Source organism: Prevotella vespertina, assembly GCF_009728485.1.
Lineage (GTDB): Bacteria > Bacteroidota > Bacteroidia > Bacteroidales > Bacteroidaceae > Prevotella > Prevotella vespertina.
Map to the genome: position 1 here is coordinate 1 of NZ_VVIQ01000006.1, position 175,294 is coordinate 175,294.

Consider the following 175,294-nt stretch of genomic DNA (forward strand, 5'->3'; position numbering starts at 1 on the left):
AGTTTTAAAAGCACCTTTTCCTATATAAGGAATTCAATTGAATTGATCGGTTCGTTTCTTTTACCCATCTATTTGATTCTTAATCAAACAGACGCTTCTTGTACTACTTCTCTGTTTATGTAAATCTTTTCAAAGAACTCTTTCTTTATTGCTTTAAACACTCATAAGCACGTGGCTTATTTCGTAAAAGCGAATGCAAAGGTATATACTTTGCTAGAAACTACCAAATGTTTTAAAGAAAAAGTTTCAAAAAAGTATTATTTTCTAGTTCTATCTGTATGAGAAAAGAGGTTATAAAGCTCTACACCATATTATATATAAGTTTGATGAATTTAAATAAATATCATTGAATATTATCCAATCTCTGGGATTACATACGACAATACCCGTAAAATCTGCCCACGTGTAACACCTTCACGGATGGCAACAAAGATAGTATCATCTCCTGCAATTGTTCCCAAAATATAATCAGAATCACTTGCATCAATATCATATGCAATAGCGCTGGCATAACCTGGTCTAGTCTTCACAATAGCCAATTGTCCCGAGATATTCACAGAAATATAACCACTACGCTGTAACATTTCCGTAGCCTTTCGGGGAGTTGTAACCCGCTTATACATAGTTTCGTTTGGTAAAACATACACATATTTTCCATTCATGGAAGCAGCTTTAGCCACTTTTAACTGCTTAAGATCACGACTGAGCGTTGCTTGTGTCAATTGAAATCCTTCTGCCTCTAAGGCTCTCAAAACCTCTTCTTGAGAACTAAGTTCCATACTAGATATCAACATTTTCAATGCTTCTAGTCTACTATTCTTCACTTTCATAAGCGTATATTTATGCTTTAACGCAACAAATATAGATATTTAATTTATAAAAAACAAGTATTTTTGAATAAAAGTAACAATATTTTTTAATAACAAGCTATTACATAACAAAAAACAACTAACGAAGCGTATAAAACTCGAAATAGTATTCACAACAACAACAGAGTCCCCATCTAAATAGAACTTGTCACAATACAAAAAACGACAATAAATTCTCCTTTACCATACCACATACACATAATTATATATGATTAAGGTACATGCGACATCTGCCACTACTCTCCTAAAAGATCTAAAAAACGATTATTATATTTGTCAGACTCTTTTCTTTCATTTATATTTGTAGCTAAATGGCATAGCATTTGTCCATTAAGCAAAAAAGAAGAAGAAGCTCTCATTATTATCAGTAGAGTTCCACAATAAAGAAGAAACAAACAGAAAACAAAACAAAAAGAAATGAATATGGATTTCAACAACTATTCAAAAGTGGTTAATAACCATGATCGTGACCTAGAAATGGCACGCGCATTTCCAGCACTAATGCGTAAGGTATATGTATGGATGGCAATGGCACTCGCCATTACAGGTATTGTTGCTTATGGGGCAGGTAGTTCTCCTGCACTTATCCAAGCTCTCTACATTAGTAAAGGTCCTATGCTTATTGCAGCCTTAGTGGAGTTTGGCATCGTATGGTATCTATCATCTCGCATCTATAAGCTATCTCTTGCCAGCGCAACCCTATGGTTTATCCTCTTCTCTGCCATCAATGGTCTGACCCTCGGATGGATATTTGCAGTATACAAAATAGCCATCATTGCCAAAACCTTCTTTGTCACTGCAGGAACCTTTGGAGCAATGGCATTAATAGGATCAACGACGAAGAAGGATTTAACAAAGTTCGGAGGAGTACTCTTCATGGCATTAATTGGTTTGATTATAGCTAGTCTAGTCAACCTCTTCTTGCACAGTTCCACAATGGATTATATAGTCAGCATTGTTGGAGTGCTCATTTTTACAGGTCTCACCGCATGGGATGCACAAGCAATCAAACGTAACCTTCTCATGGCTCCTGATGCAGGAGAATCAGCCCAGAAAATAGCACTCCTAGGGTCATTGAGTCTCTATCTCGACTTTATCAACCTCTTCCTTTATCTTCTTCGATTCTTTGGTAACAATAAAAACTAAGGCATTTAAATATCATACGGACAACCCTCATGGTTGTCCGTATTTGATGAAATAAAATTGATAAAAGACTTGACTATTCAAAAGAATATCCATATATTTGTCACAAATTAACTTTAACAAACAAAACAGTTCGTATGAGAAAGAGATTTTACAGTGTATGTATTGCCACATTACTCATTGCAGGAGCAACACCAATGAAGGCGCAGTTCAATATAGGGAAAGCTGCAAGTGGTGCCGTAAAAGTAGCCAAAGCTGCAACTTTGACAGATGCAGACATGGCAAATTACGTAAAAGAATACGTTGCTTGGTTGGATAAGAACAACAAAGTTTGCGATGCTCGCAGCCCTTACACAAAGCGTCTTAACAAATTAACACAAGGTCTTACCAATGTAGAAGGAATCCCTTTGAACTTTAAAGTTTACTATGTAACAGACGTCAATGCCTTTGCCTGCCCTGATGGAAGCGTACGAGTATTCTCATCCCTCATGGATCTTATGACAGACGAAGAACTTTTGGGCGTTATTGGACATGAGATTGGTCACGTTGCACATAAAGACTCTAAGAAAAGATTCCGTACCTCCCTACTTACTTCTGCGCTCAAAGATGGACTCGCTGCAACCAATGGTAAAGCCGCAGCACTTACTGATTCACAACTTGGTGAACTAGGCGAATCACTCCTCAATGCCACTTACTCTCAGAAACAAGAGAGTCAGGCAGATGCTTACGGATATGAGTTTCTGAAAGAGAATGGCAAAAATCCATGGGCTATTGCACTATCTTTCGAGAAATTAAAGAAACTCGAAGAAGACCAAGGTATCCAAAAAGAAGGTAAATGGAAGCGTATGTTCTCTTCACACCCAGATCTTGACAAGCGTATCAAAACTATGAGTAAGCTTGCAACAAAGGATGGATTTGCACGTCCAGAGAACAAGATGCCTGAAAAGATAGAACCAGAGAAGACTACATCTACTAGTCAGACAACCAACAAACAAGGTACAAAAAAGACTTCTACTGGTAAAAAGCCTGTAGGAAAGAAACCAACTCCTAAAGGAAAAAGAAAATAATAAAAGTAAACTCAGAAATTATCTGTAGTAACTTACACATTTACTTATAAACAAGAAAGAGAGGCAGTTATCAAGATGATAATCTGCCTCTCTTTTATCTTTAAAAGGACTATTTCAACTTTACCTTTAAGTTCTTTAGCATATCAATCGTCATGGATTCCAAATCAAATTGTGGTTTCCAATCCCATTCCTCACGTGCACAACTATCATCTAAACTATCAGGCCAACTGTCGGCAATACTCTGCTTGAGAGGATCAACATCGTATTCCATCTCAAAATCAGGCTTATGCTGCTTAATTACATTAAATATTTCTTCTGGATCAAAACTCATCGATGCAATATTGAAACCATTACGATGCACCAAACGAGATGGGTCAGCCTCCATTAAGGAAATGGCTGCATTCAATCCATCAGGCATATACATCATATCCATCAATGTACCTCTCTTAATTGGGCACACGAACTTCTCACCGCGAACAGCCGAGTAGTAGATATCGACAGCATAGTCAGTTGTACCACCACCAGGAGGTGTCACATAAGAAATCAAACCAGGGAAACGCACAGAACGAGTATCTACTCCATATTTATTGAAGTAATAATCACTCAACAATTCAGTAGCAACCTTTGACACACCATAGATAGTTCTTGGACGCTGTATCGTATCCTGTGGTGTCTTGACACGAGGTGTACTCGGGCCAAATGAGCCTATAGAACTAGGCGTGAAGACCGCACATTGATTCTCACGTGCAACTTCCAAGATGTTCCAAAGACCATCAATACCAATCTTCCAAGCTAACTGTGGCTTATTCTCCGCCACGACAGATAACAATGCTGCAAGGTTATAAATCGTATCAACATGATACTTCTTTACAACCTCCGCAATCATTTGCGGGTTTGTAACATCAGCCTCTGCAAAAGGTCCACCATCCCTCAGTTCACCCGTAGGTTCAGCACCTTTAATATAACCAGCGACGATGTTCTCATTGCCATAACACTTTCTCAATTCCCTGGTAAGCTCTGAGCCTATCTGCCCAGTGGAGCCTATCACTAAAACATTTTTCATATATATAGATAAGTTGATAATCCATTTTGTTGCAAAGTAAACATATTTTTATCGAATAGAGCTCTTCGATATCTTAAAATTATCAAAATTACTGATTCTATTACAAAAAAGCATTGTAAAACATCCTTATTCTCGTTTTTTATACCTTACTTTGCCCTGTATAACAATTAAAAGAATCTAATGTTATGTATGGAAAGATGAAAGAATATCTCTGCAACTCACTTGCTGAGATAACAGAAGCAGGGCTTTACAAGAATGAAAGAATCATCGAAAGCCCACAGAGTGCAGCAATTGAAGTAAAAGGTAAAGAGGTTTTGAACTTCTGCGCCAATAACTATTTGGGACTCTCCAATCACCCTCGTCTGATTGAAGGTGCCAAGAAGATGATGGACAAGAGAGGCTTCGGTATGTCATCAGTACGCTTTATCTGTGGTACACAAGATGGGCATAAAGAGCTTGAAGCTGCCATCTCCGAATACTTCAAGACAGAAGATACTATCCTCTATGCAGCATGCTTTGATGCTAATGGAGGTGTATTCGAACCTTTGTTCACAGACGAAGATGCTATCATTTCCGATGCGCTAAATCACGCCTCTATCATTGATGGTGTGCGCCTTTGCAAGGCTAAACGTTATCGTTATGCCAATGCAGACATGGCTGATTTAGAGCGTTGCTTGCAAGAGGCACAAGCCCAACGTTTCCGCATTATTGTTACTGATGGCGTATTCTCAATGGATGGTAATGTGGCTCCAATAGACAAGATTTGCGATTTAGCAGAGAAGTATGATGCTCTCGTAATGGTTGATGAATCACACTCAGCGGGCGTGGTTGGTGCTACAGGTCATGGTGTTAGCGAGCTTTGCAAGACCTATGGTCGTGTGGACATATATACTGGAACCTTAGGAAAAGCATTCGGTGGAGCATTAGGAGGATTCACTACTGGACGTAAGGAGATCATTGATATGCTTCGTCAACGCAGTCGCCCATACCTCTTCTCCAACTCTCTTGCACCTTGTATCATCGGTGCGAGCCTTGAAGTATTTAAGATGTTGAAGGAAAGCAACGCCCTTCATGATCAGCTGGTAGAGAACGTTAACTACTTTAGAGACCACATGTTGGCTGCTGGATTCGATATTAAACCCACCCAAAGTGCCATCTGTGCCGTTATGCTCTACGATGCTAAACTATCTCAGGTATATGCAGCTAAGTTGTTAGAAGAGGGTATCTATGTTACAGGTTTCTACTATCCTGTTGTTCCAAAGGGGCAGGCTCGCATTCGAGTTCAAATCTCGGCAGGTCACAATCGTGAGCAACTTGACAAGTGTATAGCAGCCTTCATCAAAGTTGGTAAGGAACTTGAAGTATTAAAGTAAGGACATCTACTCACAAAAAACACATCATTTTAAGAACAAGAAAAGCTGTATCTATATTTCGATACAGCTTTTCTTATGTCCGAAAAAAGACTTCCTTGAATTAATTTTTAGTTTATTTTTTTCAAAGAATCAATTTATTTTCATGTTATTATTAGTCTATTTTTTTGAATATAAAAACATACCTTCAAATCAACATAACAATCTCCTATCATTTAAAAAACACTCTTGAAGATAATAGGTAGGCGTCTTCTAAACGACAAAGAACGCCATAATATAAAACAAACTATACTAAAAAGGGATATTATCAGAAGTATTTTCTAACCATTCCATTATAGGTATTGATGTCTAAAACAATGGAGTCTCTCGTCTGAATATTCGTCATTGGCATACTAACAAATATACGTGCACTGTAATACTCTGGTACGCCATTCTGCGCATGATACAATCGCATATAGAAGTTCTTACCACCATCTAACCTTCTTTTTACCGAGTCAACAACAATAGCTAACGATTGCGCAACCTTCTTATCATCAACTTTACCTGTTTTCAAAGACAATCCAAGGTTAAGATAACGGCGATTCTTACTTATCCAAGCACTCTCAAATGTAACAGGATCAGTGTGTATATCTACCACATCCAATGCAAACTTCATCTGCAAAACAGGTACAGGACTAATATCAATAGCCTTTGTCACACCTTCAACCACCTTATTATAATATAGCATCGCACGATAAGTCGTGTCGGGTTTAACCGCCCATAGCTTTTTTACATGAGGTCGTAACGACAAGTGTTCACCCTTGTCTGTGACAGCCTCAACCAGTTCGGAAGCATCATTTGAACGCACTTCAACAAAGTCAGTGTTAAGGTATGACAAGCCAGAATCACCCTTTTCGAAGAAGTCATGCTTACAGGCAACAACCATAAGTAATGTTACAAGCAACATTACTATGGTCATTCCGCCCTGTATCTTACTATTGATTCTCGTACTCACAGAGGTTTATTTCTTAAAAGTAAGACGATTCAACAACGATTTTAAACGCCCACTTTCTGAAGATGCATCTATATAATTTTTTGCGGGATAAGCGTATTGTGTGAGCAAGCAAGTACGCAAGAATTGCTCATCACGATTCTCTATATCAATCTTCTCAATCTGTCCTGCAAGGTAGGAATCGAACTTTTCGTAATCATCCTGCGTGTAATACTCCTCGTAAACCTTCGTGTCTTGAATCATATCAAGGGCAACGTAATTAATAGGATAGAGCTTATAACTACTATGAATTTCGTGGTCAATATGAGAAGCGATGGTATCAAAGAGCTTATTTTTTGGTAAATCAGTATCCAAAGTATCGAGCCAATCGTCTATACATGGTGCACAATGATAGAAGATATGACCTTTAAATCCCTTGATACCTATCAACATACTCTCTAAGTCATCCTCGGCAGTCTTTTTCCAATAAGGTATGTCTCGACGTAATTGATATTCCCTTGCCTTGAGGTAGTCACATGGGTCATACTCATAAGAGATGGATAGTGGAACTATATGCAACTGCTTCAAGCGATCAATAATACTCCCTTCACCACCCATAACCATCATTTTTAAGATTGCAGGTTGGGTGAGATCGTTAGAGTTCTTAGCACGACCTTGACGTTGCGCAATCCATACATTCTCGTTTTTCTCTGCCACTGCGAAATGGATATATTCGGACATTCGCTTGCTGGCACGCAACATTTCAACAGAATGTAACGCCCTTTCAACGGTAAAAGACTTATTAATACGCACCAAATCACGTATCCAATCAGCAGAGAGAAGATTATCTCCGATTGCAATCTCGCATGTTGTAGAGAAGCCAACATCTATCAGTAACTTATCCAAAAAGGCTGAATCAAGAACAATATCACGATGGTTACTAATGAAAGTGTACCTTTTTCGGATGTCAATGTTCGTTGCGTCCATACTAAGACCTAAGCTCAAGGTCGTCACCAAACGCTGTAAGAAGGGATAACAAAATGCTTTCTGAAATTCAAGATTCGTCTTACAAGCTCGTATCTTCTGCTCCAGTATTTCCATAGGAACATCAGGATAAAGATATGCTAACACTTGTTGAAACTGCTTGTCAGCAAGAATCCGATCATAGACTACTGGTAATTCCTCTGGTTCAAAGGGGCGAATAGGATCAAACTCCGATGGTATCTTCATAACTATAAGTAATTAATTTATTTCTACTTTATTAGTACAAATATAGGTAAAACAGCCCAATCTCTAAAATAGAAGACCATCGTTTAACAGAAGATTAACAATTTTCTCTAACCTTGTCATATTATCCGAACTATACGTAAAGGTGATTACCTTAACAAGATAATGTTATATTTATGAGGATAATAATACGCTAAATTACTTGCCAATCACAAACAAAGTGTTATCTTTGCAATGTTATGAAGTACAGCATTATAGTACCCGTTTTCAACCGACCAGATGAGGTTGATGAGCTATTAGAGAGTCTTCTCCACCAAAAGGAGGCGGATTTTGAAGTGGTCATCGTCGAAGATGGCTCAAAAGTAACATGTGAGGAGGTTTGCAACAAGTATGTTGACAAACTCGATTTACATTATTATTATAAGGAGAACTCAGGACCTGGTCAGAGTCGGAATTATGGTGCAGAACGGGCAAAGGGAGAGTTTTTACTCATCCTTGACTCAGATGTTGTACTTCCAGAAGGTTATCTACAAGCTATCAGCAAAGAGCTTTCGAGAGAACCAGCAGATGCCTTTGGAGGACCAGACAAAGCGCATGATTCGTTCACAGATACGCAGAAGGCAATCTCTTACTCAATGACATCTTTCTTCACAACAGGGGGCATCCGTGGGGGAAAAAAGAAACTAGATAAATTTTATCCACGCTCCTTTAACATGGGTATTCGTCGTGATGTTTACAGGGAATTAGGCGGTTTCTCCAAGATGCGCTTTGGTGAGGATATCGACTTCTCTATACGTATCTTCAAGGCTGGGAAACGCTGTCGCCTCTTCCCAGAGGCATGGGTGTGGCATAAAAGACGCACAGACTTCCGCAAGTTCTGGCGACAGGTTTACAATTCAGGTATTGCCCGTATCAACCTATATAAGAAGTATCCTGAATCTCTGAAGGTTGTCCATCTCTTGCCTATGATATTCACTCTTGGGGTTCTCTTTCTCACTTTGATTATCCTTTGTGGGCTTCTCACGATGGTTTGCACATCAGCTAAAACTCTTGGTTGTAGCCTTATCTTCTTAGGGTTATTACCCCTTCTTCTTTATAGTGCAACCATCTGTATAGACTCAACAATGCAAAATCATAGTTTGAAAATCGGCTTCCTTAGTATCCGTGCAGCTTTTTATCAGCTCATAGGTTACGGCTGTGGATTCATTAATGCATGGTGGAAACGATGCGTATGTAGCCGTGAAGAGTTTGCAGCCTACCAAAAGAACTTCTATAGTTAATTCATAATTCACAATTCAAAGTTCCCCCCTATTAAAATATAACAACCGCCTATCTACAATCATCAAAACCTATCACTATGAATGAATCAATTTGCCACAATAGGGACAGATGCCCTCGTCTGTCCGCCAGAACGCCCCTGTTTATCAAGAGACTTCATATATACCACGGACAGACGAAGGCGTCCGTCCCTACTTTGTTATCTGTTACGAGAACATTTGATATACCTTATTAGGAGAAAAGAATATCACATTAAACTATGAAAAGTATATCCATTAACAACTGGGCAGAGGCTGACCGCCCACGTGAGAAACTGGAGAGACTGGGGGCAAGTGTGCTCAGTGATGCAGAATTATTGGCTATTCTTATTGGTTCAGGAACAGCAAATGAGAGTGCTGTCGACCTAATGAAACATATTTTAAAAGATTGTCATAACAATCTAAACTCACTGGGGAAGTTATCTATACATCAGCTAGAAGGATATAAAGGAATTGGTCCGGCAAAGGCTATAACGATACTTGCAGCATGTGAATTGGGTAAACGCAGGCAACGTGCAAAGGTAGAAGAAGTCCCCTTACTGAATAGTGCAGAAGCCATTTACAATTATATGTACACCACCATTCAAGACCTCGACATTGAAGAGGGTTGGATACTAATGATGAAGCAAAACTTTCGTCTTATAGAGGCCAAACGTATCTCAATTGGTGGACTAACTATGGCTCCAATTGATATAAGACTTATGATGAAAGAGGTATTAATGAAGAATACTACCATCCTTGCATTCTGTCATAATCATCCCAGTGGGAACACATCTCCCAGCCATGAGGATGATCTTCTTACCACACGCATACGGAAAGCATGCGAATTACTAAGCATTCACTTCGCTGATCATGTAGTCCTCACTGATGGGAAATATTACTCTTATCGTGAAGAGGGAAGACTCTAAGAATTCTCTCGAAGCTCGATAATAAACAAAAGTCTACCACTCCCACCAGTTCTTTCTTTCCACCTCGTGCCACGCACCTAAGGGCTCTACACTCCAAACTAGACCAGAGTTCCGCCAATAAGTAATTCTCACCTTATTATAATGCTCTAGTTCCAAGTAATGTGCATAGCTAATAAGATGCTCTGGAGAAGAGGATAGGGTGTCACCTTCCCATGTAATAACATAATTGGTAAAAGAACGCCTGTGAACTATTGTGTCTAGCGTAAATGAGCCTTCATAAGTAACAACATCATTATCCACAAAGTCCTTTATATAAGCTGTAACACCCCTAATAATAAGGAAAAGAGAAGTTATCCCCAAAATAGAAAAACCAATCTTGGTATACCATTTATACTCCTTAACACGCCAACAAAAGATGCCAAAGATGCTAACAGCTATTCCGAAAGAGAACAGAAGAGCTGTCAAAAAGAGTCCACAATAACCTTCTCGTGTATGTAAACCAAAGTAACTTGGATATATGCAAAGAGGTAACAAGAAAATAAAGAGTACTGTGCCAAGCGAAACAAGCAGTTTGGTACGCTTTTCATTAAAATTAAGTTGTCCCCAAATCTTCCTTCTCTGTACTTTAGAAGTAGCCTTACTCTTTCGCGCACTCTGATTAGCTTCAGCCAAGATAGCATTCCACTTAGCACTGCCAGGCTGTACCTCATGTGTTCCGAGAGCATCCCGAACAGTAATCCTTACAGGCTTCTTATTTTGATAAGTGATATTCCAACTATACCAATCGCCCATGATAATCATCCTTCTTTATCATTGCACAAATATACAATAATATGTTTGTAAAACCAAGATAAATGACCTTCTTTCCTTAGCAAGCTATTGTGATTATTATTTAAAATTACTATCTTTGCAAAAGATAGGTAACATCTGGCAATTTAAAAACATTTTTTATTGCGCTTATTAACACTATCTTTACAAGTTACACATTATAAATAAACACCCAATTAAATATATGACACAAGAAGAAAAGACACAGATAGAAGAAAAAATCGTTGATGTGTTGAAGACCGTCTATGACCCAGAAATACCTGTAAATATCTATGATCTTGGAATGATCTATAAGATTGATGTAGACGAGAAAGGTAATCTCGACATGGATATGACATTTACAGCACCATCTTGCCCTGCAGCAGATTTCATCCTTGAAGATGTACGAACAAAGGTGGAAAGTGTTGAGGGAATAAAATCAGCTAACATCAATCTAGTCTTTGACCCAGTATGGGATCAAAGCATGATGTCTGAGGAGGCACGGGTTGAATTAGGCTTTGAATAAAGCCACAATAGCTCGTTAACACCCCATTCACTTAAAATTCAAAGACATGAAAAATATCTATTTCCTTTCTGATGCACACCTTGGTTCACTAGCCATAAAACATAGACGCACACAAGAACGCCGTCTAGTCCGTTTCTTGGATAGCATAAAAAACAAGGCTGCAGCTATTTATCTACTAGGCGATATGTTCGACTTTTGGAACGAATATAAGTATGTTGTTCCAAAAGGATATACTCGATTCCTAGGAAAAATATCAGAGTTAACAGATATGGGAGTAGAGGTGCACTTCTTTACAGGTAATCATGATCTCTGGACTTACGGATACTTAGAAGAGGAATGTGGCGTTATCCTTCATCGTCAACCCATCACAACCGAGATCTACGATAAGGTTTTCTATCTTGCACATGGTGATGGACTAGGAGATCCAGATCCTATATTTCAGTTCTTAAGGAAAGTCTTTCACAATCGAGTATGCCAACGATTACTCAACTTCTTCCACCCTTGGTGGGGTATGCAGTTAGGTTTGAATTGGGCAAAAAAGAGTCGATTGAAACGTATTGATGGAAAAGAAGCTCCCTACATGGGCGAAGATAAAGAATATTTAGTGCGTTTCACAAAAGATTACATGCGCACACATAAAGACGTCGATTATTATATCTATGGTCATCGACATATTGAATTAGATCTCACCCTATCACGGAAAGTACGCATGCTGATACTTGGTGATTGGATATGGCAGTTCACTTACGCAGTATTCGATGGTGAACATATGTTTCTAGAGGAATACGTTGAAGGGGAAAGCAAGCCTTAACAAAAGTAAAAATAAGCCTATTATCAAGATAAAAAGTTATTTTTTAGCTATAAAAACTCATTTTCCTTAGAAAGTATTTGGAAGTTACAAAACAAACTCGTATCTTTGCATTGTCTTTTAAGAGATAGGATTCTTGAATAAAGAGAGCCTATTAATTAAATAGGAATAGCATATTAGAAAGAATTTAAGACATTCATAATATAAAATTAAAACTCAGGTTTGTAGATTAAGTTTAGTCAAAAGAAAGGTGGTTGTCGTGAGACAACTACCTTTCGCATTTTATAATAATTCACCTCTTATATATATCCTACTCTATCACTGCTAACGAAAAATTACAGCACAACTGCATACTTATCAGCAGTTAAGGAATAATATATTAGGGAGAAACAGAGCATAAAGGAAAATCTTTCTATAAGTTTTATACCATGTTGAGAATCATTGTTTGAAACTGATTTATTCCCTAGTCCATTTTAAATTTGATTTGCTGTCATATTTAGCACTTGAGATAAACAACTGGTTGTAAGTCTATTCTGAATGAGAAAATTATAACAGCAATGCCTGGAAAAACAAAAAGATAGACTGTAGCAAAAGCTCTTTTCCACATTTCTACATCGCTGAACATAGCAATACAAGTAAGCTATGGTAGAGATAGTGGATGGGTCATGAGCATCATTACCCCACTTTTAATACAGTCTATCACTAATATTCAATATCCGTAGGAAATCCCTAGATATTACTTCTTCAAGTCTTTAACAAGTTCTTGAGTATCACGTGCAATGACAATCTCTTCATCAGTTGGCACAAGAACAACCTTTACCTTTGAATCGTCAGTAGAGAGAATCTGCTCTACTCCACGCACTTCATTGCGCTTCTTATCCAACTTGATACCAAGATACTCCATATCTTGACAAGCATCCCAACGCAATCCAGTCTGATTCTCCCCAACGCCTGCAGTCCACACAATGATGTCTACACCATTCATAGCAGCAGCATAAGCACCGATGTACTTCTTAATACGATAGGTGTACATCTGCAATGCCAAATGAGCAAGCTGATTGCCTTCGTTATCAGCATTTTCTATGTCACGCATATCAGAGCTGATACCCGTAATACCCAACACACCACTCTCCTTATTCAAGAAGTCTGCCATTTCCTGTGGCTTCTTACCGAGCTTCTCCATCAAGTAAGTTACAGCAGAAGGATCAATATCACCAGAACGAGATCCCATCATCAAGCCTGCCAATGGCGTTAAACCCATTGAGGTATCGATGACCTTACCATTCTTGATAGCTGCAATAGACGCACCATTACCAATGTGACAAGTGATAATCTTCTGTGTCTTGATGTCTACACCTAACATTTCACATACACGGTGTGACACATAACGGTGGCTTGTTCCGTGGAAACCATAGCGACGAACATGATACTTCTTATATAGATCATAAGGAACAGCATATAGGTAAGCATAATCTGGCATAGTGCTATGGAAAGCATTATCAAACACTGTTACTTGTGGTGTGTGAGGCATCAAAGCATCCACAGCACGCAATCCGCGCAAGTGACCAGCATTATGAACTGGAGCTAAGTCTATAAGACTTTCAATCCCTTCTTCTACTTCTTTTGTAACGATACAACTCTTCTCAAAGAGGTCACCTCCTTGCACTACTCGGTGTCCAACAGCGTCTATCTCATCAAGACTCTTTAGAGCACCAATCTCTGGATCTAGTAACACTTTGAACACAAGAGCCACACCTTCTTTATGTGTAGGAAGGTCTGCCATGATTTGTTTCTTCTCACCATTAGGGAGCTTAACCTTTATGAAAGCCTCATCAAGTCCAATGCGTTCTACACCGCCCTGAGCCAACACTGACTCGTCTTTCATATCGTACAACTTGTACTTAATAGAACTACTTCCGCAGTTCAAGACTAATATCTTCATATTTTGATTATAGGAGTTAAAGGAGTGAAGGGAGTGAAATGGAGTTAAGGCAAATGTTCTTATTAGGGTAAAGCAATACCAATAAACTATTCACACGCAGATAAATATACCCCCAGAACTTACACTCTTCCCTTCCTCTTTATTGATTACTTAATTACTTAGGAGTGTTCCCCTCTATACGGACGACTCCTCTCTCCATAGGGAGAGGAGCTGAGGAGAGGCTTCTTTATAGCTTTTTTGCATCTTGAGCTTGGCATGCTGTGATAGCTACCATATAATAGATATCATCTACACAACAGCCACGAGAAAGATCGTTAACAGGGCGAGCTATACCTTGGAGGATAGGTCCGATCGCCTTAGCACCACCAAGACGTTCGATTAACTTATAGCCAATGTTACCTACTTCCAGGTTTGGAACAACAAGCACATTAGCCTTACCTGCTATCTCCGAACCCGGTGCCTTCTTAGCAGCAACAGCAGGGACTAGAGCAGCATCAGCCTGTAATTCACCATCAACCTTCAGTGTTGGGAACTTCTCCTTGGCTATCTTTGTTGCCTCAACAACCTTATCTATAATGTAAACACTCTTACCCGTCTCACGGTCGATAGCGTCTTTTGCTGATCCCTTAGTAGAGAAACTCAACATGGCAACATGTGGGTCTTGGAAGCCAGCAACGCTCTTTGCGGTCTCGGCAGTAGTGTAAGCGATTTGAGCTAACTGATCGGCTGTTGGGTTAGGAGTAACAGCTACATCACCCATAACGACAATACCATTCTCACCATACTGCTGTTCGTGAGTGAGGATGAGCATAGCTCCACTCACACAAGTGATACCTGGCGCACATTTAATAATCTGCAAAGCAGGGCGAAGCGTGTCACCTGTTGTAGAGAGTGCACCTGATATCTGCCCATCAGCGCCCTCTGTCTTAATAATCATACAACCCAAATAGAGATTATTCTTCGTCACTAACTCACGTGCCTGTTCGATAGTCATACCCTTTTTCTGGCGTAATTCAGCTAGCTTAGCAGCATATTCTTCGCACTTAGGGTTATTCTCTGGGTCAACAATGGTCGCCTTGTCAATGTTCTTAAGCCCCCACTCTGTGGCAAGCTTATGTATATTGGCGGGGTTACCAATGAGGATTAGATTGGCGATATCATTGGCTAATACCCTGTCAGCCGCTCTAAGGGTTCGCTCCTCTTCTGCCTCGGGGAGCACGATACGTTGCTTATCGGCTTTAGCGCGCGCAACGATTTGCTCTAATAAATCCATAGTTCTTATTCTATTGTAATAATTGTACTTCGGTCTTTAAATTGTTTACCTGCAAAGATAGCTAAATTAACTCATAATCCCAAACAAGACTCTTGTTTTATATCAGAAAAGAGCTATCCTCTTGGCTATCCCAGCTTTTATACATATCTTTGTAGCCTAACCAGATTATAGACAACATGATTAAATTCCACGATGTAAAGACGTCTGATCGCGAACTAATACAAAGTTATACACTTTGTGGAGACCGTCAGAACTGTGATTTAAGCTTTGCAAATATCATCTCATGGAGATTTCTTTATAATACACAAATCGCTGAAGTCGATGGTTTCTTAGTGTTCCGCTTTTATACAGGGCACCATCTCGCATACATGGCACCAGTATGGAAATGTGCATGGGACGAGGCTATGCGCGACCGATTCGCTGCCGTTGTCCGACAGATGAGGGACGATTCTATCACCTTAGGGCATCCTTTCTTAATGCTAGGTGTATGCAGTTATATGGCAGAGATACTAGAGACTACCTTCCCCAACACCTTTGATATCAAACCAGACCGTGACCACTTCGATTATATCTACTCACGTGAAAAGCTCGCAACACTATCTGGTAAGAAGTTACAAGGTAAGCGAAACCACTGCAATAAGTTCCGTAAAACATTCCCAAACTACGTATATAAGGACTTAACAAAGGATATGATCCCAGAATGTATAGCTGTGGAAGAGAACTGGCGAGAGGTTACAAAGGAGGATACCGAGGGCGATGAAGAATTATCGGAAGAGCTTCGTTCAATGACACGTGTCTTCGATTTATGGGATGAAATCGGTGCTATTGGTGGCACAATATGGGTAGATGATAAGTTGATTGCCTTCACCTTTGGTTCGCCTATCACTAACAAGGTGTTCGATGTATGCGTTGAAAAGGCAGACACAAGCTACGAAGGAGCGTTTTCTATCATCAATCAGGAGTTCGCCAGACACCTCCCTGAGCAATACGAATACATGAATCGTGAGGAAGATCTTGGTATTGAGGGCTTAAGATACGCCAAACTTTCATACAAGCCAGACATTCTTTTAGAGAAGAATGTGGTCATGGAGAAATACCCCTTGGCGCAAGAAGAGGATCAGCAACGCATTAAGGAGGAGACAATCAACCTATGGCGAGACACTTTCCATGATGTGGAACCATTCATACAACTCTATTTTTCCCGCGTATTCAAGCCCGAATATAACATCACTTGTCAGGCTGACAAGCATACTGTTGCAGCCCTTCAAGCCTTGCCCTATACAATGAAATACTACGATGAGGAGGTGCGCACGGCTTATATCTCTGGTGTTAGTGTACGTGAGGAGTACCGAAAGAAGAACATGGGAGGCAACTTGATGTCGCAAGCTCACTTCCAACTCTATCACAAGGGGGCCGTCTTTACAACGTTGATACCTGCCGAAGAGTGGCTATACGACTGGTATGAACGATGCGGATATGCACGACATATCATGGTAACAGCACCGCCTACTGATGTTGACAACATGGACTTTGATTCGTTCGACAAGTGGCAACGTTCCAAAGATTGCGTTCTATTGCATGATGCCGAGGGTTTCGATATTATCAAGGAGGACTATCGTATTGCACTTTCTGTCGACCCGAATGCGAAGAGACAGACAGAGAATATACAAGGAATGATACGTGTTATCAATGCTGAAAAGGCGTTGCAGCTTTATGCTCAACGGCATCCTAATCGCATAGAGAACCTCCGTATATATAATGACTCGGATATTCCGAAGAATAATATGTACTTCCAAATAAAGGAAGGGCACGTTTGTCATACGAATCAACCACTGCCGAACACACGTTCATTGACAATCAATGAGCTGGTAGACTATATCTTCAAGGATGACAAACTAGAGATGAATCTAATGTTGAATTAGGTTAGCTCGAATATAAGAAGGCGTTTCCTCATTACAAGGAGACGCCTTCTTTGATGCAAAGGAACGCCCTTCTCAATGCGAGAAGGGCGTTTCCTTGTTTTCGTTCCGATAGTTCAATCTAACGAGGCTATACCTCGGTGCACACTGACCCATCCTCTACTTTCAGACAGACGTGTGTCCCGTAAGTTGTTCCTCCCTATTCGGGGAGGTTAGGTGGGGCTTACTCTGAATTTAAGACAGCACCATCTCCTTTGTCAAGATACTCTCCAGTTGTTCGGCAGAAAGGCGCAGTTGGAACTCACCATGCATGGCAACACTAATGCGACCAGTCTCTTCTGAAACGATGATAGCCAATGCGTCCGAATCTTGTGAGATTCCCATGGCTGCACGATGACGCAGACCTAACTCCTTAGGAATATCTTGCTTGTGGCTTACTGGCAATATGCATCCTGCCGCCTTAATGCGTTGTTTGGAGATAACCATCGCTCCGTCATGCAGAGGCGAGTTCTTAAAGAAGATGTTTTCAATCAGTCGTTGATTAATGCGGGCGTCTATCAAGTCGCCAGTCTCAACGATGTCTTCCAACATCACACCCCGTTCTATAACAATCAAAGCACCCACCTTACCACGACTCATACTCATGCAAGCCATGACGATAGGCATAATTGTTTCCTTATCAACCTCCTCCTTACTTGTTCTCGTAAATAGTTTAATAATGTTTTTTACCTTCCGATGTGCGCCAAGACTATACAGGAAGTGGCGTATGTCTTCTTGGAACAGAACGATAAGACCAATGACTCCCACCGAAACCAGCTTATCAAGGATACCACCTAAAAGTCGCATCTCTAGCACCTGACTAACGATGAGCCATAGGATAACAAACAACATGATTCCGATGAAGATGTTCAGTGAGCGTGACTCCTTCATCACACGATAAATATAATAGAGCATCAATGCCACAAGCACGATGTCGATTACATCCTTTATACCAAATGGGAAAAACATAAAAGAAGAGCTTTATTATTTCACTTTACAGTATTTTGTCGCATTGCACCAACTATTTTAACAGCCTCAACCGCCTCACGAACATCGTGCACTCGCAGTATGTTTGCCCCTTTCAGTAGGGCGATTGTGTTCAAAATAGTTGTTCCGTTCAGACTTTCAGCCGCCGTAATACCCAGAAGTTGATGGATCATTCGCTTCCTGCTAATGCCTACAAGTATAGGAAGTTCCATTACTTGCAACCGTTCCATGACGCTTAATAACTCGTAATTGCCCGCTACAGGATCCTTACCAAAGCCGAAACCGGGGTCAAGAATGATGTCTTTTTGCCCCAAATCGCGCAATTCTTGCACCTCACGAGAGAAGTCGATAAGCATGTCATGAAGGTTAGCTGCGGTAGACATAAGGATATAAGGTGCCCCAAGTTCGGCTACGGTACGGAACATTTCAGGGTCTTTACCTTCCTCAACATCGTTGATTATATCTGCACCGAACTCCTCAATCATCCTTCGAGCAATGTCAGCATGGAAAGTATCAATGGACAGTATGGCATCAGGCTCGGCTTCTTTGACAATCGGGAGAGCGAAAGCTAATCGCTGCATCTCCTCTTCTGCACTGACAACAACGCCTCCGGGACGTGTAGAACAGGCTCCAATATCAATAATTTTAGCCCCTTCAGCAACAATCTGATGGGCTCGCTGGCGGATAGCTTCAGCCGTTTGCACTCGACTATTAGCATAGAATGAGTCGGGCGTAACGTTCATGATTCCCATCACCAGCGGTTCGCCCAAGTCGATGAGACGCCCACGAACGTTGATAGTATAGCTTATGGGCGTTCCATCACCCAATGTTTTCATCTTCTCCATAGGCACAAAGGTAATGTAATTATTGCACATTTATATCAGAAAAGCCCAACCTTTTTAGCGAAAAGCATAAGTTTCAGTAGGCAAACAGGCGATAGTTCCAATGCTTTTCACTAACGATTAGACTTCAATCGAACGTTCAGAAAGGACGAAAAGAGCATTCGATCCAATGGTATAGATAGGACGAAACCAGCGGAAATGACCTACTATATTTGTAAAGAAATACTGCTAAAATCTATACTTATAACTGCGTTTTTATCGAAGAGCACCCTCTTTGGGTCAAATACGCGCGTTTTGAAGAAGTTTGCGAACAATCTTATAACTCATTAATAACCAACGTTTTACGTAAATCTTACATTCTTTTCAATCGAAAGTAACCGACCATCAATGGAAAAAATAGCCTATTTTTACCTAAAAAGTACGTACTTTTCACCCAAAACGGATATACGTTTCACTAAAAACGGATATACATTTCACCAAAAACGGATATACGTTTCACCAAAAACGGAGGTACGTTTTCATAAAAAAGGTATATACGTTTTTATTTTGAAGAATATCGCTTCCTATTTGGCTCTATATTGATAATTCCGTTTGTAAAAGATATTCATTCCAAACGATAGATATAATAGACAAGAAAAAAGGATGTGCCCATCTAGGCACATCCCTCGCATTTATATTAGTTTGTTAAGCGACTCTGAACGGGTTATTGACCATAACCATCGTTCTGCTTAATATTCTTGTTTGCATCTATCTCATAGCTTGGTATAGCTGCAAGAGCTTTGAAGTAATCGCGGTTGTAACTACGCACATCTGCTGGGAGAACAGCGCTCCAACCACGGTCGGATTCGTTAGTATAACGTGTGATAGTCTCATTGTTGCGTATTGCATCAAAGAAACGTTGACCCTCACCAACGAGTTCCTTACGGCGTTCGAGTGATATACGAGCGGCTGTAATAGTTGACGCTGTTACCAAACGAGACGCATCAGACGTTCTATTCTTCAATAGATCATTCAAATACTGGACTGCTTTTGCAGTGTTACCATCCTTAAATGCAGCTTCAGATGCTATCAGATAAACCTCTGAAAGACGTAATATTGGCACGCTAGCATAACGAGGATCACCATTGTAAGCAGGCATCTTGTTTAGATAAACCTTTGCGCCATGGAATATGTTTTTAGTGTCATTGCTAGGTGCAAGGAACACATCTGCGCGCACGTCGTTAGGGTCTTGAGCCAGAAGAGCAAGGAAGTTCTTGTTGGCAACAGCCTCACCATAACCAGGAACATCAGGACGATTCTCTGCATATAGATAGGCTATACCCTCACGGTCATTCCAATCATTTGTGTTGGTAACAGGTATCTCGAAAAGCATCTCTTTGGCGTGTGCTGCATCGTCTTTCTTCCATGCATTCACATACTCAGAGATTGTCCATAGACTCTTACCAGAGTTGTTGATAACATCTTCAGCAGTACTGAGAGCATTTGCCCAATCGCCCTTTGTCAAGTAAACACGTGCCAAGAGAGCCTTTGCTGCATAGAGACTAACATAACCAGAAGTAGTCTCTGATGGGAGCTTACCAGAGCTAATTGCTTCGGTCAAGTCCTTTATAACTTGAGCATAACACTCCGCAACAGTACTACGAGCAGGCTTAACATTTGATTGTAAAGAACTTGTTACCAGTGGAACTCCTAGCGAGGCACCATTGTCCTCTGTATAGGTCTTACCATAAACACGTGTCAAATCGAAAGTCGCCATAGCACGTAGAACCAATGCTTCTGCACGATATTGTGCTATCTCATCAGCCGCCTCAGTTTTATCAGACAACTTACCACCATCGGCTGCCTCAATGATTCGGCAAGCACGACCTATCACTGCATAAGGAGATTGCCAGATTGCGTTCGAACGATCAAAGTCGGATGCTGTGGTGTAAGACATCTGATAATAGAAGCTCGCACGGTTACTTCCGTAAGTTGAATTATACACTAAGTCTTCACCATGCAACTCGCCATATAGGAACATTTGCTGACCATAGTAATCGACCATATTACTATTTCCTTTAAAGACAGCATACATACCCGCACGAGCCGAAGCAAGGTCACTACTACTCTGGATGGCTGTCTCCGCAGGGACAGAATCGGCTGGTTTCTGCTCAAAGAAATCGTCACCACATGATGACATACCCATCAGGACTGCACCTGCGAGCATTAAGCCGTATATGTTTTTATTGTATTTTCTCATAAACAAAAATTCTTCAATTAATAATTTAGAAGCCTAACTCAATACCGAAAGTGAATGTTCTTAAGGCTGGAGTCTGGAATACACATAGACCATCTACTGGCATCTCTGGATCAACATAGAGGTTCTTTGACTTCAATGTGAAGAGATTTGATGCTGCAAAATAGACTCTTGCCTTATTCAAACCAAGTCTAGATACCCAGTTATTAGGTGCTGTAAGACCAAGTGTTAAGCTCTTCAAACGCAAGTAATCAGTAGGCATTAACCAACGAGATGACTCAATCGTTGGGTTGTTTCCGAATTGGAAAGCAGGGAGACTAGCCTTTGTGTCGCCAGGACCTGTCCACATCTTGTCAATGTCATAATAGGCTGGGACAGCACCACCATAGAGGAAGTTACCACCATTACTATGCTGCCATCTAGCTGCATCGTAAGCCTTTCCACCGAAAGAGAAGGTGAAGTTCAAACCAAAGTCGATAAACTTCCATTTGATATTATTCGTCAAACCACCTTCTATAGTAGCCTCGTGGTCACCTACGATAACCTTCTTTGCAGCTGCAGGATCAGTTGTTGTCTTGCGCGCATTAGCTGTACCATCATTGAGATAATAAGCTTCCTTACCAGTAGCAGGGTCTACACCAGCATACTCAAGAGCGTAATAGCTGTAATAAGTGTGACCTACCTTGTGAATCAATCTACCACTGATTACCTCATCCTGACTACCATTGAGCTTAGTAATCTTATTGTGGTTATGACCGAAGTTCAACATGGTTGTCCATGTGAAGTCCTTTGTGTTAACGTTATTACTTTGTAGCGTAAACTCGTAACCTGTATTGCGTAAAGAACCAATATTCATTGGTGTTGTGGTCTTATAAGTCTCTCCGTCATAATAACCAGGTACAGCTGATACAGGGAGATCATAGATAAGATCTGATGTTGTACGTGTGTAATAATCGAAAGTCAAAGAGATTCGATCAAAGAAGGTAAGGTCTAAACCAACATTGAAAGCACGGTTCTTCTCCCACTTCAAGTCAGGGTTACCAATACCAACTATGCCCATTCCAGACTGACCATTATAGTACTCACCGAAGTGATAGAGGTTCAAATAAGCATAAAGACTAGTTGGCAATGTTCCATTCACACCATAGCTGACACGCAACTTACCATCACTTAGCACGCTCTTAGCTGATTCCATAAACTTCTCAGCACCGAATCGCCATGCACCAGATACTGACCAGAAGTTACCCCAGCGGTTAGCTTTTGCCAAACGACTACTGCCATCGCGACGGAAACTGACACCTGCATAGTATCTGTTATCGTAGTTGTAGTTCAAACGACCTAACCAACTTGCCATCGTGTAGCCTGTTGCATTACTAGAACCACTCGTCGTTCCAGCATTAGAAAACTCATAAAGAGAACCAGGATAATTGGTTCCTTGGAGATAATTGTACTTGTAGATGTACTTTTCTGTCTCGTATCCAAGAAGTGCATCAAGGTTATGTAAGCCGAAAGACTTCACATAAGAGAGCTGCGTCTGACCATTTAATTGAGTAATACCACTTACTACACGCTGTAGAGTACCACCAGGAGCACCATCGTTAGAGAAGCGATCCCAGAGTACATTCTCTACTGATGAAGTATAATCATAAGTGAACTTCTCACTCAAATGGAGTGCATCCCAGATGTTCCAATCGAGCTTCAATGAGTTGAAAGCACGTCTTACGTCGTTCTTATCACTTGAATGCTTGTATTCATAGAGAGGGTTGAGCTGTACGTAAGAACCAGTTTGAGTACCTGGTGCCAATGTGCCATCAGGGAGATAAGCAATGGCTGAAGGACTATCAAAGAATGCATAATGAGCGATAGAACTTGTATAAGAAGTTCCCTCATTAGCCATCTGCTGATTCATCTTAGAGAACAAACCAGAGTAAACCAAAGTAAATCTTCCGAACTTATGAGTAAGGTTGGCATTACCTGTGAAACGCTCCAAACCTTGGTTCGCAGTGATACCTGTCTGCTTCATATATGACAAAGAAGTATAGAACTGGGTGTTATCACTACCACCACTAAGGCTTATTTGATAGTTCTGATGGTGTCCCGTCTTGAAGAGAAGATCCTTCCAATTCGTCCAACCATAGATTGGTTTGTTATTAGCATCGTATCCTACGACTGGTTTAGCAGCGTAGTCATCAATCTGATCCTTAACGAATGCAGCTGCATCAGCCTTTGATTTGCCCTCTTTATATATGGCATAGTTCTCCAAACCACGTGAGAGAACAGCACGACGAGCGTCACCATCCAGCATTGGACGATAATTGATAGCCATGTTAGAGAAACCCCAGTCACTACGGAAGTCAACATGCGTCTTACCCTTCTTACCGCTCTTTGTTGTAATAACGACTACACCATTAGCTGCACGAGAACCATATAAAGAAGCTGCTGCAGCATCCTTGATGACGGTGATTGACTCAATATCATTACTATTCAAAGTGGATAGAATGTCCGTACCAGTATCATTGAACTGACCCTGACCGAATGCATTAATATCACCAGATACCATTGGTGTACCATCAATGACATATAATGGATCATTGCCGGCATTGATAGATCCCATACCACGAATACGTATATTGCTTACAGCACCAGGCGCACCTGATGAACTCGTAACCGTTACTCCAGGTACAGAACCAGACAGTTTATCCTGCACAGAGGCTACTGGTACGTCTGCTAACTTACCTGGATCTACGTTTGCCGCAGCACCTGTAAAGCTAGATTTCTTAAAGTTTCCGTATCCTGTAACGATAACTTCATCGAGAGAGCCAGCGTCTGGCTTCATCACAACCTTCATTCCATTCTTTACAGGAACAACGACTGTCTTGAGTCCAACATACTGTACTCTTAACTGATTCTTACCCTCTGGAACCGAGAGATGGAAGTTACCATCAATATCGGAAACAGTACCCATTTGTGTCCCAACAACGAGTATGGATGCACCTACAACAGGCTCTCCATTCTCAGAAGACACAACAGTTCCTGAAATCTCTGACTGTGCCAATGCTACGCCTAAGCATAGGAACAGACCCGCTAAAACCATTGATAATCTTTTAACCATAAGCTTAATCTATAAAATATGACTATTTCCTATTAAATAAGTGCAAAGGTATAAAGAATTACTTAACAAACCAAAACATTTGTAACTAAATTATACTTTAAACTCAAATAACATTACGAAACAACATAAATATTCAATTTATAATAACACTTCAAAGCATTAATTACATCATTGCCATTACACCTTATATATATAGGACACCGATAGTCTGCATCCTCGACCACGCTTAACACGGATGAAGAACAATGATAATCCATCTGTTAAAAAGCCTCTCTTTACTTTGTGTTGTCTGCCTTTTAGACTATCTTTGCACCATAGAATAAAGTTGGAATCATGGATATACAGGAGATTTACAAGATTTATTTAAGTCACCCAACAGTGACCACTGACAGCAGAAACTGCCCTGAAGGAAGTATCTTCATAGCACTAAAAGGAGCATCATTCGATGGTAACAAGTTTGCAAAAGCTGCTTTGGACAAAGGTTGCAGCTATGCTATTGTTGACGAAAAAGAATACATTGATACCACTGATGAGCGTTTTATTTTAGTTGATGACGCACTCGTTACTTACAAAGAACTAGCACGTGAACACAGAAGACAATTCTCCATCCCCGTCATTGGCATTACTGGAACGAACGGAAAGACCACCAGTAAAGAGCTTATCTCTACTGTCTTGGCAGAGAAATATAAGGTTCATCACACCGAAGCAAACTACAATAATGATGTGGGGGTGCCTCGCACGCTACTTGGCATACGCCCTGATGATGAGATAGCTGTCATTGAGATGGGTGCATCACACCCTGGAGACATTGAGAAACTAGTAACTTATGTTGAACCAACCTGCGGTTTGATAACAAATGTTGGTCGTGCTCATCTACAGGGATTCGGCAGCTTTGAGGGCGTAAAACGTACCAAGGGAGAGCTCTACGACTTCTTAAAAGCACATGACGCCTTACTTTTCTTGAATGAAAGCAACGCCGATCTCACAGAAATGGCGGCACAACGTGAATTCGACCGCATTATCACTTACGGGCAAGATGATACTGCCGACGTACAAGGAAAAGTAATCAACTGTGCTCCATTCCTCAAATTCGAATGGCAGTCATCAAGCCTTAATAAGCAGCAACCTGCCAATACGATATATGAAGTACAGACTCATCTCATTGGTTCGTACAACCTTGATAACATGTTAGCAGCTATCACCATCGGTCTACACTTTGGTGTAACTCCACAGCAGATAAACCATGCCTTAGAGAATTATATCCCTCATAACAACCGTTCACAGCTCACAGAAACAGCTCACAACAAGCTCATTGTGGATGCTTATAACGCCAATCCTTCCAGCATGGCAGCTGCTATTGAGAACTTCCACCTTATGGAAGTTGAACACAAGATGGCTATTCTCGGAGACATGAGAGAGCTTGGCGCAGCTTCAGCAGAGGAACATCAAAAGGTTGTTGAACTACTCAAAACAGCAGGCTTAACCAATGTCTGGCTTGTTGGTGAGGAATTTCAAAAGACTAACACAGACTTCCGTAAGTTTAAGGATGTTGATGAGGTAAAGGCTGAAATAGCTCTTCATCGACCAGAAGACCATTATATCCTTATTAAAGGAAGCAATGGAATAAGGCTCTTCGAACTGCCCAACTTGCTCTAAACATATCATAAAAAGAGCATAAAACATTGCACTAGTTCCGAAAAATTAACTACCTTTGCAACTGCTTGCAAAGGCTATCGGGATGTAGCGCAGTTGGTAGCGCACTACGTTCGGGACGTAGGGGTCGCCAGTTCGAATCCGGTCATCCCGACTCGAAAAGGGGAAGAACTATGATGGTTCTTCCCCTTTTTTGAGCCTCCTAACAACCTCCTCACTACCCCTCCCAGCCTCCCCAAAGGGGAGGAGCGCCTAACGAGAGCTAGTTCGGAAAGGCTATATCCCACACAACAAACAACTTGTTTACTTGTCAACTCGTCAACCCGTCAACTCAAATAAACCCTTCATTCTTTAGAAATCTCTTGCTGTTTTCAATACAATTCATTATATTTGCAGGGTATTAAGAGGTTTAACTACAACGTCTTATACGATAATTTGAAATACATTTTACTGACAAGTAACAACAGAGGCTATGGGTATAAAGAACTTATTTAAACGGCAATTAAGAAGTGTCATAGAGTGGAAAGAGCAAGACAGCAAGCTACTTTTCCATCAGTTGGAAACAACAACTGATGAAATAAAGGACGCTAGTAAACTCATTATTGCACCTGGTCAGGGTTGCATTATCGTCTATGATGGACAGGTGAGAGCCACACTTACAGAACCAGGAGTGTATGAGATGGATTCTGACAACCATCCTTTTATCACCACATTGCTTAACATCTCTCAGCAAGCAGAGAGCGACCATAAGATGAGGTTCTACTTCTTCCGTACAGCGGAGATGGTGAACATCCTTTGGGGAACTGCTTCGCCAGTGAAATACATAGAGCCTGATTATCAATTACCAGTGGCTCTCGGGGTTTGTGGAAACTTCTCTGTAAAGATACAAGATGCGTCTCAAATGTTCGTCACACTGCTTGGAACGGTCGCAGACTATTACGCAGAGGATGTGCAAGAACTCGTATCTTCACGTATTGTGACGCCACTCACAGCCTTTCTTGCAGTCAAAGCCTACCCTTACCGAGAGGTGGATACCCACATAGGTGAGCTTTCTAAGGAGTTACAAGAGAAGACTTCAGAGGAGTTATCACGATTGGGTTTGGAGCTAACTGACTTCCGCATTACTTCTGTTACATTCGATGACGAAACGATGGAACGCATTGGTAGGATTGCAAACATGACTACTGAGAAGCATGCAGCAGCCGAGGTAGACCTTGATTACACTGGATTGCAGAAGTTAGGAGCCTTACGTGATGCTGCAAAGAACGAAGGTGGACTGGCAGGAGCAGGCTTGCAAATGGGAGCCGGACTACAGTTAGCACAAGACATATTCAAGTCGGGTGATGTTAATAGTGACCCTACTCTACGCCTACGAAAGCTCAAGAAGCTCTTAGATGAACAACTCATCACTGCTGAAGAATACGAACAAAAGAAGAACGAAATACTCTCTAAATTATGAATAAAGTCTTAATCCCCGCCATAGCAGTCCTCTTTGTCAATATCATTGCAGGTCTGGTTCTATCAATCTATCCATTGGTAAACATGCTCTACACGAGTGTTGCCATTATAGTCAACACTCTATTGGTTGTAATGTTGTTTGCCCTTGGTGCAGAGCGTTCGCATCGTTTGAGCCTTGGTATGCTCTTCCTCTTAGCTGGAATCATAGAGTTTGTTAGTGGAATGATAGCACCGAGTGGCGTAAAAGACAACTGGTGGATTATCCTCTTCGCTATCTTTACAGCCATAGAAGCTATCTTGTGTTATCTAACCATACATTATAAGAAACAATAAAAAGTACTGATTGAGTTATACAATGTCAACAAAGATAAAACCGATAAAGTGCCCAAACTGTGGTAGCGAGAAGCATGTCCAACTGGATGAAAAGCGCTATCAATGTAGAAATTGTGGGACGGAATACTTCTTGGATGACGATGATATAACCATTAATGTCAAGCATAATTTCGAATACGAAAACTTCACGCAGCCCAAAGAAGAGCCCCGCGTCACCATGAGCAATGTGATAAGAAACCTAGCGGTTGTACTTATTGTCTTTCTCTTTCTGTATGCAGCTAAGCACTTTTGGGGCGGAGATATCAAAGTAAGTAAGCTCTTGGGGGTAAGTGATTTATTCTCTGTCGACTCCGTAGAGGTGACAGATGACTACGATGCCATCTACCCTATGAAGCATAAAGGACGTATTTGTTTCTTCTACGTAACGAATCGTAGGTACGATTACGGGCTTAACGATGATAAGACCTTAGTAGATGGTCACTATTATGGATTCGTCGATGCGCAGACTGGACAAGTGTTAGCTGATAAGCTCCTCATCAGTAATGACGAGAGCAAAAGCCTTGAGATGTACTCGTTTGATGAGCTTAAGTTGCAGCATTTCCCGCAAGCAGACAAGTGGTTCTGTATAGTCCCAGAACAGTTTATATACGAAGTTGACCCACAAACACTCACGATGAGTAATGTCACAAATACTATCTTTGCTCATAAGGAAGCAATGTCAAGTGGGATCTCATCTGTGAATTTTATCTTTAGAATAAACGATGGTCACGCTAATTCATTAGAGGGAGGTGAGGGCTTCGAAGTATCTAATAATTTGGCAGAAAATTACTATTACTTTCCTGCAACAGACCATCTTTATACGGAGGAGGCTTATAAGTATGCCCAAAAACTACCAGCTTCTGGGCTCAAAGGAGAGCTACGTAAGGATGTAATGTATGAATTGGAAAGTAAGAACTCAAGTGAGTCATCCAATCAAAAAGGTCAAAACATAATAAATAGAGTACAATACACGCATTACCTAGGAAACCCTCAGTACCTTAATGACTCTCGCAATGGTAAATATGATTTTGTATATTCTGACATGCGAGTTGTCGATAATCAGCCAATAACAGATTGGTTCACAGGATTCGATGCAGAGCTCATTTACCAAGATCCAAAGTATTTATGTATTGAGTATAAGGCAAATATCTCGAAGAATGCACCAACGATTCTTCAGCTAAGAAACACTAATGGAGGAATCCTTTGGACACGCTCTCTTGATTGTCCAATAAAGATTGGTGGTGTTCTACGAGACAATCAGAAGATATGGTTCAGAGCTACAAGAGAGCACACTGATCGCTACGATGATGAATATATCATAAGCCTTACGTTAAAAGGAGGTAACATAAAATACGAATACAAGTTTGCAACTAGTCACAACGTAAGGAAGCAATAAGTATATATAACGAATACAGATAAAGCAATACAATGTCAACAAAGATAAGACCCATAAAGTGCCCGAATTGTGGCAGTGAGAAGCATCTTCAGTTGGATGAAAAGCGTTATCGCTGTAAAAACTGCGGTACAGAATACTTCCTAGATGATGACGACATAAACATTAATGTCAAGCATCAATTTGATTATGGAGGCTTCACACGCACCAAAGGAGACGCAGACATCTCCACTAGCAATGTGGTAAAAGTATTCGCTATCATCGGTGGTTCTTTATTCTTTCTATTCATGTTATTGTTCTTCAGCATAGACTCTTCCAAGCCAAGCGCTAGTTATAAAGACTCTATCAGCGTAGATGATTCATATAAAGCCATTGTCCCAGTAAAGTATAACGGACGTGTTTGTTTCTTCTATTTAACCGACCGTAGTTTCAGTAACTGGTATTCTGACGACGAGACACCACCATCAGGTTACTATTATGGATTCGTCGATCCAGATAGTGGGAAGGTGTTTGCTGACAAACTTTTCATCAGTGATGACGATGCAAGGAAGGTTGGTATGACAGCTTTCCACATGCTTCAGATACAACATCTGAACCAAGCCAAGAAGTGGTATATCACGATTCCTAGCCAGTTTATACTTGAGATAGACCCACAGACACTCACGCTAAAGGATGTCTCAAAGACTATCTTCGCCAAGAAGAAAGCGATGTCAAGTGGTATCTCATCAGTAGAATTTATCTCTGATACCTACGAAGACCACGCAAGTACGGCGGGCGTAGGTGAAGGGTTCAAGGTCACCAACAATTTGGCAGAAACCTATTATTATTTCCCAGCTACAGACCGTCTTTATACGAAGGACGCCTATGAATTCGCCCAACAACTACCCGCTTCTGAGCTTAATGGTGAGGTTAAGGATAGTGTATTCTATATATTAGATCGTAAGGAAGCAAGCGAATCTTCTAGCCAAAAAAGCCTCAACCGCTTATGGAGAATACGCTTCATGTATCACTTAGGAGACCCTCAAGACGCTGGTTACTTCCTATATGGTGTGACTGATTCTCCACGTGGTGACAAGCGAATGATTAGTCACAACGCAATAACAGATTGGTTTACCGGCTTCAATTCAAAGATTGATTACCAAGACTCGAAGTATATCCTTATAGAGTATAATGCTAGTATCTCGGAAGATGCACCAACGATTCTTCAGCTGAGAAACACTAATGGCGTTATACTTTGGACACACGCCTTTGAGCTTCCACTGAAGATTCAGGGCATCATACGAGATAATCAAAAGATATGGTTTAGAGCGACCAAGGATAACGATCATACTGAAGACGAAGACTATATAGCGAGCCTTACCTTAAAGGATGGTTATCTGAAATACGAATATAAGTTTACTACTAAACACAAGGTTCCAAAGTAATAAGTATTAAACACGAATATAATATGATAAAGATAAAATTACTTCTGCTCTCTCTAATCGCACTACCTTTAGCAAGTAACGCACAGGTACAGAAGATAGTAGAGTCTTATGACAACGGACAGATAAAGTCGATTACATATGAAAATAAGGAGACGGGGCTACTAGAAGGGCATTGTGTTAGTTATATGGAAGATGGTCGCTTATTCATGGAAGAAGACTATAAGGACGGTCTAAGGGATGGGCTGGTGAAGTATTACGATGCATTTGGTAACATCGAAAGCATTGTGAGTTACAGCAAAGGGAAGAAGCAGGGTAAGCTCATCAAGTACCAAAAGATGAATCGTCCCAGTGCAAATCCTTATCTTGACTACATTGAGAACTACGAGAATGGACTGCTACAGGGAATGACCTACGTGTACGATGATACTGGGCAAAAGATTATCGAACACGCACGTTATGATGATGGTCTATGTGTCGAAGATACTGTATATCTCCCTAAAGGTACGTTCTATGCGTATCGGACGAAAGGACCTGATGGTACTTATGTTGGTGGTGAGCTGAAGAGCAGAATAGTACCCAACAAGAAGAATGCGGCTACTCATCAACCTACGAGGAAGGCTCCCATTAGACAACGCCCAACAGCACCGAGACCTGTTAAGGCTAAACCCGCTCCACAACGCAAGCCCACTCCTGCCACTAAACCCAATCCCGTCACTAAGCCCAATCCTCAACCACAGCCTAAGCCAACACCTAAGCCACGCTTAAAGTTAGGTAAGGATGGTACAATAGAGATGGGTTAGCATATATCATAAGGTAATGAAGGCACACGGCTAACCTATCTACTTTACGGAAGAAGCCTATTCAATTACGAATAGGACATAAAGAAATCGAACCAGCTGGATACGTCCAACTGGTTCGATTCTTATAATAACTCTGTCCCAATGAAGGGACAGCAGTTGTCATTACTTACTTTGTCAGCTTGATAATCTTACAACCATGTGCTGGGATAACAGCCTCGATCTTATCACTTACCGTCCCTTCGTCAGCATGCTTCCAAAGGTCACGCACCTTATAAGTTCCTGATAGTCCTAACTTAGACAATTCTACAGAACGTGTTGCAGCAGCTGTCTCACGATTGAAGAGACCTACAACATAAGAGCCGTCCTTCATCTGTCCATACCATACCTCACCATCTGTATTCCACAGATTACGTGCTAGTGGCTTACCTACGAATCCGTCCTTATTCAATGCAAGTAACTCGTCGTTCTGGAAGAACTTGAGGTCATCACCTGTTGGTAAGTCAGTGATTGAGATAGGACCGCCTGCCATCAAAGGAAGAGAGATAACAGACATCTTCTCATTGTCATCAGCGTAACTTCCAATACGGATAAAGTCACCATCGAGGCGGATCTTCTTACGACCAGAGATCTTTGACCAGTTAATAAAGCCGTCAAAAGCATTCTCGGAGTTAGGCCAACCACCACGAAGACTACCACGGTTGTTATCTGAGAAACGATACCAACTACCCTCAAGCGCATCGGCGTCAATACGTACCATGTTACCAGCATACTTCTCAATGATTGCGTCATTGCGCAAGTGTGGCATTACAAGAGACACATATACACCATACTTCTGTGCATATTTGTTGATCCATTGCATACCCTTCACGTAACGCTCACGACCAAAGCCTTTGTCAATAATGTCCGTATAATTCATACCATCCTCATACCAAGAAAGGAAGTCCATACGCACGAACTTCACGCCTAAGTCAGCATAGTGTTTGAAGAAACCTTCAAAGAACTGCTCTGCACCTGGATGGTCGGTCATCACCCAACCAAACTGCTCCTTAGCCGTAGGATATTTCACGTCCTTATCCTTTGCAGGGTCATAAGCAAGGCTGCTTACTGTGATGTTGTCAGTACCAGGAATGATAGCATTAGGGTTAGAATAGTGCAACCAGAAAGGACTGTCATACACACCCAACTTCAAACCTTTAGCCTTCAACTTAGCAACGATAGTGCTTAAAGGAATCTCAGGAGAACCCTCATCTTTCGTCGTGTGACTATAACGTGTCATGTAACCATCATCACCGCCCATAGCAGCGAAACCATCGGTAACAAGCATATCATAACCATGTGACTTGAGATTGGTCACTACATAATCGATGGTCTCATCCCAGTCATCCTCTGTAAAGATATTAGGGAAAGAACCTGCCTTCTCCTGTGCACGAAGGTTACCATATACACTCCAATAAAGAGGAGCATAATCCATTCCTTCCTTCTCCGCAACAGGTGTGAGTCCAACAGTAGGATCCTGCTTGTCAACACTCAAGTCGCTGGTGACGTCCCACTCGTTACTATTACAGCTAGAGAGCAATGCTGCGAATGCCAAGCTAGCGAATATATATTTCTTCATTGTTGTTTATTCTGTCATAAGTAATTAGTAAATGGTAGCTGCGAAAAGCGATATTTTGTCTCACTTCTATTGATACATACGTGTCAACGAATTGACTCCTATGTGTCATCCCCTGTAACACATACGTGTCAAGCACGTGACTCGTATGTGTCAGAAAAGGGAATCGTATGATTGCTGCTACCGAATCATATTAGTGGAGTTATGCGCCTAAGTACTCTGCCTTAAACTTCTTATTCTTCAAATCGAGCGTTAGCTTATACTTACCAGCCTTTGTTACCTTCCACTTCTTGTCGCCATAGCTCTTCTCTGTACCATACACAAGTGCATCGTTAGCAACGCCCTGCGCATTTACTTCCGTATTCTCTGCAGGCGCAAAGAAGTAGGGCTTTTCGTCAGAGAAGCCAGTTTTATCAAGCATAAACTTCATCTCACCCTCTGCCAACTGAACCTCAACAGAGAAGATATGATCGCCTGACTTCGTGAAAGCAACGCCATTATCAGTTACCCAACCAGCAGGAGTTGCGCTACCAATCATATAGACGCTTTCAGTGTCCCAAGGCGTTGGAGCTGCTGGAGCAGGAGCATCAGCCTCGAACTTCGTCACCTTGATTTCATGCTTTGTGAGGTCGAATACAATGGTGTAAGTACCAGCTTCTGTTACCTTCCACTTATTGTCATCGCCACCAACAACCATACCTTGCTTTGCTGGTCCATCATGGTTGAACTCACAATCGGCCACAGGAGCTTGTATCAAGTTGTTCCATCCATCTGATTTATCGAATGACAATTTGAACTCACCCACGTTGAGATGACCCTCATAAGTGAATTGTAATGGGCTAGTAGAAGTCTTAGCAAACTTAGCAGTGCCAGCTTGCACCTTAGCCTTCAAACCATCGATATCCCAGCCATAAGGCGTTGCATTACCTATGAATGACAACCACTCTGTCTCGATAGGAACGATTGGACCAGCTGGCTCTTCGCCCTCATAAGTAACCGTGAGCTTACGTGTACGGAGGTCGACAGCGAAGGTATAAATACCCGTCTTTGTCACCTTCCACTTATTATCGGCACCACCTTTGCGAATATCAATCGCATCGCTGGCAACGCCCTTATCATTGATTTCAGTATCAGCAGCAGGTGCGTAAACAAATGTGGCACCCCAATCACCCTTAGAGAGTGGCAACTTAATCTCGCCCGTCTTTAGTTTACCATGATAAGTGAAAAGGTACTTATTATTCTCATCACGTGTCATCTCGTATGGATTGTCAATGCTCCACCCAGCAGGGGTAGCATCACCCACCATATAGAGATGGTCAACCTTCAATGGAAGCTCTTCTGTGATGACCACGATATCCTTATCATCATGACATGATTGGAAGGTTATTGGCGCTAGAAGTGCCAATAGAGCCATACCATATTTTACTATTGATTTCATCTTACGAATAGGTTTTAATCATTTAATAAATTATTTACTATCATAGCCTGGGTTCTGCTTCATACCCTTGTGAGAATCCAAGATATCAGGATGGAATGGGAAGATTTCGGTGTGCTTATCAGCATCTGCCTCCTTATCCCACCATGCATCTTCAAACTTTCCGAAGCGAATCAAGTCGATACGACGACGTCCCTCTGCAAAGAACTCACGTCCCCACTCTGCCAACATCTCCTTCATATCGAGGGTTGCTGTACCTTCTGGGGCATAGAGAACCGTGCTCCAATCTGAAGAAGGATAGTTACGCTTGCGAACCATATTCAATAGCTTGCCTGCTGCAGTAGCATCGCCCTTACGCAACTTGCACTCTGCTAGACTATAGATAATCTCTGGGAGGCGAATCTCACAGTAATCTGCCTCAAGTTGATGATCCTCTTCCGTATCTGGATAGAGAGGGTACTTAGCAAACATCCAACCAGAGTTGTCGTCACCATCCTCGAGTCTACTATCAGCCTTATTGAGCCACTTGCTACCATCAGTAGCACCGAACTTACCAACAGCGTCACGTATGTCAAGAGCAAATCTACCATTGTGATCCTTCAAATACTGTGGGTGTCCGTCATCATCTATATAATGAATCTTACCGAAGATGAACATACCTTCACGTCGACCATTGTTTAAGTTCTTGTACATCTTTAGTCGAACGTCTGATGGATACTTCTTGAATTGAGCGATAGGCATACCTAACTCGAAGTTATACTTCTCTCCCTTAGGATTATAAGATGGTGAAGCAGAATACTTGATGTTGTGTGAACCTTCCTTGCACTTCGTATCCTTCAACCAGTCATTAGCCTTAGATGGAACTGACCACCAATACATATCACCCTTGTAATGCCAGTGTGTCTCGCCCTGAGAACTTGGGAATGCGAAGATAACCTCATCGCACTTGTCATTATCCCAATCAAAAGCAGCGTCCCAACGGTCAGCTACAGCGTATGTACCATACTTACCATCAAGAATGTCCTGTGCATACTTCTCTGCATCAGCAAAGCGATCTTCACCAACATAAACCTTTGCATTCATGTACAAACGAACCAACAATGCAGCCGCACCAGCTTGTGTCCATTGACCTTCGAGACGATCGTTACCACCAAGTGAAGCCTTCTTTACTAACTCTGGAAGAGCATCTTTAATCTCTTTCTCTATAAAGTCAAAAATCTGACGTGGTGGTACTTGTTCCTGTGAGTTCTTTGATGTGTCTTTGAAACCAACTGAGTAATAAACGTTGCGGAACGCATCCAACAGACGAAGATAATACCATGCACGGAGAACGTGGTTCTGCGCGCGAAGGTTAGCGAACTCTGCTTCAGAAAAACCAAACTTTGATGCAGAAAGTGTATTAAGGTCTTCGATTACCTTATTAGCCTGTCCGATACCTTGATAGCAACCATTGAACTCAGACTGAGCCTCACCATTCTTGTTAATCCACTTATGGCGGTGCATACGAGCCCAACGACCACCATCATCCCACCAGTCTTCACGTGTAGGAGTAATCAATTGATCGGCTGTTTCTTCATTCAATACATGGCGACTCTGGATACTCCAGAAGCCATGTTCGAATGGACGAAGTACTGCACGAATAACGTCATCCTTCGTATTATAATAGTTGCTTGATGCCACTTGGTCATACAATGTCTCACTAAGATCAGTACAACTTGAGGCTGTCATAAGGGCCGCAGGCACTGCTAACAATGCTGCGTATTTATATAACTTATTCATTGCTTTTCATTATCTAAATGATTGAACGATTGTTTTAGAAGTCAACTTGCAATCCTAACATGAACTGGCGTGTTGATGGATAGTATGTACGTGAACCCGTAGCACCTGGTGTCAAGCCATTCAACTGATAGGTAGAAGGGTCTACACCAGAGAACTTCGTAATCGTAAAGAGGTTGGTTGCAGTTGCATAGATACGAACAGAGCTAAGATACTTCTTCTTCATATCTAAGGTATAACCAAGACTTACAGAAGAGAGCTTCAAGTAGTCACCAGGCTCAAGGAAGTAGTCTGAGACGATAGGGTTCTGTGATACTGCAAGGTTCTTACTGTATGCTTTATCCATTACATTACCTTGGAAGTTCTTAATACCATAATAGAAGTCATGGATATTGAAGATATCAAAGCCCAAAGCTGTCTGGAAGAACAATGAAGCATCTAAGTTCTTATAACGGAAACTATGTGTCATAGAACCCGTGAACTTTGGAAGACCATTGCCAACATACTGACGATCATCATCTGTAGCGTTGTCTGCTAAGACCTTATCACCATCCTTGTCATAAACAATCCACTTACCATCAGGGGTGATACCAGCATACTTCCACATATAGAAGCTACCGATACGGCGTCCCTTCTCGATACGTTGTAGTGTATGGAATGGGTATGGATCCTGTGTATCAACCATGTAATAGAAGTCCTGACCAACAAACTTACTGTTGCTGAACTTAACGAACTCATTACCCATTGTTGCTCCTACGACATTGAGTGTATAGGTGAAGTCCTTCTTCTTAATAGCATTCCAAGTTACATCAAACTCGAAACCAGTGTTACGCATAGTACCTACGTTCACGAAAGTAGTCGTAAACAAATAAGGTGGAACAGTCACGTTATAATCACCCAAGAGGTCTTGCTGTGTACGATTGAAGTAGTTGAAAGAACCGAATAGGTTACCATTGAACAACGCCCAATCAAGTCCAACGTTCCAGTTTTTACCCTTCTCCCAGTGCAAGTCATCGTTTGGATTCTTACCAGGACCCCATACTTGATAAGACTTGCCATTATACATATAGTAACCAAAGCCCGTCATTGTGTCAAGTGACTTATATGAACCGAAGTCCTGATTACCTGTCACACCGAAGTCTGCACGGAGCTTCAAGTCGGTCAACCAACTCTTTGTTCCTGCCATAAACGCCTCATCAGAGATACGCCAACCTGCAGACACAGCTGGGAAGTTACCCCACTTGTAATGCTCACCGAACTTTGTTGAACCTTCATGACGCAAAGAAGCTGTCAACATATAGCGTCCCTTCCAGTCATAGCTTACACGTCCGAAGAATGCAATCAGCTTGTAACCATTCTTATAAGAACCCATACCAAGCTCGTCCTTCTTCTTCATGAACTTACCTGTTCCTAAGTTATTGTCCTCGAGAGCATCGTTAGGGAAGTCCTTGTTCTCTGCATTGAAGCCTGAATAGAGAGCCTCTTGATAAGAGTAACCAAACATAGCCTTAACGTTGTGATTACCAAACGAGTTGCTATAGTTGTTAATCCACTCCAAACTATGGAGAGATTCCTTTTTATAATTCTGTGATGCTTCACCATCACGACCTGCATTAATAGTACGGGTGTTGGTTGATGGGCTAAACCACTGGTTATAGTTATCATACTGATGGTCAGCGAATGTCAACTGTGTTGTCAACACCTGCTTTCCAGGATTGGTCAATAACAATGGGAAGAGATTCAACTTAACGGTACCATCCCAGTCAATCAACTTTGTTGTACCAGTATCTTTACGTCTCTTCTCCTGCTCAATAGGGTTCCACTCAGCAGGCTGTCCCTTAAAGTTATAGTACAGCGCAGGGTTCTGTGGGTCCCAAATAGGAGTCGTAGGGTTAGCCTCCAAGGCATTGCGGAACACATCCCAAGTAGCGTTCTTACGATAGGCAACACGTGGAGCGATATTCAAACCGAAGGTTATCAAACCGCTGTTGGTTGTATGGTTCAAGCTGATACGAGCACCATACTCCTGACGACCAGAGTACTTATCAATACCCTTTGCATCACGATAGTCTACCGATGCACGGTAATTTGACTTGATATTACCACCACTAAGTGTCAATGTATGAACTGTGCGAACACCAACACGGCTCACTTCCTTCATCCAGTCTGTTGAACCACCAAGGTCATAACCAGTACCAGAAGCCAATCGGTTGGCACGATACTCATCAGCTGAGAGCATATCAAGGTCCTTCTTAATGACATCTAAAGCGATAGAGCCACTATAAGAGGTATGCAAGTTTCCGTCACGAGCTCCCTTCTTTGTCGTTACGAGAATAACACCGTTAGAACCACGAGTACCGTAGATTGCTGATGCAGCACCATCCTTCAAGACATCATAACTCTCAATGTCATTAGGATTGAGGTTGGTTAAGTTACCACCAGGCACACCATCGATGACAATCAATGGACCAAGTCCTGCAGCACGAGATGAGACACCACGCACCTGGATACTTGCCTGATTGTTAGGGTCACCAGCACCAGTATTGGTAATACTAACACCAGCCACCTTACCTTGAATCATCATAGATGGGTCTACACTTGCTACTTGTGTGAAGTTCTTAGAAGATACGTGAGAAACAGCTGAGGTCAACTCCTTCTTATCCATTGTACCATATCCGACAACTACAACCTCATCCAAATTAGCTGCATCTTCCTGCAACTTTACATTGAAATCGGACTTCCCTGCAACAGGAATCTCCTGTGTCTTGTAGCCGATGTAAGTTACTCGAATACGAGATTTAGCACTTGTAACAGGCAAAGTGAAGTGACCATCAATGTCTGTTACTACACCATTCTTGGTTCCTTCCTCCATAATGGTAGCACCTATAATAGGCTCTCCATTCTGGTCAGTTACGGAACCCTTTACATTGAAATTTTGAGCAGCTACGTCCAACGTACAGGCTAGTCCCACCGCAAGGGTAAGTACTTTGCGCCATGAACTGTTCTCTGTTTGCAATGGCTTCATGATTGTTCTTTTGTTTTGATTTATGTTTTTAATACTTCTATCTACGCTCTTCTATGAGACAATGTCCCTATAGGAAAGTATGTGCAAAGATAACAAAAAAAAAGCCTTTAATATACTTAAATAAAGGTAGTCAAGCAAATGTACAAACAATATTAATTGATTATCAACAACTTAGAACATACTTCATACAACAAAATACAACGTTAGTTATAAGCCTTAATACTAAATGATAAGTATCATAGAGTACTATTTATTAACATTTAAATGACACCTTTATCTTACAGAATCAATAATATTTATGAGGAAATTGGATAATGAGTTGCTATCCTACTAGTAGGTTATAAACATAAAATCAAACAACCTTTTACCATAAGAAAAACCGATGAAATGGGCTAAAATTGCACCAACTTTACCATAACAGGAGAGTTAAATCAATGTAACAAGTAGATAAATAAGGTCAGAGAGAAGCCCTCTGTATAGTGAAACCAAAACCTTTGACAACAAGAAGAGAGAATTAACTAAAATGGAGACTAGGGATATTTGCAAGAAAAATCAGTCTATTTTTCTGTATAAAACAAACTAATCTTTAAATAAAAATAGACTATTTTTAGTTTCAAGAGGATACCTCGACAAATACATCTACCTACATATAATGACGAAAGCGATGCCTGTTTAGCAGATTAGAAGTATTCTTCCAAGAAACAGAAAGCCTGTTTTTATCCTATAACAATAACCTCGTTTATTTCCTACTAAAGCCCTTCTGCTCAAGTTCAAGACATCTAGTAATATCAAAATAAACGTTTTTCTCTTTATAAAATTCGTTTGACTCTCCCAAAGAGATGCGATCGGTATCGCCCAAAAAAGCTTGCCCTTTTATATTGGAAATCTTTAGATAATAACGAATAAAGTTGTATTCATCGGCAACGCAGGTAACAGCAAAGGGATGAATCTTACTTCCGTCACCAGTCATAGCAATGGTATTTAAAATCAGCTCAGTGCGTAGAAGGGTCTTCTTAACATCTTCCTCAACACTCCATGACCTATCAGGATGATTGTTAGCGAGGTCTGAATAATAACTTAACTTACCTATTAAGGCATCCAAACTCAATGGGTTTACCTTCAATATAGAGTCTGCCAATTCACTAACAACTTCCATCTTACGACAACGAAGAGAGTCTTTCATATCCCTACAAACGTTCATTTCCTCACCACAACTGATGTACGATTGACCAAAGAAAGCCAAGATACGATCCTGACTTGTCATTGTCGAATCCATACGCAACAATGCCATACGCTCTACCAAAGTCTTCACTCTCTGCGGATTATGCTCTACTTCCGTCCGAATATAGTCCCAATCAACGGGGGTAATAGGTCGTTCTGTCTGTGCAACTATCATAAGATTAACTGAAAGAAACCATAAAATAAGTATTTTCTTCATTTCCATTTACTTTTACTTAACGCTCTGCCCAATCACTTCTATCTAAGTTTCTATAACCTATCGCCTCGGCTATGTGCTGTGAAAGGACAGCCTCAGAACCATCTAAGTCGGCTATCGAACGAGCCACTTTCAGTATTCTGTTGTAAGCACGAGCCGACAGTTTCAACCGCTCCATAGCATTCCGAAGCAACTCCATAGAGGCTTTGTCTGGTTCAGCAAACGTGTGGATGAGCCGCTCGGACATCTGTGCATTACAATGAACATTGTGGTATTCACGGAAACGCTCCGTCTGTATGGCTCGCGCTCGGATAACTCTTTCACGAATAACAGCACTCGATTCGCCCGCAGCTGCTTGTGAGATGTCTTTGAAAGGGAGCGGAGCTATCTCGCATTGGATGTCAATTCGATCCATGAGAGGCCCTGATATCTTCGCAAGATACTTCTGTATCTGCCCCGGAGTACACACACAATGATGCGTAGGATCGGCAAAGTAGCCACAAGGACAGGGATTCATACTCGCCACAAACATAAAGCTACAAGGGTAAGTGACCGTGTATTTGGCACGAGAAATCGTTATATGACGATCCTCCAAAGGCTGTCGAAGCACTTCTAAGGTATGCTTATTGAACTCAGGAAGCTCATCGCAGAAGAGCACACCATTATGTGCTAAGGTGATTTCACCCGGCATTGGATTGGCTCCCCCACCAACGAGTGCAACCTCAGAGATGGTGTGGTGCGGACTTCGGAAGGGTCGCTGCGTAATCAATCCAGCGTCTCTACCTAACTTCCCAGCGATGGAGTGTATCTGAGTTGTCTCTAAGCTCTCTGCAAGGGATAGCGGAGGAAGGATGGAGGGAAGCCTCTTTGCCATCATACTCTTACCACTTCCAGGTGGTCCAACCATAATGAGATTGTGCCCACCGGCGGCTGCTACCTCCAAAGCACGCTTCACATTCTCTTGTCCACGGACGTCAGCAAAGTCGAGATCGAAGGCATACTGATGTTCATAAAACTCTTTTCTCGTATCGACATAACAAGGTTCTGGATTGGTTGTACCATTCAGGAAGTCGATAACCTGCAATATGTTCTCCATGCCATAGACCTCCAATGTATCCACAACAGCCGCTTCGTGCTCATTAGCTTTTGGTACAATGATACCTTGGAACTTATCTGCTCGTGCCTTAATAGCAATCGGTAGCACTCCTTTCACGGGTTGCAACGTACCATCAAGACTTAATTCCCCCACCAGCATAAAGGCTTTCAAGCGGTCATTACTCATCTTATCATTGGCGGCAAGGATGGCTATTGCCAATGGAAGATCAAAGCTGGAACCCTCCTTCTTGAGGTCAGCTGGCGCAAGATTAGCCGTGATGTCGGCTACAGGAAACTTGTAACCAGTATTGAGAAGGGCTGCTGCAATACGGTCGTGGCTCTCCTTTACCGCGGCATCAGCAAGTCCGGTAAGATGAAACAAGACGCCCCGCGTAATGCTTACTTCGACTGTCACGGTGGTAACTTCCATTCCGTTAACAGCTGCACAGAATGTTTTTACAAGCACGTTAGTAGTTTTTATTCAACGCCATAACGCTGACGTATGGTATTGGCAGTAATGTTTCTCTCTGTTACTTTACCATTGCGTATGACGATATTATCAGGTATCATAGTCAGTCCGAACGTCTTTAACAATGGTGAACTCAGCATTTTTCCATCGCAGACGTTGGGGAATTGGATGTCATCACGTACCAGTGATTGACGCACCTCCTTAGGGTTTGCATCCACACAAACGCTTAATGCGGCTATTTTACCAGCCTTCACAGCATCGTTCAAGGCTCGTTGTATATCCAAACTTTCATAACTCCACGTTGCCCAAACATTGATGATTGCAACGTTCTTATTGCTATACATTGCATCATTCACAGCCTTTCCGTTTACGTCTTTGGCTGTAAAATGAGGCAACTTACGCCCTATCTCCACATTACCCAAGTCCTTTATTTGTCGGTTAAGACGACTCAAAGTTGTGTTCTCGGGCTGTTCCTTTATCAAAAGAGGGAGCAGTTGGGCTGCCAACTTATAGTCGGGAGATTCTGTTTGAATAAGATATCGGTTTAATAAATATGCACTCACAGGCGACTCGGGATGGTCTTTAATAAACTGAATAGCATATTTAAGTTCTTGAGGTGGAGCCACACTCGCAATCTGCTTACGGAACTTTGTCATCAATTCATTCGCATCGGTACCCTCCACCTCCATCTCTTTAAGGTGCGACGCATCGGCTTTCACCTCTACAGCCTCACCTGACTCTGCGAAGATAGGTTGCGTTGAGTAATTGGGAAAGACTATAATAAGTGTGGCAGACTTACTACATGGTCTCTCATACGAAAAGCGCCCAGTTTCCACCTTGATAGTATCCAATCCACTGATACCACCATCTGGACTATATACATAAAGTTCGCCTTGATTCATGTGCAAGAAGCGCCCCTCCATCTTGAAGTAACCACTGCGAGTACCACAAGAGACCAACAGTAAGGAGAGTAAAAACATATAAACTATTCGCTTCATGCGCATAGAGATTTAAGAAGAAGTGCCGCGAGCGGGACTCGAACCCGCACAGCCATTACTGGCCAAGGGATTTTAAGTCCCTCGTGTCTACCAATTCCACCATTGCGGCAAACCGTTTGCAAAGATAAGGCTAAATCTCCGAACTGACAAAAGATTTGCTTGTTTTTTTGATTAGAAAAGCTCATTTTGACTCCAGATATAAGCTAATTGAGACCTAAATGAGCTATGAAGAACATTTGAAATAGCACAATCTCATTTGCAACAGACAAAAGAGTGCAAAGAAGGAAAGCCCTTCCTTGCATTAAAGAGGGCGTTTCGTTGCTATAAGAAGAGCCTCTCTTCCAATGGAAGAAAGGCTCTTCTTGACTTCAACAACAATCTACATTAATTGAAGATTAAGGTTCTTACCCCTACTTGATACTATTCAATTCAGAACATAGAAACCTGTAACTAACCTCAAATTCCAATGTTACTCTATCGTTTATAGACGTTATTAAGAAGATATTTCCTTATGATTTTCTATCTAAAATGCACTTTCTTCCAATTCAACTAACGCCTAATACGCCAAAAGGACCAGTACTATTAGCACGATAACGGGTTAGTTTTTTACCCGACCCACCGCTGACTATGTTGCCACCAGTATTGAGATTGTATTTGCGATGACAGTGGTTACAAGTAGCAATACCCGTGTTATTGATTGTCAACTCATAGTTCCGTAGGGGCAACTCACGCAAGTCAAAGCAATTAGGACATTGCAAGTCATAGGCGAAGAAAACGGCTGGGTTGTCTAGATTCCCATAACCAACTATGAGTCCATTGTTCATCCCGACATGCTTCCAAGACTCTAGTCTAAGGTCGATACCATCAAACCATACGGGTGCAGAGGAGCGTAGTCCTTGGTTGTTCTCGAACTGAAAACAATACCTCCCACTCGTGTAGGACGACTTGATGATACAAAAGACTCCAGGTGAAAGAGCATTCATTGCTGTTGCAAGAATTGGGTCTCTATGCGTGTCGTTATTAAATGTAAAGTAAGGATGATAGTTGCTGTATTCATAATCGAAATTGTCTCCACAAGATGAGAAAGACAATAAGATCATGAACACAACACACTTTAGAATTTCTTTCATAGGCTTTCCTTTATTCAAAAGGAATCATTGCCAACGCATCAGCAACCTTCTCTATACCCTCTTGCAAAGGCTTTGATACCATCGACTTAGCAAAGAATGGGATGTCTGCATCAATGGTTAATTTCATCTTAGAAGACGCCTCTGTTACAGGTAATATTTGTATCCAGAAGTTAAAAGAGAAGGGCGAGTTGTCACTCTCAAACTTGATTGTCTTAGGCTCATCACGCTCTATGATACGCATCGAAACTTGCCCAACAGGATCAACCTTAATCGATAAGGAATCATGATCGAAACTAAGGTTCTGGAGTTTATCCTTTACCTTATCCATATCTTCATTACCGACTGATTCCTCTGGAAGATGGTCCTTTAAACGTTGTATATTAGTAAGATCACTCAACATAGCATACACGCTTTTCTGTGAGTGAGGAATCTGTTTTACACTGCTTTCAAACTTTGTCATTATGTTTATTGGTTATGTTTTCTTAGTCTTTCTGCCAATTCGCAGGATCCTTACGCCACTCATGTAGCATAGTGACATCGGCTTCTTTGATGTAACCAGTTTCTAGAGCCGTCTCTACAACATGCTCATAATCGGTCAAGGTAACGAGTTTCACACCTGCTTCTTGGAATGCTTTCTCTGCGACGGGGAAGCCATAAGTATAAGAGGCAACCATACCAACGACTTCAAAACCAGCCTCTCTAAGAGCAGCAACAGCCTTTAAAGAAGAGCCACCAGTTGATATTAGGTCTTCAACAACAACCACCTTAGCACCAGCGGGAAGCTCTCCTTCAATCTGATTCTTCATTCCGTGGTCCTTTGGCTTTGGTCTTACATAAGCATAAGGCAATGCTAGTTCATCAGCAACAAGCATACCTTGCGCAATAGCTCCAGTCGCTACACCTGCAACAGCAGTAGCTTCTGGGAAGTTCTTCAGCACTGCATGCACTAGTTCTAACTTCACAAACGAACGCACATCATGGTATGATAGCGTCTTGCGGTTGTCACAATAGAAGGGAGACTTCCATCCACTAGCCCACGTAAAAGGGTCATTAGGTTGCAACTTGATCGCTTTGATCCCTAGTAACTTGCCTGCAAAGGCTTTCTTTAAATCGTTCATCTTGATAGTTTATGGTTATATTCTAAATGCAAACTTACACATTTTTTTGATATTAAAGGGCTAAAGGTAGGAAAAAGAATAGCTCTTTAATTGTTCTTGGCAAAGCCTAATGAGAGTACACTCAACTTCACGTTATCTCCTTTGAGTAGCTCTTGGGCTGCAGAAACAAGGGTTGCACCTGAGGTTATTATATCATCTATCAAAAGGATATGCTGCCCTGCTATACTGGAGGAGTCTGTTAATCGGAAGGCTTTCTCTACATTCTCATTGCGTTGCCAGTGGTCTTTTTGTGTCTGACTACCATGAAATGTAACACGTTGGAGAGCTTTTCCCAATATTGGAATACCTGTAACAGCGCTAATGCCACGTGCTATCTCCATACTTTGATTGTATCCTCTCTCGCGTAAACGTTGCTTAGTTAAAGGTACAGCAACGATAGCTGTGATTCCATCAAAGTATTGCTCAACGTTGAACTCATCTGCGATAAGGCGTCCCAAAGCCTCTCCTATCTCAGGATGATGCCCATATTTAAGCTTATAAATCAGTCGGCTTGTATCGGAATGAGGCTTATAAAAGAAGAGAGAAGCCCCTTTCTCTATTGGTATTAGCCCCCAAAACAAACGAACAAGCTCGTTATCATAGGGGGAATGGACATATCCTGTACGGGGAAGTCGTAGGTTACAAGCCCCACAAAGGATCTCTTCTGACATGGACAAACGCTCTCCGCACACTGCACAAGCACGTGGGAAAAAGGTGTCTAAGAGTCTGGAAAGAAAGCTAATTCTCCTTTTCATTCTTCTATGAAGTCTACATCTCCATCGCTGTCAACCACTCCTTCATCAATACACCGCCGTATCAAGTCCATCGTGAAGCCACGTCCCATGGCAAACTTTATCAGTTTCATCGAACGCTCGTAATCGCTTTCTGCCTTAATAGTGCGGTACTTACTAGCCATTAAGGGGCGTAAAACCTCTAGATACTCGGCATCCTCAACAGCATCCAAAACGCTTGATGCGATGTTACTATCCACTTTCTTCAACCAGAGAGCCTGCTCTATTTTACGTCTACCCCACCTATTGTAACGTATTTTATCATGTACAAAGAACTGCGTGTAACGCTCATCATCAACATACTTCAGGCTTATCAATTTCTCAAGTATGCGTGTTTGTGCATCTTCGGAAAGCCCCCATTTGCGCATCTTCTCAATCATCTCACCCGAACAATGCTCTCCTTTCGCACAGAGATCGGCAAGCTTTTTCAAGGCTTGAGGCTCTAATATCGGTCGTTTCTGTATCATCCTCTCATCGCTTTAACGAACCTCTGTTTGCCAAACTGGTCTTCCTTCAGTTCTATCTGTTTATATCCTAGATTGCTTAACATGTCTTTCACCTTATATATATATAGTGGATTGGTCTCAAAATAGAGCTTCCCCTCATCGGTCAAAGCCGTCACACCATATTCAGCAATAGCCCTATAAAACTTTATTGGGTCGTTATCAGGAACGAAGAGGGCTGTTTCTGGCTCATACTTCAGTACATTCTCCGCCATAGAAGAGCGCTCTTTATCGCAGATATAAGGTGGGTTACTAACGATGATGTCCCACTTCTGTTCCTTAGCAGTAGCCGAAATCGATAAGATATCCTCCATCTGTAGTACCACAGAAGAGTCCCATCTATGCACATTGTCACGTGCTATCAGGAGCGCATCAGCCGATATGTCCCATGCAGTAACAGCCGAGTTATACAGATCTAAAGCCAGTGTCACAGCGATACAACCACTACCTGTACCCACATCTAGCACTTGCAAGGGTACAGGAGGTTGCAAGGCGCAATACGGATGATTGTTATCTACTTCTATCCAACGGCACAACACTTCTGTTTCTGGGCGTGGTATCAATACACCAGGGGCAACTTTAAAGCTCCGACCACAGAACTTCTCCATGCCTAACACATACTGAACAGGCTCCGACGAGGCAAGTCTTTGCATGATTTTATCGAGTTCCTCCGCTGCATCTCGGGATATTTCATTAACTTTGCCAGTATATATATCGGTTAAGGAAAGCCCAAACTTCACTTCCAAAACTAATCGGATGATAGATTGTGCTTCGCCTTCTCCATATAAAGGAACAAGTCTGTGCCATAAATCTTGGTATGTCATAGATGCAAAGATATGAATTTTAATGATATGAAACAAGCTGATATTGACGAAAAATACATGCGTCGTTGTTTGCAATTAGCCTACAATGGGATGCTAGAAGCGAAACCCAACCCTATGGTGGGGGCTGTTATTGTAAGCAAAGAGGGTAGGATTATTGGTGAAGGTTACCATGTGCAATGTGGTAAGGGGCATGCCGAAGTGAATGCGTTTGCCTCTGTTAAGGAGGTTGACAGTCATCTCTTACATAATGCGACATTGTATGTTAGCCTCGAGCCATGCTCACATTATGGTAAAACTCCACCTTGTGCCGACTTGATTATACGCAAGGGCGTACACCGAGTAGTGTGTGGTTGTATTGATTCCTTTGCTGAAGTGCATGGCAGAGGAGTACAGAAACTACGTGACGCAGGCATTGAAGTGACCGTAGGAGTACTCGAGAAAGAGTGCTTGGAACTAAACAAACGCTTCATAACATACAACACGCACCATCGTCCCTACGTCATCTTGAAGTGGGCACAAACGATGGGTAATCCTGCATATATTGGTTATCTGCCAAGCAAAGATTACCATCCTTTGAACATATCAACGCCTTTCACAAAGATGTTGGTACATAAGTTAAGGGCGGAGAATGACGCTATTCTCGTTGGAAGAACTACTGACGACTTAGAGCATCCACAGCTTACTGTAAGGGAGTGGAGCGGTAAGAACCCCGAGAAAATAGTTCTTTCACAACAGAAATCCACCTCATCTTCACAATACCCAAGTCCCCAATCCGTCCTTGACCATCTATATCAAGAGAAGAAGCAAAGCCTCATTGTAGAAGGTGGAGCAAGTACCTTACAGAGCTTTCTAGACGCTGGTTTATGGGATGAGATACGTGTTGAGACTGGTTCCTTATTGGTTGATAAGGGTGTAAAAGCCCCTCAATTACCTCCGAATATACGTATAACTCGTATCAAACAATGGGGTGGCAACAAGATTGTAACCTATCACCGAGAAGAGAGATAAGCCCTTAGTCACACTTATGAGTCATGATGTTCAACACCATATCATCGGTATTGCACATCGCTTCCTTGCCTATGCTTGTAAGGTTAAGGATAGACTTATCAACGTCATCATCGATGATTCCCTCCGCAGCTGTCACATGTTTACCTTCCATGGAGAGCGTTGCTGATAGTATCGCAGTGGATACTCCAGATGAAATCTTCAGTGAACAGCTAGGCTTCGCACCATCACATATCATCCCAGTAAGGTTTGCGATCATGTTTTTCACCGCATGGCAGACATTCACGTAATCGCCTCCCATGAGGTAAGTAATGCCACAACTGGATCCAATACTTGCCACTACGCAACCGCAAAGGGCTGAAAGAGCACCCAAGCTCTGCTTTATATAGATAGCAGTTAGGTGACTTAATGCAAGTGCGCGGACTAGTTCTTCACGCGTATTCTCGTTCTCCTTTGCAAAAACAGCTACTGGATTCGTTGCACAAATACCCTGGTTTCCAGAACCACTATTGCTCATCACGGGTATTAATGCGCCTCCCATACGAGCATCACAGGCTGATGCTGTCTTTGAGATGATATGTGAATAGATACTGTTCCCGAATATTCCTCGACTCAAAGGACGGTCCATTATCTTCCCAAGGCAGTGCCCGTAATTACCTTTCAAAGCCTCTGCTGCAGCACGAAGGTTATATCGCTTCGCTTCAAGAATGAACTCTATCTCCTCAACGGGAGTAGTTGTTGCAAACTCCCAGACTGTTCGTAAGTTCAGATCAACGCCTTTGCAAGCAGCAACAGAACCACTCGGACCACGCTTATCCATACATACTTTGCCATCGACACTCTCGTAAACAAAGTTCGTATGACTACATGAGATGATGGCAACCGATTGGTGTTCTCCTGCCTCACAAATCGCTTCAATGTATAGTTTCTCGGTGATTCCTTCCTTCAACTTAATGTCTATTCGATTCTCACCAATAAACTTCTTACCTTCTTCCAAGCCCTTTGGAGTAAGTTCCTTAATAACTTCTAATTGGTATTCGGACTTCCCTATCAATGCACCCAAGGCAATAGCAATAGGCAAGCCTATCATCCCTGTACCAGGAATACCCACTCCCATGGCATTTTTAAGGATATTCGCAGAAAGCAACACACGCACTTTCTCGGGTTTAGAACCTAGTAATTCGGCGGCACGAGCGACGCATAATGCCACAGCCATAGGCTCTGTACAGCCCACAGCAGGTACCACTTGATGATGTATCAAGCTGATAATTTGTTCTCTAATGTTTGTTTCTAGCATAATGATTTATATCGGTTTAGCCTGTTTATAGCATTTGATTTAAATGAAAAACACACCCTTTTGTCGTTCTTCTCACTAACAATTCTCAGAGAGGAGATTCCCCAATTCATGCCTCATAGCCTCCATCTTCTGTTGTCTATCTATAGAGAATGTAGTGCCATGAGCCTCTACATAATAAAATAAAGCGTATGCTTTTTCCTGTAAAAGAGAGTGCAAAGGATTACTCTTATAGCTTGCTTCAGCATAAAGAAGCTCTGCCACCATATCAATGCGGTCTATCCTCTCGTTCTCAGCCCATTGTTCTTTCGCATACAACAAAAGCTCATCAACGGAGAGATTACGCAAGTCTTCATATTCACCAACATATTGTTTATAAAGGTCTTTTAGCTCTTTATCACGCTTCAAGTCATCTTCCTTTTTCGTTAGAAAGCGTGAGATTGCTGCGCTAAACTCCTCTATTAGTCTAATGAAATAATCTCGTTGCAACATAGTGTACTTCTTTTTATGTCACAAAAGTAAATAAAAAAAACATATAAAAGCTCTTTTCTCGAAGAGAATATACAAATAACTTGAAAGGAGAACAGCACTACTCCGCCTGCTCTATGCTCTCCCATAGCTTCTTATAGAACGGATGCTGCGTCATTGTTTGTACGTTTCCAAGGATGATAAGTTTCATCCTTGCACGCGTAATAGCCACATTCATGCGACGCAAATCACGCAAGAATCCTATCTGACCAGCGTCATTTGAACGCACTAAAGAGATGAGTATCACATCTCGCTCTTGCCCTTGAAAGCCGTCAACTGTGTTTACGCTAATCAAAGAACGGTATGGTTTAAAGAACTCGCGCTTCTTAATTAGCCCCCTCAAGTACTGTACCTGCGCACGATAAGGCGATATTACACCTACATCAATACACTCATCTAAGATGCGTTGTTTGCCTATCTTCGTAAAATAAGATTGTAGTGTTTGCAATGTCAATTCGGCTTCTCCCTTGTTAATACGCCCAAATGACTCACCAACAAACTGCTCTTTAAAGATAGATTTATCCTCATTTTGTCCCCCTTCTGATTGATTCTCTAGACTCGAATCGGACGTATCTATCCACACCATTGGGTTGTCGTAATCAAGGATACCACGGTATTTTATCTGTGGCGCACTCTCTACTTGCCCTCCATAGAACCAGTTGGACGAGAAGCGCATAATCTCTTCATTCATCCTATATTGCACCTTCAACAACGTTACAACCTCTGGTTTGTTCTCTACGACACGCTCCATTAATGTTTTACCCAGTCCTGCATGCAAAGCAGCTAAGCTCTTCACCGTTGGTGGTAATTGGCAATGATCACCTGCAAAGATAACTCTTGATGCCCTACGAATGGGTATCCAGCATGCCGCCTCAAGTGCTTGTGCAGCCTCATCTATAAATAAGGTAGTGAACTTCTGACCCTCCATTACCCTACTATTTGCCCCTACTAAGGTCGAAGCAATCACCCTCGCCTCACCAAAGAGTTCGCTATTAATCCTTATTTCAAGCTCTGTGGCACGACTTTTCAGGCGTTCCATCTTCTGATGATAATTCTCTGAACTCCGCTTACGATGGTTTCTTAACTCCCGAATAGCCTTACGGATAGACCATAATTGAGGGTAGTCTGGATGCGCCTCAAACTTCCTTTCATAGGTAAAACCAAGCATTTTATCATTCACACGAGTAGGATTACCTATGCGAAGGACGTTGATTCCACGATCAACTAACTTCTCCGATATCCAATCAACAGCCATATTACTCTGCGCACAAACCAACACTTGACTCTCACGCATGAGTGTTTCATTGATTGCTTCGACCATTGTTGTAGTCTTACCTGTGCCTGGAGGACCATGCACAATGGCTACATCTTTTGCCCACAACACTTCATTAACGGCCTTTTCCTGCGTTGGATTCAACCACGGGAGACGGATAGGAGCAAAAGAGAACTTACCCACTTTTTGTCGAGAATAGAACAAATCACGCAAGTAAGCAAGCCTATTTCCCTTAGCTTTCATCGCTCTTTCTAAGGCATCAAACATCATTTGATAACTCGTCTCATCAAATCCTAACTGACACCCAACCTGCTGCTGTGCTGATTGAAGTTCGAGTAAAGGAGCCGAGTCGGGCACAGTAACAACCATTCTATCGCCATCCACATAAGAAACAGAGCCTGTAAAACGGAAATATTCCAGCTTATTTGCGTTCATACTAACACTCACCTCTTTTGCAAGAAACTTGAAGAACAAGACTGGACGACCGCTTTCAAAGTTATGTTCAATATCTCCGTCTTGCGTTCGAAACACCTCAATACATAATTGGTTGAGCCCATTATAAAAGCGTTTACCCACTCTTAATGGGAACCAAGCATCTCCTCTTTTCACCTTCCTATGCATACCTGTCGCCTCAGTTTGCTTCCTGAAGGCTTCCTTCTCAGCGTAGTATTCCATCTGAAGTAGCATCTTTTGCCGTTGTAGTGCTTGTATCGGAGATTCCTGTGTCATCGATTGTCTATTATATTAAAAACATGTTTCCGCTCGTCACAAAACGAACATTACAAAGATACACATAATATTCCAATAAGGCAACAAAGCTTCATTTAAAGCCTCCCCAAGCCCCTCCAAAGGAGGGATGTGCCTAACGGGGAGACTATTAGAAGAGGCTGGGTTGGTGTGTAACGAGGCTATGCTTCGGAAGACGGAAACGATGAAGACAAAACAAAGAAACGCCCTTCTCCATTTAAAGAGGGCGTTTCCTTGCTATGAAGAGAGCCTCTCTTTGTCATGAAAAGACGCCCTCTTTGGATGGAAAAGATACAAACCTATAGGGACAGATGTCCATGTCTATCCCTACTTTGGGGCATTTTCTCTGATTAGAAATATCTATCCTAACCAACTATCATTAGGTACCCCTCCCATTAGGGGAGGCTGGGTGGGGTTTCCAACGAGGGCGTCTGTCCCTACTTTGTGGTGCTCTATTCCAAAGAACAAATAACCTGTCTACTTGTTAACCAGTCCACTCATCAACTCTCCCTAATCTGAATTTTGAATTAAAGCAAAGCCTCTTTTATAGTTTTTTGTATGACCTTTTGCGTTACTTCTATCAATTAATTACTACTTTTGCGATTAGATAGAAATTCGCAATTAAATACTTTTAAGCTTATGAAAAAGACTAATATGCAACAAAAGCAGAGCCTTCCATCAGAGTGTACAACCATCATTATCGGACAGGAACAGACCGCAGATGGTTCTATGATAGTAGCTCGTTCTGAAGATTGGGACGCTATGGTAGCTAAGAACTATGAGATCTTTAAGGATACAGAAAACGGCGCTCAAGAGTTCGTGGCACTTGATAGTCCGTTCCGTTGTGAGCTTCCTTCTAAGGCATTAGGCTATCACGCACTCTCACCTCACCATCTCCACCACCATTGGGGAAGTGCTGGTTTCAACACAGCAGGTGTTGGCATGAGTGCAACTGAGAGTATCTTCAGTAACGATGAGGCGTTAAAATACGATCCATTGGTGGAGAATGGCGTTGCAGAAAACTCTGTTTTCAATATCACCTTACCATATATACATACTGCAAGAGAGGGTGTTGAACGTCTAGGAATGCTTGTTGAAAAGTACGGAATAGCCGAAGGCTTCGGTATAGGTTTCATCGATAAGGATGAGATCTGGTACTTTGAGACAGCTTGTGGACACCGATGGCTAGCCTGTCGCATGCCACGTAATCAATACTTCGTTACGGGTAATCAGAGTCGTTTCCGCAAGTATGATCCAAACGACATGGACAACTACTTAGCATCAGCCGACCTCATAGAGTTTGCCGAGAAACATGGTCTCTACGATCCAGCTAAGGGCGAGTTCGACTTCCATGAGGCTTATGCTCGTGATGTAGAGTTGGATACCACTTATAATTACCCACGTGTATGGGGATTGCAACAGTTCTTCTCTCCAGAGATAAAGAACGATGTTACGAAGAACACCTTCCCGGTCTTTGCAAAGCCAGCACATAAGATTTCACTGACAGAACTACGCTCTGCTTTCCGCTTCCATTACGATAACACGGAGCATGACCCATATCTCCATAGCAATCCAAAGGAGGTTTATCGCCCTGTATCTATCTTCCGTACGACTCAAACTCACCTCTTGCAGGTACGTCCAGAGCTGCCTCAAGCCATCGGATGTATCAACTATGTCGCAATGGGAATGGCTGATCTTGGAGTCTTCCTTCCACTCTATCAGGGTGTGACGTCATACCCTGAAGCCTATACAAAGGGCACCAATGAGTCAAGTGCAGACTCTGCTTATTGGAAGTTCCGCAAGGTAATGACACTGGGAATGACCAACTATAACAAGTATGCACCAGTCATCAAAGAAGCTTACGCAGCCTTTGAAGCAGAGACAGACCAGCGTCAACGCGAAATGGAAGAGGAGTATCTTCGTATCTATAAGACACAACCATTCCATGCACAGGATATGTTGCAAGCCTTCTCTGATAAGGTACTCAACGATGCTCTAGCACTAGCCGATCAATTACAAGAGAAGCTCTTTACGCTGCTTACTCAGGACATCCAACAGGAGTATCTCTTCCATGGTGCATAAGAGAAAAAGCCGCTTTTGTGCTTAGGAAATAAATAAAAGAACTATTTACAAAGGTATATTAGTTTTTTTTCCTACCTTTGCAGCTATAAAGAAGATGCCCTCTTATAGGACAACCATTCTATAAGAGGCATCTCTATTAATGGTTTGCTCTGATAGTTCAATGGATAGAACGGAGGTTTCCTAAACCTTTGATCCGGGTTCGATTCCCGGTCGGAGTACTCTTAAAGACTAACCTAGACTATTATGATTGGCGCTATTATTGGAGATATAGTAGGCTCTCGCTTCGAATTCGGAGCGACTCCAAAAGAAGGATTCGACCTATTCACAGAAGATTGCTCATATACAGATGACACCATTTGTACTATCGCTATTGCTGATGCGATACTAAATGGTCGTGATTATCAAGATAGCTTACTCGATTGGTGCAAACGCTATCCAGACCCTATGGGAGGCTATGGTACTTGGTTTGACAAGTGGTTACATGCCGAACACCCACAGCCTATGAACTCCTATGGAAACGGTTCGGCAATGCGTGTCAGTTCGATAGGCTGGCTCTTTGATGAGTGGGAAGAAGTGATTGAAGAAGCGGCTAAGAGCGCACGAGTTAGTCACAATCATCCAGAAGGAATAAAGGGTGCACAATGTGTTGCCGAGGCTATTTGTTGGTTGCGCCTAATGCGTTTCTCCAAGGCAGATGTTGAGAAGAAAGTACACAAGTTCTTTGGTTATGAATTGCCATCCATGCGTAACATCATCAAGATTGGGGCTGAAGGTCACTTCGATGCAACCTGTCAGGAGACTGTTCCAATGGCGTTACGTTGCTTTATGAATGCCAATAATTTTGAAGAGACGATACGCTTAGCTGTTATGTGCGGAGGCGATACTGACACCAAAGCATGTATAGCTGGTTCTATTGCAGAAGCCTACTATCAGGTGCCAGAATGGATGATTGAAAAGGCTATAGACTATCTTCCAGGTGACATGCTAGACGTATTGGGGCAGTTTTACGAGCGTGTTAAGAACCTTTGCCAACCTTGGAAAGCAACTCAGTAAGCTGTCGTTGATATTGCTTCCCTGTCTCTTCTCCAATGCGAATCATATCCTTTATTGCTTTAACATTGAAGTCCTTTACACTATAAGAGCCTAGGTTGGGATTGATGTAGATGTCGGCTTGGGTGCGATTAACATTATATTTCTTTATATCAGGGCGTTCCGCCAACCAATCCAGCACGCCACCCATTCCCTTCAAAAAGGCTAATGGCGAATGATAATCATCGTGTTTATTCTGTTGGAGATCGATAGCAATAACGATGTCGGCACCCATCTTGCGCACAACATCTACTGGGAGGTTATTGATCATACCGCCATCAACAAGCGTCATCGTATCTAATAGAATCGGTTTGAACACTCCCGGAATAGCCATACTAGCCCGCATATTACGGGCCAAAGAGCCTGTATCGATCACTATCTCTTGCTGTTTTCGAATGTCGAAAGCCACACAAGCAAAGGGAATTACCTTTTGCTGTAATCCACGTTGCACGGGGGAATGAGCGACAAGGGTATCTAAGAAATTATAGATATGGTCACCATGCAATAGTCCGAAAGCCTCATTTGCTCCTGTTCCAGCCTTTCGACGAACGGGAAAACCGAACAGATAGTACACACCATCCTCTTCTTTGAAGACCTTTCCCATAAGAGTTGTATCGCGATCAGCCATCAATGAAAGCCAATCTTGCGAACGGAAAAGGGTGTCGATATCATTCGCTCGATAGCCCTTAGCATAGAGTCCGCCAATAATCGAGCCTATACTTGTCCCAGCGATATAGTCGATAGGAATGCCCACACGCTCTATCTCTTTCAATACTCCTACTGCCGCAGCTCCTTTCGCACCGCCTCCTCCGAGCACAAGTCCTATCTTTGGACGACTTGCGGGAGCTTTTGTTGTCTGTTGGGCAATACTGTTCAGTCCACAACATATTATCATTAGAAATACAAAAAATACCTTCTTCATAAGGGCAAAAGTAATGTTTTTCTAAAAGATTAGTGTGTTTTACGAGTTTATTCTTCATTTTATTAGTTCTAATTAAAACCTATCAACACCCCCAATTACCAATAACTCATTTCCTCGTAACCCCGTTCATTTGTCTACTTTCCCATCAACTTGTCTACTTGTAACCCCGTTTACTTGTCAACTTTTCCTTACCTTTGCAGCATGAAGTTCCACCCATTAGTAATAGACACACCTCTCCCCACCAGCTTCAATAATCCCTTTGATTATAAACCAGACGCACTCTGTCGTGCTGCTGTTGCTCAATTACAGGCTACATTGCCCCCAACACCTATTGAGGGAAAGATGTATGGCGTGTTAATAGTTGAACATCAAGGACAGATAGGATACCTACAAGCCTATTCTGGACAGATGGAGAAAGGTGGAGAAGACTATGTTCCCGCAGTATTCGACTATCTACAACCGGGAGAATACTTCAAAGTCCACGAGGAAGAAATAACTATTCTCAACAAGAGAATAGCGCAGTTGAAAGCCTCAACAGCCTATAAGGAGACAAAAGAGAAGCTCTCTCAACTTCAGAAAGAGGCGACAGAAGCTATTGAGCAAGCACGCAAGACAATGAAAGAAGCTAAACGATTGCGTGAAAAAAGACGTAATGAGAACGCTGTAATAACCGATGTAGAACAAGCTGAAATGATAAGAGAAAGTCAGTTTCTAAAGGCTGAATTGCATCGAACAAAGGTATTATATACGGAAAAAATCACGGCTGCCAAGGAGGGACTGGCTCACTATCAAGAGAGGATAACAGCGTGGAAAAGAGAGCGAAAGATGAAGTCTGACCACTTACAACAATGGCTCTTCTCACAGTTCAATTTGCTCAATGCTTGCGGAGAGACGAAGAACTTACTCACAATCTTCCGTGAGTATTATCTAAAGAATAGTCCAGCACGTACACAAGTTGCCCATCTGTCACTAGCCACCGAGAGTCTCGCTCCATCGTTACTTCCGCCTGCTGGTGCTGGAGAATGTTGTGAACCAAAGCTCTTGCAATATGCCTTTCTGCACGGATATAAGCCTATCTCAATGGCAATGTTTTGGTGGGGAGCATCACCAAAGACAGAGATTCGACAGCATAGAAACTATTATCCAGCCTGCAACGGGAAGTGTAAACCTATATTAGAATGGATGTTGAAGGGTTTACAAACGCCTTTGTTTGGTGAGAAGATAGTGACAAGTCATAAGAAAGAAGCAGAACGGATAAAGTTAGAAACACTTTACGAGGATGATTATTTGGCTGTTGTCGTAAAGCCATCAGGCTTGCTTTCTGTTCCTGGGAAAGGTGATCAACCTTCTGTTTATAGTCTATTAAAGACACAATGGAACGATAAGAGTGATGTATTCATCGTACATCGATTGGACATGGCAACGAGTGGTTTGCTTGTTGTGGCACGTTCATTGGAGATTTATAAGACTTTGCAAGCTCAGTTTATACAGCGTTCTGTAAAGAAGACATACGTAGCTTTGCTTCCAATGTCTTTCCTCGATAAAGCTTATCCTTCGTCGGGTAGGATTGAATTACCCCTTTCCCCCGATATCAATGACCGCCCACGACAATGCGTCGACTATCTACACGGAAAACGAGCAATCACTGATTACCATGTAATTGGAGAAACCCTATATGGAAAAGAGAATCTACCAGCTGTAAAGATAGAACTCCATCCACTAACAGGACGCACCCATCAATTACGCATCCATTGTGCTCATCCCGATGGATTAGATACACCCATCATTGGTGATAGGCTCTACGGACAACGTGCGGAACGCCTTTGGTTACACGCAGGACACCTTGAGTTCACGCATCCAATCAGTCGGGAACAAATGAGCTTCGATACTCCTTTATAAGTATCGAAGCGGGTTTATTCGGCGTCTTCCTCTATCCTTTCAACTCTAGGAATACCAGCCTTCGCTTGTTTTGCATGTGACCTCACCACAAGTGGAACATACTCTATCAAAACATTACTTGTGTTCAATCCTAAAGAACGGGTCATACTTAGTTTCAATCGGTCAATCCATTCATAGGCATCCATGATAAGGCGCTCCTTAAAAGAGAAGGAGGTGAAAGTAGCATAGAGCCTATTAATCAGTACAAAGACAAAGTTTCCCATAACGTCATGCTTAGCTAATGACGGATAAGATGACGCTAGTGAAAAGCCATCTTTAGCCACCATATCCTCGATGATCTGCCTAAAATAACGATTAACAAGTGGATGAACACGGAATCCTAAACGTAAGTTGATGCGGTAAAGGGTATCAGGAATCAACGTTGTAACATCATATTCCAGTGTTGAAGGGCTGTCCTGATAGTCTATATGCAGCAAGAAATAATGGTCAGCACGCATTGGGTGCTTATTAATTATCGAATAGAGAATCTTCTGTTCGATGTCATATTTACCACCAAGTTTGCTTAGATAGACTATATTCGTGGCATACTTGGGAATAGTATCATCGTTCTTTATATCTGAGATGATACTAAATGATTTGCGAATATCACGTATCTGAATCTGTGCGTTACGAATGGTTGTGGCATTGTACCATACATACATGATGATTATCATCACACTGGCAAGAAGCATGGTAACCCATCCACCATTCATAAATTTTGCCATATTGGCAATAAAGAAGATACTCTCTAACCCTACAAAGACAATGAGGAACAAAGAGATTAACCAACGATTTACACGACGAATAGTGAGATATGCACTCAAAAGAAGTGTTGTCATCAGCATGGTTATCGTAATAGACAAACCATAAGCAGCCTCCATTCGCTCTGAACTCTCGAAGAAGAGAATGACAATCACACATAGAATGTAGAGTGACATATTAACAAACGGAATATAAAGCTGCCCTTTCACGTCGGTAGGATACTTAATCTTCTGACGTGGCCAAAACTTTAAGTTCATCGCTTCACTGAAGATAGTAAACGAGCCACTAATCAATGCTTGACTCGCAATGATGGCTGCTATCGTTGCCATGATAATGCCAAAGAAGAGCATGCCGTGGGGCATGATGGCATAAAAAGGGTTCATCCCAGGATTCAAACTATCAGTATGCGCAATTATCCAGGCTCCTTGACCTAGATAGTTGAGGATGAGCATGACTTTAACAAACGCCCAACTGGTTCGGATATTATTGATTCCACAATGTCCTAAGTCGGAGTATAAAGCCTCAGCACCAGTCGTACAAAGGAAAACCGCACCTAAGATTAAGAACCATTCAGGGTTACTTGCTAACAAATGAACGGCATGTAAAGGGTTAAAAGCCTGTAAAATGGGGATGTAAGCACCTATATTTGCAGCTCCGAACACACCTAACATTGTGAACCATAATAACATCAATGGACCAAAAAGCTTACCTATAGCATTTGTACCGAACTGCTGAATAAAGAACAAGATGGTGACAATACAAAGGGCAATAGGTACTACTGGGGTCTCTGGCTCATAGACTTTCAAACCTTCAATAGCCGAGAGAACGGTGATAGAAGGTGTTATGACACCATCAGCTATCAGTGTACTGGCTCCGACAATCGCCAAGAGATAGAACCACTTACGACTATGTCGACGTATCAAAGCATACAGAGCCAGGATTCCACCCTCCCCTTTATTATCAGCACGAAGTGCAATTAAGACATACTTAACCGTTGTTTGGAGTGTTAACGTCCATATAATACAGGAGACAGCACCTATGATATACTCCGCATTAACTGGATTCCCAGCTCTTACTATTGCCTTCATTACATACAAAGGAGATGTTCCTATATCTCCAAAGACAATACCTAATGTCACAATCACGCCTATCAAACTAAGTTTATGACGTGTTGAATTATTACAATTGTTATCCTGAGTCATTATAACTAAACCTTAAAACGAGTGCAAAGGTAAATAAAATCAGGATAACGACACCATCAACCATTGGCTTTTATCTATATTTCTTTTGCCGTTTACCTTATTTACAGTAACTTTGCAACCTATAAATAACAATCAAACATATATGGAAGAAAAGAAATTCAAGCGCACTACTGTTACAGCTGCATTGCCTTATGCCAATGGTGGTGTACATATAGGACACCTTGCAGGTGTATATGTTCCAGCCGACATCTACGTGCGTTATCTTCGTCTAAAGAAGCGTGATGTGATCTTTATCGGTGGTAGTGACGAGCATGGAGTACCTATTACTATTCGTGCAAAGAAGGAAGGTATCACTCCTCAAGATGTATGTGATCGCTATCATAAACTTATCAAAGACTCCTTTGAAGAGTTCGGAATATCATTCGATATATATAGTCGCACAACAAGTAAAACGCACAACAAGTTCGCTTCAGACTTCTTCCGTAAGTTATATGATGATGGTAAACTCGTTGAACAAGAGAGTGAGCAATATTACGACGAAGAGGCTCATCAGTTCTTGGCAGACCGCTATATCATGGGAGAATGCCCTCATTGTGGTAACCCCAATGCGTATGGCGACCAATGCGAGAAGTGTGGCAGCGACCTTAGTCCTATGGAATTGAAGAATCCTCACTCTACTATCTCTGGCTCACAACCCGTTATCAAGAAGACCAAGAACTGGTACTTACCCTTGAACAATTACCAAGAATGGTTGAAGCAATGGATTCTCGAGGATCATAAAGAGTGGCGTCCAAACGTTTACGGACAATGTAAGAGCTGGCTGGATATGGACTTGCAACCTCGTGCAATGACCCGTGACCTCGACTGGGGAATCCCTGTTCCTGTAAAAGGAGCTGAAGGCAAGGTTCTATATGTTTGGTTTGATGCACCTATCGGATACATCTCAAATACGAAAGAGTTATGCGATAGCGATCCAGAACACTTTGGCAACTGGCAGAAGTGGTGGCAAGATCCAGAGACAAGATTGGTTCACTTCATCGGAAAGGACAACATTGTCTTCCATTGCCTCATCTTCCCAACAATGTTGAAAGCCCACGGCGATTACATACTACCCGACAATGTCCCTGCAAATGAGTTCTTGAACCTTGAGGACAATAAGATTTCTACAAGCAAGAATTGGGCTGTTTGGCTTCATGAATACCTTCGCGATTTTGAGGGGAAGCAGGATGTTCTGCGTTACGTGTTGACTGCCAATGCTCCAGAAACTAAGGATAACAACTTCACATGGAAAGACTTTCAAGAGCGTAACAACTCTGAACTCGTTGCTGTATATGGTAACTTCGTGAACCGAGCATTGCAGTTAACGAAGAAGTATTGGAATGGTATCGTACCAGCTTGCGGTGAATTACAGGAAGTGGATCGCCTAACGATACAAGAGTTTAAGGATGTCAAGGCAAAAGTAGAGGCTTATCTCGAAGTATTCAAGTTCCGTGAGGCACAGAAGGAAGCGATGAACCTTGCGCGTATCGGTAATAAATACATCACAGAATGTGAACCATGGAAGGTTTGGAAGACTGATCCTAAGCGTGTAGAGACAATTCTCTATATCTCACTTCAGCTCGTTGCAAACCTCAGTATCGCCTTCGAACCATTCTTGCCATTCTCTAGTAAGAAGCTACGTGAACTCATTAATATGACAGAGTACGACTGGAGTGAACTCGGCTCAACCGATCTCCTCCCTGCAGGTAAACAGCTGGCAGAACCAGAACTCCTCTTTGAGAAGATTGATGACGAGGCTATCGAGGCACAGCTCCACAAACTAGAAGAGACCAAGAAAGCCAATGAAGCTGCATCCTACAAGGCTGAACCAATTAAGAAGGAGATTCCTTTCGAAGACTTCGAGAAGCTCGATATCCGTGTAGGACATATCATCAAGTGCGAGAAAGTGAAGAAGAGTAAGAAGCTCCTAAAGTTCACTATCGACGATGGTTCAGGTGTTGAGCGCACCATCCTTAGTGGTATTGCAGCCTATTATGAGCCAGAGCAACTCACAGGTAAGGACGTTCTCTTCGTTGCCAACTTTGCTCCTCGTAAGATGATGGGCATCGAGAGCCAAGGAATGATCCTCTCCGCTGTCAACTTCGACGGCTCACTCACGGTTACAACAACCATGAGCGAGGTGAAACCAGGTAGCCAGGTAGGATAGGAGAAAGCCTCCTCCCTACCCTTCTTCATAAAGGGTAAAAATAGCAAATGCCCTCTTTTGTTTCCTATAACATAAGGTTATGAAACAAAAGAGGGCATTCTTTATCCAGCACTTCTCTCACTGAAGAGGGGTGGCTAAGCCTGAGGCTTACTCAATCCTCACACTCTTTCCATCCTTATAACAGGCGATGGTGCGATTACCTTTCTTATATATATCCTCATTGCCGGGCATATCCAACGTGAAGCCAGCAGCCTTGACTTGAGCTACAAGGTTATCGTATGCAGGCTGATTGAATACTGCGATAATCATTGCGCCATCCTTGAAAGCAACGTAACTAGACACACCTTTGCGCATTGGCTTTGGATAATCCTCATACTTATCAGCAGTGAGGAGCTTCGCTAAAGCACAATTCTTATAATACATCTTAGTGAACTTATCAAGTCGATAAACCTCATAGTTCGTTTTCAGCTTATAGCCATACTTCTTGGTAATAGCAGCCGTCTTATCTGGATTCTGGAACATATCCAGTGCCTCAGCAATACTGATTACGTCCTTTATGGGTTCAACACTTACAACCGTATCAGTAGTTACAGGCTTCGAAGTGGGCTGTGTTGCACTTTGCTGCGTACCACAACTACTAAAACTAAAGACTGCCACAACAAGGGCAATTGCTATCCATACATTCTTCTTCATAATCATTCCTTATTTTGTCGTATTGATTCTTTCATGTTTAACTGACGATAAACACTATTCTATTTCCCGATTATCTCCTGCATCTCTTGCCTCACCTCAGTAGCTGTAACAGTATGCAATGAGCCTCCTTCTACCTCCAACAAGCAATCAGCAAAGCGCACAGCCAATTCCAAATCATGTGTAGAAAGCACGATGAGTTTATCTTTCTCATGCGCCATAGAGCGTAACAACTGAAAGGTCTCCGCCTTAGAAGGGAAATCAAGAAAGGCAGTTGGCTCATCAAGGAGTATGATGGGCGTTTCTTGTGCAAGTGCCTTTGCAATCATCACCTTTTGTCGCTCGCCATCAGAAAGCGTCTGAATCATCCTATGTCGAAGTGGTTCTATCCCCACAGAGCGGATAGCATCATCAACAACTGCACAATCTTTAGCACGCAACTTACCAAAGAAACCTGTGTAAGGGGAACGCCCCAACCCAATAACTTCTGCCACTGTCAGATTCTGCACATCAGGCTTCTGTGTCAGAACAATGCTTATCTTTCGTGCCAATGCTTGCTGTGTAAAGGTCTCTATGCCTTGCCCATCTAATAGAAGGTTGCCCGATAGCTTTGGAAGAAAGCCTGTCAATGTCTTTAGGAGCGTAGACTTACCGACACCGTTCCGCCCTATTAAGCAATGTAATTGACCGCTTTGCAACTCTACATTCACGTCGGAAACAAGTGCTTGCGAAGCCGTATAGCCTACTGATAGATGTGACAGGGAGATCTTCATAACGCCGTCAGACAAAGAACATCACCAGCACTTGGGCTATGATCACACGAATAAACATACCCAAAGGATAAACGGTTGCATAACTGATGTTGCTTGTTTCGCCATTAACGGTATCGTTGGCATAACCCAATGCCATAGGGTTTGCCATCGAGCCACATAGGATTCCACAGATAGTACCAAAGTCGAACTTCTTCATGCGGAGCGCAACAACACCCACAATGATCACTGGTAGTACCGTAAGAACAAATCCTAAGCCTATCCAAAGTAAGCCTTCTGGACGCACAACCGTTGCTAAGAAGTCCTTACCTGCATCCAAACCGAGGCATGCAAGATAAAGGGCTAGTCCTAACTTACGCAACATCAACGATGCACTACGGGTGGCGTAAGCGATGAAGTGGAAACGAGGACCGAACGCACCGATGAGGATTCCCATGATAATAGGACCTCCTGCAATTCCTAAATGGATGGGCGAATCCATACCAGGGAGCGTGAATGGGATTGTTCCTAACGCTAAACCGAGCAGCATACCAAGGAAGATAATAGCCAAGTTAGGCTCATTGAGCGTCTTAACAGAGTTGCCCAAGAACTTCTCTGCATGGTCGATTGCTTCTGGCTGACCCACTAATGTGAGGCGATCGCCATAGCGCAAGACAAGATCTTCCGTCGCCAAGAGTTTGATATCACTACGGAGAACACGACTAACATTGACGTTATAAGCATCACGAAGGTGCAACTGACCAAGTCGCTTACCATTAAGAACGCTCTTTGACAATACTATCACACGGCTCTCCACCTTAGAGTCTAAGTGGTTCCAGTCCACTTGTTCCTTATTCAAGTCACGCTCCACACGCTTACCAAAGAGCAACTCCATCGCTGGCACTTCCTCTTTCTTCGTTGCCACAAGGAGGTTGTCATTCGTCTTGAGTTCGGTTGTGCCCTTCGGTACAATCACTTCATCGCCACGCCAAATGCGCGAGATAATAAACTTGCGATGCGTGCCCTGCGCTATGTCAGCAATATACTTACCATTGATAGCAGGGTTGACTACAACGAATTGACCAATAAAGGTATGGTCGTCACTGCTACCACTCTTCACCTCCAAATCGCTGGGCTTGACAAAGAACTTACGGATGAATATCATTGCAAAGATAACACCAACAACACCGAGTGGATAGGTAACAGCCGTTGCTAACGCAGCTCTAGCACCGCTCACACCCACATGCTGCAACGCTTGCTGACCTGCACCGAGGGCTGGCGTATTCGTGGTTGCACCGCAAAGAATACCTATCATATCCGACATGGGCACCTTCATGATATACGTAAGGGCTACTGCCATTGCCGTACCAAGGATGATGACTGCCAGAGACCAGATATTAAACGAGGTTCCCTCATGCCTGAAGGAACCAAAGAAGTTAGGTCCCACGTGCAAGCCTAAGGTATAAACGAAGATAACCAAGCCGAACGTCTCACAATAGTTGAGCATTTGGTCGTCTACCTTCAAGCCGAGACTTCCCACAGCGATACCAAAGAAGAATACAAAGGCAACGCCTAACGAGATACCAGCAAACTTTATCTTACCCAAGCCGAGACCAACAGCACAAATGAGCGATATAACTACTACGCCTTGAAGCGCTGAAGGAATGGAGAAGAGTCCATTGATCCAATCCATATTATCGTTGTTTAGTTGTTATCCTTTATAATAATCCTAAGTATTGCTCCAAAGGGATTCCCCTGTTCTTATCCTCGTTATCCTTATTACGATCTATCAGTGCGTAAACGCCATCCATCGCCTTTTGTGTACTAGGAATGAGCAGTTCGCCATCCAGTAAGTGACCAATAAGAATAGCTGAGAAGATATCGCCTGTCCCTGGGAAATGGACGGGGATTTCGGTATAAGGGAGACTGAAATACTTATCTGTTACATGATTATACCCCGCTACGGAAGGCGTACCATCAATAAGAATGGAGGTGATTAATGCCGACTTCGTTCCTATCAAACGCAATCCATCAAGCAAACGCTTCGCCTCATCGAAGTCTACTCCATCTGTATTAAACTTGCTCGATGTGAGGTAACAAGCCTCCGTGTAATTAGGGAAAGTGAGATCGGCAACGCTTATCATCTCACGCATTGAGTTGATAGTAGCAGCCGTCACACCGTTATAGAGCTTCCCTTCATCGCCCATTATCGGGTCAACAAAGATGGTTGTGCCGCGTGCAGCTTGCTCACGACAATAGGCTGAAACTAATTGCGCCTGACGTTCTGATGCGATAAAGCCCGTCGCTATCGCATCGAAACTGAAACCTAATTCCTTCCAAACAGGGAATACATCCTTGATATAATCAGTTGTCTCTAAGATCTTAAACTTACCATAGTCGAGCGTATTTGAGACCAATGCCGTAGGAAGGTTATACACGGGATGCCCCAAATAAGACAAGATAGGCAGCATTGCGGCTGTAGCCACTTTGCCATATCCTGCCATGTCATTGATAAGAAGTATATGTTTCTTACTCATTAATTATGTTGGTTAATGGACTACAAAGGTAGTGTAAACCGCATGAACGGCAAAATAAAAACCCCATAAATAACGTGTTGACACGAGTTGACAAGTGTATGAGCTGACAAGTGAACAAGTGGTTAGTTCCGTTAGATAGGCTACCCGACACACCCCCTAAAAGTTATAGCTAACAGCCAAGAAGACGCCATGCATGCACTTCTTCTTCGGATAGAAGTCATTGAATCGGACGTTGTCATAGACCAGATTGCGCCGCAGGGCATACGTATCAAGAGTAGAGAACTTATAGCCAGTCCAAATGCTCATATCACCAACATCGACGCTCAGTCCCAGCTTGCAATCGAAGGCATACCACGTACCCTTACTCGTATGGACATTCACCACATCCTTTGGTAGGTTGTAATTACCCAACAAGTCAACAAAGACATTACCCAAAGGTATATTCATCATAAAGCCTGGTTCAGCAAATAACTTCAGCTTCGCATCAGCTATCTTCAATACAGTTGGAGACACAAGACGCAGCGAAGGACGAAGGAAGAAGTCCTCCGCTTCTCTATAGTCTGACGAGACTATCCATCCATTGCCTTCGGGGACTCCATGATAAGAAACCTGCTTCCACATTCCCACCGATGCACCCACGCCCACATAAGGGGTAAACATTCGATGATAGGAAAAATCTACTTGCCAAGTGCCTTGTAAGGTTAGTTCGCCCCCCAATGCGATACTATTCTTATTAAACGAGTCATCGCCTTGGGCACTCGCAACTAGCACGCAGCCTAACAAATAGAGTAACGTTAGAATCTTCTTCATCATATTTTGTCGAATTAAGTCAGGTGCAAAGGTAAACAAATAATACCTATTTCTATTTCATCATACCCTACTTAATGACCATACAACCGCCCTACCCATCGTTTCTAACGTGTTTCCACTTCGATTATAACCCTTTCGAGGATGATTCCTTATATGCGTTCAGCTTGTTATTCCCCTACCTCCGAGTTGCCACGCACGTGTGTTCCGTTCGTTACGCACGTATGTTTCAATCGCTATACACGTATGATTCATTCGTTATACGCCTATGTTTCATCTCTTATATACGTGTGCTTTATTCGTTTCATCATGAAGAGACACAAGTTTCATCGTGAAGAGACACAAGTTTCATCATGATGAGACATAAACTTCACCATGGTGAAGATAACAAAACATACGTGAGAAAAAGACGCAAAGCATAGGAGAAAGCAATCGAAGACAGGCGAGAAACGAAAGGGAATCGTATGATGCAAGACGGGGATACGGGGGAGAAAGAACAATGAGAAAGGGCAATGGGCAGGAGGAAGCGGGGCAGTTGCGGGAAACGAAACAGCCCGCTACCAAAGGGTAACGGGCTGCTTATATATATAAGGTGTAAACCTTATCTGTTTTTGACCTATTGATTAAGCCTCTACAGGAGCTTCTGCAAGTTCGTGTGAACGCTTTTCAATCTTCTTACCTAATACGAGGTAAGCAACTGGAGATGCGATGAAGATTGAACTCAAAGTACCGATGATGATACCAATAATCATTGCGAATGAGAAGCTGCGGATGCTATCACCACCGAGGATGAAGATAGATACGAGCACAATCAATGTAGAGACTGACGTATTGATAGTACGTGAGAGGGTCTGGTTGATAGAGTCGTTAAATATCTTCTGAATATCCGCCTTACCGAGAGTGTGCTGATGTTTGCGCAGGTTCTCACGGATACGGTCATATACAACCACCGTATCGTTGATATCGTAACCGATAACGGTCAAGATGGCACCGATAAAGGTCTGATCGATCTCGAGAGAGAAGCCTATCCATCCATAACATAACGAGAAGCAACCGATAACGATAGTGGTATCGAGGACAAGTCCTACTATTGAACCAACAGAGAAACCGATATTGCGGAATCGTAAGAGGATGTAGAGGAAGATGAAGAAGATAGCCAGTAAGACGCTCATGAACGCATTGTAGGTAATGTTCTTTGCGATAGAAGGACCCACCTTTGCGCTCTGGATGATAGAACCACCCTCACGAATGTCTGGATTCTTGAAGTTCGCTACACTTGCCTGACTAACGAAGCCACCCTTCTTCAACGCATTGTAGAGAATAGTCTCTGCCTTGTCGTCTTCCATTGGGTCGTTAGAATCGATGTTATAGTTGGTTGAGATACGAACAGTCTTACCATCTGTACCAAGTGCGATAACACTGGTTGTAGCTGGTTTACCTGCGTTCTCGCCCACTGTGTTGACGAATGCATTAGTCATCACCTTACGTACATCCTCAACCTGTGTTGGCTTATTCAGTGTGACAACATAGTTGCGACCACCAGTGAAGTCGATACTACGGCTCAAACCACGTACTACGAAACTACCGATACATACCAATACTGCAATGCCCCAGACTGCGAATGTAGTCTTATACATTGAGAGGAAGTGGTAGTTCTTATCCTGCATGAAGTTCTTAGAGAAGGCGGTTGTAAATGTCTGATTCAACCACTTATCCTTACCAACGCGGTTCTCGAATACGATACGTGTGAGGAATACGGCGGTGAAGAAAGAGATTACAAGACCGATGATCCATGTTGTTGCGAAACCACGGATAGGACCCGTACCTGTAACAAGGAGGATAACACCTGTGATGAGTGAGGTGAGGTTAGAGTCGAAGATAGCAGAGAATGCGTTACTATAACCTTCCTTCAGAGCTTGCTTCATACCCTTGCCGAGCTTCAGCTCTTCCTTGATACGTTCATAGATAAGCACGTTAGCATCCACGGCTGTACCCAAGGTCAACACGATACCAGCAATACCTGGCATAGTCAATGCCGACTGGAAGGATGCTAGGACACCCAAGGTGAAGAAGAGGTTGGCAAGCAATGCCAAGTTAGCCATCATACCTGGGATGAAGTTATACATCAGAATCATGTAGAGCATGAGCAATACAAAGGCGATTGCAAATGATACAAGACCTTGATGGATAGACTGCGCACCCAATGTAGGACCAACTACTTCCTCCTGTACTATCTTAGCAGGTGCAGGCATACGACCTGACTCCAATGTGTTTGCTAAGTCTTTTGTATCCTCAATCGTGAAGTTACCAGAGATAGATGACTGACCACCTGTGATCTCACCATTTACACGAGGAGCAGAATATACTACGCCATCCAATACGATAGCAATAGCCTTACCAACATTTGCCTTCGTAAGAGCTGCCCACTCACGAGCACCTTCTGAGTTCATAGTCATGCTAACCTCAGGGCGACCAAACTGGTCGAACTGGTCTTTGGCATCTGTAACAACGTCACCTTCCAATGGTGCACGACCGTCAGAGGTTGTGACTTTCAAGGCGTGAAGTGCATATACGTTCTTCTGCTGTAAGCCTTCAGCTGGCTTTGCACTCCAAAGGAGTTTCAAGTTGCTAGGCAATACTTGCTTTGCAAGCTGACTATGGATGAGCTTATTAATAGCTGCTGTGTCACGCACATTTGCATAACCTACGAGGCTCAAGCCCTCGCCTGGCACAGTCTGTAACATTGAGAGTAATGGGTGTTGCTTCTTAGCAGCAGCCAAAGCAGCTGACTCTGTTGATGTGGCAGAGTTCTTACCTGCATTCAATGTTAGTTTAGCGTCTTTGTTAGGCTTTGCAGCTTTCGTAGAATCCTTTGCTGTAGCATCGCTCTTTGAATCACCATTAGCTAAACGCTGGTCGAGCTGGGCTAGGTAAGGAGCTACCTCTTGGCTGTTGTAAGTCTCCCAGAACTCTAGATTAGCTGAACCCTGAAGGAGTTTACGCATACGCTCAGGCTCACGAATACCAGGCATCTCAACCATCAAGCGACCTTCCTGACCTTCCAACTTTTGGATGTTAGGCTGAACTACGCCATACTGGTCAATACGATTGGTAACAACGTTGTAAGAGTTATCGATGGCTGAAGCAACTTCCTCACGGAGAGCCTTCTCAACATCTGCATCAGAACTCTGTGTTGTAACCTTGCCTTTCAACTGCTGTGTTGCAAAGACTTCTGCTAGCTTATGACCTGGAGCTACCTTGTGGTAAGCATCAACGAAAAGACTGATAAAGTCCTTCTGACTTGTCATCTCTTCCTTCTTTGCCTCCGCCATAGCTTTCTGATAAGCAACATCCTGCTTGTGGTCAGCCAACACGTCAACAACATCAGGTACTGAAATCTCAAGTACAACGTTCATACCACCTTTCAAGTCAAGACCTAGACCGATCTGTGTTTCAAGGCACTTCTGGTAAGAGTAGATACCCAAGTACTTAACAGAATCTTTATAATCCTGTCGCGCAATAGGGTCTTTAATCTCCGCTGCCTTGCTATCGTAGTAGCTTGTCGCCACTGAGAAAGACAGGTAGAAGATACTTGCGAGCGTCAACAAGACTGATACGCAAATTACTAATCCTTTGTTTTGCATTTTATTTGATTGTATTTAATTATAGTTTCGCTACGCTTAATAGACGTGCAAAGATAAGCATTTTCTCACACTTTGGGAAATTTACACCTTATAAATGTGTGCTTTTTAAGGTTTGGGGCGGTATTTGAGCCAACAATAAATGGGATAATGGTCAGATGTAGTCACACTATTGTCGACGTGCGCATCGTATGGCTCAAAGTCGTCAGAACAGAATATATGGTCTATACGGAAGTACATCCCGCTACGATGATAGCTGATTCCAGGACCATTACCACTCGCTACGAAGCAATCTATCAGTTCCTTATCTATGACTCGATGGGTGTAACTTAGTGGGTTATCATTAAAGTCGCCACAGAGTATTACGGGCACTTTCTTATCGAGATATTGCTTAACATAACGTGCCACCATATCTGCTTGTGGGGCACGACGCATTGAGACCTTTCCCAACTTACGCAATAGGTGCACGGACTCTGACTTGGCCTTATTCGTCCGCATACGCCCTTTCACGAGTGACTTGAAGCCCGCTTTATCATCATTGGATAAGCCATTACTCTCAAAATGGTTATTCACAACAAGCGTCTTTGTACCTTTTATGTCTACCATATAAGCCACACTTTGGTTAGAACTAGAGCCATACGGGATGGTATCTTGCCAAAGAATTGGATAACGACTCAGCAATACCATGTAATCAGCACCGGGCTTCTTCTTCACCATCAACTTGAAGTATGGATAGTGTGCCTTTAGTCTTTTATAGATTCCTCCATTCTTATCACCATCGCCTTGAGCTTCTTGCAAGCAAACCAAATCAGCCTTGCTGTCAATGATATAGTTGACAATGGGGTTGGTCTTAGGATTGGTCTCTTCCCAAGAGTCAAACATATAAACATTGTAAGACAGGACTTTAATAGCACCATGGGGCTTATCCTTTGGAAGATTAAACGGACAATAGATTCGAATAGAGGCAAAACAAAGGATAAAGCCCAATACGGGAAGCCATATTGTACGCAATCTCACAAATGCCCAAAAGACAAGGAAAGCGAAGTTAAACGCAAGGAGTATAGGGTATCCCAATCCTAGATTAGCAAGCAGAGGATAATCAACAGGATTCAACCAGTCGATATTGCCAATTAGCAACATCAACAATATAACAAGGATATTACCTACAAAGAGTGCTCTGAATGTGAACTTCTTGAAATTCTTAAGCATCATAAATATACGCTCATAAGTCTCGTTCAGGACATCTGCCCATACTAATTACAATAACACTTACTTCTTGCTACTATCGAAGAGCTTTTGCTTCTCTGCTTTAGAAAGGCTATCATAGCCGCTCTTGCGAATCTTGTCTAAAATGCGGTCTATCTCTTCTTGCTCTCTATGCTTCTGCGCATTATAATCCCAATCACTATTCTGTGTTGTCGAGTTATGCTGTGAGGAGTCTCCCCAAGAGCTATTACTTCCGCCTGTTCCAACCTTCCCCGTATGCTTTTCCCAACTATCTTTCATACGATCAAAGAACTGATGCCCTTTGTGCATACTCATATTTCCATATCCTGAATACGGATGTCTCTTCCAATACATAATTAGTAAGAAACCCGTCAAAGCACCTCCCACATGCACTACATGGGCAATATCAGAGCCTGGGCTGAACGATGAGAATATCTCAATAGCAATCATTCCTGTTACCAACCATTTGGCCTTTATTGGAACAGGAATCGGTATAATGAACATTCGCTCATTAGGGAATAACATTCCAAAAGCTAGTAACAAACCAACGACAGCACCAGAAGCTCCAATTGCCATTGTCTGTTGGATATATATAACAGATGGTATGTCAATGCTCACCCCATTCCTCGTCACAGTAATCGTATCCATTACGAAAGGCATACAATACCACGCTAATTCCTGAAGCAAACCGCCTCCAATTCCACAGACAATGTAATAAAAAAGGAACTTCCTCGGTCCCCATACATGCTCAATGACTGATCCAAACATCCACAACATAAACATGTTCGTGGCAATATGCATAATGTTGGCATGCATAAACATGCTGGTGAGGAACTGCCAGACGCCGAAGTTAGAAGAACCAATATAGAATAACCCAAAGAGGTTATCAAAATCAATACCTATAACTCCAAACACATAAGAAGCAAAAAACACCAAGACGTTTATAATAAGGAGATTTCTTGTGACTATCGGAATATTCAGTATATTACGCATTTGTTAGTTTCTTATTGTAAGCCATTATCTTTAAAACGTTGCAAAAATACGAAATAATCCCGTTATAAAGCAGGAAAGGGAGAGGATAAGGGCTTATTTTTGTAATTTTCTACACTTTTCCTTTGATTTTACTTGTTATATAAAAGGAATCAACTATATTTGCAGCATAATCGAAAGTATCATTTATAAATTAATCAACAAATAAATCGGAATTATGAACAAGACAGAGTTAATCGAAAAGATTGCGGCTTCTGCTAATCTAAGCAAGGCTGACGCAAAGAAGGCATTAGATGCAACAACTGAAGCAATCAAGGGTGCACTTGTTGAAGGAGATAAGGTTCAGCTCGTAGGCTTCGGCACATTTTCTATCAACGAGCGTCCAGCTCACGAAGGTATCAACCCAGCAACAAAGCAGAAGATTCAGATTCCAGCAAAGAAGGTAGCAAAGTTCAAGGCTGGTGCAGAATTAGCAGATGCTGTAAACAAATAAATTGTAAACTATTTACAATAGTATAAGAGGCGAGCCTTGATAGGTTTGCCTCTTTCTATTATAGGAACTAGTTTCTTCTATGAGAACTTAGATTTTCTATGCATACTAGACGAGCTGGAAAAGATTAGAGAAACTATATTTCCGAACCAATAATAGAACCTTACATGATTCCAGTCTGCTTATCTTCTTGTCGTTCTATTCGCTTTTCAATCTGCTTATAAGCCTTACCCTTCGATAATCGCCACGTAAAGTTAAGCCCTATCATATTACCCAAGTCTCTATTACGTTCTATTTCACTCTTATGTAGATATGCGTTGAGGAGTTGTGACTTATACATTCGTGGATGCTGTTGGAAGACGTGTTGCACATCGAGAGAAAGACTGCAATTCCCCCAACTATAGCTTATTGCCAAATAACTAAACGCTCCATTATGCCCTAACCTCTCTCCTTCTAAGAACCTCCAACCATTATCTGCATATCCTTGCAAAGTCCATTTACCAAGGTAAGCCTGCACACTTCCACCATAAGTGTAGCTGGTGAGATAATGACGATAAAGACTACAAACATTAAAAAAACGATTAATTCCACCCGTCAATGTCACTGATAAGTGTTCAGGAATAAGCTCATACTTCAAGTTATCTTGCACATGGAACAAGCTAATACGCCCCATATTCTGTTGCGAATAAAGGAACTCATCCGATGCAGTTCGCTCATATCTTGCCATATTACAATGCAAGTTTCGCCGATACTCCATGTACATACTGTTCGACACCCGATCACCATAATAATCTAAACTCATCGTATGTTGAATGACACGTGAGGGCTTCAAGGCAGGATTACCCACTGTCCATTCACGACTATTATTCCTTATTCGCATATCAGAAACCATTGCGTAAGGCGAAACTCGACGATAAGTCTGAAAAGCGTAACCCACATTTAGTCCTTTCAGAAGCATATACTTTAATGTAACCTTCGGGCGGAACGTCCAGTAATTATAATTATAACTTGCTTGAGAATAGGTTTTGTTTGCCACTCCAACGCCCAGAGAATAACTCAACTTCTGCCACTTTCCTTTTAACTCAGAGAAAAGATAGAGTTCACCAAGGTGCATCTTATTCAGTGCATCAACATCCCCTGTATAATGATTACGCGTGTATTTCTGCATGTGTTGCAAGCCAGCAGAGAGTGTGAAAGGCTTCAATTTGTTTTCATAAATAGCCTCGCTCTGAACCGACCAAGTATCTCCATCTACATTATAAGTATAAGGTGTTCCCTCACCCTGCCTCACATACTTATCCGTGTAGATAGCAGTTCCAACAACATTCGTCGTTACACTCTGATGATTCCCTAGCTTATGAAAAAAGTAAAGATCGATAACTGGCGTAAAACTACTCGACCTATTCACATCTTGATAAGCCTGTGTTAGCGTTCCATCCATTAATTGATAATCAGAGAAACAACTAGGAGTATTCATTCCAAAGGTTGATAACGTGGCTTGGAAAACATAGGAGGCTGAATCAGCAAGACTATACTTCATCTGAAGTCGATTGCCCAAAGCTCTATCCCTACCAGCCGTTTGCTTACGTGTAACAAGATAATGACTACCATTATTTAATAGGTAATCTGCCGTCTCAGAAGTACGCCCTTTGCGGAAGTCCCGATAGGAGAAGTTATAAGAAAAGGACAGTTCCGAATTTTTATGATTTAGCTTTGTATAGATGGTATTATCCGTATTCCACGCTGTTAGCGTGTGTGTTAAGTCTACTCCAACGACATATCCACCTGTGTTCCTTTTCGTTTTTATATCAATAACATAAGCTATATTCTCCCCATATCTTACACCCGGATTATCGATGAAATCAATGTTTTTCACAAGTTTAGGGTCTAAGGATAGCATTTCCTCCTTATCTATTACAACCCCATTCAGCCTTAACTGCACCGCACCATTATTCATTAAAGCGGTAACAACGTGGCTCACAGGATCTACCCGAACGTGTGGTAACGATAGTTTACTTAGCAAACTATATCCATTCGTGGATGCTTTACGCTGTGTATCAGACGGAATAATCAACAGACCATCCACCTTTGTTACCACTCGAGCAGCCTCAACAGTAACCTCATTCAGTTGCACCTCCTTCGGTTCTTTTGCATTCTTCACCTCTTCTTGGGCTCCAACTGGTAGCACCAAGAAGCCTAACAGCAATGTACATAATACTTTCTTCATAGCTTGAATATTTTGAATCAAAGGTAATTCCAACACTGTTCAAGTGCAAAAAATAAGACTGACATCTGTCTGACAATAGCTTTTCTCTATTGCCTCTAACACTTCTAAGGATTATTCACCTTATAAGTGTTTGAGTCGATAGCCACCTCCCTTCTCTGCCGTAATGGTCAATCCACAATGCTCACTAACAACAGGCTTCAAGCGACGAATCAGTGTGTAAAGTGTCTCACTGGCATCGGGTTTCTTCGGCCAAAGGCTTTCACAAATGGTAATCTTTGATAATTTCATATCATCAGAAGCCATAAACAACTCCATCAACTGGTGCTGCATAGGTGTAAAAGGAATCTCTTTCCCCTGCACATCACGGAAGGAATGCTCCAAAGGGACGTAGGTCATACTTCCAAAAACCATTCTCCCAGCCCCATTCCGATGCCAGGAAACAACAGAAAAGAGCATCCATAACATGGCAGATAAGGTGAGGAACAAAGCTAAACGTTGGTCAGATAATCCCCAAATAGTACCAAATGAACAATCAGCATAGCTTTGGAACATCAGAGAATGCCGTCCTTTCTGCCATTGATAACGCTGACTACACAAGGAATAATCGTTCTTTTCGAGTGCATAAGATACAAATGACCGACTCTTCAAGTCCTTTATTCGCAAATGCTCACGGTAGTTTTGTATCGTATCAGGCGTTATCCATGCTTCACGCTTCACTGCAAGTGTCTTCTCCAAAGCCTGATTCATGTCCTGCACAATAGCTGTTTCTGCACAACGATAACTGTTTATGCTCGTACACATAGCTGACAACACCAGTAAAAGAAATACTATTACGGAAGAGATAGGTTTCATAAGCAAAGGAATTAAATAACTGAATAACAGGCATAAAAGTATGTGATTCGCAAATATAAGTCTTTTTTTCTTTACCTCCAAATCTATCCAAAGTAAATGTTGCTATATATATAATAGGTGTAACAAACAAGCACACGCAAGTACAGAACACCTATAAAAAGAATCGGTAAGAGTTGCTGATAATACAAAAAAACATTACCTTTGCACGTGTGATTGTCCTATGGTGTAATGGTAGCACTACAGTTTTTGGTTCTGTCAGTGGTGGTTCGAATCCGCCTGGGACAACTCTTTTAGATAAGAGTTCTTTGAATATCAGTACTTTCAAAGCACCTTATCTCAAACATAATTAACTAAATCCATTTATTACCTAAAGTAATAACTCGTGAGCTTTCAACTATTGTGTAAGATGTTTATCACAATCTTCTTGAATCAAAATAAGCACATATAAGACTGTTCACACCTATAAGAAAGAAACAAATAATAAGCTCTCTGAATAATTAAGTCACACATTTTTATAACCCTTAAACACCTACAACAATGTCACAAAGATTCTGTTCTAATTGCGGAGCACCTCTTTCTCCTGGTGCAAAACATTGCTCTAGCTGTGGGAATGCTATACCTTCAGAAAATACTGCACAGCCTTATCCACCTGTACAAGATGCGTATCAACGCCCACAATACACCCCACAGCCATCTGGCAATAACGACATGGTCAAAGTCTTAATTGGTATTCTTATTGTCCTTGTCATGGCTGGTATCGGTCTTGGTATATGGCTTTTTGCAGGGAAGAGTAAGGAGCCTGTGTCACAGGAAACTAATGTACAACAAGAGACTATCAAAGAGATGAAGGCTTCAAATGACTCGATGAAGGCTTCATACGACCAACTCAAGAAACAGATAGAAAAGAAGAGTAAGGAACCAGTAAAGGTGCAATATGTTAAAGAAAAGCCTACATCTGTTTCACCATCAGAGGCTACTCGTGTTGTTATCAATGGTGTTGGCGTGCGTATGCGCATAGGACCTGGTAAGGAATATGGCTTTTTGCAGTATTATAATGGCAAGGCTTACACAGTATCAAAAGGTACATCTCTACCTTTCTTAGGGGCATACGGCAACTGGTATAAGGTACTCTTCGATGACGGTGAATACTATGTTTCAGCCGACTTCGCCTACCTTAGATAATAAAGAACATGATATCTATCCATCAAACAACTGCGGTCGGCAAGAACAAAAGATGCTCTTTCCGACCGTAATAGTATATATCTATCAGGAATAAAGGTTATCATTAGATTATTAAAACATGCTTCTTTCCATTCTTAGGAGGCATGAATAACATACTCAAAAAAGGTTTTTATACAAAATGAGAAAGTCAATGTTTATAGGTCTTTTAGCAGCTCTAACAGCTGTTTCTATCGTTTCTTGCGGTGGAAAAAAAGACAAAGAGAACAATAACGAAGGGCAAGGTGCATCCATGAGCGTCAATGCCAATGGGCTTGCTGTTGCTAAAGACGACAAAACGGCAATAGAAGGTTTACCTTATTCAGGCAATGCTATCAAGGAAGAAGTAGTACTTGATTATGGCAATCGCACCATTCGTACAACGCCAGACACAAGCCTTAGCTTTAAAGATAAGGTCAAAGACAAGAAGAAACTCTTCATTGTTATGTCGAAGAAAGACTATTATCTCTATGTTTACGAGCCACAAGGTAAGGACACAACACTCATTGCTCGCTATGATTGTGCCTTCTCTTTGAAGAAAGGACAAAAGGAGAAAGAAGGCGATATGCGCACTCCGCATTGTACGATAGATAACCCTTTCCAAGTCCAACAGATTGTTCCTGCCTCTAACTGGGAGCATGACTTCGGTGATGGTCGTGGTAAAATCAAGAGTTACGGGGACTATTTTCTACGTCTGAAAACGCCTGGGCACAGTGGAATAGGTATCCATGGAAGTACAAACAACCGTGAGAGTGTGCCCGGAAGAGCTAGTGAAGGCTGCATAAGACTAAAGGATGAGGACATAAAAGACCTAGCCGAAAACTATGCAACAGAGGGTATGAAGGTTGTTATCAAGGCTGAAAACGTAGACGATTACCCCTTTGAAATTCATGCAATGAAGCGTCAGAAGATTGAACGTAAGCGTCACTTCGATGCTACAAAGACATTGACCAACGAACAGATAGCAACTGCCACAGCAAAGACTGGACGTGTGAAGACTTCTGATAAGACAGAGCCTAAGGAAGACAAGAAGCCTATCTCAAAAGAAGAATTGCGTATCGGTGGGGGTAAGATTCCTAATGAGAAAGGTGTACACATTGGTGGTGGGAAACTCACTGCACCAGAGAAAAAGTAAGAACATGGGCTTGTTAAGAAAGATTTTCACGTTGTTCTCTGTTGCTTTCTGCCTTAGTATCGAAGCGCAGACACTCCTTTATTCACCCGACAACATCTGCGAGAAACAGGTGGTTGTGCATGGACTGAAAACGACACGGGCACCAGCTGATGTCTCCATATCGCTCGGCGCAGAGAATAAAAACAACTGTTTCATTGTTATATCGAAGAAAGATTACTACTTATATGTTTATGAGAAGAGGTTAGATGACACTGTTCTTGTAGCAAGATACGATGCTTGTTTTGCAGTAAACAGGGGCAATAAGACTCGAACAGGCGATATGCGCACTCCGCATTGCACACCTTCTATTCCTTCCTTCAGCATATCACAGATATGTAATGCAGCCTCTTGGAAACACGACTTCCGTGATGGTCGAGGCAACATATTGGCTTATGGACCTTATTTCCTGCGTTTGAACATAGGGACAGGAAATCGAAGTATAGGCATACATGGCAGTACGAATAACAGAGAGAGTGTACCAGGATTAGCCAGCGAAGGCTGTATAAGACTGAAAGATGAGGATGTTCGCGACCTTCGAAACCGATATGCTTTTGTCGGGATGAAGGTGATTATCAAGGCAGAAGATGTCGACGACTATCCTTATGAGGTACGAGCGATGGAGCAACTGGGCGAACCCAGATTGCGACACTTCCGTCCACAAACAATCAAAACATCAACAACAAACACACAACGTCAGCTTCCGCAAGGCGTACTTATTAAACAATAACAACAATGGTTCTTAACTATATCTGGATTGCACTATTTGTAATTGGCGTCCTCGTGGGCGTTATCAAACTTGTATTCATGGGTGATTACGATGCCTTACCAGCAATGATGGACTCCACATTCGAGGCTTCGAAGGTTGGATTTGAAATGACATTAGGACTGACAGGCACACTTACTCTATGGATGGGAATGCTGAAGATTGGCGAAGATAGTGGCTTGGTGCAACGCTTAGCCAACTTTCTTAGTCCCGTACTCACCAAACTCTTCCCTGATATACCTAAGGGGCACCCTGCGTTGGGATCGATATTTATGAACTTCTCTGCCAATATGCTGGGACTTGATAATGCTGCAACTCCAGTGGGACTAAAGGCTATGCAGGAGTTACAAAGCCTTAATCCGAAGAAAGACACAGCAAGTAATCCGATGATAATGTTCCTCGTTTTGAATACTTCTGGTCTAACGATTATCCCCGTATCTATCATGGCTTACAGAGCAAAAGCAGGTGCTGCCGACCCTACAGATGTGTTTATTCCAATGTTACTCGCTACCTTGTGTTCCACACTCGTGGGTCTTTTGGTCACGTCTATATACCAGAAAATCAATCTATTCAATAAGGCTATCCTCACCGCAGCGGCTGTTGTTGCAGCATTGGTAGCAGGACTCTTCACTGCAATTCATGGTATGGATACCGAACAAACACAACATTTTTGTCGAATCCTCACCAGTTGCATTATGCTAGGAGCCATCATTCTCTTCATCTATGCAGGCTGGCGGAAGAAGTTGAACGTCTATAACTCATTCATAGAAGGAGCCAAAGGCGGATTCAAAGTGGCGGTTACTCTGATTCCTTATTGCATAGCCATCCTCGCAGCTGTAGGTGTTTTCCGTGCATCAGGAGCACTCGATATGTTTCAAGACACCATTAAAGCAGGTGTAGAAATGCTCGGAATGAATAGCGATTGGGTAAGTACTCTCCCCGTAGCATTGATGAAGCCACTCAGTGGACCAGGTGCGCGAGGGATGATGTTGGAGTGTTTTAACTCATTCGGAGTCGACTCTTTCATCGGACATACAGCCAGTATCTTACAAGGAAGCACGGACACAACCTTCTATATCCTAGCTATTTACTTCGGAAGTGTGGGTATTAAGAAATACAGATATTCAGTGGTTTGTGGTGTAATGGCGGACATTGCAGGTATGGTTGCAGCCGTTCTTTTCAGCTACTTCTTCTTTGCTTAATGTAAGAACACGGCAAAAAAGTAGGAAGAATATTTGATTATAACATACAAAAGTATTACCTTTGCACCGCAATTGTCCTATGGTGTAATGGTAGCACTACAGTTTTTGGTTCTGTCAGTGGTGGTTCGAATCCGCCTGGGACAACGTTAAAATCCGCTGATTCTGGTTGAGTCTGCGGATTTTTTTGATTACACTAACAACCTAAATTACTATCTTTTATGAATTACCTAACAAGTAAACTCAACAAGACTTTTTTGTTTTTAACGATGTTATTAGGCTGTTGTTTGAACTCACAAGCAGGCAATCGTGACTCGTTAGCACTGACTCCTCCAATGGGATTCATGACTTGGAACAAGTATGGAGAGGATATTAACGAGCAATTAATACGACAAATTGCAGACAAGATGGCGGCTGATGGCTATGCAGATGCAGGCTATCAATACATCTTTATTGATGATGCTTGGCAGGGAGGACGTGACAAACGCAATAACATTATACCTGATCCTGTGAAGTTCCCAAGCGGTATGAAGGCCTTAGCTGACTATGTTCATAGTCGTGGATTAAAGTTAGGTATCTATTCAGATGCGGCTCCTTTGACCTGTGCTGGCTATACTGCAAGTTATAACTTTGAGGAACAAGACGCAAAGACCTTCGCTGAGTGGGGAATGGACTACCTGAAATACGACTATTGTCACGCTCCTTCTGATAGTGCAGTTGCCCACGAGAGATACAAAAGAATGGGTGATGCGCTGGAGAAATCAGGGCGAAAAATAGCTCTCGGAGTGTGCGAATGGGGACAACTCAACCCCGAACTATGGGCAAGACAGGCTGGTGGTTCGCTGTGGAGAATAAGCTATGACGTGCGAGATATGTGGAAGGACATAGTGAAACAAGGTGGTATGGGCATTTTAGACATCATCGACATTACCGAACCTCTCTACTCTTTTGCGGGTCCAGGGCACTGGAATGACATGGATATGCTGGTTGTTGGACTTGAAGGGAAAGGCGGCCCGTCAAGCGATTTAGGTGGTATTGGCTGTACATATACGGAGTATCAGACCCAAATGTCTATGTGGTGTATGTTCGCCTCGCCCTTGGCTATGAGTCATGATATACTCAATGAGAATGCAGCAACACGTCGAATCCTACTCAACAAAGAGATTATTGCCATCAATCAAGACGCACTTGGCAAGGCAGCTCGGCTTGTTCAGCGCATTGGAGAGTGCCGTGTTTATCATCGTCAACTGACGAATAACCGACAGGCAATAGCTATTATGAATCCTTCTGACAAAGCTCAACGCATTAGCTTGCCCTTATCTTTCCTTGGCAAGAGTGCCAAATACGACTTTAGAGATGTTTGGGAACACAAGAACACATCGGTAAAGAAAGCATGGGAAGGTAAGTTAGAAGCCCACGAAACAAAAGTATTTGTCGTTACAGAAAAGTAATGTTCTAACCATAAGAAAGGCTTGATGCGAATTCGTATCAAGCCTTTTTCTATTGCAACAAACACTCCTTTAGAATCCGTCTTAACCATCTACAGGATTATTACAAGTGCTTTGGAGAAGTATTACAAAGCACTTGGAGAAGTATTACAGAAGCCTTGTAATAATCTGGAGAGGCATGAATTGGATTAGAGAACATAAAGGAATGGAGGGATAAACACGATGTTTACCCCTCCACAGTCATATTTCATAATGTTTAGTCAACCTATAAGCGCAAATGAGAGAATTAGATCTTACCCACGAGATCAATGCTTGGCTTCAATGTCTTTGCGCCTCTCGTCCATCTTGCTGGACAAACTTCTCCATCGTGAGTAGCGACAAATTGAGCTGCTTCAACCTTACGCACTAACTCTTCTGCATTGCGTCCTATGCTGTTATCTTGTATCTCTGCAACCTTGATACGGCCTTCTGGATCCACTAAGAATGTGCCACGATAAGCCAAACCCTCATCCTCTTTGTAAACACCAAAGCCACGGCTCAATACGCCTGTTGGGTCGGCAAGCATGGTGTACTTAATCTTCTTGATGCTTTCAGATGCGTCATGCCATGCCTTGTGAACAAAGTGTGTATCGCAACTAACCGAGAATACCTCAACACCCATAGCCTTTAATTGCTCGTACTTATCAGCAAGATCCTCTAACTCAGTAGGACATACGAATGTAAAGTCAGCTGGATAGAAGAAGAACAAAGCCCACTTGCCTTCGATATCCTTGCTTGATACGCTCTTAAACTGTCCGTCTTGGAAGGCTTGAACACTAAATTCTGGTGCTAATGAATTGATGATTGGTTCCATATATGAATATACTTTAATTATGAGAAAATGTTTTGTTTCGTGATGCAAAGATAGATTTTCTATTTGTCGTGACCAACTGATTATTTCTATTAGATGATAGAGAAAATCTATAAAGGGCATTATGAGCACTGAAAATGAACTACTTACAGCGTGTAAGTAGTCGTCAATAATAATTGAGAATATTGATACCTAGAAATCATGATTATCGTTTGTTTTTAGATTTATTACAGGCTAAGTCAATCCGAGTTCGGCTTTTTATTCCTATATTTGTTGCATTCTTTATAGCTCAATAAGACGATGACACTACAACAATTAGAATATGTTATGGCACTATATCGGCTCAAACATTTTGCCAAAGCTGCCGATGAGTGCAATGTAACACAGCCCACTCTGAGTTCGATGATACAAAAGTTAGAGAATGAGTTGGGCGTTAAGATCTTCGATAGAAAGCAGCAACCCATACAGCCAACAAAGGCTGGTAGGGTGGTGATAGAGCATGCGTGGAAGGTTCTCTCACGTGCAAAGAAACTAAAACAGACGATAGAAGAGGAGCAGAAAACGCTTACGGGAACCTTTGAAGTGGCTGTTTTGCCAACGATAGCACCTTATCTTATCCCACGATTCTTCCCTCAGTTGATGAAAGAACACCCTGAAATGGATGTGAGAATAACGGAGATGAAGACGGATGAAATGTGTCGTGCGATCAGAAAAGGGAATATTGATGCAGGGATATTGGCGCAGGTGAGTGGTTTGGAAGAGATGAATTGCACCACACTCTACCATGAACAGTTCCTGGCTTATGTAGCGAAAGAGGATCCATTGTACGCTTGTAAGTTCATACGACCAGCTGATTTGTCAGGAGAATACCTATGGTTATTGGACGAAGGGCACTGTTTTCGAGATCAACTCGTTAAGTTCTGCCATCTTAAATCGGCTTCATTGAGTAAGAAGAGTTACAATCTCGGGAGCATAGAAACCTTTATGCGCATTGTTGAAAATGGTAAAGGGGTGACGTTTATACCGCAATTAGCATTGCCACAACTCAATGAAGAGCAACGAAAACTGGTGCGTTCTTTTGCCCATCCTGTGCCTTCGCGTGAGATAGTTATGATGACTTCGCCTAACTTCATACGGCATACATTGTTGGAGATGCTGGTAAATCGCATCCGAGAATCACTACCTGAAGAGATGAAGAAATAGAGATTTTGGACTGAGGAAAATAGACTTTTAGAAACGAAAAAGGCTGCATCAAATATCCAACAAACGATTGGAAACATTTGATACAGCCTTGTTCTTTATAGATAGAAAATGCGTTCTTGTGAATTACTTGAACTGATTTTCAACAATTTCACTCAATACTTCCTTGATATCTAAGCCTGCTGCACGCACCTGTTGAGGGATGAAACTGGTGGCAGTCATGCCTGGTGTGGTGTTAATCTCAAGCATATTGATAACATCATTGCCCTCTTTATCCTTCGAGATGATATAGTCAATGCGGATGATACCATTGGCATGAAGGATGTCATAAATGCGACTGGTTTCTGCTGCTACACGCTTTGCAGTGTCGGGATTGATACGTGCTGGGGTTATTTCCTGCACCTGTCCGTTGTACTTCGCATTGTAATCAAAGAACTCATTGTTGGTTACTACCTCCGTAGCAGGGAACACAATGGACTTATCTTTAGTCTTATAAACACCTTGCGAGATCTCTGTTCCATCCAAGAAACCCTCTATCATGACCTCATCACTCTCCATAAATGCAACGCGAAGGGCTGGTGCTAACTGGTCAATGTTCTTTACCTTTGATACACCAAAGCTACTTCCATCAGCGGCGGGCTTAACGAAACAAGGCATACCAAGACGTTTTTCGATTTCCTCCTCATTGTATTCTTCACCACGACGAAGCAATATGCTGTCTGCAACATTTACCCCGAAACCACGGAGATAATTGTTCAGAACGTACTTGTCAAAGGTTAATGCCTCGACTAAAACGCCTGATGTTGAATAAGGAAGGTGTATCAAATCGAAGTAACCTTGCATGATTCCATTCTCGCCAGGGGCTCCATGAATGGTAATATACGCATAGTCGAACTCTATGTGTTTACCATTTTCGATAAAAGAAAAGTCGTTCTTATCAATAGGAGCAGATGTCCCATCCTCTAACTCAACGTGCCAATCAATGCCTTTAACATCTACGATATATATATTATAACGTTCCTTGTCAAAGAAAGAATACAACCCTTGTGCTGAATGCATTGATACATCATGTTCTGATGAGTCACCACCACATACGATGGCAATCGTTCGCTTCAAATCTTTCATTATACCTGTTTATTTAGTTCTATCTAACTGTTCCTGTCGTTCTCATTATGTTCTTGAGAGATAGAAACCTGTTTTACTTATTTTATCATGTACTATTACTGATTGTCAATGCCTGTATGACCATTGATAAACTCACGCCACTTTGTTATCAGTGAGGCTAAGTCTTGAGGCAAGTCACTCGTGAAATCCATTTGTTGACCAGTAACCGGATGGACGAAACCAAGGGTTCGGGCATGGAGTGCTTGACGATTACAAAGGGTCAAGCAGTTGCGTATGAAGGCTTTATAAGAGCTTGACCTTTGACCGCGAAGAATCTCTGTTCCACCATAACGTTCATCTCCAAACAGGGGGTGACCGATATGTTTCATGTGTGCACGAATCTGATGTGTACGTCCCGTTTCAAGTACACATTCGATGAGAGTTGTATAGCCGAAACGCTCAAGAACACGGTAATGAGTGACGGCAGGCTTGCCTATCTCTGAATCAGGAGGGAATACTGTCATGCGAAGTCTGTCCTTAGGATCACGCGCAATATTACCTTCTATACGCCCTTCATCAGCTGTTAGATTACCCCAAACGAGGGCATTGTAACTGCGATGGGTGGTCTTATTGAAGAACTGTTTACCTAATATTGTCTTCGCATCAGGGGTCTTGGCAATCACCAATAAACCGCTTGTGTCTTTATCAATTCGGTGCACTAAACCAACCTCTGGGTCGTTTGGATCGAATGAAGGTAAGTCCTTCAAGTGCCAGGCAATAGCGTTAATCAATGTTCCATGAAAGTTCCCTGCACCTGGGTGAACGACTAATCCTGCAGGCTTATTAACCACCATTAAAGCATTGTCCTCATAAACGATATCCAATGGAATATCCTCTGCTTCAATGGTGTTATCATGCTTCGGTCTGTCAAGCATCAGTGTGATTGTATCCTCTGGGCGTACCTTGTAATTGCTCTTAACTGGTGCTCCATTCACATGAATGAAGCCTGCGTCGGCAGCTTTCTGAATACGATTACGACTGGAGTGTTGCATACGTTCGAATAGAAACTTATCTATTCTCACTGGCACCTGACCTTTATCAACCTCTACACGGAAGTGTTCGTACAACTCGCCATCACCCTCTTCTGACTCTGTGGAAGTCAGTAAGTCATCAGATAGCTCATCATCATATAGCATTTCCTCATCCGTTCTCATCATGCTTTATTCAGTCGGTTTCGTTGATGAAGGGTCAGCAGGTAAACCTGAATGAGAGGATGAATTAGACCCACTTGAGCCTGACTTCCGTCGTTCATCCTTTATTTCATTGCCGTTCTCATCTACTGGTACTTCCACATACTCATAAACTTCATCATACTTCGGACGCTTCTGCTCCACTTCAACATCTTCATATTCTGGCTCGTTCAAACCCGATGTATCAGTTATTTCTCGTGTACCATCTCCTACCTGTAAGACAATCACTGCATCTGCTGGAACACGATCGCCAGCTTGCACATGTTTGCCATTTACAAGAATACCATATATCCAGTCCTTCTCTCCTGGTATATATTCTGGCTCACCAACTTTGAATCCCATAGATAATAACTGGGCTTGCGCTTCACGCAAAGAGTTATTGTCTATGATGTCAGGAATAACCAATGAAGGTGCACTGGCAGCGTTAATTGTAACATAGATAACGTGTGTAGACTTAACGCGCTTACCACCAACTGGAGATTGCTCAAGTATGCAATCAGGGGGAAGATCCTTAACATATCCAGTGTCGGTAACCTCTATCTTTAGTCCAACCTTATCCATGATATCAACCGCATCATCGTATTGTTTATGAATAACGTTCGGCACCACGATGGATTCACCGTGTAAGGTATAGTAGTCAAGACCGAACTTAACTCCTATTGCCAACAATAGAACAAGTATCACGATAGCAAGAATATTGCCCCAGATATATGTGCTATTAAACTTATGGAAGAATTCTCTTGATGTCATCAATCTAATTAACTGACCTTAATAATAGATGTGGCAAAGGTAGACAAAAAAACGGAAAGAAGCAAAGATTACCCTCTACTTCTTTCCGCTTCTGCGCTAAATCCCTATGGGAAAAGCGTTCTCGTTCTTACTTACCGTGATGTTCGTCAGAAACAGTTAACTTCTTACGACCCTTGGCACGACGTGCTGCTAATACGCGGCGACCGTCCTTTGTAGCCATTCTCTCACGGAAACCGTGCTTGTTTACACGACGACGATTGTGAGGCTGAAATGTTCTTTTCATTGTTCTTATCCTATTTTATTGTTATTATGCGAACTCTTTTCGACAAGATAAGACCTGTCGTTACGGGTTGCAAAATTACTTAATCTTTTTGAATTAACCAAAGAAACCATGTTTTTTACGCCTTTTATTTATGTTTTTCCTATAATTTCTGTAACTTTGCAGCGCTTTAAGTAGATTAAAGAGAATAAAAAGTAACAAATTAGATATTAGTAAATTATGATTAATTCACAGGAAATTAAGATTGGAACTTGTATCCGTCTTGATGGCAAGATTTGGACTTGTATCGACTTCCAACATCGTAAGCCAGGTAAAGGTAACACCGTCATGATTACCAAACTGAAGAATGTTGCAGATGGTCGAGTACTTGAGCGCACATTCCAGGTAGGCTTCAAGCTCGAGGATGTACGCGTTGAACGTCGCCCATATCAGTACCTTTATCAGGATGCAACGGGTTACATCTTCATGAATCAGGAAACTTTTGAGCAGATTCCTATCCCTAAGCACCAGATTACAGGTTCTGACTATATGAAAGAAGGTGACGTTGTTGAGGTTGTTACTGATACATCAGATGGCACAATCCTTCTTGCTGAAATGCCTGTTAAGACAACACTTACTATCACTCACAGTGAGCCAGGTGTAAAGGGTAACACTGCAACAAATGCAACTAAGCCTGCAACACTTGAGACTGGTGCTGTCGTTCGTGTACCATTGTTCATCAATGAGGGTGAAGTCATCCAGATCGATACTCGCGATGGCAGTTACTTGGGACGCGTTAACGCCTAAGCCTCTTCAATCTCACTAGAGATAGAGAAATAAAACAACAAGAAAGACCATTTCTGAACTCCTTTCGAGTAAAGAAATGGTCTTTTTGTATAGCCTTCCCAAGGCTCACCCCCAGCCCCTCTCCCGGGGGAGAGGGTAGCTTTAGGAGGGGATGTCCCTAACCCTATTTACATGCTTCCATTCGTTTCAAACTATATCCAATATATCTCTTTGCTTTACCATGTCTTCAAAGCCTATGTCATTGAAAAATATGTCTTTATGGCATTCTGTCTAACAACTCTGTTACTATAACCTTGTGTTCATTTGCTACTCTGTATTCAAAACTTATGTCACTAAATAATATGTTCTTCTGTCTAAACCCTATACCACTATCCCCCTGTTCGTATGTTACTCTGTCTTCAAAACTTATGTCATTGAAAAACTATGTCTTTATGCTTTCTATGTCAAAAACCTCCAATATTTATTATTTTAACTATTTATTTAACAATTACACTTTGTGTTGCCAAACAGATGTTGTCAGGTTGATACATACAACCAGTTCTGACCATTGCAGTTATAATGGCAATCATCTTATTCTTGACATTATTCAGTACAACCATCGGCTTCTTTCCTCGTTCTATAAGCCTTTGATAATACTTTGCAATCTGTGGACAAGTTCGTACAGCGGCTAATGCAGCCTGTGTGAGGAGTGATTTGAGCATCTTATTAGCTATAAAGCCCACTCGTGGATCAGTGTGTACGCTTGTGCCAGAATCACGTCCAAAAGGTGCTATACCATAGTAGCAAGCAATCTTTCTTGGGTTGTATGCGAACTTAGTAAAGTTGTTAGTATATACCATTAAACTGACAGCGTTGATAGTTCCAATACCTGGCATAGATGTGACAATGGCAAAAATACTAGAGAGTTGGTCATCTGATTCGATATACTCCTTTATCTTTTCATCACACTTGGCTATTTCCTTATTTATCTCGGTAATGATATGTCTGGCACTCTGACTTATCACATTCTTGTTAGCGGATTTCTGTTGTGTAAAGCGTTTTTCTATACGCCGTACCTCAAAGCTACACCTATGTCGTACGAGGTGATGACGGTATAGAAAAATCTCTCGTAGCTCTGTTAGGGCTTGACTCATTGGTTCATACAGCTGTACTCTGTCCTCAAAACGCAGAGCATATTCTGCTATCATAAAGGCATCAACGGTATCGTTCTTTAGGCGTTTTAGAGGAAATGTTCGTTTGATGACCAGTGCATTTTCTATCCATACATCATATCCTTGCGCATAGAGCCAGTCACTCATCATACGACTATATCCCCCTGTAGTCTCTCCACAAAACAACCAAGAGGAGCATGGAACATCCTCTACTACTGAATTAATCCACTTAATCATTTTACGATAACCGCTAACTTTGTTATCGAACAATGCATGTTCTTGTGTAGATGTTGACTTGACGATGATGGCTACATCGAACTTTTCTTTTGAGAAATCAATGCCAATTAAAACTTTCTTCATAACTTTGCACTTTATGGAAGGCTAGCCAATAGTTGTTGGACGCAAGACTCTAAATAGGCTCGAAGCCTAGACTTTCTATCAGGTCTCTGCAACTATACAGGATGGACTAAAACATAGGCTGGAATTGAATTCCTAGTCCTTCTATAGTTTCCCTATCCTGTAGGCTGGTTCTTCCTTTTGACAACAAAGGTAATGAATCAACCTTGCTTCCTAAAGGGGATTATACCCTGTTTAAGTTTCTTACTGCAAACTTAGAGGCATTATGTCTCTAAATCCTATATTCTTCTGTCTCACACAAAAGCCCCACCCCGTTAGCTTGGGGTGAGGCTGTGTACCACGGAAGCGAGAGAACCAAATTAATACACTAGTTTTGAAAGACATTAATTTCACAATTAATATAATCGAGTTGTCTTATTACAGAACGATTGATACCCTGAATCAACCTAATAAATGCTCCCGTGGTAAAAGCCGACCCTAAAGAAAAGCCTCCCCAAGCCCCTAAAAGGAGGGGATGTCCCTAACCCTACTTACATACTTTCATCGTTTCAAACTGTATGCAATAAAGACATCCCCTCCTTCGGAGGGGCTTGGGGAGGCTTTCTTTCTTACCCTGCTACTGGTCCATTCTCTTCTTTATTCTCCTTTTCTTTCGACTCGGGGGCGGGGGTGAGGCTCTTTTTCTCCTCTTTCCACTCTTCCCAATGAATGTTATCAGAAACCAACGAGCGAGTGGCAACCTTATTGCTCTGTGTGCGCGAAGTCTCGGGGATAAAGCGGACACGAACATTCTTTATTTGCTTTGCCGTTACCTCTTCTGGCTTCGCAATACCCTTATCGGCGTTGATGGTATAGTAAAACGTACCCACACCTTCCAACTTCACCGTGCGACCCTCTGCCATAAAGGACGCCATCACTTCGCCTAAATCCTTCAACACAGCATACGTGTCACCACGACTTACCGTCGAAATCAGCGCCAATCGGTCTGCCACTTGGTCGGTTGTTACGGGCTTCCCAACGGTTATCGCTTCTGGATACCATAGCCCTGTTAGCTTCTTCTTTACTTTCTTAAAAAATGCCATAATCTCAATGTTTTAAAGTTAGCAAATATAATATGTAAATTATTTTCTTATTCGAGCCACCCTCGGTATGGGACTGAGGGTACCTAAGTATCATACTTAGGGTACCTGAGTATCATACTTAGCCCCCCTAAGTATCATACTTTGGCACTCTATTTATAAGTCATTGATTATCAGATGCTTACAAAGGGGCTATTTTTATCCCTCTTTGTCATGTTTTTTTGTATTAATCCTCGCCTTTTAGAGGGCGACACCTATAAAAGGCAATCGAAGGAATTACTCGAACGATGGCTCAACCCTAAACCCCATATTGCGGAAGGCATTTGCACTCACGTAGATACGACCACTGTCGAATTGCAGATAGTACGCATAGTAACTGTTCCACGGATCAGTACTTGATGACCAATACTGACCGGCGGAGCCAATACCGCTTATAATATCAATGATGTAGCCACCCAAGGCAGGCAGATAGAAATAATTACTTGCATCAGCTACGGAAGGAGACCCAGAATAGAAGATGCTACTATTAATATTGTTGTAAGCTTTCCGCGTCGTACGCATGTCTGTTGTGTTATCTGCGGACTTCTCGGTGTCGTAATGATTCTCTGCCTGCAATACAGATTTCTTCTTAAGCCACATGCCACCTTTATATAAATGCCCCATAGTTGTCCATAGTTCATCACCGTCCCAACGGGGATCACCATACATTACATACCAAGACAGCTCGTTAGCGTTAGGGACGTTGTTAAATGAGCTGTGAGTAGCAGGATTATTTACGCCATAACCTGGGTAACTTTCGTTGTAGTAGCGATGGTTGGTATCACTATGGTTCTTGGGGTAATCGTTGGAATTTGTTGCACCTGGGAAACCTACACTGACCGTAGGCTGACTACCACCATGATTCCATTCGTAACCTTTCCAGTATTGTTCCTGTGCATCCCACATATAGTAATGGTCGCCATCGTAATCGCGTACATCAAGATTAGCAGTGATATTGTAATACTTGTTCTGCTCAAAGTTCTTTGAAGAAAGCATCTTGGTGACAGTTCCCTCAATGTTAGTTACAATATCTTTCACCCAATAACGGATTTTTAAAGTGTGAGTTCCTGGCTTAATCACCATATAAGCACCATTAGTAGATGCACTGGCTGTGTTATTGGTCAAGGGGAAGCCGTTAGGGTAAATACCATTACCACCTAATTCAACTGTAATCTGTTCACCCGTACCTGCACCCGTCAGTTTGCCTGTTGTTGGGTCGAGGGTGTAAGTACTGGTAATATCATCAGCAGAGTTTACCTCTACCTTGGTTAGGTAACAATTATGCAAGATAGTGTTGCTAGTGCGTGGTAAGAAGAGCAGATAAGCTGCTTTGTGGTCGAGCGTAAAAGCAAATCCATTCTTTGCATTTGACCATGCGGCATCTGCCATTCCGCAATCGCCTGATGTACCAAAATGAGCAGTGGTATTTGGCATTGCCTGGCTCTGATTTGCAGCGATTGCAACTTGATTCTGATTGCCATTCTGACCTGGGTAATAGACCTTATAGGTGGTAGTCTTTGTAAACTTGCCAGGTACTTCGAACTTAAAGCTGGCTGTCTTTTCCGTTGGAGCATTGCGACTTTGCTGCCATGCACCATCATCGTCTTTAACCCAAATCTTGTCGCCTGCTTCCCAATAGAAAGCACCATTGCTTTCCATGGATGTGCGAGTTTCGGGGTCGCCCGTTGAGAAGATGGTAAAGTTCTTATTGTTATCTGTGTCATTAGGGTTCTGCGCTATGTCCTCATTGGCACAAGAAGCAAAAGCCAAGGCAATGCCGAACACAAGTGCCAAAGACTTTAGTCGTGATGCGAATGAATATTGTTTCATTGTTTTCTTCATTGTTACTTTGTTTTTTAGTTAATAACTCTCTGTTAGTCTTCCCACATTGGATTTTCTCCCTCGCCTTCACCTTCAGACATCCAATTAGGAGCCTTCTTTGCATCTCCATACGTTCCACCTGATTGTGCTGGATTATGCTGACCTGGCATAGACGCATCCATCAAATAAGTGGCTTCGTTTACTTGAATTATCGTACACGCCGGTACAGAATAACTCTTCTTTACTTGCTTTTTTCTCATTACTTCATTGATTAAAATAGTTGTTATTTCGTTCTTATTTTGCTCTAAACGGGGTTCAAAAAGGGGCATAAAAAAGCGAACAAAGGAAACTCCTAGAAGTCCTTTGTTTACAGGGGTTACGGCACGCTTCGCGCGCGCGTATGCGAGAAGAAAAAATGTGTTATTGTACGCTAGGTGCGCATATTGTGTGTGTTAGCAAATTATTTGGATTGACCAAAGATAAAGTGCAAAAAGATGCAAAGAATCGAATAATTCTTTGCAGTATGTTATTGTCTTGATATGTCATTGCTAATTCTTTCACGGCGGCAAAGGTAAGAAGATAAAATGAAATGAGCAAGGAAAAGAAGAAAAAAAGCCCTCGACAATCAACCCAACCAGCCTCACCCCCGACCCCTCTCCGAGTGGAGAGGGGAGTAAATAGTACTATTTGATGAGGATTAGAAAGAGGATTATAAAGTAAGCCTTGTAGGCGAGCTGTCCATTATTAAAACTCCACATAAGGGCGAAGATGATTGATAGCTTCGGCATTGAAGTCCTTTAAGAGTTGGAGTTGTGACAGACTGGTGAGCTTTCCTTTTAATCGACGATAGTCACAGATTGCCCGTGCTTGATAGAAGTTTATGTACGGATGACTGCGTAGCTTGCCCAAAGAAAGTGTGTTCAAGTTTAGCTTTTCAGGCTTAGGATTGACCACAGAGAAGTAAGGTAACGCCTCTTCGGGGAATCCCTCAATCTCAAGTAGTTGCCCTGTAGCAACATAACCACCTAATCGCTTGCCATAATTAACGATAGCCCTTGCCCACCCAGAGCCTATCCCTGGCACTTTCTTCAACTGATTGGTATCTGCAGAGACTAAGTTTATATGCTCGCCCAACTTTATTTTCAAAGGGTAAAGGACAGTATCTCGAGTAGAATGTACATACGGCTTGTAAGTATTCGTTGCCTTATACTCTTCGTAAGCCTCATGTGCTGCTTGCTTATCTGCCTCCTTTTGCGCAATATAAGATTGTACAGAAGCAAGCGTTGAAGCAGGTTGATAATCGTCACCTATTCTTATATGAGGTTCTAACTCACGATACTGCTTGCGTGTAAGACCATAGAGACGGGCAAAGTCCATCGGTGCTCGATATACACCACCCTTACTTCTATATTTCAAGATATTACGTACCTGAAACTCAGATAATCCCAGTTGTAGCAATTCCTCGGCTGTTGCTGTATTTGGATCAAAGGCAAAAAGTCTCTTTCCTGATTCTGTCACAACCTCATAAGGAATGCCTTGTTGCGAACGAGCAGAATATCCTTTCCGCGCCAAACTATCTCCGTCTACAGCTGGTGTTTCAGTCACTTGCTCACCAATAAAGACGGATGTGATAAGGCAGAGCATAATTAATATGACCAAACTAAGAATGACTTTCCGGTCAGACCGTTGTAAATAAAAGAATGATTTAAGGCTCATAGCGTATTTAATTATAGGTTTTCAATCAAGGTAAAGGTTGTCTGTTTATGTCTTCTTACACCACATTAAATTGGTGTAAGAAAATCATCAATATAGCTAAAGGACATACATAACGCACTAAGAAGTAATACACTCCAAAGAAAGTTCCACGTATTGTGCCCCAATTAGTGAACTCATCTTTTACAATTTTCTTCGGTACATACCAACCCAAGAACAGGCAAGTTAACAAGCCTCCAACGGGTAAGAAGATTTGTCCAGTCACAAAGTCGAACACATCAAAGAGGTCACGACCAGCAATATTAAGGAACTTCCATTGTCCTAAAGACATCGAACAGAGGACTCCAATCAATGTGCAACAGCCCGTAACGATCATTGCTGCGCGCGAACGAGATATGTGTAACTCCTCTTGAAAGAATGCGGTACTCACTTCATGGAGCGATATCAGCGATGTAAGAGCAGCCAATGAGAGTAGGATATAGAAGGAGAATGAAACGAAATAGCCTATTATTGGCAATCCACTAAACGCCTGTTCAAAAACATTGGGTAAGGTGATAAAGACGAGCGAAGAGCCACTACCAGGATTGACACCCACAGAGAAGGCCGCAGGAAAGATGATTAAACCTGCTAAAATAGCCACTAATGTATCTATAGAAGCTATCTGTACCGCCGAATTTAACAGATTTGTCTGCCTACTATAATATGAAGCATAGGTACAAATACAGCCCATGGCAATACTTAAAGAGTAGAACGACTGCCCAAGCGCACCAAGAAATACATCCTTCGTAACCTTTGTAAAGTCTGGACGCAACAGGAATTCAACACCTTTCCAAGCTCCTGGTAGCAAGCAAGCAGCCACTACTATCACCAACAAAAGAATGAATAGCACTGGCATCATAATCTTTGAAGCCCGCTCAATACCATTTCTTACACCATGAATAATCACATAATGCGTTATAAAAAGGATGACTATAACCCACAAGATAGGCTTCCATCCACTTGTGGAGAAGTCTGCAAAGTAAGACTTAAAGAACTCAGGCGTTCCATGAAGGCTATTCATTGCTGATGCCGCACTGTATTGTAAGCACCAACCAGCCACTACTGCATAATAACCTGTTATTAGAAAGCCAGTAAGAACACCTAAGAATCCAACCCATTTCCATGCTGTTCCATTTGCCAACTTACTATAGGCACGAGCCGTATTAGATGCCGCATGACGTCCAATGATGAACTCACTAATCATACAAGGAAGCCCTAATAGAAGAATGCAAGCCAAATATATAAGGATAAAAGCGGCTCCACCATTCTGCCCTGTCATATAGGGAAAACGCCAGACATTACCTAATCCGACAGCACCTCCTGCTGTCGCAAGGATCATTCCTAACTTACTTCCAAACTTAACTCTATTTTGTTGTGCCATAAAATATTCCCTTTTAGATTGCACAAAATTACTAATAATTATCTATCTTTGTATCAATCTAGAAGTAAAATATGCTTTTTTATGAAGAATTTAATAACTCATTACTACTTTAGTTGTGCGTTTATTGTTATTATATGGCTACTATGCTTCATTCCAATACCCGACAACCCGCTAAGTCATGTAAGGCTAATTGACAAGTGGACACACTCTGTCTTATATCTAGTATTAGGTCTGCTCATATTGACGGAACGCCTTCGAACAAAGAAGAAAACCAAACTCAGCAGTCTTATTTACTGGGTTTGGCTCATTCCAATAGCCATGGGAGGCATTATAGAAGTGTTGCAAGCCACCTGCACAGGCGGTAGACGCAGTGGAGAATGGCTTGATTTTGTCGCTGATGGGATTGGTTCTACCCTCGCATTGCTTATCGGTATTCTTCTGGCAAAGTATTACGCCAAAGGATAAAAGGGGCTCTCCGCATGTGAGAATTATAGAATCTACGATCGCCCGTAACCTCTTTTCCGATGAAGTCAGGTTTTTCAAAGGCTTCATCCTCACGCTTCAATTCCACCTCCGCCATAACAAGTCCTTCGTTATCTCCGTGGAACTCGTCCACTTCAAACGTGTGTCCAGCATATTCAATAAGGTATCTATGCTTATCAATAATACCTGGTTCGCATAGAGACATGAGTTGTTGAGCCTCTTGATAGCTTATTTCTTTCTCAAATTCATAACGAGATAAGCCTCCATCACGCGATGGTCCCTTTATAGTAAGGTATCCTTTATTGTCTCGAATACGCACACGAACAGTATTGACAGCCGCAAAGTAGCCTTGTTGTATATGACTACAACTGCTTGCAAGAGACTTCCAATCCATCTGCTTATGCACTAAGAACTTTCTTTCTATCTCTAGTCCGCTCATCAACTATTAATTGTTACAACAAAAACATACGCTAACGTAAGAAGTATCAAGACTGCACCAATCCAAAAGACAACACGCTTTGCTTGCTTTTCTTGCTTCTCTTCACGAACCTTACGATTTACTTTACTTCTTTCACTCATAGGTATTCAATTTTAAAAGACCTACTTTTGTCGACACAACCTATTCGGTTTATCGAACTGCAAGTGGTCAAAGGTTAATATTATATAGGATAACTTTTTCACATATCATTGTCCTTCAACGGGGAACTCCATCAAGTAGGCTTTAATGAAATCATCGATCTTTCCATCCATAACACCATCCACATCAGAGGTCTGATAGTTGGTTCGATGATCCTTAACTCGTCGATCATCAAAGACGTAACTACGTATCTGACTGCCCCACTCTATCTTCTTCTTTCCAGCCTCAATCTTGGCTTGCTCCTCCATACGCTTCTTCATTGCGCGGTCATAGAGTTGCGACTTTAAGAGCTGCATAGCCTTTGCGCGGTTCTTAGGTTGGTCTCTTGTCTCTGTGTTCTCGATGAGTATCTCTTCTTGTTCTCCAGTATCAGGATCTTCGTACTGATAGCGTAGACGCACACCAGACTCAACCTTATTGACATTCTGACCACCGGCTCCACTCGATCGAAAAGTGTCCCAACTAACACGAGCAGGGTCGACATATACCTCTATAGTATCGTCTACCAGTGGCGTAACAAACACACTGGCAAAGCTCGTCATACGCTTTCCCTGTGCATTAAATGGACTAACACGAACAAGGCGATGGACGCCATTCTCGCTCTTTAAATACCCATAGGCATACTCTCCACCTTCGAACTTCATTGTCACACTCTTTATACCAGCTTCATCTCCTTCTTGTATATCTGAGATGGTAACTTTGTATCCGTGAGCCTCTCCCCAACGCATATACATACGCATGAGCATTGATGCCCAATCCTGGCTCTCGGTACCTCCAGCACCAGAGTTAATCTTCATTACGCACTCCATCGGGTCTTCCTCTTGACGGAGCATATTCTTTAATTCAAGATCCTCTATCGCTTTTAACGCTTTGTTATAAGCGGTATCAACCTCCTCTTCTGTTACTAATTCATCCTTATAGAAGTCGACTGCTAACTGTACTTCATCAGTCAGACTGCGAGCCTCATCATAGCCTTTTATCCACTTCTCTATGTCCTTTACCTTCTTCATCTGCTCCTGCGCACGCTTCGGATCATCCCAAAAGTCGGGTGCTTGTGTGCGTAGTTGTTCCTCTTCGAATTCGATTCGCTTCTCATCAATACATAAGTATCTATGCAGTGATTCGGTACGTTCTGTTATGTCTTTAAGCTGTTCTGCTGTTATCATCGTTTATCTTTTCTCCTCTCAACTATCAACTTCTCATTCACTACTATCAAGTGTTTGCACTACTCCTCATACATCTTATCTATCACAGCTTGATAGTTTTTATTAACAACACCACGTCTCAGTTTCAACGTGTTTGTCAATTCACCATTCTCCATAGAGAAGTGATGTGCCAACAAGGTGAAGCGTTTGATTTGTTCATAAGGCGCTAACCTCTGCTGTAATGTTTCTATACGCTCAGCCATCATATCACGTACCTTCTTATTTGAGCACAACTCTTCACGACTCTCAAATGGTATATTCTGTTGCTTTGCCCAGTCTTCTAAGACGGTAAATTCAGGGACGATAAGAGCAGAAACAAACTTCCGTTGGTCTGCAATAACAGCCACTTGTTCGATAAACTTATCAACTAATAGCATTGATTCTATCATCTGTGGTGCCACATACTTACCATTAGATGTCTTAAAAAGATCCTTTATTCTCTCTTTCAAGAACAACTCTCCATCTTTCAAATAGCCCGAGTCACCTGTGTGGAAGTATCCATCTGCATCAAAGGCATCAGCATTTAGGGCTTCACGACGGAAGTATCCTGGTGTAATCGTGTCTCCTTTGAGCATCACCTCACCCTCTTCACTAATCTTAATCTGTATGCCCTCAATAGGACGACCTACTGAACCAACCGTGAAAGGTTCTCCCTTATGATCGCAACTTACAGTAGCAAGGCTCTCTGTCAGTCCGTATCCTACTATCATATCAATACCAATGCTGTGCACAAACTCCTCTACCTCTGGTGATACATAAGCACCTGCTGTTGGGAAGATATTAGGATTTTCCAATCCTAACTGCTTACGCACCAAACTGAGAACAGTTCTGTTTAGCACTTTATATTCCATCTCTAATGCTAGAGGAACACGCTTTCCACGGGCTAGATAAGTGATATTACGCTTCCTACCAACGTTCAGTGCATGATAAAAGAGCTTTCGCTGCATTGCACTTGAGCTGTCCATGCGAGCTTTAACAGCAACATAAACCTTCTCCCAGAAGCGTGGTACAGCCGACATACACGTTGGATGAGTCTCTCGCATACTATCTTGTATCTCCTTCGGATAGGTATTCACTATCAGTTGTGCACCTTCCGACAAACACAGATAAGCCCATCCTCGTTCAAAGACATGCGTCAATGGAAGGAAATTGATCACTCGATCTTTCTCAGTAACAGGTACACACTTGTTATTAGCGACCAAAGCTGCATGATACATCTTATATGTCAAGACTACGCCCTTGCTCTCTCCTGTGGTTCCACTAGTGTATAGTATGTTACAAATATCATCGTAGTTAGCCTGTTGCCAACGCTCTTCTACCTCCGATTGACGTGGTAAACCTTCACCTAATCTAAGGAAGTCTTCAAAGTAGATACTATTTGGGTCATGCGAACTAATGCGTACACTCGGATCAAAGATGATTATCTTTTCAAGTGTAGGGCACAACGTTGCGATTCGATGTGCCTTGTCGTACTGCTCTTGCTCACCAACGAAAAGATACTTAACTGCTGCATCTTGAATCATATACTGTATCTGCTGCTCGGAGCTAGTAGCGTAGAAAGGAATACTAATCACCCTCACGCCATAAGCACCAAAGTCTGTATACAGATACTGAACACAATTCTGTGCAAACACGCCAATCGTCTCCTGCGGATTCATTCCTAGATTAAGTAGTGCGTTAGAGACTTGCTTTACACGCATAGAAAATTGATTCCATGAAACCGATTTCCACTCTAGACTACCGAAGTTACGGAATGTCAACACTAGTTTAGAGCCGTATTTCTTAGCTTGCTCATGTATAAGAACGGAGAGATGACAGTTTGTTTGCATCGCTATTGGTATTTTTTTATATTCGCAAAGATAGACATTTATCCGCAAAGAAGGAAATAAATTAGATAATAAATTACATTTTCCACCTTTGCTTCTATCGCTTGATTAAGGGAAAGAATAGGACAATAAAATTCCTAATAAGGCTACACCTCAAATACAAACTAAACCCTATTAAAACGAAAGAAACGCCCTTCTCCAATTGAAAAGGGCGTTTCCTTGCTAGCAAGAGAGCCTTTCCTTGCCACAAAGAGAGGCTCTCTTCAAAATGATAAGGGGATCATTTCAGATTATCTCAACCATTGCTCTGGATTCAACTTAGCTGTTTCCTTACGCAATTGGAATTGGAGGATACCACTTGACCCGACGGTTCCAATGGTCTGACCAGTACCCACTTTCTGTCCTTTGCTGACGCTTACAGAACCTAAATTAGCATATACTGAGATATAAATACCATGTCTGATCATCACAACACTCATTCCTCCTGCCATGAAGATACCGCTCACTTCGCCCATAAAGACACTGCGCACAGCACTTCCAGGAGCACCCTTAATATTGATACCATCGTTATTCAAGCGTATATTTGACATCCCCGATACATTGTATTGACCGAAGTGACTAACGATGTGACCCGATAGTGGCATAGGCAAACGACCATGGTTATTGGCAAAGTTACCAGTCATCGCACGGTCAGCAGAGCTCAACATATCATTGTTATTATTGGCTGAAGCCCTTGCAGCAGCTGCCTCTCTCTCTGCTCGCTCGTGGTCAGCTGCAGCCTTACGTTCGGCAGCTGCACGATTTGATTCAGCCTCACGAGCAGCCTGGTCAGCACGTGCTTTATCGGCAGCAGCCTTTGCCTCAGCCTTTGCCTGTGCTTCACGAGCCGCAGCCTCACGTTCTTCTATCTTGCGCAAAGCCCGCTCACGAGCAGCAGCACGCTCCTTTTGTAAGGCTTCCTGACGTGCCTTTTCTGCTGCAGCACGCACTGCTTCGGCCTTTGCTGCAGCTTCTTGACGTGCTTTCTCAGCCGCTTCTGCAGCCGCCTTAGCCGCTGCCTTCGCTGCAGCTTCACGTGCTTTTGCTTCTGCTATACGCTTTGCATTCTCACGCGCAGCCGCTTCTGCCGCCGCTTTCCTGCGTGCTATCTCCTCCGCCCGCTTCTTAGCTTCAGCTGCACGAGCGGCAGCTTGCGCCTTAGCCTCTGCTATGGCACGAGCCCTAGCCTTCTGTATTTCTACTTGAATAAGGCGGTCTATCTGTGCATTTAACGCCTGTTGTTGTTGTCTACGTTGCGCTATCACACCTTCAAGAACCTTTTGGTCTTGTTGAAGAGAGGCTACAACCGTCTGCTGTTCGACACGCTTCTGCTCCATTTGAGCATGTATCTTCTTATCCTTATAGAGTAAGGTAGACTTGTCAACACGTACCTCCTTCAACTGAGAATGCTTCTGATCAATTTGTTGTTGTTTAGCTTTTATCAACTCACCTTGCGCCCTCTGATAAGCTGCATACTCCCGAACGAAACGCAGACGACGATACATTTGCGTCAAACTATTGGCAGAGAAGATGAACATAAGCTTATCTTGAATACTACGATGGCGTGCCATGTAACGCATGGAACGGATGAAACGAGTGCGACGCTCGCCTAGTTGCGCCTCTAAAGACGCCAACTGACCTTTCAATATACCGATGTTACTGTCCAATCCTTTGATGTCTGTGGCGATAGTATCAATCGTTCTCTGGTGCTGACCAATCTCAGTATCAAGGCGAACTATCTTCTCCAATCGTGTATCAACATCCTTTTGCTTGACCTTCATCTCCTCTTCATGCTCCTTAATCTCATTCTGCAACTTCTGATTCTGCTGTTGCAAACCTTTAATCTCATCGGTTGTTACATATCCAGGAGACTTCGCTCCACGCTTTGCACCATGTGCATTACGAGGATTCAACTTGCCATGTAAAGGTTGTTTGGCTGGTACTTGAGCAGGCTGTTGACCCTTTACAGGAGTTGGTTGATGTCCCTTTGCTGGTACTGCTTGATGCCCTTTTACAGGCATAGGATGTTGTCCTTTCACGGGAAGTTGATGTCCCTTAGCTGGTACCTGTTGCCCTTTCATAGGGGTAGGTTGCGTTTTCACGGACTGGTGAGCTCCCTTCGCTGGTGCTTGTTTCTGCTCTTTAACACCAGAAGGCTTGGCTTGTATGGGTTGAGTTACAGCCGTTTTCTGCTGCACCTTATGCTTTTTAGTATGTTGCGCATAGCTTGTCAACATACCCATTGTCGATAATAAGAATAAAAGATAAAGACGTTTCATTTAAAAGTTCATTAGTTTGCCGAGTATCTCTTCCACGCTTACTTTAGTGTACTTATCTGATGGTTGGGTAAAAGCCTCCCAATCGCTTGCATCGCTAAAGTCGTTTAGTTCAAATGTAGCTGATAGTTCCTTAGCTGGTCGCGAACCAATAGCCGGTGTCTCGATTGTGACTGAATGTGTCGCAGGGAACATCTTCGAACCAAAGGGCTTGAAGTCTCTATAAAGCCAAGAGAGTTCTGATGTTCCATGAGTTGAGCTCTTATACGTTATAAGAGTGGTGTAGATGTAACGATATTCAGCGGGTATTACCCAGTCATAAGACATCTTCCCATCCTTCAAACGGATGTGCGCACTACCATCAACTTCCCACCTTTTGGCATCAACAGAGAACTTCGACATATCAGCTTCGGCAACTCTTTGCTGACGAGGAATGAATAACTGGTTCCAAAACAACGCTTGGAGCGTATAGAAGTTAATACCATTATCACGCAAGAAGCCCACTTCGTCGTAGCTAGCCTTTACGTATTGCTTATGGATGCGATCGATGAAAAGAACGTAATCCTTTGTAAACTCAATGCGTCCCACTTCACTGCGAAGGAGCGGAATAAGCAGTTGTAAGCGTATTACCTCATCCTTTCTCATGTGCAAGATACCAGGAACTGTGATGTCCTTACGCCCATTGTTAATGGTAAAAGAGAGGTTTGACACCACGTTCTTTTGGTAGAGAGCCAAGTCAGCAATATTCTGCACAAAGGCTAACTTATATTTCGTGGAATCAACTGACGCACGAGGAGTCTCGCTGGGAGTCGTCTTCAAGACTGGTTGTTGCCTTACTATGGCTTTATGTGTACCGCACGATGCCAACACTAACGTTGCCATGCTTGCAAGTAATATCTTAGTTCTTTTCATCCTGCTATGTATTTCTTTTGTTGTAACTTATCCTTCAATACTTTGCTATCATTGCCTTTCTCTATTGCTTTCTGCCAATACTCCAATGCTTTCTGTGTATCGCCAGTTTTCATATAGATGTCTCCCACATGCTCAAGCACAACCCCGCTTGGGTCTTTGTCATTGCGTAGTACCTGGTCAATGTATATCTTTGCCTCCTCATAACGTTGCTGTTGGAAGAGAATCCAAGCGTAGGTATCAAGGTAAGTAGCATTATTGGGCTCTGCTTTTATCGTCTTGTAGCTCATCTGTTCAGCCCTTGGAAGGTCTTTATTCGCCACACTTAGATAGTAAGCATAGTTATTCAGAGCACCATAGTTATCCGCTTTCCACTTTAAACAACTATCGTATGCAGCGAAGGCTTCAGACGCCTTTCCTTTCTCATGAAGGATATCTCCAAGGATTGCATAGAAGTCTGACACAATCTCTGGATCACTATCTTCTTTTATTTGTCCTACACCTTTCTTAAATGTTTCAAGTGCCGCATCAATGTCGTGCTTTTGGAACTCTGCCATGCCTTTGAAGTAATAGAAAGCCATCTCATCAGGGTTATATTCAATGGCAGGGCGGCATATCTCTATTACCTTATCATAATCTTCTGTTGCCCAGATATTCTGTATCAATGCCAATCGAGCACGAGAGTTATCGGGTTCCACCTCAATGGCTTGCTCGTAAACATGATTAATCTCTGCTTTAGGCATGTTCTTCATTGCCATATAGGCAGCCTTCATCATAATCAAGTCAGCATCCTCCTGTTTCGTAGAAAGTGCCAGAGAGAAGAGATTCATGACCTTTGCACTATCAGAGATATTCGCTTGTTGGTCACTCGAAATGATGTCTCTTAGGAGTGTCATCTTCGTCTCTTTCTCTGTCTTAGGAGACTGTAGTAGTTCGTTGGTAAGCTCATCTACGGTTGCTTGATCTTTAATGGAACGATAGTAATCAAGCATTGATAGCTTTGCAAGTGCATTATTGGGTTCCTCCTTCAAAACACTCTTATACTCCTTTAAAGCATCGTTCTTCTTACCATTCTGCAGTAGCCAATTACCGAACATCACACGATAGTCAAGCTCAAGTGGGTGCTCATCAACGAGCGACTTTAGCGACTCATACTCCTTCTTCTTATCGCCCATCTGCTCGTAAATCTGCATCTTACTCAATGAGATCTGCTCGCTACTCCCCTCAAGAACTTCTATACGATCAAGGACGTTAATCATCTTCTTATAGTCGTTTTGAGAGCCGTATAACTGAAGGAGAAGTTGCAAGACATCAACGCGAGTCTTATTGGAGGAGTATAAAAGCTCGTATGCTTTTATGGCATTCGGATAGTCTTTCTGCGTGATATATAACTGTCCGAGCTTCTCTTGATAAGTGGCATTCTCTGGATCCAGTGACGCTGCCTTCTCAAAGTAAGTACGTGCTAAAGCATCGTTCTTCATATTGACATAGTAGCCAGCCAACTGATAGTAAACCGCTGCCGAGCGTGGATTCAAGTCATGTGCATGCCTAAGAAGATCGTAAGCAGCCGTTAGATTTCCCATTTCCTGCTGTCGAAGCCCTTCGAGATAGAAGTAGTCTGCAATGGTAAGACTATCCTTCTCTGCTGCTTGTGTAGCCACCGAGCCACCCAGCAAAGCCAATGCAAGAAGTGTATTACGCATGTTAGTGGTTATATATCTGAAGTTATCAAACATGAGATCTATCCTTTCCTTTACCTTACTTTACCCCCGTATGACCATAGCCGCCTTCTCCTCTCTCTGTCTCGTCAAGCTCTTCAACTTCCACGAACTCCCCCTGCTCGTGACGAGCAATGACCATTTGGGCAATACGCTCACCATCGTTAATGGTGAAGTCTTCAGTTGAGAAGTTCGCTAACAAGACCATTATCTCACCACGATAATCAGCATCTATGGTACCAGGAGAGTTCAGAACAGTCAGTCCATGCTTCAAGGCTAGACCACTGCGAGGGCGTACCTGCGCTTCATAACCAACTGGCAAAGCGATATGCAAGCCTGTTGGAATGAGCCTGCGCTCCATTGGGTGCAACACTATTGGGGCTTCAATATTAGCACGGAGATCCATCCCCGCACTCTGAGAAGTAGCATAAGCAGGGAGCTGCTGATGCCCTTTATTGATTACTTTAATCTTTATCATCGCTATATAATAAGGTACAAAATTAAGCAATTAATGCCACATTCATACATTTTTAGTACGTAAAAAGATGGTTTTTAGCCAATTTTAATTACTTTTGCGAATGCCTTTTCAGGGCATAACAAGCGGATAGATGCCTTGTAGAACATCTATCGCTCTATTGCAAACATTCAATATTCAACACCCTTAGGAACATGTCATTAGCTTCAAACCAACCACAAGCAAGCCTCATGAACTGGCTACAACTCATATCCAACAAGCGTCTTGGACAAGAAAGAAGACATGCGTTAAGGCACGACGACCGCTCTGAATTTAAGCGTGATAGCGATCGTCTGATTTACTCCGCACCCTTCCGTCGACTGCAAAACAAGACCCAAGTGTTCCCACTCCCAGGTAGTGTCTTTGTGCACAATCGTCTCACTCACTCGCTTGAGGTGGCTTCCTTAGGTAAATCACTTGGTGATGACGTGGCGCATAGACTAACCGAACTCCATCCAGAGTTGCGTGGTACGCTCTTTGAAGAGATTGGAACGATTGTCCAGACGGCTTGTTATGCGCATGACATGGGCAATCCTCCGTTCGGACATAGTGGTGAGAAAGCCATCCAGTCGTTCTTCACTGAGGGCAAAGGCAAGGCGTTGCAGGAGTATGTAAGTCCTCGTTTCTGGGATGACATCACCCACTTTGAGGGTAATGCCAATGCTTTCCGCCTATTGACACATCGTTTCCTCGGGCGAAGGGAGGGCGGCTTTGTAATGACATACACCACCTTGGCAAGTATTGTGAAGTATCCTTTCAGCTCGTCTTACGCAGGCAAACATGGGAAGTTCGGCTTCTTCCAAACCGAGCAAGACACTTACAAGAAGATAGCAGAGGAACTCGGTATCATACAGAAGGAATGTTCTGCAGAGGGAATCAAGTATGTGCGCCACCCGTTAGTCTACCTCATGGAGGCTGCGGATGATATCTGTTACGAGATTATGGACATCGAGGATTCACACAAGCTCAAGCTCTTATCCTTTGAGGAGACCACCGACTTGCTATTAGGCTTCTTCGACGAAGCCACGAGAGCGGCGATTCGTAAGAACATCAAGGAGGAAGGTGTGACCGATAGGAACGAGCAAGTGGTTTACTTCCGGGCACGTGCCGTTGGTTTATTAGAGGCTGAATGTGTCAAAGCATTTGTCGAACACGAGGCGGAGATACTATCAGGTACCTTCAAAGGCTCGCTTATCGAGCACATATCAGAGCTCCCCCGACAGGCTTACAAGCACTGCTCACAGGTGTCAGTAGACCGTATCTATCGCAGTAAAACCGTCCTTGACGTAGAGTTATCAGGCTATAAGATAATGGAAACACTGATGGAGGCACTCATTGGAGCGGCTGCGGAGCCTAACCACTTCCACAGTCAACAACTCATCCGGAGCTTCTCCAGTCAGTATGACATCCAAAGCTCGGATCTTGAAACACGCATTATGGCAGTCTTAGACTACATCAGTGGCATGACAGACATCTATGCCTTAGACATCTACCAGAAGATAAATGGTATCAGTCTACCCATCGTTTAGCCCCCGCCCCCACCTTTCCACAAGGCAAAGAGGGATGACACTCCTAAGAATCACGCCCCTAACTCCTAATAAAGAACAATGGAAAATCAATATAAAAAGACCTTCCCCGACCTCATGGTAGGGAAGAAAATCATCTATGTACACGGCTTCATGTCAGCCGGTTCCACCCACACAGCACAAATACTAAGGGACTATATGCCCCAAGCAACCGTCATTGCACCCGACTTACCCATACATCCAGAAGAGGCAATGACGCTCCTTAGAAATCTTGTTGAAGCCGAGCAACCCGACTTAATCATAGGTACTTCCATGGGCGGAATGTACACCGAGATGCTATATGGCACCGACCGCATTTGCGTGAACCCTGCTTTTCAGATGGGCGCAACCATCACCGAGAGCAATATGATGGGCAAGCAAGTATTCCAGAACGTACGTCAAGACGGAATACAAGAGGTCATCGTGACCAAAGCTCTCGTCAAGGAGTACAAGGATATGACGGAGAATTGCTTCAAGCAGATTGACGCCAAGGAGCAAGAACGTGTCTTCGGACTATTCGGCGACGCTGACCCTATCGTACACACATTCGATCTCTTCAGCCAGCATTACCCACAGGCTATCCACTTCCACGGCGAACATCGGCTCATTGAGAAGGCTATCTTCCATTATCTCATGCCTGTTATCCGATGGATTGACGACCGACAGGAGGGGCGCGAACGGCGCACAGTTCTCATCGACAAGGATACGCTTGCGGACGCATACGGCAAACCGAAGTCGAGCTTACACAAGGCTTATGAACTATTACTCGACAATTACAACGTCTATTTCGTTTGTCCTGCGCCCACCAATCAGCCCTCTGCTATCAGCGAACAACAGGCTTGGATAGCGGAAACCTTCAGTGCGCCGGCATGGAATCACGCTATTTTTACCAACCAACCACAGCTCCTATACGGCGATTACCTTATTAGTAGCACTGCCCATGACGACTTCCTCGGTACGGCACTCCGCTTTGGTAGTGACGAATTTAAGACGTGGGAAGACGTTATCACTTACTTTGAACGATTGGGCGGACAATGATTAAACAATATAGCCTATAGGCTCGCAATGTGTTACCAATAGGCTTTGTCGTATTTACCAATAGGATTGCAATATGTTACCAATACGCTCGCAATTCATTTCTAACGTGCCTTACGATATCTTCACCATGGTGACGAATAAGTTTCACCATGGTGAAAAATTATCGTCACCATGGTGATAATTAATCACCACCATGGTGAAAACAATATAGAAGGCGTGCTTTTTCAATGCACAACCATAGGTAAACGAACGCAAGACGTATTGCAAAACAATTCGAAAGGTATTGTGGAAAAGGGCAAACCATATTCCGCAACATCATCAACAACAACAATCAGAGAAACAAGAAAGGCTTATCAACGATGGCACACGAACTCTTCACACGTATTGCTGATATTCTCACGGCTCCGTCAGAAGCCCAAGCACGCATCATGCATGAGACGCTTGTCATAGCGTGTTACGAGGGATTGAAAGAGACGAAACATGGTTTTGGAAACCTCTCATCGCAGGTGGAAGCTCTTTGCAAACTGCATCACATTGCGCCGAAGGACGTTGTGGCGATTCACAAAATGCGTCGGCACAGCAATTCCGCAGCACCTATTTTGCCCGACGACATCGCTTATGATTGTCGAGCACTCGCCCTCTTCGTCTCTGCGGTATTCCAGGAAGCCATCCCCGATACGCTTGTGGGCAAGCTGCCAACGCACGGGCGCATCACGGAGAACATACAGATTGCGAACTACCGATACATCCGTTGCATTGTTAGGGAATGGGATGAGCAGACGATACAGGTTGCCGTAATCAATCAAGACAGCAGTGAGGAGTTATTGACGGTGGACTATATGAACACAGCCGAGTATGTGGACTTTAGTTATCTGCGCTCTCTTCTGCGTGAGGGAATGCAACTCAACTTACTTGATTGCACTGTCACACGCAAGAAGGTGGTTCCACGTCTGATAGTCGTAGAGCCTGATTATCTCGTAGACATATCCTCCATCGCTAATTGCTTTGAGAGTTATGGGCACCACCCACTGCTCTTTACGGTAAAGCGGATGGGCGAGCGACCTAATAACAAGCATATCGTACTGGGTAACTTTGCGGGTTCTGCACTCGACGATATCATCAATCATCCCACAGACTATACCATCAAGGACACCTTCCGTTCGAACTTTCGAGAGAAGGCGTTGGACTTTGCCACCTGTCCCGACTTCAATGCAGTGGAGTTTAAGCGAGCCGCTGAACAACAGGTAGCGAATATTCAGGAGATAGTCAACGAGTTATTCCAGTCGTTCGAGCGTGAGAAAGCCATCTTGGAGCCGTCTTTCGTGTGCGAACGATTAGGTTTGCAGGGACGAATAGACCTCATGACAACCGACTTAAAGCTGTTAGTTGAGCAGAAATCTGGTAAGAATATCTTTATTGAAAGGCAGTATAAGAACCCGCATGGCTCGCTCCATGTGGAGAAGCATTACGTGCAACTCTTGCTTTACTATGGTATATTGCAATACAACTTCCAGCTGAATCCAAAGGATGCACACATAGAATTAATGTATTCGAAATATCCTCTCCCGAACGGACTACTTGAGGTTGAACCGCTACAAAAGCTCATTCGTGAGGCGATAAAGTTCCGTAATCAAGCCGTCGCAACCGAGTATTGGATGGCGGAGAATGGCTTTCATCGTTTGTTGCCACTAATGACTCCGCAGGTGCTGAATGTTGAGAAGCAGAATGATGCGTTCTATCAACGATACCTCTTACCACAACTTACGGAGGTGCTCGCACCCCTTCATCAGCTAAGCGAACTGGAGCGTGCTTACTTCACGCGTATGATGACTTTCGTTATTAAGGAGCAACTGGTATCGAAGGTGGGCGCACAAGAGGGTGTGGGGAATAGTAATGCCGACCTTTGGAATATGCCTCTGGCGGAGAAGAAGGATACGGGAAATATCTACACAGAGCTTACGATAACGGATAAGAGCTGTAGTAGCTCGTTCAACGGATATGATACTATTACGCTCAACGTACCGCAACAGGGCATAGACTTCCTCCCGAACTTCCGCAGGGGGGACATGGTTTATCTCTATGCGTATAAGAAGAATGAGGAACCAGACGTGCGTAAGAGTATTCTCTTCAAAGGCTCTTTACAAGAGATACATACCTCGTCTATCGTAGTGCACCTCAATGACGGGCAACAGAACCCGAATCTTATAGCTGGAGAGTGCTTTGCCTTAGAGCATGCAGGGAGCGATATTGGGGGTACATCGGCTATTCGTAGCCTCTATACCTTCATCACCTCTGATGTGGAACGGCGGCAGTTACTCCTTGGACAGCGTGCTCCACGTGCTGACAAATCCCTTGTTTTGTCGCGTAGTTACCATCCCGATTACGATGAAATCATCTTGAAAGCAAAGCAGGCACAGGACTACTTCCTCCTGATTGGTCCTCCCGGAACGGGTAAGACTTCGCAGGCGCTGCAATATCTTGTGCTTGAGCAGCTGGCAGAAAAGCCCAAAGGTCAAAGCACCAATCCCAATGATCAAAGTCCAAAGGTCAATGGGCAAAGTTCTATCCTCCTCCTTGCTTACACGAATCGTGCTGTTGACGAGATATGCAATATGCTTTCTGAGCACGAGATAGACTACATCCGCATTGGTAACGAGTATAGTTGCGATCCGAAATATAGTGACCATCTCTTGCAAGAGGTGCTCGATGAGAATACAACCCTCAATAGTATTAAGTCCACCCTATCAGAGGCGCAAATCATTGTAGCCACTACCGCGACGATGAATAGTCGTTCGGCACTCTTTAACATCAAGCACTTTGACCTCGTCATCATTGATGAAGCGAGCCAGATACTAGAGCCGAATATCGTGGGAATACTGACTGCCCGACAGGAGGAGAGGCGTGCGATAGATCGGTTTATATTAGTAGGCGACCATAAACAACTGCCTGCCGTGGTGCAACAGCAGGGGTCTTTAGAGATGGAAGGGAGTGATAAGAGACTTGACTCAATCCATCTTTCATCGTGTGCCAACTCCTTATTTGAACGCCTCATCCTCACCGAAAGGGCAGCTGGAAGAACCGATTTCATAGGGACACTACACAAGCAAGGACGCATGCACCCCGATATTGCCGACTTTGCTAATCGTAAGTTCTATGCAAAGGAACAGCTGGAATGTGTGCCGTTAGCCCATCAGTTGGAAACGGAACTATCTTATAACGAGGAGAGCGAAGACGCTTTAGACAATATGCTAAAGGCACATCGCATGATTTTCATTCCTTCTATGCCGTGCAAGCAACTGAACATTTCAGAAAAGGTAAACACTGACGAGGCACGAATCATCGCTGACCTATTGCGCAGATTGTTCCGACAAATGAACAAGGACTTCGATCCACAGAAGTCGGTGGGCGTCATCGTTCCATACAGGAATCAGATTGCTATGATTCGAAAAGAGATAGAGCGGCTGGAGATTCCTGCTCTGGAGGGTATTAGCATAGACACAGTGGAACGCTATCAAGGTAGTCAGCGTGATGTAATTCTCTATTCATTCACGATTCAGAGTCGTTATCAACTCGATTTCCTAACGGCTAACACGTTCTATGAAGAGGGGCAACCAATAGACAGAAAGTTGAATGTTGCTATCACAAGGGCACGCAAGCAACTCATCTTAACAGGCAATGAGTCTACATTAAGACAGAACCAACTCTTTGCCGAACTGATTGATTACATAAAAGAAAAAGACGGTTATGTAAGGTTTCACTAAGATGAGATAAGGACTCATCTTAGCGAAACTTTACTTGAGATACAGATTAATTATTCTGATTACGACGAGCCAAGTCTAACGCATCCTTGCGTGTTGTCACCTTGCCCTTGTACCCTCCACTCTTCGATCCGTTCTTCCATACGAAATTAAAACGCATCTCGACGTGGTGCTCATCAATGCGACGAAGATAGACAAAACTGCCTTTCTGGAAGAAGTGATCATCGTAGGTATAGAGTCCTTTTACGACAGATCCACCTACTGTCCAGTCTCCTGATTGGGTCAAATCAACCTGCTTTCCCAGCTGACTCAATGGAATGGATATCCCAACAAACTCTCCCGTTAGATTAAGCGGACAATTGATAGAGGCTTCACCATTAAATTCGCTGTAAAGTACTGGACTGATTTTGTTGTCGTCATCATCGTCACTACTGCAAGAAGCAAAGCTGAAACACATTGTAAGAGTAAACACACTCGCTAAGAGGGCATAAGCCCATTTCTGTAAGTTTTTAGACATAATGGTAATTATTTAGGAGTTAATTATCGCCTACAAATGTACGATAAAATATTGAGAAAGTAACGGAATCCCAATGATAAAACGTCATAGCCCGTGAGGATATACTCACCTTTACATTGGATTCGGGCTTGAGATTTGCGAAATACTACCACGAATTATGGTTTAAAGAACGATTATTCAACTGATTTTCCGTAACTTTGCAAACAGAATAAAACGACAAACAAAGATGAAGATAGAAGCACAAATTACCGCTGCGGCACTAGCAGCTGTCAAGGAGTTATATGGTGTTGAGGTGCCAGAAAAGATGATTCAACTACAGAAGACACGTAGTGACTTTGAAGGAAACCTTACGCTTGTCACTTTCCCACTACTGAAGACTTCACACAAGAAGCCTGAAGATACGGCACAGGAAATAGGTGAGTACTTGAAGAAGAATTGTAAGGCTATCGCCGACTTCAACGTTGTGAAGGGTTTTCTTAACCTCGTTATTGCTCAAGCGGCATGGGTTGGTTTATTGAACGACATTAATGCGAATGAGAAGTTCGGTGAGAAGTCAGTGACTGAAAACAGTCCGCTTGTTATGATTGAGTACTCTTCGCCTAACACGAACAAGCCTCTCCACCTTGGACACGTGCGTAACAACCTCCTCGGATGGTCATTGGCTCAAATCATGGAAGCCAATGGCAATAAGGTGGTAAAGACGAATATCGTCAATGACCGCGGTATCCACATTTGTAAGTCTATGCTTGCTTGGCTGAAGTGGGGCAATGGTATCACCCCTGAAAAGGCTGGCAAGAAGGGTGATCACTTGATTGGTGACTTCTATGTACTATTTGATAAGCACTTCAAAGAGGAGTGCAAACAACTGCAAGAGCAGTATGAGAAGGAGGGAATGACGCCCGATGATGCGAAAGCAAAAGCTGAACAAGAGGCTCCATTGATACAAGAAGCACACGAGATGCTCGTTAAGTGGGAGCATAACGACCCAGAGGTTCGTGCCTTATGGGAGAAGATGAACAATTGGGTTTACGCTGGATTCGATGAGACTTACAAGGCGATGGGTGTTGGATTCGACAAGATCTATTATGAGTCAAATACCTACCTCGTTGGTAAGAAGAAGGTGGAGGAAGGACTCGCCAAAGGGCTCTTCATTCGTAAAGAAGACAACTCTGTATGGGCTGATCTCACGAATGAAGGCTTAGACCAGAAGCTCCTTTTGCGTAAGGATGGCACATCTGTTTACATGACACAGGATATTGGTACTGCCGAGATGCGCTTCAACGACTTCCCTATTGATAAGATGATTTATGTTGTTGGAAACGAACAGAACTACCACTTCCAGGTGCTTTCAATCCTCTTGGATCGTCTGGGCTTCAAGTGGGGCAAAGACTTGGTACACTTCTCGTATGGTATGGTTGAATTGCCAAATGGTAAGATGAAGAGTCGTGAGGGTACCGTTGTTGATGCCGACGACTTGGTAGCGTCAATGATTGAGAACGCAAAGACACTCAGCGAGGATAAGGTGAATAAACTCGAAGGAATTACCGAGGATGAGAAGAATGAGATAGCACGTATCGTTGGTATGGGTGCGCTGAAGTACTTTATATTAAAGGTGGATGCTCGCAAGAATATGCTCTTCAATCCAGAAGAGTCAATCGACTTCAATGGTAATACAGGTCCATTCATCCAATACACCTACGCTCGTATCCGTAGTATTCTTCGTAAAGCAGAGGCACAGAGCATTGCTCTTCCAGCATCACTCGCCGATGACGCTCCATTAAACGAGAAAGAGATTGCACTCATTCAGAAGCTCAACGACTTCGGTGCAGCTGTTGCACAGGCTGGTATAGACTATAGTCCAAGTGGTATTGCTAACTACTGCTACGAACTGACCAAGGAGTTCAATCAGTTCTATCACGACTATAGCATCCTCAATGCAGATACCGAAGCAGAGAAGATCACCCGCCTCGTACTGGCTAAGAACGTGGCTAAGATTATCAAAAACGGCATGGCACTGCTCGGCATAGAAGTACCAGAAAGGATGTAGAAGCCCCACAACAAAGGAACACGAAGTCTGGACATATATTATAATAAAAGGTAACAATGGTTAGGACTGAGTGTTCCCACTACCTTTAGAAACCCTTTAATGTTTTATTCATACACGATATGAAATATTTTTTCGCTCCCTTGTTATTCTGCTTGTTACTGATTCCAACATATAGTTCTGCACAGAATAACGACTCATTAACAGTATCAGACAAGGAATATCGGGCAGCTGTAGAAAGGCTCGTAATGGTATCTGGCGGTCGGAAAGCACTTGAAACAAGCTATCCACTACTAATGGAAAGCCTAAAGAAGATGTGTTATTACGTCCCAGATGAGATTATGAAACAAATAGAAGAGAAGTTCAGAACCGTTTTCTTCGATAATATAAATGAGCTATATGTGCCTGTTTACAAAAAGTATTATACGTTAGAAGAGCTGAAAGCGTTCGCAGACTTCTTTGAAACTCCATTAGGGAAAAAGGTGGCAGCAACGACACCTCTGCTTACAAAAGACCTATTCGAAGCAAGTCAAGAAGCAAGTAAAAATATTATCAAAGAGGTTCTCAAGGATCTAAACTTAGATGAAAAGGAGTCTTCAGAGAAGTGATATTGAATTGTTTATAAGCTGATGAACACTTTACACAACCCTCCTTCGTATCGCAATGACACTGTACTTCCACTACCAATGGGTGTTCGGGCTTCAGCTTGGGCTGTCGATGCAGCCTGTTCTGGCAACCCGGGACCTATGGAATATCAATGTATTGACTTACAAACAGGGGCTCAAATCTTCCATTTCGGACCAGTACAAGGTACGAATAACATTGGTGAGTTCCTCGCTATTGTGCATGCTTTAGCCTTGATGGAGAAGCAGGGAATCAAGGACAAGGTCATCTATAGTGATTCGTATAACGCCATTCTGTGGGTTAAGAAGAAGAAGTGTAAGACGACATTAACCCACAATTCCGCAACAGAACAGCTGTATCAAATCATTGCACGGGCAGAACAATGGCTCATGACACACAACGTCACCCCTCCTATTATCAAATGGGAAACAAAGCAATGGGGCGAGATTCCTGCGGACTTCGGTAGGAAGAAATAATAACATCAGCCTCAGCAACAGAAGGGAATATTTAACAATAATGTTGTAGATAATATGTGACTGCATTCGGGAAGACAATCTCATCAGTTACAACAAAAGCTCCAGTAAGTCGAAACTTGCTGGAGCTTTTACTATATTATAAGGTGATAAGTAACCTTATCTTATGGTTTTCTATTTATCCGTAGATAATGTTGCCGTTCTCGTCCTTGTACTCATCAAGACCCTTCTCGTAGGTTGCCATGGCACGAAGACTCATACCAACGTTAGAGAAACCACCATCATGATAGAGGTTCTGCATCGTAACCTTACGAGTGAGATCAGAGAACATTACGATACAATAGTCGGCACATTCATCCGCACTAGCATTACCCAATGGAGACATGCGATCGGCAAAGTCGAAGAGTTTATCCATACCCTTTACACCAGAACCAGCGGTTGTCATGGTTGGAGACTGTGATATGGTATTGATACGAACATGGTGCTCACGACCATAGATATAGCCGAAGCTACGAGCTATACTCTCAAGTAAAGCCTTTGCATCAGCCATATCATTGTAACCATAGAACGTACGCTGAGCAGCTACATAACTCAATGCGACGATTGAACCATACTCGCTGATAGCATCAAGCTTCTTAGCACTTTGAATCATCTTATGGAATGATACAGCAGAAATGTCAAGTGTTGTATCAAGCAACTTATAATCCAAATCATCATAAGTGCGGTGCTTACGAACGTTAGGAGACATACCGATTGAATGGAGTACGAAGTCAATCTTACCGCCAAGTATCTCCATTGAACGCTTAAACACGTTCTCCAAGTCTTCTACATTAGTAGCATCTGCAGGAATAACCTCGCAATTTAACTTCTCAGAAAGAGCGCTCACCGTACCCATTCTCACAGCGACAGGAGTGTTAGAAAGGGTTATCATTGCACCTTCTTCTACTGCTCTTTCAGCTACTTTCCATGCAATTGACTTGTCATTGAGGGCTCCAAAAATAATACCTCGTTTACCTTTTAATAAGTTGTAACTCATATTCTTCGTTGTTCAAATTTGGTGTAAAGGTAAGAAGAAAAGGTCGATTTGCCAAGAGTTTATAGATAAATAACGTCATTCGTATTATATAGATAAGACAAATCAAGTGGTTACATAACATTAATAATGGTGTTTATGTTCTCGGTCGTATGCTGTAATCACACGCTTAATCTGCTCTATCTGAGCTTTATCGTAAGGGGGAAGATCGGCTTCTTTCAGCTTCTTCTCGACCAGAGATAGCAGTGTTTCTTTATTTTGATAGAACGTTAAATGCGGGTTAGCACCATGTTCCAAAAGACAGACAACGATGGGATAATGCTCGCTTATCATCGCTAGGGCAACAGCTGGAGCATTGTTATAAGTGATATTATCTATCGTGTATTGGCTCTGAAAGTTTACATCTGCACCATAATTCAACAATAGCTTTACCATAGGAACAGTGCTCCATGAAGCAGCCGTACTCAATGGTTCAACGCAGGTCGTGTCGCCTGCATCGGGAGAAGATATCCGTTGACACTCTTTCAACCGAACACGCATTGGCTTCACCATAGCCCCATGGCGCAGTAATTCCTCTGCTATCTTGAGTTGCTCTTCAGTGGGGCTCTCCTTATTACAAAGTCTTATCAACGCGGTTTTTCCTTCACCCCATTCATAGAGGTTAGGGTTGGCACCATGGCGCAATAAGGTTCTTACAATAGCTAAATGACCATCCATGCAAGCAAACATCAACAGACTTTGACCATAGATAGTGTCCTGATAATTCACAAGTGTTGGTTGAGTGGATAAGATACGATTGATCTCCATCGTATCATTAGCCTGCACCGCAGTGGCAAGTTCGGCAACAGGTGTATTGCGGAATATCCTATAATCATACTCATCCAATGTAGAAGGATCAACAGGACGAAGACTTATCCAGGTTATTAATAAGCTGATAATCAATGTGAGAAAGGCGTGAGGAAGAATTGAGATATACGCTTTATGATAACGCCGATACAGAGCGCCACTCAACTTAACAACGCCTATGAGCCACAAAGAATAGGAATTAACGAGGAAGAAGATACCGAGAGCCTCCCATTCACTTGGCGGATTGTCAAATAAGAAGATAGACCCATAGAATACTAACGGAGCCAACAGAACGGGCAAAAGGAATGCCCAAGATAGGACTCTTAGCCATAGAGGAAGGTTTTTGTCAACGATACTTTTTTCCATAAAACGATATGAATTATCTGCGACAAAGATACTATTTTCTGCTGTATATCTATACTATAAACGTTAAGAAAAGGTTGCTGTCAATCCTTAAATATAGCCTATATAGTGAGGGAAGAGCATTTATAATGACAAAGAAAATGATAGTGTGATTGCAAACCTCAAAACGTTTGAATAAGAACTAAGCCTCTCTTTACCTCCACGAAAGGCTTTCTTCCCTATAAGAAAAGCCTCCGCTTCACAGGAACTAAGGCTCTCTTGCTGAAGATATGCACACACCTTATTAATTAGCTAAGCAAAAGGTATTGAGGAACTATATGCCAGTTAGCTTCTTTTCTTCATATTCTTGCTCGCTAATCAGCACTTCTGTTGCTTCTTGTTGCTTGTTATCTTCTTCGTTATCAGAGAGCAATAAGAGGAGATCATAGTCCTCCAAATCACAAACAACACCCTTATCTATACAAAATGAATCGGTGACATCTCCCGCCTCATAACGCAAGTAATAGTTTACACCATTACTCTCTCCATGGATAAATTGCCGGACTTTCGATAGTTCATATTCATCTACCATGTGTTCCATGAAAGCTTGTACTTTAGGAAGATAAGACCTTGCATTACCAGTGGACATTATCAAACTAATGTGTAAATAAAAATACTTTGCATGTGGATTGAAAGTCAGCTTAGAGTCTCTAGACCCCAACTCATGGTGAAGATAATCCTCTAATCGCTCAATGATAGTCGCACACAAATCCCTTGCCGTGGCATCAGGTAATGACAAACAAACACTCCAAACCATCACTGGACTAAATTGCCAAGTATTCATAAAATCAACTAATGAGCAAACATAATGTACCCGATTCCGCAAGAAACTATGGTAGACTAGCTTCTTATCTGTCACCTCCTTATCCAATGATCGCACAATCTTTGTAAACTCCCGCTCGGCATTTGTCAACGACGAGAACAATATAATAAGAGCTATCAACACCATCTGTATCAATTGTCCCCAGTCTTCTACACCCAGCCATGCCATCACTTTCCACAGCAAGAACGCCATTACAATAAGCATTCCTACCAACTTAACCACTCTTAAAAATATCTCTTTCACCATCTCTTAACCCTTTGAACTGAAGGAAACCATAGTTAACACACACCTAATAGACACAAAGGTATATAAAAAAAGCTTGATAATCAAGAGACTATCAAGCTATCTTCTGTACCCAGACCCGGTACAATCTCGTGAAAACAAGAGAAACCAAAAGAATATATTATATTGATAATCAGCTATTTGCAATTTTCTTATATTTGGTGATTTTGCTCTTTTTTGCCTGTTTTTTGTTAGATAGTACACTTTTAGTACACTTTGATATTTCAAACTTTTTAGTATCTTTGCAAAATAAGAAAACATCTGAAAATAAACGAGTTAATAATTTTACTCGGTTCTATACTCATTCAGGTACATAACTATCAATTATGGCAAAATTAGAAAATAAAGCAAAGGAAAACCCGAAATTGGAGCAAAATGTGCTTTCTGATGGTCGGATAAGTCTTTATCTTGAGTATTATCTTGGTAGAGAAGAAACGCCTGTGTTGGATGAAGACGGCAATTCAGTTTTTTATGAAACTGGCAAGATGGCAGGCAAGCCCAAAGTGCACATCAAGCATAACAGGCGAAAAGAGAATTTGCAGTTGTACTTGATAGCTAAGCCCCGTACTCCTGCGGAAAGGCAACAGAACAAGGAAACTCTTGAATTGGCTGCCAAAATTCGTGCGGAGCGTGAACAACAGTTTAAGGAGAGTATGCTTGGTTATCGCCTGAAGAAAGACAGAAATGTCAACTTCTTAGACTATTATCAGGCGTACATAGACAGTTATACGAAGAAAGACCTGCGAATGATAAAGATAGCCTTGAATCGTTTTAAGGATTTTCTGAAAGAGCAATACCCTCTCTATGAGTTTAGTATTAAACCTGACTTGATAACCAAGGACATGATGGAACGGTTTGTTGAGTACCTGCAATCACGAAGTGTGGGTGAAGGGGCAAAGAGTATCTACCAACGTTTCAAGAAGGTTGTACGCTATGCCATAGATCATGAAGTGATGTTGAAAGATCCCTGCAAAGGTGTTGTGTGCAAGGTGGATGAACAGATTTTACGCAAAGATGTGTTGTCAATGGACGAAATCCAATCTTTGATTCAATGTCATTACGACAACGAGAATCCCAATGTGAGGCGTGCCTTTATCCTTTGTTTGTATTGCGGTTTGCGTTTCTGCGATGTGAAAGATCTAACCTATAAGAACATCGACTACACCAACCGTTTACTTAAATTTGAGCAGAATAAAACCAAAGGACATTCGGCGCATAGTGGTGTCGTCATTCCTCTGAACGATGGATTATTGTCATTGATTGGTGAAGTACCTGACGATTTGAATACCACCATATTCAACTTGCCATCGTATGAAAGTTGCTGCAAATCCGTAAAACGTTGGGTGAAGCGTGCAGGTATCAACAAACATATTAGTTGGCATTGTGCTCGCCACAGCTTTGCCGTGAACATCCTGAATAATGGTGCTAACATCAAAACCGTTGCCAGCCTATTGGGACATAGCGGATTGAAGCATACCGAGAAATATACTCGAGCGGTGGATAAGTTGAAGTCGGAGGCAATCAATAGTTTGCCAGAATTGAAAATATAGGCACTTGACTTATATGGTTAGTCATAGTCTTTTATAATTATCATCGGGCACATATAATAAGAAAAATACTGATTTACTGATATTATTGGCTAAACAATGCCGTATTGTGCTTTTTCTTCAAGAAAATTGTGTATTTTTGTATCTTTATTATAAACTATCCATTATGGAGTAAAGTATCAATCGCATAAAAGTAGTCCTTGCAAGGAGAAAGAAAAGAATTAATAATTAGTTAGTAGAACAATTGTGGCGTGTACTAACTATAGTCTCTATATGGTATGCAAATGTTTAACAATAACGATTATAGGGTCTTATCTCAAAATAGCAAAACTACTAAATGTCGAACTGAAAGAATGAAAGAAAATAATGTATAAAATAACTTGGGATAAAGAAACTGGAGGTGTATTACTCCATTCACGTATTGTGGATGGAACACTTGGCATATCTCCACGCCCTGTATTCTGGGAAGAACTTGATTTGCTTAAGCTCAACGAATTAGGATGGAAATATCCTCATACAGAAGAACCTCTGTTGTGGGCTATAAACAAGCAATATTGGTATCAAGGTGAATTAATGTTTGAGGCTAAAGGTGCAAATGTTTACGATGCAGCTACAATTATCTTCCAGCCTGGAAAGGATAATGTTGAGTTGAATCCCATTGATGTAAAAAAGATGTTGAAGCGCAACGCTGAATTTATGTTTTTGCTGGAGAGTGAGGCTATAGAGTTTATTCGCGAAACATTCATTCAGTATGCAGGTGCACGGAAAAGTGTAGCCAAAGTTGCTGCTAATCAGCTTGACTATGAAACTCTCGCAAAACGTATGGAAGCCAAAATTAAAAAAAAGATGGCCATTGTGCGTGAAGATTGTGATAGTTTCGAGATTATGCCACTTGATACTGCAGAGAAACAAGGTAAAAAAGTATTCCATACTACGAAGATTGATAAGTTTCTTGCTTCTTTCTCTGGAGGTAAAGATTCTCAAGTTGTGTTAGACCTTTGCACACGTGCAATACCAAGCACAGAATTCGAAGTTATTTATTCAGATACAGGATATGAATTGCCACCATCGTTAGATTTGTATCAGCAGGTGCAAGACCATTACCATAAACTCTTCCCAGACTTAAAGTTCTCGCTAACTCGTAACCATGAAAGTGTGCTGAACTATTGGGATAAGATTGGAACACCAAGCGATAAGCATCGCTGGTGTTGCTCAATTATGAAAACAGCACCATTGTATCGTTCCCTTAAAATAGAGGGGACAAATAAGCAAGCTAAAGCCCTCGCTTTTGAAGGAGTAAGAGCTGAAGAGAGTGTTATGAGAAGTAACTATGAGCGTATTGGGAAAGGGGTTAAGCATGACACCGTAATCAATGCTCGTCCGATCTTAAATTGGAATACTACAGAGATCTTTCTTTACCTTTTTGCTCACGATTTACCCCTTAATGAGGCTTATCGGTTTGGGAAACCAAGGGTGGGATGTTTAATCTGTCCATTCTCTTCTCCATGGGATGATATGATAGTGAATAAACGATATAAACAAGATTTAAAACCTTTCTTATCACGCTTGGTAAACATATCAAAGCAACGTCATATCCCAAATTTGGAAGAATACATCAAAGAACATAAATGGAAGTTGCGAGCAAGTGGGAATGATATTGGTTCAAAAACAAAAGTCCTCTTTCCAAAACAGTTTCCTACATTTGTAGCAAATGTTTCCAATGCTCAGAAAACCATAGAACATTGGCTTCCTGTTTTGTGTGAATATAATATAATGGGAGAGGGGAATAAAAAGTTTGGAGAATTACGCTTTGATAAGACTGTCTATCGTTTTGACATTACGTATAACACAGAACATGACTATACATTCATCTTACATGAGGTGCAAAATCCTAAATTGGTGCAACTTATTAAAAGAATTATTTATAAAAGTGCCTTCTGCATAAACTGCGAAGGGTGTGAAGTAGAATGCCCTACTGGAGCACTTTCTGTTTACCCTGAGATTAAAATTGATAAATCGAAATGTATTCATTGTCATAAATGTCTGTTATTTCATGATCAAGGATGCATTGTTGCAAATTCTTTAATTATGACAACTTCAACAAATACAAAAGGTGGAGGTATCTCGAAAATAGGTACTTTCGGAATCCATAGTGAGTGGCTACAAGAATTTCTTTCTGACCCAGATGGTTTTTGGACAAGCAATTCTTTGGGAAACAAACAAGAACAGAGTTTTAAAGCATGGCTGATAGATGCTGAAATGATTGACCAAAAGAAAAATCTCACACCATTTGGTGATTTTTGTACAAAGCATCGCGAAAATGAGCTTGACTTAATTTGGGAACTCATTTGGATAAATTTTGCATATAGTTCTGTTCTTACAAATTGGTTTATCAACACTATAAATCCAGATCAACAATTCACGAAAGCACTACTTGATGAGTTAGCTTTGAATGAATTTGATGGTACGAAGAATACTATAACTTATGCCATAGGGGGCTTCATGCAAATATTTAAATATTCTCCAATTGGTGATTTTCTTAGTCAAGGACAATCGCATGATGGTAAGAATTATTTTCGTGGACGACATGAAGGACTTTCAGAAGTGGCACTTGCTTATTCTATATATAAGTATGCTACTTCCAAAGGTATTAGATCTTTACGTATCTCAGACTTCTATGTTGAAGACTGTCAAACAGGACCTGTGAAAGAATTTGCAATATCCAAGCTTACGTTTACAAAATTGCTTCGTCAATTAAATTCTGCTTCAAATCGAGTACTTATAGCAGAATTAAATATGGGTCTTGATAGCATTACACTAAGAGAAGATTTAAGCTCAATGGATATACTCAAACAACTGGTTTTGTAGATATGGTCTCTCACTTAAAAACTGAATATTACAAAAAATTGCTCCGTTCTATGATAGTCTATAGGCGTAAAGGTAAGACTAATCTTGCCAAACCTATCTTCATGCTATCTATCTTATACGGAATAAAAGATAGGAGTATAATTGGTAATCGTTTTAGATTGACAGAACCCCTGGTTAATACTTATAAAGCTTTCTTCAAGAAATATAGCCAACAGCCTATGACATCACCTATTTATCCTTACTGCTATTTGAAAGGAGAAGAATTCTATTATCTTATAGGTAGCCATTACCCTAAGATCCCCTCAGCGAAATTCCTTCGTGAGAATGTAGAGTATGCAAGTTTAGATGATGATTTGTGGCAGCTTTTACAAGACGAAGGCGCAAGAAACGAGATAAAGGAAGCCATCATTAGTTACTTTATAGAACCAATCAAAGAATTAAAATAATATACGTATGCCATATAGTAAAATAGTGACGCTTAGACAAATGCGTCCCGCTTATAATATTAAGGAGGAGAGCAATGGAGAATGGAAATTTTTCATTGCTAACGATCAGTTTAACGAAGTTTTGCAAAAAGTAATCAGTGCCGTACGCAACAACGATGCAGATAACCATAAGTCAATCTGGATTGCTGGAACATACGGTACAGGAAAGAGCCATGCCGGTGCTGTCATTCAACATCTGTTGTGTGACCCCATAGAAGATATTCGTGAATATGTGGAGGATGAATATAAGAAAGAAAAGTATGATATTTTGCGCAACAGCCTACTACAACTACGAGAGAAGAAGCGTCTTTTTCCCGTAAATATGTATGGCTATCAGAACATTGCTCATGAGGAGGACCTATCACTCCAAATGCAACGTGAAATAAAACGTGCACTTTCAGCAGCAAAGATTGATATCACAGTACAGACAGACTTTGATATGTATGTTCAACATGTTGAGAATCAACCACAATTTTGGGAAAATCTTATTGAACAGAGTGCTCAGCTTGCAAGTGTAGCCCCTGATACTAATAAACTGAAGCAACGCCTGAGAGCCGCTGATACAGATGTGCTTGAAAGTGTACGCCAAGCTTTGCGTATAGGAGGTTATGATATTCGTTTACAGAGCAATAATCTTAAGCAATGGATATTTGAGGTGCAAAATGCCCTTCGAGAGAAAACTGATTACAATGGTTTATTGATTATTTGGGATGAATTTACTGAAGTAATGACTTCAAGTATAGGAACCCGTTTGTTAGTACAACTTCAGGAACTTGCAGAAGCTATGATGAATGCAGAGAATGACTCTTACTTCTTGTTTATATCTCATCCTTCTGCACTAAATACGCTTAAAGAAGAAGAACGCGAAAAAACCAAAGGACGCTATCACTATATAATCTACAATATGGAACCAGTTTCGGCATTCAAAATTATGTCGAAAAAGTTTGAGATTGTAAATTATACTTTGTACATGATGCGTCAGGATCGTTTCTTTAACATCCATCCAGAATTATTGGAGATGTTCAGCACCACCAGTACAGATACAGAACAGACGATAGAAAATATAAAAAATTTATTCCCACTACATCCAGCAACAGCAAATCTTGCAACTTATTATGCTCGTGAAGCAGGATCCAGCAGTAGAAGTGTATTTGAATTTCTGGCTAGTGATGCCGTGCACGAGTTCCTTGATGATGATGAAGCCTATAAGGCAGAGCAAACTATTACAGCTGATTATCTATGGGACTATGTACAAGAATTCTTTGAAAGTGATAGTACTAAATTTGGTGCCGTTACTGAAAGATATAATAGTCACCACTTAGCTGTAGAAAGTCAAGGTGATTGTTATTTGAAGGTTTTCAAAGGTATCCTATTACTTAATGCTCTTAACAATATAGCCAACAACGATACTGTTACACCTAGTGAAGAGAATATCTATAATCTTTTCTCTGGAACTAAGGAACAAGACGATCTGCCCACCATTCTTGATTTTTTTAATGATAAAAGCATTATTCAGCGCCAGCCAAACGGCAATTTTTCCATTCTATTCACAGCCCTGCCAGGAGATGAAATACAAAAGATAAAACAAGAATTAAAAACTTCGAGTTTCTTGTTTACTGATCAAGTAATTAAGTTCGGTAGTACAGCCTCCAATATTTTTACAAGAAATTTATCACAAGTGGCACGCCCATATGCATTTCATTTTTTTGGCATACAGGGTAATGAGTATACCCTAATGAATCAAATCGCAAATGCAAAGAAACAGACGCAGCCCTATGAAGTTTTTCTCGCTATTATGGTAGCTCGCAACAATCAAGAACTTTTGCTTTTGAAAGAGATAGCAGAGAAAAATTGCAAGGACGAGCGCTTCACTACCATTTCTTTTGTCGTTATTGAGGCAATTATGGGTGATAAAGAATATGAACGTTTTATTGAGTACCAGGCAAATGCACAATGCGCACAAAGTCATGGCTTACCGCAACAGTATCAGACCTACACTAAGCAGGCCGCTGAAATGATACAGCAATGGGTTAATAAAATGCGTGGCAACAATGTGACGTTCTATCTCAATGGTGACAGCATGACCATTGTTGGTAGTAAAATGACTAGCACTATCAATGGTAGTATTGCGCCGAGTATTTTCACAAGTGGTCCTGAATCATTAGAAACCATACGAACAAAATTTAGTGCAACTTATTGGAAAAAAGCATCTGTGAAAGCCACGGTTGATGCCGTGTTAAGTTATAATACGAAGCAAGATATTATAGATAAGTGTGGAGGCCCCGCTCGTCATGTGGAGTTCTTATTGCAAGACAGTGTAGACGATAACTTACAATGGAAGGATACCATCTCGCCCAATCATCCACTGAAGAAAGTCTGTGACTATGTGGATGAATGGCTCAGTGGTCGCCATACTAGCAAGAATCAAAGCTTTAACCTTGGTGATAAGCTCATAGGTTTGACAGAAGCACCTTTTGGACTCTTCCAAAGTTATGCACCAATGGCAATGGTAGCCTTCGCCATGCGCAAGTATGTCAATATAATCTTTGATACTAACGGAAAACAGCGTACTGCTCAGCATCTTGTAGAAGATGTTGTCGAATTATTCAAAGCATGGGAAAATGGTAAGACAAACAACAAACTGAATTTCATATTCGAGAGTAAGGAAGCTGGTCGAGTTTGCAAAAGCCTTATTAGAATGTTCAATTTGAATAAATTGAAGGGCTATTCTGATATCAGTAGTCTGAAAGATGCTCGTTGGGCAGTACTTCATGTGTATTGTAAGGAAAAAGGCTATCCACTTTGGTCATTAAAAAATATCGAAGATTGTACTCCTGAAATAAGGGATTTCATAGACAATCTTATGCGTGTAGTGAGTGATCCCGAAAGCATGAAAAATCCAAGTTTGCTGGAAAATACAATCAACGGATACGATACTTTAAAAACAGACTTTGGTAATTTACTCATACCATCTGCAAACAACTTCCATAAAGGCTTTGTCACATATATGCAGAGTATTGACAATGTAAATGTAATGGACGAGGAAGTGGAAGAAGCACTAAAATATCTCCACGAGCATTTGGAAAGTGAAGTTGGACTATGGACAGAGGAAGAAGTGAAAGACAAATTGAAAGATTGGCGTATATCTAAAGTTACACCTATAGTTCAGCCCGCATCAACTTCTAATCCTTCTACTATTATAGATGACTCTTCTGTAGATACACCTGCGGTTGATTCTGAAGAGTTAAAAAAGAAGCGTAATAAAGCTATCAATCGTATAAACAATAGTGAAGATCTGCGTCAAGCTATTGAAAATATGATTACCGAAGAAGATAGTTTCGTTATAGATATATTGTTGAAATATGTATAAGAAACCGTTCAGAGAAATGGATGCCCTCAAGACATATATTGAGGAGGATAAACAGGCGAAAGGTATTGATGCTTTTACGCTTGATAGATATCCAATACGATTTGTACTGTTTGATAATTTTCGAGACTGTTATGACTTTGTGGATTTCCTACAAACAGAACAAGGCATACATGTTGAAAGTGTTGATCATTGGATAGATTCCAATTATCCAGACTTACTCATTACACATGTGGAACTTGCCTCTCGTATAGCTGAACATATAAAGAGAAAAAGTCCTAATGACTGTGTGATTGCCCCTTTCTCTGAGTTAGCACGATTTTATGACAATGAAGATAAAAAGTCTTTTGATGCTTTGATAAAAACTATTAAAGCAATTGAGGCGACACCAAAAGCCCAGGAAAAACACCAACGTGTTTATATTCCGCTTGTCGGTCTTGAAGGTAAAATGGATATCTTCAAGAATGACAGCCAAATCAATATTTGGAGATTGATATCAGAGACTAAAGACCTAACATATAAGCTCATTCTTACAAAAGACACAGACTTCGGTGTAAGTGGTCTGAATGCTAATTATACCATTGTAAACAATATCCGGGAATGGTTGAATATATGGAAAGATAGTAAGAAACAAATATCTCCACAAATAATTTGCAAATCAAAGGCTATATTTGCTAATGCTCGGTTTGCACAACCAGACAATGCCTTCTCTTATCAGGCTTGCAGTAATGCATATCAATTTTTGACTGTAGGTTTAAATCTTGAATTTGGTGCTATTGAGCCATTAGAAAGTGATGGGGATAATTGGAATAAATTAGCAGAGAGTATTGATGTTAGTAATGGCTTCAATTTTGATAAATATGTTAAACAATACTTTAGTATAAATAACATAGAAACATATAAGGAGTTTATTCGTCTATGGTTTGACAATCCTTATGTATTCAACCGTTGGCTTTTAACACGTTTCTATATTAGTAAAGCAAATGGTGAAGGTTATTTATGCAGATGCCTTAATGCCACCTCTTCTTATGGTACAAATGAGCTGATAGAGAAAATAGCAGGGGATATAACGGAAATTGATGCAGAAATGGAAGTACGAAAATACTGCCTTACCTATGCTGCCCAAAAGAATATTCAATTGTCGGATGCTGCAGAAAATATGATGGTAAAATCTTTACAAACTTTACCTGCAAAGATGGGGTATTCTGGCACTTTAAGATATTTTACGGGAATCACACAAAAAGAAAAAGAATTAGCAGTAAGTTGGTTGGCACAAGGCTTTATTGTGCCTAAGGACATTGCAACATTCTTCCCAGATCTTTATACCTATATGAATGAAGGTATTGGGGTTGCAACTGGAGTACCAGACTGGGTGAATCCATACATTGAGCAATATAAAAAAGCTAAGATTACTAATCGATACACAACAGAAATCGAACAACTTATAAATAAACTTAATGGCTCAGAGTCTTCATTTGATGTGTGGTACAATTCTTTCTGTTCTACTTATACCTTACTACAAAACCGTGGAGACATTGAAGTTTTTTATTGGATTGATGGATTGGGGATCGACTGGATTCCTCTAATTAAAAGCATTATTGCAGAGAGAAAAGACCAGCAGATTTTCCTCAACGAAATAAGAATAGCCCGTTCCCTTCTTCCTACTAGGACTGAAATAAATAAGAAAGATTTACAGCGCCTTCTTCCTCAGGGAGTTCAATTGGAGAAATCCGGAGATCTTGACACCTTGGCTCATCGCCCTGATAATATAAGTCCATTTACAATTATCAAAGAGATAGATGTTATACGAAGAAGCATTGAAGAAATTTTGCAGAAATATATAGGTAAGAAGATTGCGATTATTTCTGATCATGGTCTGACCTATTTATCGCAATTGCTTAAGGGTAAAAATATGCCTAGTGTTGAAAGCGATCATCACGGACGTATTGCCATTCGTGAGAAGGCGGATTCTACTATGGATAGTAGCTATTTCCGTTTAGAGGATAATAAAACTTTATGTGCGTTAAAGCATGAATCGCTTTGTGCCAAAGTTCCATCTGGACAAGGTGCCCATGGTGGCTGTACGCCTGAAGAGGTATTAGTACCCATTTTTATCATTTCAAGTACTCCTGTGGCAACTAACTGGTCATTCAATCTACTCACTTGTGAAATAAGTGGATCAAATCCACGCATACAATTTGAAATTAAGAATATGCCATCAGCTGAAGTTCCTTACGTACTTTATAATGGAGTAAAATATAATGTTCATCATCTGAGTGGTGATACATATGAAACAGATGATATAATCTTAAATGCCAATATCTTAGATTTCATGCTTCAACTTGGAGGAATTGTTCGCCCAATGAAGATTAAGGTAAAAACAGGCATTCAAGAAGAAGACCCGTTTGACTTTTGATAAATGAATATTTATGAAAGAAGAAATATGCAATAAGATAAGACTGCATTTCTCGGCAATGTCTATTTACAAAGACCCTGCATCAACAGGTAGTCTTTTTGCAGGACGAAACCTTCCTGCGTTTGTTAAGGACTTCCTGCTGAAGCGCTATCTGAACATTCAAACTGGAGAGGTCGATAAGATGGCACTCACTCAATTTTTAGATAAAGTTATTCCAGCAAAACAAGGTAGTGTTAAAGACAGATTGCAAAGTGGAGAAGAAGTTACGCTTTTGGCTCGCTTTGTGGTATACATTGACATTGTAAAGAATGAGCGTCAATTTGCCATTCCTGATTATGGCATTAAGCAACGTGAGGGGTTAATCCCAGAATATGTCTATTCTCGTAACTCTGGAGAATTTGTTGAAGGTGAGAAATGGGGGATTATCAAACTTTGTCTACTGCCTGACGCCGATGGCAAGAAAAACCATATCCAAATGGTAGATTATAAGCCATTCAAGCCTTATAGTTCTGTGGACATCTCCTATCTAGCAGAGGCGCGCCACTATTTCACTACCTTAGAATGGATTGACGTATTGTTGTCTGCTATGGAGTATGACCCTGATGGATTTACATCACTAACCCAAAAAATAGAATTCCTTACCCGATTACTCATTTTTATAGAGCCACGTTTAAACGTGATAGAATTGGCTCCTAAAGGAACTGGGAAAAGCTATGTATTTGGCAATCTTTCTAAGTATGGCTGGTTGGTAAGTGGTGGTAAGGTAACACGTGCTAAGTTATTTTTTGATAAAACAAAACAGCAGAATGGTATTATTAAAAACCATGACTTTACAGTATTTGATGAGATACAGACAATTGTTTTCCAAGAGCCTGCAGAGATTCAGGCTGCTCTAAAATCATACTTGGAAAGTGGAAAGACAACCATTGATAATAATGAATTTTCTTCAGAGTGTGGCTTGATGCTTATGGGTAACATTCCTTTATCTGCTCAACACATGCCTGTATCATCTTTTTATTTCACCAACCTGCCAGAGAACTTCCGTGAGTCGGCTTTGCTCGACCGCTTTCATTGCTTTATTGAAGGGTGGATTCTTCCACGAGTGGACAAAAGTATGATTTTCAAAGGATGGACTATCAATGTGGAATACTTTTCTGAAATTCTTCATACAATGCGTACACAAAATACCTATGGATTATTGTTCGATCAACTCGTCCGATTTGAAGAAAAAGCCGATGTACGAGATAGTAATGCTGTGAAGCGTATTGCTACAGCTTATATGAAACTGCTATTCCCGCACTGGCAGCGTACCGAAGATGTAAATGAGGAAGAATTTAAGATATATTGTCTTGACCCAGCGATACATCGTCGTGGTATCGTAAAGGAACAATGTTATAACATCGATCCTGAGTTTAAGAGTCGAATGCCACACGTTGAAGTTGTACAAAAAGGTTTCACCGACAACAAGCTTTTTTAATCGATGGTTGTCTATTATATAAATAAGGTAAGCGATAATCTGAGAACATATACCTTTCCTTTTAAGGAAGGTGATATTTGTATGCTCCATGAAGGAGATATTATAAAAACAGTTTATATCGATAGCGAGGTGGAAGATAATTCTATCTTTCGAGACTTCCGTTATGTTGACACAAAATCTTTTAGGAGTTATCACTTTCCAAATACAGACACCATTCTTTGTGCCCCATATGGGAGAAGTAAGGCAAAAGGTGATAAAGCTCTTGTTTCGCTCCTGCTGACAGATTGTAATGGAGAATGGCTTACTGACTTCCTAAACGACACGCTGGCTATTCTGGAGGGTACACGTGACTACTGGGACCTAACAGTTCTTTGTAGATTAACGAGAGAAGTAGATATAGACATCGTTTTTGAAACTCCTATAGAAAAGTCATTTATAAACAGGATGCCGAAGCTGGTATACCTACCTGAAACCGATAATTTTAGAATTTACTCCAAAGAACTTAACTTGTCTGTTGGAGACTATTGTTTTTGTCATATAGCCAATGGCATTGTATTGATTCAAATAGATAAGGAATGCAATATAATAGACAATGTATCAGATTTCAGATTGATAGAAAGTGTCAAAGAACCAGAAATCATGTTGCCATTGGGTACAACAATCCTCTACGATAACACAAGTGTCAGAGAAGACAAGTTTTTGTCTCGTTTTGATAGTATAGTTCAGCAACCTGTATCCAAATCCATTTTATTTTGTGCTCTTAATGATTTACCTTTGTCTGAAGACGAAGATGTTAAGGATTATTTAGATGGAAAAGATGAAAGCGACATTTTTTCTGAAAACAAGTATTTGTCTTCTCTTTTCCTTGAGATTATAGGAATCTTCGAAAAAAAAATAGAGCAAAGAAACTATTCTATCTTACAAGATCTTGTTAACGGGGTTCCTAGAAGTGAAGTTGCCAAGAAGAATAATCTTACACAAGAAAGGATACGACAACTATATAAGAAAATACTGGAAGAAATTAAGTTTATTCTTATAAATGAAGTTCATAAGAATGAGCAATTACGTAAGGACAATGCGCAACTACATGCACAGGCTCAACTCTATATAGAGGAAATACAGCGATTAAGAAGCGTAGTAAAGGATGAAAGTTTGAGAGAGACTAAAAATCAAGTTGTAGATATCAACTCCCATGTTGCGGAATTACTTAATACTCCTGTCCAAAATCTAAATCTTTCAGTAAGAGCTATCAATGTACTGAATGTTATAGGTATCTCCACTTTTGGTGAAATACCCAAGATTGATGCAGCAGTTACCCTACTTAAGGTGAGAAACAGTGGAAGGAAAACAGTATATGATATAGAAGTTTTCATTGGCAAGTTTGGCCTTCAATTAGGAATGGCTTACAGTGAAATAGTCAATACATTGACGAATGTTGACTTAAGCAAGATCTCCCATTTTCTCAAATAAGGATTATGCTTTAATAGTTGTATGATATTCGTTGTCCATCATAATAGCAAAAATAAAAATATATGACGATACAAGAAATACGGACTCATAAAGAAGACCAGACTTTTGATTGCAAAAGCATTCAAATTGATCCGAAAGCATTAGCTATTACCATTGTGGCGTTTGCTAATGCTGACGGTGGTGATATCTCTATCGGTGTGTCTGACAAGACAAGGAAGATAGAAGGAGTTGACCAGCATACGGAAAAGTTGAACGAGTTGCTTCGTGTGCCCTTAGACTTCTGTAATCCTTCTGTGTCTATTACCAGCGACTTGTTACCATGCACGGATAAAGATGGAAACGAAAATCATATTTTATTGATGCATATTCCTGCAAGTTCAGAACTACATACTAATCAGGCAGATGAAGCCTTTATGCGTGTTGGCGACAAAAGCAGGAAGCTGTCTTTTGAAGAGCGCATACAGTTGATGTACGATAAGGGAGAACGCTACTATGAAGATACGGCAGTGTATGGTGCTACGGTTGATGACATTGATATGGCTGCTGTAGAAAGATATACAGAATTGATTGGTTATACCAAGTCTGCCAATCAATATCTACATGAGAATAATGGCTTCATAACTACCAATGTTAAGGGAGAGGAGCAAGTTAGTGTAGCTTGTATCCTGTTGTTTGGTAAATATCCTCAAAAGTTCTTTCCTCGTGGGCGTACTCGCTTTATCCGTTATAAAGGTACAGAAGAGAGAGTGGGCGCAGAAATGAACGTGATTAAGGACGTAACCTTTGAAGGAACTATACTTGATCAAGTGAAAGCAACGATAGCTTATCTTGAAACCCAAGTAGAGGAGCATACGTTCCTTGGGCAACATGGACAATTCGTAACCCATAGAGATTACCCAAAGTTTGTGATACAAGAAATGGTAGTTAATGCTTGTTGCCACCGTGCCTATAATATAAAGGGTACGGAAATCCAAATTAAGATGTTTGACAATCGACTTGTATTCGAGTCGCCCGGTAGGTTACCCGGAATGGTCAAGCCCTCTAACATCCGTCATACGCATTTCTCTCGCAATCCGAAAATTGCTCAATTCCTTAAAGCATACGACTTCGTGAAGGAATTTGGTGAAGGTGTAGACCGTGTATGTAGAGAGTTGGAAGCAAACGGAACACCACATTTATCTTTCCATCTTAATGATTTTATTTTGAAAATCACAGTGCCGAAGGTTGTATCTCAGACAGAAAGCCAAACAAATGCAACTGCAAATTCTTCAAAAAGAGCTGTAAATGCAACTGTAAATGCCCAAAATGCAACTGCAAATAGTGAGAACCTTATTAAAAGGCTAATTGAAAAAGCAACTGTAAGAGGAGAAAAACTTACAGCCAATCGTATTTCCATTTTGCGATTAATGGCTGAAAATCCTTATATTACAAAGGAAGAAATGGCTGCTATCACAAGTCTGAATGCAAGCACGATTATGCGTAACATAGAATTTATGCGTGATAAATATCTCCGCAGAGTTGGCTCGGATAAAAATGGATTTTGGGAAATCATTGACTAAGATGCTACATAACGAGCCCAACCAAGAACTTTATTTGATTGGGCTTGTTTCGTATAGGTTATTTCAATTTCTTCTGCATCAAGCTATCAGCCTTTTGTTTTAGTTGTTGATCATATCCATCCGCTTTCTCCTTAATAAGCTTGATAATTTTTTCATCACGATGAATGTCAAACACATCATTGAGCCACAAGATTTCCTTTGAACCACAACCTCTCCATACTCTGATGATACGGAATTTCAAGGCATCATCTTTGTATTGCTGTTTGCTTTGCCACAAGAAGTAATTGCCGACCAAAGAAACAAAACAAAGGACAGATACTGCTACCATATAAGTAAAGACTTTCGAGGATTTGATGTCAAAGCTATGCCTGTGAAGTAGTTCCTGCGGTATTGGATGCTCTTTCTTCTCCTGCCATTCGTGTAACATGGTCAAGACACTTGCCACCAATTTGTCCATAAACTTAGCCTCCTCATCCTTGATGCGTACTTGTACTCCAATATACTTGTTAATCACTTCTTTAGTTCGCTGTTCATACTGATTGAGCAAATCCTGTTCCTGCTGTTTGTCACCTTGTGCTGGTGTAGATGGAGTAGTGAGAGAAATAGAACTTCTTCCCTTTTCTTTCAGCTCCTTTAGTTCCCTGTAAATTGTCTCCAGCTTGTTTTTGATTTCCTCAAAGAGAACAAATGTATTATTGTCAGCCATAATTATAAATGTATTTTACGTTTTTTCTTTTTCTTCTTTTTATCAAGTGTATTATAAACCTCCGCAGGGACTGTGCCATGACTCTGGAACAATCCCAATCCTCCTTCAATGAGTTCGTTGGCTATTTCGCTCGTAACACTTGCAACATTGGATATGAGGTTTAGTGTTCCTTGCATCTGCTGACCGTGTTCCCTATCATTCTGTTGCAGGGCAAAGTCAATCTTGGAATAACTGAAACTCCTGTCCACCTTAGAGCCATTGAAGTGATAACCGTTCTTTTCAAAGATAATACCCTGTATCTCCTGTGTATTGCCTTTATACTTAAAGTAGACATCAATATCCTTCTTTTTCAAATGAGCAAGAAGATCTTTCCAATCTCTACTCCGAGCTATTTCTGCTTTCAATGCCTGATAGATTTCATACTTGGTCTTGTCAGGCTCTTTTAAGCGGTGTTCCTTGACTTTCTCCTTGCCATCGGCAAAGTATAAACCGTATTTGGCGGTCAATTCCTTGCAAATCTTTTCACTTCTGAATCGGTCGTTACGGTCAGAGATGGTCTTGCCGTTGTTATCTATCCGGTTGAAAGCAATATGAATGTGCGGATGTTCCTTGTCGAAGTGGCGACCGATGATATATTGCGTGTCTTTTATCCCCATCTTCTCCATATATTCACGAGCAACCTTTACCATCCATTCATTGTTGAGTTTGGGAGAGTCCTGTACTGAGAAACTCAGGGAGATATGCCCGACAACCTTACCCACTCGTGGATTCAATTTCGTCTGGTCGATAAAACTTCGGATGATATGGCTGGTACTGTCTGTTCTCACTCCAGAACTATCTATAAGTTCCGTTCCTTTCTTCGGGTCAAGGATGTAATTGATGACACCCTTGAAACCCGAACCTTTTATTATCTTGGCTATCATTTTCGTATCAGATTTAGGAACTCGTCAATCTTGCCAATAATGGTTTTATGGAAAGGAGCAACGGCATGAAAACTCTCTGCATTGGCGCGATGTGCCAACTGATTGAGATTATTTGCCATTCCACACAGCTTGCGGATGAAGTCTGCTTGCTCTACGGTCAGTCGTTCAATGACATTTCCTTTATCAAGAACTTTTCTTACAAACTCACTCATGGTTACTCCTGCGCTTTTGGCTTTGCCTTTAAGCGTATAATAATCCTGCGTATTCAGTTTCACCGTGATACGGTATTTTTTCTTTTCGGCTGCGCCCTTAGTTGGACGACCACCTTTTTTATATTCTGTTTTTATCATACTTGTTTCTTTAATTTGATTTGATGGAGACCAACGGGATAATCCTCTGCAACGACTGTCAGGAGGTGGAGCAAGTGGTTTTGGTATGCCCAAAACATAAACTTGCTCCTCGAAAAATAGATTATGCAAAGCAAATCCTACAATCATAGCTTAATCCCTTTAATTTTCTTATTTTCTGCTTTCTCTGAATGCTTGAATTCAGCACATAAATAGTCGTTTAGATCCTTGAAATCACTATACAAAGAAGATGAATCTAAGACAGAACTACCCAATTCTTTTGATAATTGCAGATAGGCATTTCTTCCAGCTTCGTCAGTATCCAAAAAGCACTGAACATTCTCATAGTGCGATAATGGTTCTAATGCCTTGTGGATATTTGACACAGAGTTGAGTACCAGATAATCTTGTCGTTTAAGTCCGTCATTCTCTTTTCTTCGGAGCGTCATAAATGACAGAAAGTCCATGAAGCCCTCAAAAAGAAAACATACCTTCTTCGGCTCTTCTGCATAAAAATGGCTGATGTCTTTTGGTGCAATGCAGCCTTTGAAGAACGGATTGCGTATTTCGTAACCACCTGCAATATTTGGAAAGCCAATACCAAAGTAATGTTTGCCCCTTGTATCAAAGTGCAGTTCTTTACATACTGTTCGTGCTATTTCAATGTCTATACATCTTTCCCCAAGATATTTGATAAGCGCAGGATGACTGATGGAAAGTACCTGAAGATTTTCAAAGGAGTTCTGCGGTGTGTTCGGCTTGGCTGTAGGCAGACTTACCGATACACAGCTTGGTGCATTACGCTCTATCTGGTGAATGAGATACGACACATCCGAAGAGTTGTAGAGCAATTCTGCAAGGTCAATGATGTTACCACCTCTGCTAATACCGAAATCGTACCATAGATTAAGTTCGGTGTTTACCTTAAATGATGCGTGCTTCTCCGTTCTAAGTGGTGATAGGTACATGAGGTTCACACCATACTGTTTTACGGGTTTGCAGTCTATTGTTGCAAGAAATTCCTGCAACTTTATCTTTTTTATTTGGTCAATATTCATAATTATATGGAAGTTAAAGTGATGATAAATTTGATGATTTGATGAATTTGATTTTATCTATATGGTAATCAGATAGTTGAAAACTCATCATCCCCCTCATCATATTACTCTTCAAAATGGAATTACTGACAAAAAGAAGAATACCATCCTTTTCTTTTTTCATCAGCAAAACATTCACGATGAGCAAAAGATGAGAATATAAACAACATGTACTGAATGTTTTATATAACTTATTCATCATTTCATCAAAATAATGGATATAAGATTGTTTATAAACTTTTGAGTTGCTTCTTGGTGATCGTATAAAACCTTCCTGTCCTTCGGATAGGAGAGTAATATAATGGAGCGTTGTAACTAAGTTGATACGTAGTATAGGTCAGCGTATTGGACACTGGTGTAAGCTTCCAGATGTCCTGTACTATTCTCCTTATCTGCCCCTTGTCATACTTGCATTGAGTATTACTTAAAAGAGGCATCATATCATTGATACAGAAAGAGACTTCCTCGACATTGTTTGTTTCCATGATGTCAAGACACAACTCTGACATTTCTAGTTCCAGCTTGTTTCTGTTATTACGGATAATGCGTTGCAAGGCTGGTGTAAAGGTCAGCTTGGGTGCAAACCACATACGGCTTTCCTTTTGGGTAGACAACGTGCGATGCTGGAGAAAATAAAGAAAGGCAGGTATCTCTGCTTTCAACTTCTGAAGAAAGTCAGTATCGTCACTTTCCAAACGATTTATCTTCCTAACCCAATATCGGGTTTCTCCCACGTCAATGATGACAGGGAGTAACTCGTTATTGGAACACAACACAAACTTGGCAAAGAAGGAGATTTCATCTCGGTCTTTACCCTTTGCTTCCACTTTATAGGAAAGTGTTGTACTAAGGTTTTTCAATCTTTCACTATCCTCCCTACGGTTAAGCAATACTTCGTCCACCACAATAAGTAGTTTACCTGCCCAATCAGCATTGAACTGACTGCGAAAATCCTCGTTAGTATTGAACGTTACATTGTTTTGGAAAACAGCTTTGAGAAAGTTAAGGAACGTACTCTTACCAGTATTGCGTTCTTCTGACACCATCAAAAGGATGGGGAGTTTTTGCACTGGCTGGAGATAGAGCAACTGTAAATAGTCCATGCCCAACTCGTATTGTTCCCCGAAGATATGCCTTATCAGGGATTCAATATGTGGAAACTCTCCTTCTTTTGGCTGGTGTCCTATCGGTTCGTAGAGATTCAGAAACTTGTCAACCACAGATTGATAGTTCACGTGGTTAGGAACAGTGCAGAAAGCATCGTACTTCGGGACTGTAGCAATGAAATCCTTTCCATAGTCCTGGCGTAGCGTTTCATTATTCCATATGATACGCTTCTTGACAAAACCACCATTGATGCGTGGCTGGTTCACAATCTTGTATAAGGTTGTGCCAACACGAATAAAATTCTCGTTTCCCATAGCCTTACTTCTGCATTAAAGGTTTGTTACCCATGATATATCTCTGTGCTTCTTGGGCTATTTGCGCAGAAGTCTTGATAGGATTTTGACGCAACCATGCTTCGAGTTCTGCTTTCTCAAAATAAAGCATCTTACCTTGTGGCTTATAATGAGGAATCAGATTGCCCGATGTGAGCTTGTAAAGATAACTCTTTGATAGATTGAGAAACTTGCTTGCTTCATCAAAGCTAAGCACATTTTTGTTTGTAAAGAGAAGTTGTTCGAGTTCGTAAACTCGTTCCTCTATGGTCTTTTCCATATTTTTTATTTGTTTGGTAAAACGATAGAGGGTGCGCACCCTCGTTGCTGTTAACGAGGGCAAAATTAGAAACGATAAAAGGAACTGGCATTGAGCAATGTTTGACGTATCAACCTATGCTCACTCTTTTTTCAGTTGTTTGATGTATTTATCTATGATTTCCCATCCTTTCGGCTGCTTCATGTTGATTTGATCTGTTGCAGTAGAAAGGTCAGTGCGTGTTAATGGTGTGTCTTTGGTTTTTCCCAAAATGAGTTTACTGCGTGCAATGGTAGACTGCCATTCATTAGTAACGTATCCCCGAAGGTTAAGACTTTGCATGAGATACGCAAGTAGTCGGTTATTGTTTGATTTTAGTACACCTTTCAGATTACAATCAAATAAATTTTTAGTAATCTTTGGTGAAACACTGGTCGTAAAAAGTTTAACTTCATTGATGCAATCAGTTAGTATTTCAATCTGTCCTTCCGAAAAATCAGATTTGAAAGGATTGATTTCATTGCCAACAATCACAGGTTTTTCTTTTAGCTGACTTGACTCGATGTCATCATAGACAATTGTAGAATGACGTTGAAAAGAATTCTTGATTTCGTTTAGTTCTATCTTTCCAATCTCACATTTTAGATAATTTGCATAGCGTTCATAAAGAATTGCATCAACGAGCGATGAAAACATCGGAAGTTCTTCATCGTAAAAAGTGTGATTCTCAACATACTTACTATAATCAAACGTAGCCAAATCAAAGCTAGAATACTTTCCCCTTTGCTCTTTATTCAATGAATCATAGAAAGTGCTATCCCATAAAAAATTATTTTCTTTATAAGATTCTTCTACGCACGAAAGGGCTGGGTACTTCATGTATATAGAGGATAGATTATCGGTAATTTGCAAAAACTCATTCTGCAACCTTTCTTTAAGAAGTATTAAGCCTATACATTCTTTCTTTCTCATGATGTTTCCAATAAGAATATTGAAAGTTTGCATAACGCAGTGGTCCACGAAACTTTGTATCTTGGTTAGTTGTATTTCAAGTTTATTATCTTCCATATAATTCTTTAATATAAGGTAAGTACATTTGCAAAGGTAACACATCACCAGCAGATAATAGCAATAATTGGAAGGAAACAGAATAAAAGGAAATGATTATCGTTAATTAAATCTAAATAAACTATGTAGAATATAGTCTTAGTACACGTTTCTTATACTTCTGCTATAAAGTACACTTTTAGTACATATTGAAAAAGCAAAATCCCTTGTAAATCAGCGATTTACAAGGGATTTGTGGTACCCAGACCCGGGCTCGAACCGGGATGGGTTGCCCCACTGGTGTTTGAGACCAGCGCGTCTACCTATTCCGCCATCTGGGCTTGGCTTGCTGTTTAAGAACAACGAGTGCAAAGGTAGATAGATTTTCTGAATGTGACAAATTTTTGAGTGATTATTTCAAGATAGGGGCATGATTAATTAGAGTTTAGGGTATTTAACACTGAAAGATTTGGTAGAATAAGATATAAAAGGTAACTTTGGAGAAAAGACATAAACAGGTTAGCTTAAACAAATTATGACTACGACACAGAACAACTATTGTGTAATACTAGCTGGAGGAAGGGGTCGTCGCCTATGGCCAAGCAGTCGGAACAATTATCCAAAACAGTTTATTGATTTCTTCGGTGTGGGTCGCACACAGCTTCAACAGACCTTCGATCGCTTCTCTCAGATTCTTCCAAAAGAGAATATATACATCAATACTAGCCGAGATTACCTTGACATCGTACGTGAACAACTCCCAGAAGTATCCCTTGACCACATCATGGCAGAACCTATACACCGTAATACGGCACCAAGTGTAGCATGGGCAGTGCACCGCATATCAATGTTTGATCCACGTGCAAACCTCATCGTATCTCCTTCCGATCAGAGTATCATCAATGAAGAAGCATTCCATCGTGATATCACCGAGGGCTTATTATTCATAGAGAAGAACGATGCCTTACTCACGATGGGAGTAAGTCCAACGCGCCCAGAACCAGGTTATGGATATATTCAGAAAGGCGTTTATACTGGTCAGAACGATATCTATAAGGTACAAGCCTTTACTGAGAAACCTGACAGAGAGTTTGCTAAAATGTTCATGACAACTAAGGAGTGGTATTGGAATACAGGCTTATTTCTTGCCAACATACACTATCTTTGGCAATGCTTTACGAACTTTCTTCCATCCGTCATACGCAGTGAGGAACAAACAAGAGAGATAATGAGTATTGAGGAAGAAGATGCCTTTATGCAAGAGAATTTCTCGCTTTATCCGAATATATCACTAGACTATGGTCTACTTGAGAAATCGAATAACACCTATGTAAAGAAGTGTCATTTCGGGTGGGCTGATATAGGTACGTGGCACGGAATCTATGAGACAATGAGCAAGAAGGAAGGCGATAACGTCATTATAGACTCCGATGTCATCTTAGAAAACTCAGCCAATAACGTTATCAAATTACCGAAAGACAAATTAGCTGTCATCAATGGACTCGATGGTTATATAGTAGCTGAAAAGGACAACGTATTATTTATCTGCAAGAAAGAAGACTCCTCTGCACTTGTGAGGAAATATGTCAATGAAGTACAGATGATTAAAGGAGACAAATTTATCTAACCTCTCTCTCCTATCCATCTCATATTCCGTCTGACAATACGTAACACCAATTATAAAACAAGAACGAGGACATATACCTTATTATATATGTCCTCGTTTTTGTTATCTACTAACAAACAAGACTCTATTTGTCTAACTCCTGGAACGCTTTAAATATCTTTGCAGCTATTTCCTGTTGCTCTTCAGCCTCAACTTTTACATGATGTTTGAAATCAACATCAGCCTCACTATTCATTGGCAATAGGTGGATATGAGCGTGATTAACTTCTAACCCCAACACAACTTGTGCCACCTTCTTACAAGGAAAGACCTCCTTTATGGCACGGGCAACCTTTTTTGCAAAGACTTCAAAGGCTGCCAAATCCTCATCACTCATATCGAAGATATAATCAATCTCCTTACGAGGAACCACCAAAGTGTGCCCCTTCGTTACAGGATCAATATCCAAGAAAGCATAGAACTGATCATTCTCTGCACATTTGTAACTAGGGATCTCACCTGCTGCTATTTTACTAAATATTGTCATAAAAAGCCTCCTTACCGACTAAACATCAATTGAAATCTTATCTATACGCAACTTGATTGTTCCGCGAGGAATTGTTATCTCAACCTCATCCCCTACCTTCTTATTCAACAAGCCCTGCGCAATAGGTGTCTTTATTGATATCTTGTTTTGCTTTAAGTTAGCCTCCGTTTCACTTACGATAGTGTACTTCATCTTAGCCTTAGTCTTAACATTTGTCATCTCAACTGTGGACATAATCTGTACAGCCTCAGTGCTTAAACGTGACACATCAACGATCTTTGCTTGCGCAACTGTCATCTTCATCTCTGCAATACGAGCCTCTAAGTGGCGCTGAGCCTCCTTTGCTGCATCGTATTCAGAGTTCTCACTCAAGTCACCCTTATCAGCAGCTTCAGCAATAGCAGCCGATGCCTTAGGGCGTTCAACAGACTCTAAATACTGCAAATCGGCTACGAGTTTATCGTAACCTTCCTGTGACATATAAGCCATAATATCTCTTTTTAAATAATTAATACGTTTTTCAATAGACATAAAAAACATAGAATTCCAACATAACTTACCAATGTCGGAATCCCATATCCTCAAATGTCTTAATCTTTATATTCTGCTGCAAAGATAACTCTTAAATATGAGATAGCAAAGTTTTAGAGGTTAAAAATACTTTTAAAAACAAATCTCTATATTGCTGCCAACCAATGATTACTATTAATCTAATACATTTGTAGGTACAAAAGAGGAGTCTTTATTACAATTTGAAGATATATAATAAATTTCGCTTGATATATATCAATAAATCAAACAAGACGTAAAAAAGACAATAAAAAACTTGCATGTATAAAGAATACTACCTATCTTTGCATCGTGTTTTTCATAGTATTAGATTTAAGGTTAACAAAGGTTGGACTACAGCGGTAGTCCTTTTTTTATGTCCTTAAGTCTCATCTAGCCAAGAAATAGAGACTAATACGCTTATAATTAGGAGTGTTGCGGCACATAAACAAGGACTTTTACCCATACTGATTGAGTCTTTATCTTGTCTTGTAAGAAGCATATCTCAATCATACAAACGAGTATCTAAGACAGATATTATTACTTTTTAAATTAGAGGGAACGCCCTTCTCCATTCAAAAAGAGCGTTTTCTTGACGTGAGAAGAGGCTCTCTTCTTATGAAAGAAAGCCTCTCTTTATCAATAGACCAACAATACATGAATCAGAAACAACAGCTTATACAAAACAAAAATGCTTCGAACCCCACTTTATATGTGGGTTCGAAGCATCATTATTAATCATCTTAAGAAACGCTATTTATCTATTACGAATCATGTTCAAGAAGTATTCATGCACGTGTGTATCTGCATCTAATTCAGGGTGAAAAGCTGTCACCAGCTGGTTACCTTGTCGTGCAGCTACAATCCTATCATCCACCTTTGCCAATACTTCCACAGCCTCTGTAGCATCTTTTATATAAGGAGCTCGAATAAAGGTCATCGGTATCTGACCTTCAATCCCCACAAATGTAGACTCCACTCTAAAGCTACCTAGCTGCCTTCCATAGGCATTGCGTGCTGTAGTTATTTGCATTGTACCCAATCGAGGAGGTGCAGGAGCAGTTTCACTATTGCCCTCCACGTCACGAGAAAGGAGTATCAAGCCCGCACAAGTACCAAAGACTGGTAAGCCATTCTCTATTTCTTCACGAATAGGCAACAATAAACCTAATTCATCCAAGAGCTTTCCTTGCGTCGTACTCTCGCCTCCTGGGATAATCAAAGCATCTTTCTCCTGTAACCAATCCTGCTTTTGACGCACTTCAAAGCAGTCTACTCCTAGCCTGCGGAGTATCATCTCATGTTCAAGGAACGCCCCTTGCAGAGCGAGAACAGCTATTTTCATTGTCCACGTTCAGCCATGAGCACCTCTATCTCATGCTCGTTGATACCCACCATAGCCTCACCTAAGTCTTCAGATAACGCTGCCAAAGCCTTCGGATCATTATAGTTTGTAACGGCTTTCACTATGGCTGCGGCACGCTTAGCAGGGTCTCCACTCTTAAAGATACCCGACCCTACGAATACACCTTCAGCACCCAGTTGCATCATCAAAGCGGCATCGGCAGGTGTTGCCACACCACCAGCTGCGAAGTTAACCACTGGTAGTTTGCCATGCTCATGCACGTATTTCACCAAGTCATAAGGCACCTGCAACTGCTTAGCAGCCTCATATAACTCATCCTCACGCTTGCTTACCAGTTCACGAATCTGGCTCTGCATCAGTCTCATGTGGCTCACTGCTTGCACCACATCACCCGTTCCAGGCTCCCCTTTCGTTCGAATCATTGTAGCGCCTTCAGCGATTCGGCGCAATGCTTCTCCTAAGTTACGAGCACCGCAGACAAATGGTACATCAAACTGGTTCTTATCGATATGATAGATGTTATCAGCAGGTGACAACACCTCACTCTCATCGATATAATCAATCTCAATTGCTTGCAGGATCTGAGCTTCAGCAATGTGTCCAATGCGGCACTTAGCCATCACAGGGATAGTAACTGCTTGCTGAATACCCTTGATCATCTTAGGGTCACTCATACGTGAAACACCGCCTGCTGCACGAATGTCAGCAGGTATTCGCTCTAAAGCCATTACTGCACAAGCACCCGCAGCTTCGGCTATTCGCGCCTGTTCAGGTGTAGTTACATCCATGATAACACCGCCCTTTAACATCTGAGCGAGATTACGATTTAATTCTTGTCTATTAGTCATATTGATTTGATATTAATGTTTTCTCCATTCCGTCGGAGCCTGTCCCATCTGCTTCTTAAAGAACTTTGAGAACTGAGCTTGCGAACTAAAGCCAAAGTCATAGGCTATTTCTTGGATAGTTGATTGCGTTGTACGCAACTGACAGGACAATGCCTCTGCCAGCGTGTGATCGATGATACTCTTCGGCGACTTGCCTGATATGCGATGAGCCACTTGTGAGAGATAACGTGGCGAAACGTTCAGGCAGTCTGCATAAAAGGCTACATCACGGTTCGTTCGATTGTGCTTCTGTACTGCTTCTAAGAACTCGTTGTACAACTGACTACTGCGTCCACTTAGGTCGCTCTTGCGTGCAACGAGCGTTCGGATGTATTCCTTCGCATGCTTTATAGCATCTTCCATCGTTTCATCTTGGCTTAGATAAACCGCAAGAGCTGATGAGAAACTATTTGAAAGACCATGCTGTAACACTTCATCCAGCACTAATGAGCGTACACCTTGCTTATTTGCACTTATCGAAGCTGTCGTTTCAGAATCCTGTAATGAGGTACAATTAAAAATGCGTTCGGCATCACTTTCACGCAGTATGACCACAGAACAAAGGGGCAATAAGCGGTGACGAATCTGCATAATAACGTCATCTGTCATCAGTCGGTCACCATTGCTTGCCGTCACAATGGGGTCATAAATAATGTGATGAGGTCTATATTTCGATAGAGCTTCTACAATAACAGCAAGCGTATCGGTCGTTCTTATCATTCCAATCTTTACCGTATCGGGTTGCATATCATTGATGATTGCTTCAATCTGACCCTTTACAATATCAGCAGGAAGATCATAGAAAGCCTGAATACCCACAGTATTCTGCACCGTAATTGACGTGACGGCAGACACGGCATAACCACCCAATGCGGCTATCGTTCTGATGTCAGCTTGCACACCAGAGCCTCCCGTACTATCCGAACCAGTTATTGTGAGTATTGTCTTCAATGGTCTTTTAATTATATTTTGACTACAAAGTAAAGAGAAAATATCCATTCCTGCAAGACTTGTTCCTATATTGACAAGAAAAACTAAAGTTATGACCTCTTTTGTTACTCATACCTCTTATTATTATAGCACACTATCGAATGAGACTAAAAGGATCTAGGAACTATTAGGGAGGTAATGGTTGATAACAATAGAGAAGAATACCTACAAACAGGTATTGCGTCGTTAACAATAAACAACTAAATTTGTCGCAGATTTACAAACTCATATACTATAATGAATAAAATCTTAATGTTTTTGATTGCTTTGATGTGTTCGCTCGCATCAATGGCACAAGGAACCGATGCCATGTTATTCGGTGACGTAAAGGCAAAAGAGGGTGGACAACATCTTCCACATGCCACAATCAGAGTGAAAGGTACAAACCTTAAGACTCAATGTGATGGTACAGGACACTTCAAACTAAGTAACTTACCACTCGGAAAACAAACTATCATCGCCACACTGGATGGTTATCAATCCCAGGAGAAGGAGGTAGTAATGACCGAGAACAAAGGTACTGATGTTTATTTCGAGCTTGAGAAAGACCCATTGGAACTTAGTCAAGTGGTGGTAACAGGTACTCGCACAAGTCATTTTATTAAGGATGTGCCTATCAGAACAGAAGTTCTTACATCTCAAGCTCTCACTAAGAAGAACGCACAAAACCTCTATGAAGCTCTAGAAGGTGTACCAGGCATCCGCGTAGAACAGCAATGTCAGTTCTGTAACTTCTCTGAGGTACGTATGCAAGGGCTTGGTGCAGAGCATACACAGGTGCTTATTGATGGTGAACCAATATACTCTGGACTTGCAGGAGTATATGGTCTTCAGCAGATGGGAACGAATGATATTGACCGACTTGAGGTTGTAAAGGGCGCAGGCTCTGCCTTGTATGGAAGTAGTGCAGTAGCTGGTGCCATCAATATCATCTCTAAGGAACCAACCTTCGAGCCTACCATCAATGGTGATATACAATTCGGTAACTATGGCTTTAAGGGCTATAAAGGCTCTGGCTCTATGCGTTACAACAACATTGGTATCAGTGTCTTTGCACAAAGAGCAGAGATGGATGCCATCGACGAGACGCAAGACGGGCTTACTCGTAAGGAGGTGAAACATAAGGATGGGGTATCTGATCGTGTAAACGAAACGATGAATAACCTTGGTTTCAACCTCTACTTCTATCAGCCATTTGCAAAGAATGATAAGCTTGTGTTGCGTGGTAAGGCCATAGACGAGCATCGATTCGGTGGAGTTATGACCAATAATCAATATTTGAACCCCTATACTGATCAGACAGAGGACATCCGCACGAATCGACTCTCTGCTGATTTGACTTATAACCTACCACTGGGTGCGCATTCAGAGTTGAATCTTTCAACCGCATACGTATACCACAAGCGCAATGCAACGAATGATACTTTCCTCCATGACTACATGGATTCGCACAAAGATCCAGCACATCCAGATGAGGACGGAGCTACGCCTCCTGTAGAGATGATGCGCCCTTACATTGCTAAGGAGCACACGGTAACTCCTTCACTCACCTTCACTTCTATCTTAGATAAGCATACATTACTTGCAGGAGTGCAGGCTTACTTCACTCGCTTACGTGAAACTGGACTATATGTTATCTCTGCTGAGGACGAAAAAGCAAGTCCTGATTATGGCGTACCATACACCTCTATCGGTAAGAAGCACGCTAACGAGGTTGGTTTCTTTATACAGGATGAATGGAACGTAACACCTAAGTTGACCGTTGTTCCTGGTATTCGCCTCGACTCTCACAGCTCTGGTGAAGAATATTCTACCAGTGTGAAGGTATCAGATAGCGCATTCCCGTCAACGAAGTTCAGCAAGACTACCATCAATCCACGCATTGCCGTGAAGTATGAAGTTACCCCATCGCTCATCCTTCGTGCGAATATTGGAACTGGATTCCGTGCTCCTTATGGCTTCTCGGAGGATCTCCACTTATGCAGTGGTTCACCACGTGTATGGAAGTCATCTAACTTGAAAGGCGAACGTGCCATCAGTTATAATCTTTCGGCAGACTATTATAGCAAGCAGTATCAGTTCAGTATAAATCTATTCCGCACCAACCTAAAGGATAAGATACAATTCTCTCCAGCCGACGATGAGGTTAAGAAGTTTGGATACTCGTATCAATGGGAGAATGTAGATGATGCTTACGTACAGGGAGTAGAGCTTGGTGCAAAGGCAAGTATCGCTAGTAACCTCACAGCAGGCGTCAACTGGACATTCAATCAAGGTAAGTTTAAGCACGAACGTGCTGAGTGGTCTGACCCTAATGATGAGTCAGTAAAGGAGTTCCCACAGCGTCTTAAATACGCTAAAGAGAGTCGCAACATCTCTCGTTTCCCTGGTATGACAGGCGACTTCGATATCGACTACACTCCTGGCACATGGACTTTCTCTCTCACAGGATCATTACAAGGTAGTATGTACATCGACTATAACTCTGAAGATGCAGGTCAGAACTCTAAGATCAAGAAGACTTCTACGTTCATGCTATTCAACTGTCGTGCTTCAAAACGCTTAGGAATGTGTACCATCTATGCTGGTGCTAAGAACATCTTTAGCTATATCCAAGATGAGAAACACACGGATGATGCCGCCTTCATGTACGCCCCTGTCTATGGTGCAACATGGTACGTCGGTCTCAGTGTGAAGCTATAACTCTCTGATCATTTATATAGTAAGAGTCGTATTGTCTGGTTGACAATGCGGCTCTTTTTTGTCGTTATTACATACGTGTAATATCCATCAAGACATTCCACTTTATGGGAGTAAGCTAACTAATTCAAGCCTTGAGACTGTGTGTTTCATAGCTTGAGACTGTGTGTTTCAGAGCCTGAGACTGTGTGTTTCAGAGTTTGAGACTGTGTGTTTCAGAGCCTGAGACTGTGTGTTTCAGAGCCTGAAACTCTATGTCTCAAAACCTGAAACAATAAGTGTCATGGTTTGAATCCAATTTGAATAGGTGCATAAAAAGACATAAGACGCATGAGAAAGGAAACAAGGGAGAAATAATGCGGAAATGTATTAGACAAAGAGTGCGAACAGAATTCAAAAGGATTTAAATAAGAACAACTCCCCCTCCGAACGGAGAAGGAGCGTTTAATGAGTATGCCTTAAAGTATTAATGCGTTGCCCGATAATAGGGTGAAACAGCGAAAGCATTCGAGGCTTGCGTGTTCATAGAAGGGTCGGAAATGGTGATACCAGAATAGGTGGTGATGGGATATATAACACCATTTCTATCGACGACTGCCGATAGATAGGACGGTGTATGCCGTTTGTAAGGGACAAGCAGATTGAGCTGATTGCGGAATTGAGATAGAAGGATAGGCTCGTTAACTGCCCTCTTCTCAACATAATCTCCCATATCGAAGAAGATAGAAGGATTATATCCATCCATCGTTTGAATATTAGTGACTGGCACCGAGACAAGGTTTGTTGAATGGTTTATTTGTCGCATGATATTCACCATGCCTTCAGCTTGGGAGCAGTCGATAACACTGATTGTTCCGTATGGACTTGAGTAGCTGCTATAGAAGTTATAGAACTCATCTACTACATTCTGATAGCTTGGATTACTCTTAGTAAGCTCATTCCACAGCTGTTCATAAGGCATACCATGCGCCATAATCTCCGTTGGGCAACCAATAAGATAATGCGCACTATGTCGCAACTCGTAGGCTACCTCTATCGTCGACATATAACAATCATCAAAGAGGATATACTGCATTTTACCTATGCCCGATTGTGCAATACCTCGATCTAAGATAGAAATATCTGTCTTGTAGGTATCACCACCAAACCAGCGGGTTAAAGGTTTTGATTCTACATCACGCCATCTTTTCTGTAAAGTATTCGAGACACTAGTACGTGTACCTGCATAAGAAGGAATCCATCCCATACCATGGCAACCCACTATCATGGAGTAATTGCGTGCTGGAGCATAGGCCTTTACACGGGTGAGAAGACTACTTATCCAGCGAGATGTATTCAGTTGCTGGTTGGGCTGCGTGTTATCAAACTTCGCCAATGTATCATCTACGCATTGACCACTTTGATACTTTACATTGATCAATGCGCCCTTCTCTGGAGCTTCGGATATAAATACAACCAATCGTTTATTGCCTAATCCGCCCTCGTTCACTATGGCTTGCTTCATGTCCTGCAGGTTGCCTTGGAAGAAGTTATACAGACTTCCAGGGTCGCCCGACCATGGCATATAAACGATGATGGTATTATCTACTTCATTTGCATTACCATTCGTATTTGGATCTGGTAATGGATCATCAGTACAAGAAGACAATGCAATGACTGTAATCAGCTGTAGGAAAAAGAGAAACTTCTTCATTCTATGCATATTAAAACTCGATTGGATACATCAAAATAGTAATCTTTACTTATAAGAGGAAACGTTATCTACAACGTCATTATCCCTTTCTTTTTATAAAGGGAAAGCCTTGCAACATCACAAGAGATGTGGTAAGGCTTTCCATAGTCGTATTGGGAGTAAGTCGAATGACTTACTTTACAATAATCAAAGAGTAATTCTTCTTACCTTTCTGGACGAGAAGATATTTCCCATCGATGAGATCTTCGACTGTTACAGGCTGATCGAAAGCTGCGAGCTTCTCCTTATTCAAGGATACACCACCGCCCTTCACGAGCTTGCGCATCTCACTCTTACTAGGAAAGATCTGCATACCTTCCTGATTGAATATATCAACTGCTGGCTGCCCAAGAACGTCCTTTGACACCTCATAGTGTGGTACATCCTTAAAGACATCAGCGAAGGTCTGCTCATCTAACTGCAATAGATTCTCTTTCGTACTCTTACCGAATAAAATGTTAGAAGCGGCGATAGCCATATCTAGGTCCTCTTGCGAGTGAACCATACGAGTAACTTCTTCAGCTAAGCGACGCTGCAATGTGCGGCGACCAGGGTCTTGACGATGCTCTTCGATAAGCCCATCTATAACATCTTTCTCAAGTGATGTGAAGATCTTAATGTACTTCTCAGCATCATCATCGCTCACATTCAACCAGAACTGATAGAATGCGTATGGTGTTGTGCGGTTGCGATCGAGCCAGATGTTACCACTCTCTGTCTTACCAAACTTCTTTCCGTCAGCCTTAGTAATTAGAGGACAAGTAAGGCAATAAGCCTCAGCCTCACTACCAAGAGTACGACGAATAAGCTCGGTACCAGTGGTCATATTACCCCATTGGTCATTACCACCAAGCTGCAACTTAACACCGAATTTCTCATATTGATATAAGAAGTCGTAACCCTGCAAGAGCTGATAAGTAAACTCTGTAAAGCTTAGTCCATCACGAGCCTCACCATTGAGACGCTTCTGAACACTGTCTTTAGCCATCATATAGTTGACCGTGATGTGCTTACCCACTACACGAGCAAAGTCCAAGAAGGTGAAGTCCTTCATCCAATCATAGTTATTCACCATCTCGGCCTTATTGGCTTCGTTTCCATCAAAGTCTAGGAACTTACTAACCTGCTTCTTGATAGCCTCTTGGTTATGATATAGTGTTTCTGCATCTAGGAGATTACGCTCCTGGCTCTTACCAGATGGATCACCAATCATGCCCGTAGCACCTCCTACAAGTAGATAAGGCTTATGTCCACAACGCTGCAAATGGCGTAGCATCATAATACCACACAAGTGCCCAATATGCAATGAGTCTGCAGTTGGGTCTGTACCTAAGTATGCTGAGACCATCTCTTTCTGGAGTAATTCCTCTGTACCTGGCATTATTTGAGCCAGCATACCACGCCAACGGAGTTCTTCAACAAAGTTCTTCATCTATATTCTTTATTTATGAAAAGGGTAAAAGACATAGGGTGATTAGAAACCAGCCAATGCTTCAGATCCCTTATCCTATATTGATTTTCTATAATTATTACGTATCGGCAGCCTTATTATTGTACCTTAGTAGTTCTCTTTCTTACGGCACAGGGTCATATCCACTGCCACCCCAAGGATTACATCTCAGTATTCTCCAAATTGCAAGAGCAAGCCCTTTGAAAGGTCCATGCTTCATTATTGCTTGTCTGGCATACTCTGAACAGGTAGGTGTAAAGCGACAAGAAGGAGGTGTGAAAGGTGATATAAACTGGCGATAGAACAATATCGGGAGTATTAATAACCACGACAAGCCACGTGACAGAAAGCTTAGAACCTTCTTAAAAGGATTCTTGTATTGCCTATCCTGCTGTATTCTATCGTCTTCAAGTTCTTTCATTAGATACGTTCTCCTATACGATGAAGTAAGTTCTCCACTCTTTCTTCAACAGTAACAGAACTTGTCAACTCATTAGAAAGCCAAATAAAGGCTATGAGTAATCGCTTATTGGTCATCTCCGCCATACGTGGGAAGAGTAACTGCTTATGCTTACGATAAGCCTCACGCACCTGCCGCTTCACTCGATTACGCTTCACAGCACGTTTGAAATGCTTCTTAGGAACACTGATTAAAACCTGCACATCCACCATAGAGGACACATTCTCTATATGCGTATCTACGTTCCTTGCCTCCGTTCCATCAGTCAGTCGGTATACAGCTTTCAATGGGAAAGACGTCATAGCATGGCTACCACCTGTACCAAAGAGCGTATCTATAAGCTTCTTACTACACAATCGCTCTTCTTTCCTCAGTCTTTCTCCCTGCTTCTCCATACTACTCTGTTACGGATTCCAGCTCTATTCCCATTCAAAACATGAGAAAAGAACCATCTATTACTTGCTCATCTTTTGCTTTTCCAAGAAGTCCCTCAAAGCTCCAGTCATAGAGGTGTACTGCTTAGAAGGAGCCTGTAAGTCTAATCTCAAGCCCTGCGCTTCAACCTCCTTAGCCGTTGCAGGGCCAAAAGCAGCTACCTTTATATCACCTTGCTTAAAGTCTGGTATATTCTCTTTCAATGCCTTTACACCCGTAGGACTAAAGAAGATGAGCATGTCATAGTCGAAGTTCTTCACCTCTTCGTCCGTCAGTCCGTTGCTGACCGTACGATACATTACACACTCCTTATGCTTTAGCTTGTTAGCATCTAACAACTCCGAAATAGAATCTGTATGTACAGAACTTTGCGGAACAAGGTATTTCTCGCCTTTATGCTTCAGCATTGTTGGAATCAAACTATCAATCTTTCCAGTAGTTCCAAAGAACACCTTACGCTTACGATACTGCACATACTTCTGGATATAGAGTGCGATTGTCTCGATAACACAGAAGTACTTCATGTCTTCTGGTATGGTTATGCGCATTTCCTTGGCTAGATTAAAGAAGTTATCAACAGCATGTCTCGATGTAAAAACTACTGCTGTATAATCTAACAGATTAATCTTCTGCTGACGGAACTCCTTCGCTGTGAGTCCTTCAACCTTAAAGAAAGGTCTGAAAACAAGCTCCACTCCCAAGTCCGTTGCTATATCGTAATAAGGCGACTTATCGCTTGACGGCTTCGGTTGTGAGACCAAGATCTTATTTATCATTGTGTCCTAAAAGTTTATAATCAAATAGTTATCTGTAATTACTAACATTCCCCATAATACCATCATCGGTATCATTTCGAGTGCACAAAAGTACAAAATTATTTGCAGACTGACAGCTATTCTCTTGAAAAAGATGGTATAACTCTTATAAAGAGTAAGCATTTTAACGAATAAAACAACAATTAGCGCATAAACGAATGCTGCTTGTAACGACAAGGAGAAATATATCTGCAACAGGACTAAAGGGAATAGCAACACCCCCTCAAGAGATGAGAGAAAGAGCCAAGTACGCCCCCATTGTCCATTACTTTTACTATCAAAGAACACCCAGTTTACGAGTTTATAAAGCAGATTCTTTATAAAGAAATACCCCATAAAGACGCCAAAAAAGCATCCAATAACACTCAATTGTGAATCTGTCTGAAGCCCTCCATGACCGCTCCCATGCGCAAAGAAATAATAGAGAATACTAAAAAGTAGCGATGTCTGGACTATCAAGAAGATCTGAAACCGAACTTCATACGCTGTTTCAGTGACCACATCTTTACTTCTAGCAACATGAAAGAAACTCTTTATCTGCTTCTCTATGAAATTGCGAGAGACCGAGAATGCAATCATCGCCATCACAAAACAACCTAGAAGTAAGGCTGTCACTGTATTGTCATTACTAACAGCATAGGGCGATGGAACGCCCTGCACACCATCTGCATGTGCGTTTCCACGCCCTAGTTTAAAGTATTTATTACCTTTAAAATAACCCTCTTCTGCAAAATGAATATCCGTCAGCTGAAACGTTTTCTGCTTCTTTGGGTACAATAAACCCAGCGAGTCAACCTCTTGACTCGCCTTAGCCACAGTATCAGTCTTCGCTTTCTTCGTTGCAGCCAAAGTCGACTTCAACAGCAAAGAAGGACGAGTTATAGAATCAGTTGTCGGCATCTGTCACTTTAAAGTCCGAACGTTTTCTTTATCTCTTCAACTCTATCTAACTTCTCCCAGGTGAAGAGTTCCACCTCAATAGACTTCGTTTCATGATAACGGCTATTGAATACCTTCTTTACAACCTCATTCTGTCTTCCCATGTGTCCATAAGCAGCAGTCTCCAAATACATGGGTTGACGGAGCTTTAATTGGCGTTCGATAGCCTTTGGACGAAGATCGAATAGGCACTGAATCTGCTCTGCTATCTCGGCATCCGAAGCCTTTACGTGTGAACGACCATAAGTATTTACGTACACACTAACAGGTTCTGCAACGCCAATAGCGTATGCCAACTGCACGAGCATCTCATCGCTAACACCTGCAGCAACCATGTTCTTGGCTATATAACGAGCTGCATAAGCGGCAGAACGGTCTACTTTACTAGAGTCCTTACCAGAGAATGCACCTCCACCATGGGCTCCCTTACCACCATAGGTATCAACAATAATCTTACGACCAGTCAACCCAGTGTCTCCATGAGGACCACCAATAACGAACTTACCAGTTGGGTTCACCAAATACTTAATGTCATCATTGAACAGAGCCAACACCTTTTCTGATTTGACTTGAGCCTTTACACGTGGCATAAGAACCTCTAGCACATCCTTGTGAATCTGTTCTACCATTGCTTTATCAGCCTTCAACTGCGCTTCTTTACTATCATCAGTAGGTTGAATGAAGTCGTCGTGCTGTGTAGAAACAACTATCGTATCAATACGTTGAGGGATGTTATCATCGCTATACTCCACTGTTACCTGGCTTTTAGAGTCTGGTCTAAGATAGAGCATGTGCTTTCCTTCCTTGCGTATATCTGCCAACGTACTCATAATAAGGTGTGCCAAATCAAGTGTAACAGGCATGTAATTGTCAGTTTCATTGCATGCGTAACCGAACATCATACCCTGGTCTCCAGCGCCTTGATTATCATCATCACCATTATCTACGCCACGATTGATATCATCACTCTGCTCATGAATGGCGGAGAGAATACCACAACTATTACCATCAAACTGGTATTCAGCCTTTGTGTAACCAATATTATTAATTGTCTTACGGGCGATTGCCTGAAGATCAACATATTCTTTTGAACGCACCTCACCCATGATCACAACCTGACCAGTGGTATTGAATGTCTCAATAGCACAACGAGCATGCTCGTCATAAGCCAAGAATTGATCTAGTAAAGCGTCACTTATCTGATCGGCAACCTTATCTGGATGTCCCTCAGATACTGATTCCGATGAAAATAAATATGCCATATATTTACCTTATATATTATTACTTTGTTAATTATCCATTGTTATTTTAAGGTTGCAAAGTTACTGCAAATTAGCCGGATAACAAAATAAGGGCTTAATATTTATACATTATTATAGTGGTAGAAAAGCCTATTCTGTCATCCAACTAACGCACAATCGTGGCGCTTATAAACTATAGGTAGAGCACCGAAGCATCAAACGAACGAGTATCTTTCACGCATGTGTACATCATTAACTCTGACAATTGCTCATTCATTTTACCGACAGTCTCTTTCACTCCCTCTGCTCCTTCTTGAAGTAAGGGCTTCAAGATTCCACGTCCCACTGACACTGCGTCGGCTCCTAAAGCCAATGCTTTATAAGCGTCATAACCTGTATCTATACCGCAATCCACAAACAATGAGATTCCAGAACCTGCTAGTGCTACCTTAATCTTAGGCAGAACCATCAGCGGAGCGACACCAAAGGGGATACGACCATGATGATGAGAGATAACAATACCAGCACATCCTGCGTCCTTGCACTTTAATGCATCTTGCACAGAAAGGACTCCTTTAGCGATAAAAGGAGTATTACCAGCAGTCTTCACATACTCCTTTAAATCGGAAAGAAGCACTGGTCCGAGGGGTAAACCATCCACTATATCGTATCGCCCATTCGTTCCTGGAACGTGATCAATATCTACTCCCACAGCTATTGCACCATGTTCGATAGCAAAGCGAATCTGTTCTAGAATCATCCCATGGTCTGCGAAGGGCTTTATAATGCGTATTGTCCTAGCCCCCTCAGCTGCTATTTCGGCATACTCTTCGTCTGGCTCCATACCAACCCAGTTCACTGTACGCAGGTCTCGAGCTGCCTTGGCATATTCCAACATGGGCTTCTTACCATTCTTCAACACCTTATTGAGATGCGAGAAAGCCGGCATCATAATCGGACTATCAAACTCCACACCGAAGATAATTGTCTTCAACGAAGGCTCAACAGCATCAATAACACGCATCTCTACATGGATAGAATCCAGATAAGAGCGATTGTAAACGTTTGCGTCATCAGCACGACCACTTGTAACAGGTATCATCCCTGCTGGTCCTGGCCACGGACTCTTAATGTTGTTATCCATATTTTTCTTTTGAAGTTACTATTTCGAGAAGTGAAAGGAGTGAAGGAGTGAAAAGGGAGTTAAGGCGATTGTACTATTGCTTAAACTCGATAATTACGCCCTACGAAACGCTCATATCACGCCTTATTAACAATCTCATCACACCCCATAATCTATTCCTACGAACGTTATTAATGTATAGGCTATCATTGCCAAAACGATGAAAAGGGAGATAAAAGCCGACATGAATCCCTCGTCATCACCACTTTTACACAGACTGCGAACCTGCAATGGTACGGGGAAACCTGGTGGGCAAGAGAAATAAAGTAGAACTCCTATAAGGAAGAACTTCCCTTCCATCAGTCCAGGGAACAACAGAAAGAAACCGCCAACGATAGCTCCACAACCTATCATGCGCACTAGGCTTAACTGAATAAGTGGGCGTATCTGCGATAGATGGGGCTGGAAATCATAACCAAGTGTGAAGAGGATGATACTAGCAATGGGTGCAGTGGCTATCGACATCGTACTCGTAAAGACTCCATGTAGCTCACTCTCCAACAGCCAACGCCCTATCCCCGACAGATTCATGACAACTCCTAGAATCACAGCAATGATAAACGGAGCGGTAATAATACGTTTAGCAAGTGAAAACAAAGCCACTTCTTTCGTCGTCTGGCGCATGACAAGTGCAGGAACTAACCCAAAATTGATAAGGATTCCTGCCACATCAAAGGTGACAATATTCATTGCATGCTCCCTTCCAACAAGCGTGATATAAAGCGGCAAGGCTACACTTCCCCCCTCACAGGTCATCAATAAGAATGGAGCTAACTGAGCGTAACGACCACTAACGGGCTTAGCTATGCGTTTACCAAGCACATAAATCACAATCCAAGCCACATCTAAGAAAAGTATCTCATAAATGAAACTAGTCGAGAGCTTCGCTTCCATCAGTATTTGAAAGACCAACAAGGGTAGAAGGATACTAAAGACTATCGACTTAGCACCTTCATTTTGCACTGTTGTTATCCATCTCCTCCGTCTACTAAGCCACCCTAGTAACATCATGAAAAATACTGGAAAGAGTATTTCTATTGCCTTCATCCGTGTTGACTATATAATGGTTCCTGTATTATTTACAACCCGCAAATATACTTAAATACCCTGACATCCACAAATGATTAATCCTCTTTTCGCCATTCGGAAGCCTCAACCGACCCGCTGAAAGAGCCTTATCCACTAAAGTCAATAGGATGGTTTGCATCATGAACAAACACGATGTCACAACATTGCTCATACTCTTCTTTTCTCTACGATATAATAGAATTTGATGGGGAAAGGGGATTATTCAAGGGAGGAGGGGTGTGACTTTCGGAATATCTTGCAATGATGTGAACCGATATCTACTATCTTTCCCTCGGCTTCTAACTTCGAGAGGATGCGATAGGCAGTGGACTGTGAGATGTTGAGTGCGCTTCGGAAGTCTCTAACGGTAAATACTTCTTGATGAGCTAACAGCTCGCTTATCGCCTCGCCTATCTCCTCCACCGTTGGTGAAGAGGATAAGTCATGCAAGTCGGTGATGTTCTTCACCTCAATGTTAGCCATTTCTTGGAGCAATTCTCGGTCTGGTCTGAACTTTATCGTGCGCACTTCTGCCTTGCGCAATCGTGGTTTGTGCGAGCGTGGGTCTTCATAGATTTCGCCCTTCAAAGCCACTGTGAAGTAGCCAATACCGGGTAAGTGCACACTATTACCATTCTTCAACTCCCTTGCAATCTCCTCTTTCAACGAGAGGATTGTGGCGTGTATGTCCCCCGAAGTGAGCGATGTGGCTTGCACAATACTCTCACTCATGCGCCTTAATCCAGCGGTTTGATACTGTATCGGAACTATTCTAAGTTTCGCATTCTTGGGTAAATTGCCACCCGTTTTCATGAGTTTGTAAACTATTGCCATCGTATTTGTTTTATGTTAGTAAGCTATTGTAAAGCAGGGATATACCCTATCTGTAAACGTTTATGACGTGTTATGCGATTGCAGCACATAGGTCTTGCAATTGGTTTAGCACCTATTCTACATTGTCGTCACCATGGTGGCGAATATTTTTCACCATGGTGAAGTTATAATTTCACCGTGGTGACGAATTATCCTCACCATGGTGAAAACGTTTCAGAACTAGTGCAAAGATAATACAATATACGGGTATTTGCAAATCAAGAGCCTAATAAAATGAATGTTAGCACCTATGAGGAATGGCGCTAATACGCCTACTTACGCTAGCTCATGAAGTTTATATCGCTTCAGTATAGGCTTTTGTGAGGGAGGAAGTGCCTATGTTTTATCATGGGATAGGATACGAAAAGCGGGCAAAGGATGGGTCAAGTCGACCCGTTTCCTTCGCCCGCAAGGTTACGATTAATACGTGTTTCTGTGCGATTACTTCGCTGGTGTCATCACCACTTCGGCGTGGTTACCAGCTGCAACGAGGCTCTTCAAGTAAGCTGCTATCTTAGCTGGTGTGAGCGACTCGACTGCTGCCTTATAGCCAGAGTGGAGGTCTACGCCAGTTGAGATATACTCGTCAATAACGTCCATCCAGTAGCTGTTGTTCTTCGCTGATAGCTCTGCTTGCTTCAACATGAAGTCCTTTACTTTCTGAACCTTATCTGCGTCCATCTTCATCGTGTTATCCTTCATGCCCTCAGCTAAGAGCTTCAAGGCAAGGTCGGACTTGTTAGGATCCATTGGGCAATATGCCTGGATGAGAGCAACGGCTTTATCGCCACGACGCTGCAATTCGCCACCTGCTCCAACAGAGTAAGCCGCACTAGCATCCTCACGAATATTCTTTAGATAGACCATAGACAATACCTGTGCTGCAGCATCGGTCAAAACTTTGTTCTCAACGTTGTAAGTAGCAGGTGCGTGCCACAACTCGAGGGCGATAGCCTTTGGTGTTTCCGACTTGCGAGTGAACTTATTAACGACATTACCCTTCACAAGTCCTGGTACTTCTCGCCAGTTCTCCGCCTTGCCCTTAGGCAGACATGCGATATACTTCTCGATCAATGGGCGTAAAGAAGCCTCATCGAAGTTACCAACGAAGTAGTAGACAAACTGCCCAGGATTAGCAAAACGCTCCTTCCAAATCTGAAGAATACGGTCGTAGTTAACGCCCTTCAGCGTATTCAATGACAATGGTGCGAAACGTGCCTCATGACCATAAATGGTGGTTGTAACCGAGTCAGAATATACGCTCTCAGGTGAGAGATCCTTATTCTTCAGTGCTAGTTCCAACTGCGACATCATCGCCTTATAAGATGCCTCGTCCTTAGCAACCTTCGTGAAGTTGAGGTAAAGCAACTGGAGCATGGTCTCAACATCCTTAGGGACACATGAGCCAGAGAGTGTCTGATAATAGTTTCCTAAACCACAAGCAACAGATGCCTGCTTCCCAGCGAGTGCCTTCTGCAACTCCTGGTTAGAGAAGTTACCGAGTCCGCTGTAAGCTATAACGTTATTAAATAGCTGCAAGTTATTGTAGTCAGGCTTACCATAGAGTCCCTTACCGCCCTTTGCGACAGCCTGGAACTGTATCTCGTTATCCTTAAAGTTTGTCTTCTTCAAGATGACACGTGCACCATTGCTCAATGTCAGCTCCTTGTATCCGAGCGTCTTGTTCTCCTTCTCGCTGACAATCTTACCAGCCTTTGGCAATGCCTTCTCATCGAGTAATGGCTCTTGTTTCACATTGTCAACATAAGCCTTGATCTGCTCCCCACGCACGTTAGCAATGGTTTGCGCCATCTGCGCCTTCGTTGGGTAAACCTTGTTAGGCTTCTCTTGTGCGAAGATCTGAATTACTAAGTTGCTATCCTTATCCGTGATGAGATCCTTTGCAAACTCATTAATGACATTGACGTTCAAAGCAGGCATCTCGACGAGTTGTTTCATAATCTGATACTCGTCTTCCTTGCTTGGGATAGGTTCGTTTGATAAGTAATGGTCGCGCAACTCATCGCCATACTGATCGTTCTTTATCTTATTGCGGTTGACATAAGCCGACTCTAATTGAGACAAGAACTCGTCCTTTGCACGCATAAATTCAGTCGCTGTGAAGCCGTGCTGGTGTACGCGCTGTGCCTCTCTATACAATGCGGCAAGCGTCTCAAGATCCTTACCATCCTTCGCATTAGCCTCCATGCCGAAGGCGTCTTTCGTTCTTGAAAGCATGTAGGTACCATCGCCTGCATAGGCTTCAGTAAATGGACAGTCTGGCTTCTGGGCTAGTTCTGCCAAACGCTGGTTCAGCATCATACTGATTATACGCTTAGCATAAGAATCGATGAAATAGCTCTGATCGGTCTTTGCCTCGTCTGGGAAAGCGTCATGCTTCATATAAAGAGCCACATCACTGAATGGCAATTCCTTGTCTTTACCAAAGATGTAAAGGGCTTGGGCATTATCAGGAACAGGCTCTGCAACAACCTGAGCGGCATTAGCAGGAACGACTACTCCATTCCAGAGTTGCTTAATCTGATTCTCGATGTGGTCTACATCAACATCTCCCACAACGATGATACACTGGTTATCTGGGCGATACCACTTCTTGTAATAATCGCGCAGTGCTTGATAAGGGAACTTATCTACAATCTCCATCAAACCGATTGGCAGACGCTTACCATACTTAGAGTTAGGATAGAACTCTGGTAACACCTTGTCAAGGATACGCATCTGGGCAGACTGACCTAATTGCCACTCTTGATGGATAACACCACGCTCCTTATCAATCTCCTTATCAGCTAATGTCAATCCATTTGACCAGTCTTTGAGGATGAGTAAGCAAGAGTCGAGAGCTGTCTGGCGTGTTGTTGGCACATCGCAAACACGATAGACTGTCTGGTCAATGCTCGTGTAAGCGTTTAAGTTACTACCAAACTCTACGCCCAAAGAACGGGTGAACTCCAGCAGAGTAGAGTCAGGGAAATGCTCTGAACCATTAAACGCCATGTGCTCCAGGAAGTGAGCCAAACCACGCTGATTCTCGTTCTCTTGAATAGAACCAACACGCTGCGCAATGTAGAAATTGGCTACATGCTCAGGCCAATCATTGTGGAGGATGTAGTAAGTCAAGCCATTGCTAAGCTTACCTTGCCTTACATTCTTATTCACAGGAATAGGTCCCATCTGCTGTGCAGAGACCATACCAGTGATGAAAAGTAAGGCGATTAAGAATAAATGTTTGAGTTTCATCTTAAACGTTGTTTAATTATTTAATATCAGATATTACCTCGCAAAGGTACATAAAATATTGTATCTCTATTGCCTTTTATCGTTTTTTATAGTTAACGTAAGTAACAAGAGAAGGCGATTCTATCAGATTGCTTGTTGGGATTCTTCGTTATATTTGATATTACGGGGGTGGTGCTCGAGAATCTCCTGACGTAAGGTGGTGGTGTCAATGTGCGTGTATATCTCCGTCGTACCGATGCTCTCATGTCCTAACATGGCTTGAATAGCACGCAAATCAGCTCCACCTTCTAGTAAGGAGGTGGCGAAGGAGTGACGAAGCGTGTGCGGAGAGATAGTCTTCTTTATGCCCGCTTCTACCGCATAACGCTTTATCATGATAAGAATCATAGTACGGGTGAGGTGATGTCCACGCCTATTGAGAAAGACATAATCTTCTTCACCAGGCTTTATATCCATCTTGTTACGGTCATCAAACCAATAACTTAATTCCTCTAAGGCTCTAGGAGAGATGGGGACAAGGCGTTCCTTAGAGCCTTTGCCCAATACTCTGACATATTGCTCTTCGATGTATAGATTAGACAAAGTAAGGTGGGTAAGCTCGGAAACACGTAAGCCACACGAGAATAGTACCTCAATAATAGCACGGTTACGATGCCCTTCCCACTTAGAAAGGTCGATGGCTTGTTCGAGGAGATCGACTTCTGCAGTGGAGAGAACTTCGGGTAAGTGATTAGGTTGTTTCGGGGATTCTAATAGTTCGGTAGGGTCTACCTCCAAGTAACCATCCAATACAAGGAAACGATAGAACTGGCGCACACCGCTAAGGATACGCGCTAAAGAACGAGGTCCGATACCGAGGTCGGATATTGAGGCTGCGAAAAACTCTAAGTCTTCCAGTTTTACCTTCAACACATCTATCTTCTCTGCCGCAAGATAACGTAAGAGCTTATCCAAATCACGCATATAAGCATCCAAAGTATTGGCAGAATGCCCCTTTTCTAACTTCAGATAACGACGATAACGACTGACAATATCATTTGAAAGCTTGTCTGTTTCCATTTAATTTCTTATTTTTGCATACAGCTTATCTTATGCAAAGATAATGTAGAAAAACGATATTTAAGCAGGAAAGAGAGATGAAAGTAATCATTATCAATGGGCCGAATCTAAACTTACTCGGCGTTCGTGAACCCAGAATTTATGGCAAGGAGTCAATGGAGACGTATCTCCAACAACTCCGTAAGGATTATCCGAACGTCGAAATTGAGTATTATCAAAGCAATATAGAAGGCGAACTAATCAATAAGTTACAGGAAGTAGGGTTCGCTTATGATGGTATTATTCTCAATGCCGGAGCTTATACGCACACAAGCATAGCCTTATTGGATTGCATTCGCTCACTACAAACTCCCGTCATCGAAGTACATATCAGCAACGTCAATGACCGTGAGGAGTTCCGTCGCCATTCAATAATAGCCCCAGCTTGTAAAGGTACTATTCAAGGATTCGGCATGAATAGCTATCGGCTGGCAATAGAAGCATTCCTCCTTTAAATATCGTGATACAGACTTTGAACATTTGAACTTCATGATAACAAGTAACACTTCTCTCCATTTGGATGAAGAACGAGAGAAAGCATACGACAATTATCTCTCCTCGCATATTGACCCCGAGGGAGATTATCTCTATCGGCTTTATCGTGCGACAAATATCCACACTATTCATGGTCGAATGGCTAGTGGACATCTGCAAGGACGCTTATTGAAGATGCTCGTACAAATGATTCACCCTAAAAACATCCTTGAGGTGGGAACATTCAGTGGCTACTCTGCTATCTGTATGGCGGAAGGATTGGAAGAAGGTGGCAAAGTGTATACGTTCGAGATAAACGACGAGATGGAGGACTTCACACGCCCATGGATAGAACAATCACCTGTTGCTAACAAGATTGACTTTCGTATCGGAGATGCTGCAAAAGAAGCTCCTAAACTCGGAATAACGTTTGACATGGCATTTGTGGATGGTGACAAGCGTACATACGCAGAGGTGTATGAGAAACTACTACCTATTATCCGCCCTGGTGGATACATCCTTGCAGATAACACGCTATGGGACTGGCACGTCATTGATCCAGCTTATGACCACGACCACCAAACCATTGGTATTCGACAATTCAATGATCTTATCGCCAAAGATGAGCGTGTAGAGAAGGTTATTCTGCCCTTACGAGACGGACTAACACTGATTAGGAAGAAATAAGTTTGTTGATTCTTCAAACTTTCAGTATCTTTGCATGACGTAGAAATCATTATAAACAAGAATATGCAGGAAACAAGACAAAACCGTATATCACGCCTCCTTCAGAAGGAATTGGCAAGTATATTCCAGACACAGACACGCATGATGCATGGCGTATTGGTGAGTGTTACACGTGTGAAAGTAAGTCCAGACCTTAGTATCTGTACTGCTTACCTCAGTATCTTCCCATCAGAAAAGGGAGACGAACTACTAAAGAACATCAATGCTAATGAGAAGACAATCCGTTATGAATTAGGTCAGCGCGTACATAATCAGCTACGCATTATACCAGAGTTACGCTTCTTCATTGATGACTCACTCGACTATCTAGAACGCATTGACGAATTACTTAAGAAGTAAGCCCTCTCATTCACTAGCATATAACATTCTGTACACAACATTCGAAGACATGAATTTTCCCTTTTACATAGCCCGTCGTTACCTCTTTTCAAAGAAGAGTACACATGCAATAAACGTCATCAGTCTTATCTCCGTACTCGGTGTGGCTGTGGCAACAATGGCTTTGGTGGTTGTGTTAAGTGGGTTCAATGGATTCTCCGACTTGGTAGCTTCATTCTTTACTAACTTTGATCCGCAACTGAAGATAGAAGCAACAAAAGGGAAAGCAATGCCTGCCGATGACCCTTTACTTATAAAGGTTAAACACCTCCCAGGCGTTGAGGTAGCTACCGAATGTGTACAGGATCAAGCACTGGCTGTCTATCACGATAAACAGGCTATGGTAACAGTGAAAGGTGTGGAAGACAACTTTGATTCGCTCACACACATCAGTAATATCCTCTATGGTGACGGCGATTTCACACTGCATGTAGCCAATCTACAATATGGTGTAATTGGTATAAGACTGGCACAAGACCTTGGTACAGGGGTGACATGGCAGGATTATTTGCAGATATATGCGCCTCAAAGGGAGGGACAATATGATGCTTCTAACCCTACAAATGCTTTTGTGAAGGACTCACTTGTATCTCCGGGAGCATTATTCCAAGTAAAGCAAAGCAAGTATGATCAAGGTTACATCATTACGTCAATAGACTTTGCTCGCCGCATATTTAACCGCCAAGGAGAGATTACATCACTAGAGTTACGCATGAAGCCGGGCGTGGATATTGACAATGCAAAGGAAGAGATACAAGCCATATTAGGTGATAAATATAAGGTGCTCGACCGCTATGAGCAACAAGCTGACACGTTTAATATCATGCGTATAGAGAAGCTCTTTGCTTATGTCTTCCTCACGTTTATCCTTATGGTTGCCTGCTTTAACATCATAGGTTCGCTCTCCATGCTCATCATCGACAAAAAGAATGACGTTATCACCCTGCGCAACCTTGGCGCTACTGATGGGCAGATACGCCGCATCTTCCTCTTTGAAGGACGTATGATATCGGCAGCAGGAGCAGTAATTGGTATCGTGCTCGGTCTCATCCTATGCTGGTTGCAACAAACTTATGGGCTTGTTCAGCTTGGCGACCAGGCTGGCAACTTCGTTGTCAACGCTTATCCTATCAGCGTTCATCCCGAAGACATTCTCCTTATCTTCCTCACAGTTATCCTCGTTGGATGGCTTTCCGTATGGTATCCTGTGCGTTATATGAGCCGTAAACTGACGAAAGAATGAGATAGAAGAAACTATCTAATACCAGCACACGAGCCCTGCACTTCTACCATAAAACACGAATAGAGACTCATCACACTTACAAATAACTAAACATCTAAACAATATGACTGAGAACCTAAACGACAAGATCATTATCTACCAAAGTGAAGATGGTAAGACCCAACTTGATGTGAAGTTGGAAGGAGAGACCGTGTGGCTTAGTACGAGACAGATGGCTGAACTCTTCAACAAAGAGGAGTCTAACATTCGTAGACATGTAAATAACGTATTCAAAGAAGCCGAATTAAAGAGAGAGAATAACGTGCATTTTTTGCACGTTAATGGCGTTAAGAAACCTGTCCCTTATTACACTCTTGATGTTATCATCTCCGTTGGCTATCGTGTACATAGTCAACGAGGGGTGCGTTTCCGCCAATGGGCTAACAGCGTTCTCAAGCAATATCTTGTAAAAGGTTATGCCATTAATGAGAACATTCGCAAGCAGCAGATTGCCGAATTAAGACAGCTGGTGCAAGTCGTTGGTAGAACCATTCAGCAACAGCCAGCGAAGTCTACTGACGAAAGCAATGCCCTCACGCTGATGATTGCAGAGAGCAAGACGGAAGAGAAAGACATAATAGTAAAAGTGGTGGTAAACCTTATCAATCAAGCAAACTGATAAATCCATAAACATAATTATAAACCAAAACAAAAGAGTATGAAAAAGATTCTATTATCCTTAACGCTACTCATGCTATCCGTAGTTATGTATGCGCAAAATGAAGTAACTAAGTTCTTAGGCATCCCTATTGATGGGACTAAGGCTGATATGATTCAAAAATTAAAGGCAAAAGGATTTACATACAATGCCCAAATAGGTTTACTTGAAGGAACATTTAATGGAGAAAATGTATATATCTCTATACTTACAAACAAAAGCAAAGTGTGGAGGATTGCCGTAACTGATGAAACTGGTCGTGATGAAGGACAGATAAAAATAAGATTCAACAAGTTATGTCAACAATTTAACGACAATCCCAAGTACTATTCATTAAAAGGAACACAAAAGCTATCTGATAATGACGATATCTCATACGAAATGATTGCACACCATAAACAATTTGAAGCCACCTACTACCAATTACCATATACAGGTGCGCTGGACAGAACAGTTTGGTTTACCATAGGAAAAGCAGACGGTAAATATTACATATCCTTATTTTATGAAAATAACAAGAACGAGTCTCATGGCGAAGACTTATAACCTTAACAGAACATCATTTATCAAGTCAAGCAGATAAGCAACGACAAAACTACCAACATACGACTCCCGATCCTTTCTCATAGGTTCGGGAGTCTTTTTTATTATGTTTCGACTTGCAAAGAAGCAGGATTTGTATTATCTTTGTACGGGTCTAAAGTTTGTTTCATCATGAAGAGACACAGGTTTCATCACGATGAGACACTCGTTTCATCATGAAGAGACACTCGTTTCACCATGGTGAAACTGAATTTAGACCATGACTAAAAAGATCAAACATGCGGATTAAATCGTTAAGAAGTACGCTAGTAAAAATTATGAGATACTAGATTTATTCCGCACTAACCATAAACCAAAAGAAAGGATATACTATGGCAATTGATTACAAACTAATGAGAGCAACTGGCGGATTACCTAAGAATGCCGAGTTGAAAGTTATTACCGTGGAGAGACAAACGGCTAGTTTAAGGCGAATGAGTAAGAGCATTGAGCAGGCAACATCGCTCACAACGGGCGATATTCTCGCTACAATTATTGCCTTGAAGTCGGAGATGGTAGCCGAACTGAAGATGGGGAATCGGGTTCATATACCAGGTATTGGCTACTTCTCACTTGCACTGAAAGGTGACATTTACAGAGACTCTCGATCGAACAGACCACGATTGCGCAATGCAGCTATACGTAAAATTAAGTTCCGCCCTGACGCTGAATTTCTGCATGATCTTGGTGGGATTGAGATAAGGAATATAACCGACGAATATGGTATGACGGCTGTTCCAAATAGTGATGAGATTGATGCCGCCGTAGATAATTTACTCACTAATGGACACGTCTTTACATCGGAGCAATTCCGACGGAGCTTAGATCTCTCGAAATCTACATCTTATAGGCTCCTTACCAAACTAGAAGCTGAAGGAAAGATTGTTAACATCGGTTCTCGCCGTTGCAAGCTATTCAGAAAGGCTTAACGTCAGCGCAAAAGAAAAGGGGCAAAGGTATGTTTTTATAAATATAATTGCTATATTTGCAGCATGAAGAAGGATAGAAGATATTTCAGAAAAGAGACGCTATCAAAGCTCTACTTAGAGGCAAGTAGATATAGCCTCGACTTGTCAAAGCTAATCTTTGGCGGTATCATCCTTTCGGGTATCATGGGAATGCAGATAGAGAAGGCGTATCTTTTAATCGTCGGACTCATAGCTGTTATTCTCACAGCACTCTTCGGATTCATTATGTTCTTATTAGCAAACAAAAAGTAGAAGTTATGGAGTTAATCTATTTTCTAATAGCTGTTTCGGCTATTGCTGCACTTGGCTGTATATGGGGACTCATTCAACTCAATAAGACGAGCCACGAAGAAACAGGAAATATAGCTTGAGCCAAATTAATTGTGCATAACATGGAAGAGGATATCTTTCTCTCTTTCGCAGGCTATCCAGTATCAATAAAAAGCCATTCTCAACACTTGATTGAGAATGGCTTTCTTATTATGTATATGCTTTATCTGTCTTAGCCAATCCACTTCACATAAGCGAAGTCTTGACGATGTGGCAAGAGGTCGTTCTTAGGGAACATACGTACTGCGTACTTGTAAGCACCAGCCTCAGTAGCATCGAATAATGCCTCGAAGGTATAGTGATTACTCTCTGTCTTCACTAGCTTGAATGGGATAACCTTATGGATGTTGACGTCATCAACAGGCGCATTCTTCAAGAATACAAGTTCAAGACCTACAGCGTCGTTCAAGCCCTGCTCATCGATGGTGTAAGTAACCTTCAACTGATGACCTGTAGAGATATCCTGTAAGGCTTCTTCATTCTTTGAAACAACATAGATGCTGTCCCAACGCTCTGCAACTGACTCTTTCCAAAGAGCAATCTCCTTGGCTAACTTGCAGTCGTTCTTCTGTAACTCGTATGAACGAAGTGCCTGACGCTCGTAGAACTTGTCATAATAGTCATCCAACTGACGCTTCATTGTATAGTGAGGAGCGATAGTTGCAATAGAGTTCTTTACAACCTTCACCCAATCCTCAGAGTAACCCTTCTTCTTATCCTTGCTGAAGTAGAGCGGTGCAATCTCATTCTCGAGCAGACTATAGATAGTGGCTGCATCGAGCTGATCCTGATAGCCCTGGTTCTGATAGGTACGCTTCTCTGGCAATGCCCAGCCAGCTCCCTCGCGGTAGCCTTCAACCCACCAGCCATCAAGTACTGAGAGGTTAACAACACCGTTCATTTCTGCCTTCTCACCAGATGTACCACTTGCCTCGAGTGGACGAGTTGGTGTGTTCATCCAGATATCAACTCCAGAAACGAGACGACGAGCCAACTGCATATCGTAATCCTCAAGGAAAATAATCTTACCGAGGAACTGTGGCATACGTGAAATCTCAAAGATACGCTTGATAAGTCCCTGACCAGCGCCATCAGCTGGGTGAGCCTTACCTGAGAAGAAGAACAGAACTGGACGCTCTGGGTTGTTTACAATCTTCTCCAAACGCTCAAGGTCAGTGAAAAGCAAGTGTGCACGCTTGTAAGTAGCAAAGCGACGGCAGAAACCAATCATCAATGCGTTAGGGTTGATACGCTCAAGGATAGAAACGACCTTAGCTGGGTCACCCTGATTGCGGAGCCACTGCTTAGTGAACTTATCACGGATATACTTGATGAGCTTCTGCTTCAATGCCATACGTGTCTCCCAGATTTCAGCATCTGGCACATCGTAGATAGCGTGCCAGATAGACTCGTTACTCTGGTCGCCCATGAAGCTCTTGTCAAAGTACTTATCATAAACCTTACGCCACTCTGTTGCTGTCCATGTTGGGAGGTGTACACCATTGGTTACATAACCTACAGCATTCTCCTCAGGGAAGTAACCCTTCCACAATGGAGCAAACATCTTCTGACTTACCCAACCATGAAGCTTTGACACACCATTGATTTCCTGACAGGTGTTACAAGCGAAGGTACTCATACAGAAACGCTCGCTGTGATCGTCTGGATTTGTACGACCCATACCAATGAACTCATCCCAAGAAATACCGAGCTTAGCAGGATAATCACCCATATACTTGCCGAAGAGTTCCTCGTCGAAATAGTCGTGACCTGCAGGAACTGGAGTGTGAACGGTATAGAGTGATGAAGCACGTACAAGCTCCATAGCCTGATTGAATGTCAATCCACTCTCGATGTAGTCGCAAAGACGCTGGAGGTTGCAAAGTGCTGCATGACCTTCATTGCAGTGATAGATATCCTTCTTGATACCCAATTTCTTCAAAGTAAGGATACCACCAATACCGAGCAATATCTCCTGCTTCAAACGATTCTCCCAGTCACCACCATAGAGAGAGTGAGTGATAGGACGGTCGAACTCAGAGTTCATATCGTTGTCTGTATCGAGCAAGTAAAGCTTAATACGACCAACATTCACACGCCAAACAAGTGCATGTACCTGATAGTTACGATAAGGTACATCAACAACAACCTGGTTGCCGTTCTCATCGAGCTCACGCTCAATAGGAAGAGAGTTGAAATTCTGTGCATCGTACTTAGCAATCTGCTGTCCATCCATAGAGAGGCTCTGTGTGAAGTAACCGAAACGATAGAGGAAACCCACAGCACAGAAGTCTACATTAGAGTCAGACGCCTCCTTAATGTAGTCACCTGCCAAGATACCAAGACCACCAGAATAGATCTTTAAGGCTTGGTTCAGACCAAATTCCATACAGAAGTAAGCAACTGACGCACGCTTATTATTAGGCTTTACATCCATGTAAGCACGGAACTTCTTGTAAACGTCACCCACTTGTTTCATGAGTTTCTTATCCTTTACAATCGCTTCCTTACGGTCATAGCTAAGACGCTCTAGAAGTAGAACTGGGTTGTGCCCCACTTCCTCATAAAGAGTTTCGTCAAGTGCCTTAAACATGTTACGTGCTTCGTAATTCCACGCCCACCACATATTGTGAGCAATCTCATCAAGACATGCCAATTCTGTTGGCAGGGTTGACTTCACTGTAACCTCTTTCCACTGAGGTTCATTGGAATAATCTGACTTAATTTTCATAAATTCTCTTAGTTTTTGACTATTTATCGTTTATCGTTATTAAAGCAAGTATCAGTCATTACGTACTGCTGCTTTACGTAGAGCTATGTCGTATGCCTGCTCATAATAGCGAATGAACTCACTCCATAAGGCTTTATGTGAGAGCTTTTCCGCATTACGGCGACATTTATTTACGATTGAATTATTAAAGTTCGAGTAACGAACAACTGTATCCTTAATACCATCGGCCACTTCCAAATAATTGTAATCGGTGCGATGCAACACTTTCACTCCATCTTCTATTTCGCTATATGCGCCCTTCTCGGTATTTGCCCACAAGCCAAAGCCTGCAAGGTCAGTTGTAATACAAGGTACCTTAAATGCAACTGCTTCCAATGGAGTATAGCCCCAAGGCTCATAATAAGAAGGATAAACACAGAGATCATTTCCTAATACAAGATCGTAATAACTCATATTAAGAACACCATCATCGCCTGTAAGATAACAAGGCACAAAGATAAGTTTCACCTTGTCACCCTTTGCATTGCGAATACCAAGCGACTGTGCCATATTCATCACATTATCATGCTCCTGTTCGTTGAGCCAGTGCGTCAAGAGTGGCATATCAAGAGGAGTATCAAAACTCTCTCCACTATTCAGACGATCAATAAGGTCTTGTCGTGGACTATTTACCCATCCTGGTACTTCTATAAAGGCAACGACCTCTTTCTTTAGATTCTCATCAAAGCGTAATCTATTCATCGCTTCAATGAAGACATCAATTCCTTTATTACGGAATTCATAACGCCCACTGGTTGAAACAATCAATGTATCATCGTTAAAATCAGAACCAGTAAGAGCATTTGCTACATCTAATAGACGCTTACGAGCTACCTTACGCTTCTTTGTGAAGGCCGCCCCCTTAGGAACAAAATCATTCTCAAAGCCATTCGGTAGAACAATATCTACAGGCTTCTCAAGTAATTCCTTACATTCCGTAGCTGTTATATCGCTCACCGTAGTGAAACAATCTACATGATGAGCAGTCTGCTTCTCTATAGAATGTTTGCTCTCCATATTCAACTCGGAAGCCATTTGATCACCATTATAAGCCCACAAATATTCGTATAAAGGCTTATTATTACCAGCAATACTACGCCCAATACAAGTGGCATGGGTTGTAAAGATGGATGCTATCTGGGGCATACGATGTTGAAGAACAAGCGCAGCAAAACCTGTTTGCCACTCGTTAGCATGGAAGATCACCTTATCTTTCTCACTAAGATAGAACTTATAGAAACTCTCTACAACAAGAGCCGTAGCGTAAGCAAACATTGCAGATTCGTCATAATCTCCATAGGCATGAAGACTATCAACATGATAATATTCCCATAGCTTACCATACAATTCATCTTTGTGAGCATAAACCTCTCTAAAGTCAACAAGCATGGCGATGGGCTCACCAGGAATATCCCAACGACCAACCTTAACCTTTAGACCATCAACCAATGCCTTTTGTTGCCAATCGGCAAAAAGACTATCATCTTGCTTGAAATAAGGAGATTGAGATTCATACCAACAATCTGGACCAAGGAATATCACATGATCCTTCATCCTGTCCTGTAATGTCTTTGCGCGAGTGGAAAGTACAGTATAGATACCTCCGACCTTATTACATACCTCCCAACTAGTTTCGAAAATATAATCCGGAAACAACATCTTTCCTCTTAAAAAAATTGATATATATCGCATACAAAGGTAATACAAAAAACATAGAAAACACAACTTTACCACTTACATTTTTAAACGCTACGAGTAAAATAACCACTAAATTGATTAACTTTGCATATATCAAACAATTAGAATTATGAAACATAGAATAGTTATTGTAGTATTAGTTCTGTTATCTATGGGACTCAACATGAATGCTCAAAACGTAACAGGAGAGGCAAAGAAGAGTGAAAGTCTAAAGAAAGAGGGACAAGATAGTATCTTCAAAGCTCATTTAGTGAATAATGAATATCAGGTTTGGTTAGATATCAACTTCTACGATAACAACATTATTGTACCACGCCAAGAGATATTCGGAAAAGTTCCCGGTTACTTCGGTGCTAAACGTGATACCCGTAAATGGATTATTTCTGAAGCAACCATCAAAGGCAAGAAAGCGATACTTACCATCATCAATGACTATGGAAGTGAAGACTTAAAAGCTGAATTAAAACGTAATACAGAAGGAACTTACACGCTTACACGCTTAGATGGAAGTGTGATGAAGATTGTGGTTGACAATAAATGGGTAAAGATTCCAAAGGAACTCACCTTTAATCTCGTATATAAGACATCAAAGTAATAAAGGAACTTTAGAAGACTTAATCACTCCAAAACTTTTTAGCATCTTCTTTCTCATCACAGAACTCGTCAAAGGGTAATTCCTTTGCGAGTTGATGTCCAGAACCTTCATGATTATGATTGTGTGCTACAAATGACAAACACGAAAGAAGATATATCCTTATTAACGAAACCCTATAACAAGTAGTTATCTCCGATTATTAAAATCAATGTTATGAGGGAATCTAAATATTGAACAAAAGCAAACACTATATGGAACCAAGACTATCTCAGTCCTATACCGAGGTATTTAATTGTCCATATTTCCCCATCCTATCTTTAAAATTACCTAATTCAAGACATCATTTCCCTAACCCTAATAAGGTCATATAATAAGAAGAAATATCACATCTCCAAAAAGCTACTATCGTTTTCATAAAAAGGTACTATCGTTTCTTTAAAAAAGTACTATCGTTTCATCAAAAACGGAGGTACGTTTTATTAAAAACGGAGGTACGTTTTACTAGAAACGGAGGTACGATTTCTTAAAAATGGAGGTACGATTGGTAGAAATCACTAAAACAATATTGAGGCTCATTTGTGGTATTTCTGCAATTACTCTCTATCAGTATTACTTTCTTGCGGATAGTGAACGTTCGTTTGGAGAGGGCTGGGAAGAGGATTGGAGAGAGAAGGTCAGTAATGCCTCTCCATCGACATTACTATCCTGCGGATGGTGGAGGTTTGTTTGAAGAAGGCTGAGAGAGAATTTGGGAGAGGAGGTTGAGGAGTAATAAGGTGATAGAATTGAGAGTGGAACCACAAAAAAGGGAACAAAAAAGAGAGCTTCAAAGATCTCTCTTCGAAGCTCTCTCATATTAAAGAAGGCGGCCACCTACTCTCCCGCATTGCATTGCAGTACCATCGGCGCAGACGGGCTTAACTTCTCTGTTCGGAATGGGAAGAGGTGGAACCCCGACGCAA

The 175,294-nt window shown here is 41.8% G+C and carries 141 protein-coding genes, 6 tRNA genes, 1 rRNA gene and 1 pseudogene; 58 read left to right on the forward strand and 91 right to left on the reverse strand.

Annotated elements, in window-relative coordinates:
• Positions 1-353: 353 nt before the first annotated feature.
• Entirely contained in the window at positions 354-830 is a 477-nt protein-coding gene (locus F0475_RS06580; protein ID WP_155715995.1) for an arginine repressor, read from the reverse strand.
• Between the two features lie 456 nt (positions 831-1,286).
• Here F0475_RS06580 and F0475_RS06585 point away from each other — a divergent pair, with 456 nt between their 5' ends.
• Positions 1,287-2,015 carry a Bax inhibitor-1/YccA family protein gene (locus F0475_RS06585; RefSeq protein WP_155715996.1) on the forward strand — a complete coding sequence of 243 codons (729 nt, stop codon included), beginning with the start codon at positions 1,287-1,289 and terminating at the stop codon, positions 2,013-2,015.
• 134 nt (positions 2,016-2,149) lie between these two features.
• Positions 2,150-3,079, forward strand: coding sequence for a M48 family metallopeptidase (locus tag F0475_RS06590; protein WP_155715997.1), 930 nt, complete (start codon positions 2,150-2,152; stop codon positions 3,077-3,079).
• Between the two features lie 109 nt (positions 3,080-3,188).
• On the opposite strand, the gene F0475_RS06595 is transcribed toward F0475_RS06590, so the two are convergent.
• Entirely contained in the window at positions 3,189-4,142 is a 954-nt protein-coding gene (locus F0475_RS06595; RefSeq protein ID WP_155715998.1) for an NAD-dependent epimerase/dehydratase family protein, read from the reverse strand.
• Positions 4,143-4,327: 185 nt separating this feature from the next.
• On the opposite strand from F0475_RS06595, the gene kbl reads away from it, so the two are divergent.
• On the forward strand, positions 4,328-5,515 hold the full coding sequence (kbl, locus tag F0475_RS06600) for a glycine C-acetyltransferase (RefSeq protein ID WP_009434014.1): 1,188 nt from the start codon (positions 4,328-4,330) through the stop codon (positions 5,513-5,515).
• Positions 5,516-5,819: 304 nt separating this feature from the next.
• On the opposite strand, the gene F0475_RS06605 is transcribed toward kbl, so the two are convergent.
• Together F0475_RS06605 and F0475_RS06610 are read right to left on the reverse strand one after the other, a co-directional pair.
• On the reverse strand, positions 5,820-6,506 hold the full coding sequence (locus F0475_RS06605) for a NigD1/NigD2 family lipoprotein (protein ID WP_449421266.1): 687 nt from the start codon (positions 6,504-6,506) through the stop codon (positions 5,820-5,822).
• A gap of 6 nt (positions 6,507-6,512) precedes the next feature.
• Entirely contained in the window at positions 6,513-7,712 is a 1,200-nt protein-coding gene (locus tag F0475_RS06610; protein ID WP_155715999.1) for a 1-acyl-sn-glycerol-3-phosphate acyltransferase, read from the reverse strand.
• 236 nt (positions 7,713-7,948) lie between these two features.
• On the opposite strand from F0475_RS06610, the gene F0475_RS06615 reads away from it, so the two are divergent.
• Positions 7,949-8,989, forward strand: a complete 1,041-nt coding sequence (locus F0475_RS06615) for a glycosyltransferase (RefSeq protein ID WP_155716000.1) — start codon at positions 7,949-7,951, stop codon at positions 8,987-8,989.
• Positions 8,990-9,246: 257 nt separating this feature from the next.
• Positions 9,247-9,933 carry a RadC family protein gene (radC, locus tag F0475_RS06620; protein ID WP_009433933.1) on the forward strand — a complete coding sequence of 229 codons (687 nt, stop codon included), beginning with the start codon at positions 9,247-9,249 and terminating at the stop codon, positions 9,931-9,933.
• Positions 9,934-9,966: 33 nt separating this feature from the next.
• Here radC and F0475_RS06625 read toward each other — a convergent pair whose 3' ends face one another.
• Positions 9,967-10,725 (reverse strand): hypothetical protein, encoded by a 759-nt coding sequence (locus tag F0475_RS06625; RefSeq protein ID WP_234422973.1) that lies wholly within the window; start codon positions 10,723-10,725, stop codon positions 9,967-9,969.
• Positions 10,726-10,945: 220 nt separating this feature from the next.
• Between F0475_RS06625 and F0475_RS06630 the strand changes: the two genes are divergently transcribed.
• Positions 10,946-11,266, forward strand: coding sequence for a metal-sulfur cluster assembly factor (locus F0475_RS06630; protein WP_009433903.1), 321 nt, complete (start codon positions 10,946-10,948; stop codon positions 11,264-11,266).
• 46 nt (positions 11,267-11,312) lie between these two features.
• Positions 11,313-12,077, forward strand: coding sequence for a UDP-2,3-diacylglucosamine diphosphatase (locus F0475_RS06635; RefSeq protein ID WP_155716002.1), 765 nt, complete (start codon positions 11,313-11,315; stop codon positions 12,075-12,077).
• Positions 12,078-12,810: 733 nt separating this feature from the next.
• On the opposite strand, the gene F0475_RS06640 is transcribed toward F0475_RS06635, so the two are convergent.
• Both F0475_RS06640 and pta read right to left on the reverse strand, forming a co-directional pair.
• On the reverse strand, positions 12,811-14,016 hold the full coding sequence (locus tag F0475_RS06640) for an acetate kinase (RefSeq protein WP_155716003.1): 1,206 nt from the start codon (positions 14,014-14,016) through the stop codon (positions 12,811-12,813).
• Between the two features lie 226 nt (positions 14,017-14,242).
• Positions 14,243-15,289 carry a phosphate acetyltransferase gene (gene pta / locus F0475_RS06645; protein ID WP_155716004.1) on the reverse strand — a complete coding sequence of 349 codons (1,047 nt, stop codon included), beginning with the start codon at positions 15,287-15,289 and terminating at the stop codon, positions 14,243-14,245.
• Between the two features lie 176 nt (positions 15,290-15,465).
• Between pta and F0475_RS06650 the strand changes: the two genes are divergently transcribed.
• A complete protein-coding gene (locus F0475_RS06650) occupies positions 15,466-17,211 on the forward strand; it encodes a GNAT family N-acetyltransferase (protein WP_155716005.1) in 1,746 nt (581 codons plus the stop codon).
• A gap of 231 nt (positions 17,212-17,442) precedes the next feature.
• Here F0475_RS06650 and cdaA read toward each other — a convergent pair whose 3' ends face one another.
• The 4 genes from cdaA to F0475_RS06670 all read right to left on the reverse strand — a co-directional run bounded on the left by cdaA (position 17,443) and on the right by F0475_RS06670 (position 24,424).
• On the reverse strand, positions 17,443-18,216 hold the full coding sequence (gene cdaA / locus F0475_RS06655) for a diadenylate cyclase CdaA (RefSeq protein ID WP_155716006.1): 774 nt from the start codon (positions 18,214-18,216) through the stop codon (positions 17,443-17,445).
• Positions 18,217-18,236: 20 nt separating this feature from the next.
• Positions 18,237-19,079 carry a dihydropteroate synthase gene (folP, locus tag F0475_RS06660; RefSeq protein ID WP_199879794.1) on the reverse strand — a complete coding sequence of 281 codons (843 nt, stop codon included), beginning with the start codon at positions 19,077-19,079 and terminating at the stop codon, positions 18,237-18,239.
• A gap of 700 nt (positions 19,080-19,779) precedes the next feature.
• A complete protein-coding gene (locus F0475_RS06665; RefSeq protein ID WP_155716008.1) occupies positions 19,780-21,315 on the reverse strand; it encodes a RagB/SusD family nutrient uptake outer membrane protein in 1,536 nt (511 codons plus the stop codon).
• Between the two features lie 25 nt (positions 21,316-21,340).
• The gene (locus F0475_RS06670) at positions 21,341-24,424 is read right to left on the reverse strand and encodes a SusC/RagA family TonB-linked outer membrane protein (protein WP_155716009.1); all 3,084 of its coding nucleotides are present in this window, start codon (positions 24,422-24,424) and stop codon (positions 21,341-21,343) included.
• Positions 24,425-24,757: 333 nt separating this feature from the next.
• Here F0475_RS06670 and F0475_RS06675 point away from each other — a divergent pair, with 333 nt between their 5' ends.
• The 7 genes from F0475_RS06675 to F0475_RS06705 all read left to right on the forward strand — a co-directional run bounded on the left by F0475_RS06675 (position 24,758) and on the right by F0475_RS06705 (position 31,524).
• The gene (locus F0475_RS06675; protein ID WP_155716010.1) at positions 24,758-26,080 is read left to right on the forward strand and encodes a UDP-N-acetylmuramoyl-tripeptide--D-alanyl-D-alanine ligase; all 1,323 of its coding nucleotides are present in this window, start codon (positions 24,758-24,760) and stop codon (positions 26,078-26,080) included.
• Positions 26,081-26,158: 78 nt separating this feature from the next.
• Positions 26,159-26,231: transfer RNA gene (locus F0475_RS06680), tRNA-Pro, on the forward strand.
• A gap of 318 nt (positions 26,232-26,549) precedes the next feature.
• Positions 26,550-27,536 (forward strand): SPFH domain-containing protein, encoded by a 987-nt coding sequence (locus F0475_RS06685; RefSeq protein ID WP_155716011.1) that lies wholly within the window; start codon positions 26,550-26,552, stop codon positions 27,534-27,536.
• Positions 27,533-27,868 (forward strand): hypothetical protein, encoded by a 336-nt coding sequence (locus tag F0475_RS06690; protein ID WP_009433917.1) that lies wholly within the window; start codon positions 27,533-27,535, stop codon positions 27,866-27,868. The genes F0475_RS06685 and F0475_RS06690 overlap by 4 nt, the downstream gene beginning before the upstream one ends.
• A 22-nt stretch (positions 27,869-27,890) precedes the next feature.
• Positions 27,891-29,303 (forward strand): TFIIB-type zinc ribbon-containing protein, encoded by a 1,413-nt coding sequence (locus tag F0475_RS06695; RefSeq protein ID WP_155716012.1) that lies wholly within the window; start codon positions 27,891-27,893, stop codon positions 29,301-29,303.
• 32 nt (positions 29,304-29,335) lie between these two features.
• Positions 29,336-30,724 (forward strand): TFIIB-type zinc ribbon-containing protein, encoded by a 1,389-nt coding sequence (locus tag F0475_RS06700; RefSeq protein ID WP_155716013.1) that lies wholly within the window; start codon positions 29,336-29,338, stop codon positions 30,722-30,724.
• A gap of 23 nt (positions 30,725-30,747) precedes the next feature.
• Complete coding sequence (locus tag F0475_RS06705) at positions 30,748-31,524, forward strand: toxin-antitoxin system YwqK family antitoxin (RefSeq protein ID WP_155716014.1); 777 nt, start codon at positions 30,748-30,750, stop codon at positions 31,522-31,524.
• Positions 31,525-31,690: 166 nt separating this feature from the next.
• Here F0475_RS06705 and F0475_RS06710 read toward each other — a convergent pair whose 3' ends face one another.
• The 14 genes from F0475_RS06710 to prmC form a co-directional block, all read right to left on the reverse strand.
• A complete protein-coding gene (locus tag F0475_RS06710) occupies positions 31,691-33,139 on the reverse strand; it encodes an alpha-galactosidase (RefSeq protein WP_155716015.1) in 1,449 nt (482 codons plus the stop codon).
• A 199-nt stretch (positions 33,140-33,338) separates the two neighbouring features.
• Positions 33,339-34,574: a SusF/SusE family outer membrane protein gene (locus F0475_RS06715; protein WP_155716016.1), complete on the reverse strand. Its 1,236-nt coding sequence runs from the start codon at positions 34,572-34,574 to the stop codon at positions 33,339-33,341.
• Positions 34,575-34,604: 30 nt separating this feature from the next.
• Positions 34,605-36,350, reverse strand: coding sequence for a RagB/SusD family nutrient uptake outer membrane protein (locus F0475_RS06720; protein WP_155716017.1), 1,746 nt, complete (start codon positions 36,348-36,350; stop codon positions 34,605-34,607).
• A 34-nt stretch (positions 36,351-36,384) separates the two neighbouring features.
• Positions 36,385-39,372, reverse strand: coding sequence for a SusC/RagA family TonB-linked outer membrane protein (locus F0475_RS06725; RefSeq protein WP_155716018.1), 2,988 nt, complete (start codon positions 39,370-39,372; stop codon positions 36,385-36,387).
• Between the two features lie 739 nt (positions 39,373-40,111).
• Positions 40,112-40,810, reverse strand: a complete 699-nt coding sequence (locus F0475_RS06730) for a DUF4919 domain-containing protein (protein ID WP_199879795.1) — start codon at positions 40,808-40,810, stop codon at positions 40,112-40,114.
• Between the two features lie 16 nt (positions 40,811-40,826).
• Positions 40,827-42,368, reverse strand: coding sequence for a YifB family Mg chelatase-like AAA ATPase (locus tag F0475_RS06735; protein ID WP_317163198.1), 1,542 nt, complete (start codon positions 42,366-42,368; stop codon positions 40,827-40,829).
• A gap of 11 nt (positions 42,369-42,379) precedes the next feature.
• Complete coding sequence (locus tag F0475_RS06740) at positions 42,380-43,375, reverse strand: DUF4369 domain-containing protein (RefSeq protein ID WP_155716020.1); 996 nt, start codon at positions 43,373-43,375, stop codon at positions 42,380-42,382.
• Positions 43,376-43,392: 17 nt separating this feature from the next.
• A tRNA-Leu gene (locus tag F0475_RS06745) sits at positions 43,393-43,478 on the reverse strand.
• 436 nt (positions 43,479-43,914) lie between these two features.
• Entirely contained in the window at positions 43,915-44,499 is a 585-nt protein-coding gene (locus F0475_RS06750; RefSeq protein ID WP_199879796.1) for a hypothetical protein, read from the reverse strand.
• Positions 44,500-44,509: 10 nt separating this feature from the next.
• The gene (locus tag F0475_RS06755; RefSeq protein ID WP_155716022.1) at positions 44,510-44,959 is read right to left on the reverse strand and encodes an SRPBCC family protein; all 450 of its coding nucleotides are present in this window, start codon (positions 44,957-44,959) and stop codon (positions 44,510-44,512) included.
• A gap of 22 nt (positions 44,960-44,981) precedes the next feature.
• Positions 44,982-45,617 carry an orotate phosphoribosyltransferase gene (gene pyrE / locus F0475_RS06760; RefSeq protein ID WP_155716023.1) on the reverse strand — a complete coding sequence of 212 codons (636 nt, stop codon included), beginning with the start codon at positions 45,615-45,617 and terminating at the stop codon, positions 44,982-44,984.
• An 86-nt stretch (positions 45,618-45,703) separates the two neighbouring features.
• Positions 45,704-46,411, reverse strand: coding sequence for a ComF family protein (locus F0475_RS06765; RefSeq protein ID WP_199879797.1), 708 nt, complete (start codon positions 46,409-46,411; stop codon positions 45,704-45,706).
• The gene (locus tag F0475_RS06770; RefSeq protein ID WP_155716024.1) at positions 46,408-46,914 is read right to left on the reverse strand and encodes a regulatory protein RecX; all 507 of its coding nucleotides are present in this window, start codon (positions 46,912-46,914) and stop codon (positions 46,408-46,410) included. The genes F0475_RS06765 and F0475_RS06770 overlap by 4 nt, the downstream gene beginning before the upstream one ends.
• Entirely contained in the window at positions 46,911-47,774 is an 864-nt protein-coding gene (gene prmC / locus F0475_RS06775) for a peptide chain release factor N(5)-glutamine methyltransferase (protein WP_155716025.1), read from the reverse strand. Before prmC ends, F0475_RS06770 begins: the two co-directional genes overlap by 4 nt.
• A 27-nt stretch (positions 47,775-47,801) precedes the next feature.
• Between prmC and ribD the strand changes: the two genes are divergently transcribed.
• Positions 47,802-48,782, forward strand: a complete 981-nt coding sequence (ribD, locus tag F0475_RS06780) for a bifunctional diaminohydroxyphosphoribosylaminopyrimidine deaminase/5-amino-6-(5-phosphoribosylamino)uracil reductase RibD (protein WP_155716111.1) — start codon at positions 47,802-47,804, stop codon at positions 48,780-48,782.
• Between the two features lie 4 nt (positions 48,783-48,786).
• Here the strand turns inward: ribD and F0475_RS06785 are convergent, their stop codons facing one another.
• The 3 genes from F0475_RS06785 to F0475_RS06795 all read right to left on the reverse strand — a co-directional run bounded on the left by F0475_RS06785 (position 48,787) and on the right by F0475_RS06795 (position 52,603).
• A complete protein-coding gene (locus tag F0475_RS06785; protein WP_009433985.1) occupies positions 48,787-50,076 on the reverse strand; it encodes an L-cysteine desulfidase family protein in 1,290 nt (429 codons plus the stop codon).
• A 75-nt stretch (positions 50,077-50,151) separates the two neighbouring features.
• Positions 50,152-50,565: a hypothetical protein gene (locus tag F0475_RS06790; protein ID WP_155716026.1), complete on the reverse strand. Its 414-nt coding sequence runs from the start codon at positions 50,563-50,565 to the stop codon at positions 50,152-50,154.
• 97 nt (positions 50,566-50,662) lie between these two features.
• Positions 50,663-52,603, reverse strand: coding sequence for an AAA domain-containing protein (locus F0475_RS06795; protein ID WP_155716027.1), 1,941 nt, complete (start codon positions 52,601-52,603; stop codon positions 50,663-50,665).
• Between the two features lie 657 nt (positions 52,604-53,260).
• On the opposite strand from F0475_RS06795, the gene F0475_RS06800 reads away from it, so the two are divergent.
• The 3 genes from F0475_RS06800 (at position 53,261) to F0475_RS06810 (ending at position 55,756) form a co-directional block, all read left to right on the forward strand.
• Positions 53,261-54,703, forward strand: a complete 1,443-nt coding sequence (locus F0475_RS06800; protein ID WP_155716028.1) for a C69 family dipeptidase — start codon at positions 53,261-53,263, stop codon at positions 54,701-54,703.
• Between the two features lie 146 nt (positions 54,704-54,849).
• Positions 54,850-54,921: transfer RNA gene (locus F0475_RS06805), tRNA-Arg, on the forward strand.
• 25 nt (positions 54,922-54,946) lie between these two features.
• The gene (locus F0475_RS06810) at positions 54,947-55,756 is read left to right on the forward strand and encodes an ADP-ribosylglycohydrolase family protein (protein ID WP_155716029.1); all 810 of its coding nucleotides are present in this window, start codon (positions 54,947-54,949) and stop codon (positions 55,754-55,756) included.
• Here F0475_RS06810 and F0475_RS06815 read toward each other — a convergent pair.
• Positions 55,719-56,714 (reverse strand): patatin-like phospholipase family protein, encoded by a 996-nt coding sequence (locus F0475_RS06815; RefSeq protein ID WP_155716030.1) that lies wholly within the window; start codon positions 56,712-56,714, stop codon positions 55,719-55,721. The two genes, F0475_RS06810 and F0475_RS06815, sit on opposite strands and share 38 nt — an antisense overlap.
• 201 nt (positions 56,715-56,915) lie before the next feature.
• Here F0475_RS06815 and F0475_RS06820 point away from each other — a divergent pair, with 201 nt between their 5' ends.
• Positions 56,916-58,613, forward strand: coding sequence for an RluA family pseudouridine synthase (locus tag F0475_RS06820; protein WP_155716031.1), 1,698 nt, complete (start codon positions 56,916-56,918; stop codon positions 58,611-58,613).
• 14 nt (positions 58,614-58,627) lie between these two features.
• Here the strand turns inward: F0475_RS06820 and F0475_RS06825 are convergent, their stop codons facing one another.
• On the reverse strand, positions 58,628-60,616 hold the full coding sequence (locus F0475_RS06825; protein WP_155716032.1) for a KUP/HAK/KT family potassium transporter: 1,989 nt from the start codon (positions 60,614-60,616) through the stop codon (positions 58,628-58,630).
• Positions 60,617-60,758: 142 nt separating this feature from the next.
• Between F0475_RS06825 and metG the strand changes: the two genes are divergently transcribed.
• Entirely contained in the window at positions 60,759-62,822 is a 2,064-nt protein-coding gene (gene metG / locus F0475_RS06830) for a methionine--tRNA ligase (protein ID WP_155716033.1), read from the forward strand.
• A 147-nt stretch (positions 62,823-62,969) separates the two neighbouring features.
• Here metG and F0475_RS06835 read toward each other — a convergent pair whose 3' ends face one another.
• The 8 genes from F0475_RS06835 to F0475_RS06870 all read right to left on the reverse strand — a co-directional run bounded on the left by F0475_RS06835 (position 62,970) and on the right by F0475_RS06870 (position 73,457).
• Complete coding sequence (locus tag F0475_RS06835; protein ID WP_155716034.1) at positions 62,970-63,515, reverse strand: hypothetical protein; 546 nt, start codon at positions 63,513-63,515, stop codon at positions 62,970-62,972.
• Positions 63,516-63,574: 59 nt separating this feature from the next.
• Positions 63,575-64,285 carry an ABC transporter ATP-binding protein gene (locus tag F0475_RS06840; RefSeq protein WP_155716035.1) on the reverse strand — a complete coding sequence of 237 codons (711 nt, stop codon included), beginning with the start codon at positions 64,283-64,285 and terminating at the stop codon, positions 63,575-63,577.
• Between the two features lie 7 nt (positions 64,286-64,292).
• Positions 64,293-65,954, reverse strand: a complete 1,662-nt coding sequence (locus F0475_RS06845) for a putative transporter (RefSeq protein ID WP_155716036.1) — start codon at positions 65,952-65,954, stop codon at positions 64,293-64,295.
• A gap of 25 nt (positions 65,955-65,979) precedes the next feature.
• A complete protein-coding gene (locus tag F0475_RS06850; RefSeq protein WP_018910983.1) occupies positions 65,980-66,798 on the reverse strand; it encodes a bifunctional hydroxymethylpyrimidine kinase/phosphomethylpyrimidine kinase in 819 nt (272 codons plus the stop codon).
• A 156-nt stretch (positions 66,799-66,954) separates the two neighbouring features.
• Positions 66,955-67,611, reverse strand: coding sequence for a hypothetical protein (locus tag F0475_RS06855; RefSeq protein WP_155716037.1), 657 nt, complete (start codon positions 67,609-67,611; stop codon positions 66,955-66,957).
• Positions 67,612-68,228: 617 nt separating this feature from the next.
• Complete coding sequence (gene secDF, locus F0475_RS06860) at positions 68,229-71,249, reverse strand: protein translocase subunit SecDF (protein WP_155716038.1); 3,021 nt, start codon at positions 71,247-71,249, stop codon at positions 68,229-68,231.
• 105 nt (positions 71,250-71,354) lie between these two features.
• On the reverse strand, positions 71,355-72,458 hold the full coding sequence (locus F0475_RS06865) for an endonuclease/exonuclease/phosphatase family protein (protein ID WP_394349998.1): 1,104 nt from the start codon (positions 72,456-72,458) through the stop codon (positions 71,355-71,357).
• 57 nt (positions 72,459-72,515) lie between these two features.
• Positions 72,516-73,457, reverse strand: a complete 942-nt coding sequence (locus F0475_RS06870; RefSeq protein ID WP_317163202.1) for a rhomboid family intramembrane serine protease — start codon at positions 73,455-73,457, stop codon at positions 72,516-72,518.
• Between the two features lie 223 nt (positions 73,458-73,680).
• On the opposite strand from F0475_RS06870, the gene F0475_RS06875 reads away from it, so the two are divergent.
• Positions 73,681-73,956, forward strand: a complete 276-nt coding sequence (locus F0475_RS06875; protein ID WP_009433913.1) for an HU family DNA-binding protein — start codon at positions 73,681-73,683, stop codon at positions 73,954-73,956.
• Between the two features lie 160 nt (positions 73,957-74,116).
• Here the strand turns inward: F0475_RS06875 and F0475_RS06880 are convergent, their stop codons facing one another.
• Together F0475_RS06880 and F0475_RS06885 are read right to left on the reverse strand one after the other, a co-directional pair.
• Positions 74,117-76,180, reverse strand: coding sequence for a porin family protein (locus F0475_RS06880; protein ID WP_155716040.1), 2,064 nt, complete (start codon positions 76,178-76,180; stop codon positions 74,117-74,119).
• Between the two features lie 120 nt (positions 76,181-76,300).
• Positions 76,301-77,032: a helix-turn-helix domain-containing protein gene (locus F0475_RS06885; protein ID WP_155716041.1), complete on the reverse strand. Its 732-nt coding sequence runs from the start codon at positions 77,030-77,032 to the stop codon at positions 76,301-76,303.
• A 214-nt stretch (positions 77,033-77,246) separates the two neighbouring features.
• Between F0475_RS06885 and F0475_RS06890 the strand changes: the two genes are divergently transcribed.
• The 7 genes from F0475_RS06890 to F0475_RS06920 all read left to right on the forward strand — a co-directional run bounded on the left by F0475_RS06890 (position 77,247) and on the right by F0475_RS06920 (position 82,837).
• Positions 77,247-77,317 (forward strand) — tRNA-Gln (locus tag F0475_RS06890).
• Between the two features lie 252 nt (positions 77,318-77,569).
• On the forward strand, positions 77,570-78,214 hold the full coding sequence (locus F0475_RS06895; RefSeq protein ID WP_155716042.1) for a zinc-ribbon domain-containing protein: 645 nt from the start codon (positions 77,570-77,572) through the stop codon (positions 78,212-78,214).
• 178 nt (positions 78,215-78,392) lie between these two features.
• Positions 78,393-79,385 carry a L,D-transpeptidase gene (locus F0475_RS06900; protein ID WP_155716043.1) on the forward strand — a complete coding sequence of 331 codons (993 nt, stop codon included), beginning with the start codon at positions 78,393-78,395 and terminating at the stop codon, positions 79,383-79,385.
• Positions 79,386-79,389: 4 nt separating this feature from the next.
• Complete coding sequence (locus tag F0475_RS06905) at positions 79,390-80,151, forward strand: L,D-transpeptidase (protein WP_155716044.1); 762 nt, start codon at positions 79,390-79,392, stop codon at positions 80,149-80,151.
• A gap of 5 nt (positions 80,152-80,156) precedes the next feature.
• Positions 80,157-81,389, forward strand: a complete 1,233-nt coding sequence (locus F0475_RS06910) for a nucleoside recognition domain-containing protein (protein WP_155716045.1) — start codon at positions 80,157-80,159, stop codon at positions 81,387-81,389.
• A gap of 73 nt (positions 81,390-81,462) precedes the next feature.
• A tRNA-Gln gene (locus tag F0475_RS06915) sits at positions 81,463-81,533 on the forward strand.
• Between the two features lie 74 nt (positions 81,534-81,607).
• The gene (locus F0475_RS06920; RefSeq protein WP_155716046.1) at positions 81,608-82,837 is read left to right on the forward strand and encodes a glycoside hydrolase family 27 protein; all 1,230 of its coding nucleotides are present in this window, start codon (positions 81,608-81,610) and stop codon (positions 82,835-82,837) included.
• A 283-nt stretch (positions 82,838-83,120) separates the two neighbouring features.
• Here F0475_RS06920 and ahpC read toward each other — a convergent pair whose 3' ends face one another.
• Positions 83,121-83,687, reverse strand: a complete 567-nt coding sequence (ahpC, locus tag F0475_RS06925; protein ID WP_009433884.1) for an alkyl hydroperoxide reductase subunit C — start codon at positions 83,685-83,687, stop codon at positions 83,121-83,123.
• A 297-nt stretch (positions 83,688-83,984) separates the two neighbouring features.
• Here ahpC and F0475_RS06930 point away from each other — a divergent pair, with 297 nt between their 5' ends.
• Entirely contained in the window at positions 83,985-84,887 is a 903-nt protein-coding gene (locus tag F0475_RS06930; RefSeq protein ID WP_155716047.1) for a hydrogen peroxide-inducible genes activator, read from the forward strand.
• Positions 84,888-85,010: 123 nt separating this feature from the next.
• On the opposite strand, the gene F0475_RS06935 is transcribed toward F0475_RS06930, so the two are convergent.
• The 4 genes from F0475_RS06935 to rpmH all read right to left on the reverse strand — a co-directional run bounded on the left by F0475_RS06935 (position 85,011) and on the right by rpmH (position 88,271).
• A complete protein-coding gene (locus tag F0475_RS06935) occupies positions 85,011-86,009 on the reverse strand; it encodes a D-alanine--D-alanine ligase (RefSeq protein ID WP_155716048.1) in 999 nt (332 codons plus the stop codon).
• 95 nt (positions 86,010-86,104) lie between these two features.
• Positions 86,105-87,202, reverse strand: a complete 1,098-nt coding sequence (locus F0475_RS06940; RefSeq protein WP_199879802.1) for an RluA family pseudouridine synthase — start codon at positions 87,200-87,202, stop codon at positions 86,105-86,107.
• A gap of 6 nt (positions 87,203-87,208) precedes the next feature.
• Positions 87,209-87,988, reverse strand: a complete 780-nt coding sequence (locus F0475_RS06945) for a PASTA domain-containing protein (protein ID WP_155716049.1) — start codon at positions 87,986-87,988, stop codon at positions 87,209-87,211.
• A 127-nt stretch (positions 87,989-88,115) separates the two neighbouring features.
• Positions 88,116-88,271, reverse strand: a complete 156-nt coding sequence (rpmH, locus tag F0475_RS06950; RefSeq protein WP_004354441.1) for a 50S ribosomal protein L34 — start codon at positions 88,269-88,271, stop codon at positions 88,116-88,118.
• Between the two features lie 216 nt (positions 88,272-88,487).
• Between rpmH and efp the strand changes: the two genes are divergently transcribed.
• A complete protein-coding gene (gene efp, locus F0475_RS06955; RefSeq protein ID WP_004384562.1) occupies positions 88,488-89,054 on the forward strand; it encodes an elongation factor P in 567 nt (188 codons plus the stop codon).
• 476 nt (positions 89,055-89,530) lie between these two features.
• Here the strand turns inward: efp and F0475_RS06960 are convergent, their stop codons facing one another.
• From F0475_RS06960 to F0475_RS06985, 6 genes are all read right to left on the reverse strand, one after another.
• Positions 89,531-90,565 carry an IS110 family RNA-guided transposase gene (locus F0475_RS06960; RefSeq protein ID WP_155716050.1) on the reverse strand — a complete coding sequence of 345 codons (1,035 nt, stop codon included), beginning with the start codon at positions 90,563-90,565 and terminating at the stop codon, positions 89,531-89,533.
• A 605-nt stretch (positions 90,566-91,170) separates the two neighbouring features.
• Positions 91,171-91,644: an HU family DNA-binding protein gene (locus tag F0475_RS06965; RefSeq protein WP_155716051.1), complete on the reverse strand. Its 474-nt coding sequence runs from the start codon at positions 91,642-91,644 to the stop codon at positions 91,171-91,173.
• A gap of 273 nt (positions 91,645-91,917) precedes the next feature.
• Positions 91,918-93,522 (reverse strand): hypothetical protein, encoded by a 1,605-nt coding sequence (locus tag F0475_RS06970; RefSeq protein WP_155716052.1) that lies wholly within the window; start codon positions 93,520-93,522, stop codon positions 91,918-91,920.
• A gap of 32 nt (positions 93,523-93,554) precedes the next feature.
• Positions 93,555-93,761 (reverse strand): hypothetical protein, encoded by a 207-nt coding sequence (locus F0475_RS06975; RefSeq protein ID WP_317163199.1) that lies wholly within the window; start codon positions 93,759-93,761, stop codon positions 93,555-93,557.
• 484 nt (positions 93,762-94,245) lie between these two features.
• Positions 94,246-95,217 carry a helix-hairpin-helix domain-containing protein gene (locus F0475_RS06980; RefSeq protein WP_199879798.1) on the reverse strand — a complete coding sequence of 324 codons (972 nt, stop codon included), beginning with the start codon at positions 95,215-95,217 and terminating at the stop codon, positions 94,246-94,248.
• 55 nt (positions 95,218-95,272) lie between these two features.
• Positions 95,273-96,634, reverse strand: a complete 1,362-nt coding sequence (locus tag F0475_RS06985; protein WP_155716054.1) for a sodium-dependent transporter — start codon at positions 96,632-96,634, stop codon at positions 95,273-95,275.
• A gap of 81 nt (positions 96,635-96,715) precedes the next feature.
• Between F0475_RS06985 and F0475_RS06990 the strand changes: the two genes are divergently transcribed.
• Positions 96,716-97,099 (forward strand): VanZ family protein, encoded by a 384-nt coding sequence (locus tag F0475_RS06990; RefSeq protein ID WP_155716055.1) that lies wholly within the window; start codon positions 96,716-96,718, stop codon positions 97,097-97,099.
• On the opposite strand, the gene F0475_RS06995 is transcribed toward F0475_RS06990, so the two are convergent.
• The 8 genes from F0475_RS06995 to dut all read right to left on the reverse strand — a co-directional run bounded on the left by F0475_RS06995 (position 97,059) and on the right by dut (position 106,205).
• Positions 97,059-97,556 (reverse strand): CYTH domain-containing protein, encoded by a 498-nt coding sequence (locus F0475_RS06995; protein WP_155716056.1) that lies wholly within the window; start codon positions 97,554-97,556, stop codon positions 97,059-97,061. The genes F0475_RS06990 and F0475_RS06995 overlap by 41 nt on opposite strands.
• Positions 97,556-97,696, reverse strand: coding sequence for a hypothetical protein (locus F0475_RS11735; RefSeq protein ID WP_198005070.1), 141 nt, complete (start codon positions 97,694-97,696; stop codon positions 97,556-97,558). Before F0475_RS11735 ends, F0475_RS06995 begins: the two co-directional genes overlap by 1 nt.
• A gap of 105 nt (positions 97,697-97,801) precedes the next feature.
• Entirely contained in the window at positions 97,802-98,920 is a 1,119-nt protein-coding gene (prfB, locus tag F0475_RS07000; RefSeq protein WP_155716057.1) for a peptide chain release factor 2, read from the reverse strand.
• Positions 98,921-98,979: 59 nt separating this feature from the next.
• Positions 98,980-100,788, reverse strand: a complete 1,809-nt coding sequence (locus F0475_RS07005; RefSeq protein WP_155716058.1) for an AMP-dependent synthetase/ligase — start codon at positions 100,786-100,788, stop codon at positions 98,980-98,982.
• Between the two features lie 287 nt (positions 100,789-101,075).
• Positions 101,076-103,103 carry a murein hydrolase activator EnvC family protein gene (locus tag F0475_RS07010; RefSeq protein WP_155716059.1) on the reverse strand — a complete coding sequence of 676 codons (2,028 nt, stop codon included), beginning with the start codon at positions 103,101-103,103 and terminating at the stop codon, positions 101,076-101,078.
• Positions 103,104-104,012 (reverse strand): DUF4292 domain-containing protein, encoded by a 909-nt coding sequence (locus F0475_RS07015; RefSeq protein WP_155716060.1) that lies wholly within the window; start codon positions 104,010-104,012, stop codon positions 103,104-103,106.
• Positions 104,009-105,745: a tetratricopeptide repeat protein gene (locus F0475_RS07020; RefSeq protein ID WP_155716061.1), complete on the reverse strand. Its 1,737-nt coding sequence runs from the start codon at positions 105,743-105,745 to the stop codon at positions 104,009-104,011. The genes F0475_RS07015 and F0475_RS07020 overlap by 4 nt, the downstream gene beginning before the upstream one ends.
• 22 nt (positions 105,746-105,767) lie before the next feature.
• Positions 105,768-106,205, reverse strand: coding sequence for a dUTP diphosphatase (dut, locus tag F0475_RS07025; protein ID WP_155716062.1), 438 nt, complete (start codon positions 106,203-106,205; stop codon positions 105,768-105,770).
• Positions 106,206-106,432: 227 nt separating this feature from the next.
• Between dut and dgt the strand changes: the two genes are divergently transcribed.
• The 3 genes from dgt (at position 106,433) to F0475_RS07040 (ending at position 112,605) form a co-directional block, all read left to right on the forward strand.
• Positions 106,433-107,770 (forward strand): dGTP triphosphohydrolase, encoded by a 1,338-nt coding sequence (gene dgt / locus F0475_RS07030; protein WP_155716114.1) that lies wholly within the window; start codon positions 106,433-106,435, stop codon positions 107,768-107,770.
• 78 nt (positions 107,771-107,848) lie between these two features.
• Positions 107,849-108,844: a YqiA/YcfP family alpha/beta fold hydrolase gene (locus tag F0475_RS07035; protein ID WP_155716063.1), complete on the forward strand. Its 996-nt coding sequence runs from the start codon at positions 107,849-107,851 to the stop codon at positions 108,842-108,844.
• Positions 108,845-109,203: 359 nt separating this feature from the next.
• Positions 109,204-112,605 carry a DEAD/DEAH box helicase gene (locus tag F0475_RS07040; protein WP_155716064.1) on the forward strand — a complete coding sequence of 1,134 codons (3,402 nt, stop codon included), beginning with the start codon at positions 109,204-109,206 and terminating at the stop codon, positions 112,603-112,605.
• A gap of 46 nt (positions 112,606-112,651) precedes the next feature.
• On the opposite strand, the gene F0475_RS07045 is transcribed toward F0475_RS07040, so the two are convergent.
• On the reverse strand, positions 112,652-113,119 hold the full coding sequence (locus tag F0475_RS07045; RefSeq protein WP_155716065.1) for a hypothetical protein: 468 nt from the start codon (positions 113,117-113,119) through the stop codon (positions 112,652-112,654).
• A 226-nt stretch (positions 113,120-113,345) separates the two neighbouring features.
• Here F0475_RS07045 and argS point away from each other — a divergent pair, with 226 nt between their 5' ends.
• The 3 genes from argS (at position 113,346) to F0475_RS07060 (ending at position 116,263) form a co-directional block, all read left to right on the forward strand.
• Positions 113,346-115,166 (forward strand): arginine--tRNA ligase, encoded by a 1,821-nt coding sequence (gene argS / locus F0475_RS07050; protein ID WP_155716066.1) that lies wholly within the window; start codon positions 113,346-113,348, stop codon positions 115,164-115,166.
• 119 nt (positions 115,167-115,285) lie between these two features.
• Positions 115,286-115,771: a DUF2059 domain-containing protein gene (locus F0475_RS07055; RefSeq protein ID WP_155716067.1), complete on the forward strand. Its 486-nt coding sequence runs from the start codon at positions 115,286-115,288 to the stop codon at positions 115,769-115,771.
• Between the two features lie 21 nt (positions 115,772-115,792).
• Complete coding sequence (locus F0475_RS07060; RefSeq protein ID WP_199879799.1) at positions 115,793-116,263, forward strand: RNase H family protein; 471 nt, start codon at positions 115,793-115,795, stop codon at positions 116,261-116,263.
• Positions 116,264-116,438: 175 nt separating this feature from the next.
• On the opposite strand, the gene F0475_RS07065 is transcribed toward F0475_RS07060, so the two are convergent.
• The 3 genes from F0475_RS07065 to F0475_RS07075 form a co-directional block, all read right to left on the reverse strand.
• Positions 116,439-117,296: an enoyl-ACP reductase FabI gene (locus F0475_RS07065; protein ID WP_155716068.1), complete on the reverse strand. Its 858-nt coding sequence runs from the start codon at positions 117,294-117,296 to the stop codon at positions 116,439-116,441.
• Positions 117,297-117,416: 120 nt separating this feature from the next.
• On the reverse strand, positions 117,417-118,505 hold the full coding sequence (locus F0475_RS07070) for an ankyrin repeat domain-containing protein (protein ID WP_155716069.1): 1,089 nt from the start codon (positions 118,503-118,505) through the stop codon (positions 117,417-117,419).
• A 310-nt stretch (positions 118,506-118,815) separates the two neighbouring features.
• Positions 118,816-119,610, reverse strand: coding sequence for a hypothetical protein (locus tag F0475_RS07075; RefSeq protein WP_155716070.1), 795 nt, complete (start codon positions 119,608-119,610; stop codon positions 118,816-118,818).
• Positions 119,611-119,972: 362 nt separating this feature from the next.
• Here F0475_RS07075 and F0475_RS07080 point away from each other — a divergent pair, with 362 nt between their 5' ends.
• The 8 genes from F0475_RS07080 (at position 119,973) to F0475_RS07115 (ending at position 134,835) form a co-directional block, all read left to right on the forward strand.
• On the forward strand, positions 119,973-121,196 hold the full coding sequence (locus tag F0475_RS07080) for a site-specific integrase (RefSeq protein ID WP_155716071.1): 1,224 nt from the start codon (positions 119,973-119,975) through the stop codon (positions 121,194-121,196).
• A gap of 363 nt (positions 121,197-121,559) precedes the next feature.
• Entirely contained in the window at positions 121,560-124,061 is a 2,502-nt protein-coding gene (locus F0475_RS07085) for a phosphoadenosine phosphosulfate reductase domain-containing protein (protein ID WP_155716072.1), read from the forward strand.
• Between the two features lie 50 nt (positions 124,062-124,111).
• The gene (locus F0475_RS07090; protein ID WP_234422974.1) at positions 124,112-124,507 is read left to right on the forward strand and encodes a hypothetical protein; all 396 of its coding nucleotides are present in this window, start codon (positions 124,112-124,114) and stop codon (positions 124,505-124,507) included.
• A 7-nt stretch (positions 124,508-124,514) separates the two neighbouring features.
• Positions 124,515-127,916, forward strand: a complete 3,402-nt coding sequence (locus F0475_RS07095; RefSeq protein WP_155716074.1) for a hypothetical protein — start codon at positions 124,515-124,517, stop codon at positions 127,914-127,916.
• The gene (gene pglZ / locus F0475_RS07100; protein ID WP_155716075.1) at positions 127,909-130,329 is read left to right on the forward strand and encodes a BREX-4 system phosphatase PglZ; all 2,421 of its coding nucleotides are present in this window, start codon (positions 127,909-127,911) and stop codon (positions 130,327-130,329) included. Before F0475_RS07095 ends, pglZ begins: the two co-directional genes overlap by 8 nt.
• 13 nt (positions 130,330-130,342) lie before the next feature.
• A complete protein-coding gene (gene brxL, locus F0475_RS07105; RefSeq protein WP_021584056.1) occupies positions 130,343-131,806 on the forward strand; it encodes a BREX system Lon protease-like protein BrxL in 1,464 nt (487 codons plus the stop codon).
• Positions 131,807-131,809: 3 nt separating this feature from the next.
• Positions 131,810-133,276 (forward strand): DNA-directed RNA polymerase subunit alpha C-terminal domain-containing protein, encoded by a 1,467-nt coding sequence (locus tag F0475_RS07110; protein ID WP_155716076.1) that lies wholly within the window; start codon positions 131,810-131,812, stop codon positions 133,274-133,276.
• A gap of 62 nt (positions 133,277-133,338) precedes the next feature.
• The gene (locus F0475_RS07115) at positions 133,339-134,835 is read left to right on the forward strand and encodes an RNA-binding domain-containing protein (RefSeq protein ID WP_155716077.1); all 1,497 of its coding nucleotides are present in this window, start codon (positions 133,339-133,341) and stop codon (positions 134,833-134,835) included.
• 58 nt (positions 134,836-134,893) lie between these two features.
• On the opposite strand, the gene F0475_RS07120 is transcribed toward F0475_RS07115, so the two are convergent.
• From F0475_RS07120 to F0475_RS07155, 8 genes are all read right to left on the reverse strand, one after another.
• The gene (locus F0475_RS07120; RefSeq protein ID WP_021584015.1) at positions 134,894-135,541 is read right to left on the reverse strand and encodes a hypothetical protein; all 648 of its coding nucleotides are present in this window, start codon (positions 135,539-135,541) and stop codon (positions 134,894-134,896) included.
• Positions 135,542-135,543: 2 nt separating this feature from the next.
• On the reverse strand, positions 135,544-136,464 hold the full coding sequence (locus F0475_RS07125; protein WP_155716078.1) for a relaxase/mobilization nuclease domain-containing protein: 921 nt from the start codon (positions 136,462-136,464) through the stop codon (positions 135,544-135,546).
• Positions 136,461-136,814, reverse strand: coding sequence for a plasmid mobilization protein (locus F0475_RS07130; RefSeq protein ID WP_155716079.1), 354 nt, complete (start codon positions 136,812-136,814; stop codon positions 136,461-136,463). The genes F0475_RS07125 and F0475_RS07130 overlap by 4 nt, the downstream gene beginning before the upstream one ends.
• A gap of 143 nt (positions 136,815-136,957) precedes the next feature.
• On the reverse strand, positions 136,958-137,869 hold the full coding sequence (locus F0475_RS07135) for a toprim domain-containing protein (RefSeq protein WP_021584016.1): 912 nt from the start codon (positions 137,867-137,869) through the stop codon (positions 136,958-136,960).
• A 269-nt stretch (positions 137,870-138,138) separates the two neighbouring features.
• Positions 138,139-139,329, reverse strand: coding sequence for a primase-helicase family protein (locus F0475_RS07140; RefSeq protein ID WP_155716080.1), 1,191 nt, complete (start codon positions 139,327-139,329; stop codon positions 138,139-138,141).
• A gap of 4 nt (positions 139,330-139,333) precedes the next feature.
• Positions 139,334-139,627 carry a helix-turn-helix domain-containing protein gene (locus tag F0475_RS07145; protein WP_021584074.1) on the reverse strand — a complete coding sequence of 98 codons (294 nt, stop codon included), beginning with the start codon at positions 139,625-139,627 and terminating at the stop codon, positions 139,334-139,336.
• Between the two features lie 120 nt (positions 139,628-139,747).
• On the reverse strand, positions 139,748-140,674 hold the full coding sequence (locus F0475_RS07150; RefSeq protein ID WP_155716081.1) for a hypothetical protein: 927 nt from the start codon (positions 140,672-140,674) through the stop codon (positions 139,748-139,750).
• A 235-nt stretch (positions 140,675-140,909) separates the two neighbouring features.
• A tRNA-Leu gene (locus F0475_RS07155) sits at positions 140,910-140,994 on the reverse strand.
• Positions 140,995-141,188: 194 nt separating this feature from the next.
• Between F0475_RS07155 and F0475_RS07160 the strand changes: the two genes are divergently transcribed.
• Positions 141,189-142,280 (forward strand): mannose-1-phosphate guanylyltransferase, encoded by a 1,092-nt coding sequence (locus tag F0475_RS07160; RefSeq protein WP_009433874.1) that lies wholly within the window; start codon positions 141,189-141,191, stop codon positions 142,278-142,280.
• A 124-nt stretch (positions 142,281-142,404) separates the two neighbouring features.
• Here the strand turns inward: F0475_RS07160 and F0475_RS07165 are convergent, their stop codons facing one another.
• From F0475_RS07165 to F0475_RS07185, 5 genes are all read right to left on the reverse strand, one after another.
• Positions 142,405-142,806: an HIT family protein gene (locus F0475_RS07165; protein ID WP_009433882.1), complete on the reverse strand. Its 402-nt coding sequence runs from the start codon at positions 142,804-142,806 to the stop codon at positions 142,405-142,407.
• A gap of 18 nt (positions 142,807-142,824) precedes the next feature.
• Positions 142,825-143,295: a transcription elongation factor GreA gene (gene greA, locus F0475_RS07170; RefSeq protein WP_009434004.1), complete on the reverse strand. Its 471-nt coding sequence runs from the start codon at positions 143,293-143,295 to the stop codon at positions 142,825-142,827.
• A gap of 817 nt (positions 143,296-144,112) precedes the next feature.
• Complete coding sequence (gene pdxT, locus F0475_RS07175; protein ID WP_155716082.1) at positions 144,113-144,700, reverse strand: pyridoxal 5'-phosphate synthase glutaminase subunit PdxT; 588 nt, start codon at positions 144,698-144,700, stop codon at positions 144,113-144,115.
• Entirely contained in the window at positions 144,697-145,569 is an 873-nt protein-coding gene (pdxS, locus tag F0475_RS07180; protein ID WP_009434012.1) for a pyridoxal 5'-phosphate synthase lyase subunit PdxS, read from the reverse strand. Before pdxS ends, pdxT begins: the two co-directional genes overlap by 4 nt.
• Before the next feature lie 12 nt (positions 145,570-145,581).
• The gene (locus tag F0475_RS07185) at positions 145,582-146,559 is read right to left on the reverse strand and encodes a hydroxymethylpyrimidine/phosphomethylpyrimidine kinase (protein ID WP_199879800.1); all 978 of its coding nucleotides are present in this window, start codon (positions 146,557-146,559) and stop codon (positions 145,582-145,584) included.
• A gap of 276 nt (positions 146,560-146,835) precedes the next feature.
• Here F0475_RS07185 and F0475_RS07190 point away from each other — a divergent pair, with 276 nt between their 5' ends.
• On the forward strand, positions 146,836-149,301 hold the full coding sequence (locus F0475_RS07190) for a TonB-dependent receptor (RefSeq protein WP_155716084.1): 2,466 nt from the start codon (positions 146,836-146,838) through the stop codon (positions 149,299-149,301).
• Positions 149,302-149,764: 463 nt separating this feature from the next.
• On the opposite strand, the gene F0475_RS07195 is transcribed toward F0475_RS07190, so the two are convergent.
• From F0475_RS07195 to F0475_RS07250, 12 genes are all read right to left on the reverse strand, one after another.
• Entirely contained in the window at positions 149,765-150,991 is a 1,227-nt protein-coding gene (locus F0475_RS07195) for a clostripain-related cysteine peptidase (protein ID WP_155716085.1), read from the reverse strand.
• A 172-nt stretch (positions 150,992-151,163) separates the two neighbouring features.
• Positions 151,164-152,462 carry a tyrosine--tRNA ligase gene (gene tyrS, locus F0475_RS07200; RefSeq protein ID WP_155716086.1) on the reverse strand — a complete coding sequence of 433 codons (1,299 nt, stop codon included), beginning with the start codon at positions 152,460-152,462 and terminating at the stop codon, positions 151,164-151,166.
• Positions 152,463-152,604: 142 nt separating this feature from the next.
• A complete protein-coding gene (yidD, locus tag F0475_RS07205; RefSeq protein ID WP_155716087.1) occupies positions 152,605-152,901 on the reverse strand; it encodes a membrane protein insertion efficiency factor YidD in 297 nt (98 codons plus the stop codon).
• Positions 152,901-153,335 (reverse strand): ribonuclease P protein component, encoded by a 435-nt coding sequence (rnpA, locus tag F0475_RS07210; protein WP_155716088.1) that lies wholly within the window; start codon positions 153,333-153,335, stop codon positions 152,901-152,903. Before rnpA ends, yidD begins: the two co-directional genes overlap by 1 nt.
• A 60-nt stretch (positions 153,336-153,395) precedes the next feature.
• Positions 153,396-154,151, reverse strand: a complete 756-nt coding sequence (locus F0475_RS07215) for a uroporphyrinogen-III synthase (protein ID WP_155716089.1) — start codon at positions 154,149-154,151, stop codon at positions 153,396-153,398.
• Positions 154,152-154,157: 6 nt separating this feature from the next.
• Positions 154,158-155,090 (reverse strand): DUF4271 domain-containing protein, encoded by a 933-nt coding sequence (locus F0475_RS07220; RefSeq protein ID WP_155716090.1) that lies wholly within the window; start codon positions 155,088-155,090, stop codon positions 154,158-154,160.
• Between the two features lie 8 nt (positions 155,091-155,098).
• On the reverse strand, positions 155,099-156,391 hold the full coding sequence (metK, locus tag F0475_RS07225) for a methionine adenosyltransferase (RefSeq protein WP_155716091.1): 1,293 nt from the start codon (positions 156,389-156,391) through the stop codon (positions 155,099-155,101).
• Positions 156,392-156,563: 172 nt separating this feature from the next.
• A complete protein-coding gene (locus F0475_RS07230) occupies positions 156,564-157,514 on the reverse strand; it encodes an alpha-hydroxy-acid oxidizing protein (protein WP_155716092.1) in 951 nt (316 codons plus the stop codon).
• 138 nt (positions 157,515-157,652) lie between these two features.
• Entirely contained in the window at positions 157,653-158,600 is a 948-nt protein-coding gene (locus F0475_RS07235) for an AEC family transporter (RefSeq protein WP_155716093.1), read from the reverse strand.
• A 240-nt stretch (positions 158,601-158,840) separates the two neighbouring features.
• A complete protein-coding gene (locus F0475_RS07240) occupies positions 158,841-159,455 on the reverse strand; it encodes an HU family DNA-binding protein (protein WP_155716094.1) in 615 nt (204 codons plus the stop codon).
• Between the two features lie 480 nt (positions 159,456-159,935).
• A complete protein-coding gene (locus F0475_RS07245; RefSeq protein ID WP_155716095.1) occupies positions 159,936-162,752 on the reverse strand; it encodes a M16 family metallopeptidase in 2,817 nt (938 codons plus the stop codon).
• Positions 162,753-162,875: 123 nt separating this feature from the next.
• Positions 162,876-163,811, reverse strand: a complete 936-nt coding sequence (locus F0475_RS07250; RefSeq protein WP_155716096.1) for a site-specific tyrosine recombinase — start codon at positions 163,809-163,811, stop codon at positions 162,876-162,878.
• A 77-nt stretch (positions 163,812-163,888) separates the two neighbouring features.
• Between F0475_RS07250 and aroQ the strand changes: the two genes are divergently transcribed.
• The 8 genes and pseudogenes from aroQ (at position 163,889) to F0475_RS07290 (ending at position 169,191) form a co-directional block, all read left to right on the forward strand.
• Entirely contained in the window at positions 163,889-164,305 is a 417-nt protein-coding gene (aroQ, locus tag F0475_RS07255) for a type II 3-dehydroquinate dehydratase (protein WP_155716097.1), read from the forward strand.
• A 34-nt stretch (positions 164,306-164,339) separates the two neighbouring features.
• Entirely contained in the window at positions 164,340-165,011 is a 672-nt protein-coding gene (locus F0475_RS07260) for an O-methyltransferase (protein ID WP_155716098.1), read from the forward strand.
• Between the two features lie 63 nt (positions 165,012-165,074).
• Positions 165,075-165,410 (forward strand): 30S ribosome-binding factor RbfA, encoded by a 336-nt coding sequence (gene rbfA, locus F0475_RS07265; RefSeq protein WP_009433970.1) that lies wholly within the window; start codon positions 165,075-165,077, stop codon positions 165,408-165,410.
• A gap of 49 nt (positions 165,411-165,459) precedes the next feature.
• Positions 165,460-166,692 carry an FtsX-like permease family protein gene (locus F0475_RS07270; RefSeq protein ID WP_155716099.1) on the forward strand — a complete coding sequence of 411 codons (1,233 nt, stop codon included), beginning with the start codon at positions 165,460-165,462 and terminating at the stop codon, positions 166,690-166,692.
• 103 nt (positions 166,693-166,795) lie between these two features.
• Positions 166,796-167,266 (forward strand): annotated as a pseudogene (locus F0475_RS07275) (virulence RhuM family protein); the annotation flags it as partial.
• A 123-nt stretch (positions 167,267-167,389) separates the two neighbouring features.
• A complete protein-coding gene (locus F0475_RS07280) occupies positions 167,390-167,935 on the forward strand; it encodes a hypothetical protein (RefSeq protein WP_155716101.1) in 546 nt (181 codons plus the stop codon).
• Positions 167,936-168,303: 368 nt separating this feature from the next.
• Positions 168,304-168,900 (forward strand): HU family DNA-binding protein, encoded by a 597-nt coding sequence (locus tag F0475_RS07285; RefSeq protein ID WP_155716102.1) that lies wholly within the window; start codon positions 168,304-168,306, stop codon positions 168,898-168,900.
• A gap of 63 nt (positions 168,901-168,963) precedes the next feature.
• Positions 168,964-169,191, forward strand: a complete 228-nt coding sequence (locus F0475_RS07290) for a DUF6722 family protein (RefSeq protein ID WP_155716103.1) — start codon at positions 168,964-168,966, stop codon at positions 169,189-169,191.
• A 250-nt stretch (positions 169,192-169,441) separates the two neighbouring features.
• Here F0475_RS07290 and glgP read toward each other — a convergent pair whose 3' ends face one another.
• Positions 169,442-172,000 carry an alpha-glucan family phosphorylase gene (gene glgP, locus F0475_RS07295; RefSeq protein WP_155716104.1) on the reverse strand — a complete coding sequence of 853 codons (2,559 nt, stop codon included), beginning with the start codon at positions 171,998-172,000 and terminating at the stop codon, positions 169,442-169,444.
• 51 nt (positions 172,001-172,051) lie between these two features.
• Positions 172,052-173,698 carry a glycogen/starch synthase gene (locus tag F0475_RS07300; protein WP_155716105.1) on the reverse strand — a complete coding sequence of 549 codons (1,647 nt, stop codon included), beginning with the start codon at positions 173,696-173,698 and terminating at the stop codon, positions 172,052-172,054.
• 148 nt (positions 173,699-173,846) lie between these two features.
• Here F0475_RS07300 and F0475_RS07305 point away from each other — a divergent pair, with 148 nt between their 5' ends.
• Both F0475_RS07305 and F0475_RS07310 read left to right on the forward strand, forming a co-directional pair.
• On the forward strand, positions 173,847-174,332 hold the full coding sequence (locus F0475_RS07305; RefSeq protein ID WP_155716106.1) for a hypothetical protein: 486 nt from the start codon (positions 173,847-173,849) through the stop codon (positions 174,330-174,332).
• A 529-nt stretch (positions 174,333-174,861) separates the two neighbouring features.
• Entirely contained in the window at positions 174,862-175,062 is a 201-nt protein-coding gene (locus tag F0475_RS07310) for a hypothetical protein (RefSeq protein WP_155716107.1), read from the forward strand.
• Positions 175,063-175,192: 130 nt separating this feature from the next.
• Here the strand turns inward: F0475_RS07310 and rrf are convergent.
• Positions 175,193-175,294 (reverse strand): 5S ribosomal RNA (gene rrf, locus F0475_RS07315); the annotation flags it as partial.

Excerpts from the sequence above, each read along its gene's own strand:
- F0475_RS06770 (WP_155716024.1), bottom strand. The coding sequence starts at position 46,914 with ATGATACAGAAACGACCGATATTAGAGCCTCAAGCCTTGAAAAAGCTT.
- F0475_RS06700 (WP_155716013.1), top strand. The coding sequence starts at position 29,336 with ATGTCAACAAAGATAAGACCCATAAAGTGCCCGAATTGTGGCAGTGAG.
- metK (WP_155716091.1), bottom strand. The coding sequence starts at position 156,391 with ATGGCATATTTATTTTCATCGGAATCAGTATCTGAGGGACATCCAGAT.
- kbl (WP_009434014.1), top strand. The coding sequence starts at position 4,328 with ATGTATGGAAAGATGAAAGAATATCTCTGCAACTCACTTGCTGAGATA.
- F0475_RS06895 (WP_155716042.1), top strand. The coding sequence starts at position 77,570 with ATGTCACAAAGATTCTGTTCTAATTGCGGAGCACCTCTTTCTCCTGGT.
- ahpC (WP_009433884.1), bottom strand. The coding sequence starts at position 83,687 with ATGGAACCAATCATCAATTCATTAGCACCAGAATTTAGTGTTCAAGCC.
- F0475_RS06765 (WP_199879797.1), bottom strand. The coding sequence starts at position 46,411 with ATGAAAAGGAGAATTAGCTTTCTTTCCAGACTCTTAGACACCTTTTTC.
- F0475_RS06970 (WP_155716052.1), bottom strand. The coding sequence starts at position 93,522 with ATGAAGAAAACAATGAAACAATATTCATTCGCATCACGACTAAAGTCT.
- F0475_RS06615 (WP_155716000.1), top strand. The coding sequence starts at position 7,949 with ATGAAGTACAGCATTATAGTACCCGTTTTCAACCGACCAGATGAGGTT.
- rpmH (WP_004354441.1), bottom strand. The coding sequence starts at position 88,271 with ATGAAAAGAACATTTCAGCCTCACAATCGTCGTCGTGTAAACAAGCAC.
- F0475_RS06630 (WP_009433903.1), top strand. The coding sequence starts at position 10,946 with ATGACACAAGAAGAAAAGACACAGATAGAAGAAAAAATCGTTGATGTG.
- F0475_RS07015 (WP_155716060.1), bottom strand. The coding sequence starts at position 104,012 with ATGAAAAGAACTAAGATATTACTTGCAAGCATGGCAACGTTAGTGTTG.
- glgP (WP_155716104.1), bottom strand. The coding sequence starts at position 172,000 with ATGAAAATTAAGTCAGATTATTCCAATGAACCTCAGTGGAAAGAGGTT.
- F0475_RS07310 (WP_155716107.1), top strand. The coding sequence starts at position 174,862 with ATGGAGGTACGATTGGTAGAAATCACTAAAACAATATTGAGGCTCATT.
- F0475_RS06725 (WP_155716018.1), bottom strand. The coding sequence starts at position 39,372 with ATGAAGCCATTGCAAACAGAGAACAGTTCATGGCGCAAAGTACTTACC.
- tyrS (WP_155716086.1), bottom strand. The coding sequence starts at position 152,462 with ATGAAGAACTTTGTTGAAGAACTCCGTTGGCGTGGTATGCTGGCTCAA.
- F0475_RS06590 (WP_155715997.1), top strand. The coding sequence starts at position 2,150 with ATGAGAAAGAGATTTTACAGTGTATGTATTGCCACATTACTCATTGCA.
- pyrE (WP_155716023.1), bottom strand. The coding sequence starts at position 45,617 with ATGAACGATTTAAAGAAAGCCTTTGCAGGCAAGTTACTAGGGATCAAA.
- F0475_RS06965 (WP_155716051.1), bottom strand. The coding sequence starts at position 91,644 with ATGGCATTTTTTAAGAAAGTAAAGAAGAAGCTAACAGGGCTATGGTAT.
- F0475_RS06910 (WP_155716045.1), top strand. The coding sequence starts at position 80,157 with ATGGTTCTTAACTATATCTGGATTGCACTATTTGTAATTGGCGTCCTC.
- F0475_RS07230 (WP_155716092.1), bottom strand. The coding sequence starts at position 157,514 with ATGGATAACAACATTAAGAGTCCGTGGCCAGGACCAGCAGGGATGATA.
- F0475_RS06670 (WP_155716009.1), bottom strand. The coding sequence starts at position 24,424 with ATGGTTAAAAGATTATCAATGGTTTTAGCGGGTCTGTTCCTATGCTTA.
- F0475_RS07045 (WP_155716065.1), bottom strand. The coding sequence starts at position 113,119 with ATGTCTAAAAACTTACAGAAATGGGCTTATGCCCTCTTAGCGAGTGTG.
- pdxT (WP_155716082.1), bottom strand. The coding sequence starts at position 144,700 with ATGAAAATAGCTGTTCTCGCTCTGCAAGGGGCGTTCCTTGAACATGAG.
- F0475_RS06705 (WP_155716014.1), top strand. The coding sequence starts at position 30,748 with ATGATAAAGATAAAATTACTTCTGCTCTCTCTAATCGCACTACCTTTA.
- F0475_RS07020 (WP_155716061.1), bottom strand. The coding sequence starts at position 105,745 with ATGTTTGATAACTTCAGATATATAACCACTAACATGCGTAATACACTT.
- F0475_RS06800 (WP_155716028.1), top strand. The coding sequence starts at position 53,261 with ATGAAAAAGACTAATATGCAACAAAAGCAGAGCCTTCCATCAGAGTGT.
- F0475_RS06635 (WP_155716002.1), top strand. The coding sequence starts at position 11,313 with ATGAAAAATATCTATTTCCTTTCTGATGCACACCTTGGTTCACTAGCC.
- F0475_RS07135 (WP_021584016.1), bottom strand. The coding sequence starts at position 137,869 with ATGAATATTGACCAAATAAAAAAGATAAAGTTGCAGGAATTTCTTGCA.
- F0475_RS06640 (WP_155716003.1), bottom strand. The coding sequence starts at position 14,016 with ATGAAGATATTAGTCTTGAACTGCGGAAGTAGTTCTATTAAGTACAAG.
- F0475_RS06855 (WP_155716037.1), bottom strand. The coding sequence starts at position 67,611 with ATGATGAAGAAGATTCTAACGTTACTCTATTTGTTAGGCTGCGTGCTA.
- F0475_RS07305 (WP_155716106.1), top strand. The coding sequence starts at position 173,847 with ATGAAACATAGAATAGTTATTGTAGTATTAGTTCTGTTATCTATGGGA.
- F0475_RS07250 (WP_155716096.1), bottom strand. The coding sequence starts at position 163,811 with ATGGAAACAGACAAGCTTTCAAATGATATTGTCAGTCGTTATCGTCGT.
- F0475_RS06740 (WP_155716020.1), bottom strand. The coding sequence starts at position 43,375 with ATGCGCATGAAGCGAATAGTTTATATGTTTTTACTCTCCTTACTGTTG.
- F0475_RS06980 (WP_199879798.1), bottom strand. The coding sequence starts at position 95,217 with ATGAGCCTTAAATCATTCTTTTATTTACAACGGTCTGACCGGAAAGTC.
- F0475_RS06595 (WP_155715998.1), bottom strand. The coding sequence starts at position 4,142 with ATGAAAAATGTTTTAGTGATAGGCTCCACTGGGCAGATAGGCTCAGAG.
- F0475_RS07120 (WP_021584015.1), bottom strand. The coding sequence starts at position 135,541 with ATGGCTGACAATAATACATTTGTTCTCTTTGAGGAAATCAAAAACAAG.
- F0475_RS07090 (WP_234422974.1), top strand. The coding sequence starts at position 124,112 with ATGATAGTCTATAGGCGTAAAGGTAAGACTAATCTTGCCAAACCTATC.
- F0475_RS07235 (WP_155716093.1), bottom strand. The coding sequence starts at position 158,600 with ATGAAGGCAATAGAAATACTCTTTCCAGTATTTTTCATGATGTTACTA.
- F0475_RS06715 (WP_155716016.1), bottom strand. The coding sequence starts at position 34,574 with ATGAAATCAATAGTAAAATATGGTATGGCTCTATTGGCACTTCTAGCG.
- brxL (WP_021584056.1), top strand. The coding sequence starts at position 130,343 with ATGAAAGAAGAAATATGCAATAAGATAAGACTGCATTTCTCGGCAATG.
- F0475_RS07110 (WP_155716076.1), top strand. The coding sequence starts at position 131,810 with ATGGTTGTCTATTATATAAATAAGGTAAGCGATAATCTGAGAACATAT.
- F0475_RS06665 (WP_155716008.1), bottom strand. The coding sequence starts at position 21,315 with ATGAGAAAATACAATAAAAACATATACGGCTTAATGCTCGCAGGTGCA.
- pglZ (WP_155716075.1), top strand. The coding sequence starts at position 127,909 with ATGTATAAGAAACCGTTCAGAGAAATGGATGCCCTCAAGACATATATT.
- F0475_RS06840 (WP_155716035.1), bottom strand. The coding sequence starts at position 64,285 with ATGAAGATCTCCCTGTCACATCTATCAGTAGGCTATACGGCTTCGCAA.
- F0475_RS06820 (WP_155716031.1), top strand. The coding sequence starts at position 56,916 with ATGAAGTTCCACCCATTAGTAATAGACACACCTCTCCCCACCAGCTTC.
- F0475_RS07285 (WP_155716102.1), top strand. The coding sequence starts at position 168,304 with ATGGCAATTGATTACAAACTAATGAGAGCAACTGGCGGATTACCTAAG.
- F0475_RS06685 (WP_155716011.1), top strand. The coding sequence starts at position 26,550 with ATGGGTATAAAGAACTTATTTAAACGGCAATTAAGAAGTGTCATAGAG.
- F0475_RS06710 (WP_155716015.1), bottom strand. The coding sequence starts at position 33,139 with ATGAAGAAATATATATTCGCTAGCTTGGCATTCGCAGCATTGCTCTCT.
- F0475_RS06790 (WP_155716026.1), bottom strand. The coding sequence starts at position 50,565 with ATGTTGCAACGAGATTATTTCATTAGACTAATAGAGGAGTTTAGCGCA.
- F0475_RS07040 (WP_155716064.1), top strand. The coding sequence starts at position 109,204 with ATGGCACACGAACTCTTCACACGTATTGCTGATATTCTCACGGCTCCG.
- F0475_RS07270 (WP_155716099.1), top strand. The coding sequence starts at position 165,460 with ATGAATTTTCCCTTTTACATAGCCCGTCGTTACCTCTTTTCAAAGAAG.
- F0475_RS06920 (WP_155716046.1), top strand. The coding sequence starts at position 81,608 with ATGAATTACCTAACAAGTAAACTCAACAAGACTTTTTTGTTTTTAACG.
- ribD (WP_155716111.1), top strand. The coding sequence starts at position 47,802 with ATGAAACAAGCTGATATTGACGAAAAATACATGCGTCGTTGTTTGCAA.
- F0475_RS07145 (WP_021584074.1), bottom strand. The coding sequence starts at position 139,627 with ATGGAAAAGACCATAGAGGAACGAGTTTACGAACTCGAACAACTTCTC.
- aroQ (WP_155716097.1), top strand. The coding sequence starts at position 163,889 with ATGAAAGTAATCATTATCAATGGGCCGAATCTAAACTTACTCGGCGTT.
- F0475_RS07150 (WP_155716081.1), bottom strand. The coding sequence starts at position 140,674 with ATGGAAGATAATAAACTTGAAATACAACTAACCAAGATACAAAGTTTC.
- F0475_RS06940 (WP_199879802.1), bottom strand. The coding sequence starts at position 87,202 with ATGAGAACGGATGAGGAAATGCTATATGATGATGAGCTATCTGATGAC.
- F0475_RS06875 (WP_009433913.1), top strand. The coding sequence starts at position 73,681 with ATGAACAAGACAGAGTTAATCGAAAAGATTGCGGCTTCTGCTAATCTA.
- F0475_RS07290 (WP_155716103.1), top strand. The coding sequence starts at position 168,964 with ATGAAGAAGGATAGAAGATATTTCAGAAAAGAGACGCTATCAAAGCTC.
- F0475_RS06930 (WP_155716047.1), top strand. The coding sequence starts at position 83,985 with ATGACACTACAACAATTAGAATATGTTATGGCACTATATCGGCTCAAA.
- F0475_RS06720 (WP_155716017.1), bottom strand. The coding sequence starts at position 36,350 with ATGAATAAGTTATATAAATACGCAGCATTGTTAGCAGTGCCTGCGGCC.
- greA (WP_009434004.1), bottom strand. The coding sequence starts at position 143,295 with ATGGCTTATATGTCACAGGAAGGTTACGATAAACTCGTAGCCGATTTG.
- F0475_RS06960 (WP_155716050.1), bottom strand. The coding sequence starts at position 90,565 with ATGAAGAAAGTTTTAATTGGCATTGATTTCTCAAAAGAAAAGTTCGAT.
- F0475_RS07075 (WP_155716070.1), bottom strand. The coding sequence starts at position 119,610 with ATGGTGAAAGAGATATTTTTAAGAGTGGTTAAGTTGGTAGGAATGCTT.
- F0475_RS07010 (WP_155716059.1), bottom strand. The coding sequence starts at position 103,103 with ATGAAACGTCTTTATCTTTTATTCTTATTATCGACAATGGGTATGTTG.
- F0475_RS06690 (WP_009433917.1), top strand. The coding sequence starts at position 27,533 with ATGAATAAAGTCTTAATCCCCGCCATAGCAGTCCTCTTTGTCAATATC.
- F0475_RS11735 (WP_198005070.1), bottom strand. The coding sequence starts at position 97,696 with ATGAGTGAAAGAAGTAAAGTAAATCGTAAGGTTCGTGAAGAGAAGCAA.
- F0475_RS06975 (WP_317163199.1), bottom strand. The coding sequence starts at position 93,761 with ATGAGAAAAAAGCAAGTAAAGAAGAGTTATTCTGTACCGGCGTGTACG.
- secDF (WP_155716038.1), bottom strand. The coding sequence starts at position 71,249 with ATGCAAAACAAAGGATTAGTAATTTGCGTATCAGTCTTGTTGACGCTC.
- metG (WP_155716033.1), top strand. The coding sequence starts at position 60,759 with ATGGAAGAAAAGAAATTCAAGCGCACTACTGTTACAGCTGCATTGCCT.
- F0475_RS07165 (WP_009433882.1), bottom strand. The coding sequence starts at position 142,806 with ATGACAATATTTAGTAAAATAGCAGCAGGTGAGATCCCTAGTTACAAA.
- F0475_RS06585 (WP_155715996.1), top strand. The coding sequence starts at position 1,287 with ATGAATATGGATTTCAACAACTATTCAAAAGTGGTTAATAACCATGAT.
- folP (WP_199879794.1), bottom strand. The coding sequence starts at position 19,079 with ATGGAGAAGATGAAAACATTGGGTGATGGAACGCCCATAAGCTATACT.
- F0475_RS07065 (WP_155716068.1), bottom strand. The coding sequence starts at position 117,296 with ATGAGTTACAACTTATTAAAAGGTAAACGAGGTATTATTTTTGGAGCC.
- F0475_RS07085 (WP_155716072.1), top strand. The coding sequence starts at position 121,560 with ATGTATAAAATAACTTGGGATAAAGAAACTGGAGGTGTATTACTCCAT.
- F0475_RS07055 (WP_155716067.1), top strand. The coding sequence starts at position 115,286 with ATGAAATATTTTTTCGCTCCCTTGTTATTCTGCTTGTTACTGATTCCA.
- F0475_RS06650 (WP_155716005.1), top strand. The coding sequence starts at position 15,466 with ATGATTAAATTCCACGATGTAAAGACGTCTGATCGCGAACTAATACAA.
- F0475_RS06810 (WP_155716029.1), top strand. The coding sequence starts at position 54,947 with ATGATTGGCGCTATTATTGGAGATATAGTAGGCTCTCGCTTCGAATTC.
- F0475_RS07140 (WP_155716080.1), bottom strand. The coding sequence starts at position 139,329 with ATGGGAAACGAGAATTTTATTCGTGTTGGCACAACCTTATACAAGATT.
- F0475_RS07115 (WP_155716077.1), top strand. The coding sequence starts at position 133,339 with ATGACGATACAAGAAATACGGACTCATAAAGAAGACCAGACTTTTGAT.
- F0475_RS07080 (WP_155716071.1), top strand. The coding sequence starts at position 119,973 with ATGGCAAAATTAGAAAATAAAGCAAAGGAAAACCCGAAATTGGAGCAA.
- F0475_RS07260 (WP_155716098.1), top strand. The coding sequence starts at position 164,340 with ATGATAACAAGTAACACTTCTCTCCATTTGGATGAAGAACGAGAGAAA.
- F0475_RS06730 (WP_199879795.1), bottom strand. The coding sequence starts at position 40,810 with ATGAAGAAAATACTTATTTTATGGTTTCTTTCAGTTAATCTTATGATA.
- F0475_RS06985 (WP_155716054.1), bottom strand. The coding sequence starts at position 96,634 with ATGGCACAACAAAATAGAGTTAAGTTTGGAAGTAAGTTAGGAATGATC.
- efp (WP_004384562.1), top strand. The coding sequence starts at position 88,488 with ATGATTAATTCACAGGAAATTAAGATTGGAACTTGTATCCGTCTTGAT.
- dgt (WP_155716114.1), top strand. The coding sequence starts at position 106,433 with ATGAACTGGCTACAACTCATATCCAACAAGCGTCTTGGACAAGAAAGA.
- F0475_RS06815 (WP_155716030.1), bottom strand. The coding sequence starts at position 56,714 with ATGAAGAAGGTATTTTTTGTATTTCTAATGATAATATGTTGTGGACTG.
- F0475_RS06610 (WP_155715999.1), bottom strand. The coding sequence starts at position 7,712 with ATGAAGATACCATCGGAGTTTGATCCTATTCGCCCCTTTGAACCAGAG.
- F0475_RS06695 (WP_155716012.1), top strand. The coding sequence starts at position 27,891 with ATGTCAACAAAGATAAAACCGATAAAGTGCCCAAACTGTGGTAGCGAG.
- F0475_RS07160 (WP_009433874.1), top strand. The coding sequence starts at position 141,189 with ATGACTACGACACAGAACAACTATTGTGTAATACTAGCTGGAGGAAGG.
- cdaA (WP_155716006.1), bottom strand. The coding sequence starts at position 18,216 with ATGTTTTTCCCATTTGGTATAAAGGATGTAATCGACATCGTGCTTGTG.
- F0475_RS07070 (WP_155716069.1), bottom strand. The coding sequence starts at position 118,505 with ATGGAAAAAAGTATCGTTGACAAAAACCTTCCTCTATGGCTAAGAGTC.
- F0475_RS06850 (WP_018910983.1), bottom strand. The coding sequence starts at position 66,798 with ATGAGTAAGAAACATATACTTCTTATCAATGACATGGCAGGATATGGC.
- F0475_RS07005 (WP_155716058.1), bottom strand. The coding sequence starts at position 100,788 with ATGCAAACAAACTGTCATCTCTCCGTTCTTATACATGAGCAAGCTAAG.
- F0475_RS07130 (WP_155716079.1), bottom strand. The coding sequence starts at position 136,814 with ATGATAAAAACAGAATATAAAAAAGGTGGTCGTCCAACTAAGGGCGCA.
- F0475_RS06675 (WP_155716010.1), top strand. The coding sequence starts at position 24,758 with ATGGATATACAGGAGATTTACAAGATTTATTTAAGTCACCCAACAGTG.
- pta (WP_155716004.1), bottom strand. The coding sequence starts at position 15,289 with ATGGATTTATTAGAGCAAATCGTTGCGCGCGCTAAAGCCGATAAGCAA.
- dut (WP_155716062.1), bottom strand. The coding sequence starts at position 106,205 with ATGATAAAGATTAAAGTAATCAATAAAGGGCATCAGCAGCTCCCTGCT.
- radC (WP_009433933.1), top strand. The coding sequence starts at position 9,247 with ATGAAAAGTATATCCATTAACAACTGGGCAGAGGCTGACCGCCCACGT.
- F0475_RS06750 (WP_199879796.1), bottom strand. The coding sequence starts at position 44,499 with ATGAAAGAAATTCTAAAGTGTGTTGTGTTCATGATCTTATTGTCTTTC.
- F0475_RS07095 (WP_155716074.1), top strand. The coding sequence starts at position 124,515 with ATGCCATATAGTAAAATAGTGACGCTTAGACAAATGCGTCCCGCTTAT.
- F0475_RS07125 (WP_155716078.1), bottom strand. The coding sequence starts at position 136,464 with ATGATAGCCAAGATAATAAAAGGTTCGGGTTTCAAGGGTGTCATCAAT.
- F0475_RS06935 (WP_155716048.1), bottom strand. The coding sequence starts at position 86,009 with ATGAAAGATTTGAAGCGAACGATTGCCATCGTATGTGGTGGTGACTCA.
- F0475_RS06835 (WP_155716034.1), bottom strand. The coding sequence starts at position 63,515 with ATGAAGAAGAATGTATGGATAGCAATTGCCCTTGTTGTGGCAGTCTTT.
- argS (WP_155716066.1), top strand. The coding sequence starts at position 113,346 with ATGAAGATAGAAGCACAAATTACCGCTGCGGCACTAGCAGCTGTCAAG.
- rbfA (WP_009433970.1), top strand. The coding sequence starts at position 165,075 with ATGCAGGAAACAAGACAAAACCGTATATCACGCCTCCTTCAGAAGGAA.
- F0475_RS06580 (WP_155715995.1), bottom strand. The coding sequence starts at position 830 with ATGAAAGTGAAGAATAGTAGACTAGAAGCATTGAAAATGTTGATATCT.
- F0475_RS06795 (WP_155716027.1), bottom strand. The coding sequence starts at position 52,603 with ATGACACAGGAATCTCCGATACAAGCACTACAACGGCAAAAGATGCTA.
- F0475_RS06905 (WP_155716044.1), top strand. The coding sequence starts at position 79,390 with ATGGGCTTGTTAAGAAAGATTTTCACGTTGTTCTCTGTTGCTTTCTGC.
- F0475_RS06825 (WP_155716032.1), bottom strand. The coding sequence starts at position 60,616 with ATGACTCAGGATAACAATTGTAATAATTCAACACGTCATAAACTTAGT.
- F0475_RS07215 (WP_155716089.1), bottom strand. The coding sequence starts at position 154,151 with ATGATAAATAAGATCTTGGTCTCACAACCGAAGCCGTCAAGCGATAAG.
- F0475_RS06625 (WP_234422973.1), bottom strand. The coding sequence starts at position 10,725 with ATGGGCGATTGGTATAGTTGGAATATCACTTATCAAAATAAGAAGCCT.
- F0475_RS07240 (WP_155716094.1), bottom strand. The coding sequence starts at position 159,455 with ATGGCAATAGTTTACAAACTCATGAAAACGGGTGGCAATTTACCCAAG.
- F0475_RS06880 (WP_155716040.1), bottom strand. The coding sequence starts at position 76,180 with ATGAAGAAAGTATTATGTACATTGCTGTTAGGCTTCTTGGTGCTACCA.
- prfB (WP_155716057.1), bottom strand. The coding sequence starts at position 98,920 with ATGATAACAGCAGAACAGCTTAAAGACATAACAGAACGTACCGAATCA.
- F0475_RS06785 (WP_009433985.1), bottom strand. The coding sequence starts at position 50,076 with ATGCTAGAAACAAACATTAGAGAACAAATTATCAGCTTGATACATCAT.
- F0475_RS07190 (WP_155716084.1), top strand. The coding sequence starts at position 146,836 with ATGAATAAAATCTTAATGTTTTTGATTGCTTTGATGTGTTCGCTCGCA.
- pdxS (WP_009434012.1), bottom strand. The coding sequence starts at position 145,569 with ATGACTAATAGACAAGAATTAAATCGTAATCTCGCTCAGATGTTAAAG.
- F0475_RS06755 (WP_155716022.1), bottom strand. The coding sequence starts at position 44,959 with ATGACAAAGTTTGAAAGCAGTGTAAAACAGATTCCTCACTCACAGAAA.
- F0475_RS07245 (WP_155716095.1), bottom strand. The coding sequence starts at position 162,752 with ATGAAACTCAAACATTTATTCTTAATCGCCTTACTTTTCATCACTGGT.
- F0475_RS07220 (WP_155716090.1), bottom strand. The coding sequence starts at position 155,090 with ATGCCGACAACTGATTCTATAACTCGTCCTTCTTTGCTGTTGAAGTCG.
- F0475_RS07195 (WP_155716085.1), bottom strand. The coding sequence starts at position 150,991 with ATGAAGAAGTTTCTCTTTTTCCTACAGCTGATTACAGTCATTGCATTG.
- F0475_RS06845 (WP_155716036.1), bottom strand. The coding sequence starts at position 65,954 with ATGGATTGGATCAATGGACTCTTCTCCATTCCTTCAGCGCTTCAAGGC.
- F0475_RS07280 (WP_155716101.1), top strand. The coding sequence starts at position 167,390 with ATGAAAAAGATTCTATTATCCTTAACGCTACTCATGCTATCCGTAGTT.
- rnpA (WP_155716088.1), bottom strand. The coding sequence starts at position 153,335 with ATGGAGAAGCAGGGAGAAAGACTGAGGAAAGAAGAGCGATTGTGTAGT.
- F0475_RS07035 (WP_155716063.1), top strand. The coding sequence starts at position 107,849 with ATGGAAAATCAATATAAAAAGACCTTCCCCGACCTCATGGTAGGGAAG.
- F0475_RS06990 (WP_155716055.1), top strand. The coding sequence starts at position 96,716 with ATGAAGAATTTAATAACTCATTACTACTTTAGTTGTGCGTTTATTGTT.
- prmC (WP_155716025.1), bottom strand. The coding sequence starts at position 47,774 with ATGACATACCAAGATTTATGGCACAGACTTGTTCCTTTATATGGAGAA.
- F0475_RS07060 (WP_199879799.1), top strand. The coding sequence starts at position 115,793 with ATGAACACTTTACACAACCCTCCTTCGTATCGCAATGACACTGTACTT.
- F0475_RS06900 (WP_155716043.1), top strand. The coding sequence starts at position 78,393 with ATGAGAAAGTCAATGTTTATAGGTCTTTTAGCAGCTCTAACAGCTGTT.
- F0475_RS07300 (WP_155716105.1), bottom strand. The coding sequence starts at position 173,698 with ATGTTGTTTCCGGATTATATTTTCGAAACTAGTTGGGAGGTATGTAAT.
- F0475_RS06945 (WP_155716049.1), bottom strand. The coding sequence starts at position 87,988 with ATGACATCAAGAGAATTCTTCCATAAGTTTAATAGCACATATATCTGG.
- F0475_RS06885 (WP_155716041.1), bottom strand. The coding sequence starts at position 77,032 with ATGAAACCTATCTCTTCCGTAATAGTATTTCTTTTACTGGTGTTGTCA.
- F0475_RS06865 (WP_394349998.1), bottom strand. The coding sequence starts at position 72,458 with ATGATGCTTAAGAATTTCAAGAAGTTCACATTCAGAGCACTCTTTGTA.
- yidD (WP_155716087.1), bottom strand. The coding sequence starts at position 152,901 with ATGAAAGAACTTGAAGACGATAGAATACAGCAGGATAGGCAATACAAG.
- F0475_RS06995 (WP_155716056.1), bottom strand. The coding sequence starts at position 97,556 with ATGAGCGGACTAGAGATAGAAAGAAAGTTCTTAGTGCATAAGCAGATG.